Source organism: Vicinamibacterales bacterium, from assembly GCA_036504215.1.
Classification (GTDB): Bacteria; Acidobacteriota; Vicinamibacteria; order Vicinamibacterales; family Fen-181; genus FEN-299.
This window is the reverse complement of the sequence record DASXVO010000035.1, coordinates 1-230,686: the sequence shown is the minus strand read 5'-3', so window position 1 is coordinate 230,686 and position 230,686 is coordinate 1. Positions and strand designations below refer to the sequence as shown.

The window sequence follows — 230,686 nt, the reverse complement described above, 5'->3', positions numbered from 1 at the left end:
TGGTCTATACGGCCGACGCGCTCTACGTCGGGATCCTCTGTCGCGACAGGACGCCAGGCGGTATCGTCTCGACCCAACTCACACGGGACGCGGATCTCGAGGTTGACGACAGCATCCTCGTCATCCTCGACCCCTTCCTCGACAATCGAAACGGGTTCTTCTTCCAGGTGAATCCGGCCGGTGCGCGGGCCGACGGGCAGGTGTCGAACAACGCCGAGCACGCGAGCCGCGACTGGGACGGCATCTGGAACGCCGCCGCCCGGATCACCGCCGACGGATGGGTCGCGGAAATCGAGATCCCGTTCAAGACCCTCCGCTTCAAACCCGGTCAGACCACGTGGGGGCTCAACGTCGAGCGGCGGATCAAGCGCCTGAACGAAACCGACCGCTGGGCCGGATCGAGGCAGGACGTCTGGATCTCGAATCTGTCGGAAGCCGGCCGCCTCGAGGGGATTTCCGGGATCCGCCAGGGGAGGGGCCTCGACATTCGCCCGTACGTCTCGGGCGGCGCGGAGAACGGCGACGGCACCTTTCAGCCGGGTATCGACATCTTCAAGAACCTGACGCCGAACCTGAACGCATCGGTCACCGTCAACACCGATTTCGCGGAGACCGAGGCCGACGACCGACAGATTAATCTGACACGTTTCCCGCTCTTCTACCCCGAGAAGCGGGCGTTCTTCCTGGAAGGCGCGGGAGTGTTCGACGTCGCCGGGCTCGGCGGATTCCACGTCGATCTGCTGCCGTTCTTCAGCCGCCGCCTCGGGCTCAACGCGGGTGAGCAGGTGCCAATCCTCGCCGGCGCCAAGGTGATCGGCCGACAGGCCGACTACAACATCGGCATTCTCGATGTCCAGACCCGGCGTCTGGAGGACGCATCACTCGACGGGCAGAACCTGCTTGCGGCGCGAGTCAGCCGGAACCTGTTCACGCAGTCATGGATCGGGGCCATCTTCACGAGGGGCAATCCAGCGGGAACCGGGAGCAACACCCTTGTCGGCGCCGACGCACGGTTCGCCACGTCGAAGTTCCGTGGGGACAAGAACCTCAGTCTCAGCCTGTTCGTCCTTCGCACCGACGATGAGACGCTGCACCGGGCGGACTTCGCGGCAGGCGCGAGCATCGACTATCCGAACGACCTCTGGGACGTCTCCTTCCGCTGGAAGCAGATCGGCAACGGCTTCGAACCCGCACTAGGCTTCGTGCCGCGGCGAGGCATTCGCAAGACGTCCGGCCGCGCCTCGTTCCAACCGCGTCCCGGACGGTGGGGCATCCGTCAGTTCCGCTTCGAGTTCGGTCCGGAGGTCATCACCAACCTCGACAACGTCGTCGAGAACTGGGCCATCGAAACCACACCGATCAACTTCGTGACCGAGTCCGGTGAACACGTCGAGTTCGGCTTCGAGCCGCAGTTCGAGCGGTTGCCCGAGGCATTCGAGATTGCCGACGGCATCGCCGTCCTGGCGGGATCGTACCGATGGAATCGATACAGCGTGGGAGCCAGCACGGCCGACAAACGGTGGTGGGTGGTGGAGGTCGAGACCGGGTGGGGTGGGTTCTACGACGGCACGCGCCGGCAGGTCGGCATCGGCCTCATCGTGAAGCCCAGCACGCACTTCAGGCTGGGGTTCAACGGCGAGCGCAACGTCATCTCGCTTCCTGGCGGCGATTTCGTGACGTCGGTCTACAGCGGCAAGGCAGACTTCAACTTCTCGCCGAACGTCTCGTGGTCCAACCTGGTCCAGTACGACAGCGAATCGCGGGAACTGGGGGTGCAGAGCCGGTTCCGGTGGATTCTCAAGCCGGGCAACGACATCTTCCTGGTGCTGAACCGAGGCTGGTCCCGCGATTTTCGCGGCCTCTACCACCGGAGCTTCGACCGCGGCACGGCCAAGCTGCAATACACGGTGCGCCTGTAGGGTCGAGGTCGTAACCCGCCCTACGCCCCCTGACCGTCCCCACCGACCGCTCCGCCCGTGTGGAGCGCCACCGCGTTGTCGAGCACGGGCTCGTAGGTGCAGAACGGTTCCTCGGCCAGGTAGTCGCCGTGGTCGGAATACGCCCTCGCGCGGCAGCCGCCGCAGATTCCCTCGTAGCGGCAGATCCCGCATTTCCCGGTGAGCGCCTTCGGATTCCGCAACTGCTGAAAGACCGTCGACTGCGCCCAGATGTCACCGAATCGCTCTCGCCGAACGTTCCCCGCACTGACGGGCAGATAGCCGCACGGATAGATGTCGCCGGCGTTCGACACGAAGCACACGGCCGTGCCGGCCAGGCATCCGCGCGTCATCGCGGAGAGCGGCCGGCCGCCGGCCGGATCTGGTGCCGCTTTCATTTGCGTCCCGAGGGCGACGAATGGTGTGCTCCGGTCGCCGTGCCTGCGCTCATCGACGATCCGCTGCGCCCGGATGCGGAAATAGTGGGGCGCGCAGGTTGCCTTCAGGTCGATCGCCACCTGCTTGGACTGATCGTAGAACCAGTTCAGAACACGTTCGTACTCGTCGGCGGGCAGCATCTCCCGGTCGGCGATGCTGACGCCGCATCCGACGGGCACCAGCATGAAGATGTGCAGCGCATCGGCGCCGAGCGAGAGCGCCAGGTTCAGCATGGCCGGCAACTCGGCCACGTTGTGCTTCGCGATCGTCGAGTTGATCTGGATCGACATGCCGGCTTCGCGCAGGAACCGCAGGCCGTCGATGGCCTTCACGTGCGATCCGGGAATGCCGCGGAACGCGTCGTGCGTCGCCGCAACCGCACCGTCGAGGCTGATCGCGACCCGCGAGAACCCGGTCCGCTGGATTCGCTCGGCCATCGCCCGGTCAATCATCGTCCCGTTGGTGGCGAGTGCCATCCGGAAGCCCTTGCTGGCGCCATAGGCACCGATGTCGAAGATGTCGTCGCGGTACAAGGGCTCGCCGCCCGAGAGGATCAATACCGGTTTGGCCACCTCGGCGATCTGATCAATCAGCTCGAACGACTCGCGGGTGTTCAGTTCGACGAGCGACCGCTCGGCCTCCGGTACGGCCCTGCAATGCTGACACCGCAGGTTGCAGGCCTTCGTGGTCTCCCAGAACATGAGTCGAAGCGGGGGCACACCGGTCGGAAGCGACATCGTGAACAGTCCTCTCCTCACGCTGCAGTCGGAGGCGGAACGCCTCGTCTCCAGTCGCGGCGGATACCAATACCGGGTCCGGGGATGAGCTCGTCAGTCGGCGCCGCCGGCCGCGATCCGCTGCAGGATCCCCGGCCAGTCGGTCGCGCTGCCACCGCTCTTCTTGCCGAAGGCCACCGCGGAGGCGACATCACCGAACGCGTAGTAGTCCAGTTCCTTGGTCCGGTCGTCGATCTCGCTCTTCACGAAGACGGCCGATCGCACGTGAATCAGACGGCCCGAGCCGTAGTCGGTCACGAACACCTCGCTCGCCGACACCTGGTGTTCCTTGATGTACCTCGCCATGCAGGTCACCGTGCGGAACTTCAACGGCAGACCGCTTGGCGGCACGAGTTCCGCGGCGATCTTCGCGTTCGTGATTGGGCGGCGGCACCCATCGCAGACGTCACCCACCCTGATCGCCACGGGCTGCACCGACGCGCAGGCAACGAGCAGGAAGAGGCCGACACCGAGCGCGACCAGCGTTCTCATATGACCCTCCGGTTGAAGACCAGACCGAGTTGGCCACGAATCGAACACCCGCCTCGAGAACACCGCTCCGGGAGTGAAGAAGCTCCGCTCCCGGGTATCAGTCGTCGCCCTCAACCAGGATCGAACGAGCCACAGCGGGCTCCACGGCCAGTTCCGTCTGATCGCACTCGAATACGAACCCCGGAAACCGCTGGAGCAGCCTGACGCGCGCGCCCGGCGTGACGCCGAGGGCCTTCAGCCGCTCGGCCCGCGCGGGGTCGTCGCGCAGCACGCGCGCCACGACTCCCCGCTCACCCACCCGGAGCGACGCCAGGCGTCGCCCGCGCTCAAAATCCGACACCGAAGATCCGGAAGACATAGTGTAGAGCCGTTCCCGTCGATAGCGCCACAACAGTGACGAAGGACAGGATCGCGATTCCCGCCTTGGCGCCCTGCTCTCGAACGATCATCAGGAAGTTGGCGACGCACGGGACGAACAACGTCATCACCGTCAGCGCAACCACCGCCTGGACGCCGCTCAGCCGTCCTGCGTGCGCCAGTTGGAACAACCCGGCCGCGCCGTAGTCGCGCCGCAGGAACCCCATGACGAAGACCTGTGCGCTCTCTTCGGGAAGGCCCAGCAGCCCGGTCACCACCGGCTTGCCCGCCGCGATCACCACACGCAGCAGCCCAGTCCGATCCAAAACGAACAGTAGCGCCGTTCCGATCAGGAACAGCGGGACGGCTTCGGCCAGGTACCAGCGGATCCGCAACAGGGTCTTCGACATCAGGTTCCGCATCCCCGGCAACCGCATCGGCGGCAGCTCGAGGATGAAGTCGGACCGCTCGCCGGGCAGCACGCGTGCCGCGAGGAAGCCCACGAAGAACATCTGCAGGATTACGACGCCGAACAGCGTCAGCAGGGCCGCGAACGAAATGCCGCCGAGAATGCCCAGGATCGTCGCGAGCTGCGCCGAGCAGGGAATACCCAGGGCCAACAGCAGCACCGCGATGAGCCGCTCCTTCGGTGTGCCGAGGATTCGCGTGGTCATCGTCGCCATGGTGTCGCAGCCCAGCCCCAGCACCATCGGCAGCACGGCCTTGCCGTTCAACCCCATCACGCGGAAGATCCGATCGGCGAAGATGGCCAGACGCGGGATGTAGCCGCTGTCCTCGAGCCATCCGAAGACCAGGAAGAAGGTGGCGACCACCGGCAGCACGATGGCGATCGCGTAGGTGATCCCCATCGTGATCACGCCGTACTGCCCGACCAGGAAGTCCCGCGCGAAGGCGAAGGGAACGAACCGGGTGACCAGAGCGGTGGCCGCGGGGTTCACATAGCCCTCGAAGACGCCGTGCTCGATCAGGTTGACGAGCGTCTGCGCGCCGAACACCCCGACGAACAGGTAGACGACGTAGAGAACGAGCGCCAGGATGGGCAACCCCGTCAACGGGCGGCGGACGGCCTGCCCGAGGTATTCCTGGAATCGACCGATGGAGGCCGGCCGGAGGCGCCGGAACCGCGTCGCGGTCTCGTGCGCCCAGGCGGCGTGATCGCGCGAGGCTTCAAACGGGATCCTCGCGACGGCCGCATCCGGCAGCGCCTGCTTGACCTCGTCGAGGCCCCGACCTTCGACGGCCACCGTCTCGATGACCGGGATGCCCAGTTCGATCGAGAGCCGGCGCGCATCGACCTCGACACCGCGCCGCCGGGCCTCGTCCACCATGTTGAGGACGAGCAGCATCGGCAACTGGAACGTCGCGATCTGTGCGGTCAGCATCAGCGCGCGCCGCAGGTTCCGCGCGTCGGCTACCTGGACGACGAGGTCGGCTTCGCGGTTCGCGAGCAGCCGGCGCGTGACGTGCTCGTCCTCACTGAGCACGCCGTCGAGCGCGTTGACGCCCGGACTGTCCACGACGTCGCAGACCTGCGCGCCGACGAGCGCGCGCCCCGACGTGATGCCGACGGTCGTGCCCGGGTAGTTGGAGACGGTGGCGTACCGGCCCGTGAGGCGACCGAAGATGACGCTCTTGCCAACGTTGGGGTTACCGACGAGAACGAGCTTCAGCGGCCGGGATCGGAGCTGCAACAACGAGGGCCGCAGTGCCGCGCGATCGGCCGCAACGTGACAGGACATGGCGGTTCAAGACCAGGAATCAGGAATGACACCGAAACGAATTTGCGAATCATTCTCAATGTTATCGCAAGTCGGACTGCCGGGCGAGCGAAATCGCCGCCGCCGCGATCCACTCACAGCCTCAGAAGACGGAAGATCCTGGGGAATCAAGGAGGGACAACGGCCGGGCGGCACGAAGCCGCCCGGCCCATTCTGAGGCGAACGCTAGAACAGGTAGAACACGCGCACGAAGCCGGTCTGCCCCGTGTACGGCCGGTTGCCGTACCCGGTCGTGATGGAGCCGAGCCAGTTGTTCCGCAGCGTGTCGGTCTGCGACCCGAGGCTGGCCACCGGCAGCGTCGCCGGTCCCGCGGTGTTGATCGTCGCGAAGTCGGCCACCGCGAACTTCTCGTACCAGTACGAGAAGCCGATGCCGACCTTCGGCGACAGGAGGTACTTGAGGTCGAACGTGAGGTGGTTCCACTTGTTGGTCACGTTCGGCAACGCGATGAACGTGCCGAGCGTCGACAGGGCGGCGATGCGCGGCCCGCCGTGCAGGAATCCCTGATCCGAATCGCTGTAGTCGTAGCCGACCCGGATGTCGGTCTTCGCCAGCGCCTTGACCAGGTTGAGATACAGCGAGAAGGTATTCACCTTCTCGTCGTTCGTCAGGGTCCAGTTCCGATTCGGGTCGGTCCACGACGCGTCCGGAGCCGGGTTGGCGTTGCGCGACTGCTGGACCGAGTTGAAGGTCTCGCGGGCGTAATCAGCGCCCAGGTTCACCTTTGCGCTCGGCGCGAAGTTGACGCCCACGCCGTACGACGTGTTCTTGTTGTTCAGCAAGCCGAACGTCTGGCTCGCGTCCGCCCCCTGGTAGTCGTCCTTGCCGGAGGCCAGCGAGAAGTTGAGGCCAACCGTCGACACCGGGGTGAACTCGACGATGAACGTTCCCCGGTTGCGCGTCCGTGACGCCTCGTCGTAGAAACGCAGCGCCGGCTGCCCGCCGGACCCGACGATGTCGTCGACGTTCAGGCCGATCGACTCACGCTTGGTGTGCTCGAAGAGCGCGCGCAGTGTCACGTACTGGTTGCCCACCGTGTCGAACGACACCCTGGCGGTATTGTCCTTCCAACCATCGGTCGCTCGCGTGGTGTGCTCCCACTTGTCGAACCCGTACCCGACGCGGACGGCGCTGTACGGAATCGGCGTGAACGACGCGTTGACGTCGAACGTGTTGCGGTTGATGTTGAACGGCTCGGACTCCCCGCCCGTCTCCTCGGGCACCGCGTCGAATCGCACGTACTCGATCCCCTCGAACCGCCGCGTGAAGTCGTTGCGGCTGTTGAAGCGATACCGTGCCGTCAGCGTGACGTACTTGCTGGGCCGCGAGTTCAGATTCATCGTCCCGGACGCGTAGTTCACGGTCATGTCGGCCGTGTTGCGCGGCAGCGCCGCGAGGCCCGGGAACGTCGCGTACACCTTCGCGTTGGCAATCACGGCGTTGGTGGTCCAGGGGATGAGCGCCGCATCCTGCCGGTTCGCCCCCATGGCGAACGTGGCGTTCGCCGTCGTGTGGCCGGGCAGCTTGACCATGCCCAACCAGCTGAACGTATCGAGCGTGTTCGTCGGCGGCTGCGCCATGCGGCCCGTCGCCGGCCCGTTGCCGTTCGAATAGCCGCTCGGGTCGTAGCCCGTGCCCGGCGCCTTGTTGTAGTCGGTCGCGAAGTTCGGGTTGTCGAACGTGAAGGACGGCACCGACTGGTCGAACTTCGAGTGCTCGTAGGCCACGCGGAACATGCCCTGGTGGCTCGCCCACTCCATGCCGACCGTCATCTCGGTCTCCCGGTTGTCCACCACGATCGGCAGTTCGGCGGCCACGCTGAACGCGAATGCGGCACCGAACGGCATGTTGCCCGAACGCTTGTAGGTGTTGACGCCGAACGTGAAGTCGAGGTTGTCGGTCGCCGAGAACCGCGCGTCCGCGGCGAACGTGTCCCGCCGCGACTGCAGGTCGAACTGCTTGGAGATCGAGTTGTAAATCGAACCGCTGGTCAGGGTCGCGATGGACGACGGCACCCCGACCGCCGTCTTCGCCTGGACCTGGGCCCGCAGCCCGGCATCGAGCGAGCAGTTGCCCGCCGTGCAGGTGTACGGTGTCCTCGTGTCGTAGCTGTAGTTGAGCGGCGTCGAATCGAACAACACCGAGAACTGCACCCGCCGGCTCTTGAAGTTCGCGGCGTACCGGCCGTCGCGGTACCCGAGATTGGTCGCCCTCACGTCGAACGTCCAGTTCGACGTCTCCTTGTTGAACAGCACGTTGACGTTGGCGCCGTTGCGCAGGTCACGGTACCGTTCGAACCGGGCCTGGTCACCACTCGTGGAGGTGAACCGCCCACCGATGTCGATGGCCCCGCTGGTCGAGGCCGTTGTGTTCCCCTGCGGCTTGTCCTGCGCCCACGCGAATGTTGCGGAGGCAAGCAAGAGCGCCGCAGTGCAAATCATCAATCTGTTGCGCATCGCAATCCTCCTCACCTAGCGCAGGAAAGCCTTGCCCGACGGGGCGTTCGACCCATGAACCTGCTGATGGCAGACCATACACGACCGCCCGTAGATCTTGTTGCCGTTGGTCGAGTTGTTCAGCAGGTAGCCCTCGTACACCGTTGGAGGATGACGCGAGGTCACATGGCAGCGCTGGCAGAGGAACGGCTGCTTGGCTACCAGCATGCGGTCGTTGTTCGAACCGTGCGGATCGTGGCAGGTCGCGCAGTTCTCGGTCACCGGCGCATGCTCCCAGAGTACCGGGCCGCGCTTCTCGGCGTGGCAGGTGACGCACGACTCGCTGACGGTGGTCCCCGCCTTGAGCAGCTTCACGTTCGAGGCGCCGTGCACGTTGTGGCAGGACGAGCACCCGAGCTTGCCCTCGCGCACCGGCATGTGGTTGAACTTGAGCTGCTTGTTGACAATCGCCCGGTGGCACGGCGCGCACAGTTCGGTCTCGCTCGCCGTCTTCAACTGCTTCTCGCCCTTCGCGGCGTGGATGCTGTGGCACGTGGTGCAGCCCACGTTCCGCTGATCGTGCTGGCTGCCGCCCCAGAGCGCGTGCTTGGTCCGGAAGTGGCAGCTCACACACGTGTCGCTGGCGTCCTTCGGCGAGAGTGACGCGAAGAGGCGGATCTTGGTCTTGTCGCCGCCGGCATCCGCGTGCGCCTTGCCCGGGCCGTGGCAACCCTCGCAGCCCATCGCGGCTTTCGTCTCTCCATGGCAGGCCTGGCACCCGAACGGCGCCATCGGCGTGCCCGCCCGGAATGCGTGCGAATGCGGGCCCTGCTTGAGCGCAGCGCCGCGATCCTCATGGCAGCTCAGGCACGTCGCCGTGCCCGCGTAAGCGCCGTGAGGAGCCTGGACCGGTGGTGCCTTCACCGCCGCCTGGCCCGGCGTGGAGGCCGCGGCCGTCCCGGCCACGGCGAGCCACCCGATCGCCAACGCGGCGAGCAGGCCCCCACGGACCAGGGTGTTCCTAGATGAATCCATGGCTTGCTCCTTCGGTGTGTAACAACGAACTCTCAAGGGGTTGGGTCGAGAATGCCCGAGAGTGCCGGCAACCGTCCGCCGCAGCACCGCCCGACGACTGACGATCAATTGCCCACGCCGCACTGTGCAATGGAGGTGCCGTGCGGCTAAGTTGGGGGGCGTGACGACAAATACGGCATTTGTCGAGTACTTCGACAAGGCGACTCCATAAACACCGGTGAAGTTCTTGACAGCACTAACGGGACCTCGGCACGCACTGCGGCCGGCTTGCGGATTCCCGTCAGAACTAGAGGGGAGAAAATTCAACAATACGGATCTGTGGATCCTGAAATCCGGATCTTGTGACGTTCGGCACAATGCCAGGCGGCGCTTGTGAACGTAGACACAAAGAGTTTGAATATCCCGTCCCAGGGCCCTATTCCGTCTTGTGACAAAGGTCACAATCCTGCTTGATTGGTCGCCCGTCCGACGACTTGTGGGCATCGTCGTGGCAGCGGAAGCAGCCTGGGAAGTCCACGTGCCCCAGGTTGTTCGGGTAGGTGCCCCAGCTCACGTTCATCGCCGGAAAGACGTTGCGGCCATAGATGGCCTGTGTGACCGAGACGGCGCGGTTCACGTCGGCCGTCCTGCCCGGGTACTCCGATCCCAGCTGGGTCCGGTAGAACTCGGTCAGGCGCTTGGCGATCGCCGGTGCGGCCGCCTCCTGCGACCGATACGCCTGCTTCAGAGCGGCCACCGATTCCCGGCGCACGAACGGCAGCGTCCTTGGGATCAGCCCGTTGGCCAGCGCCTCGTTGACGGCACGCTCCGGCGTTGCGTCGAACCGGTGGCTGGGACGGTTGTGGCAGTCCATGCAGTCCATCTGGCGCAGCTCGCCGTTCTTGATCTGCTGGTCCGTCACGCCATCGCCCCTGAACTCGCGCACGCCGTTTCTGTCTTCGACCTTCACGTAGATGATCGTCTGGCGCTTCGCGTCCGTCGTGACGTAGGCCACCCGGGTGGACGGCGACATGTGCCAGTGGATCCCGTTGGCGCCGAGCGTCGCGCTCCCGCTCCCGACGTGCAGTTGCAGTGTGCTGGTTGCCTCGGTGTTCGCCTCGTCATCCGCGAACTCGCGCACCGCTCGCACGCGGTCGCCCGTGAACTTTTCGGGCCAGTGGCACTCTTCGCACGTATCGCGCGCCGGCCGCAGGTTCATGACCGGCGACGGGATCGGCGTGGGGTAGGTCTTCAGCGCCACGGCGAACAGCTGGCGCGTGCCAGACAGCTTCGATTTCACGAACCACGGCGCACCGGGACCAATGTGGCACGCGACGCACGCGACGCGTGCGTGCGGACCGTTCTGGTAGGCCGTGAACTCCGGCCTCATCACCGTATGACACACCTGGCCGCAGAAGGTCGGCGAGTCCATGTACTCGATGCCCCGATACGCCGCCAGCGAGATCACGATGACGTTGATGAGCGTGGCCACGAGGAGGAACGACGCCATGTGCCGCTGGTGCGGCTGGTTGAGGTCGACAATCGGCCAATTCACCAACTGCATCGGCTTGCCGAGTCGTTCGCGCCGTCTCGACACCAGGATGCCCAGCGGAATCAGCACGAGCCCCAGGACGAAGAAACCCGGCAGCACGAGAAAGAAGATGATCCCGATGTACGGGTTCGTGTGCAGGCCGAACAGGTCCGCGAAAAAGACCACGAGGAACAGGATCGCGCTCACGCTGGTCAGCCAGACGCCGAACAACGTCAGCGGATTTCGCGCATGCCGAAACCGGGACTGCACCGCCATGGTTCCCTCCGATGTCGATTCTCCGCCTCCGCGGCAGTCCCACCGTGCGCCGCTTCGGCGCCGGGCCCGCATCGCGGCTCTCCCACCGGGCGCCGCCACGGCGTGGCAAGCCCGCCTGACCGCCTGGCCGCCTTCTTCTAGAGCCGCGCGAACAGCACGGCGTACAGAATCAGGGCGACCATGATCAGGCCCAGGGTCACGGCGACAATCGCGACCGCCTTGGCAAGCGTGGGCACCCACGAAGCTCCCGGCCCGACCTCGTGTTCGTCCAGTCGGCGCTCGCGGCACAGCCGCTCGTACTCGTCCGAGCGTTCCTCTCGCAGTTCGCGCTCGCTGATCCGGCCGGTGAAGATCACCGGATCCATCGGGAACTTCTCCGGCCTCAGGTGGCTGTTGAAGAAGTGGATCGTGAAGATGAACCCGACGGCCAGCAACCCCTCCTCGCCGTGAACGAGCAGCGCGATGTTGAACCACGAGCCGGGAAGCACCCGCGAGAAGAACTCGGGGAACCACAGCACCAGGCCGGAGCCGCCGATGACGCCCATGCCCCAGAACACCGCCCAGTAGTCGAACTTCTCCCAATAGGTGAAGTGGTCGAAGCTCGGCCGGGGTCCGAGCCGCAGGAACCACCGCAAATGGGCGATCATCTCCGCCACGTCGCGCGGCTGCGGCGTCATTGACGCCGGCCCCCACAGAATCTCGAGTTCCTTCTTCACGAACAACCGGTGCATCAGCCGCCACACGTGCAGCGTGAAACACGAGATCATCAGAGATGCGAAGAGCCGGTGGAGGATCCCGGCCGACCGCCCGCCCCCCAGCAACCCTGCCAGGCGCACGGCCCACGGAGCATCGCTGAACAGCAGCGGCATCCCGGTGAAGGCCAGGCCGAGGAAGCTGAACATCAGCAGGCCGTGAAGCAGCCGGTTGTACGTGTCGAAGCGCAGGTATGCCGTCCGTTCGCCCGGTGTGGGCTGCGTCTGTTCCATCGGGCTACTCCTGCGTGCGGGCGTGATGGCTGCGGACCGAGCGCGAGGCCCAGAGCGCGGTGTGGATTCCGAAGAAGCCGAAGACGCCGATCAGCAGCGCCTCCATGAATCGCGCAGCCCAGAACAACAGCGGATTTCGCATGCGGTTGTGACGGTCGGCGTGCGGATCGTACTTCGCGAAGCTGGCGCTCACCTGCGCGTGGCACCTCCTGCACGTGCCGACGATGCGGGCCGCAGAAACGGTGGAGCGGGCATCGGCCTTGGGGAAAATGTCGTGCGCACCATGACAGTCGGCGCAGGCCGCGACGCGCATGTACCCGAGTTGCGTCTGCTGACCGTGGAACGTGTCGCGGTAGGTCCGTACCGACTCGGCGTGGCACGATCCGCACTCGAGCAACGCCTGCTGCTTCCACGACGCGCCTTCGGCCCGCTGGATGTTGTGCGCCGTGTGGCAGGTCACGCAGACCGGGGCGATCGGATTGCCCTTCGCGACGGCCGCGGCGTGGACGCCAGCCTGGTAGAGGCGCTGCACGCCCTCGTGGCACTTGCCGCACGTGGCCGGCACGGTCGTCCGGTACACCGAACTGCTCGGATCGCTCTTGCGCTTGATGTCGTGGGCGCTGTGGCAGTCCTTGCAGTCGGGCGCGACCATCAGGCCGCTCCTGCTCAACGCCCGGCCGTGGATGCTGTCCTGGAACTGCACCATCACGTTGCCGATCGCAATCTTGCCGCGCTTGATGACGTCGGCGTTGCCGTGGCAGCGTCCGCACGTCGCGGGGAGATTCAGGTGATACGTGGACGAATCAGGGTCCTTCGACGCGCGGATCTCGTGCGTCCCGTGGCAGTCCTTGCACGCCGCGGCCACGCTCTGGGCTGACGCCCGCCGCGCCCCGGCGTGGACGCTCGTGTCGTACTTCGCGGCCGAGTCCCCGTGGCACGTCGCGCAGTCGACGGGCGCCAGTTTCTCGGCATGCGGAAACTCCGTGGCGGTGGCGAGGTCCCGGTGGCAGTCCACGCACGCCTGTCCACCCTGTCCGTGGATCGACGCGCTGTATTTCTCGGGAGCCACCGCGACCGACCGGCCATTCGCGCCGGTCGCAGACGCGTCGCCATGACACGCCAGACAGTCGTCGTTGGTCGGAGCCTTTGGCGCAACCGCTGTCGTGGGTTTCTGCGCCAGCGCAGGCCAGGCGGCCAGACACCAAGCCGTCAGCACGAATGCCGGGAGGGAACGCGTCAGTGTCATGAGTTCAATCGTCGCGGCAGTTACGCCTCATACGGGCCAGCCGGAGGCCCCGGGTCCAAATGCAGTGTGAGAGCCCGCATTGTAAACGGCGCTGCCGCCAAGACGCAATCGGCGATCGCTCAGCGTGCTGAAAATGGAGCCTTCGACCCTCGGACCTGCACGAATCAGACGGGGCCGTGCGGCGGCCCCCTTGTCCTGCCCAACCTGTTGCCCGGTGCGGCCGCCCTGTGGAAAAAGGGTCTGGAAGGATGAAGTAATGCAGCTCGACACGACCGGCCGTTTCATGGGCTGACCGGCCGCGGCAGGTCTATAGTGGATACAAACGCGCGACCTCACCGGGCACAGATTCTCGCTTCCGCGAGCAAGCTCTGACGAGGACCACTAGGTGCTCGTCTCAAAGTCCTCTGAACGCAAACCAAGTGCCAGCCTGGAGCTGGTCGAAACTCAGGAGAAACCGCACGTCCGACCGATGGATTTGCGGGGGGGCGGCACTTCTACGTCTGGGATGCCGGGAAGCCGGCATAGCAGCCGACTACCCATCGGAAGTCCAGGCTGAGAGATGATGCCCCAGAGTATAGGCCAGGGAGCCGCAAAAAGAAAGTCCGTGGGCAGGGTCGGCGGCGGACCTATTCGACGTCCAACGTTCGTCGGCGGAAGACGAGAAACTGGGCGCCCCGCCGGGCCTCCTCGGCCAGATAACAGATCTCGCTGCACTGCACCGAAAAGTGATAGCCCAACTCCGGCTCGTGGCCAGTCACATCCTCCCACTCGTCGTCGAGGCCGACGATGGCATTGGCCGCGGCGGCCACCTGGTCCGTGGTCGAACCTGGGAACCGTTTGTGGAGGACAGCGAGGACCTTTTCTCGATCGATCATAGGTCGGCGGAAACCGGGGACAACTGGCGGGGAGAAGCCGGTGCTGCCGTCCGAGCCAGATGCATGCGGGCCCCCATCCGCATACGCCTGAACCCGATCGGCAACACCGACGAACGCAATTCAAGATCGCAAGGCGGATGCCACGCGGGTCATCGGTGGAAATACACGTAAATCACTCGTGTGCTGCATCCCCAGACGGCTGTGGCTTGCTCGATCCTTGCGGGATCTCGCCGTCCCCGCCGGGATCTCGTCGAGGCCCGGGACGCATCCGCCGGGCAAACGCCGGACGGGCGGCAACGCGAATCGCGCGTCGAAACGCCTCGAAGGCGAAGAAGCCCGCCGTCCTCGGCGCCAGCATGGCCGCGTCGTCAGGGTTCACGACGATGCTGACCTCGATGTTCGGCGCGGCGCCGATGGGTATCCAGTTGCGGCGGCACGCCTGGTACATGTGCTCCATCACGCGCCGCATGTCCTCGTAACCAGGCGAGGCCCACGTCTCCATGTCCGACCCGACCGTCGGCCGAAAAATGCACACGGTGGGAAACGCGCCGTGGTCGGCGATCCAGTCGATGCCCTTCAGTGTCTGCTCGATCGGCTCCACGCCGGCGATGATCTCGCCAGATACCGCGCCCTTCGGCATCTGTCTGGCGCAGTACTCGATCGCGTCGAAGAAGACCTGCTGACCGAGCACCCGCTCCTTCCCCGGGCAGAGCTTCGCGAACCACGCGGGATCGATGAACTCGAGGCAGAACGACAGGTGGTCGACGCCGAGACCGATGAGGCGATCGTATTGCGACCGGTCCTTCTGAGGCGCAAGTTGCGCCCCGACGAGCGTGCCCACCCGCTCCTTCAGCGCCGTGATGTACGGCTCGGCGAACTGCACGCCGCGGCTTCCCTGGAAGCCGGCGTTCAGGTGCACGAACGTGACGCCCGATTCTTCGCGCGCGGCGCGCGCGACCTCGACGACGTCCTCGACCGCCTTGTCCACGACCTCATGCTCGCCGACGTTGGTTCCTGTCGTGCAGAACCGGCAGTTCAGCGACGGTGAGTAGTTCCAGAAGGCGCAGACGTTGTTGATGTAGATCCCGAGGTACGTCCCCTGCAGCACGCCGACGCGGTTCATCGGGATCCCGCGCGTCGTCGTGCGTGCATACCACACCGGTTCGGGCGGAATCTCGATGTCGTATCGTGTCTGGCTGCGCTCGTCGCGCACCCGATACCCGTCACGCGGAGACCCTTCGAGCACGTACGGCGACTGTTGCGCGAACGACTCCTGGACCGGCACGTTGACCCAGATGCGGTCCTTCATCCAACTCCCGCCGGGGATGACGATCTCCAAGCCGGACCCCAGTCCGGCCCGCGTGCGGGAGATGCCCCGCGCGCCGTCCAGCGGTATGTCGCCCGGAATCCGGATCCCCCGACAGAACAGGTCAATCTCGAGCTCGCACGCGTTGAGAGCCATGGTCCTTCCGCCCCTCTGTACACGGTTTCAGGCGGGTCGACGGTGCTGCCCGCGCCATGTTCCAGGTCGCTGACAAGTCTATCGCATCCTGGGCGCCATCCATGAGTGATGCGGGCTAGGCCCGGGCACGGTCGAGCACCTTCCGCACGAGGCGCGCCAGCGCCGCCGAACTGAAGGGCTTCTGCAGGAAGGGCGTGCCTGGCGCCATTCCACCTCGCCTCAGCAGTGCGTCGTCCGCGTATCCCGAGAGATAGAGCACGGGAATATCCGGACGAGACTGCCGGATGCGCTCGACGAACGCTGGCCCGTCCATGTGGGGCATGACGACATCGGTGATCACGAGGTGGACCCGCGCCCCCTGCTCCTCCCAGACCTGCAGCGCCGCCTCCCCATCCGTCGCCTCGACCACGCTGTAGCCGAGACGTTCGAGGGTTGCACGGATCAGGCGACGCACGGCCTCCTCGTCCTCGACGACCAGAATCGTCTCGGTGCCGGACACTGTCTCGACGAGCGTGCGGGCGGCCGGCGCCTCGCTGGCCGCGTCGTCCACGCGCGGCAGCCAGATACGGAAGGTCGTTCCGCTCCCAAGGGCGGTGTGCACCGTGACGAATCCGCCACTCTGCTGAACGATGCCGTATACCGTTGAGAGCCCAAGGCCCGTGCCCTTCCCCTGGCCCTTGGTCGTGAAGAACGGCTCGAACAGCCGCGCCGCCGTCGTCGCGTCCATCCCGATGCCGGTGTCGGTCATGCTGAAGGTGGCAAACGGGCCCGGCTCGACTCCCGGACGATCCTGCACGTCCTGGGCGCTGAGATCGGCCGACGCCGTCTCGATGGTCACCGTCCCGCCGCGCGGCATCGCGTCGCGGGCGTTGACGATCAGGTTCATCACCACCTGTTCCATCTGCGTCGGATCGACCTTGACGTTGCCCGCGCCGCCGGTGACCACGCGCAACTCGAGATCCTCGCCAATCAGGCGACGGAGCATCGGCGCCAATTCCTCCAGCACGGCGTCGAGCGCGAGCACCTTCGGCGCGAGCACCTGCTTGCGACCGAACGCCAGCAGCTTGCGTGTCAGGCTCGCCGCCCGCTCGCCCGCGCGCCTGATTTCCTCGACGCGCGCGGCCATCGGATCGTCCGGCGCGAGCCGGTTGAGGATCAGATCCGAGTAGCCGAGGATGGCGGTCAGGAGGTTGTTGAAATCGTGTGCGATGCCGCCCGCCAGGCGGCCGACCGCCTCCATCTTCTGGGCCTGGCGCAGTTGCTCGGCGCTCTCATGAAGTTCGTCTTCGGCCCGCTTGCGGTCGGTCACATCGGCGATGAAGCCTTCCAGCGTGATGGCCTCGCTGTCAGACGACTGCGCCGCCCGTCCCTGCTCCCACACCCAGCGCGTCTTGCCGCCGGCCGTGATCAGGCGATAGGTGAGACGAAAGGGCCGACCCTCGGCGACCGCCTGCCTGACCCCCGTCTCCACCATCTCGCGGTCGTCTTCGTGGATCAGGCTGCCGTACGAAACGGTGTGATTCCCGACGAGGTCGCTCGGCTCGTACCCGGTCAGTTCGCGACACCCTTCGCTGACCAACAGCATCGTCCATTCGGGATCCAGGCAGCACTGGTACGCCATGCCGGGCAGGTTGCTCATCAGTGTCGCCAGCACACGCTGGCTCTCGCGGAGTTCCTGTTCCGCACGCCGCCAGGCGGTGACGTCCACCCCATGCACCAGCAGGCAGTCTTCTCCGCCCATCGACAGGGGGACGATCGAGAGCATGGCATCCAGGTATGCGCCAGACCGCCGGCGCAGGCGGACCTCCAGGTTGTGCAGCACGCCGTGTTCGTCGAGCAGCCGCAGCATGCCGTCTCGGGTGACCGGGGCGACCCACAGGTTGAGCTCCTCGAACGTTCGGCCCACCGCCTCCTCACGCGAGTAGCCCAACTCACGGACGAAGGCGTCGTTGACGTCGAAGCAGCGACCGTCCGAGCGCGTGCTGATCCCCATGATTTCCGGCGCCGATCGGAACACGCGCTCGAAGCGCGCTTCCGATTCGCGCAAGGCGGCCTCAGCCCGCGTGCGTTCGGTCACGTCGGTGGCCGACACCAGGACTCGCGACCACGTCGTCTCGGCACCCGGCGCAAGCGACCACTCCAGCGCCACCGAAATGGGGTCGCCGTCGAGCGTGTAGTTCACACCCTGGCTCGCCCACGACCGCTCGCCATTGGCCAGCGCGACGATCGATCGGCGGAAGACGTCGTGCCCGTCCTGCCCGACGATGCGGTCCAGCCCGGCGAGCACCTGTGACTTGTTCTCGGCCCCGTAGAGCGCCAGCGTCGCACGGTTCACGTCGACCACCCGCACCGACTCGACACAATCCGCCAGTTCCTCCGGGTGCGTCCTGAGGTGCTCGTCGAGGTCGGCCACGCCGAGCGCGCCCAATCGCTCGATATGACGCTTGATCCCCGAGAAGTCCTCCTCCCACAGCGACACGGGACTGTCGTCGAAGAGCGTCCGATAGCGCTCTTCGCTCTCGCGAATGCGCGCTTCGGCCTCGTGTGCGGCGGTCACGTCGTGGAGGATGCAATGCGTCCGGAGGCGTCCCTGCGCATCGCGTCCGAGGCGCGCGTCGACCGAGACCGTGACCTGGCGATCGCCCGGACAGGCAAGCGTGACTTCGAGGTTGTGGGCCTCGCCCGACTGGATGTCACGGAGGAACTGGTCCCGGAACACCCCGCGGCTCTCCGAGACCAGCATGTCCACGAACTGACGGCCGCACGCGTCCTCCCGTCGGAACCCGGTCAGCGCCGTCCACGCATCGTTGACGAGCACGAGGGTCCCGTCTTCGCCGAGCGACTGATACGCAAGCGGCAGGTACTGGTAGAGCAGGCGGAACCGCTCCTCGCTCTCACGCAGGGCCAACTCCGCGGCACGGCGACCGCCAACGTCGCGCACGACGGCCTGAATCCCTCCGCCCTCGAGCTTCCGGACGCTGACCTCCGTGTAGAGCACCCGACCGTCCTTGCCACGCAGGCGCCGCTCCGACACCACATCCTGCCCCTGCCGCAACTCGTCCAGTCGCAGCGGCGTGGATGCAAGCTCCGCCGGGTCCAGCATGTCGATGATGGACCGCTGCAGCAGTTCCTCGCGCGAGTAGCCGGTCAGCCGGCAGGTCGCCGAGTTCACCGCGACGAAGCGGTATCGCTCGTCCGTCATGACGATCGCGTCGGTGGCCTGTTCCACCAACTGGGTGTAGCGCCGCTCGGAGCGTCCCAACGCCTCCTGGATCTCGCGCCACTCGGTCAGGTCGAGCGACATCGTCCCGAGCAGGCCGCGCCCCTGGCCATCGACAAGCGGAAATGTCACCGCCAGCCAGTAGCGGCGCCGGCCGTCGGAGAGCACGACGTCGTCCACTGACTGCTGCATCTCGCCGGTGGAGACGACCCGCAGGGCCTCCGCGTGGAACCGCGCAGCCGACTCGGGGGACCAGAAACGATCCGCAACCCAGCCCCGCCACTCGCCCGGCTGCAGACCGAAGTACCGTTCGAGCGTCGCGTTCGCATAGACGATGCCGCCGGCGTCGTCTCTCACGAATGCGATGACCGGGCTGTTGTCCATGAACCCGCGGAACCGCGCCTCGCTCTCGCGCAACGAGTTCTCGGCGCGGTCGCGCTCGGCCTGGCGTGCCTCGAGAGCGCCCGCCATGTCGTCGAAGGCCCGCGCGAGATCGCCCAGTTCGCTGTGGGAGTATGGCTGCGCCGTGCGGGCGGCGCGATCCCCGGCTGCGAGCTTGCGTGTCGCGTCGAGCAGCACCGACACGCGGCGCAGCACGAACCGCTCGGCGCCGAACCATGACGCGACCAGCGTGAGCACCATGACCATCACCAGCCCCATCAAATGGCGGCGCTGGAGCCGGTCGATCGCGCCGTACGCGATGTCGTGCGGGATGCCGATGGCCAGGCGAAGCCCGGTATCGACCCGCCCGCGAATCGGTGTGAACGCGTAGGTGCGCGGCATGCCGTCCGCGCCGGTCAGGTCGATGGTGCCTTCGTCCTGCGCCGCGAGCCGCGCCATCAGCGCGGAGTCCGGCAGGCCCCGGCCGAGCGTCCCGGGCAGGTCGGGGTGTCGGGCGACGACCACACCCTGTCGGTCGACGAGGACGAGGACGGCGCCCGGAGGCAGCTGGGCGGTCGCGGCAATCTGGTTGAGCCAGGTGATGTCGAGAGCGGCGGTGATGATCGACACGACGCGCCCGGAGTCGTCCGCAGCCGGCCAGGCTGCCACCAGCACGCGCTTTCCCGTGAGTTGCCCGACCTGGTATTCGCCGACCGAGAAGTCGCGCGTGGAGAGCGCCCGCTGGAACCACGGGCGATCCGAGAAGTTCATCGGCTCGTCCGCCGCAGGGAGACTGACGAGCACGCGCCCGTCCGGCGCCATGACCGAGAAGCTGGCGTACCCGCGGTACTGTTTCATCAGCAGCGCGAAGAACGTCCGGCTCTTCGACGGGTCTCCCGTGCGCACCTCGGCCACGCCCGCCAGGTCGGACAGGATTTGGCGGGTGCCATCGATGATCCGTTCCTGGTCGTTCGCGACGATCCGCGCCAGGCGGACCGAGTCCTCGGCCACCTCGGCGAGTTGTCGCTGATGATCGCGGACGCCCGTGTAGATCGTCAGGGCAAACGCCGGCACCACCGCCAAAGACACAAGAAGGAGCAGACGCCCCCGGAGACCTGACAGGAATGGACGTGGCACAAAGATCAACCTTCCCAACCGGCCCCGAACTTGCGAAGATGACAGAGAGTCATGCTACCGCTCCAGGAAGGTCTCGTCTACGGTCCAGTCCGTTCGCGGCGCCTCGGTTACTCCCTCGGCATCAACATTTTGCCGCGGCATACGAAGCTCTGTACGTTCAACTGCACCTATTGCCAGTACGGCTGGACGAAGTCCATCGTCCGGGACGGGCGCGAATCGACCGAACCCTGGCCGTCGTCCGCGGCCGTCGTGAAGGCCGTGACCCTGCGGCTGAAGCGGCTGCTGGCCGCAGGTGACCCGATCGACCGCCTGACGCTCGCCGGCAACGGCGAGCCCACGCTGCACCCTCAGTTCCCTGCCGTCGTGCGCGACCTGCTGGCCACGCGTGACGCCGTCGCTCCCGGCCTGCCCCTCGCCGCCCTGTCGAATTCGAGCACGCTCGACCTTCCTGGCGTCGTCGGTGCATTGAACGCGCTGGACGAGCGCTACATGAAGCTGGATGCCGGCGAGCCGACCATCCTGCGCCGCATCAACGCCGCCCAGATCCCGCTCGATCAGATCGTCGCCGGTCTTGGCCGCCTGAAGCCGTTCACGGTCCAGGCGATGTTCGTGCGCGACCGGCTCGGACGCATCGACAACGCCAGCGACCTGGCGGTCGCCCTCTGGATCGGGACGCTGCAGGCGCTCCATCCGATGGCCGTGCAGATCTACTCAATCGACCGCGCGCCGGCCTGGCCGTACCTGCAGGCGATTCCGCCCGCACGGCTCGAGGAAATCTCGCGCCGCGCCTGCGCGGCCGGCCTGACCGCCCGTGCGTTCGGCGCCGGCGGGGCGGCCATCGAACCCAATCCTCGCTGATCACCTGTTCCGCGAGACTGGTCCCGAACGAACGCCGGGCATGTGCGGTGGGGGCAACGGGGCACCTACGCGGGGAAGGTCTTCTCGAACCAGCTGCCGGCGCAGCCTTCCGCGATGGTGACGTACCCGCGGCTGCGGAGGAGTGGCCCGGCGACCGCCGCTCGAGGCAGGAGGACGAGGCGCCGACCGCCTCCAGCCAGGCAGGCGATTTCGAGCGCGTCGAGCAGCGTAGCGGCAATCTGATCGAGCGCACACGATGCCGAGCCGTCCACACCGAACTCGTGCACGCGAAGCTCGCCGTCGGCGCGATCGTAGGCCGCCACACCGACGACGCGGGACCCATAGGTGGCCACCACGCGGCCGGAATCCGCGAGGCGTTGCCGGCGGGCCGGCGTGAGGCGGCGACCGCGGAACAGCCGCCGAAGGTCGGTCGGCGTCAGGCACGCGGCATCTGGACCGACCACCCGCACCTGCATGGCGGGCAGCGTTTGAGACGGTGGGGCCACTTCTGTCAGCGTTGGCACAAACGAGTGAGGGAGCAACCCGGGTGCCAGATCACCCGAAGAGCATCAGGCGTTTTTGTTGGCGTTTCTGAGGATTATGCCGGATGAGCTCGCGGAAATCCGGCATATCCGGCACAGCTCGCCGATCTCTCGTCACCGCTGAGCTTGTCAGGACGCAGGGCTGGCCGGCGCGTGCGGCACCTCACGGTCACTCCTGATCCGCCCGTCCACGAGCTCGATCACCCGGTCGCAGCGCTCGGCAAGACGGGAGTCGTGGGTGACGATCAGGAACGCCGTCCCCTGTTCCCGGTTGAACTGACGGAGCAGCTCGAAAACCTGGTTCCCGCTCTGGGTATCGAGATTACCGGTCGGCTCGTCGGCGAGGACGAGCGCGGGGTTCATCGCCAGCGATCGCGCGACTGCGACGCGCTGCTGCTGCCCGCCCGAGAGGTCCGTGACGCGATCCTCCAGCCGGTCGCCAAGGCCCACACGTTCGAGCAGGTGCCGGGCTCGCTGCCGCATCTCGTCGTCGGGCCGGCCTCGGTCGGCGAGCAGCGGCATCATCACGTTCTCGGCCGCCGTGAACGCCGGCAGCAGGTGATGGAACTGGAACACGAACCCGATCGTGTGACCACGGAACCGCCCGAGCGCGCGCGATCCCAGCTGTCCCGTATCACATTCGCGGAGGAAGATCCTGCCGGCGGTCGGCCGATCCAGCAGGCCCAGGAGATGGAGCAGCGTGCTCTTGCCGGACCCCGAGGGGCCTATCAGCGCCGTGAAATCGCCCGCGGCGAGCGAGAACGAAATGCCGTGGAGCACCCGGGTGACGACGCGTTCGCCGTACTCCTTGACCACGCCTTCGAGCCGGAGCAGAGGACTATCCATAGCGGATCACCTGGACGGGGTCGAGACGCGCCGCCCGGTGCGCAGGCGCCGCGGCCGCCACGATCCCGGTCACCGTCGCGACGGCCGACGCGCGCAGGAACAGGGCGAGCGTGAGATCGACGGGAAACGTCGGCGATCCGTCGGGATTTGTGACCAGGCCGGCGAAGAAGATCGCGAGCCCGGCCCCAAGGGCGACGCCCAGGATCGACCCGGCCAGGCCCACGACCGCGCCTTCGATGAGGAAGACGCGGATGATGCGGCGGGTAGGCGTCCCCATCGCTTTCAGGATGCCGATCTCGCGCGACTTCTGCACAACCGACACGACGAGGACGCTCGCGATGCCGAGCGCGACGGCGATGATGACGAACGTCTGGATCATGTAGCTCGAGCTGCTCTGCGATCGGAGACCGACGAGCAGTTGCGTGTTCGTCTTCATCCAGCTGTCGGCCTCGAGGCCGGTCCGCGCGGTCAACTGCCCGGCAATGTCCTCCGCCGTGAAGATCTCAGCCACCTTGACCTCGATCGTCGAGACACCGCCGACCAGATCGAGCAGCGTCTGCGCGGATCGCAGCGACACGAACACCCAGCGCTCGTTGGCGTCCTTGTTGCCAATGTCGAAGATGCCGCGGACGGTGTACACCTCGGTCCGATCATCGGCCGCACTGAGGCGCAGCTTGTCGCCCACGGTCAGGCCCAGGGCGTTCGCCAGCTCCGTGCCAATGACCGCGTCCGTTCCGGACACATCGAATCGCCCGGTCGTGAGCCTGGAACGGACATCGATGATCCGCTGAAAGCCACCGGGATCGATCCCGCGGACGAGAATCGCTCGGTTGGCGGTCCCTTGCCGCGCGAACGCGGAGCCCGTCACGGTGGGAGTACGCGCTGAAACGCCGGGCACCGCGCCAATCGTCTCCAACATCTGCTGCCACTGGAGGATCGATCGCAGTCGCTGCGCGGGGCGCTCCGTGTAGGCGGTGACGCCTGTCGTCCCGTCGCGAGCGAGCAGCGCGCGAGGCATTTCGTCGGCGCGGCGCAGCACGATGTGGGCTTGAGTTCCGAGCGTGCGTTCGATCAGGCTCACCTGGAGTCCGCTGATGAGCGCGGACAGGAAGACGATCACGCCGACCCCGACCGCGACGCCGGCCAGGATCAGCAGCGACTGCGTCCGACCCTCGCGAAGGTAGCGGATAGCGACCATCCATTCGAACGGCATACTCACCTCCCCGACCGCACACCGGATAGACGCGTTCCCGGCTCCGGCACACCCGCGGATGCCGGGATGACCAGTTCGCCGTCACCGACGCCGCTGAGGATTTCGATCAGGGTGTCGCCGCGCAGTCCGATCCGGACGGCACGCCGCTCCACGCGGCCGCCCGCGAGCGCCAGCACCCACGGGGCACGGCCCGTGACGTCGCGTACGCAGTCGGAGGGCACCACCAGCGCCTCATCACGCCGCCCGGCCTGCAGTTCGACCGACACGGTCATGTCGGGACGAAGCGTCGCCGGCGGCGACGGCACGGTCAGCCTGACCTCCAGCGTCCCGCGCTGCGGATCCACGGCGGCGCCCATGAAGCTGACCGTCGCAGGAAACGTCTGACCTGGATAGGCATCGGCCGACGCGAGCGCCTGCTGCCCCATCGAAATCGCGGCGAGGTTCTTCTCGTCAGGGTCGATGGTGAGCCATGTCGGGCCGTCCACGGCCAGCACCAGCAGGGTTTGCCCCGCCTGGACGACATCGCCGGCCTCGACGCTGCGCGCGATGATGACGCCATCGGCGGGCGCCCGGATGAGGAACTGCGACAGCCTGGTCTCGGCGAGCGCTTCGGCGGCGCGAGCCTGGTCGAGCGCGGCCCGCGCGGCGCGATCCTCCGCCCCGCTCGGGCCACTCCCGGCCTGTTGGACACTCGTTGTCTGGACCTGGCTCCTCGCGATCTCGACGGCTTTCTTCGCATCCTCGAGCTGCACGGCGGTCACGATGCCCGATTCGTCGAGCGCTCGAAGTCGCTTCAGTTCGCGCTCGGCCCCGTCGAGCGTGATCTTCGCCTGGAGGAGCGCCTCGGATGCCACCGGCAGCAACACACTCCGGAGCTGCTCGATCCGAGCGGCCGCCTGGCGAGACGCTGCCCGTCCCTGGTCGAACGTGGCGTGCGCTTCCGCCTCGTCGAGGCGGAGCAGGACCTCCCCCGACCGCACGCGCCGCCCCTCCTCGACGAGGCGCTGGGCCACCCTGCCCGCCACCACTGACCCGATGTTCACGCGGACCGGCGGCATGACCCGTCCGCTGACGACCAGGGTCTGCGTGAGCGCCTGGCGCTTCACGGGGACGACGAGGATTGTGGCGGGCCGTGTCAGCCACAGCCCGGCCGCGGTACAGGCCACCAGGATGGGGATCCCGCCTGCCAGCCAACGCCGAGCGGTCTTGCTCACGGATTCCTCCGCCCGTTGTGGTACACTGCTGTCGAGAGTTCAAACATGAACTCGTGAGTTCATTGTTGACATGATGCATTCAAAAAGTCAAGATCCACGCCCCTCCGCTCGCCCGCGCGTTCAGAGGCGCCGGGCCGAGGCGCGACAGCGCATCATGGCGTGCGCAGGCCGGTGTTTCGCGGAAGCCGGACCGGACGCTGTGCGCCTCGACGAGATCGCCGAGGCGGCGGACGTCGCTCGCGGCACGCTCTACAGTCACTTTCGCACGAAGGACGCGCTGCTCCACGCCATCATCGAACCGGTGCTGAAGACGGCGGTCCGGAAGACGGCGGCGCTCGGCCGTCTGGACGCAAGGGAGAGCATCGATCGTCTGCTCGAGCTCTACCTCGAGCTCTGGCACACCTTCCCTGACGCCCTCCGGATTGCGGACAAGGCGCAGGACATCCCGCTCGGCGATCTCGGCGCCTTGCACACGAGCTTTCTGAAGGGTGTGTTCCGCGTGTTCGAGCGGGCGGAACGTGCGGGCATCCTGCGGTCTGGCGACCCGATGCTGGCCGGACACGTCATGCGGCGCGTGGCCGTGCCGCTGCTCGAGCTCTACGCGCCCCACGCGGACGGCGACCGGCTGTTCATGGAAGGACTTCGGGGGCTGCTTCTACGGGACGAGCCGGCCTGATCGCGGGCCGGCCGCGTCCGCTACTCGCCCGCTTCGAGGTGGGTCAGATCGAGCTTCTTGATGCGGTCGCCGAGCGTCGAGCGCTTGATACTGAGAAGCTCGGCCGCCTTCGATTTGTTCCCGCCGCTCACCTTCAACGCCCAGCTGATCAGATTCGACTCGACCTCGCGCAGCCGGTCGTCCAGCGACACCGCTGACGGGTGCGCGTGCGTCTCCAGGATCGGCTGATGGTCCTCGGCGTACTTGTGAAACAACACACTCACCGGGACGCAGCCGAGGCGTACCGTGTCACAGGTGCAGGTCTGGGCAATCCGCTCGCAGGCGTTCTCCAGTTCCCGCACGTTTCCAGGCCACGGGTACCGCATGAACGCCTGCAGGACCGCCGGCGAGATGCTCCTCGGCTCCTCTCCGCGCTGCCGGAAGTAGCGCTTCACGAAGTGGTCGACGAGGATTGGCACGTCCTCCCGCCGTTCGCGGAGCGGGGGGAGATTCACCGGTATCACGTTGAGGCGGTAGAAGAGGTCGTCGCGGAACTTTCCCTCGGCGACCAGCGTGCGGAGGTCGCGTTTGCTGCCGGTGATCACGCGGACGTCCACCGGAATCTGCTTGGTGCCGCCGAGCCGTTCGATCACCCGCTGCTGCAGCACCCGCAGCAGCTTCACCTGCATCGACAGGGGCACGTCATCCACGTCGTCGAGGAAGATCGTCCCCCCCTGCGCGAGCTCGAAGCGGCCGGGACGATCCTTGATGGCGCCCGTGAAGGCTCCACGTTCGTGACCGAAGAGCTCCGACTCGATCAGCGTCTCGGACAGGATCGCGCAGCTGATGGGAACGAACGGCTTGTGGCGGCGGGAGCTGGACTGGTGGATCAGGTTGGCGACCAGTTCCTTCCCGGTGCCCGTCTCCCCTGTGACGAGGACGCTGCTGTCACTGTCCGCAATCACCCTGACGAAGTCGAACACGGCGCGCATGCGCGCACTCCGACCGACGACAACTGAATCTATGGCAAATGGGGCGTTGGACATGTAGTCTGGATCTGGTGTCATCTTACCAGATGTACGCTCGGCACGCCGCAAGCCGACCGGCGGGTGCGACGGGGTTATACTGGTGGTACTGGGTCTTCCCTTTCCCGTATCAGTGGAGCTGGCATGATTTCACGCGAACGCGTGCAGGCCGTCATCGAACGGATCCGTCCCCTCATCCAGGGCGACGGTGGTGATATCGAGTTGGTGGACGTCGTGGACAACAAGGCCAAGGTCCGTCTCACCGGCAACTGCGTGGGCTGCCCAAGTGCCCAGATGACGCTGTTCATGGGCGTCGAGATGGCCATCAAGGAAGAGATTCCCGAGTTCGAAGAGTTGCTGGTCGTGTAACGTCCTCGTCCCCGTCGTTGTCGACTCGTTTCCCTCTTGACGCACCGCAGCGTCCCGGGTATCTTGTCGGTGGCGAAAACATATCGAGCGTTCGGTATTGTTTTATCCTCACGTCAGGTTCCGCGCGTCCTGCCGGATCGTTACACTGCGGGCACCCTGTGCCCGGGAGGAAGTCATGCCGAAGCGACCGCTGTTCCACTTCTCGCCGTGCCTCCGCCTGTTGCTGGGGCTCGTGCTGCTCTTCGCGCTCGTTCCCATTCCGGCGGACGCCCAAGTGAACAGCGCGGTTATCGAAGCCGTCGTCCTCGACAACACCAACCTGCCGCTTCCCGGCGTCACGGTGCGCGTGAACAACCCCGACACCGGCTTTGAAACCACGACCGTGACCGGCACCAACGGGCTCGTGCGCGTGCCCGCCCTGCCCCCCGGCAAGTACGATGTCACCTTCGAACTCCAGGGCTTCAATTCGCTCGTCCAGAAGGGCGTCGTCGTTCGCGTCGGACAGACCGTCGTCCTCAACGCGACGATGCAGGCCAGGCTGACCGAGACGGTCACCGTCACCGCCACGGCTCCCGTCGTGGACGTACACAAGCTCGACTCCTCCACCAACATCGTCCCCGAACAGATCGACACCTTGCCGGTGGCCGACCGCGACTTCCAGCGCCTCTCGTTCATCGCGCCCACGGTGCAGCGTGAGCGGGGCGCGTTCCGCTTCGTCACCGGCGGCCCGGTCATCGGTGCGGGCGGCAATGCCAGCAACGCGACGATCCTCGTGGACGGCGTCGATTTCACCGACCCGGCACTCGGCCTCGCCACCACCAGGTTCAGCCAGGACGCGATTCGCGAGTTCCGCGTGATTGCCAACCGGTTCGATTCGGAGATCGGCGGATCGGCTGGCGGCGCCCTGTCGATCGTCACGCGCTCTGGGACCAACCAGATCTCCGGCAAGCTCTTCGGCTTCTTCCGGGACAAGTCCCTCCGCTCGAAGGGCGAGCTCGAGCAGGCCAAGCCGGCATTCTCCCGCCAGCAGGTCGGCGGCGCCATCGGCGGGCCGCTCGTCAAGGACCGCACGCACTACTTCGGGGCCTTCGAGCAAATCAACGAGGACAACGTCACGCTGTTCCGCCCGCAGGGCAGCTACAAGAGTCTTGCCGCGGATCTCGGTCTGCCCACCAGGCAGTCGCTCGCCTTCCTGCGCGTCGACCACCAGATCTCGAACAGCCAGCGCCTCGCGACCAAGTTCGTGTACGAACGTTATCGGCAGGACAATTTCCGCGTGGGCGGCGTGGCCGACCAGTCGCAGGGCTTGCAGCTCAATCGGGACAACTACAACCTGAACGCCGAACACACGTGGGTGGGTGGTAACAACCGCCTGAATCAGTTCTATGTTCAGGTCGCGAGCCGCAAGTACGTCGAGCCCGCGAACAGCCCCGGCAAGATGGCCGAGTGGTTCTCGAGCGGCAACACGCTGCAGACCGGCGGCAGCATCTACGAGGGTCTGACAGGCGAGGGCACCTACGCGGAGTTCCGCGACACCTTCACGATGCACAAGGACACCAAGACCGGCGCGCACGACATCAAGGTTGGCGGCGGGTGGCAGGTCGTGAAGGATCGCTTCCTGTTCAACTCCTATCCGTTCGGCCTGATGCTGTACCTGACGGATACGCGCGCGCTGCCGCTCGCGTACGTCGGCGGCACCGGGTCGGCCGATTCGAACATCACCACGCATCGTCTGGCCGGGTTCATCCAGGACGACTGGGCTGTGCGTTCGAACGTGAAGGTGAACCTCGGTCTCAGGTACGACCTCGACACCAATGGCAACAACCCTGGCTTCACGCAGCCGACGGCCGGCTTGACCTCGGCGCGCAAGCGTGACGTCAACAACCTGCAGCCGCGCGGATCGTTCACCTGGGACATCGGTGGCACGGGACAGAACGTCATCCGTGGCGGCGGCGGCCTGTTCACCGGCCGCTTCCTGCTGGTGCCGACGCACACCGAGATCCAGCAGAACGGCCTGACGGGCCGCATCACGCAGTCTCGGTACAACGGCGCGCTCTTCGGCCTGCCGGCCTCCCTCTGGCTCAGCCCATCGGATCCGGCGCACACGGGCTGGCCGCAGAAATTCGACATCGCGCTGCTGAGCCAGGACTACGTCGCGCCTCAGTCGGCGCAGATGACGGCGGGCTGGACGAGCCGTCTCGGGAAGACCGGCTTGTTCCTCGACACCGAGTTCGTCTACGTCCACGGATACGACGAGATCGCGCTGACCGACAAGAACTGGCCGGGCAACACGAACTACAGAGGCGTGCGGCTCAATACGAATTACAACCAGATGAACGTCTACACCAACGACGGCCACTCGACGTATCTCGCCTGGGTGGCGAGCGTCAGCGGAACGATCAAGGGTGGACACCTCATCACGGCCTCCTACACGCTGGCGAGCAAGAAGAACATCAGCGACGACTTCTCGCCCGAGTTCCCGACCGGATACCCGAACGATCCGTTCAACCTCGAGGGGGAGTACGGCCGCAGCCGCAGCGACGAGCGCCACCGCCTGGTCATCACGAGCGTTGTCCGCCTGCCCTACGGGATGAGCCTCGCGCCGATCATCGAGTACGGCTCCGGCCAGCCGTGGACCAAACGCCTGGGCTACGACTACAACGGGGACGGGAAGAACTCCGATCGGCCGACGGGCGTCGGCCGGTTCACGATGGTCGGCGATTCGTTCAGCCAGGTGAGCCTGCGCTTCACGAAGGGATTCAAGCTCCCGGGACGGAACAGCGTCGAGTTCATCGCGGAAGCCTTCAACCTGTTCAACACGGTGAACTACAACATCGCGTCGATCGACGGGGCGCTCTACACCAACGGCCCGACGCTGACGAATCCCGCGACGGCGTACGTGACGAACCCGAACCATGGCAAGTACTCGGCGACGCTGCCGAGCCGCGAGATCCAGCTCGGGGTGAGGTGGTCGTTCTGATGGCTCTCCAGCCACGCTACGCGCGCTTGGTCGCCACGGGCCGGTACCTGCCGGAGATCGAGGTGACCAACGACGAACTGCGACGGCGCTTCGCGCACCTGCCGGAGTTCGTGGACAAGATGGAAGCCAGCAGCGGCATCCTCACGCGCTGGCACGCGCCGGAGGACTGGGCGACGTCCGACGTCGCCCTCCCGGCGGCCAGGCAGGCGCTCGAACGCGCCGATCTGGATCCGATGGATGTCGACATGGTCATCGTGGGGACGGATTCCCCCGACTACATCACTCCCGCCACCTCGGTGGTGCTCCAGCACAAGCTGGGCGCCAAGAACGCCGGAACGTTCGACATCGGCTGCGCGTGCGCGTCCTTCCCGACCGGGCTCGCGACGGCCGCGGGGCTCGTCGCCACCAACCCGGCGATCAAGACCGTGCTCGTGGTCGGCGTGTATCTGATGCACAAGCTGTCGAGCCCGGCGGACCCGATGGGCTTCTTCTACGGCGACGGAGCCGGCGCCGCGGTGCTCCAGGCGAGTCCGGAACCGGGATTCCTGAACGCCGCATTCATCGCCGATGGTGCGTACGCCAAGCACTGGGCGATCTTCTCGGGTGGCACCGCAGAACCCGCCACTGAGGAAAGCGTGCGCGCCGGGCGCACCAGGGTGCTCTTTGTCGAGCGGTATCCCCCGGAAATCAACCACGAGGGCTGGCCGCGTCTGGTTCGGAAGGTCGCCTGCGAGGGCGGATTCGAACTCCGGGACATCGACTTCCTGTTGTTCACGCAGGTGCGCAAGGCGTCGATCGAGCTGGTGATGCGGGACCTGGGCATCCCGCTCGAACGGACGCACACGATCATGGACAAGTGGGGCTACACTGGCTCGGCGTGCATCCCCATGGCCCTGGACGACGTACTCGAGCTTGGGAAGATCAAGCGAGGTGATCTCGTGGTCTTCGTCGGGTCCGGCGTCGGCTACAACCAGGCCGCCTGCGCATTCCGTTGGTGAAGCCAAGGAGACGACTGTGAGCATCGAAACCGGGTTGAAGGGCAAGGTCGTGATCGTGACGGGTGCGGCGGCGGGCATCGGCCGCGCCACGGCGCGCCGTTTCGCACAGGAAGGCGCCAGGATCGCGGCGTGGGACGTCGCGGACGGCCAGGCGGCCGCGGTCGTGAGCGAACTCACGTCCGCGGGCGGTGAGGCGGTGTTCCGCAAGGTCGACGTGACCGATTCGGCGGACGTTCAGCGGGCGGTGGAGGAAACGGTCGCCGCCTGGGGCCGCGTGGACGTTCTCGTGAACAACGCGGGCATCCTCCGGGACGGCATGCTCGTGAAATGGAAGGACGGGGCGCTCACCGGCCAGATGAGTGACGACCAGTTCCAGTCCGTCATCGACGTGAACCTCAAGGGCCCGTTCATCTGCACGCGCGCGGTGGTGCCGCACATGATCACGGCGGGCGGCGGCGTGGTCCTGAACGCCTCGTCGGTCGTCGGGATCTACGGCAATTTCGGACAGACCAACTACGTGGCGACGAAGGCCGGCGTCATCGGGATGACGCGGACGTGGGCGCGCGAGTTGGGCCGCCACAGGATTCGCGTCAATGCGGTGGCGCCCGGCTTCATCGCGACCGAGATGGTCAAGCAGATGCCCGAGAAGGTGCTCGCCGCGATGGTCAGCAAGGTGCCGGTCGGGCGGATCGGCAATCCCGAGGAGATCGCCGACGCGTACGTCTGGTTGGCATCCGACGCCGCCAGCTACGTGCACGGCGCGGTGATCTCGGTGGACGGCGGCTTCGTGGCTGGAACCTAACAGACTGATCGCAAACGGATTCTGACCCGTCATGTCTGCGCTTCTCATCGCGGTCCTGGTCGGCCTGGGCGCGCTGGCGGCCGCGGCGATGGCCGCGATCCGCCGGCGCCCCCTCGCACTCTACGGATGGTCGTCCCGCCGCGCGCTGACCCGGGCAGGGCTGCGGCGAGAGACCGTCATCACGCGAATTGGCGCCGAGACCGCCTGGCGCGGCGGGTCCGGCCCCGCGCTGGTGCTGCTGCACGGCGCCGGCGACCAGGCCGGCACGTGGTCGCGGACGGTGGCCCCGTTTCTCCCCACCCATCGTGTCATCGCACTGGACCTCCCAGGGCACGGCGACAGCGATCCCCGGAGCGGGCCGCTCTCCGTGGGCGTCATCGTCGACGGCGTGGAGGCGGCACTCCGAATACTCCTCGGCGCGGACCGCGCGGTACTCGTCGGCAACTCGCTCGGCGCCTGGGTTGCGCTGCTGCTGGCGCTCCGCCACCCAGAGATGGTCTCTCGGGTGGTGCTCGTCAACGGTGGAGCGCTGCGCGGCGAGCGGACCGACATCACGTTCACGCCACAGACCCGCGAGGAAGCACGCAAGACCATCGGCGCGCTGATGGGGGCCCGCGCAGCGAGGGCGCCGAACTTCGTCATCGACGATCTCATTCGCGTGTGCCGGCACGGCCCGCTCGGACGCCTGAGCGCGACTGCCGACCAGATGGATGCATTCGTCCTCGAAGGCCGGTTGCACGAGGTGCGGGTGCCGGTGGACCTGCTGTGGGGCGATCAGGACCAGGTCTTCCCGCTCGGCTACGCCGCGCGGATGATCGCCGAGCTGCCCGCGGCGCGGATGACTGTGCTCGCCGGCTGCGGCCACACCCCCCACCGCGACGCGCCGGACCGGTTCAACGAGGCGCTCGCCGAACTCCTGCGCCGTCCCGCCCCAGAGGTTCTCGATGCTGCACGCTGACCTCGTCGGAGAGCGGGCGCGGCTCACGCCGGACAAGCTCGCGCTCGTCGATCTCCGGACCGGGGGACGATGGTCATACGAAGCACTCAACCAGCGCGCGGCTCGGTGCGCCGAGGTCCTCCGGCACGTGCTCGGCCTTCGCCGCGGCGATCGCGTCGCGCTGCTCTCCGGCAACCGCCTCGAGTTCCTGGACCTGTTCTTCGGAGCCGTCAAATCCGGCATCGTGATCGTTCCGCTCGGCACGCGCCTGACCGCGCGCGAACTCGCCTTCATCCTCCGGGACTGTCAGCCGCGAGCCGTGTTCTACGACATGCCGCATGCACCGGTGGTCACCGAGCTCGCCGCGCTCGTCCAGACCGAACTCTGGATCGCGCTCGACCCGGGGACCGGATCCGGATCCGCGCAGTACGCCGACCTGGCCGACGGCGTTCGCGAGCCGGCTGCGGGGCTCCCGCCCTGCCGGCCCGAGGACACCTGCTGCCTGCTCTACACGAGCGGAACCACGGGATACCCGAAGGGCGTCATCATCCCGCACCGAATGGTCGCCTGGAACGGATACAACACCGCGGTGTCCTGGCAACTGCGCGATGACGACGTGACGCCGGTGTTCACGCCGCTCTACCACGCCGGCGGCCTCGGTGCGTTCCTGCTGCCCGTGCTGGCGATCGGCGGCACCGTCGTCCTGCACGAGGGATTCGACCCGGCCGAGGTGTGGGACACGATCGAACGCGAAGGATGCACCGTCGTGCTGGGGGTCCCGACCATCTTCAGGATCCTGATGGAGGCGCCGCAGTTCCGGACCGTCAACCTCGAACGGGTTCGCTATCTCATCAGCGGCGGGGCGCCGCTTCCGCTGCACATCATCGAGGCGTATCAGGCGCGCGGCGTCGTCTTCAAGCAAGGCTACGGGCTGACCGAGGTGGGAGTGAACTGCTTCGCGATGACGGTCGCGGACTCCGTTCGGAAAGCCGGTTCGGTGGGCAAGCCGATGATGTTCACCGAGGCGCGACTGGTCGATGGCGACGGGGCCGAGGTCGGCGTCGGCGAGGTCGGCGAGTTGCTGCTGCGCGGTCCGCACGTCTGCAACGGCTACTGGAACAACCCGGACGCGACGGCGGCAGCGCTCGACGGAGACCGCTGGTTCCACACGGGCGACCTCGCCAAGCGCGACGACGAGGGATTCTTCACCATCGCCGGGCGCAAGAAGGACATGCTCATCTCGGGTGGCGTCAACGTCTACCCTGCCGAGATCGAGGCCGCTCTCCTGCTCCACCCGGCCGTCGCCGACGCGGCTGTGGTGGGCGTCCCGCACGACGTGTGGGGAGAGGCTGGCATTGCGTTCGTGGTGAGCCGGACCTCGCCGGCGCCGAGTGACGGCGAACTGACGTCGTTCCTCGAGGGTCGTCTGGCCCGGTACAAGATCCCGAAGGCCTTTGTCGCGGTCGAGTCGCTTCCTCGAACGGCGTACGGTAAGGTGATCAAGGGAGAACTTCGCGACCAGTACCTGACCGCTCACCGACGGCTCCGGTGATCCGTTCGTCCGCCGGGCCGACGCCCCGCTGGCCCGCGGTTCGCTGTACTCGAAACCTGGAGAGTGCCATGCCAAAGCCAGTCTATATCGCTGCGTACCACCAGTCGAAGTTCGGAAAGCTGCTCGGCATGACCGTGCCGGAGATCATCACTCAGGCGGTGACGGGCGCGTGCCGCGAGATCGGCGTCGAGGCAGCCTCGATCGACGTCGGCTCGGTCGGCGCGACGTGCAACATGTCGCTGAACCGGCAGGGCCTGCTGGCCGGCCTGGTCGCGATGGTGCCCGGCCTGGAAGGCAAGCCGATCGAGTCGGTCGAGAACGCCTGCGCCTCGGGCGGACAGGCCATCCTGTCGGTGATCTACAAACTGCTGGCCGGCGACGGCGAGGTCGGAGTGGCCATCGGGTACGAGAAGATGCGCGACGCCGCGGGCAAGATGGACGGCAAGCTGATTGGCGAAGCGCTCGGCTACTTCTCGCACCCCGAGGAACGCGAGGGGAAGGTATTCGTCTTTCCGCATCTCTTCGCCGAGGTGATGGACGCCTACATGAAGCACTGGGGGGTGCCGGAGGCGGACCTCGCGCAGATTGCGGTGGCGGAGTACGCCAACGCAAAGTACAACCCGTGCGCGCAGATGCAGAAGGTCCAGATCACGCTCGAGCAGGCGATGAAGATCGAGGGGATCAATCGCTATGTCGTCGAAGGGCTGCCGCTGAAGACCTACGATTGCTCGCAGATCACCGACGGCTACGCCGCGCTCATCCTCGCCACGGACGAAGGACTTGCGCGCCTCGGCGTGAAGAGGGCGGACACGGTGCGACTGGCGGGCTACGCGCAGGCAACCGACCCGCTCAAGAAGGCGGGGCGGGACGTACTGCATCCTGCCGGCGCGCGTCGCGCGATGCAGAAGGCGTACACGATGGCGGGCGTGAAACCGGCCGACGTCAACGTCGCCGAGGTCCACGACTGCTTCACGGTCATGGCGGCGATCGGCACCGAGGTCATCGGCAAGGCGGAGCCGGGCCAGGGCGCGCGGTACTGGGTGGACGGCAAGGCGGCCCCGTCCGGCGAGTGCGGGATCAACACGTCGGGCGGGCTGATCGCCAAGGGCCATCCCATCGGCGCCACCGGCATCGCCATGGTCGGATGGTCGGCGCAGCAGCTCCTGGGCAAGGTGGCGAAGGAGCTGCAGGTGGCGAACCCGCACGCGGCGGCGACGTTCAACATTGGCGGCCCAATCTGCGCCTCGGTGTGCACCGTCCTGACTCGCGCCGACTAGCCGGATGCTGATGCACCCGTGGTGAGCGGAACACGTGGACGGGGATCCGGGACGCCGCGCCCCCCTCGCCTCCTGCTCTGCGTGTTCCGTTCTCCATCCTCCGTCCTCCGTCCACGGTGTGCCGCCCCCCCTTCAGCGACTCCGAGGACTGGCGCTCGATTGAACAGCCATGCCAACCACTACCACACCAGCGCCGGATCGATCGGGACATCTCGACGTGGACGGGTGCCGAATCCACTGGGAACGCTTCGGCACCGGCCGGCGCGAGACGGTCTGCCTGCTGAACGGTCTCGCCATGCACACGCGGGCCTGGAGTTCCTTCCTGCCGCGTCTGATGCCCGAGTTCGACATCGTGCTCTTCGACTACCCCGGCCAGGGCCAGTCGTCAGCCGAAGATGCGCCGTGCGCGATCCCGCGCCTGGGCGACTACCTGGCGATGATTCTCGACCACCTGGGCATCGACCGTCTGCACCTGATGGGCATCTCGTACGGGGGCTTCGTCGCGCTGGAGTTCGCGCGTCGAAATCAGCACCGCCTCCACACGCTGACGATCTCGGGCACCCTGCTGAGCCACGAGACCCTGTTCCAGATGTACCAGGATCTCTCGCTTCGCTTCTATCGCGGCAGCCTGGAGTTGTTCGAGGTCTACACGCACTACCTGTACGAGAAGATCTTCGGCGAGTCGTTCGCCACCGAGTCGTACGCCGCGCTCGAACCGATGCGGCAGCGCTTCTACGATCGCTACAAGGACGCGAGACACAGTCTGATCCGGCTGACGGAGGCCCAGATTCCGCTGTTTGCCGACCTCGACCTGCGGCTGCCCGAGTACGCCGCGATCCGGACGCCGACTCTGATCATGGCGGGCGCCGAGGACCGTGCGATTCCCGTGCAGGTCCAGCAGAAGATCGGTAGAATCCTCCCGCACACCCGGTTCGAGATCGTCGACCGGTGTGGACATTGCGTCCATCTCGAACGGTCCGACGTCTTCTTCGGGCAGCTTGCGGCCTTTGCCCGCGCGCACACGCTCGAGTTCGAGATTGTCGGCACTGAAGGCGAAGCATGAACCAGGAAGAACGCACGCAGAAGAGCCGGGCCCAGATTCTGGAGGCCGCGCTGAGGCTCTTTTCGCACCAGGGATATCGGGCGACAACCGTCCGCGACATCGCCGAGGCGGCTGGCGTCTCGACCGGGAACGTCTATCACCACTTCAAGGAAAAGGAGACGATCTTCCATCAACTCCTGGACCAGTACTGGGAGGCGATTGCCAGTCCGGAGTTCCCGGTCAACCGGGCGCTCGCCTCGGGTGCGTTTCCCGACAACCTCGAGGAAGTCGGAAACGCTTCCCGCGAAAGCGTCCAGCAGTGGCGCCAGCACGTCGCGTTGATCTACGTGGACGTTGTCGAGTTCGACGGCAAGCACATCCGCAAGTTCTACAAGGACATGGCGCACCGCTACGAGTCGTTTCTCGTGCATCATCGCGATCACCTCCGCCTCGACGAGAAACTCCGCCCCGGCGTCTCCCCGGTCGCAGCGGTGATGCTGGTCAGCCGGATGTTCCTGCACTACTTCTCGATTGAAATCGTGTTCGGCGTCCCGAACCACTTCGGACGAAGCTCAGATCAGTTGATTGCAGAGGTCTCGGATATGTTGCGTTACGGCATCCTGCGGCGGCCGACCGAGAAGGAGGCATCGTGCTGAGACCTCGCGCTGCACTCGCGTGGGCGATGGCGCTCGCTTCACTCGCCGCCACGCTCGCCGGTTTCCAGCCCGCGGCTTCGTACGTCGAGCTGATCCAACAGTGGCGGGATCGTCACCAGGCGGATCTGAAGGCCGACGATGGCTGGCTGACGGTGGTGGGACTTGAATGGCTGCACGACGGCGCGAACCGCGCCGGCAGCGCGCCCGGCTCGGCGGTCAGGCTGCCCGCCGACGCGCCCGCCAGCCTCGGTGTCTTCACGCTGAGTGCGGGGCGGGTGACGTTCGAGCCGGCTCCCGGTCACCCGGTGCAGATCAACGGACAGCCCGCGCCGGGCGCCAGCCGCCTGCGCCCGGACACGGAGCGGCCGTCGGACCGCCTGACGATCGGTACCCTGAGCCTGACGCTCATCGAGCGCGGCGATCGGTTCGGGATTCGCGTGCGTGACCGGCAAAGCCCCGCACGGCTGGCCTTTACCGACGAACGATGGTATCCGACCCGGGAGACGTGGCGGATTTCTGCGCGGTTCGAGCCGTACCAGCCGCCGAAGATGCTGCCGATCGTGAACGTGCTCGGCCAGGTCGAATCTCAGGCGAGCCCGGGCGCGGTCGTGTTCACCCTCGACGGCCGGGACTACCGGCTCGACCCGATTGGCCAGGGCCGTCGACTCTTCTTCAACTTCAAGGATCGGACGAGCGGCGATACCACATACCCAGCCGGCCGATTCCTCTACGCCGACCTTCCGCAGAACGGCCGTGTGGCTCTCGATTTCAACAAGGCGGAGAACCCGCCGTGCGCGTTCACCGAGTTCGCCACCTGCCCGCTGCCGCCGAAACAGAACCAACTGCCCGTCCGCGTCGAGGCCGGGGAACTCTACGGAGGGCACGGGCAGTTGTAGGGTGACCGGCTACCGGGTCCACCGCCCGTTCGGCGTCCGGACGGGGCCCGGGTGGAAGAACTTCTCGGGGGTCATTACGCCGTCCTTCTTGAACACCATCCCGTTTCGCATCACGAACTGCACGGCCTTCAGCGCGTCGATGTCGGCGAGCGGATCGCCCGGCATGGCGATCAGGTCCGCGTAGAAGCCCGGCTTGATCGGCCCGCGATCCTTGATGATGTCCGCGGCGCGGTAGCCGTTGAAGGTGATCGCCTTCAGGATGTCGGCGTTCGGAATCTTCGCGGCCTTCCAGGTCTGCAGGAAGTTCAACGTCAGCTCGCCGCGCGTCAGGTATTCGCCCGTCTTCTCTTCCCGCATCCGGTCGTTCCAATAGTCGAAGTCCGTCGAGAAGGTCAGCGGGACCTTCTTCTCCCACGCGTCCCGGAGATTGTCCACGGCCCGCTTGAACGCGACCTCCGTGCCCCGGTAATTCGTGAACGGCGTGTCGGTCCCGGCGAGGAAGATCCCCTTTTCCGCCATCTGCCGGTGATGCTCGGGTGTGAGCGGGTTGCCATGCGCGATGATGTAGATGCCGGCGTCGATCGCCCGCTGCGCGCCCTCAGGCGTCTGGACGTGGCCCTCGACCTTGCACCCGCCCTGCGCGGCCTCGCGAATCGCCAGCTTGATGTCGTCCACCGAGTACATCCACGGCTTGCAGTCGATGCAGAGCTTGATCGTCCGCGCCCCGAACAGCATGTTCTCGCGGACCGCGCGCTGGATCTCGTCCGGACTGTTCGCGTCGATGTACTCCGGGTACATGATGTTGTGGTACTTGTACATCTCGGGGGTCGGCCAGTACTGTCCGCCGGTGCTGCCGATCATCGGGCCGGACGGAATCACCGTCGGTCCCGGCAGCCACCCCTGCTCGATCGCCTGACGGACCGCCACGTCGGCGTAGAGGGCATTGTTGCCGACATCGCGCACGACGGTGAATCCGGAGTTCAACAACTGCATCGCGTTGGACGCACCCTGGATCGCGCGCAGCGGCGTCGACTCCATCACGTAGGTCAGGTAGTAGTAGTTGTTCTCCGGCTGCTCCTTGTACGTGAGCGTCATGTGCGTGTGCGCATCCACCAGGCCGGGCATGACCGTCATCCTGGCCAGATCGATCACGCTCGCATTGGCAGGGATGGCAAGGTTCGGTCCGACGGCCTTGATCTTCTCTCCCTCGATGAGGATCACCTGGTTGATTGCCACGGTGCCAGTCTCCGGGTCGAGCAGCCGACCGGCCTTGATGGCGGTAACCGGCAGACCCTTGCCCGCGGGAGCCGGTGCCTGCGCACCGGCCGTCCAGGCCATCGCCATCGTCACCAGCGCGGCCGTTGACGCAACCGCGATCCGCTTCAACATGAATGCCTCCTTGATATCCACCAGTGAACGTCACGAACCAGACGTGAACCATCGCGAGGGGGCGCCTTGCGCGCGCCGTGCCGCCCGACTCTGACGCGGATCTCCGCGGGTGTCAAGAACGGGAGCAGGGCCACGTGAGCCGACGGGATTGAAACGGGCACGGGGTGCGACCTATGATCGGAACCCAGGCTTGGACGGAACACAGGAGACATCCGTGAGCACCAAAACGTGGAATGTGGCAGTGGTCGGCGCGATCGGGATGGTCGGCACCGAGATGATCCGGACGCTCGAACGGCGTCGGTTCCCTGTGAACGAACTGCGGCCGCTCGACGTGGCCGAGCACGCCGGAACGGTGGTGTCGTTCGCCGGAACGAGCGTGCGGTGCCAGGAAGCGACAGAGGCGAACTTCGCAGGGATCGACATCGCTATCTTCTCCGCGGGCGGTGACGCCAGCCTGGACCTCGCGCCGAAAGCGGTGCGCCAGGGCGCGGTCGTCATCGACAATAGTTCTGCCTGGCGAATGGATCCCACGTGCCCGCTCGTGGTGCCCGAGGTGAATCCGCAGGACCTCGCGTGGCACAAGGGCATCATCGCCAACCCCAACTGCTCCACGATCCAAATGGTGGTCGTGCTCAAGCCACTGCACGACCGCGCACGCATCCGCCGTGTCGTCGTCTCGACCTATCAGGCGGCGGCCGGCGCCGGCAAGAACGGCGTCGATGAACTGATGCGCCAGGCGCGCGAAATCGTCGAGCACGGCACCTGCGCGGCGCCCCGGACATTCCAGTACCAGCTCGCGTTCAACCTGATCCCCCAGATCGACGTCTTCCAGGACGGCGGCTACACGAAAGAAGAGTGGAAGATGGTCCACGAGACGGTGAAGATCATGGGCGACACGGCGATCCGGGTCACCGCCACCGCCGTCCGAGTCCCCGTCGCGATCGGGCACTCGGAGTCGGTGAACATCGAAACCGAGCAGAAGATCACCGCCGACGAGACCCGCCGGATTCTCGCCGTGGCTCCGGGCATCATCGTGGTCGACGACCCCGCCATCCGCGCGTACCCGATGCCCGCCCCGTCCGCCGGCACCGATGCCGTGTTCGTCGGCCGGATCCGCGAGGACAACTCGCTCGACCGTGGACTCAATCTCTGGATCGTGGCGGACAACGTCCGCAAGGGCGCCGCCTTGAACGCCGTCCAGATCGCGGAGAAGTTGGTGGCGGACAATCTGGTCAGGGTGCCATGAGCCAGCCGACAGTCATCGTCCAGAAGTTCGGGGGCACGTCCGTCTCGACGCCCGATCGCCGCGACCTCGTCACCGGGCACGTCCGACGCGCACTGGCGGCCGGTCAGCAGGTCGCGGTGGTCATCTCGGCCATCGGCCGCCGCGGCGATCCGTACGCGACCGACACCCTCCTCGATCTGTTGCGAGCCGGCGGCGCGCCGGTGGATCCGCGCGACTACGACCTGATGTTCACGTGTGGCGAGGCGATTTCGGTGGCGCTGATGTCGCACACGTTGCGCCAGGCCGGCGTGGCGGCGGTGGGATTGACGAGCGCGCAGGCGCGCATCTACACCGACGGCCACCATGTCGAGTCGGAGATCGTCGAGATCGACACGAGCCGGCTGCACGCGCTGATGGCGGCAGGCCAGGTCCCGGTCATCACCGGGGGACAGGGCGTCGCGCCCGGCACGCTGGACTACACGACGCTCGGACGCGGTGGCAGCGACACGTCGGGCGTGGCCGTCGGCGTCGCGCTCCATGCGCACCACGTGGACATCTTCACCGACGTGGATGGCGTCGCGACGGTGGATCCGCGGATCGTGCCCACGGCGAGGATGCGCGGGCACGTCAGCTACGGAGCGATGTACGAACTGGCGCGCTTCGGCGCGAAAGTCGTCCACCCCCGTGCGCTGCTCACCGGGTGGAAGGGCCGTACGCCCGTGGTGGTGCGGTCGACGTTCTCCGACTCGCCGGGGACGACGGTGGCCGACGTGACCGATGAGGAGCCGCTTGTCGGCCTCGCGCTGCTCCCGCCGATGGACACATTCGCATTGCCGGCCGGCTGCGTGAACGACACCACGCGCGAGACCTGGGAGAGACGGCGCCTGGTGATGTCGATGACCGACAGTCGCACGGGACGGCTGCTGGTCGGGGCCACGGCCGACAAGGCGGTGGATCTGCGCGACGCCCTCGCCGAAGCGGGCACCGATCCGCTGCGCCGTGACGGTGCCTGCTGCTGGTTGTCGGTGGTTGGAGAGGCGGGAGCCCTGCGCGAACACCTTCCCCGCCTGAGCGCCCTGCTGGCGCAGCAGGCTATCGATGTCCACGGCTGCGAGGTAGGCGAGCGCCGCTGCACGTTCGTCGTCCCGGACGCGGCCCGCGACCGTGCCGCCCGGCTGGCGCACGCCGCAATCTGGCCGATGTGACGCCCCGCCTGGCAGCCCGGGCGGGCCCGGGGGCCCGATCGTCCCCTGGCCTACCAGCCCATATACGGGCTGCTACGTCTGGCGCTTTCTCCAGTAGCGCGCCAGGCCGATCCAGCAGTGATCCAGCGGGACGGCCAGGTCGTAGCGGCGCATCGCTTCTTCATCGGGCATCCGATCGCGGAGCGCGCGTCTCATCGCCTCGATGTAGCGGGCCATCCGCTGCTCTTCGTCGAGCGTCGGATCGGCAACGAGTTTCCAGGCAATGCCGCCGAACCCGCTCAGGCGTGATTCCAGCTCATCGAGGTGCGCCGCCGCGTCGTCGTGCGGACCGAAGTGCGTGAGGAACAACTGGCGGGGCTTCCACGCGCGAACACGATCGATGCTCACCGCCCATGCCTCCAGGTCGATGTCGGGCGGGGGTGTCGGCGGAACGACGAAGAGCGGATCGCCGATCCGGATGCCGCCGACATCACCGGTGAACGCCGTCCCGCTCTCGGGGTCGAAGTAGCTGACGTGATGCCACGCGTGGCCGGGCGTGTACGCGACGTCGATCTCGCCGCCGGCCGCGCGGATCCGCTCGCCACCCTTCATCGCGTGCACGTTCGCGGCGGGGACGGGGACGATTTCGCCCCAGAGCCGATCCATCTCGTCACCGTACAGCCGGGTCGCGCTCTGCACCAGTTTGGACGGATCGATGACGTGCGGTGCCCCGCGCTCGTGCACGTAGACCTGCACGCGGGGCAGCGCCCGGACGATGGCGCCGGTGGCCCCGGCGTGATCCAGATGAACGTGCGTCAGGAGGACCGTGTCGATTTCCTCGAAGGCCCGGCCCCGCGCCGCGACTCCCGTCCGGAGCCTGCTCAGGGTGGTGGTCGGCCCGGGATCGACGACGGCCAGGCTGCCTGCCCGTTCGATGAGTCCGGACGCAATCACGCGCGGACGGCCGAGGAACTCGAGGTCGATCGCGTGCACCATGTCAGTCCCCCGCAATCATGCCCGGGCTCTCGTGGTGCCGGGGCTTCCGCATCAGGAGCACGAGCGGTATCAGCAATAGGAACACCACGGCCAGGAGCTTGAACCCGTCGAGGAACGCGATCATCGCCGCCTGCTTCTGGACCATGCCGAACACGCCGGCGTACGCGCGATTCGCGGCGGTCACCGGATCCGCGCCCTTCGCAACGAAGGCCGCGGTCAGGTTCTTCAGCATCATCTGCGTCTGCATCGAGTACTGGCTGACGTGCGCGCCGATCGTGTTGAAGTGCTCCTGCCGGTCGCGCGCGAGCACGGTCTGGATGACCGCGATCCCGATGCTCCCACCGATGTTTCGGAGCAGGTTGAACACGCTCGTGGCCGGCCCCATCTCCCGGGGCGAGATCCGATCCATCGTCACGGTGGTGAGCGGCACGAAGAGCAACCCCATCCCGACGCCCTGCACGAACTGCGGCCAGAAGATGTCCCAGAAACCCGCCTCCAGGTTCAACCACGACATCCAATAGAGCGAGACGGCGTTGACGAGGAATCCGATGACGATCAGCCGACGGGGATCGGTCCGGTTCATCAGGAGGCCGACCAGTGGCATCGCGAGCAGTGACCCGAGCCCCCGCGGCGCCATTGCATAGCCAGCTTCGAGTGACGGGTAGCCGAGCAGCGTCTGCAGCAGCACGGGCATCAGCACGAGGCTGCTGTACAGCCCGAAACTCATCGCCGTGATCAGCACGACGCCGGTCGCGTAGGTGGGTTCGCGGAACAACCGCAGATCGACCACCGGGTGCCGCGAGTGGAACGCGTGCAGGATGAAGATCCCAAGGCCGCCGGCCGCCATCACGAGCAGCACGACGATGAGGTCCGACGACAGCCAGTCCTTCTGCTGGCCCTGGTCCAACGCAATCTGCAGCGCCGCGATGCCGACGGCCAGCAGGCCGATGCCCCAATAGTCGATCCCGGCTGTCCCCCGCCGGATGTACGGCGGGTCGAACACGTACGCCCGCAGCATCAGGAACGACAAGATGCCGATCGGCAGGTTGACGTAGAACACCCACCGCCACGACCAGTTGTCGGTCAGCCAGCCGCCGAGGACGGGACCGAGCACGGGCGCCACGACAATCCCGACGCCGAAGAAGGCCATCGCCTTCCCGCGATCCCTCGGCTCGAAGGCCTCGAGCATGATTGCCTGCGACAGCGGCTGCATCACGCCGCCCGTCATCCCCTGGACGACGCGCCACAGGATCAAGATGGGCAGAGAAGTCGCGAGTCCGCACAGCAACGACGCCGTGGTGAACCCGGCCACGGAAATCAACAGCAGGCGCCGGCGGCCGAAGTAGTTCGCGAGCCAGCCGGTGATGGGCAGGATGATCGCGTTCGCCGCGAGATAGGAGGTGAGCGCCCACGTCGACTCCTCGATGGTCGACGACAGGTTCCCCGCGATGTGAGGCAACGACACGTTCACGACCGTCGTGTCGAGCACGACCATGAACGTGCCGAACATCACCGAGACGGCGATGAGCCAGGGACTGACCGGCGGCTTCGGGTCGGGCATGGGCTACCGCGTGAAGACGGTTGGCACGACCGACATCCCCGGACGGAGCAGGCGCTCCCGATCCTGCCCCTTGTCCAGCAGTATCCTGACGGGCACGCGTTGCACGACCTTGACGTAATTGCCCGATGCGTTCTCCGGCGGCAGAAGACTGAAGCGCGCCCCCGTCGCCGCCGCCACGCTGTCCACGTGACCGCGGTACGACCGCGCGTAGGCGTCGACCGCAATCGACACCGCCTGACCGGGTCGGATGTTCCGAAGCTGCGTCTCCTTGAAGTTCGCGGTGACCCAGATGTCTTCGAGCGGGACAATGGCCATCAAGGGCTGCCCGGGCTGGATCACCTGTCCGGGCTCGGCGCCTTTCTTGCTCACACGCCCGTTCGCGGGTGCCACCACGGTCGCATACGCCAGATTCATCCTCGCCTGCTCGAGGTTTGCCTGGGCCTGCTGCAGCCGGGCTCGGGCGGATTGAGCCTTGGCCTTGGCCACCGCGATCTGATCCGGGGCCGTGTGGGCCGTCCTCAACTCCGCGCGGGCCTGCGTGGTCACATTCGCCGCCTGCATGCGACGGCTCCCCGCGACCGACACGATCTCGGTCGCCTCGGTCACCGCCGCCCGCGCCGACTCGGTCGTGGCGCGCCCCGCCTCGGCAGCCGCCACGGCTGCGTCGTACTGCTGCTGGGAAATCTCGTCCTTCGCCACCAGCTGCTTCATGCGTTCGAGGTCGCGCGTCAAACGGGTCGCGTTGGCCGTCGCCTCCGCCAGGCGCGCCTGTGCGGCAGCCAGGCGAGCCCGGGCGGCCTCGACGTCGCGGTTCGTCGCTTCCTGGCCCGTCTCGGCGCGTTCCACGTTGGCGCCCGCGCTGCTCACCTGGCCCGCGGTCATCGTGGCCGTAATCGGGATGCCGGCCTCTGCGGCGGCGAGCGCGGCCTGCGCGTCGGCGAAGTCGGCCTCGGCGCGCTGCAACGCCACGCGGTAGTCCTTCGGATCGATCTCAACCAGCACGGTCCCGGCCTTCACGTCCTGGTTGTCCTCGACCCTGACGTTCAGAACCGTACCGCCCACGCGCGCAGCAATCGGGACGATGTGTCCGTCCACCTGCGCGTCGTCGGTCGCCTCACGGCCGCTGTAGTACCACCACATGACCGCCACGACGGCCACGAGGGCGACGCCGCCGACAAGCACCGTGAGCCGTGTGCGCGGCCTGCTCCTGAAGAACGATGCGACGCCATTGCCCGCGGACTCCGTGGCCCCTGACTGGAAGGATTCGCTCTTCGTGCGGTGCTCCCGCTCTCTATCAACGCTGCCGGCCATCACTTCGTGCCTCCCAGGAACTTCCTGACCCGCTCCTCGGACAGACCGATCGCGCGTGCGAGCGAGATCTTGGCGAGGTTGTGGGCGTACAACGCCGAGAGATAGTTTTCGGTGGCCGTGGCCACCACTTCCTGCGCCTGCACCACCTCGATGTTGCTGCTCACACCGGCGGTGAAGCGGTCCTGCGCCTGCACCAGTTGCTGGTCGGCCAAGTCCGCCGCGCTCCGTGCGACGCGCACTCGTTGGTCGGATGCCTCTGTGTCGAGCAGGGCCGACCGGACCTCGAACTCGATCCGCGTCCTCAGGTCCTCGACCTGCGCCCGCTGCTGGCGGGCCTGCGCATCGGCCTGGAGCACTCGCCCCCTCACTCGGCCGCCCTGGAACAGCGGCACGCGCACGGACGCCGCCACCGAGTAGGTGTTGTGGAGCGAATCCCACGCGCTCGAGCTCTCGCCGTAATCGGCGGCGAAATTGACCGTGGGGAGCGCCTCCCCGTAGATCGATTGCTTGCCAAGATCGGCCGCTTTCATCAGCGCGAGCGCGCCGTGGAGATCCTCGCGGTTGGCGTACGCCTGCTCGAGGCTCTCTTTCAGATCGAGGGTGTCGAGCGGTGTGTACCCCACGCGATCGGTCAGGTCGATCTGCTGGGCGAGCGGGATGCCGATCGCCCGCTCCAGCGAGAGCTTCTGCTTGGCGAACTCGTTCTCGTAGAAGATCAGGCGCTGTTGCTGCGTCTGCAGTTGAACCTGCGCGCGGAGCACTTCGATGCCCGCGATCACGCCCGCCTGCTTCTGCGCCACCGCCCGGTCATAGAGGGCCTGCGCCGTCTTCAACTGGGCGCGCGCCGTCTCGATCCGGCTGGCCCCGGTCACGGCCTGCAAATACAGGTTCGCGGTCACGTACACCACAATGTCACGCGAGTCCTTGAAAGCGTGCTGCGCTGCACTGGCGACCTGTCCGCCCGCCCGTGCCCGCTGAATGGCCGCGTAGTCGAACAGCGGCCCGCCGGCCATGATGTGGAGCGCCGCGACATTGAAAGGACCGATGATGGGCGACTGCCCGGGCGCCACCGGGAATCCGTACTCCTCGAGGTTGATCTCCGCGCGCGTCTCACCCAGGTGCAACGACGCGTTCGGCAGCAACCCGCTCAGGGCCTGGAGCCGCGTCCCCGATGCGGACCGCACGGACTGCTCGCCGAGGATGATCCCCAGGTTCTGCTCGAGGCCACGCGCGAGCGCATCGGTGAGCGACAGGGGCATAACACCCGGCGTCGCCTGCCCCGACGGCACGCCGCCCATGAACAGGCCGCTGCCGGCCATTGCGGCTCCTGCGGCGGCCAGCGATAGCGGCTGGCCGCCGTCTCGCGGGACCTGCGGCTCGCCGCCGGGCGCCTGGGCGCGTGCTGGCGCGGCGGCCAGCCCGGCCGCCGCCAGCAGCGCCGCGCACACTCTCAGCCTCGTGCTCATCGCTGTCCGAGTCCTTTCCACGCGAAGTCGAACGCAAACGCGATATCGTCATCGACCGATGCGCGGCTCCAGCCGCGCAGGCGCTGCGTGATGACGCCCCGGGTGATGTCGAAGACGCCAAAGGCCGCCGCATCGAGGCGCAGCGGGCGGACGACCTTGTGGCGGACACCCTGCTGCAACACCGCCTCGAGCGTGCGCACCTGCTCGAGGAACAAGTCGTCCATCTGCCGCTGGAACTGCGCGTGACGGGCCACGGACCGACCGAATTCGGAGAAGTAGATCCGAAAGAAATCCCGATGGGCTTCGAAGTAGCGCACTTTCGTGTCGATGAAGGCTCGCACCTTGTCCTCGACTCCCTGGGCCGCGTCCACCGCCCGACGCGTTTCGGCGTGGAGTTCCAGGAAGCTCCGACTGAGCGCCGCCCAATACACTTCGCGCTTCGAACGATAGTAGAGGTAGACGGTGCCCTTGCCCACGCCGGCCGCCTCGGCGATCGCGGCGATCGTCGCCTGGTCGAACCCGCGTTCGGCGAACACGTGGCCGGCAGCTTGCAGGATTGCAGCCGTCCGAAACTCGGTGACGACGTCCTTCTTGGTGCGGGGCATGCTCGCGGATCCACTCCTCGGGCGTTCGTCTGTCTGCGCGGTCAGATGAATGACTATCTGGTCATTCTACCACACGACGCGCCCCCCGCTCCCCGGCACGGCGGCACGTCGCGCCTCCTCGCGTCGCCCCCCTGCCGCCGGGAAGCCGCGGCCTTCGTCCTCCGTTCAGGGCTCAGGACGTGTTCTTCGGCATCCGATCGGGCTGGTATACTGGTGGCTACTCGCCCAGATGCCAACGCCAGGAGGATAACGGGACGCGGGCCGCTGCCCGCGTCACGACGCGGATGCCCGACGAACAGCGCAAGCGGAGTACCGAGGTCCTGGACCAGCCGGAACAGGCGGTGCAGCGCCCGGTCCTTTACCAGGTCGTGCTCCACAACGACGACTACACGACGATGGACTTCGTCGTGGAGGTGCTGGAGACCGTCTTCCTGATGCACCCGGCCCAGGCGTACCGGGTGATGCTGCAGGTGCACCAGCAGGGGAAGGGCATCTGCGGCGTGTACCCGTTCGAGATCGCCGAAACCAAGGTCGGCCTCGTGCACGGTCTGGCTCGCGAGCGAGGATTCCCGCTCCGGGCCAGCCTCGAAGAGGCGTGAAACATTCCAGGTCGCGAGGGGCGCGCCATGTTCAGTGCTGCCGTTGAGATGTTGCTCCACATTGCCTACCGGGAAGCCGTATCCCGGCGGCATACCACACTGACGCTCGAGCACCTCCTGTACGTGCTCACGCACGACCTCGAGGGAGAGCGGATCCTCGCCGCGTGCGGCGCGGACCTGCCGCGGCTTCGGCGCGAACTCGACAGTTTCCTCTCGAGTTCCGTCGAGCAGTACCCACGCGGCATGGAGAAGGAGCCGGAGCAGACGCGCGCGTTCCGCCGCGTGCTGCAGACGGCCGTCCTCCACGTGCAGAGCGCGGGCAAGCCGGAGGTCAACGCCGGAGACATCGTCGCGGCGATCCTCCAGCAGACCAACTCGTACGCCTGCCAGCTTCTCGAGGCCCAGAGCATCACGCGCCTCGACGTGCTCAACTACATCTCACACGGGATCGCGAAGGTACCGGTCGCGCCTCCACAGGCGGAGGACCCCCGTCGTCGGTCGCCGTCTCCCTCGTCCGGCGACGGCCAGCAGACCTCGCGGGATCCGCTCAGCACCTACACGCTGAACCTCACCGAGCGCGCCCGCGCCGGCGTCCTCGATCCGCTCATCGGCCGAACGACCGAACTGCAGCGAACGATGGAGATCCTGTGTCGGCGACGGAAGAACAACCCCGTGTTCGTCGGGGACGCCGGCGTGGGCAAGACCGCGCTGGCCGAGGGCCTCGCCATCCGGCTGCTCGACCAGGACGTGCCCGCGATCCTGAAGGGCGCGGAAATCTACAGCCTCGACACCGCCGCGCTGCTGGCCGGCACGCGCTTCCGCGGCGACTTCGAGGAACGGTTCAAAGCGGTATTGGCGGCCCTGAAGAGCCGGCGGCTGCCGGTACTCTTCATCGACGAGATCCATGCCACGATTGGCGCCGGCGCCACGACGGGCGGCACCATGGACCTGGCCACGCTGATCAAGCCGGTGCTCACCGCCGGCGAACTCCGCATCGTCGGATCGACGACGTTCGAGGAGTTCAAGCACATCGAGAAGGACCGGGCGCTCGCGAGGCGCCTGCAGAAGGTCGTTGTCGAGGAGCCATCGGTCGAAGAGACGATCAAGATCCTCCAGGGACTGCGCTCGCGGTACGAGGAGCATCATCACGTCGAGTACTCGGACGCGGCCCTGGAAGTGGCGGCGCGCCTGGCCAAGCGGTTCCTGCGCGACTACCGGTTGCCGGACAGTGCGATAGACATCCTCGACGAGGCCGGCGCCATGCTGCGCCTGCAGGACGTCGGCCAGGGAGCGGCGCCGGCGGCCCCCGCGCCGGCCGGAGAATCCCAGGCCAAGCCCGGCGGCGTGGTGACGCCGGCAGCCGACCACCCCGTCCAGTGGGAGCCTATCGGCCCCTTGGCGGCTTCGTCCGGCACGCTGGCCCCGCCAGCCGATGGCGCGGCCGACGAAGAACCACGGCGAGTGGTCACCCCGGTGGAAATCGAGCGCGTCGTGGGACGCATGGCGCGCATCCCAGACAAGCAGGCCTCGGCGTCCGACAAGGACCGCCTGCGCACGCTCGAAGAATCGCTGCGCCGAGTGGTCTTCGGTCAGGACGACGCGGTCCGCACTGTCACCGGGGCGATCAAGCGGTCGCGGGCCGGTCTCTCGCAGCCGGATCGCCCCGCAGGCTGCTTCCTGTTCACCGGACCGACCGGCGTCGGCAAGACCGAGCTCGCCAAGCAGCTGGCGATTCACCTTGGGAACGAGTTCCTGCGCTACGACATGAGCGAGTTCATGGAGAAGCACTCCGTCTCGCGGCTGATTGGAGCGCCCCCTGGGTACGTGGGGTTCGAGCAGGGCGGCTTGCTGGTGGACGCCGTCCGCACACATCCATACAGCGTGGTGCTGCTGGACGAGATCGAGAAGGCGCACCCTGACATCTTCAACATCCTGCTCCAGGTGATGGACCATGCGACGCTCACCGACAACAACGGGCGCCGTGCCGACTTCCGGCAGGTCGTGCTGATCATGACGTCGAATGCCGGGTCGCGTGAGATGAGCGCCGGCACGATCGGATTCACGCCGAGTGGGGTGACCGGCGACTTCGGCGAAGCCCTCGACCTGCGGGGACAGACGGCCAAGAGCCGCGCGAAATCGGCCATCGAGCGGATGTTCAGCCCCGAGTTCCGCAACCGGCTCGACGGCATCGTCACCTTCGCGCCGCTGAGCCCGTCGGTCATGGAGACGATCGTCGAGAAGTTCGTGCTGCAGCTCGAGTCGCAACTCGCCGAGCGGAAGATCGCGATCTCGCTCGAGCCGGAGGCGAGGGCGTGGCTGGCGGTGCGCGGCTACGATCCCATCTATGGCGCGCGACCGCTCGCGCGCGTCGTCCAGGCCGAGGTGCGCGACCCGCTGACCGACGAGATCTTGTTCGGCCACCTCGAGCACGGCGGCACCGTGAAGATTGGCCTCGAGGACGACCACCTGACGTTCTCCTGTCAGTCAGCGGCGCCGGCATGAGGCCTGTTCGCCGATCGCCGAATCGACGAGGCCGTCGCGATCGCGCCCGCGACCGAACCGGCACGAGACGAGACGGTCGTCAGCGTCATCCGTACAGGCGATGCAGCGGGCGACGACAGGCTGTGACTGGCAGCGATCGCGCCCGGGAGAGGGGTGGCGAGATGAACCATCCCGCCACCCCTCACAACCACTGCGCCATTGTGCGGACCGGCCAAACACGGTACTTTAGCTCTCGATGGACCTGGGCAGGCTCGGCCAGCGCATCAAGCAACAGCGTGAGAAGCGGCAACTCCGTCAAGCGGACATTGCCAGTGCGCTTCGGCTGACCGCGCAGGCGGTGTCGAAGTGGGAACGTGGCGAGAACGCGCCGGACATCGCCGTGTTGGTGGATTTGGCCCGTCTGCTCGGCGTCTCGGTGGAGTGGATCCTGACGGGCCGCCAGGAGGCGCCGGGCACGTTCCCCGCCGTCGTCTTGTGCACGAGCCTGAACGGTTTTGCCGAGCGGGCCGCGCGGGTGCCGCCTGCCGACCTCGCAGCGTGGTCGAACACGATCCACTACGCGGTCACCGAGGCCGTGCTGCGGTTCGACGGCGTGCCGGTCAAGTGCGTGGGCGACGGGTTCCTCGGGTTCTTCGCGGGCCCGGATCAGGCCGACCGCGCGCTGCACGCCGCCCGCCAGGCCAAAGGGCTCTTCGAACTGCCCGACCTCGTGGTCGTGTTGCATGCAGGAGAGATCTTCCTCGGGTCGGCCGGACATCCGGACTACGCGCGCACCGACATCATGGGCCACACGGTGAACACCGCCTTCCTGGCCATGCCATTCGTCGCGGCGCACTGCCCGGGCGGCATCGGGGTGACACAGGCGTTCGTCGATCAGCTGCCGCCGGGATCGGCCCCTGTCGAGCGCGGCCGGGCCGGCATCCCGGGGCTTGCCGAACCGTTGGCGATCTACGAGGTGAGAATTGACCGGCCAGCCGCCGGTCGCCGAGTGGCACGGGCATCCCCCGCCACCGATCGAGTGGCACGGGCGTCCCGCCGGTGAGGCGTGGCGAGTGGCACGGGCGTCCCGCCCGTGAGGCGCAAGCAGGACGGGCATCGCCCCGTCGGAGAAGGAGCATAGCGTGAAGGCTGCGACTGCCGTACGTGATTTCGTCGTGAAGGATCCGAGCCTTGCCGAATTCGGTCGGAAGGAAATGGCCCTGGCCGAGCATGAGATGCCGGGCCTGATGTCCACGCGCCGCAAGTACGGCCCGGAGAAGCCCCTCGAGGGCGCGCGCGTCATGGGCTCGCTCCACATGACGATCCAGACCGCGGTCCTCATCGAAACCCTGCAGGAACTGGGTGCGGACGTGCGGTGGGCATCGTGCAACATCTTCTCCACGCAGGATCATGCCGCCGCGGCCGTCGCCGCCGCCGGTGTTCCGGTGTTTGCCTTCAAGGGCGAGAGCCTCGAGGAGTACTGGGAGTACACGCTGAAGGCGTTGACGTGGCCTGACGGGCAGGGCCCGCAACTGATCGTGGATGACGGCGGGGACGCCACCCTGCTCATCCATCGCGGCTACGCGGCGGAAGATGACCCGTCGATTCTCGACGAGCCGACCGACAACAAAGAGCTCCAGATCGTCAACGCGCTGCTGAAGAGAACCATCGCCTCACGCCAGCGCTTCTTTCACGCCGTCGTGAGGGACCTGCGCGGGGTGTCGGAGGAGACCACGACCGGCGTGCACCGGCTCTATCAACTCCACGAGCAGGGCAAGCTGCTGTTCCCCGCGATCAACGTGAACGACTCGGTGACCAAGTCGAAGTTCGACAACGTCTACGGCTGCCGCGAATCGCTCGTCGACGGCATCCGCCGCGCGACCGACCTGATGCTCGCCGGCAAGGTCGCCGTCGTGTGCGGCTTTGGCGACGTGGGCAAGGGCTCGGCGCAGTCGCTGGCCTCGTCGAAGATGCGCGTCCACGTCACCGAAATCGACCCCATCTGCGCGCTACAGGCCTGCATGGCCGGCTACTCGGTGACGACCGTCGAGGATGCGCTGTCCATCGCCGACCTGTTCGTCACGACCACCGGCTGCTGCAATGTCATCACGATCGCGCACATGGCGAAGATGAAGAACAACGCGGTCGTCTGCAACATCGGCCATTTCGACAACGAGATCGAAGTCGAGAAGCTGATGGAGTACCCGGGCATCAAGCGGACGACAGTCAAACCGCAGGTGGACATCTTCACGTTTCCCGACGGCCACTCGATCATCCTGCTCGCCGAAGGTCGTCTCGTGAATCTCGGCTGCGCGACCGGTCATCCGAGCTTCGTGATGTCCAGCAGCTTCACGAACCAGACGCTGGCGCAGATTCGGCTCTGGAAGGCGAAACACGAGATCAATGTCTACACGCTGGACAAGAAGCTGGATGAGGAGGTGGCGCGACTCCACCTCGACCATCTCGGCGCGAAACTGACCGAGCTCACGCCGCAACAGGCCGCGTACATCAACGTGCCGGTTGAAGGGCCGTATAAGACCGATCACTACAGGTACTAGCGGATGCGGTTGCACCCGGTCTGCCGGCCGGGCATTCCCCCGTAGAAACAGAAAGGGAGGGCATCGAGCAGATGCCCTCCCTTTGGTGTCAGAGCCTGAACTGCCGCAGGCCGTCAGTCCGAGTCTACTTCTTCGGGCTGCTGTCTCCGCGGGTCGCCACGATTGCAGCCACCGTGCCGGCGCCGGCCGCCACGAGGATGAGGATGCCGGCCGTCGAGGTGAAGAACGCCCCGGCGCCGCCACCAACGGCCGCCGCTGCGGCCGCCGCACCCGCCGCACTGGCCGCAACCGCCACGCCCGTCAGGGTCGCACCAGCGCCGAGATTCAGCGCCGAACTCGTCGCGATGATCTTCCCCGTCGAATCGGTGATCTCAACGACATAGTTGCCCGTCGGCAGGCTGGCAAAGCTGAACTCGCCGGCCGCGCTCGTCTGCGTCGTTCCGCTGATTGCGCCAGTGCCCGTGTTGCGCAGGCGCACGGTGTAGTTGCCAAGCGGCGTCCCGCCTGCATCCTTCGCGATGCCCGCGATCGAGCCATTGGCCTGACGCGGCGCAGCGGCGAACGACGCCGTCGGCACTCCGAGACTCACAAGAGCAACGACAAGTGCAAGCGCAAGAACACGTTTCATCGAGTTTCCCCCTATGGAGATGACCGTACCGCGAAGATTGTGCCGCGACCGCGTGGCCGACGCCATCCGACGCGATACACGCACAGCCCGGGCGTCCCTTACTATCGGTCAGCTGGATCCGGATGTCAAGGCCCTGGCTGCATTCTGTGTATCAGATTGGAAACAGAGGGCTTCCTCCCGGACACCTAAGCCGGCTCCAGGGCCGCCTGCATGCCCATATCGAGCGCCCGCGTGTTCAGATCCAGTAACGCCGCTTTCTTCCCGGAGAGCTCGTATTTCAGCGCTTTGAGGACCGCGTCCTTGCCGACTATGGGCACGCGCGCGATCAGCCCGCCAAGCGCCACGATGTTCGCCAGCCGGGGATTCCCGAGTTCCCCCGCGAGCCCCGTGATCTCCAGGTAGCTGACCTTGATGTCCAGCCGCGTGTGCGGGATCTCGATCAACGTCTTGTTGATCAGCAGGAAACCGCCCGGCTGGATCTTCGGCTCGAACTTCTCGAGCGACGGCCGGTTCATGGCCACCAGGACGTTCGGGTGGCTCACGACCGGGGTCCCGATTTGCCGGTCGGACACAACCACCGAGCAGTTCGCCGTGCCGCCGCGCATCTCCGGCCCGTAGGACGGGATCCACGACACTTCCTTGCCGTCCATCATCCCGGCCAGCGCGATCATCTTCCCGAGGAACAGGATGCCCTGTCCGCCAAAGCCTGCGAGGACGATCTCGTAGGTCATGACTTCACCTCCGCCCCCTTCACGTCGCGGAACACGCCCAGCGGGTACTCGGGCATCATCGTGGACTCCATCCAGTCGATCGCCTCGCCCGGATCGACGCCCCAGTTGGTGGGGCACGGCGCGAGAACCTCGACGAAGGTGAAGCCCTCCCCCTTGTTCTGCAGGTCGAGCGCCTTCTTGATCGCGCGCTTCGTGCGGGTCAGGTTGGCGACGTTGTTGAGCGAGGTTCGTTCGATGTACCGCGGCGCCTTCAGCGAGGCGAGCATCTCGCTGACGTGGATGGGATGGCCGGCGAACTTGGGATCGCGACCGTACGGCGATGTCGAAGTCGCCTGGCCCACGAGCGTCGTCGGCGCCATTTGGCCGCCCGTCATGCCGTAGATCGCGTTGTTGATGAAGATGACCGTGAAGTTCTCGCCACGCGCCGCCGCGTGGATGATCTCGGCAGTGCCGGATGACGCCAGATCGCCGTCACCCTGGTACGAGATGACGATCGAATCGGGGTTTGCACGCTTCAGCCCGGTGCCGACGGCCGGCGCGCGCCCGTGTGCCGCCTGCACGTTGTCGGTTTCGAAGTACCAGTAGGCGAACACCGAGCATCCGACGGGCGAAATGAGCACGGTCCGTTCCTGCAACCCGAGCTCGTCGAGCGCTTCCGCAATCATCCGGTGGACGATGCCGTGGCCGCAGCCGGGACAGTAGTGAAACGGTCTATCGTTGAGCGACTTGGGCCGCTCGAATACCTTCTGCATGGCTCCCTCACATCCGCTGCTTGACCGCCGCCACCACTTCTGCGGGCGTCGGCACGTTGCCTCCCGACCGGCCGTAGAAGTACACCGGGCGCACGCCGTTCACCGAGAGCATCACGTCCTCGACCATCTGCCCCATCGACATCTCGCAGGCGAGGAAGAACTTCGCCTGGCGTGCCAGCCGCTGCAGCGGGGCTTTCGGGTACGGCCAGAGCGTAATCGGGCGGACCATGCCCGCCTTGATCCCGTCCTGACGCAATGACTCCACGGCACTCCGGACGACACGTGACACGATGCCGTAGGCGACGATGACAACCTCGGCATCCTCGGTCTGGAATTCCTCGAAGCGCGTCTCCTGGCGTTCGATCTCGTCGTACTTCCGATAGAGCTTGTGGACGTACTCCTCCATCTCGTCGGCATCGAGATAGATGGACGTGACCGTGTGGCCTTTGCGCCCCTTCGGGCCGGTCAGCGCCCACCCGGAATGGTCGTGCGTGCTCGGGTAGGAGTCCTGGAGCTCGACCGGCTCCATCATCTGGCCGAGGTTGCCGTCGGCCAGGACCATCACGGGATTGCGGTACTTGTCGGCCAGGTCGAAGGCGAGCACGGTCAGATCGGTCATCTCCTGCACCGATGCCGGCGCGAGGGCGATCATCCGGTAGCTGCCGTGTCCACCGCCCTTGGTCGCCTGGAAGTAGTCGGCCTGCTCCGGGTTGATGTTGCCGAGCCCCGGCCCGCCGCGCATGATGCTGACGATGACCGCCGGCAGCTCCGCCCCGGCCAGGTACGAGATCCCTTCCATCATCAGGCTGATGCCCGGAGAGGACGAACTGGTGAGCGCGCGCCGCCCCGTGCACACCGCCCCGTAGACCATGTTGATCGACGCCACTTCCGTCTCGGCCTGGATGTACGCACCGCCGGGCACCATCGGAAGGCGCCGCGACATGTACTCGCCGATCTCGTTCTGCGGCGTGATCGGATACCCGAAGTACAGGGTGGCGCCCGCGCGGATGGCGGCCTCGGAGAGCGCCTCGTTCCCTTTCATGAGCACTTTCATATAAGTGCGACTCCTGCGGCAAGGCTGAAGCCTCGCCCTACTTGAAAACCTCGATGCAGATATCCGGACAGATCAGTGCGCACGCCTTGCACGCCGTGCACTTCCCACCGGTATACGTTGCCGGGTAGAAACCCTTGACGTTCAGGTGCTTCCCCATCTCGATGACATGCGTGGGACAGACACGGACGCAGAGCGCGCATCCCTTGCACCTGTCCTCGTTGATCGCGATCATGGGCATCGCTTCCCCCTTTTTCCGGACATCATGATACCTCCAGCCTCCCACGGCTGTTTCATCTGCTTACGGATGACCTGAACCGGCACGCCCAGGTCGTCGAATTCGCCGGGCGCGTAGTACTCCTCCATCACGGCCAGACATACCAGCGGATATTGCGTGATGCCGCGGATCTGCTCGAACCCGCGGCGGATGATCTCGGACGTCGTCTCGTTGATGAGGTGAGGATTGGCGATCATGCCGGTGATGGGGAGACGCGACTTCTCCTCGATCATGGCCGCCATCTGAAGTGTCGCCTCGGCCGTCTGGTTGAAGGGGCGGTACGGGTTGACCACGAGCCAGTGGTTGGTCGGTTCGCTCGCGAACCCGCGGTGCAGGTATGCGGCGACGAGACCGCCGAGGTCGCTGCCGCCCAGGTCGAACACCACCGGCCCGTCCTTGCGGTCGAAACAGGCGTTGATCTCTGGCGAGAGGGCAGGCAGGTCGGCATTCTCCATGCCCGCGACGCTCGAGATCATCCGGATTCCCCGTTGCTCGAGGTCGTACGCCTTCTGGCGGGACCGGAAATACAGGTTGACGATGTCGAGGTCCACCAGCGTGACGATGGGATGGCCTTCCTCCCGCAGCGACAGCGCGAGGTTGATCGCGATCTCCGTCTTCCCCGTCCCGAAGGCGCCGCTGATGACGGTCAGGCGCCGATCCGCATTGACTGACACTCGCCTACTCCTACGAGATGGCCGCCGCCAGCGCGATCGAGTTGAACTTGGTCTCGTCGGAGTCGGCCCGCGACGTGAGCACGACCGGCGCGCTCGCGCCGACGATGATCGCCGCCATCGGCCAGGAGCCGAGGAGTCCCAGGGCCTTGTAGAGGACGTTGCCCGCCTCGATGTCGGGCACCACCAGAATGTCGGCGACGCCTGCCACCGGGCTCGCGATCCCCTTGTGACGCGCCGCCTCAACCGAGAGCGCGTTGTCGAGGGCCAGTGGTCCATCCACGATGCAGCCCTTGATCTGCCCGCGGTCCGCCATCTTGGCCAGGGATGCCGCGTCCACGGTGGCCGGCATCTCGGGGTTGACCGTTTCGACGGCGGCAATCGCGGCAACAGCCGGACGCTCCACGCCCAGCGCGTGCGACAGGTCGACGGCATTCTCGAGGATCTGGACCTTTTGCAGCAGGTCCGGCGCGATGTTCATGGCCGCATCGCTCATGAGCACCAGGCGCCGCGGGTCCTGTACCTCGAAGACCGCGACGTGGCTGAGGAGCGCGCGTTTGCGCAGGCCGAATTCCTTGTTCAGGATGCCCTTGAGGAAGGTGCCGGTGGACACCATCCCCTTCATCAGCATCTGAGCCTCGCCACTGCGCACCTTGCGCACCGCCACCTCGACGGCGCCCGCATCGTCTGCGCATTCGACGATGTCGGGGTTGAACCGATCGAGTTTCAGACTCTTGCAGAGCGCTTCAATCGTCGCCGGGCGGCCGATGAGCAGCGGCCGGACGACGCCGGCAGCGGCTGCCCTGTCGAGCGACATCAGGACGTCCTCGTCGTGGGGACAGGCAACGGCAATCGTGCGCGGCGTGCCCTTCCGGGCGACGGCGTGGAGATCACAGATGGAGGTCACAGGTGGCATGGCAGTCAGGGTCCTGATGAGTGCTGTCGTCAGGCGGTAATCTATCAGCCGGGTTTATGGACGCATAAATTCTGCGAATACACCGGACGCGTCGATGCGGAGACCTGGAATGTGCACCTGGAACTCCGGAGCGACGCGGGAGGGGGCTGGATTCGGAGGACGCGAGACGCCGGCCTCGGACGGCCCGGCACGAACCTTTCTAGTCTCCCTCGGGCGGCAGACCCTGTCAAGGCGGGGTCGGATGTGAGAAGCCGACTACACCGCCGTGCAATTGTGCCGATAGATCGTACGGGCAGCTTCGCCGGGAGCAACCGCCCGTCGCAACTGTCGGCGTCGATCGAGGGCGACGAAAGTGTTGATCCTGCGAAGAAGAACGTTCGTCATCAACCGCAAGCTCCAGTTCAGCATGATGGCGACGAGCCTGTGCTACGTCGGCCTCCTGGTGCTGGTGGTGTCGACGGCCCTGTTCGCGCCGCTGATCCTCCAATTGAGCCGGCCGGAGTTGAACGCCACCGACGCATCCGACGCCGCGCTTCGGATTATCTACCTCCACGAGACGTACTGGCTTCCGGTCCTGTTGACGCTGCTCGCCATCGCACTTCACTCGGTGAGCGCCAGCCACAGAATAGCCGGACCGATCTATCGCTTTCGCCGCGTGTGTGAGGCGATGGCGGCCGGAGTCGTACCGAAGCCGGTCACGCTCAGAGAGCACGACCACCTCAAGACGGAAATGGATGTCGTCAACGCCATGCTCGACCGCTGGCGGACGCTGGTTGTCCAGGCCCAGCGGGAAGCGACAAGGCTTCATGAGTCCGTCTCCACCTATCGTGATCTGTCGGCCTCCTCTCGCGACGACGCCGCAGCCGGTGCCGTCCTGGCCGACATCGTCCGCACAGAGCAGCGCCTTCACGACGCGCTCGCCGGGCTGAGTTGTGAGGCCTGGCCCGATACCGGACACGCTCCGGCGATCCCGCGCCAATGATCGCCACGAAAGACGGCGCCCCGCCCGCTTCGCGTCGGATCCGATCTTCGCGGACCGGGTTCACCCTGCTGGAACTGTTGCTCGTGGTCGGTCTCCTGGGCACGCTGGCCGCGATCTCCATTCCAACCTACTTCCGTGCCCTGGAGAGAGCCAGGGTCACCCGCGCGATCGGTGACATCAAGAACATCTCGTTGACCATCAGCGTCCGCATGGTTCAGACGGGAACCTACCCCGATTCGCTGGCCGACGCGGGCTTCGCCGATCTCCTGGACCCGTGGGGCCATTCGTACCAGTATCTGAAGCTCTTTGGGACGAAGAACCGCGGAGGGGCGAGAAAAGACAAGAACCTCGTCCCGCTCAACGATGACTTCGACCTCTACAGCATGGGGAAGGACGGGGCGAGCGCGGGTCCGCTGACCGCGAAGGCCAGCCGGGACGACGTCGTGCGCGCGAACAGCGGCGGCTTCATCGGTCTCGCCGCCGACTACTAGACATCTTCCGGGGGTCAGAGCGTGACGAATGAAGCGAGTTCGGCGGTCTGAGGCGAAGCTTCGCTGGCTACCAGGGCGCAGGACGGAGCATGGCGCTGGCATCATGACGCCGGAAAACTACTGGATCAAGTTCGGCATGCTGCGCAGCCGGGTCGCGCGGCGCATGTTCCTTCTATTCGTCGGATGCGCCCTCCTCCCTGTCGGAGTGTTGGCGCTCTTCTCGTTCCTCGACGTTCGGTCCCACCTCACCAACCTGTCCGAGGGGCGTCTGCACCAGGCCAGCAAGTCGGCCGGGATGACGATCGTCGAGCGCATCTCGTCCCTCGAGCCGGATCTGGACCTGATCTCGGTCAACCTCCTGTCTACGGGCATTGGATCGCTGGACAAGTCGACCCGCACCCTCGGAGACAGGCTCGCCAGGCGCTTTCGCAACCTGGCGGTCGTGGCCGGCGACAACCGCGTGGTCTCGTCGCTGAGTGGAGGGGACACGGTCTCTCCACGCCTGGCGAACGACCAACGCAGCCACGTCCGGTCGGGCGGGACGCTGGTGACCACCGCTCCGGCGGCCAACGGCGCGAACGCCGTCTTCATCGCCCGGCTGCTCGATCCCGCGGCGCCTGACGGGGACATGCTCGTGGGGGAAGTCAACCCGGACTATCTCTGGGGCGGAGATGGCTTCGTGTCGCCAGGCCAGGAACTGTGCGTGCTCGGACAGGCCGGGGAGACGCTCTATGCCACGCTCCCCGACAAGATGCTCGCCGGACGAGTGAAGGCGTCCATCGAGAATCACGGACCGTCGGGGCGGTTCGAGTGGACCCACGGAAGCGACCGCTACGTGGCCGGATATTGGACCGTGTTCATGCGGCCGACCTACCTCGCCTCATGGGTGCTGATCCAGAGCGAGCAGCGAAGCGCGGTGCAACAGCCGCTGCGCGAGTTCGCGTGGACGTTCTCGCTGGTCGCCCTGTGCACGTTCTGGATCGTCACATTCGCCAGTCTGCGCCAGATCCGCCGGAGAACGGTCCCGGTCGAACAGTTGCTGGAGGCGACACAGAAGCTGAAGGCAGGAGACTTCTCGCATCGGACCGGAATTGCCAGCGATGACGAGTTCGCCGTGCTGGGCGCGGCGTTCAACGACATGACGGAGAGCATGGAGGTTCATCTCAGCGTCATGAACACGGTCAACAGCATCGGCGTGTCGCTGTCGGTCGAGAGGGACGAAGCCAGACTGCTCGAGACGGTGCTCTGCGGCGCGCAGGCGGTCTTCAACGCAGACGGCGCCGCGCTGTATTTGCTGTCGAACGATGGCCGCCTCGAGTTGGCCCTCGCGCACGTGAAATCCCTCTCGTTGTGGCAGCGCGGCGCCGGCGCCGAGGCCACGCTCAGTCCGTACGGCGGCTCGCGCCACGACGCGCCTGCGATGCCGGCCATACACGAAGCGACGAAGAGGACGATCTCGACACCCGACGTCCACTCGGCGACCGGTGACGATTTCGCGGCCTTGATCGACTTCGACCGGCGGTCGGGCTATCGCTCGCGGTCCTTCCTCGGCCTGCCGCTTCGGAATCACGAGAACGCGGTCATCGGCATTCTGCATCTGATCAATGCGCAGGCAAGGACGACGGGAGCGATCGTGCCGTTCTCCGACGCGGATCAACGACTGGCGGAATCGCTGGCCTCGCAGGCGGCCGTTGCGCTGACCAAGAACAGGCTGGTTCACGAGTTCAAGAGGCTGTTCGAGGGCTTGACGGAACTCATCAGCACGGCCATCGACGAACAATCTCCCCACACGGGCGGGCACGTCAGGCGAGTCGTCGCGCTGAGCTCGATGATCGCCGAGGCGATGGCCCGGAGCCCCGACCGCACGGTGAGGGATCGGGCGCTCTCGGCCGACGAACTGTACGAACTCAGAATCGCCGCGCTGCTGCACGACTGCGGGAAACTGACGACGCCGGTCCACCTCACGGACAAGGCCACGAAGCTCGAGACCATCTTCGACCGTATCCATCTCGTCGAGGCGCGTGCGGAAATCGCCCGGCGCGAACACCGCGTGGAACTCCTGGAGCGGGCCGTCCGACAGGCTGTGCCGGAAGGAAACCGTGAACTGCTGAACCGGATCGACGCCACAACAGCCGACCATGACCTCCAACTCGAGGACGACCTGGCTGTCCTGCGAACGTGCAACGTGGGTACCGAGTACATGTCCGACGACCTGCGAGAGCGGATCCGGGAGATCGGCGCGCGGTACCGCTGGACGAACGTCAGCCATCAGAGGGAATCGCTCCTGTCGGACGACGAGATGTACCACCTCTCTGTCCGGTCGGGAACGCTGACCCCGGAGGAACGCGAGATCATCTGTGGCCACGTCGTCTCCACCATCCGAATGCTGGAGAGACTGCCCTACCCGAAGGGACTTCGCAACGTCCCTCGGTACGCGGGCTCGCACCACGAGCAGGTGAGCGGGAACGGCTATCCGCTCAAACTGGCCGGTGCCGACATCCCCATCCAGGGCCGGATCATCGGCATCGCCGACGTACTCGAGGCATTGACGGCGAGAGATCGGCCGTACCGGCGCGCCATGAGCCTCTCGGAGGCCATGCGTGTGCTTGGTGAGATGGCAGAGTCCGGGGCGATCGACGGCGATCTCTACAATCTGGTCGTGAGCGACGGCATCCCGCAGCGCTACGCCGACGAATACCTTCAGCCGATTCCACCGAGAGAATGAGCGGGAACGGCGATGGAGCTATGATGTGATCGCGCTGGAGGCGCTGCCATGACCGCTTCTGACCAGATGATCGACATTCTCCGCAAGGCCTATCAGATCGAGATTGACGGCTACACGTTCTACTCCATGACGGCGGATCGCGCCGACAAGCCCGCGGTTCAGGAACTGTTCGGCCGCCTGGCAGAGGACGAGGTGCAGCACCAGGCATTCCTCCGCAGCGTGCTGAAGAACTACGACGAGAAGGGCACCGCGGCCTTCGCGATGGGGATCGTCCTGCCCGACTTGCGCGCGTTCTCGGAGAAGGTGTTCACCGACCGCTTCCGTGAGCAGGCGGAAGGTGCGGCGTTCGAGATGGCCGCGCTCTCGGTGGGCATGACGCTCGAGAAGAACGCGATCGCCTACTTCACGGGCGCGATGCAGAACACTCCGGAGACCGAGGTGCGGGCGTTCTACGGGTTCCTCGCCGATTGGGAGCAGCAGCATCTGCGCGCGCTGCAGGGACTCTACGACAGCATCCGCAGCGACTTCTGGGAGAAGAACTCGTTCTCGCCGTTCTGAAACAGAAGCCAGGAGCCAGGAGCAGGGGCGCAACTCGCTGCGCCCTGAATCCGCTGCGAAGCGCCGGGGGGTGGACGGTGACGTACAACTTCGATCCTGATCGCTGGTACGACGACCAGTGCGCGAGGATCGACGGCCAGGTGAAATCCGGAGCACTGACGGCCGAGGCGGCCCGGCTCGCGCTCGACGACATCGAACGGCGGTACGCGACAATGGTGGCCCGGCTCGATGGCACGTTCTCTGTACAGAGGGATGACGGACGCTGCCGCCATTCGAGATGAGTCGGCGCTACCCGTCGACTCAGTGGTTTTGACCAACGTCTCGCGCAGGGAACGCCCGTTTCACACGGTGCGCAGGGCGCGAAACATGGTCAATACACGTGAACTCAGGGTTTAGTGCAGCTTGCTCGGCTTCGGGACGGTCTGCAGGTACATTCGGCTGACGGTATCCATCAAACGCTGTCCTGCCTGCTCCAGGTCGCGAATCTTCGTTGACAGCCGCTGGTGTTGCTCGGCCAACTGAATCAGTCCGAGGTCCGCCCGCGCAGCGTTCCGGTGAATCGTCGCCTCGCGCAGCGTGCACTCTTCGATGAGATCCTTGAATTGCTCCCGCTCGGAAGGCGTGAGCGTTGCGACGTAGTCTGCAATCCGACCCATTGGTATCCGTCCCCTGGAGAAAAACCAGACCCGCGGCGCCCTGATGACTCGCTCGCCTCTTTGTGGAACACCCTCAAGAATGATGCCGCAAATCGACTCAGGATGCGCCAGTTTTCTGCGCCGATCGGCAAGTAATCTGCTGCCGAGCAGACTTTTCTCTAGAAATCCGCGAAGGCGACTCCTCTTCGCCCCTCGCATCGAGGAATTCGGGCGGGGTCACCGATAGATGACGACGCCGACGAGGGCAGCGGCGAGGATCACCCACACCGGGTTGATCGCGGTGAACGTCAATACGGCAAACGACGCGAGAGCCAGCAGCACCCCGTCCCACCGCTGCACCAGCGCCTGCCCCCAGCCGGCGCTCCCAACACCGAGCACCGACCGGGCCATGTCGTAGGCCGTCCAAATCAGGAGCCCGATCACGACGGGGCGGACGGCGGTCAGCATCGACTTGATGACGGGGTTCTCCTTCACACCGAAGAACAGCACGACCATGACCAGCATGAGCACCGTGGTCGGGAATACAGTGCCGCCGGCTGCCGCGACCGCGCCCCCGGTTCCCGCGAGCTTATACCCCACGTATGCCGACACCTGTGGTGCGATTGGACCGGGAAGCGCGTTCCCGAGCGCGACCGCATCGGCAAACTCAGTCGGCGACACCCAGCCAGCTGCGGTCACCTCGCGCTGCATCAGCGCCAGCGACGCCGGCCCGCCTCCCCAGGAGAAGACGGCGACGCGCGTGAACAGGAGGAAGATGTCCCAGAGCAGCATGGGGGAAGTATAGCGGAAGGATGAAGGCCGAAGGATGAAGGCGGATCGGCGGACAGGCGGAAGGGTGAGAGCCTGGGTCAGGAGGACCATGCCCCCTGACCCCTGACTCCTGGATCCTACACGCAAGCCCCTTGACCGACCTTCTTCCCGCTCAAGCCCGGGATGGGGATCGGTTTCCGGTTGCCAATGGTCACGTACTCGCGGAGCGGCGGACCCGTGTAGATCTGGCGCGGGCGGTAGATGCGCGTGTCGCCTTCCCAGACTTCCTTCCAGTTGGCGATCCAACCGGGCATGCGGCCGATGGCGAACATGACCGTGAACATGTCGAGCGGGATGCCGATCGCCCGCATGATGATGCCGGAGTAGAAGTCGACGTTCGGGTACAGCTTCTTCTCCTTGAAGTAGTCGTCGCTGAGCGCCGCTTCCTCGAGCGCACGGGCGAGATCGAGCATCGGGTCGTGGATCTGCAGCTTGTTGAGGACGCGGTCGGCGGCCTGCTTGATGATCTTGGCGCGCGGGTCGTAGTTCTTGTAGACCCGATGGCCGAAGCCCATCAGCTTGATGTGCGACGTCTTGTCCTTCACGCGCGCCACGTAGTCCTTCACCGAGATGCCGCTGTCGTGGATGTACTGCAGCATCTCGATCACCGCCGCGTTCGCGCCACCGTGGAGCGGCCCCCACAGCGCGCAGACGCCGGCCGCGCAGCTCGCGAACAGGTTGGCGCCGCTCGATGCGACCATCCGGACGGTGCTCGTCGAGCAGTTCTGCTCGTGGTCCGCGTGCAGCACGAGAATCAACTGCAGCGCCTGCACGATGTCAGGATCCGGTTCGTACTCTTCGAACGGGATCGAGAACATCATGTGAAGGAAGTTCGCGCAGTAGTCGAGGTGGGGCTTGGGATACACCAGCGGCTGACCGATCGACGCCTTGTAGGCCGCCGCGGCAATCGTCCGGGTCTTGCTCAGCAGGCGCGCCGCCGCGCTCTGGAAGGTCTCCGGACTCTCCATCTTGACGATCTCGGGGTTGTAGCAGCTCGCGGCGTTGATCATCGCGGAGAGGATCGCCATCGGGTGGCTCTGCGAGGGAAAGCCGTCGTAGTGCTTGTACAGGCCCTCGTGCAGCATCTCATGCTTGGTGAGTAGATTGCTCCAGCACTCGAGCTGCTGGGCCGTCGGCAGTTCGCCGTAGATGAGCAGCCAGGCGGTCTCGGGGAACGTGCTGTGTTCGGCAACCTGTTCGATGGGAATGCCGCGGTAGCGCAGGATGCCCTGTTCGCCGTCGATGAACGTGATCGCCGATCGGCACGAACCCGTGTTGCTGTAGCCGTCATCAAGGGTGATGACGCCGGACTCGGCGCGCAGCTTGGTGATGTCGATTGCGACTTCGTGCTCGCTTCCGGTCACCACCGGAAGGCTGTACGACTTCCCCTGCACCTGGAGCGTGGCAGTCTCGGGCATAGGCGTCTTCCTGTTCGGTTGATTGTGGTTGCACCCAACGGATACAACATTCTAAACCGAAATCGTCGCCTTCACATCCCGAACGATCGAACGGCCATCTCGGCGATCGTCTGACCGATGCTGATCGACGCGGTGGCGGCCGGCGACGGCGCATTCAGCACATGAATCATGCGTCTGGCTTCCGCGATGCGGAAATCGTCGAGCAGCCCGCCCTTCGGATCGAGGGCTTGCGCACGAACGCCCGCACCGCCCGGATGGACGTCCTCGTCGCGAAGCTCTGGCACCAGTGCCTGCAGCGCACGGACGAATGCCGCCTTGCTGAAGGATCGGTGGAATTCGCCGAGACCCATCCGCCAGTACTTCGCCCCCATCCGCCAGAAGCCGGGGTAGGCGAGCAGGTCGAGCGTGTCGCCCAACGAGAAGCTCGTGCGCGTGTAGCCCTCTCGGCGGAAGGCCAGCACGGCATTCGGCCCGGCTTCGACGCCGCCGCGAATCATGCGGGTGAAATGAACGCCGAGGAAGGGAAAGCGCGGATCGGGCACCGGGTACACGAGATTCCGAACGAGCGACTGGCGCGCCGGCGCCAACTCGTAGTACTCGCCACGGAACGGAACAATCTTCACGCCGGGCTCGACGCCGCACAGCCGCGCCACCCGGTCCGACTGGAGACCCGCACAGTTGATCAGCGTGCGTGCCTCGACGGCGCCGCTCGTCGTCTCGATCGCCAGCGTGTCCGTGCCACAGACGACGCGGGTCACACGCGCGCCGGTCCGGACCTCGCCACCTCGCTCGCGGACCACCTGGGCGAAGGCGTTGGTGACCGCCTCATAGTCCACAATCCCGGTCTCGAGGACGTGAAGGCCCGCGATCCCGGCGACGGCGGGCTCATACTCCGTCAGTTCCCCGGCCGTGAGTCGGCGCAGCCCCTGCAAGCCGTTGGCCCGGCCGCGCCGCTCGAGCTCTTCGAGCGCTGGAAGCTGCGACGGGTCGGTGGCCACCACCAGCTTGCCGCATCGATCGTGCGGGATCTGGTGCTCCTGACAAAACCGGTACATGGCCTCGCGACCCGTCACGCAGTTGCCCGCCTTGAGCGAGCCGGGCTTGTAGTAGAGCCCGGAGTGGATGACCCCGCTGTTGTTCCCGGTCTGGTGGGCCGCCAGTTTCCGCTCCGCCTCGAGCACGACGACGCTGACCTTCGGGCGGCCGACGAGCGCCATTGCCGTCGCCGTGCCGACAATGCCGCCACCGATGATCGCCACGTCCCATGTTCTGCTCATCACCCGCGTCGTCCTTCCAGGGGGCCATCGGTCTGTCGCCGCAGACGCTCCGCGACGCTCACCGGCCCCGGCAGCCCGCAGGCCGCGCCGATCTTCTGCAGAGCCGCCAGCACGTTCTCGGCGAGCGGAATACCCGACCGCTCGTGGAACTGGGTCCGCCGCTGCTCCTTCTCGCCGTGGATGAAGATCTCGGTGCGATCCAGCGCTTTCCTCGAGTGCTTCAGCACCCCGAACAACTCCGCCAGGCGCTGACGGAACTCCATGATCGGCATGAACCGGCCGATGTCCAGCGCGAGGAAGAAATGCCCCACACGCGGGGCCACGACCTCACCCGGCTCCGGAGCCCGGTGCAGGTTGTCGACATCGGGGCCGAACGCCGAGCCAGCCAGGACCCCGCACAGCACATCCACCATCAGCGCGAGGCCGTAGCCCTTGTAGCCGCCGAACTCATCGCCGCGGCCGCCGAGCGGCAGAATCCCGCCGCCCAGTCGCTTCACGAGATTCGCAAGCACGAATCCCGGATTCTGCGAGTCGTAACCGTGCGCGTCCACCGCCCAGCCGACAGGCATCTGCTTCCGGTTGCGATCGTACACCTCGAGCTTGCCTCGCGGGACGACGCTCGTCGCCATGTCCAGGACGAAATCGAGATCGTCCCCTCCGGGCGCACCGAACGCGATCGGATTCGTGCCCAGGATCGCTTCCGCACCGTGCGTGGGCACGACGAGCGGCGCCGAGTTGGTGAGACAGATGCCAATCATGCCCTGCGCGATGGCCTTCTGGACGTAGTAGCCGGCGATGCCAAAGTGGTTGCTGTTCCGCACGGTCACGGCGCCTATCCCGTTCGCGGCTGCCTTGCGGATGGCCAGGTCCATGGCGCGGTCGGCGACGACCTGGCCGATGCCGTTCCTGGCGTCGATGACGCCGATGGCCGGCGCCGGTTCCCGCACGTCGAACTCGACGCCGGGCACGATGTACCCGTCCTTCAGCCCCGAGACGTACCGGCCGAGACGCGCCACGCCGTGGCTGGCGATCCCGCGCAGGTCGGCCGACACGAGGACACGCGCGGTCACGGCCGCATCGGCGGCAGGGACGCGGTGATATCCGAGCACGCTGGCCACGAACCGCTCGAGGTCCGGCCGCATCACCTTCATCTCGACGGTGCAGGCGAGACAGTCCTGGCAGCGCACCTCGTGCAGCCACTCGGCGCGCCCCGCCTCACAGGCGACGAGTTCGTTCGAAATCTCGGGCGTATGTTCCGCCACTGGGGTCCTCCCTCGCCCTGCTGGATGCCGACTTCTCTACTTTGGCACATTCGGCCGGGGTGGTCGAATGCTTGGACGCGGGCCGGTTCGCTGCAATAATGTCGGACGAATGGAGCGCCAATGATCGCCCGGCCGACGTCCTGCCTCAGCCTGCTGCCGCTCGCCATCCTGATGCTGGCGTCTGCCGAATCGGTGTCCGCCCAGGACGCTCCCGTCCGCCGCCTCGCATGCGGGGCCTACGAAGCGGTGCCCAGTGCGGTGGGCGCGGAGGGACGGCCCAGCCGTCTGAGCATTCAGAAGAACGGCCGCCTGCTCGTCAACGTCAGCGACTGGGCCATCACCGCGCTGTCGTGCGAGGACATCAACGGCGATTCGACGCTCGAACTCCTGGTCTCGACGCACAGCGGGGGCGCGCACTGCTGCGCCACACTCCACATCTGGTCGCTCGGATTGTCGCCGAAGCCCCTCCTCGACTACGAAGGCGGGAACGCCACCGATCTCGAGGTCCGCGATCTGGATGGCGACGGACGGAAGGAACTCCTGCTGGGCGACGATGGGCTCGCGTACTTCGACGATCTCTCGTACGCCAGCTCGCCGGCGTCGATTCCGCTGGTCGCCTGCTTCGCCGTCGACCGGTTCCAGGATTGTACGACGCGTTTTCCCGAGATCCTGCGCGCCCGGATGAAGATCTATTCCGGCCGGCTTCACCCGCCGACGTCCGAAGACGACGAGCAGGAGGTCAGGGGCGCGGCCCTTGGCGTCCTCGCCATCGCGGTCCTGCTGGGCGAGGAGGAGCAAAGCCTGAGCGCCGTGCTCCAGACCACGCGCAGCGACGTCGTGATGAAGTGGCTCGAACGCCTGCGGCCGAGAGTCCGCGACTGGGCAGCCGCGCGCGGGCGCAAGCTGAAGAAGGAGAAATGAGACCGACCTATGGGATTCTCGACGATCGACTACTTCGTCCTCCTCCTGTATCTGGTCGGCATCACGATCTTCGGCACGCTCTTCCGCCGGACGCAGCACACCGTCAAGGACTATTTCGTCGGTGCGAAGAATACCCACTGGCTCGTCATCAGCCTGTCGATCGTCGCGACCGAGACGAGCACGCTGACGCTGATCGGGGTGCCGGCGATGGCGTACACGACGTACGCCCGGCCCGAACAGGGCGGCCTCATGTACCTGCAGGTGGTGGTCGGTTACATCATTGCGCGGGTCATCATCAGCCTGTTGTTCATCCCGGCGTACTTCCAGGGCGATCTCCTGACGGCGTACGAGCTGCTGCTCCGGCGATTCGGGGCGCAGGCCAAGCACTTTGCCGCGTCGCTCTTCCTCGTGATGCGTGCGCTCGCCGAGGGCGTCCGCGTGTACGCGGCGTCGCTGGTGCTCGCCGCAGTGATCAGTTCCAGTCTCCCCGGGCTGCCCCATCTCTGGGCCTGGTCGATCCTCATCGTCGGGGTGCTGACGCTGATCTACACGTTCGAGGGCGGGATCGCGGCGGTGATCTGGACGGACCTGATACAGCTCGTGATCTACCTGGGAGGGTCGTTCCTCGCCGCGTGGCAACTGCTGCATCTCGTACCCGGAGGATGGCCGACCATCGCGGCGCACGCCGAAGCGGCGAACAAGTTCCAGATCATCTCCTTTTCATGGGATCTGCGGCTGCCATTCACGTTCTGGGCGGGCCTCATCGGAGGCACGTTCCTGACGATGGCCTCCCACGGCACCGATCAACTGCTGGTCCAGCGGCTGCTCACCTGCCGGAACAAGCGTGACAGCCAGAAGGCCCTGATCACGAGCGGCTTCATCGTTCTCGTGCAGTTCGCGCTGTTCCTGCTGATCGGCGTGATGCTGTTCGCGTACTACAAGCACACGCCACTGCCGCCACTCGCCAGCAACGACGAGATCTTCCCCGCCTTCATCGTGCACAGCCTCCCGCACGGGATTGCGGGTCTCGTCATTGCGGCCATTTTCGCCGCGGCGATGTCGAACCTGAGCGGTTCGCTCAACTCGCTGGCCTCGACGACCGTGCTCGATTTCTACAAACCGCTCGCCGGAGGCACTCGCAGCGACAGTTCGCTGCTCCGTCTCTCGCGGTGGTGCACTGCAGCCTGGGGCGCCGTGCTGATCGCCATCGCGTTCATCGCACGCGACTGGGGTTCGGTGTTCACCGTCGGATTGTCGATTGCCTCTCTGGTGTACGGACCGATGCTGGGCGCATTCCTGATGGGCGTCCTGACGACGCGCGCCAATCAGACCGGAGTGATGGCGGGCATTGGCGTCTCGCTGGTGTGCATGCTCGCCATCAAGATCTACACGCCGCTGGCCTGGACGTGGTACGTGGTGGTGGGCACCGCCATCTGCGTGACCGTGGGCTACACGGTGAGTTTGCTGCGGCCCGCACCCACTCGGCCGGCCGGGCAGATGGAACGGTAGCGACACATGGTCAACGCTGTGAAGTGGTTTCTCGTGCCGGGATCGATCCCGTTCCTCGTCCTCGGCCTCGTCCTCGGCGTCGGCCTCCTCTACGGCGGCCAGTCCGCTCAGCGCTGGGGTCGACGCTGGCTGACCGCGCTCCTCGCCGTGTACGGGTTGCTCGCGACTCCGATCGGCGCCGAGCTGGTTTCGGCGCCACTGGCACGGCAGTACGGGGCGCTGACGTCGCGTGAGCAGGCGAAGGACGCGACCGTGGTGGTCGTGCTCACCTCCGGGTCGGAGGTCTATCGCGCGAACGGTCGAGAGATCGTCCAGATGAGCTCGAATTCGGCGCAGAACGCGATCGAGGCCGCGCGTCTGTACTCGCTGCTCGGCGCACCAACCGTCGTGGTGTCCGGCGGCATCGTCTCGGCTGGCCAGCAGCAGCGAAGCGAAGCAGACGCGGTGGCCGACGGTCTCGTGCGGCTCGGCGTCCCGCGCGAACGAATCATCGTCGAAGGTCAATCGCGAACCACGCGGGAGAACGCGCAGTACTCCGCCGCGCTCCTGCGTCCGCGCGGTGTCCGGCGCGTGGTCCTCGTCACCAATTCCCGGCACATGCAGCGCGCCGTCGCCGAGTTTCGTGCGGAGCACATCGAGCCAATCCCGTCGGTGGCGGCCTTCGAGAGCGCCACACCGACCGGTCTCATCCACCAGATTCGTCCCAGGTACTTCGCCCTGCGGCAGAGCGACGATGCCTGCCACGAGTACCTCGCGCGGATGTACTACTTGTGGCAGGGCTGGCGCAGCGAGAACACCCAGTAGGGCGGAGGGTCACCCTGCAAGGCCGGAGGCAGTCATGTCCAATCGCTTCGAGAATGTCACCACCATCCTTCGCTGCGCCTTCGCGGCGTTCGTGTGTCTGACGGCGCAGGCTGCCTTCGGGCAGGCGCCGGCGCCCGTGGCTGGTGACTTCGTCCTTCGCGACTTCCGATTCGCGACGGGCGAGACTCTGCCAGACCTGAAGCTCCACTACATCACCCTTGGCCAGCCGCGTCGCGATGACAAGGGCGTCGTCCGGAACGCCGTCCTGATTCTCCACGGCACGGGCGGAACCGGACGGCAGTTCCTCTCGAAGAACTTCGCCGACGTCCTCTTCGGGCCCGGCCAACTGCTCGATGCCCGCACGCATTTTCTCATCCTGCCAGACGGAATCGGCCATGGGCAGAGCAGCAAACCGAGCGACGGCCTGCACGCGAAGTTCCCCCGCTATACCTACGACGACATGGTGCGAGCGCAGTACCGCCTGCTGACCGAAGGCCTTAAGGTGAACCATCTTCGCTTCGTCATGGGCACGTCCATGGGCGGCATGCACACGTGGGTGTGGGGCGAGACGTACCCTGACTTCATGGACGGCCTCGTGCCGCTCGCCAGTGTTCCGACGCAGATTGCCGGACGCAATCGGATGTGGCGCAGGATGCTCATGGACAGCATCCGGAACGACCCGGAATGGAACGGCGGCGAGTATGCGAAACAACCGCGCGGCCTCGAGGGGGCCGTGCGAATCCTGACGCTGATGGCCGGCTCCACCGTGCAGGCGCAGAGGGACGCCCCGACGCGCGACGGCGCGGATGCGCTGCTCGTCACCCAGCTTGGGTCGCGGGGCGCCGGCGTCGATGCCAACGACATGCTGTACCAGTTCGATTCGTCGCGCGAGTACGACCCCTCGGCCGGCCTCGACCGAATCACGGCACCGCTGCTCGCCATCAACTCGGCCGACGATCTGATCAACCCGCCCGAACTGGGCCTCATGGAGAAGCTGATGCCGCGCGTGGCACGAGGCCGGTACGTCCTGCTCCCCATTACGAGCGAGACGCGCGGTCACGGCACGCATTCATTCCCGGTCATCTGGCAGGAGTACTTCAGGGAGTGGCTGAAAGGGGTGACGGAGCGCTAGACATCTTCCAGAGGTCAGAGCGTGACGAATGAAGCAGGTTCTCGCGCCTCGCTTCCGCCCCTGGAAGATGTCGACGACGACGCAGGAGGCGTCGTCCAGAAACGACGTGGGCCGGCGAAGCGAGTTCGGTGGTTCGAGGCGAAGTTTCGCTAGACGCCCTCCGCTTTGCGGGGCCCACCGACAGCGTTTCTGGTTCTGGCGGCGCGGGCCGTGGGACCGTCGTTTCAAGCGAGGCAGTCCGAGGCCCGCCTCGCCAGGCACTACCCGGGCGAGACGCCCGGGCCACTCAGTGTCGGCGGAAGGCGCGGGCGACGCGGGACCAGACCGACAGCAGGACCGCGCCGAGCACCGACAGCGCCGCGAGCGAGGCGTAGTGGCCGGCAAAGACGTGTGACGGTTCCGTCACGACACACACCATCCGCCACGAGGCGTCGGACACGACACCCGCCGCCAGGCCGGCCAGCCCGCCGACGGCCGCCGGTCGCGTCAGCAGACCGCGCGCCGCGAACACGAGGAAGATCAGCAGCAGCGGGAGTCCGTCGACCAGCGAGAAGATGAAACAGCCGATCGTGAACTGACGCCAGTACTGCGGCGGCAGGCTGATCGGCTCCATGCGCCACGTGAACAACATCACGCTCGCGGCCACGGCCAATCCCACGGTGAACAGCAGCGTCAGCATGCGCACGCCACGGGCCCGTCCGGGGACCGCCTGACGGAACGCGGCCCCCGCCAGGACCACACCCGCGAGCGCCTGCGCGACGGAGAGTCCCCACGTCAGGAAGGGGCTGACGCGATCCGCGTCGGTGCGCACTGAGAACAACACCAGGGGCGCCGCGACGACGAGCAGCGCGGCAAACGGCGCGGCGGACACCGCACGCTGCCACGGGACGCGGAGCGGCCGCACCGGCCGGATATCGGCCGCGATCCGCTCGCGCAGCGCACGGGGAGCCACGTCTTCAGTCACCATCGTCCCGCCGCTTCTCGGTCAGCGCCCGTCGCAACACCGCCATTCCCCGACTCGCCCGGAGCTTCGCGGCCGCTTCGCGAATCCCGAGCTTCGCCCCGACTTCCTCGAAGCTCCAGCCCCAGACGTGATGCAACCACACCGCCCGCCGCGTGCCGGGAGTCAACTCGGCCAGGCCCCGCGACACCCGGTCGCGAGCGAGAATCGCCGTCTCGTGACCCCGGATTGACGCGTGCTCGAGTTCCTCGACCGGCCCGGCATCGAAATCGTGCTTGCGCACCCGCCCACGGCGGCTCATCAGGAACACGTGGCGCGCGATGGCAATCGACCACGGTTCAACCGGGTAGGCGGCATTGTACGTTCGGCGCGAGCGGTGAATCTGGAGGAACGTCTCCTGCAGGAGATCGTCCGTCCACGCCGCGTCCCGCGTGCGCGACAGGAGATACCGCCGCAGCACCGGCGCCAGCCCCGCATACAGCCCGTCGAAAGCCGACAGATCGCCACCCTGGTAGGCGATCATCAGGGCCGTCAGGGGCCGACCGTCGGAGGGGCGCACCTCGCGGACAGACATCCTCCGAAGTAGACGCCGGGCGCGGAGGAAAGTTCCGCGGCGGCGGCTTCACGAGGAGATGTGCCCGATAGGCGCGGAAGGTGTCACGAAACCGGCGAAGCCGATTCGTGGGCCTTCCACGGCGGCAGGACACGGATCAGCACGTAGAGAATCACCAGCGGCAGGATCAGGAGCGCCACCGCCGGCAGCAATCCTTCGCGGGTCGCAAAGGCCATCTTGTACGTCGTGAACCCGAGGAAGCTCTTCGAGAAGAGCTGGCCGCCGATCACGACGTTCCACCGCATCGCGAAGATCCCCATGACGGTCAGCAGCCCAGACGTCAGGTAGATCCGCCGGCGCGCGCGTTCGCCGAGCCGGACGAGCTGCACGAGAGCGAGCAGGGAGAGCGGTATGAGCGTGCCGATACCGATCTGCAGGACCACCTGCGAGACGAACAGGCGGGTGTGCACCATGAAGTCGAGCGCGCGAAACGACTCGTCGGCTTCGTAGATCCGGTGGATGAGGTCGAGCATCTCGAGCGAGAAGTCGATGACGAAGGCGTAGAACAAGTAGCGCGCCACCGTATCGAGACACGCCATGTCGAACGACCGGCCGCGTCGCCAGGCGGCGTACATGTAGACCAGCATCACGCCCGCGATGCCGGAGACGATGGCGGAGAACAGGAAGACGATCGGCATCAGCGGTGTCGACCACCACGGATTGGCCTTGACCGACCCGAAGATGAAGCCGACGTAGCCGTGCAGCAGGAACGCCGAGGGGACGCCGATGACGGTGATCGCCCGTCCGAGGTAGTCGTCGATCGCCAGCGCGCGCGGGCTGATGTTGTCGGACCACAGCGCCATCGCGCCGTACATCGTTCGGCGCAGGCCGGACGACTCCCGCCACATCAGCACGATGTCCTTCCGGTAGTCGAGCCAGATCTCGAGGACGAGCACGACCATCAGGTACCAGAGGTACACGAACCCGAACATCGCCATCGCGGACGCGGTGTGCGGCGTGAGATACATCTCGAGCGATCGCTCCGGGTGGCCGAGGTGCAACTGCAGCGGGAGCGGGGCGACGAGCAGAAACGCCAGGGCGGTCAGCAGCGCCAGGCGATAGGTCGGCTTGACCGCCTGCACGTTGAAGACCCGCTCGAGCGACGCGAGGATGAAGGCGCCCGCCACCAGGCCGGTGATGAACGGGTAGAGCACGATGAGGATGCTCCATTGGAGCTCCACCTCGTTCGGATACATGTAGCCCTGAACCGCCTGCAGCACGCTCTCCATGCGATGCTCCTCGAATGCTCTCGCTACCGGACCGACCCGTCGAGGCCGTTGTAGTACACCTTCGCGCCGGTCGCCATCTGCGGCTTCAGCACGTGCACGGCGTGGTCACGCAGGAACTGGTGGATCGGATCGTTCGGGTTCTTCAGATCGCCCAGCTGGCGGGCACCGGTCGGGCACGTCTCACAGCAGGCGGTCGTCAGGCCCTTGGTGATCCGGTGGTAGCACAGCGAGCACTTGTCCACGGTCTCGGTCGCGGGGTTGATGAAGCGGCAGCCGTACGGACAGGCCTGCACGCAGTAGCGGCAGCCGAGGCAGTACGCTTTGTCCACCAGCACCACGCCGTCCGGACTCTCGAACGTCGCCCCGACCGGGCACACCTGGACGCACGGCGAATGCGCGCAGTGGTTGCACAGCTTCGGCACGAAGAAGTGCTTGGCGCGCGGGTCGGCGCCTGGCTTCTCGGGGAACCCGTCGTAGCCGCCGTTGGGCGAATCCACGTGCGGGTGTTCGAGGTCGTCCGATTCGACCGTGTACCGCTCGACCCACGTCCGGAAGTAGCGCGGATCGCGTGGCACGTCGTTCTCTTCCTTGCACGCACGAACGCAGTTGCCGCAGCCGATGCACGCCTCGATGTCGATCACCATGCCCCACCAGTGATCGCTCATCTTGTAGTTGTCCGCGGTCTCCGCCCGACCGGCGAGGATCGCCTCCCACGCGGCGGCGGCAGCGGACGAGAGCACCAGCAGTTTGCCCGTCTTCAGCAGGAAGTCGCGTCGGTCACTGTTCATGGCGCCTGGCTCTCAGGAGATCTTCGGGGCGTGTGCCTTGTGACACGCGGTGCACGGGCCTTCCGCCGCATGGTCCGCAACGACGATCTGGGGGAACGTCTTCGGTTTCCAGGCGCCCGCCTGGTGACACCGCAGGCACACCGCGCGCGGGTCGGGCCGCACGGGCTTTCTCTCGCCGCCTGCCTGCACGTGCGCCATCGAAGCGCCGTGGCATGCTTCGCACCCGATCCGGGCGTGACGGCTCCCCTTCCGGGCCTCGACGACGTCGGTATGACAGTCTTCGCAGGCGGCACGGCCGGCAAAGTGAAGGGGACGAGCGCGATTGTCGTCGAGGGCACCGGCCCGGTAGTGCCCGTAGAGGCCGAACCCAGGCGGCACCAGCAGCCATCGGAGCAGCAGAAACGCGGTGATCCCGACGGCAAACAGCAGCGCCATCCGCGCCAGGTGTTCCTTGTCCTTCAGCCAACCGCTCATCGAACGCTCCTTGGCCGATTCCGCTCGAACCCAGCCACCTGGAAACGACGATCCGACAGCCGCACCGACAGAGCACTCCGGGATGACGAGGGATCGCGGCAGAGAAAGCAATCGCGCTGCCACAACGCCCGAGCCCGAGATGGTCGTTGAAATCCACGTCAAATGCTGAGGCGCCACTCCCGTCGGTTGCTGTCCCGCCCTCGCCCTTGCCGGAAATCCGGCAGCCAGCGGCGGCGCTCACGTCGGCAACGCCGCTGAAAACGCTTGACTCGCGATAGACCTCGCGGTATTCAAGCACCAATCTCATTCCGACATCGTCATACTCAGGCCCCTACGTCGGCCACCGCAGCCTCTCGAGGAGGGTCCATGTTGGATCGGCGCATCTGTGTGTTCGCGCGGCGAGGGTTTCTGGTTCTCTCGTTCGTTGGCGCTCTCGTTCTGACGGCCACTCCCTCGCTCGCCGTCACCCGCCGGGCGGCGGTCACCGGGACAGACCTGACGTCGGCCGAGGAGTGCGCTCGATGCCACGAGGACATCCATCGCTACTGGAAGGGGTCCCTCCACGCGCAGGCCGCCGACAACTCGCGCTTCCAGGCGGCGCTCGCCAAGGCACGCCAAGCCTCGTCGGGAGACCCGGGCTGCCTGTCCTGCCACGCGCCGGCCGCCGTCTACATGCGGGACGTTAAGTGGGAGAAGAAGACGAGTTGGGAGGGTGTAACCTGTGACTTCTGCCATTCTGTGCGAGCCGTCCGCATTGGAACGGACCGCCCGTTCCAGCTCGAGCCGGGCCGCGTGAAGACCGGCCCGCTGCGCGATGTGACGCCCACGGAGCACGAGGCGGCCTACTCCGACGTCTACACGTCGTCGACGCTCTGCGCACCGTGTCATCAGTACGTCAACGACAGGAAGATCGACATCCTCTCCACGTACGCCGAGTGGCAGGCCAGCCCCTATGCGGCCCGAGAGACGACGTGCCAGAGTTGCCACATGCGGGCGACAACCGGGAACGTCGTCGATCCGAAGGTGAAGCGCTCGAGCGTACTCTCCGTGAACCTCCACGAGATGCCGGGCGGACATTCGGTGACCGAGTTGAACCGCGCCCTTCAGGCCCAAATCTCCGCCGAGCGAAAGGGCGACACGCTCGATGTGTCGGTGACGGTGACGAACCGAGGCGCCGGGCACAAGGTCCCCACGGGTTCGCCGCTCCGCAGCATCGTCCTGGTCATCGAGGCTGACAACGGCGTTGGCGCCCGACAGACGGTCAGCCGCACATTCGCCCGCGTAATCGTGGATGAGACGGGCAAGGACCTCGGCGACGAGGCTGGCATGTTCATGCGGGGCGCCAAGACCGTCAGCGACACCCGGCTCGCGCCCGGTGAGCGGCGGGTCGAACGCGCGTCGTTCGCGATTCCACGAGGGACGCCTGCCCGGGCGGTCGCGCGTCTCTTCTACCGCTACGGTCCGGCGGCCGGCAGTCGCGTGGATTCCGGCCTGCCGTTCCTGTCGGTGAGCGCCTGGATCGACGCGATCCCCAGCCGCGATATCGCCGCGTCCGGGAGCGTCACCATCCGTCCCAGGTAAGCATCCTCGAGTCTCGCGGCGTATACCGCGACAGTCATTCTCTGTCCACGAACGCGTCTCCCTGAAGCGAAAGGCGCCATTGATGAAGCGAAGATTCCGAACCCAGGTTGTGACTGTCGTAGCCGCCTGCGTGTGCGTGCTCTGGATTGCGGCCTCTGCACAGGCCCCCCAGGGCGCACCCAAGCAGGCGACGACGCCCCAGGCCAAACAGACGCAGGCCGTGCAGGCCCAGAAGCCGCAGCCACCAGCCGCACAGCCGCAACCGAGGCCCGGCCAGGAGCAGGAGCGAGCCGCCGAGCCGACCCCGCCTCCCCCACCGCCGATCAATACGTCGGACGACCCGTGGCTGAAGCCATTCCGTTTCCGCTCCATCGGACCGGCGAGCATGGGCGGCCGCATCGACGATTTCGCCGTGGTGGAGAACGATCCCTCGACCATGTACGTCGGGCTCGCGACGGGCGGCGTCTGGAAGACCACCAACAACGGGACGACCTGGATGCCAATCTTCGACACGTATTCGGTCTGCTCGATCGGCGCGCTGGCCGTTGACCAGAAGAATCCGAACGTCCTGTGGGTGGGCACCGGCGAGGCGAACAACCGGCAGAGTTCGTCGTTCGGCGACGGCATCTACAAGTCCACCGACGGCGGCAAGACGTTCGTGAACATCGGGCTGAAGGAGACGCAGTCGATCGCGCGCATCGTCATCGATCCGAAGGACTCGAACGTCGTCTACGTTGCCGCGGCCGGCCACCTGTTCGGCCCGAACCCCGAGCGCGGCGTCTACAGGACGGTTGACGGCGGGAAGAACTGGACCCTCGTCAAGAGCATCGATGCCGACACGGGATTCATCGACATCACCATGGATCCGAGCGATTCGAAGACCCTCTACGCCGCGTCGTATCAGCGTCGGCGGGTGCCGTGGGGCTTCAACGGCGGCGGGCCGGGCAGCGGGATTTGGAAATCCGCCGACGCGGGAAGAACGTGGAAGCGGCTCCAGGGCGGCGGCCTGCCGGAGGGTCTGCTGGGCCGGATCGGCCTGGCCGTGTCGGCCTCGAAACCGAACGTCGTCTACGCGCAGATCGAGGTCGGAGCGAGCGCGGGCACGGGCGGCAACGTCACTGCCGACGGCAAGCCGCCGCAACCGGGCGCAGGCGGCGCGGGATTTGGAGGCGGGGGGCCGCGGCCGCAGGCCGGCCAGCCGACTCCCCCACCGGATCCGAAGAAGAGCGGCGTGTGGCGATCACAGGACAAGGGCAAGACGTGGTCGTTGGCGAGCAACAACGACGACCGGCCGATGTACTACAGCCAGATTCGTGTCGATCCGACCAACGACCAGATCGTCTACACGATGGGCGCGCCGTTCCACAAGTCCACCGACGGCGGCAAGACGTTCAAGGTGGTGCAGGGCATCGCGCACAGCGACCACCACGCGATGTGGATCGACCCCAAGAACCCGCGGCATCTCGTCCTCGGAAACGACGGTGGCCTCGACATCAGCTACGACCAGGGGGACACCTGGGAATTCGTCAACACGCTCCCGGTTGGTCAGTTCTACGCCGTGAGCGCCGACATGCGGAAGCCCTACTACGTCTACGGAGGGCTCCAGGACAACGGGACGTGGGGCGCGCCGAGTGCGGTGCGCAACCAGGCGGGCATCACCAACGCCGAGTGGTTCCGAGTGGGGGGGGGCGACGGGTTCTACACCCAGGTCGATCCGACCGACTTCAACACGGTGTACGTCGAATCGCAGGACGGCAACGTACAGCGCCTCGACCTGCGCACCGGCCGACCGGTGAACATCCGCCCACGCGCCGCTGCCGCCGCGCGACAGGCGACCGGGGCGGCGGGTGGCGAAGTGCAGCCGGGCGAACAGATGGCCGCGCTGGCTGCGCAACTCGGCTTCGGCCAGCCCCGAACGGCGAACATCGTGCCGGTGCCGCCGGAAGGCGAACAATTCCGATTCTTTTGGAACACGCCCATCCTCCTGTCGCCGCACAATCCGCGGGTCGTCTACATCGGCGCGAACCAGCTGTTCCGGTCCGTCGACCGCGGGAACACCTATACCGGATCGCCGGATCTCACGAAGAACGTGAGCCGCTTCGTGCGACCGATCATGGGCGTCGCCGGTGACGCGCCGATGGCGTCGAAGCACGACGGCGCCGGCGCCTACAGCAGCATCGTCACCATCAGCGAGTCGCCGGTCATTCCGGGCGTCATTTGGGTGGGAACCAACGACGGTAACGTCCAACTGACCCGTGACGGCAGCGCGACGTGGAAGAACGTCGGTGAGGCGGTTCCGGGCGTGCCGAAGGAAGCCCACGTCTCACGTGTCGAAGCGTCCCATTTCGACGCGGCCACCTCCTACGTGTCCTTCGACGCCCATCGCACGGACGACATGAAACCGTACGTGTTCGTCACGCGCGACTATGGCGCCACCTGGAAGGCGATCGCGAACAACCTGCCGACGGTCGGCAACGTCAACGTCATCAAGGAGGACCCGAAGAACCGGAACCTGCTCTATGTCGGCACCGAATACGGCCTGTACATCTCGCTGAACGGCGGCGCGGAGTGGAAACGGTTCATGAACGGCATGCCCATCGTCCGTGTGGACGACGTCATGGTGCATCCCCGAGAGAACGACCTCATCGTCGCCACGCACGGACGCAGCATCTACATCCTCGACGACATCACGGCACTCCAGCAGATGAACGAGAAGGTCACGCAGGCGGACGTGCATCTGTTCGACGTCCGGCCCGGCGTGCAGTGGAAGACCGATGTGACGCTGAGCCGGTCGATCGGAGGCGCGAAGCACTTCCGCGGCGCGAACCCGCTGGACGGCGCGGCGATCAGCTACTACCTGAAGTCGGCGCAGGCCGGCGACGTCAAGATCGTGATTTCCGACGTGGCGGGCAAGGTCGTTCGGTCGCTGGACGGTACGCCTGCCGCCGGACTGAACCGCGTCCAGTGGGACTTCCGCACGGCGCCGCCTGCCCGCCCGGCCGGGTCCGAGCGGATGGGCGGGGGCGGCGGCTTCGGCGGACGCCTGCTCCAGGGCCAGCCCGTCGAACCCGGTACCTATTTGGTCAAGCTGACGGTTGGCGGCAAGGATTACACGACCACGATCGTGATCGACTCCGACGAGTTCGGGACATAGACCGTTCCACGGTCACGCGCGCTGGGCGGACGTCGGCTTCGTGCCGACGTCCCGCACCAGCACGACGACCGATCGCGCCGCGACCGGTTGCGCGAGGCTCTCCAGCGTCGGCGCAGCGGACTCCTCGAGGACGTCGGCCGGAGCGGGCCGATTCGTGTCGATGACCCTGCGCCACTCTGCCGCCGCCCCTTCCTGCACGTCGAAGACGAGGTTCTCGCTGCTGCCGTTGATCATCACGTAGAGGTCCCGATCGTCCTCTGACGCGCCATGCAGACAGTAGGCGACGTCGTGCGACGTGTCGCTCCAGTCCACGGCAGGCCCCACCCCGCACCAGTGCACGTCATCGCGCCAGAAACGGCTCCGGCCGATCGACGGATGCGCCTTCCGGAACGCGATCATCGCCTTGAAGAATCGGTGGATGTCGCGGTTCCGCTCCAGCAGATCCCAGTCGAGCCAGGTCGTGAGGTTGTCCTGGTTGAACGGGTTGTTGTTGCCGCCCTGAGTCTGCATGAACTCGTCGCCCGCGCAGAACATCGGCGTGCCGTTGGCCAGGAACAGGAGAGCGCAGAAATTCTTCACTTGCTGGCGACGGAGCGCCAGCACGGCTGGCGGCGCCCCGTCGTCGCCCTCCCAGCCGCAGTTCCAGCTGAGGTTGTGGTCCATGCCATCGGCGTTGCGCTCACCGTTGGCTTCGTTATGCTTGGCGTTGTACGACACGAGATCGTACAGGCAGAACCCATCGTGCGAGGTGATCAGGTTCACGCTCTGGAATGCGTGATAGGCGTCGATCAGGTCGTCGGGGAACTGATCGCTGCTGCCGTACAGCCGCGTCATCAGGCTGCCCACCGTTCCACGATCGCCACGCACGAACGCGCGCAACTCGTCGCGGAAGCGATCGTTCCACTGATACCACTCGATGCCGGGAAAGCGGCGTCCCAGTTGATAACTTTGGAGGTCCCAGGCTTCTGCGATGAGCCGGATGTGTCTGAAGTCGGGGTCCGCATCGATGGCCGAGATCATCGGCGGATCGTCGAGGTCGATCGACCCGTCGGTCCTTCGGGTGAAGATGGACGCGAGGTCGAACCGGAAGCCGTCGACGTGCATCTCCTTCGCCCAGAAGCGCATGCTGTCCACGACCATCTTCCGGACGACCATGTTTGCCGTGTGGAGGACGTTCCCGGTGCCGGTGTCGTTCCGATAGAGCCGGCGGTCGGCGTCGAGGAGGTAGTAGGTCGTGTTGTCGATGCCGCGATAGGAATAGGTCGGGCCGATTTCGTCGGCTTCGACCGTGTGGTTGTACACGACGTCGACCACGACTTCGATGCCGGCCGCATGGAGGGCGCGCACCATCTCGCGCATCTCGGCGATGGCCCCCTCCGGTGTGCCAGCCGCCGCGTACTCGCTGTGGGGCGCGAAGAAGCAGAGGGGCATGTAGCCCCAGTAATTGCGCTCCTGGGGATCGCGTTGGGCCACCGGCAGCAACTCGACGACGGTCACGCCGAGATCCTGCAGGTACGGGATCTTCTCAATCACCCCTGCAAACGTGCCGCGGTGCTCGGGTGCCACGCCGGAGTTCGGACGGCGTGTGAACCCTCGCACGTGCATCTCGTAGAACACCGTGTCCGACGTGTGATGAGGCCGGCACGGCTCGACGAAGCCATTGACGAAGCGGCTGGCTTCGAGGACTCCGAGCGGCGCCGCGCCGGCATTCGAGCCGGGGTGCTTGGCCGCCTCGCGATCGAAGGTGGGCGGGAAGAAGACGCCGCGCGCGTATGGGTCGAGCAGGATCTTGTCCGGGTCGAATCGAAATCCCAGCTCGGCGTCGAACGGCCCTTCAACCTGGTAGGCGTAGTAGCGGGCGCCGGCGATGGAGGCCTCTGGAACCCGGCAGTGCCACACGCGTCCCGACTTGTTGAGGAGGTGGTCGAACGGAATTCGAAACAGCGGACGGGCGTGGTCCTCGGCACTGTAGACCAGCAGCGTGACCGCGGTGGCGTGCTTGGAGTAGAGGGCGAAGTTCCAGGCCCTGCTCTCCTCGATCCAACTCGCGCCGAGAGGTGAAGGCGTGCCCTCCCGCTCGCTCCACCGGTCCTGCGGACATCCAGGCTGAGGCATCTAGGCCAGCACCTTGCCGAGCTCGCGCGAGACGAGATCCTTGATCCGATCCTCGCCGATGAAGGTCTTGACGAGCGCCGGCAGGTCGGTCTCAACCAACGCGTGCTGGTCGGTGACCTCCACGGCGCCTCGAATCGTCAACCCGAACGCGTCTTTCGCGGCGGTGAACGAGAAGGTCATGCGATTGCCCTCCCAGACCTTGAGGGGGTCCTTGATGGTCAAGCCACCGGGTAGCGTCTGCTGCGCCAGCCCGTCGAGGAACTGGTCGACCCGCCCCATGGCTTCGTCCAGGCTCAACTGGTGGCCCTGTTCGATTCGCATCGTGTCTGTCGCTCCTTCCGTCCACTAACTGTAGCATTCGGGCACCCGACTGTCCTCGGGATCGAGCCCGGACGTCCGCCGGCGAGGTCGCCAGTCAGCGCCGGCTCCGGCTCGACGTGTCCAAAACGGCCCAATTCCGCACGGTCCGCCGCCAGCCCTCCTGGCACCGCGCTTGCTGGAATCGCGGTACATCCTCTTCGCGCTAGTGCGCGGCTGGTTCCCCAAGACCGGCCGCGCACCCTTTTCTCCTCGCCTGGCGCAAGCGGGCCTTCGGCATATCTTGCCACCCTCACGTCTTTGGGTCACCATGACCAGACGCGGATCTGTCCTCAAAGGAGACGTGCATGAAGGTCCTGATCATCGGCGGCACCGGCACCGTCGGTCACGCCGTGCTGGAGAAGTTGCTGGCAGACGGGCACCAACCCACGGTCATGACGCGATCGACGGAAAAGGCGGCCCGGCAGCCCGCCCCGGCGGTCGTGGCAGATCTGGAGAAGCCCGCGACGCTGTCCGCGGCGTTCACGGACGTCGAGGCGGTCTTCCTGGCCGCGACAGTCAGCCCGACTGAAACGACACAGAGCCTCGCGGCGGTGGAGGCCGCGCGAGCGGCTGGCGTCCAGCGGATCGTCTACCTCTCGGTCGCGATGCCGCCCGGCTCGGACGTCATACCGCACTTTGCCTCGAAGATCCCGGTGGAGCGATCCATCCAGGCATCGGGAATTCCGTGGACGATTCTCCGACCGAACAACTTCTTCCAGAATGATCTCTGGCTGCGCGATCCGATCGCGAAGCACGGCGTCTACCCCCAGCCGCTCGGCGGTCGCGGCTGCAACCGCGTGGACGTTCGCGATATTGCCGATGCCGCCGCCAACGCGTTTACGAAGGGCATCAGCGGCCTCTTCCCGCTCCATGGGCCTCGCGGCCTGACCGGCGACGACACGGCCCGCGTCTACAGCGAGGCGCTCGGGCGTCCGGTCCGCTACGCCGGCGACGATCTCGAGGCGTGGGCGCAGCAGGCCTCGACGATGTTCCCGCCGTGGATGGTGCACGATTTTCGAATCATGTACGACTACTTCATCACGCACGGCCTGCTGCCGAGCGGCCGCGACTTCGCGGCGCAGGAGCAGGTCCTCGGCCACGCGCCGCGGACATTCGAGCGGTTCGTCGCCGAACTGGCGCCGGACTGGAAGAAGCTGGTCCAGGCCTGACCGAGCGCCATCCCACTTGCCCGGCTCCCCTGCTCTATGCCACCTTTAGGAGCAGGGGGGCACTCCCATGCAGCAGCATCCGCTACGGCTCAGAAGCATCCACCACGTGGAGTTCTGGGTCGGGAACGCGAGACAGGCGGCCTACTTCTACCGCCGAGCCTTCGGCTTCTCGGAGTCCGCATATGCTGGCCTCGAGACCGGCCAACGCGAGCACACGTCGTACGTGCTCACGCAGGGCAGGATCCGGTTCGTCCTGACGACGCCGCTCTCCCCCGATGTGCCGGCCAGCGAGCACCTGAGGCGCCACGGCGACGGCGTGCGCGATATCGCCTTCCAGGTGGACGACGCGGATCGGGCGTTCGAGGAGGCCGTCAAGCGCGGAGCGAGGCCGGCCGTCGAGCCGCGCGACCTGCGCGACCAGCACGGTGCCGTCCGCCACGCGGCCATTCACACCTACGGCGACACGCTGCACTCGTTCATCTCGGACGAGGGGTACACGGGCCCGTTCCTCCCGGGCTTCGTCGAGCGTCATGTGCCGGGCGAGGACATCGGCCTGCTTCGGATCGACCACGTGGTCGGGAACGTCGAACTGGGCCGGATGAACGAATGGGCCGAGTGGTACCGCCGCATCCTCGGTTTCGATCGGTTCGTCAGCTTCGACGACAAGGACATCTCCACCGAATACAGCGCGCTGATGAGCGTCGTGATGTCGGATGAGTCCCAATCGATCAAGTTCCCGATCAACGAACCGGCGCCGGGCCGGAAGAAGAGCCAGATCGATGAGTACCTCGAGTACTACCGGGGGCCTGGCGTGCAGCACATCGCCTTCCAGGTGAGGGACATCTGCGATACGGTCGGCCGTCTGCGCGACAACGGCGTCGAGTTCCTGCGCGTGCCGGAGAGCTACTACGTGTCGCTACCGGAACGGGTGGGCGGCATCGCGGAATCGATGGACCAACTCCGCCAGCTGGCCATCCTCGTGGACCGCGATCAGGACGGCTACCTCCTGCAGGTGTTCACGCGACCGGTCGAGGACCGACCGACGGTGTTCTTCGAGATCATCGAGCGGAAGGGCAGCCACGGGTTCGGGAAGGGCAATTTCCGGGCACTGTTCGAGGCGATCGAACGCGAACAGGCGCTCCGCGGGAACCTCTGAATATGCCCATCTACCATCGGCTCGGACGTGTTCCACGCAAGCGCCACCTCGCCTTCCGGGGCGAGCAGGGGCAACTCCTGCCAGAGGAACTGATCGGCAACCACGGCTTCACGGGGCCGGCTTCGCTCCTCTACCATTTGCACCCGCCGACCTGCGTCGAGAGCGTCCGCCGGCTCGGTGGCCTGGACTGGAAGAGCGAACCCGACCGGCTGCTCCGCCACCGGCATTTCCGCACCGCGCGGGTGCAGGCCGGCCCCAGCCTCGTGTTCGACCGCGTCCCGATACTGTTCAACGCCGATGTCGCGTTGTCGGTGGCACGGCCGCAGCGGAACGATGACGTCTTCTATCGGAACGCGCAGGGCGACGAGATCACCTACGTCACGGAGGGCAGCGGCATTCTCGAATCACCGCTGGGCCTCCTGCCCTTCCGCAGCGGCGACTACGTGGTGGTCCCGCGCGGAATCCTCCACCGTTACCGGTTCGACGCCGGGCCGGCTTGCTGTCTGGTGATCGAGAGCGCGGGGTACGTCCGCACGCCAAAGCGCTACCGGAACGAGCACGGCCAATTGCTCGAGCACAGCCCGTTCTCCGAACGCGACATTCGGCGGCCGGAATGGACCGAGCCGTACGACGAGCGGGGCGACTTCCCCATCGTCGTCAAGAAGGACCATGAACTGGTCGAGATGGTGCTGTCGTACCATCCATTCGACATCGTGGGCTGGGACGGCTACTACTACCCGTGGGCGCTCAATATCCACGACTTCGAGCCGCGCGTCGGACGCGTGCACCTGCCGCCACCGGTGCACCAGACCTTCGAAGGCGACGGCTTCGTCGTGTGCTCCTTCTGCCCGCGGCCCTACGATTTCCATCCGGACGCGGTGCCGGCGCCGTACAACCATTCGAACGTCATGTCCGACGAGGTGCTCTACTACGCCAGCTCGGAGTTCACGAGCCGGAAGGGGATCGAGCTCGGATCGATCACGCTGCATCCGGATGGCCTGCCGCACGGTCCGCAGCCGGGCCGCGCCGAGGCCTCGATCGGGCAGGCGGGGACCGACGAACTGGCGGTGATGGTCGATACGTTCCACCCGCTCCAGGTCAGCGCCGATGCCCTGACGATTGAGGACGAGCAGTACTTCCGCTCGTGGCTGGATGACTAGACGAACCGGGACCCCGGGGGCGCTGTTGGCGCTCCTGGCCGAACTCATCGACTATGCCGGCCTGTTTCCACCGGCAGCCCTGGGCCTCGAGGAGGCGGTCGACGTGTACGCCCGCCACCGGCTGTCGCCCGACGCATGGATGGTCGGCCGGTTCGTCGTCCCATGCACCCGGCTTGGGGAGTTCGAGCAGGCGGTTGGCGCGCTCTCGCCCGAGCAACGGGGCGCGCAGGCGTGGCGCCTGGCGGTGCTCGCCGCCACGCCCCTGACAGGAGAGGTGGCGGCCGTCACCGCGTTCAACCAGCGCCACGCGGGTGGGGCGGCCTATGCGGCCCATATCGACGCGCTCGAAGTGAAGCCCTCGTCGTCGGCCGACACCCGGCGGGTCGCTGCGATGGTGCCGGACTACATCGAGCTGTTCTTCGAGTGCACGCTCGATGACAGCCTCGACGAATCGCTGGTTGCGATTCGTAATGTCGGGCGGGCAGCGAAGATTCGGACCGGCGGCGTCACGCCGGAGGCGATTCCGGACAGCGGAGCGGTCGCGCGGTTCATCAGCCGGTGCGCGGTGCTCGGGGTCCCGTTCAAGGCGACGGCGGGTCTGCATCACGCGGTGCGATCGCGTCACCCGCTGACTTATGGTCCTGCGGCACCCGTCGAGGTCATGCACGGTTTCCTCAACGTGTTCATGGCTTCCGTGCTGGCGTACGACGGTCGGCACGACATCCGCGACCTGTCGGCCGTCCTCGAGGAGATGCGTCCGGACGCGTTCGGGTTCTCCAACGCCGGCATCACGTGGCGGGACCAGGCCGCGAGCGTCACCCAGGTCGAACGCGCGCGCCATTTCGCGCGCCGGTTCGGCTCGTGTTCGATCCGGGAACCGTTGGCCGACCTCGAGGCGGTCGGCTGGCTCGGCCCGCACTCGACCCGAGAGTGAGCAAGGCATGACGACTTCCGAACACCCGATCGTGGACGAGACCCACGACCCGTCGCTCGAATCGTGGGTCGAGTCGGCCAACGATCCGGCCTGCGACTTCCCGATACAGAATCTGCCGCTCGGCGCCTTCGCCAGGCGCCACGGAGATCCGACTCCACACATCGGCATCGCCATCGGGGACCAGGCGTTCGACCTGCGTGCCGCGGCCGACGCCGGGGTGCTCGGTCACCTGCCGCCGGCAACGGTCGAGGCGGTCGGGGCTTGGACGCTCAACGGCCTGATGTCGCTCGGTCGGCGCGCTCTGCGCGAGCTTCGACGCTCGTCGAGCCGGTTGCTCCGGGCTGATGCTCCTGGCCGCGCGGGCCTCGCACCGTATCTCGTGCCGCTCCAGGACGTCGAACTGCTGCTGCCCGCGAACGTTGGCGACTACACGGACTTCTATGCATCCGTGTTCCACGCGACCAATGTCGGCAGCATGTTCCGGCCGGACAATCCGCTGTTGCCAAACTACAAGTTCGTCCCGATCGGCTATCACGGCCGCGCCTCGTCGATCGTGACGAGCGGCACCATCGTGAAGCGGCCAAGGGGACAGATCCGCGCGGACGGTGCGGACGCGCCGTCGTTCGGCCCCAGCGCGCGGCTCGACTACGAGCTGGAGGTCGGACTCTTCGTTGGCCCTGGCAACGGCATGGGGATTCCGATTCCAATGGATGAAGCCGAGGACCACGCCTTCGGCCTGTGCCTCGTCAACGACTGGTCGGCGCGCGACATCCAGCAGTGGGAGTACCAGCCGCTCGGTCCGTTCCTCGCGAAGAGCTTTGCCACGTCGCTGTCGCCGTGGGTGATCACGCTCGACGCCCTGGCACCGTTCCGGGTGCCGGCGTTCACCCGGCCGGAGGGCGATCCTGCACCGCTCGCGTACCTCGACTCGGCCGGGAACCGCGGCGCCGGCGGCCTCGACGTGACGCTCGAAGTGCTCCTGTCCAGCCAGCGGATGCGCGCATCGGCTTGCCCTCCCATCCGGCTCAGTCTCAGTTCGCTCGCGACGATGTACTGGACGTTCGGACAGATGGTTGCGCATCACACGAGCAACGGCTGCAACCTGCGGCCCGGTGATCTGCTCGCGAGCGGCACCGTCTCGGGTCCGACGGAAGATTCGCTCGGCAGCCTCCTCGAACTGACGTGGCGGGGCACGAAGCCGATCACGCTTCCGACCGGAGAGGCGCGCCGATTCCTCGAAGACGGCGACGAGGTCATCGTACGCGGTTGGTGCGCGCGTGAGGGATTCCGCCGGATCGGATTCGGGGAATGCCGGGGGATCGTGACAGCGTGATGAGGTGGGCTGGCGAAGCGCGTGTGGCGGTTTGAGGCGAAGCTTCGCTAGAATCTCTCCATGAGCTTGACGTTCGAAGTCTGCGTGGATTCGGCGGAAGCGGCCCTTGCGGCGCAAGCGGGCGGCGCCGCGCGCGTGGAATTGTGCAGCGACCTGCTCGAGGGCGGACTGACGCCGAGCCACGGCACGCTGCAGGTGGCACGGGACCGCCTCCACATCGCGATCATGGCCATGGTGCGGCCCCGCGGCGGCGACTTCTGCTACTCGGATACCGAGTTCACCGTGATGCGGCACGATCTGACGGCGGCGAAGGCTCTGGGCGCCAACGGGATTGTGTTCGGGATCCTCGCCCCTGACGGGACCGTCGATCGTCCGCGCACCGCTGAACTCGTCGCGCTGGCGCACCCGCTGCCGGTCACCTTCCACCGCGCGTTCGATGTCACGCGACATCCGTTCGAAGCACTCGAGACGCTCATCGAGCTTGGGGTGGCCCGCATTCTCACGTCCGGCCAGGAGCCGACCGTGCTCGAGGGCCTCGACCTGCTCACCCGGCTCGTGCAGCAGGCGGATGGGCGCGTCATCATCATGCCGGGCGGCGGCATCACCGAACGGACCGTGGCGCGCATCGCCGCCGCCAGCGGTGCGCGCGAACTGCACTTTGCGAGCCTCGAGTCGTCCGAGGGCCGAATGCAATACCGCAACTCGCGCGTCTTCATGGGCGGCACGCTGCGCCCGCCGGAATACTCGCGGGACGTGACGCGCCCCGAATCGGTTGCCGCCATCATCGCTGCCGCGGGGCACCTCACGTCGTCCGCCGCGCGTTGACCGCTCGTTCGATCCGCGTGAGCGCCTCGGCCAGCGTCGCGCGCGGGCAACCGAGATTGATCCGCTCGAAGCCCTGACACTCCTCGCCGAACCACGGGCCGCTGTCGAAGTACACGCCGGCCTCGCGCAGGAAGAACTCGTCGAGCGCCGCCTGCGCCATCCCCAGGCCGCGACCATCGATCAGCGCGAGATACGTCCCCTCCGGCCGGACGAAGCGGAGTTGCGGAATCCGGTCGTGAATGAAGCGATCGGCGAACGCCACGTTCGTCTCGAGATAGCGCAGCAACTCATCGAGCCACTCGGCGCCGCCGCGGTACGCCGCCTCGAGCCCGACGGTGCCGAACAGGTTCGGAATCCCGAGGCCGGAGGCCGCGAACGCCGCCTCGTACCGTGCGTGCAGCTCAGGATTGCTCGCCACGACGATGGACATCGAGAGCCCGGCTACGTTGAATGTCTTGCTCGGCGCGACGCAGGTCACCGTGCGGGCCGCGAGGTTCGGTGCGATGGACGCGAACGGCACGTGGCGACGGCCGTCGAACACGAGGTCCATGTGGATCTCGTCGGATAGCACGAGCAGGTTGTGCCGCTCGCACACCTCGCCGAGGCGTGTGAGCTCCGCCCGCGTCCACACCCGGCCCACCGGGTTGTGCGGGCTGCAGAGGATCAGCATCCGGGTCCCGGAATCGATCCGGCTCTCGAGATCGTCGAAATCCATCCGATAGGCGCCGTTCTCGTCCACGACGAGCGGATTTCTCACGAGACGACGCCCGTTGCGCGTCACCGCGCTGAAGAACGGGTAGTACACGGGCGATTGGACGATGATGGCGTCGCCTGGCTCCGTGAGCGCGTTTATGCACAAGCTCAGGGCCGGGACGACGCCCGGCGCCCGCAACAGCCAGCCGCGCTCGACATCCCAGCCGTGGCGGGTGCGGAGCCATTCGATGACCGCCTGCCAGAAGGACTCCGGAACAGAGACGTATCCGTAGGCGCCATGTGCGGCCCGGGCCTTCACGGCCTCGACCACCGCCGGCGGCGCGGCAAAATCCATATCGGCCACCCACATCGGAATCACATCGTCGAGTCCGAATTCGGTGGCGCAGTGGTCCCACTTGAGCGAGTGCGTGCGCCGGCGATCGAGCACGGCATCGAAGTCGAACAGCATGGCCCTATCGTACCTCGATCGCTCTCAACCGCGGAGCGCGCCGAGGCCGCAGAGGCCCCGCGGCGCTCAGCCAGCCAGTTGGATCAGCGACGGGTCGTAGGCGTCGGGCTTGCGGTAGCCGAGCAGCGTCAAAAGGGTCGCGGCCACGTTGCTGAGACCCGGGGAGCCGACCCGTGTCAATTCCAGGCGGTTCGCGCCCGAAAAGTCCTTGACGACCAACGGCACCGGGTTGAGGGTGTGCGCGACCATCGGCTCGCGCCGTCCCTTCTTCTCGGTGAACATGCAGTCCGCGTTGCCGTGGTCGGCCGTGACCACCAGGATGCCGCCGGCGGCCTTGATGGCCGGCAGCAGGCGCTGCAGGCCGAGGTCCACCGTTTCCACCGCGATGCGGATGGCCGGCACGATACCCGTGTGCCCCACCATGTCGCCGTTCGGATAGTTCAGCCTGATGAACTTGTGGCGCCCGGACGTCACGGCGTCGATCGTCGCATCGGTAATCTCCGCCGACTTCATCCACGGCCGCTGGTCGAATCTCACACGGTCCGACGCAATTTCGACGTACCTCTCGAGGCGCTCATCGATGTAGCCCGAGTTGTTGCCGTTCCAGAAGTACGTCACGTGGCCGAACTTCTGCGTCTCCGAGATCGCATACGACGTGACCCCGGCGGCGCACAGGTACTGCGACACCGTGCCGTCGATCGCCGGCGGCTCCACGAGGAACTGCTTCGGGATCTGCGCGTCGCCGTCGTACTGCATGATGCCGGCATAGAACACCTTCGGCGCGCGCACGCGGTCGAACTCAACGAAGTCGGCCTCTTCGAAGGCCCGCGAGATCTCGATCGCCCGATCGCCGCGGAAATTGAAGCAAACGACGGCGTCGCCATCGTTGATGGTGCCGATCGGCTTCCCGTTCTCCGCGATCACGAAGCTGTCGAGGTACTGGTCAGTGCTCGTCGGATCTTCCCGGTAGTAGGTCTCCACCGCCTCGGTGGCCGACGGAAACTGCCGGCCGATCCCGAGCACGTGCGCCTTCCACCCACGCTCGACGACGCTCCAATTCGCGCCGTACCGATCCATCGTCGTGACCATGCGCCCGCCACCCGACGCAACCCGGTAGTCGCGACCGCCCGCCGCGTTCAGCGTGGCGAGATGCGCCTCCAGCGCGCCGAGATACGTCAAGGCGCTGCGCTCACCAACGTCGCGCCCGTCGAGGAGAGGGTGGATGCGGACGCGAGTCACCCCGTCCTGCGCACACCGATCGAGAAGCGCGAAGAGGTGGCCGATGTGGCTGTGGACGTTGCCGTCCGAGAGCAGCCCGATGAAGTGCACGGTTCCGCCCGACGTCCCGCGCTCGACGACCGACCGCCATGCCGCGCCACCAAAGATCGCGCCGGTCGCAATGGCGTCGTTGACGAGCCGCGCACCCTGGGCGAACACCCGCCCCGCGCCAAGCGCGTTGTGACCGACCTCGGAATTCCCCATGTCCTCGTCGGACGGCAGGCCGACGGCCGTCCCGTGCGCCTTGAGTGTCACGAACAGCGGCTCCCGGAGCAGTTCATCGAGCGTCGGCGTGTTCGCAAGGAAGACGCCGTCCGAGTCGTCGCGCCTGCCGAGGCCGACGCCGTCCATGATGACAAGGACGACTGGACCGGAGAAGGCATGGTAGCCGGGCAGAGGTTCGAGTCGCAGGTCCATCCTCCCAGCATATCCCAGCTGCGGCATCGGAACGATCTTCGACGACACTGTTCCCGTCACCTCGACCGCGAGCGTCCGGCCGCCGGCCTGTCGGCCGTATTGGCGGGTCGAGCGCTGCCGGCCGCCCGACCACAAAGGGGCTATATTCGGTGTCTGCCATCTCACCATGTCACACTCGCCAAGGCACGGCCAATCCGGGGAATAGGGGGCAGAGAAGGCACCGGGAGAACTGGAGGACTATGCAGGCGACCCTGACAGCGACGTGGCAGCCCGTCCTGGCGCATAATGAGGCCGCGGTTGGACCGACGGCTGGGCGCCGACCGCGAGCGGAGGGCGCCGTGAGCGTGCGGGATGCGGCCGACGAGGTACTGCGATCGTCGATGCTCGGCTATCAGGCGGGCGACCGCGAGGCATTCGAGCGGCTCCACACCGAGCTGGCGCCGATCCTGCGACGGTACCTGCTTCGGCTCGCCCGCGACACCAGCCGCGTGGACGATCTCATCCAGGAGACGTTCCTCCAGATCCACCGCGCGCGGCAATCGTACGACCCCGCGTTTCCAGTCCGCCCCTGGGCGTGCGCGATCGCCCGCCACGTCTTCCTGATGGACTGCCGCTACCGCCAGCGGCGCGGCGATCTCTCCCACCGGGAACCACTCGACGATGCGACCGACCATCACGCGTCGGCTCAGGAAGAAGCGCTGATCGCCCGGTCACAGGTCCGCCACGCACTCTCTCAGCTCTCCAGCAGCACGCGGCAGAGCGTGCTGATGCACCACCTGCACGGCCTGACGTTCCAGGAGATCTCCCGCCGGCTCCGCATCCGGGGTCCGGCGCTCCGAGCCCGGGCCAGCCGCGGCATGGCGCGTCTCCGCCAAGTGCTCGAAGACGACGAGAGCCACCATGAACACGAATGAGCGCGGCTCGATCGAACAGTTGATCCTCGCCGATCTCAGGCCGGTTCGTCGTCTGGCCAGGCCGTGGCAGCGAGCCCTCGCGGTCTCGGGGCTTGCCGCGCTGGTCGCGTGGGTCGTGTATCGCCAGTTCGGTGTTCGGCCGGATGCCAAAACGCTCGGCGATGCCGTGCTGTGGGGCCTTTCCGCGCTCCAGGTCCTCTATGGCGTACTGCTGATCGTGTCGGCCCTGCGTGAGGCCGTGCCCGGGCGGATGCTCGAGCACCGGATGGCCGCCGTCCTGCTGCTGGTTGGCCTCGGCGTCGTTCTGACCGTGACGTCGGTCACGTGGAATACCCACGTGAGCCACGTCCCGATCGGCAAGGAAGCCCTCTACTGGGGCCACTGCTTCAGCACACCGATTCTCATCGGCCTGCCGTCGCTGCTCGTCACGATCGTCCTCGCCTTCCGCGCCTACCCCACGCGCCCCGCCCTCACTGGCACCCTGGCCGGTCTCGGCGCGGGTCTGCTTTCCGACGCCAGCTGGCGCACCTACTGCGAGATCACCGACCCGTTCCACGTCCTGTCATCGCACGTGGCCGCGATCGTGGTCCTGACCGTGAGTGGCATGGTCGCCGGCCTGGTGATATCGAGGGCCAGCACGAAGACGGGACAGGAGTGGTAGGCCCCCATCACGGTCGGTGCCCCTACTTCCCCGTCACCGTGATGAGCGACGCCCCGTCGCGGTTGGCTTCGACTTTTCGGAGCGTGCCGGCCAGCGGCAGGCGCGTCTCGGTCGTACGGTCGCTGATGCGGACGACCAGGTCGGTCGTCGGTCGGTCGGCGTAGTCGAGCGACACCGTCACTGGAACATCGAACAACTCGCCCACCTGGTCGAACCGCACCACGACCTCGGGTCCGCGTGACGTCTCTTCAACGTGCGAGCTGAAGATGACCGTGGGCAGGCTCGACCCGTAGATCCACCGCTCGAAGAACCGGGACAGATCGCGCCCGGACTCCTGCTCCATGGCGTGCCGCAGATCGTCGGATCCCGCCTTGTGGAACCGCCACTCGGCGTAGAAGCGACGCAGGCCGTCGAAGAACGCCTTGTCGCCGATGAACCGACGGAGCATGTGGAGCACCGCCGCGCTCTTGTTGTAGACGACGGCACGGAAGACCCGCGAGTCTCCCTTGATGTGGCCCACACGATAGCCGAGATAGATCGGACCCTGGTCCGACTTCTCCATGCCCCACTGCCGGAATCGCCGGATGATGCTGTCGAACACGTCGCGACCGCGCGCCTGCCCCGCATAGAGCGCCGCAAAGTACTGCGCGATCCCCTCGCTCAGCCACTGCTCGTGGTAGTTCTTGCCGCCGATCGCCTGCCCCCACCACTGATGCGCCAACTCGTGTGCAACGAAGAACTCCGGGTAGTTGTCGAAACACGCCGGGTCGTTTCGCCACGATACCGTCGTGGTGCCGGGGAGGGGCTGATTCAGCACCGCCATGTAGGCCGGGCTATGGCCGCCGGGCAGCCTCCACTCGACCGCCGCGACCGTTGCTCCCGGATACGGTGAATCGCCCATGAGGGTCGAATAGTACTGGAGGATTTCCCCTGCCTTGTCGGCCAGGGAACGCACCTGCGACTGCAATCTGGGGTTCGTCTTCACGTCGAGGTTGACGCTCGCGTATCGCACGCCTGCCGGATGCGCCGCCGGCTCCGTTCCATCTCGGACGCCGACCCGCAGCACACGGGACGCGACCTGGACGAGCGGCGTGATCAGACACGCGAAGTACCGCGCCGGCTGGGGCGCCACGAACGTGAACTGCCGTCCCGGCTGAGCAGACCTGCCAGTCGCGGCCGCTGCCACCGCCTCCACCAGTTCCCCGCTCGCCACGCACGAGAAGTTCTGCGGCACTCTCACCCGCAGCGTGGCCGTCGCATAGCCGCCAGACGTCCCCTGCGGGTACCAGTAGGTCTGGTTGCTGTAGAGATAGCTCTCCTCGAATCGTACGTCGGGATTCTCTTCGCCGCGCACCTGGCCGACCGTCTCTCGGTCCACGGCCTGCGGGGTAATCGCGCCCGAATACGACACGTCGAGCGTGATGCTCGATCCCTCGGCAACTGGCGCCGGCAGCGTCACCACGATGCTGTTCTGATTCCTCACGCGAACCGCCAGCAGCCGTCCGTACTCGCGGGAGATGACCGACTCGACGTCGAGCGAGTCGGCCAGCTTGAGCGACAGCGTGCTGACCGACGGCGCCAGTACCTTGAGCTTCAGGCGTGTTCGACCGTCCAGCCAGCGCCGGGCCGGGTCGAACGCGGCGTCGATGTCGTACGACGCCACCGCGTAGTCCGCCCGGTCCTCGTCGCTGAAGAACCGACCGCGACGCGCCAACTGGTCCGTCGAGGCGTAGACCGCGATATTGCGACGCGTCGTGCGGTCGAAGAGCGAGATGTCCTCGGCCTCGCTCATGGCCTTGGTGTACGTCAACTCGCCGAAACGCTTCGTCCGAATCTCGGCAAGCAGGTCGCCTGGCATCGGCAGCAGCGACCAGACGTCCCGGCTCAGATCACCGAGGTCGAGTCCGTAGGACTTCCCCACGTCCTCTCGGAAGATCTCGTTGGCGCGCGTCCACTCGTGTTGGTCAACGGGACGCCCTACCATCGTCCCGGTCACGCGGCGGGTGAATTCCTGGGGCGAGACGCGCAGGAACACGGCATCGATCGGCGTCTCGAGCACGTCGGTCCCCGCAAACAACCTGAGTTGACCGCGCTCGGACGCCGGCTCGGGCGCAAACCGCATCTGGCCCCGGCCCAGCACGACCACCCCTGTCACACCGCCGCCGGCTTCCGCCACGAACAGGCTCGCGTCGGTGAACGCCAACCGCACGTCGTCTACCGCGACGACGACATCGCGTCCGGTGAACTGTCGGCGGGGATTCAGCCCGAGACGATGCAGCGTCGGCAGGCCGCCAATCACTTTCTGGTAGACAATGCCCCACTCGCCGACGTCATCGTCTGAAGCGCGGCGGCCGATACGCTTCACATCGAGGCACCAGGTCGAAAGCTGGGCCTGTGGCCCCCGCTCGACGAGCACCTCCACCATCAACTGGTAGCCGTCCCCGGGGAGCGTCCCCTCGAGATCCGACCGGGTGCGCTCGCGCACCACGACGCGCGAGGCGCCCGGATCGACAACGGCGCTTGCGAAGGCCTCAGCCGCCTTGGCGTCCGCCACTGAGGACAGCAGGCTGCGATACGCACCAGGATTCCCGGAGCCGAGCACCTGCTCCAGGCGGGACAACAACGCGGCCACACCGTCCTGTGAAGGGGGAACAGCCGCCTGTGCACCGGCAGGCCCGAATGTCGCGAGACAGCAGGCAAGGATGAAGACTTCGCGCCACACGTCACACCTCATTCAGGCGTTTGCCGGCGCGAAGTCAAAGGTTACGGAGAGAAGGTGCCGTGACCGGAAGACCTGTCTCGGGTGTCAGGTGTGTGGGTCGGCCGGCGGCTCAGGGCCTGCCCCTGGACCCGCCTCGGGGCCGGGCGCGTCGGTGGTCGTCACCCGCTGCACCTCTATCGCGCAGTTCGTGAGCAGCGCGGCGAGCGCGCCGACGGCGGCCAGGATGGGCGCGGCGACCGTTCCGACCACGCCGATCGTCAACGGAAACTCGGCGACCGACCGATTGCCCTGCCGGATGACGATCCGCCGGACATTCCCCTCATGGATGAGCGTCTTCACCCGCTCGAGCAGGTCGCCGCCCTCAACCTTGATCGTCTCCCACCACGTTCGTTCCTCGGCCATTTCTCCCTCCATCTGCCGCGTCTCGATCGGCGTGTGCGGTCCAGGGACCGCTGTGCCCTCGACTGATCGTCCATCTTCACTCTGAATGGACGAGAGAACGGGGCGAAGAGTTCTGCGCACCAGCCACGACGGGCCGCGTCGAAATCTGCACGGAGAGTCTGGACGCGATGACCGCTCGCGGCGAAGGTGATGGTCGAGCGAGAAGGTGTCGAACAATCGGCGTCAAGACGGGAGAATACCGTCGATGCCGGCCGCTCAGAAGCTGCGGCAAGACGCGCATTGCCGCGCCTTGCCGCCTCGGTAGCCGGGGTGCAACTCAGAACGTGAACGCGGGGCCGACCACGAACCGGTAGAAGTTCCAATTGTCCATCCAGCCCCAACCGTTGTCGCTCGAGTTGGCGCCCACGCCGAGGTTGTAGCGGAAGTCCGCCCGGATGCCAACACGCTTGACGGGGTAGTACTGAAGGCCGCCGCCGACATTGACGATCCCCCGGTTGTCCGTGTTCTTGCCAAGGTTGGAGAATCCCTCGATGGTCGATCGCATCAACCCGCCACCGACCAGGACGTACGGCCTGATCCGCTGCGACCCGATGTCAATCGACGGGTTGATGACGAAGCTGCCGGTGATGGTCATCAGGTTGTTCGAGCCGAGCGTGCCCCGCTGATTGGTGAAGATGTAGGGACTGCCCACCGGTCCGAAGAAGTCCTTGTGGTACGCGAAGTCGAGCTCTCCCGACAGCATGCCCTTGCCCCAGAACCCGAGCGCGACGCCGAACACCTTCGGATTTCCCTGATCCAGGCCACCGAGCGGGGTCGCCGCCTTGAACAGCGTGCCGCCCGTGTCGAGCCCGATATAGGGCGAGATGTAGTCACGCAGCGAGTCCTTGTCGTTCTTGAACGATTGGGCCTGGGCCTGTTGGGCGTTGGTCTGCGCCCAGCTGGCGGGAACCGCCAGTGCCAGACAGAAGGTCGCCAGACCGAGAACCAGACACGTGCGCATAGTCAGCCTCCGGGGATTGAACGGTTTGAGATGCCTCGGCGAAACACGCGAACGAACGCCGATCAGTTCTTCTTTCGGCATCTCGCCTGCCGATCGGTAGGGTCTCGCTGGGGATTCTCGAGCACCGCCCGATAGGCGTCGAGCGTCGCGTCTGCGGCTCGGTCCCATGTGAAGCGGGCGAGGATCCGGTCCTTCAGTCCCGACCGAGGGGCCGCCTGGTAGGCCTCGAGCGTTGCCTGGCGAATCGACTCCACGCTGTCCGGTGAACAGTACCAAGCGTAGTCCTCGAAGTACTCGCGCGTGTAGCCGCGGTCGGTCGTCACCACATTGCAGCCGGCCAAGCCCGCCTCGAGGCTAGCCAGCCCGGTCGTCTCGCTCCAGCCCGGGAGGACGTGCACTCGGGCGTCGGCGTAGGCGTATGCCAACTGCTCCTGCGGCATGAAGTCCAGCACCCGCATCTGCGGCTGCACGCGAACGAATTCCACGAAGGCCCTGTAGTAACTCAGGTGGTTTTCGCTCTTCCTCCCGACGAAGACCACGGGAATATCCGGTCGTGCCGCCATCGCACGGGCCAGTGCCAACTGGTTCTTCACGCTGTAGAAGTTCGCAACGCACAGCACATAATTCCGTATCCCGAACTCCCGTTCGAACCGGCCGCGGGGCACGTCGGCAAACGACGGATCCACCCCATTCGGGACAATCCGGGAGGGCCGCTGCACGCCGAAGACACGCGCGACGGTCTCCGACTCCATCTGCGAATTCGGCAGCAGCATGTCGGCCGCGCGGAGCGCCCCCACCACCTGTCTTCGGTAGCCGACGGCCATCTGGTGGACGAGCGCCCGCCGCTGATGGCCGTGCGGCCGCAGCAGGCGAACCAGGCACTTGGCTCGCTCTTTGGTCTGCTCGCTCGCGTGTTCGAAGAAATGGCGGGACAGGCCGTATCGGCCCTTCCTGTCCCACTCGGCGAGGTTCGGCGTGAAGACGGTGGATAGCACCACCGGCTTCCCCTGCCGCCTGGCATTTCGAATCTGGAAGTACGACGGGTGGACCGTATTGATGTTGAAGACGTGAACGAGGTCGATGTCAGTGAGGTCCGGCTCGAGCGTCAGATCGATGGTGCCCTCGACCCCCCGGGCGGCGAGGTGCTCCATCGTCTTCTGCATCTGGACGGTGTCCCCGCCGGTGATTGCGAACGAGTCGGGCCGGTTTTGAAAGAGCACTCTCATGGTCGACAGCGGGGGCGCCTGGTCCGGCGGTGTCGCCGGTTCTCGGTCTGCGGCATCGGGCCGGACTCGTTTCGAAGCATCGATGGGCCAACTCTGTGCCGGGGGCGGGGATCGAACCCGCACGGAGCGTGAACTCCCCGGGATTTTAAGTCCCGTGCGTCTGCCAGTTTCGCCACCCCGGCCCGTCCGGGAACACGATAGCAGGAACCCCGCAGGGCGTCACGCCGCATCGCACGACCTCACCCCGGCACTGTGTCAGCGCCTCGCACCGCCGAGCACGCGCGCAGGCAGCAGCAGGATCGCGCGCAGCAGCTCGAACACGCCCTCGAACGCGATGCCCACCAGACGGAACGGCAACAGGAGGAGCCACACGATCGGATAGAGCAGTAACGCAATCAGCGCCACCGGCCAGCAGAGCACAAGCAGGATCAGCCACAGCAGGAGTCTCATCGATCCTCCGTTCTACCCTAACCAGACGAACCGCGGACCGCTGCGGTTCCCCAGAGGCCGCCGTTCCCCGAAGACAATCTCTTACCCCAATTGCCGTGCCAACTCCTCCGGCTCCGTCGTCGGCGTCTGGCACGCGAAGTTCTGACAGACGTAGGCAGTGGGACGACCGTTGCGCATGGCGTGTCCCGCGAGCGCCGGCGCCACCCGAGCGAGTTCGTCCCGTCCGCTCTCGCCGACCGGAGCGACCACGGCAAATGGGAGGAATGCCCGGTTGACGACAGCGAGCAGACCGCGTGTGGCTGCATCGGACTGGCGGCCAACGACCACGACCTCTGACACACCCGCGTGCCACGCAGACAGCGCCGCCAGCATCATCGGCACGGACCGCGACGCAAAGCGAAGTCGCGACGCGAACAGGCGGAACGTTCGATCGATCGCACCAGCCGCGTCGAGGGCGTCTGGGGCGAGGTGTGAAAGGACGGTGAGGTTCTGCACGCTCACTGAGCTTGCCGAGGGCTCTGCCCCGTCGTAAGCCTCCTTCTGCCTGATGTGCACCGAGGCGTCGCGCCCCGTCGTCCCGAACCAGCCGCCGAACTCGGCGTCCCCGAACCCTTCGTCCTGGCGCCGCTGCAGCCGCACGGCCCAATCGAGCCATGCCGGATCACCGTCAGCCTGGAAGAGTTCCAGCAGACCGAGCACCAGGCAGGCGTAGTCTTCGGCATAGGCATCGATGGCCGCCTCGCCGTCGCGATAACGGCGCAGGAGGCGGCCGGTCGATGGCTCCCACATCCTCTCGCGGATGAACGATGCGGCACGCTGGGCGCTCAGCAGATAAGTGGTCCACGGTGATCCTGGCTCTGCGGTCTCCATCTGCCCGGCGTGTTCGACACGCTTCGAGGCGAAGGCCTCGGTCACCCGGGCGCCTCGTGCGAAGGCGGCGATCATCAGGCCGTTCCACGCCGTCAGCACCTTGTCGTCGAGCTGTGGCCGGGGTCGCGCGCTGCGGACGGCCAGCAGCGTCCGACGGAACCGTTCGATGGCCTCCCGCACCTCGACAACCGATCGGTTGAACTCGGCAGCGAGTGCCTCGACGGGCCGTGCCTGGTACAGGATGTTGCGGCCTGTGAATTCACCCTGGGGATCGTTCAGCGCGTTGCCGTCGGAACCGACGCCATATGCCGCGCGGAACAGCGGCGCGTCGCGACCCAGTCGCTGGTCGATCTCGTCGGCCGACCACAGGTAGAACGCGCCCTCAGCCTTGTGCCCGGCGGCTTGGTCGGGCGGCACGCTGTCCGCGTCCTCCGCGGAGTAGAACCCACCCGCGCTGTCGGTGAGGTCGCGCTGCACGTACCGCAGCGTGTCCTCGGCCACGTGGAGGAACGTGCGATCGCCGCTCGCCTGCGCCGCCTCCAGATACACGAGCACCAGTTGGGCCTGGTCGTACAGCATCTTCTCGAAGTGCGGCACCCGCCACTGTCCGTCAACGGAATACCGGTGGAAGCCGCCGCCCACCTGATCGCGCATCCCACCGGCCGCCATCGCCGTGAGGGTGTGCGTCACCGCATCGAGCGCCGCGCGGTTGCGCGTCCGCTTGAACTCGCGGAGCAGAAACAGCGACTCGGCCGGCCGCGGGAACTTCGGCGGGCTTCCGAAGCCACCGAACCGGTGGTCGTAGCTGTCGAGAAGCTCCTGGGCGGCGTCTGCCAACGTCTCCACTCCCGGGACGTGGTCCTCGCCGCGGATCGTGGCTGCTTGCAACAGGTGGGCGACGTTGCCAGCGGCCGCTTGCAGCACCCGGTCGCGGTCGTCGTGCCAGAGCCGGTCGAGTTCGAGCAGGATGTCGATGAACCCGGGACGGCCCCACCGTGACGTCGGCGGGAAATAGGTGCCGCCGTAGAACGGTTGCAGGTCCGGCGTCAGCCAGACGCTCATCGGCCAGCCACCACCGCCGGTGGTTGCCTGCACGAAGGCCATGTACATCCGGTCCACGTCCGGACGCTCCTCGCGATCGACCTTGATCGCCACGAACCTGCCGTTCAGCACCTCGGCGACGCGGTCGCTCTCGAACGACTCGTGTGCCATCACGTGGCACCAGTGACAGGTCGAGTAGCCGACCGACAGGAAGATCGGCCGGTCCTCCCGACGCGCCGCCTCGAACGCCTCATCGCCCCAGGAATACCAGTGCACGGGATTGTCCGCGTGCTGGAGGAGATACGGACTCTTCTCGCTCGCCAGTCTGTTCATGCGTGGGAACCCACCCACGTCCATCGTAACAGGAGGAGGGGGTCCGGGGCAGGGGGTTGAAGTCACCAGGCAGATGCCAGAGGAGGCCAAAGACAGGGTTCAGGATTCGGGATTCAGGAGACTGGAGCGACGTGAGTGGCGTCGGCGCGGGCGCGCAGCAGTCGTGCATACGCGGCGGTGAACTGCACGCCGTACAGAAGGATGACTGCCGAGGTGTAGACCCAGACGAGGAAGACAACCACAGCCGCGACGGAACCATGGATGAGCCTGAAGCGACTCATGTCGTGCAGGTAGACCGAGAATCCCTCGAGCGCCCCCTGCCACAGCAACCCGGTGAGGATGGCGCCCGGCCACACATCGCGGAATCGTACCATCGTGTTCGGCACGAAGTAATAGATCAGCCCGACGACAACCATGAGCAGCAGCATGGTCGCGTACCGCACGACGAGGCTGCCCAGCACGCTCAGGGTTGGAAATCGCGAGACGACCTCCGATGACCACGTCGCATGCACGATCTGAAAGGCGCTGAGGAGCAGGAGCGCCACGGCCAGGACGGCGCCGGCGGCGACCAGCATGAAGAAGGAGAACAGCTTGTGCTTGAGGTAACTGCGTTGCGTCTCGACGCCCCATGCATGGTTGACTGCTGAGCTGATCGCGCTGAACACCCCGAGCGCAGCCCAGGTGAGGGCGATGGCGCCGCCAATGCCGAGCCTCACGCGCATCTGCTGCAGCGCGTCGAGTTGCGCGCTCAGGAAGTCGAAGTGCGTGGGAAAGTACTGCAGCAGGAACGTAACGATGGAGGCGCGCCGTTCGACGTCGGACGTCACGCCGGCGAGAATCGAGAAGGCCAGCAGGCAGAAGGGGAACAGCGACAGGAGGCCGTAGTATGCCACCGACGCGGCATAGGTCAGGTCGTCGCCGTTGTAGAAGGCCACGGACCCGCGCCAGAAGGCACGTCCCACGAGGCGCACCCAGTCGGCGAGCGCGCGAAACGGCAGACGCCAGGCGGCCCAGCCCCGTCCAGCCTTCATCCTTCCTCCTTCATCCTTCCTGTTTCCACCCTCCTCCTTCCTCCTTCATCCTTCATCCTTCCTCCTTCATCCTTCCTCCCTACCTACCCCTCCGCGGCCGCCTGTTGTCGGGCGGCGCGGCCCATGTCCCGGATCTCGTGCTTCTTCATCTTGCTGTAGAGCGTCGGCCGGTACAAGCCGAGGATCGCGGCTGCTTCCTGCTTGTTCCAGTTCGTCCGCTGGAGGGTCTGCATGATGGCCCGCTTCTCGATCTCGGCCAGCGTCCAGTGCGGCGGGAAGACGAACTCGGCCGGCGTGCTGGTTTCCTCGCGGAGCGATTCGGGCAGGTCGCTCGGCACGATCTCGGTCCCCTTGGTGACCAGGACGCCCCGCTCGATGGCATTCTCCAACTCGCGGACGTTGCCGGGCCAGCGGTTGCGGATGAGCACGTGATAGGCGGCCGGAGAGAACCCTCGCACCGTCTTCTGGTAGCGCAGACAGAATTTCTCGAGAAAATGCTCGCAGAGCAGCGGAATGTCCTCGGTGCGCTCCCGGAGCGGCGGCACCTTCAGCGCGATGGTGTTGATGCGGAAATAGAGGTCCTCGCGGAGTTTCCCCTCGCGCAGCGCCATGTCGAGATCGATGTTCGTCGCACAGACCAGGCGAAAGTCCACATGGACGATCCGGTCGCTGCCGATCGGCCGGTACTCGCGCTCCTGCAGCACGCGCAGCAGCTTGGTCTGCAGGTACGGCGGCATCTCGCCAATCTCATCGAGCAGCAGCGAGCCACCCTCGGCCATCTCGAGCAGGCCTTCCTTGTCCATCGTCGCGCCGGTGAACGACCCCTTCTTGTACCCGAACAGCTCGGATTCGATCAGGTCCTTCGGGATCGCCGCGCAGTTGATCTTGATGAACGGTCCCTTGGCGTGCTTGCTGTTGTAGTGGATGGCGTTGGCAATCAGCTCCTTGCCCGTCCCGTTCTCGCCCTGAATCAGGATGTTCGCGTCGCTGCCGGCCACGTTCTCGATGAGCTCGAAGAGGTCCTGCATCTTCTTGCTCTTGCCGATGATGTTCGCGAACTTGAACTTGTCTTGCAGCTTCTGCTTGAGCTGGATGTTCTCGGCCTGCAGGTCCTTCCGCTCGATGGCCTTGCCGAGGAGCGCGAGGATGCCGTCGGCGTCGATCGGTTTCTCGAGGAAATACGACGCGCCGGCCTTGATGGCGTCAACGGCCTTGGAGATCGTCGCGTGCCCGGAAATCACCACGACCTCGGTTTCCGGCTGCAATTCCTTGAACCGCTGCAGCAACTCGAGGCCGTCCACGTCCGGCAGGACCATGTCCGTCAGCACCGCATCAGGGTGCCAGCTCCGGAAGATCTCATCTCCCCGGGCTCCTATCAGCGCCGTGCGAACCTCGTAGCCCTCGTGCTCCAACAACACCTTGAGCCACTCGGTCATCGATGGTTCATCGTCAATCACGAGGACGCGTTTCTTTCTCTTCACGCTCATGCCTTCTCACCTCGAGCAGGATCCGCTCTCTGAACAGGAGTGCGATATCAGCTCTGGCAATCAGAAAAACATACACTCATTGGCCAATATGTCAATGGGCTGACAGGCTGTTCGGTTTTAGTACGGTCCAAATCCGGCCGAATTCTGAAATAATGAGGAGCTGGGTGTTCCACCTAATCTGGAGGCGGCGTAGGAATGGATGTCATTGAGACTCGCCTGCGGACCGATTCCGACCTGTACCGGACCAACCGGGCGCACCTCGAGGGGCTCGTCGCGGAGCTGCGCGAGCGCATGGCGACCGCACGCGCTGGCGGCGGCGAACGGGCCCTGGCTCGTCATCGCGAGCAGGGCAAGCTGCCCGTGCGGGAGCGCGTGGAGCGCCTCCTCGACGTCGAATCGCCGTGGCTCGAGTTGTCTGCGCTTGCCGCCTGGGGTATGTACCGTGGCGAGGCGCCGTCGGCTGGTCTTGTCACCGGCATCGGCCGGGTCAGCGGCCGCGAGGTGATGGTCGTCGCCAACGATGCCACGGTCAAAGGCGGCACGTACTTCCCGATCACGGTGAAGAAGCACCTGCGTGCCCAGCAGGTGGCGCTCGAGAACCGGCTCCCCTGTCTCTATCTGGTCGACTCCGGCGGCGCCTTTCTGCCCCTCCAGGCCGAGGTCTTCCCCGACCGCGACCACTTCGGGCGCATCTTCTACAACCAGGCGCGGATGTCGGCCGAGCGGATCCCGCAGGTGGCGATCGTCTTGGGCTCGTGCACGGCGGGCGGGGCGTACGTGCCGGCGATGTCCGATGAGACGGTCATCGTGCGCGGCAACGGCACCATCTTCCTGGGCGGCCCGCCTCTCGTCAAAGCGGCGACGGGGGAAGAGGTCACGGCCGAGGAACTCGGTGGATCGGATGTCCACACGCGCCTGTCGGGCGTCGCCGACTACCTGGCCGAAGACGACAACCACGCGCTCAGGATTGCGAGAACCATCGTCTCGACGCTGCACGGCGCGAGGCCCGCGGCGTTCGACCTCACGACGCCCGAGGATCCGCGGTACGACCCGCAGGAGCTCTACGGCGTCATCAATGCCGACATCCGCAGCTCGTACGACGTGCGCGAGGTCATCGCGCGTCTCGTGGACGGGTCGCGCTTCGACGAGTTCAAGGAGCGCTACGCGACGACCCTCGTGACCGGGTTTGCGCGGCTCCATGGGTACCTTGTCGGCCTGATCGCCAACAACGGCGTGCTCTTCTCCGAATCCGCGCTCAAGGCAACCCATTTCATCGAGGTGTGCAACCTGCGCGGGATCCCCCTCGTGTTCCTCCAGAACATCACCGGCTTCATGGTGGGCCGCGAGTACGAGCGGGCCGGGATCGCGAAGGACGGCGCGAAGATGGTCCATGCGGTCGCCAACGCCGTGGTGCCGAAGTTCACGGTCATCATCGGCGGCTCCTTCGGCGCGGGCAACTACGGCATGTGCGGTCGCGCGTACGAGCCACGGCTCTTGTGGATGTGGCCCAACGCCCGCATCTCGGTCATGGGGGGCGAGCAGGCCGCGTCCGTGCTGGTCACCGTGAAGCGTGACCAACTCGCGCGCGACGGTCGAACCCTCACGCTGGACGAGGAAGCGGACATCCGGCGGCCCATCGTGGAGAAGTACGAGCACGAAGGGTCGCCGTACTACTCGACGGCGCGGCTGTGGGACGACGGGATCCTGGATCCGGTGCGGACGAGGGACGCGCTCGGCCTGGCGCTGGCAGCAGCGCTGAACGCACCGGTCCGTGAGCCGAAGTTCGGTGTGTTCAGGATGTAGGACGACGATGGGTGGATACAGGCATCTCCTGATACGTCGCGTTGGTCCGGTCGAGCACGTCGTGCTCGACCGCCCGGACGTCCGCAACGCGTTCAACGAGGCCCTCATCGAAGACCTGCACGCCTGGGCGACGACGCGCGCGACGGGCGGAGACGAGGTGCGCGTGGCCGTACTCTCTGGCGCCGGGCGGGTCTTCTGTGCGGGCGGCGATCTCGCCTGGATGGCGGAGACCGTCGATGTGACGCGCGAGGAGAATCTTCGGAGCGCGCGGCGCATGGCGGCCATGTTCGAGGCGCTCGACGTGGTGCCCGTGCCGCTGATTGGCCGGATTCACGGGGCTGCGGTCGGAGGCGGCGCCGGCCTCGCGGCCGTCTGCGACATCGTGATCGCGACGCCCGACACGCAATTCGGCTTCACGGAGGTGAAGCTCGGACTCGTGCCCGCGGTGATTTCTCCGTACGCGCTTGCGAAGATCGGACGCTCTGCGGCGCGAGAACTGTTCCTCACCGGGGCCCGCTTCTCCGCCGCGCGGGCGCGCGAAATCGGGCTGGTGCACGACATCGTCCCGCAAGATGCTCTCGACGGCGCGGTGGATCGGTACGTCCGAGAGGTTCTCACCGCAGAACCCGCCGCCGTGGCGACGGCCAAGGAGATGATCCGCCGCGTGTGGGCCGGCACTCCGCCCGATGTCCTTCAAATCACGACCGACGCGATCGCATCGCGTCGCGTCTCGCCGGCGGGCCAGGAAGGGATGCGCGCATTCCTCGAGAAGCGCCCCGCACGCTGGGTCTCCACGACTCGGCCGCAAGAGGGAGGCGGCGAATGATCCGTCGCCTGCTGGTCGCAAACCGAGGTGAAATTGCGATTCGCATCATCCGGGCTTGCCGGGAGCTGGGAATCGAGACCATCGCGGTGTACTCGGAAGCCGATCGGCGCTCGCCCCACGCCGCGGCCGCGGACCGGGCCGTCCTCATCGGCCCCCCTCCGGCCGGCGAGAGCTACCTGGCCATCGACCGGTTGATTGATGCCGCGCGTCGCGAGGGTGCCGACGCGGTGCACCCCGGCTACGGCTTCCTGGCAGAGAACGCCGCGTTCGCGGCTCGGTGCGCCGACGCCGGGCTCGTTTTCGTCGGACCGACGCCCGAGGCGATCGAGCAGATGGGCTCGAAGATCGCCGCGCGGCACAGCGCACACGAGGCCGGGCTGGCGACCGTTCCGGGCGAAACACCTGTGACCAAGGACGCCGAGTCGCTGCGGGCAGCAGCCTCGCGCGTGGGCTATCCCCTCATCGTGAAGGCGTCGGCGGGAGGCGGCGGCAAGGGCATGCGCGTCGTGACCGACCCGTCCGCGCTCGACGAGGCGATCTCGTCGGCCCGACACGAGGCCCGAAGCGCCTTCGGCGACGACACGGTCTACTTCGAGCGGAAGCTCGAGCGGCCGCGCCACATCGAGGTGCAGGTCGTCGGGGACGCCACCGGCCGGGTCGTCCACCTCTTCGAGCGCGATTGCTCGACTCAGAGGCGTCACCAGAAGATCATCGAGGAAAGCCCTTCACCTGCGCTCACCGATGGGCTTCGCCGCCGGATGGGAGAGGCGGCGGCGGCACTCGCCCGTCACATCGGCTACCGCAATGCCGGCACGATCGAGTTCCTGGTTGAGGGTGCGGGCGAGGCGGCGGCGTTCTACTTCCTGGAGATGAACACGCGGCTGCAGGTGGAGCACCCGGTGACGGAGCTCGTGACCGGCGTCGACCTCGTGCACGCGCAACTTCGCGTTGCGTCCGGGGGAACGCTGCCCTGGATGCAATCGGACCTGGCCCAGCGTGGCCACGCGATCGAGTGCCGGATCTACGCGGAGGATCCGGCGAACGGCTTCCTGCCGCAGGCCGGACGGCTGAGCGTGTACCGCGAACCGCACGGTCCTGGCATCCGCGTGGACAGTGGCGTCGTCGAGGGTGGTGAGGTGAGCATCTACTACGACCCGATGCTCGCCAAGCTCATCGGCTATGGCGAGACCCGCGAGATCGCGCGACTCCGCCTGGTGGCTGCGCTTCGGCGATACCCGGTGCTCGGGATCCGCACCAACATCCCGTTCCTCGTCCGCGTGCTGGAAGATGAACGGTTCATCGACGGCGCGATCGATACCGCGTACCTCGAGCGCGAGGGGGCGGGACTGTGCAGCGAACGCGTCGGACCGTCGCTCGCTGCGGCCCTGGCGGGCGCCGTGGCCTTCGATCCATCGGCGACGAGCGGCACCCTCTCGCCTCCACTGGCCGTCGTTCCCGATCCATGGGATCGCCTGAAGGGATGGAGGAACTGAGGTGAAGCCGGGCACCTTCGTCGTGCGGCACCGAGGTGACGTCTATCGCGCGGTGGTGGAACACGCCACGGCCGCGACCGGCGGGTCGAGCGCGTCCAGCGACGTTCGAGTCGAGAATCCGCCCCTCACACCTCGCGCCTCGCACCCCGCACGTGATTCCTCCTTCACCGTCGTTGCCGAGTCACCATCGGAATTCCGGGTCCACGACGGTGACCGAACGCGAAGCGTGTTCATCACTGAAGCGGGGCGCACGCGCCAGGCGTTCGTGGACGGTGAAGTCTATGAATTCGAGGTCGAGGCCGAGGCGGCCGCGCCCCCACGCTTCGCGCGCTCGGCACCTGATGTGCTCGCGGCCCCGATGCCCGCGAGAGTCGTAGCCGTCGCCGTGAACGCGGGAGACCGCGTCCGAAAGGGCGACGTGGTGATCACGCTCGAGGCCATGAAGATGGAATTGCCGGTTCGCTCGCCGCGCGACGGCGTCGTTGGCAGCATCGCGTGCCGTGTGGGTGACCTGGTGCAGCCCGGTGTCAGCCTGATGGAGGTGGTGTGACGCGCGTGCGCGTCGTCGAAGTCGGCCCACGCGATGGTCTGCAGAACGAGGCCGCGATCGTCGGGACCAACGACAAGATCGCGTTCGTCAACCGCCTGTCGGCGGCGGGTCTGCCGGTCATCGAGGTATCCGCCTTCGTCAGCCCGACGTGGGTCCCCCAGATGGCCGATGCCGAGAAGGTATTCGCGGGGATTGACCGGCGGCCGGGAACGGTCTACACCGCGCTCGTGCCGAACCTCGAGGGCCTCGAGCGCGCGATGGCCTCGGGACTCCAGGAGGTCGCGGTCTTCGCCGCGGCATCCGAGACATTCAGCCGGCGGAACATCAACCAGGGAATCGACGAGTCGCTGGCCACCTACCGGCGCGTGATTGGCGTGGCCGTCGCGCATGGCATCCGGGTGCGGGGGTATCTCTCGACCTGCTTCGGGTGCCCGTACGAGGGCGATGTCCCGCCCGAGCGGGTCGCCGATCTCGCCGAACGGTTCCTGGACCTCGGCATCTTCGAAGCGGTGGTGAGCGACACGATTGGCATCGCACATCCCGGCCAGGTGCGAGCGGTGCTCGACGTGGTCGGCGGCCGAGTGGGACTCGATCGGATCGCCCTGCACTTTCACGACACGCGGGGAACGGGACTGGCGAACGTCCTGACGGGGCTCGACGGCGGCGTGCGCACGTTCGACGCATCGGCCGGCGGCCTCGGAGGGTGTCCCTACGCGCCCGGCGCATCGGGGAATCTCGCCACGGAAGATTTGATCTACATGCTCGACGGATTGGGTGTCGAGACGGGCGTCAGGCTGGCTGGCGTGCTCGCCGCCTCGCGCGACATCGCACCACTCGTCGACCACCCGCTGGTGTCCCGGGTCTATCAGGCGGAGATCTCGAACCGGTCCTGAAACCACCGATAGGAAGCCGTGCGTCCAGAGCCTGGAGGACGTCGAGGACCAGGCCGATGTGCCCGCTGCACGAGGCTGCGTACCCTGGGGGTGCCGCGATCGGTCTGAAGCTGGCCGAGGCGAAGCCCTGAGATCGGGACAATTGATACAATGAGCGGCATGTTCAACGTGCACGGTATTCGTGGCCAGTTTCCGGCGCTCTCCCAGCTTCACGACAGTCGGCCGATCGTCTTCTTCGACAATCCGGGCGGCACCCAGGTTCCCCGCGGCGTCATCGACGCCGTCTCCCACTACCTGACCTACGACAATGCGAACCACGGCGGCGCGTTCGCGACGAGCAAGCGCAGTGACGCGATGCTCGCCGACGCGCACCTGGCGATGGCGGACATGCTCGGCGCCGCGTCGCCGCGCGAGATCGTGTTCGGCGCGAACATGACCACGCTGACGTTCGCCGTCAGCCGCGCGTTGGGGCGGCTCCTGTCGCCCGGCGACGAGATTTTGGTCACGCGACTCGATCACGACGCCAACATCAGCCCCTGGGTGCTCCTCGCCGAGGACCGCGGCGCGATCGTCCGCTGGGTCGATATCCACACGGCAGACTGCACGCTCGACATGGACTCGCTGGAGCGTCAGCTCTGCGCACGCACGAAGATCGTCGCCGTCGGCTATGCGGCCAATTCCGTCGGCACCATCAACGACGTTTGTCGTGTGGTTCAGGCGGCGAAGTCGGTCGGTGCGCTGACGTTCATCGACGCCGTGCAGTATGCCCCGCACGGGTCCATCGATGTGCAGCAGCTTGGCTGCGACCTGCTCGCCTGCTCGGCGTACAAGTTCTTCGGCCCGCACGTGGGCGTGCTGTACGGCCGGCTCGACCTCCTCGAATCGCTGCGGGCCTACAAGGTGCGGCCGGCCGGCGACCAATCGCCCGAGAAGTTCGAGACCGGCACGCTCAACCACGAAGGCATTGCGGGCACGCGTGCCGCCGTTGAGCACCTTGCCAGCCTCGGAGGGCCAGCCGGAGGCCAGGTGTCCCGGCGCCAGCGGATCGTTGCCGGTCTCCACGCGGTCCACGCGCACGAACGGGAGCTCTGTGCGCGGCTGCTCGCAGGTCTGACGGCGAACAAGAAGGTGCACGTGTTCGGCATCACGGAGCCGGCGCGGCTCGACGAACGGGTGCCGACCGTGTCGTTCACGGTCGACGGTCACTCCCCGCGCGCGGTCAGCGAGCACCTCGCCGGCGCCGGCATCTTCGTCTGGGACGGACATTTCTACGCGCTGGCGATCTGCGAGCGGCTCGGGCTGCAGACCTCGGGCGGCATGGTGCGGGTGGGACTGGCCCACTACAACACCGGAGAGGAAGTGGACCGGCTGCTGAACGAGCTCGATCGGCTGGCGTAGCGGGCCGGGGTTGACCGCAGTGGCACAGCTTCGGCACTATGATGCGTCCACTTTGAAAGGGGATCGCGAATGAAGAAATTCGCCATCGGTTGTCTCGTCGCGCTGGCCATCCTGATCGTGATTGGTGGCGTCGTCGGCTATCTCGCCTACGACCGGTTCTTGAGGCCCGTCACCCAGTTCGCCGGCAGCATCAAGCAGTACTCGGAGATCGAGAAGGGCGTGAGGAATACGGGCGGCTTCACGGCGCCTGAAGGCGGAGAGCTCACGGAACAGTTGGTGGGGCGCTTCGTGAAGGTGCAGCAGGAGATGGAGACGAAGCTCGGCGCGCGCATGCAGGCCCTGAAGACGAAGTACGACAGGCTGGACCGAGAGCGGGGCGGGAATCGGGACGCCTCCGTCACCGAGGTCATGGCCCAGCTCCGGGATCTCGGTTCGCTGCTCGTGGAGGCCAAGCGCGTTCAGGTCGAGGCTTTGAACGAGGCCGGATTCTCGCTCAGGGAGTACGAGTGGGCGCGCGAGCAGGTCTACGCGGCCATCGGCATGTCGGCGGTCGGCTTCGATTTCAAGACGATGGCGGAAGAGGCGAAGGCCGGCAAGTTCGGCCCGCCCTCGCGGAACGCCGAAGTGCCCGAGACAACCGAGAAGAACAAGGAACTGGTCGCGCCGTTCGAGAAGAAGCTCAGGGACTGGGCCCCGTTCGCGTTCTTCGGCCTGTGATGCGGGGCGCGATCTTCGACCTCGACGGCACGATCGTGGACAACATGCCGATTCACCTCGAGGCGTTTGCGATCTTCGCCGAGCGTCACGGCCTCCCGCCCCTGACGATCGACGACCGCAAGCGCCTCGACGGCCGGCGCAACCGCGACATCTTTCCTGATCTGTTCCGGCGCCCGCTGTCGGACCCGGAACACCGCGCGTTCGCGGACGAGAAGGAATCGCTCTACCGCACGCTGTCGCGAGGGCGGCTGTCGCTGTCCCCAGGGTTCGAGCGGCTCCTCGCACGACTCAACGCCAGGGGGATTCCCGCGGCAATCGCGACATCGGCCCCGCCTGAGAACGTGGAGCACAGCCTCGTCGAGCTCGGCCTGACGTCGCGTCTCACCTGCATCGTCCGAAGCGACCAGGTGGCCCGCGGCAAACCGTTCCCGGACGTGTTCCTGGCGGCCGCCGACCGTCTCGGCGTCCCGCCCGCGGATTGTGTGGCGTTCGAGGATGCCCCGGCGGGCATCCAGGCCGCACGCGCCGCAGGCATGCAGACGGTTGCCATGACAACCAGCTTCGGCCCGGACGTGTTCCGCATGCCAGACGTGGCCGCCGACGTGATTGTGCACGACTTCGACGAGTACCTGGCGGGCGCGGGAGCCTCGCTCCTCGACGGGATATAGATTGGATGAGGGAGGCGAACGGCCTCCCCCACTCCTCGGTTCGCGTCCTAGAGTTCGACCGGCTCCACCGCTCCCGGTACGACCGCGGCCTGCTTGCGACCAGCCAGCTTCGCCTTGAGCACCTTCAGGAGGTCGGACGGGCGCACTTCGCGCATGCCGTCGAAGTACGAGTAGACCACCGGGGTGACCAGCAGCGTGAGCAGCAGGCAGAGCAGCTGACCGCCGATGATCGTCACCGCCATCGAGGCGCGCGATCCCGACCCCGCGCCACGCCCGAACGCGATCGGCAGCATGCCCGCCACGATCGAGATCGTGGTCATCAGGATCGGCCGCAGCCGGACGTGGTTCGCCTGGATCAACGCCGTGTGCCGATCCATGCCCTCGGCCCGCAACGTATTGGTGTAGTCCACCTGCAGGATCGAGTTCTTCTTGACGATGCCGAAGAGCATCATCAAGCCGATGGCGCTGTACACGTTGACCGTCATGCCGAACATCATCAGCGCCAGCAGACCGGCCGGCAGGCTGAGCGGCAGGGCGGTCATGATCGTCAGCGGGTGCACGAAGCTGTTGAACTGCGACGCGAGCACCATGTAGATGAACGCCACCGCGAGGATGATCGCAATCACGAAGTCGTTCGAGGCCTCGCTCAGCGTCTTCGCGGACCCGCCGAACACCACCTGATAGCCGGCCTTCAGCCCGAGGTCGCTCACCTTCTCGCGCGCCGCGACAATCGCGTCGCCGAGCGGGATCTTGTCCAGGTTGGCCGACACCGAGATCTGCCGCATCCGGTTGTAGCGATCGATCGAGGCCGGCGCGTTCCCGAGTTTCAGCGACGCCACATCGCTCACCTTCAGCACGCGCCCGCTCGTCGCGGGGATTCGCAGGTCGCCCATGGTGGCCGGGTTGCTGCGGAACTGCTCGTCGAGGCGCAGCCGTACGGTGTACTGCTCGTCGCCTTCCTTGTACTTCGACACCTCTTCGCCCCCGACCAGCGTTCGCAGACTCGACGACAGCGTGTCGATCGACACGCCGAGGTCGGCCGCGCGAGCACGGTCGATCGACAGACGAAGCTCGGGCTGCGTCGGCTCGAAGCTGGTATCCGCATCCACGACCCCAGGGATCTCCTTCACCATGTCCCTCAGCTTGTAGGCGTATCGCTGGAGTTCGTCGATGTCCGGCCCCTGGACGATCATCGCCAGCCGGTTCGTGCTCCCGCCGCCGCCGCGGCCACCCGCGCTCGACGCGCCGGAGATGTCCGTGCCGCCCGACACGCTGAGCCGCACTCCCGCGAACTTCCGCAGCCGCATCCGGGCGAGGCGCATCAGATCCTGCTGCGTCTGCTTGCGCGACTCGAGGGGCGTGAGCTGCACGTAGAAGTTGCCGCTGCCTCCATAGATTGACGTCATCACCGACGCCACCTCGGGCAGGCCCTGGACTTCCTTCTCCACCGCTCCCATGTACTCGAGCGTGCGCTGGTAGCTCGTCCCCCGGGGCAGGCGCAGGTTGACGCTGAACTCGCTCTGGTCGTCGTCGGGCACCAGTTCCTTCCCGACGTACGGGAAGAGCAGGACCACGGAGAGAACGACCGCGCCTGCGATCGCCATCATCACACCGCGGTGCGCCAGCGACCATTCGAGCATCGACCCGTACTTCCGATCGATCCACGCGTAGACGCCGCGCTGCTTGGTCCCGGACGAGTGCCCTTGCACCGCGTCCGTCGGTCGCAGCCAGTAGGCACACAGCGCCGGCGTCAGCGTGAACGACACGAACATCGAGATCAGGATCGCCGTCGCCGACGAGATCCCGAAGCTGTAGAAGTAGCGACCGACCTGCCCGGTCATGAACGCGACGGGCAGGAAGATCACGACCAGCGAGAGCGTCGTCGCCACGACGGCGGGGCCGATCTCCGAGGTCGCCTTCATCGCCGCTTCCTTCGGCGCCGCCCCCTTCTCCTCGATGTACCTGAAGATGTTCTCCAGGACGACGATCGCGTCGTCGATGACGATGCCTGTTGCCAGGGAGAGCGCGAGCATCGTCATGTTGTTGAGCGTGAAGCCGAGCGCCTTCATGGCCGTGAACGTGCCGATGATCGACGTCGGGATCGCCAGCGCGGCGATGAGCGTCACGCGCAGGTTGCGGATGAACAGGAAGACGACAAACGCCGCCAGCAGCCCGCCGATGAGCAGGTGGTGCTGAATCTCCGTGAACGATCGGCGGATGAAGCGCGACTGGTCACGAATCGTCTTCATCTTGATGTCGGGCGGCAGCGTCTGCTGGATCCGCGCCATCCGCTCGAGCACCCGATCGACGACCGACACGGTGTTGGTGCCGGACTGCTTGCGGATCGACAGCGAGATCGCGGTCATGCCGTCGAGCTTCGTCTGGCTCCGGATTTCCTCGACGGTGTCCTGGACTCGCGCGATGTCCTCGAGCTTGATCGCCGACCCGTTGTTGTACGCGATGACGATCTTCTTGAAGTCGTTGACGTTCGTCATCCGGCCCATGGTGCGGAGCGAAATCTCCGCCGGGCCCGCGATGAACGTGCCGCCCGGAATCTCGACGTTCTGCCTGGACACGGCGGTCCGCACCTGGTCCACGGTCAGCCCGTATGCGTTGATCCGATCGGCATTGAGCAGGATCTGGATCTCGCGGTGGCGGTCACCCTGCCACATCACCTCGCCGACATCCTGCACCGTCTCGAGGACCTGCTTGATCTGCTTGTCCGCGATCTCCGTGATTTCCTTCGGCGTGCGCGCGCCCGACACGACGATCGTCAGCACCGGCGCCGAGTCGGGATCGATCTTCGTCACCGTGGGCGGCAGGGTGTCGCGCGGGAACTGACCCACGATCGCCGCCACCTTGTCGCGCACGTCCTGCGTCGCCGCCTCGATCTCGCGCTCCAGGACGAAGGTGATCGTGCAGCGCGACCCTCCCTGATCCGAGCTGCACCGCAGCTCGTCGATGCCGTTGATCGTGTTCACGGCCGCTTCGACGGGCTTGGTGATCGTCGTCTCGATCTCCTCGGCGCTCGCACCGGGCAGACGCGTGCTCACCGTGACCATCGGGTAGTCGGTCTTCGGCATCAGGTCGAGACCCAGCTGGCGATAGGAGAACCAGCCCATGACGAGGAGCGCCGCGCTCATCATCACGGCGAAGACCGGTCGCTTGACGCTGATATCCGAGAGTGTCATTGCCGGACTCCTGGCTGACCGCCGCCCTGGCGCTGGCCGCGCCCGCCTCCGCCTTCACCCTGTCCTCGGCCGGCGCCCGGTCCCCGACGCCCGCTGCCAGAACCGTCCGGCTCGCCTGCCCCCAGGGCCTTCACCGCCACACCCGTCGCGAGCTGGTTCAGGTTGCTGGCCGCCAGCGTCTCGTCTCCCTTCAGGCCGTCCACCACTTCCCAGACGTTGCCCTGCCGCACACCGAGCGTCACCGTCACTTGCGCGATCTTGCCCTTGTCGACGACGTAGACCGATGAAACGCCCGCCAGCGTCGAAACCGCCGCGTCCGGCACCGCCAACACCCCGTTGTCTATTCGGGTGAAGATCGCGCCCTTCGCGAAGAACCCGGGCTTGAGCCGGTGGTCGTTGTTGTCGACCAACGCCTCGACGGTGAACGTCCGCATCGCCTGGTCGATCGCCGGGCTGACGTACGCGACCTTGCCCGTGAACACCGTGTCACCGAACGAGGCGACACGGAATTCGACCCGCTGCCCAGGCGTGACAATGCCGGCGTAGGTCTCCTGGACGCCCGTCCGCAGCTTCAGCGGGTTGGTCTGGACGATGGTCGCCACAGGCGTCCGTTCGCCGATGAACTCACCTTCCTGGACGAGCCGCTCGGAGACGCCGCCGGAGATTGGCGCCTTGACCTGCGTATCAGCGAGCTTCTTCGCAGCCAGGTCGTACGACGCGCGACGGTCCTGCAACTGGGCCTTGAGGCTTCGAACCGCATCGAACGCCGCCTGGTAGCTGGCCTCCGCCACCTTGAGCCTGGTGTCGGCCGTCTGGAGGTCCACTGGCGACAACAGTCCGCGCCCGGACAGCGTCTTCGCCCGGTCGTACGCCGCGCGAGCATCCTCGCGATTGGCCACGGCCGTCTTCACGGTCGCCACTTCTTCGTCGGGGGGCGGAGGCGTGGTCGCCCCCGGCGACGCGTGCATGCCAAGCTGCGCATAGACCTGCCGCAGCGAGCTCTCGGCGCGCGCGAGGGCCAGCTCCAACTCCCTGGGATCGAGTCTGACCAGCGGCTGGCCGGCGACGACCTCGCTGCCGATCTCCACCAGCACCTTGCGGACAACACCAGCGACCTCGGAGCTGACCTTCGCCTGGTCGGGCGAAAGCAGGGTGCCCGACAGCTCGATCTGTCTCTCGATGCTGATGCGCTGGATTGGGGTTGTGCGGACAGGGACGGTCGGTCCCGCCCCGCCCGGCCTTCTCCCGCCCGGACCTGCGGCGTTGCCGCCACTCCCACCGCACCCCGCAACACCGACGGCCGCGGCGAGCGTGGCGACCAGGGTCAACCGCACAGAAAGACGCAAAACGGGTGTCAGAACCATGAGGAAATCCGAAGTAGATGAACAGCGGGAGCGGAATCTGCCTTCGCCTGGGGCCGGACGACGGGCACAGAACGTCTTGCCAGTTTATTACGACAGGAGAGCCGGCCACGCTTACCTGCTTTTCGCGGTAAGCGGTCGGGCGGGGTGCGCCGTATACCGCATCAGGACCCGAAGCTACCCACCTCCGTAGGGGCCCCGCGCGGGGCCCCCTTTTTCCCAGCACCATCCTTCGACGCGGGCCGGCCGGCTGACGTCCGGTGCGGGTGGGGGTGCCAGCACTGGACCGAAGGGGCAGCCCCACGGCCGGCTCTGACGGATCTGCATGGGCAGTCGGAAAACAGGGGCACGCCAGCCGGAGGCGCTGGCACATTCTGCAGAGCAATGAAGGGAACCGAAACTCAGCGGACGCGGAACGTGATGATTCCCCGAACCATGTCGTAGGGGGAGACGCTGACCGTCACCCGATCGCCAGTCGTGACCTTGATGCGGAAGCGACGCATCCGGCCGCTCAATTGCGCCAGCACTTCGTGGCCGGCATCGCACTGTACCCGATAGATCCCGCCGCCGCTGACAGCGGTCACTATTCCCTGGATGTCGAGGAGGTCGTCTCTGCTCAAAATGCGCGCCTCGTTACCTCGCCGCGCACGATCGGTATCCCGCGGTGCAGCGAAGCCGTGAAAACATCGCGGAAAGAGAGGAGCGAATCAGAATGACTCGTTGCAACTCGAAACGCGGGCTCTCGATGGTGGGCCGGTGTCAAGTATACCATGGGTCCGTCAGCGGCTCATCCAGGCCAGCAGCACACGATGCTCCTCGGTGGACGCCGCACCGTCAGGCCAGGCGGTGAGCTGGCCCTCGAACAGTCGTCGTCCCCACTCGGCCACCCGAGCATCTGGCTGCTGAGACACCCAGACGCCCAGATGCTCCTGCGCGTCCGCCTGACGCCCTCGCGCCTTCGCGTCGATCGCCGTCAACAGGGTGCCGATCCCCAGGCGCCGAGCTCCTGCCGGTGCCTCGGCCGGACCCGCCAGCGGCCGGGATCTGGTGCCGACCTTGTCGAGACATCGCGCGTCGAGCCAGTCTTCGAGACGCTCGTCGACCTCCGAGGGATAGGGCCTCCCGGCGCCGAGGTTCTCCGGCCACTCGCGCGCGCTGGCAATCCGACGCCGCGCCGCGTCGACACGGCCCGCCCGGAACTCCCCCACCGCGAGCATGAGCTGCGCTTCCCGATGGAGCGCCCGTCCTTCGGTCGCACCTTCGTACGGGAGGACGCGCACCGCCGCAAGGGCGTCGCTGGCATCGGCGTACTTTCCGCTGAACAGCAGGCATTTCGCATGGAGCATGCCGAGGATGTATTGTCCGGGCAACATGCGATGGTACCGCGCGGCGACCTCGAGCGCCCGGTCGAACCGCCTGTCCGCGAGATGATGTTCGGCCAGCAGCCGGCCGTAGCGCCACTGACGTGGGTCGAGGCCGGCCGCATGTTCCAGATCCGCGAGGGCACGGTTGCGCGCTGACGCGTCCCACACCTTGGATCGCGTCGCGTAGAACGGCGCCCAGTCCGGAGCCTCACCGCAATCCCGGAGCAGGGCGCGCGCGCCGTCCAGGTCCTCGCGGCTCCAGACGAGCAGCGCCAGATAGTACTTCGGCCGCCAACTGGCGCTTTCCGTGACGGCCCACCGCAGCACCGGTGCACTCTCCGCCCGGAACGGGAAGACGAGGTCGGGGGTGGCGGCGTCGGCACGACCGAGCGCCTCGCGGAAACCGGCGTCACCCTGTTCGTGCTGGATGAAGGCGAGCCAGTACAGAGTCTCCGCTGTCGCCGGTGCCAGCGCCAGGAGTCGGGCCGCCTCCTGTGACCGTCCGAGAGCGTGGTACCACGCAGCCAGCTCGAGGTATGTCTCCTGCGGCATCTCGTTGCGGATGCCGTTCACGAACGACAGCCGGCTGGCCTCGTCACCGGCCGCCAGGTACCGCTCGAATCGGACGGCCTGGTTGAGGGGATCGAGGGCGATGGCTGACGCGAGCGCCGCGGTCGCGGCGTCGCGATCGCCGGACAGCCGCTTCGACAGGGCGAGCAGCAGGTACCCGTCCACGTTCATGGCATCCCGGGCCACGACGTCGGCCGCGTACTCCGCCGCGCGCCGCCGGTCCCCCTGGCGGAAGGACATCTTGGCGAGCTCGATCCATGCGGCCGTGCGGAGTTCCGGTGACTGCGCGGCGACTTCGAACCCGTCCATCGCGTCGATGCGCTTCCCCAGCGCAAGCGCGGCCAGTGCGTAGTAGTAGTTGGCCGCCGGATCGTAGGTGTCGATCGCGAGCGCCTTGCGCGCGAGCGTCCACGCCGCCTGGTAGTCGAGCGCCCGGTATCTCACGATGGCGAGATCGACGAGCGCGGGCGCGTAGTTCGGGTCCTTGCGCAGGCACGCCTCGAGCGCCGCCTCCGCCTGCCCGTACTCGCGCTGACGCATCCACTCCTTCCCCGTCAGGTGCAGGCCGAACACCGACGCCCAGTCGAAGTCCTTTGGCGACTCGATCGGCCTCGAGATCTCGTCGCCGCCCGTAGCGCGATAGTCGATCCGGGCGGCGCTCACGACCACCCGCAGCCGATCGACCGGGACCGACACAATTGCCTGCGACCAGGTCTGCATCGGTTTCAGCGCGAGGCGCGTCGAGTAGACCACCTTCTCGCCGTCGAACACCTCGAGCGTGTCGGTGAGGGCCTGCAACGGCGAGAACCACAGCGTCAAGGCACCGCCAGGCGCGCGCTCGACGTTCAGCGCGCCGAACTCGTTGGCCTGCACGAACCCGTGCGTGGCCTTGACCGGGAACCAGTACTCCGTCCACGCGTCCGCGGAATACGGGGCGAATCCGCGGTGCTTGAAGGGCGTTGCCGTGCTGCGCTCGGCCGCCTGGTTGAACAACCGCCCCGACTGCACCTCGACGTATTGCCCGTCGGTGTCGGTCAGCAGATGCTCCCAGATCATGCCCTGGCGCGACAGGCCCCAGATCCACGCCTTCTTCCCGAGCTTCTCGTCGCGCCTCGCATACCGGCCCATCCCGAAGTCATCGTCGTGCCAGTACGCACCGAAGAACTCCGAGTGCCGGCCGAACACGTGGTAGGACTTGTAGGAACCGAAGTCGTTCTGCTCGTAGAACGCCAGGTTCTTCCCGTTGCCGGGATGGACCGGCCATGGCGCGAATTCACCCTCGTGGCCGAGGTGGTGGGTCCCCGGGTAGATCAATTCGAGGTTGCCCGCCGCCTTGATGCCGGCGTTCATCCAGGAGTAGTACGGCTGTTCGATGGGCGTCGCGTTGTACCAGAACGATCGCGTCGTGAAGTAGGCGGTGTCGGGCCCGAGCGTCACCTCGAGGCGCCAGGGGGTGCGCGTGAGCAGGTCGAGCACGCCGATGACGGCCTGCGCGCTGCCGTCGGCCGTCGTCCGCGTGAGGTAGTCCGCCGGCGTGGCGCAGTTGGGCGTGTGGCCGATGATTCCGTAGTTCGGTTCGATGCCGCCACTCGTCCACGGGCCCCGCATGGCGATGTCGCGGAACTTGACGACGTGGTTGTTGTAGATGAAGGACCGCCCGGTGGATTTCTCGATGGCCGTCCAGATCTTTCCGCCGATCTCCGGCAGGATCATGACCTTGAGATAGTCGTTCTCGAGTTCGACGACGGTCCACTCCTTGTCGATCGGCTGGTCGGTGTAGCCATCGAAGCGGTAGTACGGATAGATGCGTCCGACCACCGCGATGGGATTCGGGTCCGAATACGGATAGGTGCGAAACACCTTCTTGTACTCGCGCACCGTGGCCTTCGCCGCCGGGGCCGCCCATCCGCTCTGGGCCGCCAACAGCGCGCCCAGAATCAGACAACCACACGCCATCGGTCTCTTCATGTCCGCTCCGTTGTCCGCCCACCCCGCTCGTCGGTGCGCCTCGGTGGCGCCGATTGTCCCCCAACGTCGCCGCGGCCGCAATCCCCCGCAGCGCCAGCGCTCGGTCCCCAGCCAATTCGGCTTGACGGCAGCCGCGGGAACGGAGAACCATCTGCGGAAGGAGAGGTATGCGATTGACACTCGCGCTGCTGTTCGCCTCCGGACCGATTCTTGCGCTCGTCGCAGGTCCGCCGTTCCTCCTGTGTTGGATCCTCGGCTGGGTCCTGGCCACCCCGGCGTTCCTTGCGATCGCTCACATGCTCCTGCTGCGGAATCGTCGCGACCACGCGGCTGACGGAGCGGGCCGATGACGACGTCGCTCGCGGTCATCGTCTTCATGGTCGTCGCCGCGACGGTTGTAGGCCTCGTGGGCCGCGGACGGGGAGAGATGAACCTCGAACGATGGAGCGTCGGCGGACGGCGCTTCGGCGTGCTGCTCGTCTGGCTGCTGATGGCCGGCGGGGTCGTCGTCGTCTCGCTCATCTGGTCGAGGCACGATCCGTTCCTGGGATTGAACGCCGGATTCGTGGCGCTGGCGGTCAACGTCATCTTGACCGTCTCGAGCCCAATGACTGCGGACCTGAACCGGGACATCGACGCGCTCGCTCCGTCGCTCGTCGACTGGCGACGCGATTTCCACCGCCATCCGGAACTGGCGTTTCAGGAACATCGCACGTCGGCCGTAATCCGGACGTTTCTCGAAGGCTGTGGAATCGACGTGCGGGCGTGCGGAGGTACCGGACTCCGCGGTGTCCTGACGGGCGGCATGCCCGGGCCGACGGTGGCGCTGCGCGCGGACATGGACGGCCTGCCGGTCGCCGAGGAGAATGAGCACGACTACCGGTCGGCCACGCCGGGTACCATGCACGCGTGCGGTCACGACGGCCACATGGCTATTCTCATGGGCGCAGCGACAACGCTCGCCGCTCATCGCGCGTCGCTCGCCGGCACCGTCGTCTTCCTATTCCAGCCGTCGGAAGAGAACCCGCCGGGCGGCGCGAGGCGAATGATCGACGAGGGCGCCCTGGAAGGCGTGGACCGCGTGTTCGGCCTGCACCTCTGGCAGCCGCTGCCCACCGGCTTGGTCGGCCTGTGCAAGGGCGCAATGATGGCGCAGTCCGACACGTTCGAGGTTGTCATCACGGGTCGCGGAGGCCACGCCTCACAGCCGCACCTGACCATCGATCCCGTCCTGGTCGCGTCCCACATCGTGGTGGCGGCCCAGTCGATCGCGAGCCGGTCCGTCGATCCGCTCCAGGCGGTTGTCGTCTCCTTCACGACGGTGCACGGCGGCACGGTGCACAACATCATCCCGAACACGGTGACGCTGACCGGCACCGTGCGCACGCTCGACCTGGCCGTGCAGCGCCTGGCAAGACAACGACTTCAGGAGGTCTGCGAGCGGACCGCTCAGGTCTTCGGCGCAACCGCAGCGTTCACCTACGTCGAAGGGTATCCCCCGCTCGTCAACGATGGTCGGATGGTCGATCTCGTCGGGCGCGTCGCGCTGCGTGAGTTCGGTGACCAACAGGTGGCCACGATGCTGCCGGTGATGGGCGGCGAGGACTTCGCCTACTACCTGCAGCACGTGCAGGGCGCATTCGTCATGCTGGGTACAGGTACCGACCGTCCCTACCCCCACCACAACGCCCGCTTCGACCTCGACGAGCGAGTGCTTCCGATAGGCGTCAGCCTGATGACGCGCGTGGCGCTGGAGATGCTGGCGACGAGCCAGTAGCACGGGCGGGACGCCCGCGCCACTCGGTCACCGCACGGGCGGGACGCCCGTGCCGCTCGGTCTGTCCGTATTCTTGATAGAATCGCCCTGCCCTCGGAGTGGCCCGCCTCGTCCATGAAGCAGCTTGCCCTATGAAAAACACTATCCATGCCCTGGTGATTGGCGTTCTGATTCTGGCGGGCGCGTCGGCCGCTACGGCGCAGACGACGCCCAGTTGGTTGCGGTATCCCGCAATCTCGCCGGATGGGAAGACCATCGTCTTCACGTACAAGGGGGATCTCTACCGCGTGCCCTCCGCCGGAGGCGCGGCCCTGCAGCTGACCACGCACGACGCCCAGGACTTCATGCCGGTGTGGAGCCACGACGGCAAGCAGATCGCGTTCGCCAGCGATCGCTTCGGGAACTTCGACGTCTTCGTGATGCCCGCCGAGGGCGGTGAAGCCCGGCGCCTCACCTTCCACTCGGCGCCAGAGTATCCCTACGCCTTCACGCCGGATGACAAGGCCATCCTGTTCGGCGCTGCCCGCATGGATACCGCCAGCAATCGCGAGTTCCCGACCGGCTCCCAGCCTGAACTCTATCGCGTGCCCGTGACGGGCGGACGCGCGGAGCAGGTGCTGACGACGCCGGCCGAGGACGTGAAGATGAGCCGCAACGGTCAGTTCCTGATCTACCAGGACAAGAAGGGCGGCGAGAACATCTGGCGCAAGCACCACACGTCGGCCATCACGCGCGACATTTGGACCTACGACCTCAAGACCGGAACGCACAAGAAGATCACGACGTTCGCTGGTGAGGACCGGAGCCCGGTACTGACCGACGGCGACACCGCGTTCTTCTACCTGAGCGAGGAGAGTGGCTCGTTCAACGTGCAGAAGATGAGCCTGGTCGGAGGCAAGTCGCAACAGGTAACGTCGTTCAAGCAGGTGCCGGTCCGCTTCCTCAGCCTGTCGGACACCGGCGTCCTGTGCTTCGGCTACGACGGCAGCGTCTACACGATGAAGACCGGCGGCCAGCCGCAGAAAGTCGCGGTGGCCATCGCGGCGGACGCCAGGGCCAACAACGAACGGGTGCTGCCGGTGAACGGCAACGCCCGTGAGATGGTGGTGGCCCCGTCCGGCAAGGAAGTGGCGTTCACCGTCCGCGGGGAGGTGTTCGTCACGAGCGTCGAGGGCAGCGTGACCAAGCGCGTCACCAACACCCCCGACCAGGAACGCAGCGTCGTCTTCTCGCCCGACGGCAAGGCCATCGTCTACGCCTCGGAACGCGGCGGCCGCTGGGGGATCTACGAAACACGACGGACCCGCGACGAGGAGCCGTACTTCTACGCGTCCACGGTGCTCGAGGAGACGCCGCTCATCGTCAACACCCACCAGAACACCCAGCCACGGTTCTCGCCGGACGGGAAGGAGGTGGCCTACGTCGAGGATCACTCGACGCTCAAGATCTACACGCTCGACACCAAGCAGACCCGGGGCCTCCTGACGAGCAACGACCTGGACGAAGGCGAGCAGTACTTCCAGTGGAGCCCCGACAGCAAGTGGATCCTGTTCGACCTGTCCGTGCCGGGCTTCGCGCCCGGCGAGGTCGGCCTCGTGCGCGCCGACGGCAAGAGCCCGGTCGTCAATCTGACCAAGAGCGGGTTCAACGACTCGCGGCCGAAGTGGATCCTCGGCGGCAAGGCGATGCTGTGGTTCAGCAATCGTGACGGCCTCAAGTCGGTGGCACAGAGCGGCGGCGCGCAGGCCGACGTCTACGGGATGTTCTTCACGCAGGAGGCGTGGGACCGATACCGCATGACGAAGGAAGAGTACGCGCTCGTCAAGGAAGCCGAGGACAAGAAGGAGAAGGAGAAGGCCGACGCGGCGAAGAAGGACGCGGCGGCGAAGGACAAGGAGCCGAAGGTCGAAGACCTGGTGATCGACCTCGACGGCATCGAGATCCGCAAGGCCCGCCTGACCGTCCACTCGTCATCGCTCGGCGACGCCCTGGCGAGCAAGGACGGCGAGACCCTGTACTACCTGGCGCGCTTCGAGAAGGGCCAGAACCTCTGGTCCACCAACCTCCGCACGCAGGAAACCAAGATGCTCGTCGCCTTGAACACCAACGGCGGCAGCCTGGCGTGGGACAAGGAGCAGAAGAACCTCTTCCTGCTCGCTGACGGCAGTATCTCGAAGATCGATCCCGCCACCGCCAAGCGCGACCCCGTGAGCATCAACGGCGAGATGGTGCTGGACCAGGCCGCCGAGCGCAAGGAGTCGTTCGATCACGTGTGGCGCACCGTGAAGGACGGGTTCTACACCGCCGGGTACCACGGCGCCGACTGGGATGCCCTGAAGACCGTCTACCAGAAATATCTGCCGCACATCGGGAACAACTTCGAATTCGCCGAGATGCTCGCGGAGATGCTGGGCGAACTGAACATCAGCCACAGCGGCGCGACCTTCACCCCGCAGGTCGCCAATGCAGACGAAACCGCGTCGCTCGGCGTGTTCTTCGATCAGACGTACCGGGGCGTCGGCTACAAGATCGAAGACGTCATCAAGGACGGCCCCTTGAACAAGGCCGACATCGTGGTACGCCCCGGGATGATCGTCGAGGCGATCGACGGGGAGACGATCGCGGCCGACAGGGACCTGGCGCGCTACCTGAACCGCAAGGCGGGCAAGAAGACCCTGGTGCGCATCGCCGACGGCGACAAGAAGTTCGACGTCGTCGTCAAACCGATCAGCCCCGGGGCGGAGAACCGGCTGCTCTACACCCGATGGGTGCGCCGCAATCAGGACGAGGTCGATCGGCTGAGCAACGGGCAACTCGGCTACATCCACGTGCCCGGCATGAACGACGGCGCGTACCGCACGGCCTACGAAGAGGTGATGGGCAAGTTCGCGCTCCGCAAGGGCATTGTCGTCGACACCCGGTTCAACGGCGGAGGCGACCTCGTCGCCGACCTGGCAATGTTCCTGAGCGGGAAGAAGTTCTTCGACTATACGAGCGACAGACGCGCCAACGGATACGAGCCGAACTTCCGCTGGACGAAGCCCAGCATCTCGCTGGCGAACGAGGCCAACTACAGCGATGGCCACTGCTACGCCTACACCGTGAAGGCACTCCATCTCGGGAAGCTGGTTGGGATGCCGACGCCGGGCACCTGCACCTTCGCCGGGTGGGAGGCGCTGGCGGACGGGCTCCGCTGGGGCGTCCCGCACACCGGCGTCAAGGATTCCACCACCGGCAAATACCTCGAGAACCAGCAGACCGAGCCGGATATCAAGCTGATGAACACCTACGAACTGGCGGCGAAGGGCAAGGACGAACAACTCGAAGCCGCCGTCGCAGCGTTGATGAAAGAGATCAAATAGCCGGAGCCGATGAGCGCATCCCTTTTGCTCGATGAAATCGCCGAACAGCCGCAACGCCTCGAGCACCTGCTCGGGGCCGCCGCGGACGACGTCGCGGCGATGGCGGAGGTGTGGCGGCAGCAGGACATCCGCCACGTCGTCATCGCCGCGCGGGGCTCGTCGGACAACGCCGCCCGCTACGCCCAGTACGTCCTGGGCGCGTTCAACCATCTGACCGTCACCCTGGCTACGCCGTCGCTGTTCACGCGGTACCTGATGCCGCCACGAATGGACGGCGCACTGGTCGTCGGCATCTCGCAGTCCGGCGAGTCCCCCGACCTCGTCGCGGTCGTCGAGGAAGGGCGGCGCCAGGGCTGCGCCACGCTGGCCATCACGAACGTGGCTGGATCGCCGCTCACGCACGTGGCCGACCACACACTCCTGCTCGGCGCCGGTGTCGAGCGAAGCGTCGCTGCGACGAAGACCTACACCGCCCAACTCTTCGCGTTGGCGATGATCTCGGTCGCACTCGCTGGCGACGAGGCCCGCCGCCGGGAACTGGCCGCCGTTCCGTCGTGCGTGGCGGAGGCGCTGAGCGTGTCCGAGTCGTCCATGACGGCGGCCGCGTCGGTCCTGAGAGACGCGGGACACGGCGTCGTCATCGGGCGTGGGTTCAACTACGCCACCGCATTCGAGATCTCACTGAAGGCCAAGGAACTGGCCTATGTCGCCGTCGAGCCCTACTCCGCGGCCGACTTCCAGCACGGTCCCATCGCGCTCATCGACACGGGCTTCGCGGCCATCGTCGTCAATGTCGTGGGAGCCGTCAGCCAGGAGGTCGAGGACCTGTTGCGCCTCATGACGACACGCGGCGCTCGACCGGTCGTGCTCTCGAACGTGGAGAGTTCGCTCGCGCTCGGCGCGGCGCCCCTTCGCCTCCCTGCTCGAATTCCAGAGTGGTTGTCGCCGATCGTTGCGATCGTGCCAGGCCAGTTGCTGGCGTTCCATCTCAGTCGGCAGCGAGGGTTCGATCCCGACAACCCGCGCGGTCTGTCCAAGGTGACGCGAACAACCTGACGAGGAGCCGCCATGCGCGCAAGAGCCGTTCGATCCGTTCTCACGTCGGCCCTTCTCGCGGTGGCGACGCTCGCCGTCCTCCTCGCCTCGCCGCTGGCGGCCCAGACGATGGCCCCGATTGCCGATGCCAAGGCCGTCGTGCTCTCCGGCCAGGTTCGCTTCACGGTCCTCGCGCCACGGCTGATACGCCTGGAATGGTCCCCGACACGACAGTTCGAGGACCGCGCGTCGCTGGTTTTCATCAACCGTCAGCAGCCGGTTCCCGCATTCAGGACCGAGACGAAGGGCGGGTGGCTCACCATCGTCACCGACGCGCTCACCGTCCGCTACCGGAAGGACAGCGGGCGCTTCGCCGCCACGAACCTCGAGGTCCGCCTCACGCTGAACGGCATCCCGGTCGTGTGGCGCCCCGGGATGGAAGACAAGGGCAACCTGAAAGGGACCACGCGGACGCTCGACGGCGTGAATGGCCCGGCGACCAAGCTCGAGCCCGGGCTGGTGTCTCGCGACGGCTGGGCGGTCGTGGACGACGCGCCGCGCCTGCTGTACGACAACAGCGACTGGCCGTGGGTCACGCCCCGCCCGGCAGGTGAGCGTCAGGACCTGTACTTCTTCGGCTACGGCCACGACTACCGTGGTGCGATGGCTGATTTCACGAAGGTGGCCGGGCGCATCCCGATGCCGCCGCGCTTCGCGTTCGGCGTGTGGTGGTCCCGGTACTGGGCCTACACGGACCAGGAGTTCAAACAACTCGTCGAGGATTTCGACGCACACACACTGCCGCTCGACGTGCTCGTCGTGGACATGGACTGGCACCGGACCTTCGGCGGGGCGTGGGGCAACGAGAAGGACGCGTCGGGACACACGAAGGGCTGGACCGGCTTCACATGGGACCGCAACTACTTCCCCGAGCCGGCGGCCTTCCTCCAGTGGACCGACGCGCACGGCCTGCGCACGCCGCTCAACCTGCACCCCGCGTCCGGCATTCAGCCGTGGGAGGAACAGTACCCGGCAATGGCAGCGGCGATGGGGCTCGACCCGGCCACGAAGCAATACGTACCGTTCGACATCGTGAACAAGAAGTTCGCACGAAATTTCTTCGACCTGGTGATCCACCCGTTCGAGAAACAGGGGATCGATTTCTGGTGGCTCGACTGGCAGCAGAACGACACGACGTCGCTCGAAGGGATCAACCCGACCTGGTGGCTGAACTATACGTTCTTCACGGACATGGAGCGCCAGGGACGCCATCGCCCGCTCATCTTCCATCGCTGGGGCGGCCTCGGAAACCACCGCTACCAGGTCGGATTCTCCGGGGACACGTACTCCACTTGGCAGTCACTCGCCTACCAGCCCTACTTCACGGCGACGGCGGCGAACGTGGGATTCGGCTACTGGAGCCACGATATCGGCGGCCACATGGAAGGGCCGGTCGAACCGGAACTGTATGCACGCTGGATCCAGTTCGGCACGTTCAGTCCGGTCCTGCGCACGCACACGACGAAGAATCCCGGCGCCGAGCGGCGCATCTGGGCGTATCCGGCCGAATACGCAAAGGCGATGCGCGACGCATTCCTTCTGCGCTATTCCCTCATCCCCTACATCTACACGGCGTCACGCCAGACCTACGACTCTGGCGTTCCGTTCCTGCGACCCACCTACTGGGATTTCCCTGAGGCCGATGAAGCCTACCGGTTCACCGAGCAGTATCTCTTCGGCGACCAGATGCTGATCGCACCAGTCGTCGCCGCGCGAAACGCGACGACGGGCCTTGCCTCGCGCACGATCTGGTTGCCACCGGGCTCCTGGGTGGAGTGGTTCAGCGGGCGCGTCTTCAAGGGACCGCTGACGGTCGATCGGCCGTTCGCCCTCGACGAGATTCCGATCTTCGTGAAGTCCGGATCCATCGTCCCGACGCAGCCTCCCGTGCGTCGCGCCGGCGCGCGGCCGGACGGTCGCATGATCCTCGACGTGTTCCCCGGCGACTCGTCCTCCATCCGCATCTACCAGGACCAGGGAGACTCGACCGCGTATCAGTCGAACGAGTGCGCCTGGACGACCGTGCGGACCACGATCGGAGCCGGCGGCAGCCGGACGATCGACATCCTGCCGGTGGAAGGCTCGTTCCCGGACATGCCGTCACGTCGCGCATTCGACATCCGCTGGCGTGGGACGTTGCCGCCGACAACCGTGGCAGTCAACGGCAGGACCGTCCCTCTCGTCGATGAGGTGACTCGCCTGCGCCGCGCGAGCACAGGTGAAACCGCCTCGGGACCCGAATGGTGGTATGACGGGGAGTCGGCCACGACCGTGATCTCCCTCGGCTTCGCCCCATCGTCGGCGGCCGCGACTGTCACGGTCACCGTGCCGACCGCGCCGGCCGAGTTCACCACGTTGCTGAATGCGCTGCCCGGCGTGATGCGGCGCCTCCGCGATCTCCACGACGTCGTCAACGGCCGCTGGCCCAAGTCGGTTCCGCCAGACGTGCTCCTGCACGCCGTGCAGACGGGCAATCGGATGTCGCTCGAACCGACCGAGGCGCAGGCCGAGCTGGCAATGCTGGCCAGAGAGCTGCCGGCCGTCATCGACGCCATCAACCGGCTGCCGCTGACGCCTGAAGCTCGTCAACGGGCCAACGCGCTCATCGCCGAACTGCAGGCCAGGTAGAACAGGCGGCCGGTCGCAAACGATCCGCACGCGGGAACCGTCCAATGAGTGGGCACCACCCTGTACTGACGCGCACGGTGCCGGCTGTCTCACGGGCGGGACGCCCGTGCCACTCAGCACTGCGGGACGCCCGTGCCACTCAGTACTGCGGGGCGCTCGGGCCACCCAGCACTGCGGGACGTGTGCCACTCAGCACTGCGGGGCGTCCGGGCCACTCAGCACTGCGGGACGCTCGGGCCATTCAATACTGCGGGACGCTCGGGCCACTCAGTGACGCCCGCTCGCTGGAGGACCAATGGCTGCCGACCTGCGAATCGCGCTACGCGCACTGGGTGCGAATCCCGTGTTCAGCGTCACCGTCGTGGCCGTGCTCGCGCTCGGCATTGGAGCCAACTCGGCGATCTTCGGCCTGATCAACCAGACACTGCTGGCTCCGCCCGGGGTATCGGACCCATCGCGCGTCGTGGCGGTCCGGGCGATGTATGCCAAGCTCAACCTGGCGAGTATCGGCCTTTCGGGCCCGGATTTTCGGGACGTGAAGGCCAGCCGCGATGTCTTCGAGCACACGGCAGCGATGGAGCCGGCCGAGCTGATCTACTCGGGTGCCGGTGAGTCGAAGATCCTGCAGGCTGCCAAGGTGTCGCTCGAATGGTTCGATGTGTTCAAGGTCCGCCCGGCGCTGGGACGCGCATTCGTCGCCGAGGAGGACCTGCCCAATGCCACCCCGGTCGTCGTGCTGTCGCATGCCGCCTGGGTTCGGATCTTCGGGGGTGACGCGAGCGTGGTCGGCCGCACAGTCACACTCGATGAACGGTCGACGAAGATCGTCGGCGTGATGCCGGAGGGCTTCCGCTGGCCGCAGGAAGTGGACGCCTGGGTGCCGCTGGCGCTGCCGGCAGCGGAATTCACCGAGGACTACCGATTCAATGAGCACCTGTTCGCTGTCGCCCGGAGCAGGCCGGGCGTGTCGCTCGCCACAGCAGATGCGAGGGTCCGGACGGTCGCGGACCGCCTCAAGGGCGGAACCGACGAGAACGCCGCCTTTGCAAAGGGATCGCGCTGGGGCATGTTCGCGATCGCGTTCACCGATTTCACCGCGGGCGACACCAGGCAGCCGATGCTGGTCCTGCTCGGCGCCGTGGGGTTCGTTCTCCTCATTGCCTGCGCCAACATCGCCGGACTGATGCTGGCGCGCACGACGGGCCGGAGCCGGGAGATCGCCGTCCGGGTGGCCCTCGGTGCCGGGCGCTGGCAACTGCTCCGCCATACCGTCGCCGAATGTCTGGTGCTCTCGATCGCGGGCACCGCGCTGGGAATCCTGCTCGCGTCCATCGTCATGCGGGTTCTGCTCGCCGTGGCGCCAAAGGGCTCCGTCGTCGGCCTGCAGGCGTCCGTCGATCTTCGCGTGCTCGGATTCGCCGCCGTCACGGCCGTCGTGGCCGCGTTCCTCTTCGCGCTGGCGCCGGCCTGGCAGGTCACGCAAGTAGCCGCCGCCGAGCAGTTGAAGGGCTCGTCGCGCACGTCGACCGGCGGGCGCGGCCGGCTCCGGTCGGTGCTCGTCGTGGCAGAGACGTCGCTCGCGATGATCCTGCTCGTCGGCGCCGCACTCCTGATCCGGAGTCTCATTCAGATCCAGCACATCGATCCTGGATTCGTGACCCGGGGCGTGGTCCTGGGCGGAGTGTCGCTCCCGGAGAAGCGCTACGCCGCGCCCGAGGAGCGCGCGGCGTTCTTCCGGGCGCTCATCGACCGGATCCGCCAGTCGCCGTCGGTGCTCACGGCCGGCGCGGGGACGCCGCTGCCCTTCAACAGCGGCGATTCGTCCTCGTCCTTCTCGATCGAAGGCGAGACGCGGCCGCCGGGCGACCCGGGACCGCACGGTCGAACGCGCGTCGTTTCTCCCGAGTACTTCACCGCTCTCGGGATCCCGGTGCGCACGGGCCGCGTGTTCACCGACGACGATCGAATCGGCACCGAGTTCGTCACGGTGATCGATGAGAACCTGGCCCGTCGCTACTGGCCCGGTCAGGATCCGATCGGTCGTCGCATTCGGAACGGCGAGAAATGGATGACGATCGTGGGCGTCGTGGGACACGTGCTGCACTCGACGCTGGTGGGAGAGACCGACAAGGGGACGTTCTACCAATGCCTGTACCAGCGGCCCCGTCTGGGTGCGTGGCTCGTCGTGCGCCTGAAGGACGGCGCCCCGGAATCGACCGCCATCGTCGAGTCGGCCGTCCGAGGCCTGGCACCGACGCTGGCCGTGCAGCGGGCGGCCACGATGAGCGAGCGCGTGAACGAGTCGCTGGCGCCGCGGCGTTTCGTCGTTCGCGTGCTGATCGCCTTTGCCCTGGTCGCGCTGCTGATGGCCGCGCTGGGTCTGTACGGGGTCGTCAGCTACGCGGTTGCGCGTCGAACGCAGGAGATCGGACTCCGGATGGCCCTCGGTGCCGATCGGGCATCGGTCCTGAAGCTGGTGCTCGGCCAGGGGCTTGGCCTGGCCGGCGCCGGCATCGCCGCGGGCGCCGCCGGTGCGGCCGTGATTAGCGCGCTGCTGGCCAATCAGCTCTACCACGTCAGTCCGTTCGACCCGGTCACGTTCGGCGGCATGATCGTCGTCCTCATGGCGACGGCGGCCCTGGCAACCTACATTCCGGCCCGAACGGCGAGCCGGATCGAGCCGTTGGTCGCGTTGCGGTACGAGTGACGACGAGTCCTGGGGGGCGCGTCACCAGACGCCAGATTGCGAGGCTTGCACACCATTCGACGATCGCGTGAAGCGCACGATGTACGGGCGTCGTATACTCCAGCAAGCGCCGCCTGGACGAAAGGGACTCTGCCATGATCGCCCGTCTCATCGCCGCTACACTGCTGGTTGTGTTCATCGGAAGTGCGCCCGCCGCCGCGCAGGAGGAGGGCCAGGTCGGCCTGGTGATGGGATATCCCGCCGCCGTTGGCCTGCAGTGGCAGGCATCCGATCGCGTCGCGATACGACCGGAGATCACCCTCTCGGGATCGTCGGGCGACGTGACATCCGCCACCAGAGTCTCCTCGAACAACAGTTCCTGGACGGCCGGATTCGCCGTCTCGGCGCTGTTCTACGTCGCCAGGAAGGACGGCCTGCGAACGTATGTGAGCCCGAGGTTCTCGTACGTGAGATCGAATTCGACCTCGGCGGGGCAGGGACCGCCCGCCTCCGAATCGGAGAATACGGGGGCGACCTACTCGGCAACGGGATCGTTCGGCGCGCAGTACTTGCTGGCCAAGCGGTTCAGCGTGTTCGGAGAGGTTGGATTCTCGTACGGACGCCAGACATCGTCGTTCGCCTCCACGACAGCCTACGTCATCGGGTCCGACGGCAGCGCACACACGTGGGGCACGAGAAGCACCGTCGGGGTAATCGTCTACTTCCATTGAGTGCCGCGGGCACGGCTTGCCCGGCCGCAGCCGTACGGCGAAGGCGGGAGGCCCGCGGGCACTCCCTGCCCCGTGGTCTATCGGTGCGCGACCGACAGCAGCACGCGGAGCACGCTCGGGCGCGCCAGCGCAAGAACGGCCGAGAGCAGACGTGGCCGTGCGAGCACGGCGCGGGACACACCGCCGAGCCGCAGCCTCGCCCGGTAGCGCGCACGCCACTCCCGTGAATACGACGCAGCGATGGCGTCGGCGTCAGGATGATCGGCCCAGGCAGCGAGGCTCGGCAGCAACGCCGGTCCGGTTCCGAGCGCGCGGCTGATACCCTCTCCCAGATACGGATCGCCGACCGCCGCGGCATCCCCCGCGAGCACACGTCCGGCGGAAGGCCACATCGCGCGCGAGAACGGCAAGGGACCAACACCGCGAAATGGCGTGACGCGCCGCGCTCCACTCAGCAACCGTGCAAGCACCCGCTGCCTGTCGATGGCGGCCGCGTAAACCTCATCCCACCCCGTCGCTCCGACCATGCGGTCACACGTCAGTCCGCAAACGTTCGTCGAGCCGTCGGCGAACGTCAGAACGCCAACGTAGCCGGACCGGTAGAAGTGCAGCGAGAGAGTGCCAGGGGCGGCTGGCACTCCGTTGAATAGCGCATTCCAGCCAAACCACCCGGCGACGGGTCTCGCGCGCGGGCGCCCGGAGAGCGACGAATACCGCCCGTCGGCGACGACAAGACACGCGCCGTCGAGCTCCCGTTCACTCCCCTGTTCGCGCCACGTCAGTCGCCAGCCCACCGAGACGCGGCGCGCGGCCGTCGCCCGGGCGTTCCAGCGAATCGCGCCGCCGCGACGAATGAACGCTTCGGCGAGTGTCTGCTCGAGCACCGGACGCGGCACCGCGAGGCCACCAAGACCGCCGCGGACAATTGGCACGACCGCCTCGCGGCCGTTCGGCGAGGTCACACGAGCCGCGGTCACCGGCACGGCCCCTGCCGCCACCACATCCTCCAACACCTGCAGCGACGCGAGATGCCGCGTCCCCTCGGGATTGATGAACGCGCCACACACGCGAGGCGGCGGCGACGCGTGCTGCTCGATGATGGTGGCGGCACACCCCGCGCGGAGCAGCGCGAGACCGGCGCTCAGTCCAGCGGGGCCGGCGCCGACGACGAGCACCTCACGCACGGAGCAGATCCTTCTGTCCCGAAAGGCTGACGCGGAACGGACCCTCGCGTTCGGCCGCCAGATACGTAAGCCCCGTGTTGGACGCCAGCTGTTCGAGTTCGTCCACGGTGAACGCACGCCGAACCGACAGGGGGCCATCGTGTCGGACGACGTGGTTGCCCGCGACGAGGGCCAGCGCTCCGACGGCGACGAGCGCCACGGGCGATCGCATGAGGTCGCTGATGATGACGCCCCGCACGGCCAGCCGATCGATTGCACGGAGCGCGTCCGGGGTGCGCGACGGCGGCACGTGATGGAGGAACAGGGACGCGACGACGATGTCGAACCGGCGCCCGCTCGCCGCGAGGTCGAAGAGACTGCATCGTTCGACGGTGATCTCAGGAACGCGGCTCACCCGCGCGCGAGCGGCCTCGACGATGTCCGGGGCACTGTCAATGGCCGTCACCCGCAGGTCGAGACCGAGGGGGCGTGCCCAGTTGATCAGCGCGACCGGTACGTCGGCGCCACCGGTCCCGACGTCGAGGATTCGAAGGGAGGCGGTAAATGCGCGCTGCCCGTGCCATGAGACGAACCGCCGGAGAACGACCGCGGCGCCACCAAAGCAGCGGTTCGTGAGTTCCAGGAAACGGAGCGTCTTCCGGACCACGGGCGCCGGCCACTGGTTCGAGTCCATGAGTTCTTCGCCAGTGGCCCGCGCGACGAGGTCGAGACGACGCCGGACGAACTGATCGAACCGCGCCCCGGACATTCAGTACTCGACAAGCGCCGCGTGCGCGGCAAAGCCTGCACCGAAGGCGCAGATGACGCCGAGGTCGCCGTTCTGTGGAGGATGGCGCCGCTGTTCTTCGTCGAGCACGAACAGCACCGAGGGGGACGACAGGTTGCCCGACGTGCGCATCACGGCGCGAGCGGCATCCAGCGCGTCGACCGGCAGTTCGAGGGCTCGCTCGATCGCATCGAGCACGAGGCGGCCGCCCGCGTGCACCATCCAGTGCGCCACGGTCTCAGGCGCCGTGTCGTGTTCGGCCAGCAGTTCTCCAACCAGACGTCGGCACGCGCGGCCGGCGCGGATCGGCACGTCCCGGCTGAGGACGTTGCGAAGGTGCCCGCCTTCGGTCCTGAACCGCAGCGCCTCACGCCACGCCGGCAAGGTCAGCGAACGGAATCCCACGAACCTCGGCCGCCGCTCGTCGCCGGACCGCGTCCCTCGATCGGCGCGCCGTAGAATCGCCGCCGCCGAGCCGTCGCCGAAGATCGCGTTCGAGATCACCAGCTCGGGCTCGTTGCCGAGAAACACCGCGGCGCTGCAGATCTCGGTGGAGACGACCGCGGCCGTCGCGGCCGGGTGCGCCGCCAGGAACTCGCACGCGCGCTCGAGCGCCGGGACCGCGGCGCCGCATCCCATGCCGGTCAGATCGGCGCACCGGACATCGGCACGCAGGCCGGCCTGCTCGATGATGTAGGAACTCAGGCCCGGGCAGAGATACCCCGTGCACGTGGTGGCTGCAAGGAAGTCGACGTCTGTCGGCTTCAGCGCCGCCTTGGCGAGAGCGCCGGACAGGGCTGCGGTAGACAGCCGCGTCGCCCACCGCTCGAAGCGCGCGAGCACCCGCTCGTGGTCGGTGTCGAGCAGATCGCTGAGATCGTCGAACGCGAAATGTCGCGTCCGGATCCCCTCGTCGGCCATGACCCGCGTATAGAGAGCCCGGGCCTCGTCGCTGAGCTGCACGTGATCGAGCCCCCAGGCGAGCGCGTCTCGTTGGGAGATGCAGTGTGGAGGCAGCGCGGTCCCGACCGCAATGAGGGACACCGGTGTTCCTGAGGCCGCAAGGCCGCCAGGGCGGGAACTGGGGGGCATATCCCAGTATAGGTCAGAGATTGGCCGGCGTTCGGGATGATCGAAAGGAGAACATACAGCGAAACATAGGCTATTCGCAGCGCAGTGCCTCGACCGGATTGATCCCGGCTGCACGACGCGCCGGGACGTAGGCTGCGACTCCCGCCACCGCCAGCAGCAGCGCCACCGAAGCCACGATCGTGACCGGGTCGGTCGGCTTCAGTCCGAAGAGAATCGACTCGACGAACCGGGTCGCCGCAAGCGCTGCAGCCATCCCCACGCACGCTCCCGGGACCACGACCTTCGCGCTGTCCAGCAGCACCAGGCGCAACACGGCACCCCGGCTCGCCCCGAGTGCCAGCCTGACTCCCATCTCTCCCGTCCGCCGCGCGACCGCGAAAGCGACGACGCCGTAGAGACCGACCGCCGCCAGCAGCAGGGCCACCACACCGAACGCCGACGATAGCGTCGACAGGCTCCGTTCCATCGACAGTTGCTGCGCAATCTGTTCCCGGTACGTCCTGATCCGCGTGACCGGCAGCGTCGGCTCCAGTTCGTGCACGACCCGCGTGATGTCGGCCGACAATCGTCCCGGATCCCCGGTGACCTTCATCGCAAAGGTCGGCCCCATCGGGAGCGCGTGCTGCGCGTCGGACAGGAAGGCGATGGGTGATTCGGGACGACGAAGCCGCGCGTACTTGGTGTCGCGCACCACGCCCACGATCTCGAACGCAACGGGGTCCCGTTCGAGTTCGACCGTGAACGACTGGCCGAGCGGCCTCGTGCCTCCGAGGTACTTCGCCACGAACGACTGGTTGACAATGGCGACTCTTGGCGCCGTCGCGCCGTCGCGCGCGTCGAAGGTCCGTCCCGCCACCAGCGGAACCTGCAGGGTTCGATGAAACCCCGGGCCGACGCTGAGCAGGTTGCACGGCGGTCGCTTGGCTGCCGGCTGACCCACCACCCGCACGGTGGTGTTCCAGCTGATGTTGTCCACCAGCGCGAACGTCGACCAGGTCACCGCGGTGACGTTCGGAAGCCGCGTCAGTCGGGCCGCCACTCGCTCGGTCGCCTGGGCCTTTTGCGCATCGGAGTAGCCGCCGGACGTCGGATCGAGCGAGAAGAGGACGATGCCGTCGGGATTGAAGCCGAGCGGCACTGCCTGCAGATTCCCCAGGCTGCGCACGAACAGGCCCGCCACGACCAGCAACAGCAGCGACAGCGCGATCTGCACGGCTACGAGCGGTCGGCCCAGTCCCAGCCGCTGTCTCCAGCCCGGCCGCACCGTCGTGCCCGCCCGGAGCGCGGTGGCAATCGACGATCGCGACAAGGCTATGGCCGGAGCGAGGCCGACCAGGAGCCCGGCGCCAACGGCGACGGCCAGGTTGAAGGCCAGAACCCGCCAACTGAACCCGAGGTCGAGGACGAGTGCCGACCTCTCGGGCGCGAGCGACAGCATCGCGGCGGCGAACCAGCGGGCGAAGAGGAAACCGCCGGCGCCGCTGATGAGTGCCAGCATCAGGCTCTCGGTGAGGTGCTGTCGCACCAGCCGCAGCCGCCCCGCGCCGAGCGCGAGACGCATCGCCGCCTCCTTGCGGCGGGCCGCGCCACGCGCAAGGAGAAGGTTGGCGACGTTCGAGCACGCGATCAGCAGGACCAGGACGACGAGTGTCATCAGGATCGTAAACGGCTTCACGCTGTCTGCGTTCTGAAAGGCAAATCCCCGATCGCCAGTCCGCAGTCCGAACGTCGCGTGCTGCTTCGGCTCGGTGATGAGCGGCTTGACCATCGCGGCGAACTGCGCGCCAAGCGAGGCCTTGAGTGCCGCGGTCGTCGCGCCCGGCTTGGGGCGCCCCACCAGTTGCAGCCACCAGAAGTGGTCGGTCGTCAGCGGGGATTCCTTGACGAACTCCGGCATGAGCTTCGCGATCCAGCACGCCGGAACGTAAAAGTCCGACCACCGTCCGGGCTGCATGCCGAAGAACGGCTTCGGAGCCACCCCGACGACGGTGAACGTCTGGCCGTTGACACGCATGGCGGCGCCGATGGCGCCCGGATCGCTGCCAAACACCTTCTGCCAGAACCGATGGCTGAGGACGATCGTCGGCGGCGAAGCGAGCGAGTTGTCCCCGTCGACGAACAACCGGCCGACGGCCGGCGTCACGCCGAGCACCCGGAAGAAGTTGCCCGTCACGAGCGAGCCATCCGCGGTTCCCGCCCCGCCCCGGATCAGGGTGATGGCGCTGTTCAACTCCTGGAAGCCAGCCAGGTCGACCCCTGGCGTTTTCGCGAATTGCTCGTACATCGCGTACGAGAACGACCACGAGTTGTTGTCGTCGTCGTTCGAGCCCCAGATCCCGATCTTCGGCCACTCGGTCGAGTGCCACTGCGGGACCACCAGTTCCTCGGGTCGCTGTACGGGCAGCGGCCGGATCAGCAAGCCGTCGCCAACCGCGAAGACGCCCGTCGTCCCGCCAATCGCGAGGCCAAGCGACAGGATGGCCGCGACCGTCAGGGCCGGCGAGCGACGGAGCAGTCGCAGGCCCAGCCAGAGATCCTGCCGCACGCTCTCGAGCCACGTCAGGAGGCGCGCGTCGCGCACGCGTTCCCGCATCAGCAGGGGGCTGCCGAATCGACGCAGTGCCTTGCGACGGGCGTCCGCTGGTGACAGGCCCTCACGCTCGTAGGCCTGCGCGCGCATGTCGATGTGGAAGCGCATCTCCTCGTCCAGATCGCGGTCGAGGCGGCCGAGGCGAAACGTTGCGAGCAGTCGTTGGATCCACATGGCTGTCCTACGTGACCTGGAGTACTCGAGAAATCGCACCCACGACGAGGCGCCAGTTGCGCTCTTCGTCGGCCAGTTGCCTCGATCCCGAGGCGGTGATGCCGTAGAACTTCGCGCGGCGGTTGTTCTCCGACGTCCGCCAGTTCGATCGAACCCATCCGGCCAGCTCCATCCGGTGGAGTGCCGGGTACAGCGACCCCTCCTCCATTCGCAGCACATCGCCTGATACCGACTCGACGTGGAGGGCGATGCCGTACCCGTGGAGCGGGCCGCGCGAGGCGAGGGTCTTGAGGATCAACAGGTCGAGTGCGCCTTGCAGGTTGTCGGGTTTCTTCGGCATGGAGGTCGTCGCTGAGATGTCTTACTAAGTTGTCTAGGTATATAGACGATAGCACATGGTGGGAGGTTCCTGAAAGTCGCGGTGGTCGCGGCCGCGACACTCGCCACCACTCTGGCGTGTGCGGGAAATTACGACGGGAACGGCCTCGAGCCACAATTGTCTGCCCTGAGGGCGACTTTCCAACCATGCCGCGGGTCCGGCCATCGATTGAACACCCAAATTTGTCCGATTCGGATTGGCCGACGCTGGTGTAGCATTTGCACTAGATTTGGCGCGATTTTGGCCACAGCGTGCGGGACCTCGTGGCACCACCTTGTCGGTGTGCTGTCAGCGTCGCACCCGCACAACCAGTTGCCCAAACACATCAGTTTCGAGGGGGTGTCCATGAAACGACTGTTTTGCCTGGCTCTACTCGGCGTCTTGGTTGGCAGCGCGTCCACCGGGATCCATGCCCAGTCGCAGAACGGCACGAAGCACTACTTGATCCTCGCGAAGGGACAGGGCGCGGGCAGCACCGCATTCCTCGACTCCGTCACCGCGGCCGGTGGAAAAGTGACGGGCGTACTCGAGAACATCGGCGTGGTGCTGGCCGATTCGAAGAGTCCGACGTTCCTGGCTGACATCAGGGCGGAGCATGCCGTGCAGGATGTGGCCGAGGACGTGGAAGTCCAGTGGCTCTCACCGAACGAGCATGCCGTGGAGGCGACCGACGTCGAGCAACTCGGCGTCAACAGCGAACCGCGTTCGGGCTACCAGTGGAACATGCGACAGATTCACGCCGACCTGACGGCCGCCAACGGCGACATGGGCTGGGGCGCGAAGCGCGCCAGGGTGGCAGTCCTCGACGCCGGGATCTGGAGCGGACACCCGGACATCGGGCCGAATGTCAATCTGTCGCTCAGCACGTCGTTCGTGCCGACGGAACCTGGAATCGATCCGGTCGTGTACGGTTTCAACCACGGCACCCACGTCGCCGGAATCATCGCCGCACCGATCAACAACATCGGGACTCAGGGCGTTGCTCCGCAGGCGGAGATCGTGGCCGTCAAGGTGCTCAGAAGCAGCACTGGCAGCGGATCGTTCTCGTGGATCATCAGCGGGATCATGTACGCGTCTGGCCCTGAGGTCCAAGCCGATGTCATCAACATGAGCCTGGGCGCCACGTTCGACCGCATCAACGCGGGCGGCGGCGGATCCGGACCGCTGATTGCGGCGCTCAACCGCGCCATCAACCACGCCACGGCGGTCGGCACCCTGTGCATCAGCGCGGCGGGCAATGAGGGCGTCAACCTGAACAGCCGCTTGTGGGTGATTCCGGCGCAGTCGGGCAACGGCATGGCGGTGGCGGCGACCGCGCCGTGTGCGCAAGCCAACTTCGACCAGCCGGCCTCTTACACCAACTACGGCCAGTCGGTCGTCAGCGTGGCGGCACCTGGTGGCGACTTCAACTGCGGGACGGTGCTCGATTTGGTCCTCAGTCCGGCAGGGCGCACCAGTGGCGGCACCTGGCAGTATTTCTTTGCCGCCGGCACCTCGATGGCGGCACCACACGTCTCCGGCGTGGCCGCCCTGATCGTGGGCAAGTACGGCCGCATGGCGCCGGCGCAGCTCAAGGCGCTCATTCAGAAGTCGGCCGACGACATCCTCAAGCCCGGTGCCGATCCGTACAGCGGCAAGGGGCGCATCAACGCATGGAGCGCGCTGCAGTGGTAGCCGATCGAGCCTAGACAGATTCGCAGGGGGGGGGGCACCGCCATGGTGCCCCCGCTCTTCCGCGACCTCGAACGCCACACCGACGTCTACTCGAACCTGGCCGCGGCCAGCGCCTTCCCCGTCATGCCTTATCCCGGGTACGGAACACCAACCGCCGGACGGCCACTCGATCAGGCCATTGCGGTTCTCGTGCCTGCCCTGCGCGCGGGCGGAACCAGGGTAGTGACCGCGTTGCGCTGCCACAGTGCTCCCTCTTGGAGTACCATGCCGGGGCTTGGGATCCGACGTCGCGGCTGGAACGAGATCCATCGCCAACAGTCGGATGGGTCGAGCGGCACCAAGCCGCCTCGGGCCAGCCTGTGCGCTACGAAACGAGTGTCTTTCCGGGGGCCCTATGAGACTGTCGAGCATGATTTCCGCCGTCGATCTTCACGCCTGCGGCGAGCCGGGGCGGGTGATCGTCGGCGGCGTGCGTGATGTGCCGGGTCGGACGATGTTCGAGAAGATGCAGCACCTCGCACGACACGAGGACGGGCTGCGCCTCCGGATGTTGCGCGAACCGCGAGGCTATCCGGCCGCCAACTGCAATCTCATTCTGCCGCCCACGCGGCCCGAGGCCGATGCCGGTTTCGTCATCATGGAGCAGGTCGAGTATCCCGCCATGTCGGGCACCAACACGATCTGCGTGACCACGGCCCTGCTCGAGACGGGCATGGTGCCCATGCAGGAGCCTGTGACAGACCTCGTTCTCGAAGCTCCGGCTGGCCTGGTGGGCGTCCGCGCCGAGTGCTCGAACGGCAAAGTGACGAAGGTGACGTTTCGGAACGTGCCGGCCTTTGCCGCGCACATCGACAAGGCGGTCGAGGTGCCGCACCTGGGCACCGTCGTGGTGGACGTCGCGTGGGGCGGGATGTTCTACGTGATTGCCGACGCCGCGCCGTTCGGACTGGCGCTGACGCCAGACGAAGGACGCGACATCGTGCGCATCGGCGAGATGATCAAGGCGGCCACGCAGGAACAACTGCCCGTCGTCCACCCGGAGAATCCGGACATCGTCGGGGTTTCGATCGCCCAGCTGTCCGGTCCACCCCGCCTCGCCCACGCGCACCGGAAGAACGCCGTCATCGTCTCGACCGGCCGGCTCGACTGGGAGCGCCCTGCCACGTGGACCGGTGCGATCGATCGCTCCCCGTGCGGCACCGGCACGTGCGCGAAGATGGCCGCGCTGCACGCCAAGGGTCAATTGGCGCTCGACGAGGACTTCCACCACGAGGGCATCCTCGGGACCGTCTTCACCGGGCGTCTCGTCGAGGAGACGGCCGTCGGGCCGTACAAGGCCGTGGTGCCAACCATCAGCGGTCGGGCCTGGATCACCGGCTTCGCGCAGTACGTGGTGGATGCCGAGGATCCCTTCCCCGAGGGTTTCACCGTTGGGGACATCTGGGGCGCGTGAGGAGGAGGCGGGGAGCGTCAGCCCTTCGACTCGCCTGCGGCGTCGCCACGCTCGCTCAGGGCAAAACATCTGGTGGACGGGATGGCGGTCAGCCCTTCGACTCGCCTGCGGCGTCGCCGCGCTCGCTCAGGGCAAAACATCTGGTGGACGGGGAGAGATGTTTTGGAGGCGCCGTCCGGATTTGAACCGGAGATGGAGGTTTTGCAGACCTCTGCCTTACCACTTGGCTACGGCGCCGGCGACCGACAAAAAACGCGCGGCTAGAACCGCGCGCTCGGAAGGAAAAATGGAGCGGGAAACGGGATTCGAACCCGCGACTTCGACCTTGGCAAGGTCGCACTCTACCACTGAGTTATTCCCGCTCAGCGAACACTCAAAGTACCACACGAGATGGTCTCTAGGCAAGAGCCGGCGCGGCCGATCCGAGGTCGGTCGGACGAAACACTTCGAGCCCTTCGACGCGCGCGAAATCGCCGTCCGCCGTCGCGATGGCGCTCACGCCCGCATCGCGCATCGTCGCCACGATCAGCGAGTCGTTGGTCAGCAGCCCGGTGGCGGACCTAATGTCCATCGCCCGCATGCATCGCCCGAGGTCCACCGGAAGCACCTCGATGCCCCACGTCGGGATGCACTGCACCTGCCAGACATACTCGCTCAACTGCCGGACGATGTCGGGGCGCTTCCGGAGTTTCTGCGGCACTGCCCCTCCGGCAACCAAGCCGCGACGGATCGCCTCCATCGCCATCAACCGGTGCGTCGCCTCGTTGAGCGCAATCACCGACGTGATGCCGACGACCTCGCGCCGCTCGCACCGCTCGAGCAGCCGCCGGCATTGCACGGAGTCGCGGAAGAAATGGTGGACGAAGATCGTCGCGTCGATGAGAACCCGTTCGCCGCCAGGGAGATCATCAAGACTCGAAGTACTCATCGTCGTCTTCCATGATCTCCCGGATGATCCCGGCCGGCGCCTGCATCGCTCCCCATGTTTCGGCAACGCTCCGGTACTGAGACACCGGGCCCACCGAGGGGTCGGAGAAATACCGCTCGAGCGCCTCCTCCAACAGTGCGCTCATGGGGCGCCCCTGACGCGCCGCCTCGACCTTGGCGCGGCGAAACAGCGATTCCTCCATCACCGTGCTCACCTTCCGCTTCATGTCATGATGCTATCATGCTTTCATGGTCATAGCATGACGCAACCGCGGTTCATCCTTCCTCCTTCATCCTTCATCCTTTCTCCTTCATCCTTCATCCTTGTCCTGCGTCTACCTCCACGCCACCGCGTCGAACGCCGACTGGATCACCTCCAGCCGGAGTTTCCCGTCGGGTGCGAAGATGACCCCGACGACGTCGAAGCGGCACGGCGCACCGAACAGCCCCCGGCGCGCGAGGTAGTCCTCCGCCATCGCGGTGACCTTCGCCTGCTTGTGGAGCGTGACAGCTTCGGCAGGATCGCCGTAGCGATCGGAGGTCCGCGCCTTCACTTCGATGAAGACGATGGTCGGACCGTCGCGGGCCACGATGTCGATTTCGCCAAATCGGGTGCGGTAGCGGCGGGCAAGGATTGCATAGCCCCGGCGCTCCAGCTCGCGGCAGGCCAGATCTTCCCCAGATTTTCCTAGAGAAATGCGATCAAGGAGTGGCATATGCCGGATCCCTCGTGCAAGGAGAGAGCCGGAGCGACGGGCGGGACGCCCGTGCCACTCGAGACGCCCGTGCCACGCGAGGTGCCCGTGCCACGCGAGGCGCCCGTGCCACTCGAGGTGCCCGTGCCACTCAGTTCAGCGGCGCTTCCAGCGCGTTCCGGCTGCGCTGTCTTCGAGCAGGACGCCCTTGTCGGCAAGGTCGCGGCGAATCTGGTCGGCAGCCGCGAAGTCGCGGCGGCGGCGCGCCGCCTGGCGCTCGCCGATCAGCCGCTCGATCTCCTCGGCAGGGACCTCGGTGTGCCCCTCCTCCACGTGCCGCAGGCTCAGCACGCCGAGAATCCTGTCGAAGTACGCAAACGCCTCACGAACGACGATGACATCGGGCGCACCGACCTCGTGTGCGTCGATGGCGCTGTTCAGCGCCCGCACGAGATCGAACGTGGCGCCGAGGGCGCCGGCCGTATTCAGGTCGGCCTCGATCATCTCGCCGAACGCGCGCCGCGCCACGCCGACCCGTTCGGCCACGGCCGGGTGCGCCTCACCGCCCGTCACCTGGTCGAGGCGCGCGAGGAAGTCCGTCAGCCTGCGCAACGCCTCCTCGGCCTGCTTCAAGCTGTCCCACGTGAACATCAACTGCTTCCGGTAGTGCGTCGAGATCAGCAGATAGCGGAGCGCCGAGGCCCGGTGGCCCTGCGCCACGATGTCGGGGAGCGTGAACTGGTTACCGAGCGACTTCGACATCTTCTCGCGGTCGATCAGCAGGTGCTCGACGTGCATCCAGCACCGCGCGAATCGCTTCCCCGTCGCGCCCTCGCTCTGGGCGATCTCGTTCTCGTGGTGCGGAAACACCAGGTCGACCCCGCCAGCATGGAGGTCGATGGGGGGCTCGCCGAGCAGACGCAGCGCCATCGCCGAGCACTCGATGTGCCAGCCCGGGCGACCGGGACCCTCACCGAAGTCCCACGTCGGCTCGCCCGGCTTGGTCGCCTTCCACAGGACGAAGTCGCGGGCGTCCTCCTTCGCGTAGTTGTCCGAATCGACGCGCGCACCCGGCTGGATGCCGGCATGGTCCAGGCGGGCGAGTTCGCCGTACTGCGGGAAGGTGGCGATCTTGAAGTAGATGGACCCGTCGCTCCGATACGTGTGCCCGCGCTCCTCGAGGGAATGGATGATGTCGTTCATCGCACGCAGGTTCGCCTCGTCGGTCGCGCGCGGCCGCTCCTCCACCGGCTCGAGGCCGAGCGCGGTCGCGTCCTCGAGGAATGCCACGATCCAGCGATCCGTGTAGTCCCTCAGGCTCGCGCCGGTCTCCTGCATGCCGGTGATGATGCGATCGTCCACGTCGGTGAAATTCATCACCTCGCGGACGTCGAAGCCGCAGTGGTACTTCAACGCGCGGCGCAGCACGTCCACGCAGATGAACGTACGGAAGTTGCCGACGTGGCTGCGGTTGTAGACGGTCGGCCCGCAGGCATACATGCGGACGGTCCGGCCATCCGACGGCACGAAATCATCTTCGCGGTGAGTCAGCGTGTTGTAGAGGCGCATAGCGTCAGTCGGTTACAGCGAGATCTGGTCGAACAGTGCGCGGGCGCGGGCGCAGTCGGCGGCGATCTGGGCCTTCAGCTCCTCCATCCCGTCGAACGTGCGCTCGTCACGGACGCGCTGCACGAACGAGAGCCGCATGTGCGCGCCGTACAGATCGCGATCCACGCCGAGCAGGTGCGTTTCGATCACGGTGGCGGACGGCTGGTGGAACGTCGGCCGCACGCCGATGTTCGTCACCGACGGATAGACGATCGAATCGAGCGTGACGAGCGTCGCGTAGACGCCGTTCGGCGGCACCAGCTCGTTCTCGGTGTCCAGGTTCGCCGTGGGGAACCCGAGGAGCCGCCCACGCTGCAGCCCGTGCACGACGATGCCGTCGAGGAAATAGTGGCGGCCGAGCAGGGTCGCCGCCTCGTCCACGCGGCCATCCGAAATCAGCCGCCTCGCCCGCGTGCTGCTCACGACGAAGTCCTTGTAACGGACGGGATCGATCTTCTCGGTCCGGAAACCATACCGGGCGCCCAGCACACGGAGCAGCGAGAAGTTGCCCGACCGGTCGTGGCCGAACAGGAAGTTCGCCCCGACCCACACCTCCGCCACGCGCAGCCATTCGACCAGCACCACCCGCACGAACGTTTCCGGATCCCACCTGGCGATCTCCGGCGTGAACCGCACGATCGCGACGCCCTGCATGCCGGCCCTCTCCAGCGTCTCCAGCTTCTGCCCCATGGTCATCAGGAGCGGCGGGGCCTTGTCGGGACGGACGACGCGCGTCGGGTGCGGATCGAAGGTGAGAACGACGGGCGTGGTGCTTCGCTCGGCGGCGCCGCGTGCCACGCGCTCGACGATCTTCATGTGGCCGCGGTGCAGGCCGTCGAAGTTCCCGAGCGCAAGCACCGGCTGGTGCCAGCGTGGCGGACGCGGATCGTCGGGATAGTGGATGATGTCCATCAACGATAGGGCTCTGGGCTCTCGGCTCGAGGTTCAAGCCGGGAAATCGAGTACCAACCCATCATATGCCAGCTCGACGCCCGCCGGCAGCCGGCCAGCGGCGGCGGCGTGGCGCAGATCGTGAGCAATGTGCGTCAACACTGCGCGTTCGGGCCGCAGCCGTGCGATCGCCTCGAGCGCCTGATCGACGGTGAAATGCGTCGGGTGCGGCACATATCGAAGCGCGTCGATCACGAGCAGCCGGACGCCCTCGAGCAGCGGCCACGACGACTCGGGGATCTGGCTGCAGTCCGTCACGTATGCAAACGCTCCGAAGCGATAGCCGTAGATCGGAAGCGTCCCATGCATCACCGGGATCGGCACGACTTCGTCTCCGCCGATCGAGAACGGTCCGCCGAGGGCGAACAGCTTCAGGCGAGGCACGCCCCCGCCCAACTGGCGCGGCGCGAAGGAGTAGGCGAACACGCGCCGCACCTCCTTGATGGTGTCGGCGTCGCCGTAGCACGGAATCGCGTGTCCCTGGATCGCGTTGTAGCGACGGATCTCGTCGAGACCGAGCAGGTGATCCGCGTGCGGGTGCGTGAACAGGATCGCGTCGATGTGCGCAATGCCGAATCGGAGCGCCTGGGCGCGAAGATCTGGCGACGTGTCGACGAGCACCGTGCACCCGCCGGGCAACTCCACGAACACCGACGGCCGCCACCGCTGGTCGCGCGGATCCGTCGAGGTGCACGTCTCGCAGTGGCAGCCGATGACGGGCACTCCGTGCGACGTCCCCGATCCAAGAACGGTGAGTCGGCCGCTGGGCATCAGTCCTTCTCGGCCGTCGTCCCTGCGCCCGTCAACTCGACGTAGCGCATCCGGAGGTCGTAGAGCACGGCGTCGAGCAGTTGCTCTTCCGACTCCTCGAGGTTGTTGGCGGTCTTCTCCTGAAGCATCGCCAGCAACTCGATGAGGTGCGCGGCCTCCTTCAGATTCGGCGGAGCCGGTTTGTCGGCGCCGGGCGGGGGCAATATCCCCAGGTGGATCTCGGCGCTCGCTGAGAGGGAGAGCACGAAGAGGCTGAACGTAATCGTCGGCTGTTCCGGCATGGCGTCCCTCGAAGCCGGGACCGGGTCCCGGGGCATCCGGATGGAAATGGTAGCATACGGCCATGGCCGACCCTGCTGGCGCCGCCTTCACCCGTCTTGTGGACATCGTCGCCCGCCTGCGCGCCCCGGGCGGCTGTCCGTGGGACCGCGAGCAGACGCTCGAGACGCTCCGCCCGTTCGTACTCGAGGAAACGTACGAGGTCCTGGAGGCGATTGACGGAGGCAACAGGCCGGCACTGCGCGAGGAGATTGGCGACCTCATCTTCGAGGGCGTGCTGCTCGCGCAGGTGTGTTCGGAGGCCGGCGACTTCACCGTGGCCGACTCGCTGACGTCGATTGCCGACAAGCTGCTGCGCCGACATCCCCACGTCTTCGGTGATGCGGCCAAGGCGAAGACCGCGGACGAAGTGCTCGGCCGATGGGAGGCCGTCAAGGCCGAGGAGCGGGCGGCGTCGCCGGCGGGCGACACGCCGAAATCGATCCTTGGCGGCGTGCCGAAGGCGCTTCCGGCACTCGCCCGCGCCTTCGAGATGGGCACCCGCGCGGCGGCCGTCGGGTTCGACTGGGAACGGGCGACCGACGTGCTCGCGAAGATCGAAGAGGAAGTGGCTGAACTGCGTCAGGCCGTGGAGGGCGGCGGCAGCCGCGCCCGGGTCGAGGAGGAGATGGGCGACTTGCTGTTCGCGATCGCCAACCTGTCGCGAAAGCTGGGCATCGAGCCCGAAGCCGCCCTGCGCACGGCGGACGACAAGTTCGCGCGCCGGTTCACCGCAATGGAACACCGCTTCGCCGCCAGGGGCGAACAACTCCAGGGCCGCGACCTCGACACGCTCGAACGCGAGTGGCAAGCCGTCAAGACCACCGAGAACGAAGACCACCCCGACTGAGGGTCCACGAAGACCTGTGGAACCACAAAGGTCACAAAGCACACCACGCGGACTCCTGTCACAGCACGAGACGGCGGATCCCGTTCTTCAACAGCGTCTCGTGGAAGTTGATCAGCAACCCCAACCGCAGCCCTGTCGTCTTCAAATACGACAACACCTGCGCCACGTGGATGGGTTCGATGGCGCTCACGGCCTTCAACTCGACGATAATCAGCCCTTCGACCACGAGGTCAATCCGCTGTCCCGACAGCGGCTGCCCCCGGTAGACGACGACCGCCGGCTGCTCGCACTGAAAGCCGATGCCGCAGGCCTCCAGCTCGAGCATCATCGCCTGCCGGTAGATCCGCTCCAGGAACCCGGGGCCCAGCGCGCGGTGCACGGTGAGCGCGCATCCGATGACGCGCCGGCCGAGAAGCTCGATGTCTGGAGCGACGGGTGATGTGCTCATCGGTGTGAACTCCTGTTGCCGAGGGCCGGACAGCAGTTCCGTCCGGTCTTTCGCGCGGTCGGCTGCAGGCCGACCGACCGCCTGGTACTGTCAACACGCTCGACGCCCTTTGTGACCTTCGTGTTCTTTGTGGTGCCATCGACGGAGAGCCGTCTCCCCGTGAACGTCGTGACGGTGATCGTCCGCCCGTCCGTCTCCAGCGTGATGGCGCCGTCGACGTCGGTTCGCAGCATCGTCGCGCCAAGCTCCGTGTAGCGGCGCAGCACGTCGTCGCTCACCTTCGTCGTGGCCCCCGCGCTCAGGATCGCCAGTGTCGGTGCGAGGCCACCCAGGAACTCGGGCAGGCTCGACGTCGCGCTGCCGTGATGCGGGACCTTGAGCACGCGCAGCCGACGCGGCCACGACTCGCGCGCGAGCACCGACTCGACCGGACGTCCGATGTCGCCCGGCAACACGATCGATACCTCGCCGTACTCGAGTTCCATCACCAGCGAGTCGTCGTTCCTCGGCCGTGGCCGTTCCCACTCGGGCGGTGGCGGGTGCCAGACCCGGCAGCGGACATCACCGAGCACGACAACGTCGCCTGCGTGCCTGCTGTGCCAGGCAATCCGCGCTCCGTCCGCGTCGCGGCGCAGAGCCTGCCAGAGAGGTGACTTCGCCACCGGCACAGCCTCCCAGATCTCGCGTGGCCGGAAGTCGCGCAGAATCGACGCGGCTCCGCCGATGTGGTCAGGGTCGGCGTGCGATATCACCAGCGCGTCGAGCCGGCGCGTTCCAAGCGACCAGAGGGCCGGCGCCACCACTCGTCCGCCGAGGTCGAACGACCCGCCCGTCATCGATCCGCCGGCGTCCACGAGCACACTGCGACGGTCCGGCAGTTGCACGAGGATGGCGTCACCGTGGCCCACATCGAGCACGGTGACCCGCAACCGCCCGCTGACCCCTGGCCACAGGAGCGTCATGGGCTCGACGAGCACCCACAGCCCACACCCGACAATCGCCGCGGCCGCCAGACGGGACATGACGCGGCGCCATCGCCCGCGCACCGCGACGGCCGTGGGTGACCGCAGCCACAACCACATGGTCCATCCCAGGTAGTAGCCAAAGACCACGAACAGACCCGGCGGTGGCAGCCGGTAGGACGACCACGGAGCGTAGTCCACGAGCGTCGCCGATCTGACCAGACCGTCGGCGCCAAGATGAGCCAGGTATCCCGCCAGCCCCGCGACTGTCTGGCTGACCGCCGACAGCGGCAGCACCAGCATTCCCGCCACCTGCGCGACGCCCATCAGAGGAATGGCGAGGAAGTTCAGAACGAGACCGGCAAACGTCACCCGCGCGAACGAAAGCGCACCCACCGGGAAGAGCGCGAGTTCGGCACAGATCGACGTCAACAGCAGCCCCACGGGCACACGGATCCACAACGGCCGCGGCAGCCGCTTCCCCATGCGGCCCACACCAATGAGAATCCCCAGCGTGGCGCCGAACGTCAGCCAGAAGGCGACGTCCGCGACCGACGCTGGTGTCACGAACAGAATCACTGCGCACGACACGGCAAGGGCATTCACCGGCGCGCTGCGATGGTCAGCCTGGCGCGCGAGAAGGTAGGTGCACCCCATCAGCGTGGCGCGGACGACCGAGGCTCCGCCACCGACAATCTCCGCGTACCCGACGAGCACGGCCATCGTCAACCAACACCCCAACCGGGGACCCAGCCGAGCAAGGCGGAAGAACGCGAGCAGCACGCCCGCGAGGATCGCAATGTTTCCACCCGAGATCGCAATCACGTGATACGTCCCCGCCTCCTGCAGCCGCCGCTGCACCTCCTCCTCCAGCCCGACGCGGTCGCCGATCAGGATGGCGACGACGATGGCGGCCGAGCGCGGACTGTGGGACCCGACATGTCGCACCACGGCAGCCCGCGTCAGGCGGCGCACCTCTGCGGCCGTCTCCGCCACCCATCCCCCGGGCGCCAGCACGTCCACCAGCCCTGCACTCTTGACCGAACCAATCAGCACGACGCCTTTCCGTGCGAGAGCGGCCCGGCTGTCTGGGACGCCCGGATCCTGGAACCGTCCCGGTTCGCGCAGCAGGGCCGCGACACGAACGCGCCGGCCCGCACGCCAGGCGCGCGCCTGCCCGATCGCCAACTCGCCCCCGACCGTCAGACGCACGCCACCTGGTGCCGCCCGGTCGAATCCGGTTCGGCGCACTCGATCCACCGCCAGCGCGAGGTTGACGCCCCGCTCTCCGACCGCGGCATCCTCCCGGAGTTCGCCCTCGAGCGTCACCGGGTCCGACAGGACGGAATCGGGCAGCGCCTCGCGCAGCGGCGGATGTCTGGCGGATCGGGCGGCGTCGCCGGCCAGCGTCGAGGCCACCATGAGGAACACGATACAGACCGAGGGGGCGAAGAGTTGGCGCCCACGTCGGCCTGCGCGTCCGGAAGGCCCCATCCCGAACGCCATGCCGGCCACGGCCAGGGCGACGACCGAGACACCAAGCGCCCAGCCCGGCGACGGGCTGGCGCCGAACGTACCAAGGGCGGCGCCGAGGAGAACGGCCAGCGCGGGAAGAGCGGCGGGAACGGTCATGCCCGAACGTGGGCAAGCGGGGTGCCGAGGCGGACTTGGAGGGCGCAGACTCCGGGCGCGTTGGGCCGAATTGCAGGTAATATCAGCGGTTGGGCGCCTGGCGTCCGTTCGGTCCCGGGCGGGAGACTCGAGGCGACGTTGCGCGTGGTGAGGTTTCTGCCGTCAGCGTCTCAACGCCGTGCGGCAGATTCTGCGTAGTAGTCCTGAAGCGCGCGCACCTCGGACACGTCGGTGCGCATGGCACGAATCGCGCTGACCGCCGCAGACGCTCCGGTGAGCGTGGTGATGCACGGCACACCGTGCATCATGGCCGCGCGGCGAAGCGCGCGGTCGTCGAAGAACGACGCCCGCCCGAGCGGAGTGTTGATGACGAGCACGATCCTGCCGTTGACGACCTCGTCCGCGATGTTCGGCCGCCCCTCGTTCACCTTGTAGATCACCTCAGCCGGCATCCCATGCGCGCCGAGAAACGCTGCGGTGCCTCGTGTCGCCGCCAGGGTGAACCCGAGGTCCGCGAGATCGCGCGCGACGGGCAGCACCGTCGGCTTGTCGTGATCGTTCACCGAGATGAACACGGTGCCGCTGTCCGGCAGCGTCTGTCCCACCGACGCCTGCGCCTTCGCAAACGCGACACCGAACGACGCGCCGCACCCCATGGCCTCGCCAGTGGACTTCATCTCCGGGCCGAGCAGGACGTCCACACCGGCGAAGCGGATGAACGGGAACACCGGGGTCTTGACGAAATACCCGTTCACCGACGGATCGCGTGTCAGTCCCTGGTCGGCCAGCGAGCGGCCGAGCATCACGCGGGCGGCCACCTTGGCGAGGGGGACGCCGGTGGCCTTCGACAGGAACGGCACGGTGCGCGACGCCCTGGGGTTCACCTCCAGCACGTACACCACATCGTCTTTGATGGCGAACTGCGCGTTCATCAGACCGATGACGCCGAGCGCGCGGGCGATGCGCCGCGTCCAGTCGCGAATGGTCTCGAGGTGCCGCTCCTGCACCAGGTAGGACGGCAGCACGCACGAACTGTCGCCGGAGTGGATCCCGGCCTCCTCGATGTGTTCCATGATGCCGCCGAGAATCACGGCGCCGGCCCCGTCCGCGACGGCGTCCACGTCGAGTTCGAACGCGTCCTCGAGGAACCGATCGACGAGCACCGGGTGCCCGGGCGCGGCGTCGACCGCGTTGCGCATGTAGCGGTCGAGCGCGGTCTGCTCGTAGACGATCGCCATGCCGCGGCCGCCGAGCACGTACGAAGGCCGGACGACCACGGGGAAGCCGATCGAGGCCGCGACCTGGCGAGCCTCGTCGCGCGAGAATGCGGTGCCGCTCGGGGGCTGGTTGATGCCGAGTTCCGAGAGGAGCGCCGAGAAGCGCCTTCGGTCCTCCGCGAGGTCGATCGAGTCGGCCGACGTGCCGATGAGCCGAACGCCGGCGCTCTGCAGCGCCAGCGCCAGCTTCAGCGGCGTCTGGCCGCCGAACTGGACGAGGCACGAGACGTCGCCGCCGCCCTGCCTCTCGCGCTCGATCACCGCGAGCACGTCTTCGAGCGTGAGCGGCTCGAAGTACAGGCGGTCGGCCGTGTCATAGTCGGTCGAGACGGTCTCCGGGTTGCAGTTGATCATCACCGTCTCGACGCCTTCCTCCCGGAGCGCGAAGGCGGCGTGGCAGCAGCAGTAGTCGAATTCGATGCCCTGCCCGATACGGTTGGGCCCCGAGCCGAGGATGACGACCTTGGCGCGCGGCGTGGGTTCGGCCTCGCATTCGCTGGCGAACGTGCTGTAGAGATACGGCGTGAACGATTCGAACTCGGCGGCGCAAGTGTCGATCCGCTTGTAGGCGCGGGTGACGCCGGCGTCGCGCACGCGCCGGGCGATCTCGACCTCGGGGACGCCCGAGAGCCTCGCCATCTCGCTGTTGCTGAATCCGCTCTCCTTCAGCCCCCTGAGCGCCTCGACCGTCAACGACGTTTCGCCGCCCGCACGAAGGTCCATGGCGCGCGCGGTGAGTTCGGCGAACTGCGTCAGGAACCACGGATCGATCTTGGTGATGTCGTGGATCCGCTCGACGCTCCACCCACGCTCGAGCGCTCGGAACACCCGCCAGATTCTCAACTCGTCGGCAACGGCCAGGCGGTGGGCCAGCCGCTCGTCGCCCTCGTCCTGGCCCTCGGTCGTCCACAGCAGCGCGGCGCGGCCCAACTCGAGCGAGCGCAGCCCCTTGAGGAACGCCTCCTTGAACGTCCGGCCGATGGCCATCGCCTCGCCCACCGACTTCATCTGGGTCGTCAAGGTACGATCGGCCTCGGGAAACTTTTCGAAGTTCCAGCGGGGCACCTTGACCACGACGTAGTCGATCGACGGTTCGAACGATGCCGGCGTGACGCGCGTGATGTCGTTGGGGATTTCGTCCAGGTGGTAGCCGAGCGCCAGCTTGGCGGCGATCTTGGCGATCGGGAACCCGGTCGCCTTCGACGCGAGCGCGGACGATCGCGACACGCGCGGGTTCATCTCGATCGCCACCACGCGGCCGTCGGCCGGATTGACGGCGAACTGGATGTTGGAGCCGCCGGTTTCGACGCCGACCCGGCTGATGATGCGGCGCGCGAGGTCGCGGAGGCGCTGATACTCCTTGTCGCTCAGCGTCATCGCCGGCGCCACGGTGATCGAGTCACCGGTGTGGATGCCCATCGGGTCGATGTTCTCGATCGAACAGACGACCACGAAGTTGTCCGCCGCGTCGCGCATGACCTCGAGCTCGTACTCTTTCCACCCGAGCACCGACTGCTCGACGAGCACCTGGTGCACCGGGCTCATCGAGAGGCCGCGCGAGACCAGGGTCTTGAACTCGTCGAGGTTGTACGCCACTCCCCCGCCGACGCCGCCGAGCGTGAACGACGGGCGGATGATGGCAGGGAATCCCACCATCTTCACGAGCGACAGCGCCTCGTCGAGCGCGTGGGCGACGCCGCTCTCGGGCACCTCCACGCCAATCGACGTCATCGCTTCACGGAAGCGGAGACGGTCCTCGGCCACCTTGATGGCCTCGAGCGACGCGCCGATCAACTCGACACCGTGCCGCGCGAGCACTCCGGACTCGGCGAGCGCGACCGCCAGGTTCAGCGCCGTCTGGCCCCCGACGGTCGGCAACAGCGCGTCGGGCCGCTCGCGCTCGATGATGGCGGCGAGCGTCTCGGGGGTGAGCGGCTCGACGTACGTCCGGTCGGCCAGATCCGGGTCCGTCATGATCGTCGCCGGATTGCTGTTGACGAGGACGATCTCGAGGCCCTCCGCCCGCAGCGCCTTGCACGCCTGCGTCCCGGAGTAGTCGAACTCGCACGCCTGGCCGATGACGATCGGTCCCGAGCCGATCACCAGAACACGGTGGAGATCTGTGCGTCGCGGCATGTCCCTCAATCAGTACGCGACGCCCATCGCCGCGAGGAATCGGCCGAACAGGTAGTCCGCGTCGTGCGGGCCTGGAGAGGCTTCCGGGTGGTACTGGACGGAGAACACCGGGCGATCGCGGTGGCGCAGCCCTTCAATCGTGCCGTCGTACAGGCTGCGGTGCGTCACGACCACGTCGGGCGGCAGCGACTCCGCCTCCACCGCAAATCCGTGGTTCTGCGACGTAATCTCGACGCGGCCGGTCTCGAGATCCTTGACCGGATGGTTGGCGCCCCGGTGCCCGAACTTCAGCTTGAACGTCCGGCCGCCCAGCGCGAGCGCCAGCACCTGGTGGCCGAGGCAAATCCCGAAGATCGGAACGCCCGCCGCCAGCACGCTGCGCACGTTGTCCACGACGTAGGTCAACGCCGCCGGATCACCGGGACCGTTGCTGAGGAAGAATCCGTCGGGTCGCAGGGCGATCAGATCGGCCGCGGGAGTGCCCGCCGGAAACACCCGCACGCGGCAGCCGTTGGCGGCCAATCGCCTCACGATGTTCCACTTCATCCCAAAGTCGTAGGCCGCCACGAATGGACGCCTGGCGCCCGCCTCGCGCTTCGGCCCTGCAACCGGCAGGATGAACGACGGGTCGGTCACCACGCCGCCGGCATCCCCGCCCTGCGGCCACGTGCCGATCGCGCCGACGTCGAAGGCCTCGGGGCACGTCACGTCACCGACGAGATCCGCACCAGCCATTGGAGGCGTCGTCCGGGCGCGCTCGACCAGCGTCGCGAGGTCGGCATCACCCGTCCCGATCGCTCCACGCAGCACGCCCCCCGACCGCAATCGACGCGTCAGCGAACGCGTGTCGATCCCGGCCAGCCCGACAATGTGATGAGCGGTGAGGAAATCCTGGAGCGAGGCAGCGGACCGCCAGTTGCTGGCAACGGGCGACGCCTGCCGGACGATGAAGCCTGCAGCTGACACCCGGCGGGACTCGGCATCGAGTGGCGTCGTGCCGTAGTTCCCCATCTCGGGGCACGTCATCGTGATGATCTGTCCGGCGTAGGAAGGATCGGTGAGGATCTCCTGGTAGCCGGTCATGCTCGTGTTGAACACGACCTCACCAGAGGTGACGCCATCGGCGCCGCACGCGATGCCCTCGAGGCAGGTGCCGTCCTCGAGCGCCAGCATGGCGCGGCGTTCTGTCATCGGTTCATGCTCCTACCCTCCCGGGCGCCGCTGCTCGAGCGACGCCGTGACTCGGGTCTTCGCCCCGGCGACGACCCGGACGGACGCGGACCACACCCCATATCCCGGCAGCTCCAGCCGCACGGCATGGGATCCTGCCGTGACGGCCTTGAGCGCCAACGGCGTCGTGCCGACCGGATGCCCGTCCAGCATCACCTGCGCGCCGGGAGGCCGCGACACGATGTCGAGCGGCCCCTCGAAGGTCTGCGTCCTGGCACTTGGCTGCTTGGCAACCGCCCGCGGCTCGGCGTTGACCGCCGCCCGCTCTGCCGCGTTCTTGCGGGCCAGGAGCCGCGCCTGACGGCGACGTTCCAGGGCCGACAGTTGATTCGGCTGGGCCCTGGCTGGAGCCGCGGTCGTCGCCGTGGACGCCGTTGCCGGACTCCCAGGTCCGACCGGGCGTGGTGTCGTCGCGACAGCACCGCTGGCGGCCGTCGGCGCGGGCGGCTCGGCCGGGACGGGCGTCGCCGGCGTCGATGCGGCCCGTCCTCCGGCGGCGACCGTCGCCGCTGGCACATTTGCTGGCGACGAGGTGACGCTTGGCCTCGAGTGGGTCCGCGTGCCGAACAGATACCCACCCACCGACCCGAGCAGTATGCCAACGACCAGCGTGGCGGCCAGGGCTCCAATCGGCATCGGCGAGCGTGAGCTCTCCGAACCCGTCGGCCGTGGATCCATGGGCGGAGTCTCCGGCACAGAGAACGGGTCGTCAACAGTCGACACGCGTGGCTCCGGCGCGGCCGGTGGCCGCAATTCGAGGGGAGGGAGATCGGTCGGTCGCGCGGGGGAACCCATTGTCGGCACCGCGACCACGGTCGGTTGGTCGGCCGGCTCGGCCGCAACCGGTGCCGCCGGTTCAACCGGCGATTCCGGAACGGCCGGCGCTGCAGCCATTGGCGGCGCGTAGCTCACGGGGCCCATCCTGACGGTGGGCTCCGGTTCCGGAAACTGGGTGTCGAGATAGATCGGCAGCGGCGTCGGGCTCGGCGGACGCCGCTTCCTGTCCGGCTTCGAGGGCCGGTCGGCCTTCGTCAGGTCGAGCGGCTCACGCGGCGGACGTGCGGGCACGTCATCGGCCCGTTTCATGGCCGCGGCGATCTCATCCTCACCTCGATCGGATCCAATCGGCGCAGCGAGTTGGAGGTCGTCTGGCAAGCCGCTGTCGGACGTCGCCACGACGACCGGTTCGGCCACCGGAGCGGTGTCAGGCACGGGAGCCGGCTGCAGCGGTTCACCGGTGAGCGCGTGCTTGAGGGCGGCTGCGAAGGCCAGCGCGGTCGGGAATCGGTCCTCCGGAGTCACGCTCAACGCGCGGGCGAACACCTCGGTGAGGGCCACGTGGTCGGCCGCGGTGATCGCCTCCACGTCAGGCGCCTGCAGCCCGCCAGTCGCCGACGGGCGGCGGCCAGTCAGCAATTCGAACGCGATGCACGCGAGGGAGAAGATGTCGGCCGGTGTTCCCCAGGTCCTCGGGTCCCTGCGCTCGGGCGCGGCGTACGGCCGGCGCACGCTCGGGCGGTACCCGATCCGCTCGAGAGCGCCAACGACGCCGAGACCGGTCAACCTCACTTCATGCGGAGCGACGAGGATGTCACGCGGGTGGATCGCGCCATGGTGGACTCCCGCGGCGGACGCAAAATCGAGAGCGGCGGCGAGTTGGCCGACCAGTCGGAGGGTGTCGGGAACCGGGGCGGGGCCGTATTGCTTCAGCGCGACGTCGAGCGATTCGGCGACGAAAAACTGTTCGACGAGGTACGCCGTGGCGCCGTCGACTCCGGCGGCGAGCGGCGTGATGATCGACGGGTGCGTCAGTCCTGGACCGACGAGACGTTCCAGTTCGGTGGCCAGCTCGCGGGCTTGTTCCGGGGTGATGTCGAGCGGAAACGACTTGACGGCCACCGCGCGATCGGCCTCCGGGTCGTAGGCACGAAAGACGGGGCCCAGCACGCCGGCACCAACCTGGTGCACGACACGGAAGCGGCCGAATGCAGACGGCGATGAAGAGGTAACTGGTTTCTCCCTGGCCAGTGCCACTCGCTCCTCGAGAACGTTTCACTGATGCTAACATTGAACCCCCGGGGGTTCAACGAGTTGTCGGCCTCGCTCGCTTGACACACTCCCGACGCTCTGCGAGAGTAACCCTACTGGTGCCATTCGACGTGACAATACCCGTTTCGTCGTCCGCGCTGCGATCAGCAGCAGACATTCGCCGGTTCCCCTGGATTCGGCGGCTCGCGGCCGACTACGCTTACAACTTCACAGCTCTGGCGCCGTTTTTCGCCGGCAATCCGGCCGATCCGGCGGCGTGGCCGGCGGCGATTGCCCGCGCGCAGGCGCATCCCCGCGAGCGTGACCATGTGGTCGCGGCGATCGCGGCGCAACAGGAACAACGCGGCGCACCGGCGGCCGCGCGCATGGCCGCACGCCGGCTCGGCGACCCGGCCGCGGTCGCGATCGTCACGGGGCAGCAAGCCGGCCTGTTCGGCGGCCCGCTCTTCACGCTGCTCAAGGCCCTGACGGCCATCAAGCTGGCAGCCCGTGTCTCGCGCGATCACGGCGTTCCGGTCGTGCCGGTCTTCTGGGTGGAATCCGAAGACCACGACTGGGACGAGGTCAGCTCCTGCCCGGTGCTCGACGCCGAGTTGCGCCGGGAGACGATCACGCTCGGCACGCCGCCCACCGCCGGACAGGAACCGGTGGCCTCGGTGCGGCTCGACCCGTCGATCTTCGCGGCCATCGAAGGACTGAAGGCCGTTCTGCCCGGTACCGATTTCACCGACGCGCTGATCGAGGGGCTCTCGAAGGCCTACCGCCCGGGCGCCAGCATGTCGCAGGCGTTCGGCCAGTGGCTCGAGTCGGTCCTCGGCCACTTCGGTCTCGTTGTCTACGACTCGTCGGAGCCGGCGACCAAGGCGCTCGCCCGTCGGATCTTCGTTCAGGAACTCCAGTCGCCGACCGAAACGACCCGGCGCGCGAGGGAATCGGGCGACGCGCTCGTCGCGCTGGGCTATCACGCGCAGGTCGTCTCGCACGAGGACAACGTCGCGCTGTTTCGACTCGACGGTGTCCGACAGACGATTCACTTTCGCGACGGGCATTTCGTGGTTGGAGCGACCGACGTCCCGGTCGGCACGCTCGTGGCGCAAGCCGAACGCCAGCCCGAGATGTTCAGCCCGAACGTGTTGCTGCGCCCCGTCGTGCAGGACACGCTGTTCCCGACCATCTGTTACGTGGCGGGACCGAACGAACTGGCCTACCTCGGGCAACTCAAGCCGGTCTACGAGCGGTTCTCCGTGCCGGCGCCGCTGATGTTCCCGCGTGCCTCTATCACCCTGCTCGACTCGGCGGCCGCGAAGTTCCTCGCCCGCTACGACGTGGCGCTCGAATCGCTTCAGCCCGACGATGAGAGCACGCTCAATCGCCTGCTCGAGAGCCAGCTGCCGAGGTCGGTCGAGGCCGCGTTCGAGTCCACGACTCGGACCGTGGACTCGAGCATGGGCGCCCTGGCGGCCGCCGTGCCGTCGGTCGATCCGACACTCGAGGGCGCGACGCGGTCCGCGCTGGGCCGCATGCAGCACGACCTGCAGGCTCTGCACGGCAAGATCGTCCAGGCCGCCAAGCGGCGGGACGATACCCTGCGGCGCCAGTTCGCACGAACGCGCGCCCAGGCGTTTCCCGGCGGTCACCCGCAGGAGCGCAGCGTTGGTTTCGTCTACTTCCTGAACCGCTACGGCCCGGCGCTCGTCGATCGCCTGCACGAGGAGTTGCCTCTCGACCTGGGCAAGCACTGGATCATGACGATCTGACGATGCGCCCGCGACGGCCCTCGGCCCGCACATCGTCTCGCATCGGACGTTCTGCATTCTGCCTTCTCCATTTGGTATTCCTGTGAGAGCTACACGTTCCTCGGCGAAGACAACAGCCCCCCGGCCGAAGCGGCGGCGCCGATGGCTGCTGACCCTCGCGATCGTCTGTGGTCTGCCTGCGCTCGCGCTGGGCATCGCCGCCGTCTACTACTACACGGTCTTCTCGCAATTGGTGGATGCGCGCCTGCACGGCGAACGTGAGCGCGTGCTTCCGCGTGTGTATGCACGACCGATGGAACTGCGACGCGGCCAGGCCCTGACCGAACAGCAACTCGTCGATCGTCTGAACGACCTCGGATACGCCGCGCGCAGGACGCCCACGAAGCCTGGCGAATTCAGCGTCACCGAGAACGCCGTCTCGCTGATCGCGCGCGGGGGCAACGTTGCCGGCAAGGCGGTCAGGGCCACGTTCGACCGCCCGCTGGCCGCCAGAGCGGGCGGCCCGCCACAGCCGCAAGGCGACCACGTCCAGAAGGTCGAGGTGATGGCGACGGGCGTCAAGGACAGCGTCACACTCGAACCGCCGCTCCTGACGGCGCTGATGTCGGGTGAGCGCGAGAAGCGGCGCCAGGTGCGCCTGAGGCAAATCCCGCCGCACGTCGTCAACGCGGTGCTCGCGATCGAGGACCGCCGGTTCTACGAGCATCCCGGCGTGGATCCGATTGGCATCGTCGGCGCCGCCATCACCAACATCACCGGCGACAAGCCGTACCTCGCCGGCGGCAGCACGATCACGCAGCAGCTCGTGAAGAACACCTTCCTCGCGTCGGTGATGGCCAACCCGAAGGAGAAGTCGTACAAGCGGAAGATCACCGAGCAGTTCATGGCGCTCGTCCTCGAGCGGCGGGCATCGAAGGACGAGATCCTCGAGTTCTATCTAAACGAGGTCTACCTGGGCCAGCGCGGGTCGTTCGCGATCCACGGTGTGGCGGAGGGCGCACGGCTCTTCTTCGGCAAGGATGTCTACAACCTCAGCCTCGCGGAAGCGGCCACGATGGCCGGGGTCATCCATTCCCCCTACTACCTGTCGCCGTTCACCCAGCCGCAGCGCGCACGCGATCGGCGCAACGTCGTGCTGCAGGAGATGGTGCAGGCGCACTTCATCGGGCCCGAACAGGCTCATGCGGCGTCGCAGGACCCGCTCGTCACGGTCCCCCGCGCGCTCGAAGCCGAGGCGCCGTATTTCGTCGACCTGATCGGCCAGCAAATCGACGAGCAGTTCCCGGCCATCGCCCGGTCCACGCAGCGCATCGAGATCTTCACGACACTCGATCTGCACCTGCAGCGCCTGGCGCAGGACGCCGTGCGCGAGGGTTTGCTGAAGGTGGACGACCTGCTGTCGAAACGGAAGCGCCGTCCGGCGCAGCCGCCGCAGGCGGCCCTCATCGCCATCGATCCTCGGACGGGCGAAATTCTCGCGTGGGTCGGCGGCCGTTCCTACAACCAGTCGCAGTACAACCGCGTCACGACCGCGCGTCGCCAACCCGGCTCGGTGTTCAAGCCGTTCGTCTATCTCGCCGCCTTCGAGAAGGCCGCAGACGAAGGCCGCAAGGATCTGACCCCGGCGACCGTCGTCGACGATGAGCAGACGACGTTCTGGTTCGAGGACCAGGCGTACGAGCCGCGGAACTACGAGGACACGTACGAGGGCCCCATCACCCTGCGCCGCGCCCTGGCCCACTCGCGGAACTGCGCGACGGTGAAGGTGGCCGAGATGATTGGCTACGACATGGTGTCGGATGTCTGGAAACGGGTGGGACCATCCATGGTGCCCAAGCCATATCCGTCGATTGCCCTCGGCGCATTCGAAGCCACGCCATTCGAGATTGCGACGGCGTACACGGTCTTTCCGAACCTCGGCCAGCTACGGCCGCTGCGGGCCATCCTGCAGATCAACGCGGACTACCGCGAGGCGGTGAAGCCGCAAGCGCCAGCCACGCGGCCCGTGTCGAGGCCGGAAACGGCCTTCCTCGTGGCGAACATGATGCGGAGCGTCGTCAACGAGGGGACGGGGGCCGGCGTGCGGGGCGCGGGCTTTGCGCTCGATGCCGCGGGAAAGACCGGCACGACGAACGACTTGCGCGACGCCTGGTTCGTGGGATTCACGCCCGAGTTGCTCACCGTCGTCTGGGTCGGCTTCGACGACAACACGGCACTCGGACTGAGCGGCTCGCAAGCGGCCCTGCCGATCTGGACGAGCTTCATGATCGGAGCGCTCGCCGGCCACGCCAACGTGCCGCTCGCCGAGCCCGGAGGCATGGTGTACGCCGAGATCGATCGCGACAACGGGAAGCTCGCCGTTCCCGGCTGTCCGCGCGTCTTCCGCGAGGCGTTCTTCCCGGGCACCGAACCGGTCGAGCAATGTGACTTGCACAAGTTTTGACGAGGCCCTGCCTCAGACCGACGAGCGTGGCTCGCCAGAACCGGAAACGCCAATGGCCATGGATCCGGACATCTTCCGCATCGCTGCCGACGTCGTCGGGCGCGGTGAGCGCGCGGCTCTCGTCACCATCGTGGGAACCAGCGGCTCGACTCCTCAGCGCGTCGGCGCCAAGATGATCGTGTTCGAGGACGGCCACACGGTCGGGACGATCGGCGGCGGCTGCTACGAGAACGACGCGGCGGGCAAGGCGCGCGAGGCCATCAGGGCCCATCGGCCGCAACTCGTCCGGTACGACCTGAACGACGAGTTGGCCGCCGAATCCGGGTTGATCTGCGGAGGCCAGATGGAGGTCTTCATCGAACCGTTGGAGGCTGCACCCCACCTTTTCCTGATCGGCGCGGGACACGTCTCGGCCGAAGTGGCGCGGGCTGCGCATCACGTGGGGTTCCGGGTGCACGTCATTGACGACCGCGACAAGTTCGCGAACCCCGAACGCTTTCCTGACGCCGAGATCGTCGTGGACGACATCCCGGAATGGCTGGCCCGGACGGAATTCCCGCCGGGCTCGTACTTCGTGGTGGTGACGCGCGGCCATCGCGGCGACCATCAGGCGGTCCGGGCCCTCGCCGGTCAGGAGTGGCGCTATCTCGGCCTGATCGGCAGCCGGGCGAAAGTTCTGCGGATCTTCGATGCCCTGCGCGGGGAAGGCGTGCCGGCGGCCCGGTTGGCTGACATCCACGCGCCGATCGGCCTGGATATCGGCGCGGTCACACCCGCGGAAATCGCCCTCAGCATCACGGCCGAACTCGTCGCCGTCCGGTCCGGCCGCATCGCCGAGCCGCATGTCGCCGCCGTCGCGCTTCGCTCGCGCCTGCCTTCCGGGGCGGCAAACTCATGATCTGCTCTTACTCGTTGTAATTCTGGGACTTGGGCGACAGCGTCGGCGGATCGTGTATAATAACGGTTAGCACTCTCTTGTTTCGACTGCTAATGGCAACTTCCAGGCTTTCCGAACGCTCACGACGAATCCTCGCGGCACTGGTCGGCGAGTACGTCGAGACCGGCGAACCGGTCGCGTCGGCGACGCTGGTCAAGCGTGGAGGCTTCGGTCTGTCCTCCGCCACGGTCCGCAACGTCCTCGTGGCGCTCGAGGAGCAGGGCTACGTCTACCAGCCCCACACATCGGCCGGGCGGGTGCCGACCGACCTCGGCTACCGCTGCTACGTGGACATGCTGCTGGACACGAAGCGCCCCGGTCGGGCGCCCGGTGTCGAGGCCCAGTTGCTGGCGCAGGCGGGCAGCCCGGCACTGATGGATGTCGCCCTGACGACCGTCTCGCACGTCCTGTCCGAGGCGTCGCATCACATCGGGTTCGCGGTGGGGCCTGGTGTGGAGGCGGCGTTCGAGCAGATCGACTTCGTCCCGCTGGCCGAGACGAAGGTGCTGGTCGTCGTCGTGATGCGCCGCGGTCAGGTGACGAACAAGGTCGTGGACATCGGCGAACGGCTGCCGCTGACCGAGTTGCACCAGGCCGCAAACTACCTCAACGAGCAGTTCGCCGGCATGCCACTGAACCAGGTGCGCGCGGCGGTGCTCGACCGGCTGGGCGAGGAGCGCACGCTCTACGACGCCCTCCTGTCGCGTGCACTGCGCCTCGCGGAATCGGCGTTCACCTCGATGCCGGACCAGCACGTGCTGTTCATCGAGGGAGCCGCGACGCTTTTGGACGAGACCGCGGAGGGCGGACGCGTCTCGCTCGGCACGCTACGGACGCTGCTCAAAATGATCGAGGAGAAGCACCGGCTGGTGCGGCTCCTCTCGGAGTATCTCGAAGGCCCGGGCCTGACCGTCATCATCGGCACCGAACACTCGGCGCCGGAGATGAGTGAGTTCAGCCTCGTGGCTGCCACCTACAATGACGGCGACCGCCGCGGCACGATCGGCGTGCTCGGCCCGACGCGCATGCGTTACTCGCGCGCCATCGCCATCGTGGACAGCGCCGCCAGGGCGGTGACCCGCCTGCTGCAGAGCGGCGGGTAATGCTGGCTGGAAACGGAGTTATGCCCCAGGATCGCGAACACCAGGAATCCCCGGCCGGCGCTGCCACCGGACCGGTCGAAGACGCCCAGGCCCCCCAGACGGAACCGGCACCGGCACTCGACGTGGACGCGCTCTCCCGAGAGCGCGACGACTACTACGATCGGCTGCTGCGCAAGACGGCCGAGTTCGACAACTATCGCAAGCGCACCGATCGCGAGCGGCGTGAGACCGTTCACTTGGCGACCGGCGATGTCCTCGAGGCGCTGCTGCCCATCGTGGACGACTTCGAGCGCGCGCTGAAGACGGAGGCCGGACCGGAGGCGGAGACGTATCGGCAAGGGGTGGAGCTGATCTACAAGCAGCTCCTCGATTTCCTCACGCGTCGTGGCGTCACGCCGATCGAAGCTGCCGGCAAGCCGTTCGATCCGAGGTTTCACCAGGCGATCACGTACGAGACCAGTCCCGGGCGTGACGAAGGTGAGGTCATCGAAGAGGTCCGGCGCGGCTACATGCACGGCGAGCGCCTGCTGCGCCCGACAATGGTGAAGGTAGCCAAGGCGTGACCAAGCGCGATTACTACGAGATACTCGGCGTGTCGAGGGACGCGGGCGACCAGGACATCAAGAGCGCCTACCGGAAGCTGGCGCTGAAATTCCATCCCGACCGCAACCCCGGAAATGCTGAGGCCGAAGAGAAGTTCAAGGAGGCGGCGGAAGCGTACGCCATCCTCGCCGATTCCGAGAAGAGGGCTGCGTACGACCACTACGGTCACGCTGGCGTCAACTCGGCTGCCGGCCCGGGAGGGTTCGACCCGACTATCTTCGCGGACTTCGGCGACATCTTCGGTGGCCTGCGCGACATCTTCGGATTTGGCGACTTCTTCGGCGGCGGCGGCCGTCGGAGCGGCCCGCAACGCGGTTCCGACCTGCGCTACGACCTCGAGATCAGCTTCGAGGAGTCGGCCACCGGACTGGAGACGTCCGTCCAGATTCCGCGTCAGGAAACGTGCGAGACCTGCAAGGGATCGGGGTCGGCCCCAGGGTCGGCACCGGCCGTGTGCCCGCACTGCGGCGGGCGAGGCCAGATTCGCTACCAACAGGGCTTCTTCACCGTTGCCCAGACGTGCCGGCAGTGCGGCGGCGTGGGACGGATCATCACCAAGGCCTGCAGCGAGTGCCGCGGGCACGGACACGTCGCCAGACAGCGAAAGCTGACCGTCCGGATTCCCGCCGGAATCGCGAGCGGGCAGCGCCTGCGGCTCTACGGCGAGGGCGAGGCCGGGTCCGCGGGCGGGCCGTCCGGCGATCTCTACGTTGTCGTGCAGGTCCAGGACCACCCAATCTTCAAGCGCGACGGCGACGATCTCTACTGCCGCGTGCCGGTGACCTTCCCCATCCTCGCGCTCGGCGGCGACATCGCAGTGCCGACGCTCGGCGACGAGGAGAAACTGACCGTGCCGGAGGGCACGCAGAGCGGCCACGTCTTTCGGCTGCGGGGCAAGGGGATGCCGAGCGTGACCGGTCACGGTCGCGGCGACCTGCACGTGGTCGTCGACGTGGTCACCCCGAAGAAGCTCACGCGGGACCAGCGGCATCTGCTCGAACAACTGGCGAAGGCGATGCCCCTGGAGAAGTTGAAGGCGCCGAAATACGAGAACGGCGATGCCGACAAGACCGTATTCGATCGCGTGAAGGACATCTTCAGCTGACGGGACGAGGATGTCGTCTAAGACCTGGCCGGCACTGAGCATCCGTTTCACCCCTGCCTCTGCGGCCGGTCCGTGCGCACTCGAAGAGTTGCTCTCCGCCGCTCTCGACGATTTCCATCCCACAGCGATCCAGGAGCACGACGCCGGCTGGCGCGTGTTCTTCGCGTCCGCCGCGGACCGTGACCGCGCCGAGGCAGCCCTGCCGACAACGGTCGGACGCGGGCTCGCGCTGGAACCGATTGACGTGGAAGACGAGGACTGGGCGCGGCGGAGCCAGGAAACCCTGGGTCCGGTTTCGGTCGGACGCGTCATCATCGCGCCGCCATGGAACGTCCCGGCAGCTTCGGCGTACTCGGGACGTCCGATGATCGTGGTCCGCATCCAGCCGTCGATGGGTTTCGGCACCGGCCATCACGCGAGCACTCGACTGTGCACGGCCCTGCTTCAGCGCGTCGATCTCACCGGCCGATCGATGCTCGACGTCGGCACGGGCTCTGGTGTGCTGGCCATCATCGCCAGGAGACTGGGTGCGGACACGGTTCTTGCCGTGGACGACGACCCCGACGCGCTGGAGTCGACGCGCGAGAACGTCGCGCTGAACGGGATGGTCGATGAGATTGTCGTCCGCCAATCCGACTTCCGGGCACTGTCGGGCGTGGTGGCGGACGTGGTGACTGCCAATCTGACCGGTGGCCTGCTGGTTCGGGGTGCGGCAGAGTTGGCGCACTCGGTGCTGCCAGCCGGGATGCTGATTGTGAGCGGCGTGACGCTCGACGAGGAAGCGGCCGTACGTGCCGCGTTCCAAACGCATTTCGATGTCGCGGCCCGGCTCGCCGAGGACGAATGGGTGGGACTGCTGATGCGACGGCGCCCTTGAGGGCAGACATTATGCGACGAGACGCCGACGGCTGGATTGCCGCGCTACGCTTGCAGCCGCACCCCGAGGGTGGCCACTTCGCGGAGACCTACCGCTCGGCCGATGTGATCCCGGCCAGCGGCCTCCCGCCACGCTTCGGCGGTCCGCGAGCCTGCTCGACCGCCATCTACTTCCTGCTGAAGGGACACCAGGTCTCGAGGCTTCATCGACTGAAGTCCGACGAGATGTGGCACTTCTACGCTGGAAGCGCCGCGACGGTTCACGTCATCGAATCGACCGGCACACTGCGCGAGCTGCGGCTGGGTCCGGACCTGGAGCGAGGTGAGTCGCTTCAGGTCGCCGTATCGGCCGGTTGCTGGTTCGGAGCAACGGTCGAGGACACCCGTTCCTTCACCCTGATGGGATGCACGGTCTCACCGGGTTTCGCCTACGAGGACTTCGAATTGGGTGACCGCCAGTGGCTGATGGAGCACTACCCGCAGCACCGGCAGCTGATCGAACGGCTGACCACCGCGCGCGTCGCCTAATGCCCGATCGAAATCGTGGTGGAACCACGCTCGGTTCGCTTCTTCAGGAAGAACGCGACCGCCGCCATGCCAACGACCAGACCAAGGATTGCGAGATACAACATGATGCGCTCCTGCAATGTGGCCCCGACGGGCCCACTTCACTTCCACTAGGTATTCGGCAATCTCCGAAAAAACGTGACAGGAAAAACGCAGGGAGGCCGTCAGTCGAATTCGCCGGACAGGCACTGCAGGACGGTCAGTCCCACGGAAGGAGCGGTTTCGGCGCGCAGCGTGCGAGGACCGAGCGTCAGGGCCCGGCAGCCAGCCCGCATGGCGCAGTCGGTTTCAGCATCGGTCCAGCCACCTTCGGGACCGACAATCAGCAGCGCGGAGCCAATTCCGAGCAGCGGCAGGTCGCGCACGCCCGTCGCGTGGCCCGAACCCGCGGTGGGCTCGACCAGCAGCACCCGACACTCAGCCGACACGGCCTGGAGACACTGCTCGAGCCCGAGGGGGTCGGCGATGGCCGGTACGACGGCGCGCCCGCACTGTTTCGCGGACGCAACGGCTATCCGCCGCCACCGTGCGATTCGGCCGGACTGCTGGAGCCGGTGGCTGTCCACTTCGCTGCGGTCGGTGAGCAGCGGCACGAACTCCGAGATACCCAGCATCGTGGCGTCGCGCACGACACCGTCCATGGCGTCCCCTTTGAGCACCGCCTGGGCGAGGATCAGCCGCACGACCGTCTCGGGCACCGGGCTCATCTGTCCGGTGACACGCACCGTGACGCCACCGCGTTCGATCTGCTCCACCGCCCCGCGACACTCGCGGCCGCGCCCGTCGAACACCTGGACCACAGCACCGACGCGCAACCGCAACACCCGCGCGAGATGCTCTGCCTCATCAGGCGGCAGTCGCACGAGTTCCTGCCCCTCACTGAGTTCGGGCGCGTAGAAACGGTGGTGCACGCGGACATTATACCGGCGGCCGTCTTCGCGGCAGTGGTCACCTCGGACCGAGCACTTGGCACCCTCCCGCGCACTCAGCACCCAGCACCTCGCACCTTCCTGCGCACTCAGCACTTAGCACCCAGCACTTAGCACTTGCCATCCGTTGAGGTATATACTCCCTTCGATGTTCTTTCGTGGCCAGACCATAGGGAAATACCGCATCATCTCGTCGCTCGGCAGCGGCGGGTTCGGGGCGGTTTACCTTGCTGAGGACACCTGGATCGACAAAAAGGTCGCCATCAAGGTGCCGCACCGCCAGAACATCGATTTCGGCGAGCTGCTACGCGAACCTCGGCTGCTCGCCGCCCTCAACCACCCCAACATCGTCACCATCCTGACGGCCGAGAAGCAGGAGAACGTCTTCTTCATCGTCATGGAGTACGTGCCGGGCGAGACACTCGAGGCGGTCATCGAACGCGAAGGCGGACTCGAACTGGCGCACACGCTCGACCTCACGTGTCAGATCTGCAACGCGGTGGATCACGCGCACAGTCAGGGAGTCCTCCACCGTGACCTGCGCCCAGCCAACGTCCTCGTCTCAGAGAACGGTATGGTTAAGGTCGCCGACTTCGGGACGTCGCGCTTCCTCGAGGTGGCGGGGCACGGCACGACCGTCATCGGCAGTCCGCCGTACATGGCGCCCGAGCAGTTCCACGGCAAGGCGGTCTTCGCGTCCGACATCTACTCGCTGGGCGTGACGATGTATCAGATGCTGACGGGCGGGTTGCCCTACGGCACGCCGTCGCCGGCAGACATCCAGAAACTCATGCGGGGGGAACTCGTCTCGCCGCCGCGCGCGCGCAACAGCCGGATTCCCAAGGAACTGAACGACATCGTGATGCGGGCGATGGCGCCGGCGGTGGGCGAACGGTACCAGCGAGCCGGTGAGTTACTCGACGACGTGCTGGCGGCGCGCAGCAAGTGGGTGGGGTCCCGCGCGACGCTGACCGCGTCTCAGACAGCACCGCGCCGGACCCAGGGAGCGACGGGCGAGCTGCAGGACATCCAAGGGCGGCTCCGCGCCCGCGAGACGATGGCTTCGCGGTTCTGCTGGCACTGCCGCAAGCCCTTGCACATGCGGACCGACCGCTGTCCCTTTTGCGGTGAAGCGCAGTAGTGCTAGAATCGCCAATGCCCTCCGGTTGGCTTTCCTGGCGGAAATCCTTGGACAAATGAGGTGATCCATGGCGTTTGCGGGCACCGGCACGATCTGGATGAACGGATCGCTGGTGAACTGGGCCGACGCGAAGATCCACGTCGCGTCACACGTCGTTCACTACGGGAGCGCGGTCTTCGAAGGCGCGCGATGCTACGACACTCCGAAGGGTTCGGCCTGCTTCAGGCTCGACGCCCATACGAAGCGGCTCTACAACTCGGCCAAGATCTACCGGATGGAGATTCCGTACGAGCCCGCCGTGCTGAACGCGGCGATTCTCGACACCATCCGAGCCAACCGGCTGAAGGCGTGCTACATCCGCCCGCTGATCTACCGCGGCTACGGCGAACCGGGTGTGAGCCCGCTCGGGTCCCCGGTGGACGTGGCGATCCTGGTCTGGGAATGGGGCAAGTACCTCGGGCCCGAGGCACTCGAGAAGGGCGTTGATGTGCGGGTCAGTTCGTGGACCCGTTCGGCGCCCAACACCTTCCCGACGATGGCGAAGTCGAGCGCCAATTACGCGAGCAGTCAACTGATCAAGATGGAAGCGATGGCCGACGGCTACGCCGAGGGCATTGCGCTGGACGCGTCGGGCCACGTCAGCGAGGGCAGCGCCCAGAACATCTTCCTGGTGCGAGACGGCGTGCTCTTCACGCCGCCGATCGCCGCCTCGGTACTGCCCGGCATCACCCGCGACTCGATCATGACGATGGCCCGCGACCTTGGATACGACGTGCGCGAGGAGAATCTGCTCCGCGAGTCGCTCTACATCGCGGACGAGTTGTTCTTCGTCGGCACGGCCGCCGAAGTCACGCCGATCCGCTCGGTCGACCGTGTCCTGGTCGGTGCCGGGAAGGCCGGGCCCGTCACCAGGGCCATTCAGAAAGCGTTCTTCCAGATCATCGACGGCGAGGTGCCGGACCGTCACGGCTGGCTGCTGTATCTAAACTCGTAGGGCCCCGCGGCCGAAACACCGGATAGCGCGAGGACCATCGCCGGCCGCTGGACGGCGGCCGGCCGTTCCTTTCGGGGCATCCATGCACGTCAACGATCTGCTCAAGTTCGCCGTGGATCACGGGGCGTCCGACCTTCACCTCAAGGTGGGGAGCTTTCCCATGATGCGGGTGAACGGTGTGCTGACGCCGGCCGCTGAGGACAACCGGCTGACGCACGAGGACACCGTCGCGATGGCGGCCGCCGTGATGTCGAGCGCCCAGCGCCAGAAGTTCAAGGAGGCACAGGAGGTCGACCTGGCCTACAGCGTGCCCGGCCTCGGACGATTCCGCTGCAACGTGTTCCAGCAGCGCGGGTCGATTGGCCTCGTCCTGCGCGTGATCCCGATGCGGATCAAGTCGATCGAGGAACTCGGTCTGCCGGGCGTGCTCGCGAGAATCGGCGATGGAGACCGCGGACTGGTGCTGGTCACAGGAACCACGGGTTCGGGCAAGAGCACGACGCTCGCGGCGATGGTCGATCACATCAACAGCACCCGTTGCGTCCACGTGATGACGATCGAGGACCCGATCGAGTTCCTGCAGAGGGACAACCGATCGATCGTCAACCAGCGCGAGGTGGCGGTGGACACGCAATCCTTCTCCTACGCGCTGCGGAGCGCGCTCCGCCAGGACCCGGACGTCATCCTCGTCGGCGAGATGCGCGACTTCGAGACGATTGAGACGGCGCTGGTGGCCGCCGAGACCGGCCACCTGGTCTTCTCGACCCTCCACACCCTCGACGCCACCGAGACGATCAACCGTATCATTGCCGTGTTCCCTCCCCACCAGCAGAAGCAGGTGCGCCTCCAGCTCGCGTCGGTCCTGAAGGCGGTCATCTCGCAGCGCCTGATCCCGCGGTCGGACGGCAACGGCCGGTGCGCGGCGGTCGAGGTGATGATTTCCACACCGTTCATCCGTGACTGCATCGTGGACAAGGAGAAGACGCACCTCATCCCGGGCGCGATCGCCGCGGGCACGTCGCAGTACGGCATGCAGACGTTCGATCAGTCGATCTTCAGCCTCTACGAGGCCGGCATCGTGTCGTACGAGGAGGCGCTGCACTGGGCGTCCAACGTGGACGAGTTCAAGCTGCGCGTCCAGGGCATCGCGATGACGTCTGACGCCGCCCGCGACGAGATGACGAGGGCGGGCATGAACCAGCAGGACATCCAGCGCTTCGGACGGTAGGCATGAGCGACCCCGTGCGGGCGGCGTATGCGGCGGGGCTGGCGATGCTGGCGCGGCGGGAGCTGTCCGAGGCACAGGTGCGCGAGCGGCTGGCACGTCGTGAGCACGCCGCGGAGGCGATTGAGTCAGCCGTGTCGCGGCTGCGCGAGGTCGGCGCGGTCGACGATCGACGCGTGGCTCGCAACGCCGCCCTGACCGAGGCCAAGATCAAGTCGCGCGGTCGAGCCCGCATCTGTCGCCACCTCCAGGCCATCGGCATCGCCACCGACGTCGCCGACGAGGCGCTCGACGAGGTCTTCGGTGCGCTGGACGAATCCGCCCTCCTCGAGCGCGCCCTCGGCCGCCGCCTCCGCGGTCCCGCCGCCCGCATTCGCGACGCCGCTCACTTTCGCCGCCTGCTGCAGGCGCTCGTCCGCCAGGGCTTCTCCCCCTCGGCCGTGATCACCGCGCTGAAGGCCCGCGCCAAGCGGGACGTCGTGCCGGAGGACGAGCCGGAATGAGGGCGCGCACACGGCGACCGGGAAAGCCCTTCCCGCCTGCCCCCGTGACGACGTTCTCCCCAGACGTCGCAGAGGACACTGGGTAGTCCGGCGCGTCGGCGCGCCATGTGCGCGCGGTCGACCGGAGGTCGATCGCGCCGCAAAGGGCCGGGGACTGGCGCCTCGGCGTTCTCCGTGTCTCAGTGGCGTCCTTCTCTGCGGGGCCAAGCGGCCTGCTGCTAGAATGGTACGCCTATGACCTCGAACGAAGTCCGCGCCTCATTCCTCGAATTCTTCGCGCGTCACGGCCATCGGATCGTGGCGAGTTCGCCGCTTGTCCCCGGGAACGACCCGACTCTGCTCTTCACCAACGCCGGGATGAACCAGTTCAAGGACCTGTTCCTCGGCAAGGAGACCCGCGACTACAAGCGAGCGACGAGTTCGCAGAAGTGCATGCGTGTCAGCGGAAAGCACAACGACCTCGAAAACGTGGGGCCGTCGCTCCGCCACCACACGTTCTTCGAGATGCTCGGCAATTTCTCGTTCGGCGACTACTTCAAGGCCGACGCGATCGCCTTCGCCTGGACGCTCCTGACCGAGGAGTGGAAGCTGCCGCCCGAGCGTCTGCACGCGACAGTGTTCGGTGGCGAGAACGGCGTGCCCCGCGACGACGAGGCGTACGGCCTGTGGAGGTCGTTCCTGCCAGCGGAGAAGATCAGCGAACTGGGCGCCGCCGACAACTTCTGGGCGATGGGCGACACGGGCCCGTGCGGCCGCTGCTCCGAGGTCCACTACTTCCGCGGCAGTCACCTGCCCTGCTCCGAACCCGAGTGCAAGGGCGTGGCCTGCTCCTGCGATCGTTACGTCGAGATCTGGAACAACGTGTTCATGGAGTTCGACCGCCAGTCGGACGGCACGCTCACGCCTCTGCCGGCACCCTCGATCGACACAGGCATGGGCCTCGAGCGGATCACCGCCGTCCTGCAGGGCGTGCTGTCGAACTACGACACCGACCTGTTCACACCGATCCTCACGGCCATCGGCGAGCTGGCCCACACTCGATACGACGGCTCGATGTCGGGCAACGATGTCTCCATGCGTGTCGTCGCCGACCACGCCCGCGCGGCCGCTTTCCTCATCGCCGACGGTGTCGTGCCGTCGAATGAATGGCGCGGCTACGTGCTGCGGAAGATCATGCGTCGCGCGATGCGTCACGGCAAGCGACTGGGCATGACCGAACCCTTCCTCCACCGCCTCGTCGACGTGCTGACCCGCGAGATGGGCGACGCGTATCCCGCAATGCGCGCGCAGCAGGACTATGTCGAGCGGATGGTGCGGACCGAGGAAGAACGGTTCGAGTCGGTGCTGACCATGGGCCTCCCCCGGCTCGAGGACGTACTCGACCGCGCTGCGGCCGCGAAGGCGCTGGTACCCGGCGACGAGGCCTTCAAGCTGTACGACACCTTCGGCGTCCCTCTCGACTTCATCGAGGACATGGCCTCCGAGCGACATCTGACCCTCGACAGCGCAGGCTTCGAGCGGGCGATGGAGGCGCAGCGCGAGAAGGCGCGCGCCCGGAGCAGCTTCGGCGCGGCAAAATCGGAGACGCAGGCGTTCGAAACGTCCACCGAATCGCTGCGCGGGACCGCCGACGTCTTCGAGGGCTATTCGACAACGACCGTGAAGGGCGTACCCGTCCTCGCGGTGCTCGACGAGCACGGCCAGACGGTCGCCGCGCTGACCGAAGGGCGCTCGGGGTACGTCGCACTGGGATCGACACCTTTCTACGTCGAGTCTGGCGGACAGGTCTCGGACCGCGGCGTCATCGTCAGCGAGTCCGGCCCGGGCCGGGCGCGCGTGGAGGGGCTCGTCCGTGCCGGCAGCGATCGGCCGCGGCTGCACCGCGTGCACGTCGAGACCGGCGCCTTCCGGGAGCGCGATCTCGTCACCGCGGAGGTCGATGCGACCGGGCGCGACGCCATCCGTCGCAACCATACGGCCACTCACCTGCTCCATGCCGCGCTGCGCCAGGTGCTCGGCGCGCACGTCAAGCAAGGGGGCTCGCTGGTCTCGCCCGAGCGGCTGCGCTTCGACTTCGTGCACTACGCGGCGCTCACGCCCGAACAACTCGCGACGATCGAACGTATCGTCAATGCGGAGATCTGGCGGAACACCGCCGTCCAAACCGAGGTACGCTCGACCGACGAGGCGATTGCCGCCGGCGCCATGGCGCTGTTTGGCGAGAAGTATGGCAACAGCGTGCGTGTGGTGTCGGTGCCCGGCTTCAGCATGGAACTCTGTGGCGGGACGCACGTCCGGGCGACGGGCGACATCGGCCTGTTCACGATCGCGCAGGAGGGCGGCGTCGCCGCCGGCGTACGCCGCATCGAGGCGCTCACGGGCGCGGGCGCCCTGCAACTGCACCAGCATCAGCGGCAGCAACTCGACGCCGTGCTGGAGGCGCTCAAAGCGCCGTCCGATCAAGCCGTCGGAGCGATCGAGCGCCTGCACGCCGAGGCCAAGCGCCTCGCTCGCGAGAACGGCCAGCTGAAGATGAAGGTGGCGATGGGCGGCGGCGGCACGAGCGGCACCGCGGACGACGATACGATCGAGGTTGCTGGCACGAGGCTGGTGACGCGGCGGGTGCAGGGCCTCGACAAGGCCGGCCTCGGCCAGCTCGCCGACTCGCTGAAGAGCAAACTGCAGAGCGGCGTCGTGGTCGTCGCGTCGGAGAACGAGGGCCGCGTGTCGATGGTGGTCTCGGTGACAGCCGATCTCGTCCGGAAGCTGCACGCTGGTCAGATTGTCAAGAAGATCGCGCCGCTCGTCGGCGGCGGGGGCGGCGGCCGGCCCGATTTCGCGGAAGCGGGCGGCAAGAACCCGGGCGGCATCGACCAGATGCTGCAGGAGGCGAGGAAAGTCGTCGAAGAGATGATCAAGGGCTGAGATCGAAAGCCAGGGGCCAGGAGCCTCACAGAAGGAGCGCGCCATGGGTGTGTTCGACTTCATCAAGGGCGAACTGATCGACGTCATCGAGTGGACGGACGATTCCCGGGACACGTTGTCCTACCGGTACCCGGACGAGGACAAGGCGATCAAGAACGGCGCTCAGTTGATCGTGCGGGAGTCGCAGCTCGTACAGTTCCTCTACCTCGGGCAGTTCGGCGACACGTTCGCGCCTGGCAAACACACGCTCACCACCGACAACATCCCGGTCCTGACGAAGCTCGCCTCGTGGAAGTACGGCTTCAACTCGCCGTTCAAGGCGGACGTCTACTTCCTCGCCACGAGGCTCTTCACCGGCAACAAGTGGGGTACGGCCAACCCGATCATGGTGCGCGACCAGGACTTCGGCGTCGTGCGCATGCGGGCGTTCGGCATCTACGACTTCAAGATCGTCGAACCCAAGCTGTTCCTCAAGGAAGTCGCCGGATCGGATCAGCACTTCCGGCTCGACGAGTTCGCCGATACGATGCGGTCTCGACTCGTCAGCGTCTTCAGCGAGGCGCTCGCCACCTCGCACGTGCCGGCGCTCGACGTGGCTACCCGGTACAGCGAGCTGGGCGAAGCACTGCTCCCGCTGATCAACCCGATCGTCGGTGAGAAGTACGGCCTGGAAATCACCAGCTTCGTCGTCGAGAACGTGTCCGTCCCTCCGGAAGTCGAACAGGCGATCGACAAGCGATCCAGCATGGCAGCGATCGGGAACCTGAACGATTTCGTGAAGTACCAGATGGGCAAGGGGATGGAATCGGGGACGGCCGGTGGCGGCGGGATGGCGGCAGAGCTGGCGGTTGGCTTCGGCATCGCACAGCAGATGATGCAACAGGGGATGAGCCCCGCGCCGGGGGGCCAGGCCGCCGCACAGGGCGCCGCCCAGGCCGCGACGGCGCCGGCCGCGGCTCCGGCCGCCGAACTGCTCGCGCCGCCAGACGTTGCCAAGCGCCTCGGTGTTCCCGAGGCCGACGTCATGGCCATCATCGAGTCGGGTGAATTGAAGGCCAAGAAGATCGGCAGCAGCTTCCGCATCACGAAGGCCGCGCTCGACGCGTATCTGGCCCAGTAGGGCGCGGCTCCTGGCCGTGGATCGATGAGCACGTTGCGCAGGCGGGGCACAACACGTCGTGCCCCGTGTGACTTCTATGCCCGAAATCATCGCGCTCGAGAAGCATGCATGTCCGGCCTGCGGGGCGCAGGCCGAGTGGAATGCGGCGAAACAGCGGCTCGTGTGCCCGTTCTGCGGCACCGAGTCGCCGTACAAGATCGATCAGAACACGGGCGCGATCCAGGAACTCGACCTGGTCTCGGCGCTTCGGGCGATGCCGGAGGACGAGCGCGGCTGGCAACTCGAACGCCGCACCGTGCAGTGCCAGAGTTGCAAGGCGGTGATGGTCTACGACCCCGCCCGCGTCGGCCAGAACTGCGAGTTCTGCGGCTCGCCGGCGCTCGTGGACTACCAGGAGATCAAGTCCCCGATCCGTCCGCAGAGCCTGCTGCCGTTCAAGGTGTCGCAGACACAAGTCCGTGACAGTATGCGGCAGTGGTACGGCAGCCGCTGGTTCGCGCCAGGCGCGCTCAAAGGTAGCGCGCTCGTCGACCAAATCAAGGGCCTCTACATTCCCTACTGGACGTTCGACGCGCAGGCGCGCTGCCCGTGGACGGCGGAAGCCGGCTACTACTACTACGTCACGGAGGAATACCGAGACTCGGACGGCCGCACCCAGACACGGCAGGTGCAGCGCGTGAGGTGGGAATCGGCAAGCGGCGAGATTTCCCACGTGTTCGACGATGAGCTGGTGCCAGGAAGTCGGGGGGTCGATTCGTCGCTGTTGAGGGGCGTGGAACCGTTCCCAACCACGGAACTCGTCGCGTACGACACGGCCTACCTGTCCGGCTACGTCGTCGAACACTACCAGGTCGTGCTGCTGGACGCGGCCAACGCCTCGCGCGAGCAGATGCGCGCCGAACTGATGCAGTTGTGCTCACGCGAGGTGCCGGGCGACACGCAGAGGAACCTGCAGATTGAGCCGGAGTACTCAGGACTGACGTTCAAGCACATCCTCGTGCCGATCTGGCTGCTCACCTACACGTACGGTCGGAAGGCGTACCAGGTCGTCGCCAACGGCTACACGGGAGCGATTGCCGGCCGCTACCCGAAGAGCGGCTGGAAGATTGTCGCGGCTGTCGCCCTGGCCGTCATCGTCGCGCTCATCATCCTGATGCTGTCGCAGAAGTAGGCTCTGGTCTCCCGGCGTTCGCTTCTCAATTCTCGATTCCGGATCAGGGCGCGCCATGCCGCGCCCAACCCCTTACCGCTGGCTCCTTCTCGAGGGGGGGTACAGAAATTCTCCAATCTGCCGATAATACGATCCGAGGTGTACTTGCTGCGGACGTTCGTCCTGCTCGTGATGACTCTGGCGACCGCTTCGGTGGCAAGCGCGCAGATCTACACGTGGCGGAACGCGAACGGCACCCTCGTGCTGTCCGATCACGCGCCTGCGGACGCCTCCACCTCGGTCCGGACGTTCGAGGTCCCGCACGCCAGCCCCGATCTCCGCGTCACGAGACCGGCCTCGACGGTCAACCGCGACGCCTACGACTCGCTCATCGTCGAGCACGCACGCGCCCAACGGGTCCGACCGGACCTCGTTCGGGCGGTTGCCCAAGTCGAATCGGGCTACAATCCGCGCGCCCGGTCCCCGAAGGGCGCGATGGGCCTCATGCAGTTGATGCCGTCCACGGCCGCACTGCTCGGCGTTCGCCGTCCCTACGATCCGGAAGAGAGCATCCGCGGCGGTGTCGCATACCTGCGTCGGTTGCTCGATCGGTTCGAGAACAACGAAGAGCTTGCGCTGGCGGCCTACAATGCGGGCCCCGAGGCGGTGGGACGCTACGGGAACACGGTTCCCCCCTATCGCGAGACGAGAGACTACGTCCGGAAGGTCAAGACGCGAACATCGGTTGGCGTCGCACCCGTCACGCGCCCGATCTACAAGACCCTTGCGGTCGTGAACGGCCGCACCATCCCGCACTACTCCGACATGAAGCCCGCGTCCGGCGCCTACGAGATCGTCGACAATCCGCGTTAGCCCGAGGCTTGCGAACTCCATCCCAGCCAGCGTCCTGACAGCGGTGTTGCTGCGCCGTTCTCCTGCCTTCGCACGCCGCTCTCCTCCTGCCCCGGGCCATTTGCCGGTCGACGGCGTCTAACACGACTGAGATCCCGTTCCTGCTCACCAGCCGAGGAGGCGACGTGCGGCGCCGACATCAACTCTGCTCTGGCCTCGTATGGATCCTGTTCCTGGCAGCGTGTCTGGCCATCCCGTCCACAACAGCAGCCCAGTCCTCCTCCGCCCTGGCCGTGCCGGCCGCTGGCGCGCAGGCTCCTGAGGCAGCATTCCGTGGGCTGCTCCAGCGTTACTTCGACGCGTATGTCCGGAAGGACATCGAGGCCATGGCGGCCTGCTGGCACGTGCGCGGCCCCGCTCGCTACGGCCGAAACATCGTCCTCCTGGAATTCGATCTGCGGTCCGTCGCGCTCGACACACTGTCGCTCCGAGACGTCTCGGCGGACCCCGGCGGCGGCCGCGCGCGGGCGGTGATCGATCTGACGGTCACCGACGCCAAGACGGGGCGGATCCGCCACGAGCGCCGCATCCGTGACTTCACGTTTCTCGAGGGCGACGACGGTTGGAAGATCTGGAACGAAGCGTCTGCCGCGCCACAGCTCGCGGCCAGGCTGCTCGGAGTTCCCGCGGACCAGCGGGACGCGCTCCTCGCCCGCGAACCCGATCTGGCGTCGGACGACACGCTGACAGGCCTTGGGCTGGAGGCAGGGAGGCTGCAGAGTCAAGGCAAGTTCGAGGACGTCCTCGAGATCCTGGGGCTGCAGGGCCGGCTGGCCAGGACTCTCGGCAACCAGGGCGTGCTCGGCCGGACGCAGCTGAACTCCGGATCCATCTTGATGATGTCGGGTCGCCGCGACGAAGCCGGACGCGCGTTTACGTCGGCTCGCGAGGCCTTCGTCGCCGACGGGAGCGACGGCGATGCGGCTGCTTGCGATGCCAATCTCGCGAACCTCGCGTACGCGGCCGGCGACTTCGTGCGCGCCGCCGACCTGTATCAACGGGCGCTCACCCCGTTCGAGCGGCTGAACGACGATGCCGGCATGGCGTCCGCGCTACAAGGGCTCGGCAATGCGCTCTACATGCAGACCGAGTTCTCCCGCGCGCTCGAGCACTATCAGCGGGCGCTCGCGGTCATGGATCGGGCCAAGCAGATCTACACGACCGCGGGCGTATATCAGGCGATTGCGCTGGTCAACAAGGAACAGGGCGAGTATGCCGCCGCGGCGGACGCCTGGCGACGCGCGCTCGCCGTGAGCGAGACCACCAAGGACAGGAACGGCGTTGCGAGGGCACTGGGCGGCATCGCAGAGATCTTCCGCCTGCAGGGGGATCTGGCGAGAGCCCTCGAGTACCAGACGAAGTGCGTCGCGGAGTACGACCGCCTGCGGCTGCCGGTCAACCGGGCCAGCGCCCGGTTCGCGCTCGGCCAACTCCACGCCCTGCAGCGGAGCTTCGAACGGGCGATCGAGCAGTACCAGCAGGCACTCACGCTCGATGAAGGAGGCGGGAACGCGGCGGACGCCGCCGAGGCCGGCATCGCACGCGACCTGGGTGGTCTCGGCGGGGCGCACTTCGCGCTCGGAGACGCCGACCTCGCGCTGACCGAGTACCAGCGGAGCCTCGCCCTCCGCGAGAGACTGAAGGACGACCCCGGCGTCATGTGGACGCTGATCCACATCGGCGTCCTCCACGCCTCGCGGGGCCGGTACGACGAGGCGATTGCTGCCAACGAGCGGAGTCTCACCATCTCGGAAGCCAGCAAGGAACAATCGGCCATCGCCACGGCGCTGGCGCTGCGCGCCAATGCGTCGCTCCAACAGGGTCACGCCGAAGACGCGGTGGCCGCGGCGACCCGCGCGACCGAGGTTGCGACGTCCATCGAGCACTTCGACACCGTGGCGTATGCCAAGACGGTCATTGGCAAGGCACACCAGAAAGCGGGCCGGAACGATCAGGCGCTGGCTGCCCTCGAGGAATCGGTGGCCGCGCTGGCGAAGGTGCCGCTCGGCCCGGCTGCCGAGACGTTCTTCGACAATCGTCGTGCGCCGTACCTGGCGTTGGTCGATCTGCTCGTCGGATCGGGTCGCACGGAGGAGGCGTTCGTGTGGGCCGAGCGGGGCCGGCAGCGAGCGCTCGCCGATCAACTCGGCGAAGGCGGCATGGTCGTCAGCAAGGGTCTGACACCCGCCGAGCGCGACGAGGAACGACGGCTCATGCGCGAAGCCAGGACGGTCGGCGTCAAGATACGGCGCGAGCGCGGACGCGCACACCCCGACACCGACCGCGTGCGAACGCTTGCCGGCCAGCTCTCCACACTCGAGCGCGAGCGCGAGAAGCTGCGGCAGACTCTCTACGATTCACATCGGGCGCTCCGCGGGCAGCGCGCACAGAACGACGCGATTGGTGTGTCGGGAGTCGCTCCGCTGCTCCGTCTGCCCTCGACCGTCATCCTGGCCTTCGCCGTCAGTGACGCGCGGACCTGGGTGTTCGCCGTGGGTCGGGCGACGGCCTCCGCGCCGCCCAGCCTGCTGCAGGTGGCCACGATCGAAGTGAGAGCGGATCAACTGGCGCAGCAAGTGCGCAAGTTCCGCGACGCGATCGCAAACCAGGGTGACGGCGTTGACGCGCTCTCTCAGGACCTGCACTCGCTCCTGCTCGCACCGGTCCAGGCCGCGATCGAGGGCCGCAAGCGGATCATCATCATCCCCGACGCGTTCCTCTGGCTGCTCCCCTTCGAGGCGCTCGTCACGCCCTCGGGCCACTATCTCATCGAAGGCGCCGCAATCTCCTACGCACCCTCGCTGACGTCGCTCGTGACGGTCGCCGGTTCCACGCCCGATCCACGCGCTCCCACATCGCTCGTCGCGTTCGCTGACCCGCTGCTCGGCCCAGCCGCCACGAGCCGCCTCGCCTTGCTGAGGCCAACCGCGGCTTCCAAGTCGCCCGCGAGCGCCGAGCGAGAGGTACGTCGAGCCTCGCTGCTCTTCGCCCAGGTCCGGCGCAAGATGTTCTTCCGCGGCGACGCGCGATGGTCCCAGGTGGCGCGGGGCGTGGCGACCGGGTCCGTCCTCCATGTCGCGGTCCCAGGATTTTTGAGCGAGGCCGCTCCGCTCTACTCGTTGCTGGCGATGGCCCCCGACGGCGATACGGATGGCGCCGACGGTCTCACCGAGATCGCGTCGTTCATGGACTGCGAACTGCCGGCAACGGTGGCGGTGCTGACCAGGGTCGAGGCGGGATTGGGCCCGAACGGAGGCGGCGATGCTCTGACAACCCTGTTCTGGTCGCTGTTCGTCGCGGGGACGCCGCAAGTAGCCATCAACCGCTGGCTGCCGCCGGCCACCGGGTTTCCCGTGATCGCGGCCTTCTACCGGTCGTTCCTCACACCGTCCCGAACGGCCAGGCCCGCGCCACCCGAGGTGGCGTTCTCGCTGCAGCGCGCGATGAAATCAACGCTCGCGCAACCGGCAACGCGCCATCCGTACCACTGGGCCGGCTTCATGGTGATTGGGGGCCGGTAGACTCGAGAGACGGCCCGCTACTCTTCGACCTCGACCTGGCTGGGCTCGGTCCGGCCCAGCAAGCGGCCGAGCACCGCCACCGCGAACGCGGCCTCGCCCAGGAGCACGCCGGCGAACAGGGCCGCTGACGGCAGCAGCGCCGCCCACCCGAGCCACATCCACAGCACGAAGCCGAGCCCGCCGGACACCAGTACGGGCGGTAGTACCCCGAGCACCAGGACCACGAACGTCCCGGCGAACGTCAGCATGTTCTGTCCCATCGCCTCGATGCCGCGTGGCCGTGCTCCACCGGTCGGGATCCAGCCCGGGAACAGAATCACCGCCGCGTTCTGGATCACGAGTCTCCCGACCGCCAACATCGGTGCGACGATGGCCACAGCCAGGGCCAGGAAGACCCGATCGATGAGCGCGTGCGGTCCCGCGCGGAGTCCGGACGAGAGCGTGAGCGCCAGCGCATCCAGAAACCAGATGGTGACGGTCAGCACGAGCGTTGGTGCCAGCAACTCGCCCACGAGGAGACTCGTGGCGGACATCGGCCAGGTCTTCAGCACGGCGAGTCGCGGCAGGTCGTCCCGGAGGTCGTTGCGAACGATGTCGGGGCCGAGGATCGCGGCGAACCCAAGCAAGGCCAGCGCGACCGGCGCGAGCACACCGGCCGAGCGGCCGGTCCCGAGGACGACACCGAGAAGCAGGACCGGCACCAGCACCCGCACGACGGTCCATATGGATGCGTAGCGGCTGAGCAGAATCAAGTTCTTCCAGGCCACGGCCAGTTCCGGGCGTCCCTCGACCCGCAGCGAGAACGGCTCACCGCGAACGACAGCCGTTGGTGCCGCCCGGCGCCCCCGCGCGCGCTGCGATTCCGCCGCCACGACGGCCTCGCTCAGCACCGAATCCGACATCATGACCCACACGTAGTTGAGCGCCAGGACGAACAGCGCAGGCACCAGCGCCGGGACGAACGCACCCGGTTCGACCGCGAGCAGCGGAGCCACCACGGCCTTGAACGGCCAGAGCGCCGCGGCCGCAGGACCGGAGACGGCGTGACCGAGCGCATCCCTGGCCGCGTCGAGGGGTTGCAGCTTGGCCCATTCTCTCGCGTGGAGAGCCACGACCGACAGGACGACGCCTGACACGATTCCCGTGAAACCAGGCACCAGCCACGCGGTCCACAGCCGCGTCGCGCCGTTCAACGAACCCGTCGAGAGCCGCGCCTTCGTCAGGCTGATCCCGACCGCGTGCAGGGCTATCGTGGACAACAACAGCCACCCACCAAGTACGAACGACCAGCGCCCGGACATGGCCGCCCGGAGCGCGCCCGAGAACAGCGCGGCGATCGAGAGGCCGAATATGATGCCGCCTTGCATCCGCAGGAGCTTGTAGTTGAGCAACCGTCGGCGTCCGACCGGTGCGGTGTAGAGGAACTGCACCTCGGCCGGTGTGAAGGTGATTGACGGCTTCCACGCCGAGAACACCCAGGCGAGGGCCGCGGCCAGCCAGAGACCGAACGCGCCGGCGACGACCAGATACGGTCCGGCCGAGGCGAGGACGCCGTCGAGGCGCTCGATCGGCAGCCGGCCGGCTCCCGCCCTGCGGAACTGGTTGCGGATGAGGAACCAGTAGAGATATGCAAGGCCAGCCACGAGCCCGGCCGCATACCGGGGCTCGCGGAGACGCCGCAGCCGGCGGTGCAGCCGGTTCTTCAGCGTGCACGCGGTGACGAACAGGAACACGCCCGTCATGGCGATTTCGTCTCGTCGGCGTGTCCAGTCGCTCGCAGGAAGATCTGCTCGAGGTCTGATCCGGCCGCCGCCAGATCGGACCGAGCCGCGAGTTCAGCGAGCGTTCCGTCCGCGATCTTCGTCCCCTTGTTGATGATGACGATGCGGGTGCAGATCTCCTCGACCAGGTGGAGCAGATGCGACGACACGACGACCGCCGCGCCGGCCTTTGCCCTGGCGACGATACTCTGCTTCATGCGTCGGATGCCGATCGGATCGAGACCCGTCAGGGGCTCGTCGAACAGCAGAACGTCCGGGCTGTGCAGCAGACCACACGCGATGACGAGTTTCTGGCGCATGCCACGGGAAAGCTCCCCCGGCAGTGCCTTCTCCTTGCCGGTCAACTCCAGCTCGTCGAGCAGACCGGGCACGCGGGCGGCGGCATCTGTGACCCGATAGAGCCGTGCGACAAGGCTCAGGTGCTCGCGCACGGTGAGGTACTCGAACAACTGCGGCTCGTCCGGCATGAAGGCCAGTCGGCGCTTCGCCTCGATCGGGTCGGTGACGATGTCGTGCCCGTCGATCCGGACAAACCCGGCACTCGGCGCCTGAATGCCGACGACGCACTTGAGCGTGGTGGTCTTGCCGGCGCCGTTCGGTCCGATCAGACCGACGACTTCCCCTCGGCTGACGGCGAACGACAGGCCGTCCACCGCGGTGAAGTCGTCGTACATCTTGGTCAGGCGTTCAACAACGATCATGTGTCGCCATTGTAGTACGGGAATCGATGCTCGATACAGAGGCGACAGCGCCGGCAGCGCCGGGCTGGCTCGACCTCCTCTGTGCGCTCGGAGGGTCCTGTGTTCCTGGAATCGGCGATTACGCCCAGCAGGCGGCGGCGTGTTCGGGGTCGGTGAACATCGCGGCCACCCAGGGGGTGGTCGCGCCGGCCAGGGCGTCGGCGCTCGGCCGACCCTCTGGCTGGTAGGCCCCGACCTCACCGTGCGCGATGGCCTCGAGCAAGGCCCGAGGAAGCGACAGGAGGCCGCTGACGGCCCACGGGCAGTAGCGGACCGCCGCCTCGCGCGCGAGCAGGATGCGGGCGGCGTCGATGGAGAGGGCTTCCCGATAGGTCCGCGGACTGGTCAGGGCATCGAACGCATCCATGACGCTGACGATTCGGACCAGCCACGGGATGGACTCGGCGGTGACCGCGTCTGGATACCCACTGCCGTCGATGCGCTCGTGATGGCCCAGCACGATTTGCGTGACCGCCGCGTCGAAGCCGAGATGCTCGGCCATCGACGCGCCGAGTTCGACATGCCGCTGGAGCGTGGTCCACTGGCGTTCGGTCAGGCGACCCGGCTTGAGCAGGATGGGAGTGGGGATGAGCAACTTGCCGATGTCGTGGATGAGGCCGCCCACGCGGAGCGTCTCTACCAGGCCCTCGGAGAGCCCATACTGGATCGCGAGCTGGACGGCGTAGGCGGATACGCGACGGCAGTGCGACGCCACGGTCGGCTGCCGGGCTTCCATCGCCCCCACGATCGACTCGACACTGCCAACGAACGGGGTCTGCACCAGTTGGGGCCTTTCATTGGAGGTGGCCGCTGCTCGACGCGCGGACACGGCGGCCGCGCCCGCGTCCAAGACATGTTCTCGGCAGAATGGCTGGGGTTCAGTAGGGTCGAGGCGGCTGAAACCTGTGCTATGATAGGAGTTTCGCGCCGGGCCGATCGACCCGGCAGGCAGTTGTTCACAGGGGAAGACAACCGTGGCCAGTCACGCATCAGCGCTGAAGGCGCACCGTCAGAGCATCAATCGTCGGGAGCAGAACCGGGAGTACCGTTCCGAGCTTCGCACCGCGCTGAAGGCCATCCGGGCCCTCGTGAGCGCCAAGGAGTTCGAGAAGGCGAAGGGACAGTTCGCCGACACCGTGTCTCTCATCGATAAGATGTCGAGCAAGGGCATCATCCACGACAACGCGGCGGCGCGCTACAAGTCGCGGCTGCAGGTGAGCCTCAACAAGGCGCCGGCTGCCTAGGGGACGGCCGCCATCCGGCGGCCCCCGTTCGACACGGTCGCGCAGAATGCCGCCGGCGTCCTGCGGGTTCTATTCCCGCCCCGTTCCGCACAGCTCCACGATCAACCGCTCGAGCAAGACACGCGGATCTCCGCCCGACGTCTTGAGGGCAAGATCCGTTCGCATCAAGGCGTCGACCGCCGCCGGCAGATCCGGCGCCGTCACCGTCCGTTCGACCACCGATCGCAGCAGCCCCAGCACCATGAAGGGCACGGCCCCCTCCCCCATTTCCAGCTCGAGTTCGCGGAGCGCATTCGCCGCGTGCCGGTTGGCAACCTCGGTCCACAGCTTCTTGCCGCCCGCGGCTGACGCGCGGCCGACGACCTCGACCACCTGGTCGCGCCCGATCGTCTTCCGGCCCGCGGCGTAGAGCAGCACGCGCTCCACGTCTGCGCGCAGACGCGGCAAATCGGCGCCGGCTCGCTGGCGCAGCAATTCCGCCGCCTCGCGGTCGATCCGAACGCCGTGCTCGATCTCCAGGGTCCTGATGATGTCGACCGAGGCCTCGCACACGACGACGGCAGCCTGCTTGGCCAGCGGTTCGAACGCCTTCTGCAAGCCGCTGCCAACCAGCACGACAACGGCGTGGGCGTGGGGACTCTTCGCGTAGGTCTTCAGCAGGGCCAGCTGGCCGGAGCCCTTCGGCACGCCATCCTCCGCTCCACCGCCGGCCTCCGCGTCGTCATCGTCCGACTCGGCGATCTTGCCCCGACGCGGTGCCAACGCCCGGTCGGCCTGCAGCAGCAGCACGACCCGTCGGGGCGACAGCAGCGGCAGCGTGCTCGCGGCATCGAGCACGGCGGCGATCGTCACGCCCTGGTCGGTCCCGTAGAACCGCTGAACGTTGAACGGACGGAGGTCCTCCTCGACCGACTCGGTGAACGCGGCGGAGAGCCCGCTCATCTCCGTCTCGTCATCGCCCGTGATGAGATAGAGCGGCTCCAGCGCGCCGGTGGCGATGTGGCTGCGGACTGCGGCGGACGACAGGCGGCCCGGCATCGGACTAGAACGCCTCGAGGATCGCGCTCACCACGGAGCGCGCGAAGTCAGTGGCCATGCGATCGACCGCATTCGACGCCTGCCCGAAGAAGGCGGCTGCGTCGACGACGCCGCTGCCGGTCGTCAGCGAATACTCTTCGCGGAACAGCTGGCTCGGGTTCTGCCAGAGGACCTTGTTGTCCGACGCCTGGACGAACTCGATGCCGACCGCCACCGTGATCACGTATCGCGTCGCCTGCTGGTTCTCGTTGAAGCTTGCCGGGACCAGGCCGATCGAGTTGATCGTCACCCGCAGCACGGCATCGGTGCCGTTCTGCTGCGGGAGCACTCTGTACTTGCCGCGTCCGATGAACTCCGATCGGACCCGCTGCGCCAGCGTCTGCCCGACCTCGAAGTACGGCGTCCGATTGACGAAATCCGGGATTCCGATCGTCTTGATCGTGGCGGGCAGGTACGAACCGCGACCCGCGAGCGCGTAGCCGCACGACCCCGACGTGATCGCGGCAAGAGCGATGAACGACGCCAACAACGTGCGTGGCACACGAACTCCGATCATGACTGGCACCCTGCTTCCTCGGTCCACTGCCCCCTGACGCCTAACTCGCCACGATATTCACGAGCTTGCCCTTGGCCACGATGACCTTCCTCACCGTTTTGCCGGCGGTGTGGGTGCGGACGGCGGCATCGGCCAGCGCGAGGTCCTTCAGCGTCTGCTCGGCTGTGTCGGGCGACACCGTCAGGCGGCTCCGCAGCTTGCCGTTCACCTGCACGGGGACGACGATCTCGCTCGATCGCGCCACGACCGGGTCGTACGTCGGCCACGCGGCCGCCGTGAGCCCGTCCTGGTGGCCGCGCATCTCCCACAACTCCTCGGTCATGTGCGGCGCGAAGGGCGACAGCATCAGCACGAGCGCGTCAATCGACTCGCGGACGACGCTCAGCGTCTCCGGCCGGTCCGGCGCGACGTCCTCGGCGCCGCGGGGACGACGGCCCGGCGCTCCGGTCCGCGTGTGTTCCTCCGAGAACGCATAGATCTCGTTCACCAGCTCCATCAGCGCGGAGACCACGGTATTGAGGTGCACGCGGGGGTCGAGGTCGGTCGTCACGCGCCGGATCGTGTCATGGGTGACGCGACGGACCGCCTGCTCGGCCTCCGTCAGCGCCAGGCCCTCGGGAGCCGGGATGCTCCGCCCCGCGAACGCGTCACACCAGTGATCGACCAGCCGCCACACACGAGCCAGGAACCTCGCGCTGCCCTCGAGGCCCGCATCCGCCCAGTCCACCTCGTTCTCCGGCGGCGCCACGAACATCACATACAGGCGCAGCGCGTCTGCGCCGTATCTCTCGATCATATCGTCGGGGTCCACGACGTTCCCCTTCGACTTGGACATTGCGCTTCCGTCCTTGAGCACCATGCCCTGCGTCAGCAAGCGGGTGAACGGCTCGTCGTGCTGCACCATCCCGAGATCGCGGAATACCCGGCAGAAGAACCGGGAGTAGATCAGGTGGAGAATCGCGTGCTCGACCCCGCCGCTGTAGAAATCGACCGGACACCAGTACTTCACCGCGTCGGGCGCGAAGGCCTGCGTCTCGTTCCGCGAATCACAGTAGCGGTAGAAGTACCAGGACGAGTCGACGAACGTGTCCATCGTGTCCGTTTCACGGCGCGCCGGCCCGCCGCACGTGGGGCAGATGGCGTTGACGAACTCCGGCACCTGCGCCAGCGGCGAATCACCCCTGCCGGTGAACTGCGCGATCTTCGGCAGCCTGACCGGCAACTGGTCGTCGGGTACGCCAACGATGCCGCACGTCTCGCAGTAGACGACCGGAATCGGGGTTCCCCAATACCGCTGGCGCGAGATGCCCCAGTCCTTGAGGCGGAACTGCACCGTCTTCTGGCCGATGCCCTGAGCGGCCGCCTCGTCCGTCATCTTCGCGATGGCGTCGGTCGACCACAAACCCGTGAACGCGCCGGAGGCGACGAGGCGACCGGGCTCGACGTAGGCTTCGGTCATCCGATCGGCCGAGAGCCGGTCGGCTGCGGCCTCAGTCGCCTCGGGCTGGATGACGACCACGATCGGCAGCCCGTACTTGCGGGCGAACTCGAAGTCGCGCTGGTCGTGCGCCGGGACAGCCATGACGGCGCCCGTTCCATATTCCCCGAGCACGAAATTCGCCACCCACAGTGGAACGGCCTGCCCCGTGAACGGATTGACCGCATAGCGGCCCGTGAAGAAGCCTTCCTTTTCGATCTGCCCGGTCAGGCGAGCCGTGCGGTCCTGTGCGTGGAATCGTTGGACCTGATCACGGAACGCCGCAGGCGAGCCCGACTCGGCGGCAAAACGCTCGATGAACTCGTGCTCCGGCGCCAGGAGCACGAAGGTCGCGCCGAAGATCGTGTCGATGCGCGTCGTGAACACCTCGATGTCGGCCGCCTCGGCCGAACGACGCTCTGCCGATGGCGTGGACGCGCCCGGGGGCAACAGCGGGAACGTGACACGGGCGCCTTCCGACCGCCCGATCCAGTTCCGCTGCATCGTCAACACCTTCTCCGGCCAGCCGCTCAATCCATCGGTCGCATCGAGCAGTTCCTGAGCGTAGTGCGTGATCCGCAGGAACCACTGCTCGAGGTTGCGGGTCTCGACGACCGAGCTGCAGCGCCAGCAGCCGCCATCGACGACCTGCTCGTTGGCCAGCACCGTCTGGCAGCTCGGACACCAGTTGACCGTCGAGCGCTTGCGATAGGCCAGGTCGCGCTCGAGCATCCGGAGGAACAGCCACTGGTTCCACTTGTAATACTCGGGCAGGCAGGTCGCCACCTCGCGTTCCCAGGCGTAGCTGATTCCCAGCCGCTGCAACTGCCCCTTCATGTAGGCGATGTTCGCGAGCGTGGAGGTCTCGGGGTGGATTCCCTGCTTGATCGCCGCGTTCTCGGCGGGCAGGCCGAACGCGTCCCACCCGAACGGATGCAGCACGTTGAAGCCCCGCATCCGCTTGGTCCGCGCCATCACGTCGCCGATCGTGTAGTTGCGCACGTGGCCCATGTGCGCGTGGCCGGAGGGATAGGCGAACATCTCCAGGCAGTAGAACTTCGGCCGGGCAGGGTCCTCGGTGACTTCGAAGGCCCGCGTTTCAGCCCAACGCTGTTGCCATTTCTTGTCGAGCGACTGCGGTTTGTACTCACGCACGGGTGGCGTCCTGATTCCAGAGAGAAAGCGTGCAGGGCTGGGTGCCCCAGATCCGTTGATTATAGCGCAGGCCAATAGCCCTTCTGGGCGGCACACACGAGGTCGAGGGCGGCGAGGCCAAGGGCGGTTGGCCGGTCGTCCACCGGCATCGCCTCCAGCGGTGTCGTGACGTCAGCCGCCAGAACGTCGATTGTCGCCTGAAGGCCCTCCCGCAACGCCTCGAGGTTGTAGCCGCCTTCGATGGCAAGCGCCAGCCGGCCGCCGGCCACCGCCTCCGCAACCCGCCGGAGATGGACGGCAATCGCGCGGAAGCCGGCCGTGGTCACGTGCATCTGACCGAGCGGGTCGCGGTCGTGTGCGTCGAAGCCGACGTCCAGGATCAGCAACTCGGGTCGGTACGACGCGACGACCGGCTCGACGACCCCGCGCATGACCAGCAGATAGTCGCCGTCGGTTGCACCGGCGCCGAGCGGGATGTTGACGGTGAAACCTTCGCCGTCGCCCACACCGCACTCACCGGCCGCACCGGTCATCGGGTAGAAGGGATACTGGTGCGTGGAAATGACGAGCACCCGTGGATCGGCGTAGAAGTTCCACTGCGTCCCGTTGCCGTGGTGGACGTCGTAGTCCACGATCGCGACACGCTCCACGCCGGACGCGAGCGCATGCGCAACCGCGATGGCGACGTTGTTCATCAAGCAGAAGCCCATTGCCCGATCGCGAAGCGCGTGATGCCCCGGCGGCCGCGTCAGGGCCAGCGCCGCCCGGAGCAGCCCGTCGCGCGGCTCCGCCAGCACGTGCTCGACGGCGGTCAGCGCCGCGCCAGCCGAGAGTTGCGCGGCCTCCCACGATCCAGGCGACATGTAGGTATCGAGGTCGAGCACCGCAGGGTGCCCTGCCGCCGACGCCAGGCGGTCGACATAGCCGGCCGCGTGGACGCGTTCGAGTTCGGCGCGCGTCGGCACGCGCGGCGCCAGCACGCTCCCGCCTTGCGCACGCCAGGCCTCGGCGACCTCACGCATGACGACGGCCCGGTCGACACGTTCCGGGTGTCCTGGCGGCGGCACGTGGTCGGTGAACCGATCGGACCACACGAGGGCGAGGGGCATCATAGGCTCTCGGCTCTCGGCGACTCAGCCTTCCAGCATCTCCAGCGTGCGGGCCTCGAGGGCCTGCAGGCGGCGTTCGAGCTCGACGCGGTGGCCCTCGAGGCGAGCGGCGTCCGCATCCGCCGGCACCCACAACGGCTCGCCCATCGCGATCGCCACCCGGCTCCAGGGCTTCGGGACCTGCGTCGCGTCCCAACTCCGGGCCGTCCAGCAAGGCCTCGCCTCGATGTGAAATGGCAGGATCGGGTTGCCCGTAATCTTCGCCAGGAAGACCGCACCCGGTTGCGCCTTCCGTGCAGGCCCCCGCGGGCCATCGACCGTGAATGCGGCGGGTCGTCCGCCGGCCATGTCGCGCCGCAACTGCAGGAGTGCCTGTCGCGCCCCGCGCGACGTCGAGCCTCGGGCCGCGGCGTAGCCGAAGCGGCGCATGATGCGGGCGATCCACTCGCCGTCGAAATTCTGGCTTGTCATGGCCACGACACCGCGGTCGCGGAAGTAGACCGTTGCGGGAAGGATGCGCCCGTGCCACAGCGCGAGGATGGGCTGCCGGCGGGAAGCCAGGACCGCATCGAGGTGCGCGGTCCCGTCCTCTTGCCAGTGCCAGGTGCGGGCGAGCGCCGCGATGATCGGGGTACCGAGTGCGGCAATCGCCGCGGCTTCGAGGCGCTTGACGCGCGAGGCGCGCCAGTCGGGCTCGGTCACGGCGCTGGTCGCTCGGGCGTAGTGGGGTATTCCGGCGGGCGCGTGCCGGCGCTGGCCCGCTTGATCTGGCCGTCCACGAACGCCATGAGGTCCACGACCCGGGTCGTTGCGTTCGCGCTTGCCTGCGCGCTCTTCAGCATGATCGAGCAGAACGGACACGCGGTCACGATCGTGTCCGTTCCGGTGGCCTGCAGTTGCTCGAATCGCGCCTGGCTGATGCGGGTGCCCTCTTCCTTCTCCTCGAACAACAGGCCGCCACCCGCACCGCAACAGAACGGATTCCCCCGGCTTCGCACCGGCTCCCGGACGACGGCGCCCATCCGCGCGAGCAGTTCACGCGGTTCTTCGGTATGGCCGGCATAGCGCGCAAGATAGCACGGGTCGTGGAGCGTGACCTCGTCCGCTCCAGCCAGGTGCAGATCGCCCGTGAGCCTCGACACCAGAACGGCCGAATGGACCACCTCGGCGTGGAAGCCGAGCAGGCCGTAGTCCTGTTCCAGGGTCTTGAGGCAGTGGGGGCAAGCCGTGAGGATCTTCTTCACGCCCGCGGCCTCGAAGTCCTCGATGTTCGCCCGCGCCAGTTCCTGGAACATGTACTCGTTGCCGGTGCGTTTCGCCGGGTCGCCCGTGCATCGTTCCTTGGACAGCACACCGAACGTGACGCCGCGGCCGCGCAGGATGTCGAACAGCGACCGGAGGGCCCTCTGGAAATCGGCGTCGTAAGAGCCGGCGCAACCGAGCCACATCAGGTACTCGTGCTTCGCCGGATCGAACGTCTCGAGATCCGCCGACGCGACGAACTTCTGGCGCTGATCGGATGTCAGGCCCCAGATGTTCCCGCGGCGCTCGAGGTGGTTGTACATCGCGCCGAGCGCGTCGGGAGCTTCTCCATTGGACACCAGGCCACGCCGCGCCCCGATGATCAGCGGGAGGTGCTCCACGCCGACCGGGCACTGATTCTCGCACGCCCCGCACGTCGTGCACTGCCACAGCACACTCGGGTCGTAGACGTCCACCAGCTTCGAGTCCAACTTCCCGGTGAGCAGCGCCTCCTCGTTCTGGAGGATCAGTTTCTTCGGGTTGAGCCCCTTGCCCGTGGCGTACGCCGGGCAGTTCATCTGGCAACGGCCGCACTCGACGCAGGTGAACGCGTCGAGCACCTGCTTGCGCTCGAGATCCTTCACCGTCTCGAGCCCGACTTCCTCTTTCTCGAAGTCGAGGTTGCGCACCTCGCCCAGGATCGGCGCCTTGAAGTAGATGGTCGCGGGCGAGAGCACCAGGTGGAAGTGCTTCGAGTTGGGAATCAGGGCCAGGAACACGAGGATGACGATCGCGTGCAGCCACCAGTTCACGGCGGCGGCCGGACCTTCCGTCAGCCGGAAGTCCAGCAGGAACGTGATCATCAGCGTCGCGATGAACAATCCGATGAGGACCGACTCGCCGGACAGCGGTCCGAGCGCCTCGGGGCGGACCACCACTCGCCGGACGAGCAACAGGAGGATTCCCCCGAGGACACCAATCGCGAACGGCACGAGCGCCAGCGCGTAGTCGTGAAATGCCGGTGTCTTCGTGATGTCGACGATGCCGAGGCCTTTCAGGAACTGGCTACCGCTGTAGCCGGCAAACGCGACGAAGCCCCAGAACACCAGGGCGTGCGCGACGCCGACGACCGGCTTCTCGGCGATGACTTTCGTCTGGAAGACGACCTCGCGAAGCACACGCGAGAGCCGTGCGGGGACATCGTCCGTCCGCAGCACCCCGCCGGCGCGACGGATCAACTGCAGGCGCCTGACGACCTGTACGAGGAACAGCCCGCCGAACAGCCCGACGAGCAGGGCGAGGATCAACGCGGAGAACACTAGCTCTTCAGCTCCTTGATGAGCGCCGGCACGACCTCGAACAGGTCACCGACGATCCCGTAGTCCGCGATCTCGAAGATCGGCGCATCGGCGTCCTTGTTGATGGCGACGATCGTCTTGGATCCCTTCATGCCGACCGCGTGCTGGATCGCACCGGAGATGCCGAGCGCAAGGTACAGTTTCGGGGCGACGGTCTGGCCCGAGCTCCCGACCTGCCGCTCGAGCGGCAGCCAGCCGGAATCGCAAATCGGGCGGGAGGCGCCCAGCTCGGCTCCGAGCAGCTTCGCGAGTTCCTCGGCCAGCGGCAGCTTGTCCTGGGCCTTGATGCCGCGGCCCACCGCCACGATCCGCACGGCCTGCGAGAGATCGACGGCCTGCTTCGCCTCGCGGAACGGCGCTTCTGGCCTCTGCCGGATCGCGGAGCCGTCCACCACGACGTTCACCGGTGTCACCGGCGCCGGAGTGGCGCCGCGCCTGACCGTGTCCGCCGCGATGGCGCCGGACTGGAGCGTGATGAGGTACGGCCGGTCGCCTTCCGGCAGGACGTCGGCCGCCATCTTCCCCTGGAACACCAGCCGGGTGAACGCGGGGCGGCCTTCGGCCTCGGTCAGGCCCACGACATCGGCTACCAGCGCGCGCTCGAGGCGGGCGGCGAGCTTCGGGACGAAGTCGCGTGCCTGGTAGGTGTGGGCGAAGACGACGAAGGAGGCGGAATGTAGTCCGAGCACCTGCACGAGCGCCTGCACGTAACCGTCGGCGGTGTAGGGTTCGAGCGCCGCATTCGACACGGTGAGGACTTCGGTCACCGCGGCGCCGGCCACTTCCGCTGCCACGGGACCGACGTCTCCCCCGAGCACGGCGATCTTGACGCTCTCGCCGCCGGCTTTCGCGGCCAGCTGCTGCCCGCCGGCGATCGCCTCCCAACTCGCCCGGTTCAGCTTTCCCTCACGCTGCTCGACAACAACCAGAATCATAGATGCTCTCGTGACATCGCCCGTCGGTTATTCGATGACCCGCGCTTCGTCGCGCAGCCGTTTGACGAGTTCCTTCGCCGCTTCCGCGGGAGTGCCGCCGAGCACCTGCGCCTGCTTGGTCTTCTGCGGCACGTACAGGTTCACGACGCGCTGCCGCGACGTCAGCACGGCGGGGGCGGCGACCTTGCGGATTTCCTTCTTCTTCGCCGCCATGATTCCCTTGAGCGTTGCATAGCGGAGCTGGTTGATCCCGCTCTGAATCGTCAGCACGGCCGGCAGCGGCATCGACATCCACTGGAACCAGCCGCCCTCGAGTTCGCGTTTCACGCGGAGCGCGGCGGCTTCGACCTGGACTTCCATGATGATCGTGGCGTGGGGCATGCCGAGGCGTTCGGCCAGTACGACCCCGGTCTGTGCGAAGCCCTGGTCATCGGACTGCAGGCCGGTCAATACCAGATCGAACGACTCGGACCGCATCGCATCGGCGAGCGTGCCTGCCACGTTGAACGCGTCGGCAGCCACCAACTCGTCCGATTCGACGTGGATGGCGCGGTCGGCGCCACGGGCGAGCGCCTCGCGGAGGACCTGGCTCACGCGGCCCGGCCCCGCCGAGCAGACCACGACTTCCCCGCCGTGGCGCTCCTTGAGGCGCAGGGCTTCTTCGAGGGCGTACGCGTCGGGCTCGTTCATCTCGAACGCCGCGCCGTCTTCGCGGATCCAGGTGTGGGCCTCGTTCAGACGGGGCTGCGAGTCACGCGCGGGAACCTGCTTGATGCAAACGGCGATTTTCATAGGTTGGTTCTAGATTAGCGGTCAACGCGAAAAGGTGGCACTCCCCTGTCTTGCACCGTTCAGCAAGACAGGGAGGTGTCACCTTTTCCACCTTGTGAAACGCGCTCTACGCCTCGAATCGCTTGAACAGGAGCGACGCGTTGGTGCCGCCAAACCCGAAGGAGTTCGACAGCGCGAATTCGACGTGGGCGTTCCGGCACGTGTTCGGCACGTAGTCGAGGTCGCAGTCGGGATCCGGCGTGTCGAGGTTGATCGTCGGCGGCAGCGTCTGGTGATACACGACCAACGCCGTGATGCCGCCCTCGAGGCCACCGGAAGCGCCGAGCAGGTGTCCGGTCATCGACTTGGTGGATGAGATCGGCACGTTCGGGGCGTGCTCGCCGAAGCACCGTTTGATGGCCGCTGTCTCCAGCCGGTCGTTGAGCGGGGTCGAGGTGCCGTGAGCGTTGATGTACGACACGACCTCCGGTCCGACGCCGCCGCTGCGCAGCGCCGCCTGCATCGATCGAACGGCCCCATCGCCATCCTCAGCGGGCGCGGTGATGTGGAACGCGTCGGCAGACGCCCCGTACCCCACTATTTCGGCGTAGATACGGGCGCCGCGGGCCAGGGCGATGCCGAGTTCCTCGAGCACGACCATGCCCGAGCCCTCTCCAATCACGAAACCGTCACGGTTGAGATCGAAGGGCCGACTCGCCTTCTCTGGCGCGTCGTTGCGCGTGGACAGCGCGCGCATCGCCGCGAATCCGCCGACGCCCATCGGCGTGATGGCCGCCTCGGACCCACCGGCGATCATCACGTCCGCATCGCCGCGCCGAATGACCTCGCACGCGTCGCCGATCGCATGCGCCGACGCCGAGCATGCGGTGCAGGTCGCCATGTTCGGGCCCTTGGCCCCGAACCGGATGGACACCTGGCCGGAGGCAAGGTTGATGATGGATGCCGGGATGAAGAACGGCGAGATCCTTCGTGGCCCGCCCTTGAGGAGGGCCTCGTGTTCCCGCTCGATGGTGCTGAATCCGCCGATACCCGACGCGATGAAGACACCCACGCGCTCGGCGTTCTCCGGTCCGACCTTCAACGCCGCGTCGTCCACCGCGAACTGTGACGCTGCGATCGCGTACTGGATGAAGACGTCCATCTTCTTGACGTCTTTCTTGTCCACGAATTGCAGCGGATCGAATCCCTTCACCTCACCCGCGATCTGGGCGGCGAAATCCGCCGGATCGAAATGCGTGATCCGTGCGACACCGCTCCGGCCCGCGAGCAGGCCCTGCCAGTTGGCGTCGGTTCCGACGCCGAGCGGCGACAGGAGGCCGACACCTGTAACGACGACTCGCCTGGTCAAGCTCCCTCCGTTGAAGCTGCAGCCGCGCGCCGACGGCGGCGGCCGACACTCCTGCCACGCACGTGCCCGCGCCGTCGCGCGGGTCCACCCAACGCCGACCGGCGGCTACTTCTTCGCCTTGGCGTGTGCTTCGATGTACTCGACGGCTTCCTTGACGCGCGTGATCTTCTCGGCGTCCTCGTCCGGAATCTCGATGCCGAACTCCTCTTCGAACGCCATCACGAGTTCGACGGTATCGAGCGAGTCGGCGCCCAGGTCGTCAACGAACGAGGCATCCGGCGTGACCTCTTCCTCGTCCACGCCCAGCTGTTCGACGATGATGCTCTTGACTTTGTCAGCAACCGCGGCCATTCATCCTCCTAGGTGTACATCCCGCCGTTGACGGCGAGGACCTGCCCCGAGATGTACGACGCTTCGTCGGTCGCCAGGAAGCAGACCGCCGATGCCACGTCCTCTGGGGTGCCGAGCCGGCCAAGGGGGACCTTGGCGGCCCATTCGTTCCGCACGTTCTCCGGGAGCGCGCGGGTCATGTCGGTGTCGATCAGCCCGGGCGCGACCACGTTGACCGTGATGTTGCGCATGGCGAGCTCGCGGGCCAGCGCCTTGCTGAAACCGATGATGCCCGCCTTCGACGCCGCGTAGTTCGATTGCCCGGCGTTGCCCATCTGGCCCACGACGGAGCTGATATTCACGATGCGACCGGATTGCTGACGCATCATCGTCCGGACGACGGCCTGCGAGCACGTGAACGTCCCGCCGAGGTTCACGCCCAGCACCGCATCCCAGTCGTCGCGCTTCATCCTGAACAGCACCTGGTCGCGCACGATGCCGGCGTTGTTCACCAGGATGTCGAGGCGCGCGTGACGCTCGACGATCTGCTTCACGACCGTCTGGACGCTGTCAGCGTCGCAGACATTCATCGTGTAGCCCTCGGCCTTCCCCCCGGCCGCGACGATCTCCGAGGCGGTCTGCACAGCCGCATCCCCGAGCACGTCGGTCACCGCGACGAACGCACCCTGACGGGCCAGCGCCTCGGCGATGCAGCGACCGATCCCTCGCGACGCGCCCGTGACGATCGCCACCTTTCCATTCAAGTCGAACATCGATCTTCCATCCCCCCGGCGCGAGCCGGGCGCCACATCATACACGCTTTCTCCGCCGCGCCGCATGCTTCACCGCCGTGCGCGCGAACGGCGCGCCGTCGATCGGCGTTCCAACAGATGATGGCACGGATACCGACGAGGGATACCGCCTACGCGAACAGCGCCGCCACCGCGTCGATCCCTGCGGGGTCCTCGATGTGTGCGAACGCCGCATCACGCTGGATCTTGCGACCGAGACCGGTCAGCACTGTGCCCGGGCCCACTTCAACATACTTGCGGACGCCTTCCGATGCAAGCCGCCGCATCACCTCTTCCCAGCGCACCGGGGTCGACACCTGCTTCACCAGCGCGTCGATCGCCGACGACGCCTCGCGCTTCGGCTCCGCATCGACGTTGGCGACGATGGGGACCCGGGGGGCGGAGACAACCAGGGCCCGCAACTCCGGCGCGAGCCGCACTTCGGCCGGCTTCATGAGCGCGCAGTGGAAGGGGGCGCTCACGGGCAGCGGGACCACGCGCTTGGCACCGAGCGCCTTCGCACGCTCGCCGGCCCTCGCGACCGCGGCCGTCGCCCCGGCGATGACCACCTGGCCCGGCATGTTCATGTTCGCGGGGCTCACCACCTCGCCTTCGGCGGCCTCGGCACACGCGCGCGCCACGGCCTCGACGTCGAGTCCCATCACCGCGGCCATCGCGCCCTGGCCGACCGGCACCGCTTCCTGCATGTAGCGGCCACGGCGACGCACGGTTCGGACCGCATCGGCAAAGCTCATCGTCCCCGCGCACACGTTGGCCGAGTACTCGCCCAGGCTGTGGCCGGCGACCATTGCCGGCTCGAACCCCCGTGACGACAAGAGCCGATAGGCAGCGATGCTCACCGTGAGAATCGCCGGTTGCGTGTTCTCGGTCAGACGCAGCCGTTCCTCCGGGCCCTCGAAGATCACATGGCTGAGCGGTTCTCCGAGCGCGGCGTCGGCCTCGGCAAACGTGTCACGGCAGATGTCGAACGCGTCGGCGAGTGCCTTGCCCATGCCGACAGCTTGCGAACCCTGTCCCGGAAAGATGAATGCGATCACTGATGCCCCGCACTGCACGCGATGATGTCCTGTTGAAGGCGTGCGATGAACCCGCCCGCCGCAAACCGCTGCGCCGCCTTGATGCCCTGGCGGACGGCCTTTGCCGACGACCGGCCGTGTCCCACGACCGCGAGCCCGGCCACGCCGAGCAGCGGCGCCCCCCCGTACTCCGAGTAGTCCACGCGCGTGTGGAACAGGTCGAAGGCCTCGCGTCCGGGAGGCGAGGAGGCATCCAGACCGAAGCCCGCGAGCCCCTCACGCAGCACGTCGCCGATCAACTCGACGAGTCCCTCGCTCACCTTGAGCGCGATATTGCCGGTGAACCCGTCGCAGACGACGACGTCGGCGCGCCCGGCGTAGATATCCCGGGCCTCGATGTTGCCGATGAACGTGAGGTCGCCCGCTTTCAGCAGGCGATGCGCCTCGCGCGTCAGATCGTTGCCCTTGTTCTCTTCCTCGCCGATCGACAGCAGACCGATACGAGGCGCCTCGATCCCGAGTGCGAGCCGCGCATACACCCGACCCATCGCCGCGAACTGAACGAGGTGTTGGGGCCGGCAGTCGACGTTCGCGCCCACGTCCAACAGCACGGCAACGCCCAGCCGCGTGGGAATCGTCGTGGCCAATGCCGGTCGGTCGGCGCCCTTCAACATGCCGAATGCGGCATGCGCGGCCATGACCGTCGCCCCGGTGTTGCCGGCGCTGAACAGAGCGGCCGCGCGCCCCGACGCCACCTCGGCCGCCGCCACGCGAATCGACGCGTTCGGACGACGACGCAGCGCAGCGGTCGGCGGTTCGCCCATCCCGATGACGTCGCTGGCGGGCACGATGCGGACGTCGAGCGCGGCGGCATCCGCGGACGCCCCCATCGCGGCGCGGAGGCGGTCCTCCTGCCCGATGAGCGTCAGCGCCAGCGACCTGTCATCGCGCGCCGCGGCGAGCGCCCCCGAGACAATCGTCTCAGGGCCGAGATCGCCGCCCATGGCGTCCACGGCAATCCGGATCATGACGACACGCGCCGGATCCGACTACCCTTCTTTGACTTCCCGCACCTGCCGTCCGCGGTAGTACCCGCAGTGCGGACAGACCCGGTGCGAGAGCTTGGCCTCGTGGCACTGCGGGCAACCGGCCAGCACCACGGGCGTGAGGGCGTCGTGCGTGCGCCGCTTCGCGGTGCGCGATTTCGAGTGTCGTCGCTTTGGATTCGGCATGGTGAATCAGTCCTTCCGGTCCCCGTTATCGAGGAGCGACCGCAACCCCTTCCACCGGGGATCGGTCCAATGTTGCACGCAGTTGCACGGTTCCGTATTCAGATTCGTCCCGCACTCGGGGCAGAGGCCGCGGCAGGACTCGCGACACAACGGCTTCATCGGCAGCGCCAGATAGAACTGCTCCCGCACGAGTTGGCCGAGGTCGATCTCCTCCTCGTGGTAGAACGCCGTCGTCAGATCGTCGTCTTCGACCTCGACTTCACCCTCGCCCACGTTCGTCGTGTGGGGCAGATACAGCAGGTCGAAGGCGGCGTCCACCCGCAGCGCGTACGACTCCAGACAGCGCCCGCACGACAGGCCAAGGGTCGCCTCGACACGGCCGACCAGATGGAACTGGTGACCGTCCTTGAACAGGTCGAACGACAGGCGCACGGGCGCGTCCACGCGGTACGCGTCCTCCTCGGTCGTCGGAAACGCCGACGCCGGGTAGGTGCGATCGAACCGGGCGCGCGCCTCTCGGAACTGACTGAGATCGAGCTGCATCGGAGCCATCTAGATCACGAAGATCCGCAAGAGAAAGACCTTCCATTCTACCACAGGCACGTCAGTCCCCCGCCCAGTCCCTGGGAACCTCGACCCAGGGCTTGGGGATGAAGAGCAACTCGAAGAGCCCGACAGCGTAGCGGTCGGTCATCCCGGCCAGGAAGTCGCGCGCCGCCGCGTCGACCCCGTCGCGCTCGGTCGTCTTGCCGTCGAGGAACTCCTCGGGACGCGCCCGGATCTTCTCCCAGAGCCCGCCGAGTACGCCCGCCGCCTTCCGGAACTCGACCGTCGAGAGGTCATTCTCGTAGACCGTGCGGAACAAGAACGCGCGCAACTCGAGCGTGGCGGCCAGCGTCTCCTCGCCCATCCGGATCCCGTCGAGTCCCGACGAGGCGGTGGTCGCAATGACGTCCTTGACCATGTGGCCGATCCGGTCGGAAGGCGAATGCCCGAGCAGCGCCAGGGCCTCCCTCGGGAGGTCGCCTTCGGTCAGCAGCCCCGCCCGCATCGCATCGTCGGTGTCGTGGTTGACGTAGGCGATGAGGTCCGAGATCCGGATCGTCTGTCCTTCGAGCGTCGAGGCGAGTCCGTCGCCGCCAACCGGGGCGCCGGACTTGCCCTTCGAGTGCCGCAGGATGCCGTCGCGCACTTCCCAGGTGAGGTTCAGGCCCAGCCCGCCGCGCTCCAACACGTCCACCACCCGGAGGCTCTGCGACACGTGGTCGAAGCCGCCCGGCACCAGATCGTTGAGCACGCGTTCGCCCCAGTGGCCGAACGGCGTGTGGCCGAGATCGTGGCCGAGCGCGATCGCCTCGGTGAGGTCCTCGTTCAGGTGCAGGGCCTTGGCGATGGTCCGCGCGATCTGTGACACCTCCAGCGTGTGCGTGAGCCGCGTACGGTAGTGATCGCCTGCCGGCGAGAAGAAGACCTGCGTCTTGTGCTTCAGCCGACGAAATGCCTTGCAGTGGATGATGCGGTCGCGGTCCCGCTGGAAGACCGGACGGATGTCATCCTCCGGCTCCTCGCGCAGGCGTCCGCGGGTCTCCGAGCTCCGCGCCGCCTGCGGTGCGAGGAATTGACGCTCACGCGCCTCGAGGTCTTCCCGGATCGTCATGGAGGCCAATCAGCGGATGTCGCGCAGAAAACTGGTCCCGTGGGCCAGCGGTCCGACACCGAACACCTCGGCGAGGGTCTGTCCGAGATCGGCAAACGTCGTTCTGGTACCGAGATCCACACCGCGGCGGACGCGGGGCCCGACCGCCAGGACCGGCACGTACTCACGGGCGTGATCCGTGCTGGGCGTCGTCGGATCGTTGCCGTGGTCGGCGGTGAGGATCAGCAGATCATCGGGGCGCAGCCGGGGCAGCAACTCGGACAGCCGGGCATCGAAGCGTTCGAGGTTGAGCGCATATCCCTCGACGTTGTTCCGGTGACCGTACTGCGTGTCGAAGTCCACCAGGTTGGCGAACACGAGGCCGCGCTCGATCTCCTGCATGGCGCGCTCGACCTGATCCATGCCCTCGTCGTCCGATGCGGTGTGCACGGCGCGCGTGATGCCGTGGCCGGCGAACAGGTCTTCGATCTTCCCGATCGCGAACACGGGGAGACCGGCCGCCTTGACGCGATCGAGCAGCGTCTCACCGGCCGGGGGAATCGCGAAGTCGCGACGGTTGGACGTGCGGCGGAACGAACCAGACGCACCCACGAACGGCCGCGCGATGATCCGGCCGAGGCCGATCCCCTTTACCAGCATGTCGTACGCGATTTCACACTCGCGGTAGAGCTCGGCCACGGGAATCACGTCCTCGTGCGCCGCAATCTGGAAGACGCTGTCGGCCGAGGTGTAGACGATTGGCGACCCCGTTTCGATGTGCCTCGGCCCCAGTTCCTCGATGATGACCGTCCCGGACGCGACCGTGTTGCCGAGCGTCGAGCGGCCTATTCGCCGTTCGAACTCGCGAATCGTATCCTCGGGGAAACCGTGAGGGAACACCGGAAAGGCGTGCTCGAGCCCGAGCCCCATCAACTCCCAGTGCCCGGTGACCGAATCCTTGCCCGGCGACCGCTCGGCCATTCGGCCGACGGCCGCGGCGGGTGCCGGCGGTGCCGGATCGCCGCGAAGATCCACGAGGCGACCCAGGCCAAGTGCGCGCAGCGCGGGAACCTGCAGATCGACCCGCCGGGCGATGTTGCCCAGGGTGTTGCTGCCCCGGTCGCCGTAGTCGGCCGCGTCGGGCAATTCCCCGATCCCGACGCTGTCGAGCACGATCACGATAACCCGAGAGAATGGCGACGTCGTCACTGGGACTGATGGCTGTAGTAGCTGTTGATCGTGCGGGACGCCGTGATCGTGGCGATCGCGTGCTTGAAGATCAGCTGGTCCGTGCCTTCGCGCTCGACGATGACCGCGAACCGGTCGAAGTTCTTGATCCGCCCTTCGAACTCCGAGCCGTCCACGAGCCGGAAGCGAACCGGCACTCTGTCGCGACGGGCATGGTTGAGGAACGCATCCTGGATGTTGGGGCTCGTCTGGACCGGCTTCGTGTCGGGTGTCGATGGCATCAGCGGGTCTCCTCGTCGCGCGCGTGAACCTCCATCGCGGCGAGACGCCGGTCGATGATCTGGCACGCGGCGCGATGTGCCGCCGCCCGATCACCGGGTCCGGGGATAGAGTCTAGGTTAGGCTCTTTGCGGAACCAGATCAACTGACGCCGCGAGTACTGTCGGGTCTCGCGGACGATCAGCTCGTGCGTCGCGGCAACGTCCCGGTCGCCGCGCAGGTACTCGAGCACTTGTCGGTAGCCGAGGCTGCCGAATGGCTGTGCGTCGGCTGGTACGCCACTCGCCAGCAGCGCCTCCGCCTCCGCCACGAGGCCGCGCGCGAACTGGTCGTCCACGCGACGGGCGATTCGCGACGCGAGTTCCGTCGCCGGTACCTGCACCAGCAGGCCGATGACGGGGACATCGGGCAGCGGCGACACCGTGGCCGCGAAGTGCGCGGTCAGGGGACGGCCCGTCAGGAACCGGACCTCGAGGGCGCGCACGAGGCGCACCAGGTCGCGCGGTTGGATGCGCACCGCGGACTCGGGGTCGACGCGTCGCACCATCCCGTGCAGGAACTCGACTCCGCGCCGGGCCGCAATCCGTCGCAGGCGATCGCGCATCCGATCGTCCCGTCCCGGCCCTGGAAACAGGCCTCGCGTCAGGGCCCTGTAGTAGAAGCCGGTGCCGCCGACCAGAATGGGCAGTCGACCGCGCGCGTGGACGGCGCGGACCCGAGCGGCCGCCTCGCGCGCGAACCGCGCGGCGGTGTAACACTCCGTCGGATCGGCCACGTCGACGAGGTGATGCGGGATCCCGCGGCGGTCGCCAGGCGCGACCTTGTCGGTGCCGATGTCGAATCCGCGGTAGACGGCCGCCGAGTCGCAACTGATGACCTCCCCGTCGTACCGCTCGGCCAGCGACAGCGCGAGCGCGCTCTTTCCCCCGGCGGTGGGGCCGAGGATGGCGATGAGAACGGGCATCGGGAATGTCACCTGAGGAACAGCACGCGTATGACGAGGTACACGAGGAGCGCGGAGGCGACGACGAGCAGGCCGAGTTGCTGCGTCCGTGTCACTGCTGGATCGGCGGCGCCTCGTTGTAGAAGAAGGTCACCGTGAAGAACGCATGTTCCGAGGGGTACTCCGGCGGCAGCGGGTACGTCGGGTTCGAGGTGGCCAGGGCGTTGTACGCTGCCCGGTTGAACGCCTCGACATCGCACGGGCCGGGCACCGACAACTCAGAGACCGACCCGTCCTTGTGGACGTTGAACGTGATGACCACGTGTCCCTTCATCGCCATCGCCGCGTACGGCACGAACCAGTTCCGCTTGATCTGGGCGATGAATCGGCGGAGCCATGGGCCGAATTCCACGCCCTTCGAGTCGAACTGGATCGCGGCCCCGGGCTGGCCGCCCGTGCCGCCCGGATTGTCGAACACCTCACCCTGCACGTACCGCTGCAGGTTGCCGAGCGCACCACCGAGCGGCCCCGGCGCGCCCGACGCGCCGGGGGCCGAACTGCGAGCCATGTTGATCGGTGGCCCGGGGATCTGCACGATACCGTTGTTCCCGCCGTTCTGCCCGTTCTGCCCGCCCGGTCCGGGACGCTGCGCCGAATTCTCGGTGGGCTGCGCCTCGTTGCGTGCCATGCGCTGCGAGGGCGGCGTGCCCGGTTGATCCATCCGTTCCACGGTGTTCCCGCGGGAGTACGGGAGCAAGTTGGTGGGAGTCTTCGCCCGCTCGCGCGCCATCGCGAGCCGATCCTTGTCCGACGCCTCCGCGCGCAGCGGTGGTTGGCTCGCCGGAGTATCGAGGCGCGGCGACATGAACACGAACCGCGGCGCCTCGTGCTGGCGCATCACCGCCAACTGCTGCGCCTTCTTCGCTGCGGCATCCGACGCGGGCGTGGTCGCGAAGACGATCAGGAGCACGAGGGCAACGATGTCCAGGAAGAACGCCGCACAGACCGCCACGATCAGGTGGAGCAACTCCTCCAGCCGCGCAAAATCGCGGTTCAGCAGGAGGTAGTCCGGACGGTCGTCATAGAAGTCGAAGTACATGGAGAATAGGCAATTATAGCACCGCGACGAGGGCTGCCGGAGCGCCCCCCAGGGAGCACCGACGCGCGGCCGACACTCCTATAGACGTCCGCCGACGCCTCCTGGCTTCACGGCTGAGACGGATCGACGCTGTGCTATCCTCAATCGCCTCAATGACCCGAGTCCTTCACATCGCTCGGTACACCACGATTCCGGTCGAGCGACGCGTTGCGCTGATGGCGGCGGAACCCGGGTTCGCGTTCTGGCTGGTCCGACCTCAACCGATCGGCGGTCGGTACGACGGCGAGGCGATCCGCAACCGCTCGGTGCTCCACGGTGTCCGAACGGTCCGGGTGTGGCGGCCGGGTCACGCTCACCGAGCGGTGTACCAGACAGTCGCCTTCGGCATGCGGAGCGTGGAGCCTGACATCATCCATGCCGAGGAAGAGCCGGACAGCCTGGCGGCGCTTCAGATCCTGACCGCGCGCCGTCTTCTCGCCCCGAATGCCCGTCTCATCCTGAACACCTGCCAGAACGTCGATCGGCGAAAGCGGCCCTGGGTCGAGTGGGTGCTTCATCGATCGCTGTCGGCCGCGGACGCCGTCGTTTGCCGCAATGCCGACGCGTCGACGCTGCTTCGGGCGTTCGGGTACCGAAGACCGGCTCCGGTCATTCCAGCGCTCACGCTCGACGCCGGCATCTACCACAGGCGGAATGTCCCACGCCTGAGCGACGCCTTCACAATCGCCTTCGTCGGACGGTTGGCGCCCGAGAAGGGACTGGACACCCTGATCCAGGCGACGGCCATGCTGCCGTCGCCGGTGATCCTCCTGCTGGTCGGGGCCGGGCCGTGCCATGCGGCACTCGCGGCTCAGGCGGGTGAGGCCGGAATCGGCGATAGCGTCCGCTTCGTGGGAGAACTCGATTTCGACCAGGTGGCGAATCTGCTCTCCGCAGCGGACGTCCTGGTCCTGCCCTCGCGGTCCACTCCGGTCTGGAAAGAACAATTCGGCCGTGTGCTGATCGAAGCGATGGGCTGCGAGTTGCCGATCGTCGGCTCGGACTCGGGGTCGATTCCGGCGGTGCTCGACGGCAACGGATTGCTCTTCCCCGAGAACGACGCCGTCGCCCTTGCGGCGCAACTGCGCCGCTTGCGCGACTCCTCCGAACTCCGCCAGGAATTGGGACGGCGGGGGCGCGATTACGTCACGCGAGAGCACACGCCGGAGAAACGGGCGCGGGAGACGGTCGACTTCTACCGGCGACTCCTTGCTCCGCCGGATCGGCTGGGGGGGTGACGCAGCCAGGAGGATTGCGGAGTGGCAGCGAAACAGTCGAGTGCGCGGCCCGCTTGACTCTGCTCGGGCTGGCGTTTCCATCCGCGGTGCTGTTGGCCATTCGCCACCCCGGGTGTTGAACGCCCTCCGGCGTCCGCCTTCACGCCCCGGATCGTCCTGCGGGGCTGCCCGGCGCCCTCGTCTTCAAGGCGCTGGCGTCCGTTCCGTTCGCCCTGTCGGCGCCCGGATGGTTCATGGGCGACGGAATCCAGGGCCTGGTCGCAAGCCCAAACCCGCCGGGCGACATCGCAGGACTTGCATACCTGCTCATCGACCATCACAGCTGTTATGATTGGCTCCACACCCGTCGCGGACCGGCCCTCGTCGGGTTGGGGCTGCTGAGCGTCGTGACACCGGTCGCGACCCGGGGCTACAGCTCCCTGATCGCGACCGTGGTGACGCCGCTGACATGCGTCTGGCGTGAGGGCTGCGAGACGGGATCGGCTGCATTCCGGCACGTCTGGGCAATGACGGCAATCGTGCTCCTCGTCCCGGCCCTTCTCGTGTTGCTCGCCATGCCGCCCCGGTCAGCCTCAGCCGCGTCGGGTGTCGCTCGACGCGCCGAGTCCTGGAACCGTTACGGGCGGGCAGCCGCAAACCGTCCCCGGTTGGCTACGGGGCGGGAGCCACGCCTCTGCGGGCTCGAGCCGACGGACCGGAGTATGAGCGGAGCGCGCACGACGGCTATCTGGAGGCAAGCGTGTACGCCGGATTGCCGGGGGCGGCGATGCCGGTGTTCATGGCGGGGACCTCTCTCCTGGCGGTGCGGAGTGCCTACCGCACGGGAGCGAGCGGCGACGTGGGCGGCGCGGCGGTCATCGTCTGCCATGTGCTGTTGTCGTGCGGTTCCCCAGTGGTGCTGAACGGCTCGTCGTCGAGTCTGATCACCACGCTGCTGGTCGCCGCGTTGTACTCAACGCCGGACGGCAACGGTTTGCGGCCGCTGCAACGGAGCGTGGACAATTGAGCGTGGAGGCGCCGCCCGCCACACTGGCGTTCCCCATTCGCATGCGGCGACATTCGGCCGACCGATGAGAATACTGCACCTCTACAAGGACTACTGGCCGCTCCTCGGCGGAATCGAGAACCATATCCGGGTCCTCGCCGAGGCTCAGGCGCATCGCGGGCACGAGGTGACGGTGCTGGCAGCGAACCGCGGCTGGCGAACGCGGGTGCAGGACGTCAACGGAGTCCGCGTCATCCTCGCGGCACGGTTCGGCACGATTGCGTCGACGCCGATCAGTCCGAGTCTCTACACGTGGCTCGCGCGCCTGGAGGCCGACGTCGTCCACCTCCACTTTCCTCATCCACCCGGGGAGGTGGCGCGACTGCTGATCGGTGGTGCGGGCGCGACGGTGATCACCTATCACAGTGATATCGTCCGGCAACGCAGGCTGCTCCTGGCATACGAACCGCTTCTTCGCCGCGTGCTCCTCCGCGCAGATCGGATCCTCGTCACGAGCCCCGCGTACGCCGGCACGTCGCCGTACCTGCAGGAGTTTCGGGACAAGTGCACGGTCGTCCCGCTCGGCATCGAACTCGAGCGGTTCGAGCAGGATCGAATCTACTCACTGGCAGCCGGGCGCGCACGGTGGGGCCTGCCGCGCGACCGCCCCGTGATCGTCTTCGTGGGACGGTTTCGCTACTACAAGGGGCTCGACTACCTGCTACGGGCGTTGCCGCTGGTTCCCGATGTGCACGTCCTGCTCGTCGGCGGCGGACCGCTGCTGGACCACCTGCGCGGCATCACGCGACGACTGGGCGTCACCGACCGCGTGGTCTTCACGGGCGAGGTCGACGACAGTGAGTTGCCGGCCTGCTACCAGGTGGGCGACGTCTTCGTGCTCCCCTCGCACACGCGCGCGGAGGCGTTCGGCACGTCGATCGTCGAAGCCATGGCCGCAGGACTGCCCGTCATCAGCACCGAAATTGGTACGGGCACGTCGTGGGTGAACCAATCAGGCCTCACCGGACTGGTCGTACCTCCCTGCGATCCCGCCGCACTGGCCGCCGCCATCAAGTCGCTGGTCGACGACCCCGGCCGCCGCTCCACGATGGGCCAGGCCGGCCGCTCGCGGGCAAATCACCTGTTCGGGGCCTCGACCATGGTGGACGCCGTGGAGCAGGTCTACAAGGAAGTCCTCGGGAAACGGTAGGGCCTTGCTACGGTTTTCCCCCCGTGTACAGCGTCACCACGCCGAAGGTCAGTGCCCTCGCGCGTACCTCGGTGAAGCCGCACTCCTGCATCAGGCTCAGCATGACGTCCGACGGGATGAAGGCGCCGACCGACGCTGGCAGGTACGTGTAGGCCGTCAGGTGACCGGACACGAGTCGGCCGATGCGGGGGAGGACATCGCGAAAGTACGGCAGGTAGATAGCCCGGATGACGGCCGGGCGCGGGATGCTGAATTCGAGAATCGCGAGACGGCCGCCGGTCCGCAGGACTCGGAACATCTCTAGCAGCGCTCGCCCCGGTTCCTCGACGTTGCGAATCCCGAACGCAACCGTCGCCGCGTCCATGGAGGACGTCGGCACGGGCAGGCGGGTCGCATCGCCGCGCACCAGCCAGATCCGCCCGGCGACCCGGGGCTCTCTCGTCTTTCCGATCGCGTGGCGAAGCATCTCACCCGCAAAATCGACGCCGACCACACGAGCGGCCCCAGGACGAGCCCGGAGCGCCGCGAGCGCCACGTCGCCAGTGCCCGTGCAGACATCGAGCACGGTCTCCCGGCCGGTGAGGTGCAGCGAACGGATGGCTTGCGTGCGCCATCGCCGATCGAGACCGACACTGAGAAGGTGGTTCAGGAAATCGTAGCGTGCGGCAATCGCGTCGAACATCGACGCGACGCGCGTCGGGCGCTTGTCGATCACGATGCCACGCCTCTCCTGGGATCCGGACCCGCCGCAGCGCGCGCGGCCTTCGCGTACGCCTGCCACAGGAGGTTCGCGACCACAGGCGCCCGCCACCGCTCGGCACGGCGTCTTCCGAGTCCTGCACAGGCCTCACGGCGATCGCCGTCCGCCTGGAACCGCTCCATCCCCGCCGCGATCGAACTCGCGTCGTCCGCATCCATCCACACTGCGGCGTCGCCAGCGGATTCCCGCAAGGCCGCGATCGACGAGGACAGAATCGGACACCCGACGGCCTGGGCCTCCAGCAGCGGCATTCCGCTCCCTTCGTAGAGTGACGGGAACACGAGCGCCGAGGCGGTCGCGTAGAGGTAGGGCATCTCGTTCTCCGGCACGGGGTCCAGAATCCGAACGCGGTCGGCAACCCCCAACTGCCGGGCCCGCGCCAACGTCTCGGTCATGCCGAGGGCCCCTTCCCCGCGAAGGGCCAACGGCCACGCCCGGCACCGACGTGTCAGCTCCGCATAGGCGTCCACGAGGGCGGCATGGTTCTTGTACGGCCGAAAATCGGAGACGTAGAGCCAGAAGTGCCCGGGGAGTCCGCGCCGCTGGCGATACGACTCCGCCTCCTGCCGATCGACGTCGAAGTAGATATCAGAGACGATCGGAGGGATCACGGTCATCCGGTCGTCCGGCACGCCGAAACGCAGCGCGAGTTGGCCCGCAGTCGTGCTGGAAATGGGCAGCAGGTGGCGGGCCGCGCTCGCAACGTGACGGTGCATCATCTTCAGGTAGAGGCGCTTCCCCAGACTGAAACTCCCGGGCCGGTCGTACTCCCGGAGATCGTACACGCTGACGACGGCCGGGACGGTACCGACGAGACCCAGGTTGGCGGCAAACCAATGTACCAGATCGCAGCCGTGTGCCTTCAATTGCCTGTCGAGGACCAGGTTCTCATACAACACCCGGACGCTGCGCGAGAGCCCCGGGATCCGCAGGTCTTCCACGCGAATCCGCGGCGAGGGCGGGACCAGCGCACGGCTGGAGGTGGTGACGAAGGCAGTAGACAGATGCCCGACAGGCGGCTCCGCGCCGGCGTCGAGGAGCCTGGCGATGTAGTGCCAGATACCGCCCATCGCCGGATACGGATGCAAGAGGTTCAAGCCGATGTGCATGGCGCCAGAGTGCGGAACGCCGAGCGCGAGACCCAGCTCTATACGCCGGCCGCCATCCGGTCGGTGATCCGTTGGGCGAGGTCGAGCGCCCGGCGACCGTCCTCTCCCGCGACGAGCGGACGCCGATGCTCGCGAACGGCGCCGAGGAAGTCGGCGAGCTCGCGCGCGAGCGGTTCCTCCCTGGGCACGTCGAGTTTTCCACCTTCGATCGTCGGCTTCACCGTGCCGCGCACCAGCCGGTACATCTCGACTTCCTGCGCGGCGTAGTCGATTGACAGGTACGTGTCGGGCTGGAAGAAGCGGATCTTCCGGACACGGTCGCGGCTGATCCGACTGGCCGTGATATTGGCGATGCACCCGTTCTCGAAGCGGATGCGAGCGTTGGCGATATCCACGCGCCCTGTCAGGACCGGCACCCCCACGGCCTCGATCGACGCGACCTCGCCGTGCACCAGGGACAGCACGACGTCGAGGTCGTGGATCATCAGATCGAAGACGACGTCGATGTCGAGGCTGCGCTCGGAGAATGTTCCGAGCCGATGGACCTCGATGAACCGCGGATCCTGAAGGTACTGCGCGGCAGCGCCCACGGCCGGATTGTGTCGCTCGGTGTGTCCGACCGCGAGCACCACGCCCTTGCTGGCGGCCGCCGCGATCAGCCGATCGGCCTCCCCGACCGATCTGGCCAGCGGCTTTTCCACGAGGACGGGAATCCCCTGTTCGAGGAATGGCAGGGCCACCTCGAGGTGCGCATTCGTCGGCACCGCGATCGAGACGGCATCCACCTGGCCGAGGAGCGCGTGGAAATCGGTGAACGGCTTCGAGTGGCACGCAGCGGCGATTTCCGCGGCGCGGTCTGGCTTGATGTCGACCACGCCTACCAGGTCCGCGCCGGGAAGCGTTGAGAGAATCCGAGCGTGGTGACGGCCGAGGTGACCAACGCCGATGGCGGCGACGCGGAGTACGGAGGTTGAGTTCGTCATAGGTCCACTATGCGCGCGGTCCGCTGCTGTCCCGTCCGACGACGGCGATCCCGCCGGCATCCGCGGCACGAATGAGTTCGTCGAGATCGAATACGAGCGCCTTGCCCGCGTCCACCGACAGGACGGTCGCCCCGGCCTGACGCATCGCCTCGATCGTGGCGAGACCGATCACGGGCACGTCGAAACGCATATCCTGGTTCGGCTTCGCCACCTTCACGATGCGGGTGCCGGGGCCCGCAAGGCGGCCCGCCCGCGCAATCACCTCGTCGGTGCCCTCCATCGCTTCGACCGCCACCACGGCGGCGTCTTTGACGGCAAGCGTCTGCCCGATGTCGAGACCGGCCACGGCGTCGGCCATGCGATAGCCGAACGCCAGATCGACCTCTTCCTGGCCGGTCGGCCGGCGGGCGGACAGGCAGCCGGCGCGGGCCAACAGCGGCGTGAGAAAGGCGGTCGAGTCGAGCAACTCGATGCCGTGATCGCGCATGACGTCGGCGACGGCGGAGATCAACGCGTCCGTATTGCGGGCACGCAGCCGGAGGAGGACGGACAGGAGGAGTCGGTCCGGCACGATTCCCGAGAAGATCTTGACGTGCTTCACCTGGCCCGCCATCACCGCTTGGGTGACGCCCGCCGCCCTGAACGTCTCGATGCACGTGCTCAGTTGACCGAGCGAGAGCCAGGTGATGTCGGCCTGCGGCTCGTGCGCCGCCGCCGAGTTCAACTCGGGAAATGCCTCCTCCTGTACCGCGACAATCGTCACATGGTGACCGAGGCGACGCGCCGCGTCGAGCACCAGGAACGGGAAGGTGCCGTTGCCCGCGATCAGGCCGATGCGCATGTTCTACTCATCCACCACTGCCTCGTCGGCCCGCCGGGCCGGCCGTCGCAGCAGGACGCCACGGTGCGAGCTGCGGATGAAATCGATGAGGTACTGCACTTCCGGACAGACCAGCGTCTCGTCGGCCTGGATCCGGCTCACCGCGCGGCTGGTATTGAGCTTCGACACGAGCAGGTAGCGGTACGCGCGCTTGAGCTTGTTCAGTGTCTCAACCGAGTAGCCGCGCCGAACGAGGCCGATCGTGTTGAGCCCGTAGATGCGCGCGCGGTTGCCCACGGTCCTCGCGAACGGCATCGCGTCCTTGGTGACGACGGAGTACCCGCCGATGAATGCGTGCTTCCCGACGCGGCAGAACTGGTGCACGCCAGAGAAGGCGCTGATGTTCGCGAAGTCCTCCACGTGCACGTGGCCGCCGAGCGTTGCGGCGTTCCCGAGGATCGTGTCGTTCTCGACCGCACAGTCGTGGGCCACGTGCGCATACGCCATCAGCAGGTTCCGGCTGCCAACCCGCGTCAGACCGCCACCTTCGACGGTACCGCGGTGAATCGTCACGAACTCGCGGATCACGTTTCGATCGCCGATGACGACCCGCGTCGGCTGGCCCGCATACTTGAGGTGCTGCGGTGCCAGGCCAATCGATACGAACGGCGACACGTCGTTCTCGTTGCCGATCTCCGTCCACCCGTCGATGACCGCGGACGCGCCGATCTTGCAGTCCTTCCCGATCCGGACGTGCCGCCCGACGAAGGCATTCTGCCCGATCACCGTGCCCGCACCGATGACGGCGCCCGGCTCGACCGTCGCCGTCGGGTCGACCCGGATCGCGTCCTCGGTCACCGCCATCAACAGCACGGCCTCGGCCACGATCTGGTCGTCGACGAACGCGACGCCGTGCAGCCGGGCCACCGGCCCGCGCCCCTTCCGCCGGTTCACCTCGAGCCGCACCCGGTCGCCCGGCACGATCTGCTTGCGAAACTTGGCGTCGTTGACGCCGCGCAGGACGACGCGTGCGGTGGCGCGCTGTTCCTCGTTGTACAGCAACAGGAACGCCGACACCTGCGCCAGCGTTTCCATCATCAACACCCCGGGCATCAGCGGCGCACCCGGGAAGTGGCCCTGGAAGAAATCCTCGCCGACCGTGACGTTCTTGAACGCCACGACCCGCTCGCCGGGCACGTGCTCCGCGATGGCGTCGACGAGGTACGAGGGATACCGATAGCACAGCCGGTCGAGCAGCGCAGGAATGGTAGTGGCCAACACAGTCTTGTCAGATCAAGGGAGCAGGTACGCACGGACGGGGACCGACCCGGGATCGGTCCCCGCCCAGAGAGTGGAGCACGGCACACGCGACGTTCCGCGCGCGGCTACTGGCCCTGCGGCGGATTGGCCGGCGGCTTGGCGCCGGTCATTGCCGCGTCGAACCGCTTGATGATGTCGTTGGTCAGGTCGAGGCCGGGGTCCGCCCACACCATCCCGGCATCGGTCTGGCTGAGGAGGACGTGGATCCCCTTCTCGACCGCGACCTGCTGGATGATCGGCGTCAACTTCCGCTGGAATTCCGCTTGCAACTGCTGCTGCAGGTCCTGCATCTCGGCCTCAGCGTCCTGCTGCATACGCTGGATCTCGACCTGAATCCGCTCGACTTCCTTCTGAGCCGTGGCGCGGGCGTCCTCGCTCAGGAGATTGCCGCCCTGGCTCACCTTCTGCTGCGCCGTCTCGAGCTGCTTGTTCTTCGCGTTCAGTTCGGCGAGCTTCTTTTCGCGCAGCGCGTTCACCCTCGTCGTGGAGACCTTGCCCTCGGACGATTCGGCGGCGATGCGCGGGATGTTCATGTAGGCGATCTTCGCACCCTCGGGGAACGGGCGCGGCGGCTGCGGAGCGGCCTGTGCCGGGGACGGCGTGGCCGGCTTCTGTGCCGCGGGAGCCAGAGCGGAGGCGGGTTTCTGCGGCGTCGTGGGCTTGGCCTGGGCCAAGGCGAACGTCGGAACGGCTCCCAGCGCCAGGCTGAGAAGCACGGCAACGGCAAAGCGTCTCATCAGTGCAGTCCCTTTCTCGGTTGACAGTGATACACGAACGCGTCGGAAAACCCACCGACACCTACCAGAACTCACCCGCCCGCATCCGGGCTAGAACGTCGATCCAACGGCGAACCGGAAGCTGAACGCCTTCTGCGGCTGCAAGCTGTTGTCCAGAATGCCGTCACGCTGCGGATCGTACGCGAAGATCAGGCGGAACGGCACGTTCAAGACGGGCATGAAGAACCGGACTTCGGCGCCGGTCGACGTCTTGAACTCCTTCAGCAAGAACTTCTCGCCATCGTCGCGCACCTGACCCGCGTCATAGAACAGCACGAGGCGCACCGGGCCGGCAATGGAAATCAGATACTCGGCGTTGAACAGCAGGCTCTTGTTGCCCCCGAGCACCAGCCCCGTTTCGGTCTTCGGTCCGATCGACCGGATGTCGAAACCTCGGATGCTGTACTCGCCGCCGAGCGCCAGTTTCTCGAACACCGGCAGCGCCTTCGAGCCGCTGAACTGGCTGATGTACTCCGCCTGCGCCCTGAAGCCGAATGAGGTCCGCTTGGTATGCTGGAAGTACCAAACGCCCTCCGCCATCGGCTTGTAGAAATTGGTGTCCCCACCGAGGCCGGCCAGATCAATAGACAGAGTATACCGTCTCCCCGTCGTCGGGAAAATCGGGTTGTCCACCGTGTTGTGCACCAGGCTCGGCACGACCTTGCTGATCGTCCGCGCGCCGTTCGCCCCGAGCAACAACGAATCCGCCAGGTAGGGGTTCGATGCCAGCACGAGCGGGTCGGTGTACAGCGGGTTCACGTCGGTCACGGTCGTATGTTCATAGCTGTAGTTGATGAACATGCGCGTGAAGTCCTTGAGCGGGAACCCGAACACGAGGTTGCCGCCGGTGGACTTCTGCGTGAACTGGTTGATGTACTCGATGCGGCGCCGGAAGACGTCGATGCCGCCGGTCATCGCCCTGTCGAACAGATAGGGCTCTGAGAACGAGATCTGGTAGTTCTGTGCCCGCGAGCCGGCCTGCAGGTTGACACCGAAGGTCTCGCCGCGGCCCATGAAATTCGCGGTCTGGAAGCCGAGTTGGCCGAAGAAGCCCTCGAACTGGGAGACACCGGCGCCGAAGGTGAGCTGGTTGCGGTTCTGCTCCTCGAACTTCAGCGTCACGTCCACCTTGTTGTCCGTCCCGGGCGTCTTCTGAACGTCCACGTCCTTCCCGCCCTCGAGCGGCTTGAAGTAGGCCAACTGGTTGATCCGCTTGATCGAGTACTTCAAGGCCTCGGTGTTGAAGACGCCCTCTTCGAACAGCCGCATCTCCCGCCGGACGACGGTATCGCGCGTCGTCGTGTTGCCGACGAAGACGATCCGGTTGATGAAGTACTGTTTGCCTTCCTGCATCCGCATCGTCACATCGACGATCGGCGCCTTGCCGTGAGACGCGACGACCGGCTTGACCGGCGGTGGCACAGGCTTTTGCCCGGCCTCCGCCGCCTTCGCCGCGGCCGCCCCGGCCTCGTCGCGCGGCTGGAGGTCCGGGTAGCCCGTGAACTCGAAGTAGCCGCCCGACCCGTACGCCTCCCGTGATTTCTCGAGCCCCTTGCGGACCGCCTTGTCGCTGTACCAGTCATTCGCCTTCAGCTTGAACATCGGTCGCAGGCTCTCGGACTTCACGACCTTGTTCCCGTCGAAGGTGAAATTCCCCACTCTGTAACGCTCACCCTCGGTGATGGGGATCCGGAGTTGGACCCACCGCGTCCGCCGGTTCGGGGAGTCCTCGATGTACTTCAGCTCCGGATCGCCGACACGCGCCGCGATGTACCCGTGGTCGCGGTAGTACCCGACGATCTTGTCGGCGTCCTCTTCGTATTTCGCTTCCTGGTAGGTGCCGTGGCCGGTGATGAAGGAGAGGAACCACTTGCCGCGGTTGTTCTTCATCTGGCGCGTCAGCGCGAAGTTCCCCACCGCCTTGTTGCCGACGAACTGCACCTGCCGGATCTTCACCTGCGGCCCCTCGTCGACCTTGAACGTGAGGTTGACGAGTTTCGGGCCGCCGGGCAGCGGCTTGATCTCGGGATTCACCGTGGCGAACTGGTAGCCCTTCTCCGCCAGCATGTCCAGGACGACTTTCTTCACCTTCCGGACCAGGCTGGGATCGATGAACGAATCGAGCCGGATGGAGGCGTTCTCCTCCTTCAGCTTCTCGTCGATCTTGGTCTGCTCGAGGTGCTTGGCACCCTCGTAGTCCACGATCTTGACCCGCTGGCGCTCCTCCATGTTGTAGGCGACCAGCTTGCCGGTCACGCCGTTCGAGAACGGGTAGTCTGTGACCTCGATCGACAGGTTGTCGAGGAAGTTCGTGCCCCAGAGGCGCTTGAAGTCGTCGAAGACCGTCTTCTCGGTCTGCTCGTTCCAGGCCGTCCACTGCCCGGTCGACGGCCGGCTCGGCTTCAACTGGATGTAGTAGAGATAGGTCTCCGGCTCGATGACCGACACACCGCCCTGGTCCGGAAAGCACGCACCCAGCAGGTAGACCACCGGACCAGACCCGGACGGGGGCAGGCTCGAGGGGGGACCGATTTCGCGGCCGCACCAGAGTATCCGTCCCGTCCCCGCAGGCTGCGAGGGGACCTGCGGTGGCGGCGCCGGCGGCTTGGCCTGGCCCGCTTGAAGGGACGGGCCGGGCGCGGTTCCAGGCTGTGCAGCCGCGACCGCGAGGGCCGGTCGCCAGACGCCCGGGATCAGGACCAGCGTCGCCAGGAGGAGGACGAAACAGCACTTACGCATGAATCATTCAGAAAAACTGTAAGTACCGGCCCGCGCACCGATACGCTGCACCAAAGAGGGGCATTCGAGCCTCTCTCGAACATCTTAGTTTACAGGGTATTAGACGTTTCAGGCCAGCCTCTGGCCGGCGGCAGGGGTCCCGACCGGCCTGTAGGCCAGCGTCCCCCCCTCCAGATACACCTCGACGTCGCCACCGTGGAGCTTGCCACGGATGAGCTCTTCGGAGAGCGGATCCTCCACGTACCGCTGGATCGCGCGGCGCAGCGGACGTGCGCCGTACGACCGATCCTTGCATGTGGCATTGATGATCCAGTCGACGACGTCCGGCGTCAGCGAGATCCGCAGCCGGCGGTCCACCAGGTGCTCGTTCATCTGGGACACCAGCAGTTCCAGGATCCGCCGCAGGTCCTCGTCGGACAGCGGGTCGAAGACGATGATCTCGTCGATCCGGTTGATGAACTCCGGATTGAACGTCTTGCGCACTTCCGCGAGCACCATGTCCGAGAGGCTGCGGTTCACCTCCGCCACCTCGGCCGACTGGAACCCGACCGCGCCCTTCTTCTGGATGTAGCGCGCACCGATGTTCGACGTCATGATGATGATCGCGTTCTTGAAGTTGACGCGATTCCCCAGACCGTCGGTCAGGTGGCCGTCCTCGAAGACCTGCAGCAGGATGTTGAAGACATCCGGGTGCGCCTTCTCGATCTCATCGAGCAGCACCACCGAGTACGGGTTGCGCTTCACCTTCTCGGTCAGCTGGCCGCCCTCGTCGTGGCCCACGTAGCCCGGCGGCGATCCGATCAGCTTCGACACCGAGTGCCTCTCCATGTACTCGGACATATCGAAGCGGATGAGCGCGTGGTCGCTGCCGAACAGGAAGTTGGCCAGCGCGCGCGCGAGTTCCGTCTTGCCGACGCCGGTCGGGCCGAGGAACACGAAGCTGCCCACCGGGCGCGTGGGATTCTTGAGGCCGGCGCGCGACCGGCGGATGGCGCGCGACAGCGCCGAGATGGCCTTCTCCTGGCTGATCACCCGGCGGTGCAGCTGCTCCTCCATCCGCAGCAGCTTGTCGCCCTCGTCCTGGTTGATCGAGGCGAGCGGGACGCCGGTCCACTTGGAGACGACCTCGTCGATCTCCTGCTTGCCGACCACGAGCCGGCGGACGTTCGATTTGACGTCGAAGCGCTCGCGCACGAACTGGAGGTTCTCGCGCGCCGAGACTTCCTGATCGCGGTAGAACTGGGCCCGCTCGAAGTCGCGCTGCGAGACGGCGTCCTCCATCTGCTCGACCGCCACGCGGATGCTCTTGTTGATCTCGCCGAGTTCCCCGCTGCAGCCTGCGTCGCGCAGCTTCGCCCGCGCGCCCGCCTCGTCGATGAGATCGATGGCCTTGTCGGGCAGGAACCTGTCGGTGATGTAGCGGCTCGACTGGTAGACCGCCGCCTCGATGGCCTCGCGCGTGTAGTCCACGTGGTGGAACTGCTCGTAGCGCTCCTTGATCCCGAGGAGAATCTCGATCGTCTCGGCCTCCGACGGCGGATCCACCTTGACGGCCTGGAACCGGCGCTCGAGCGACCGGTCCTTCTCGATGTACTTTCGGTACTCGGCAGGCGTGGTGGCGCCGATGCACCGGATCTCTCCGCGCGACAACGCGGGCTTGAGGATATTGGCCGCATCGAGCGAGCCCTCCGCCGAGCCTGCGCCCACCAGCGTGTGTAGTTCGTCGATGAACACGATGATGTTCGGGTTGTCGGTCAGCTCCTTCATGATCGCCTTCAGGCGCTCCTCGAACTGACCGCGGTACTTCGTGCCCGCGACGATGAGCGAAATGTCCAGCGCGAGGAGGCGCTTGTCGGCGAGGAAGTGCGGCACGTCCCCGAACACGATCTTCTGGGCGAGACCTTCGACGATCGCCGTCTTGCCGACGCCGGGTTCGCCGATCAGGACGGCGTTGTTCTTCGTGCGCCGGCACAACACCTGCTGCACGCGCTCGACCTCGTGCTCGCGCCCAACCAGGGGGTCGAGCAGGTTCTTGATCGCCGCCTCGGTCAGGTCGCGGCTGAACTCGGCCAGCAGCGGCGTGTCCTTCACCCGTGTCAGCGTGGTCTTCTCGTTCAGCAGCTGGACCACGTCCTCCCGCACCGTGTTCAGCCGCATGCCGCGTTCGGTCAAGATCGACGCCGCCACCGATCGCTCTTCGCGGAGGATGCCGAGCAACAGGTGCTCAGTCCCGACGTAGTTGTGCAGCAGGCGATCCGCCTCTTCGGCCGCGAACTGCAGGACGCGCTTCGTCTCGGCGCTGAAGGGAATCTCGACCGACGTGGAGACCTTCTCGCGGAACACCGTCCGGCCCTCGATCTCCTTGCGGATGGTCTCGAGCGACAGGTGGGATCGGGCGAAGATCCGGCTCGTCAGCCCCTTCCCCTCGCGGATCAGCCCCAACAGCAGGTGCTCGGTTTCAATCGAAATGCTGCCGAGTTGGCTGGCCTCGTACCGGGCGAAGAAGAGGACCCGCCTCGCCCTTTCGGTATAGCGTTCGAACATCCGGGCTACCTGCGCGGTTGAGTCGGATTGGAAATCAATGGGAACCTGATCGCATTATACGGCACAACCGATCGGCGGGCGGCCCGCCGCGGCCCGCTGGTCGAGCGCCCGGCCACGCGGCGTGGCCCGGATGCCGCGCTACTCGGCAACCAGGCGTCCGGCCTCGAGGCGGAAGATGCGGTCACAGACCGACGCGAGCCGTGTATTGTGCGTGGCGAGGATCGAGGTGAGCTGGTGCTCGCGGTGCATCTCGCGCAGCAGGTCGTGCAGCGCGTCCGCCGTCCGCTCGTCGAGGTCGCCCGTGGGCTCGTCCGCCAGGAGCAGCATCGGCTGAGCCACGAGCGCGCGCGCAATCGCCACCCGCTGCTGCTCGCCGCCCGAGAGCGCCCCGGGGCGATGCGAAAGCCGGTCGCGCAGGCCGACGCGCGCCAGCACGGCCAGCGCCCGCCGGCGTGCCTCGGGCACGGGGAGACGTGCGATGCGCAGCGGCATCTCGGTGTTCTCGAGCGCGTCGAATTCCGGCAGCAGGTGATGGAACTGGAAGACGAACCCGACGTGGCGGTTCCGGAAAGCCACCCGTTCGGCGTCGCTCATCTGCGAGAGATCGGTGTCCCCGATCCGGATCGTCCCGCCGTCGAATTGGTCGAGCCCCCCCAGCACGTGGAGCAACGTGCTCTTCCCGACGCCCGACGCGCCGACAATCGCCACCATCTGGCCGCGCTCGACCGACAGCTCGAGCCCGCGCAGCACCTGAAGCGGGCCGGCCGCGGTGCGGTAGGACTTGGCGAGGTCGGTGACGCTGACGAAGGACATAGCCCTATCCAAACCGCAGCGCTTCGGCCGGATCGAGCTTCGACGCCTGGCGCGACGGGTACAGCGTCGCGACGAAGCAAATCACGATTGCCGAGACGATCACGAGCACGAAGTCGAGCGGCAGCACGACGAACGGCACGTAGGAGACCTGGTAGACATCCATCGGGATCCGGATCAGGCGGTAGCGATCCAGGATTGACGACACGACGTATCCGGCGGTCGCACCCACGCCGGTGCCGACGATCCCGATGACCAGTCCCTGGAGCACGAACACCAGCATGATGCTCCGCCCGGACGCTCCCATCGTCTTCAGGATGGCGATGTCACGGTGTTTCTCCATCACCAGCAGGATCAGGGACGCGACGATGTTCAGCGCCGCCACCATCACGATGAGGCCGATCGTGATCGAGATGGCCATCTTCTCCAGCCACAGGGCCGAGAACAGCGACCGGTTCAGCTGCGTCCAGTCTTCGGTGATGTACTGGCCCTCGAACCGATCGCTGATGTCGCGTGCCACGGCGGGCGCGCGGTAGATGTCATCCACGCGGAGTTCGATCAACTCCGGCCTGTCGCGATCCGTCAGCCGCTCGGCCAGTGGCAGCGAGACGAACCCATACGTCGAATCGAACTCCCAAAGTCCCAGCGCGAAGATGCCGCACACCACGAGCGTGCGCTGGCGCGGCAGCAGTCCCATCGGCGACAGCGTGCCTTCGGGCGTCATGACCCGCACGCGGTCACCGACCTGCACGCCGAGCGTCTTCGCCAGGTCCGCACCGATCGCGATGCCTGGCAGCTTGTCGCCGCTGCCCTCGAGCCCCGCGAGACCTCCCCGCCTCATCGAGCGCGCCACGTCCGTCACGGTCGGTTCGAGCGCCGGGTCGATCCCTTTCACCGTGATGAACGACTGGCCCTGGACCGTGGTGATGAGGGCCTTCCCGAGCACGACGGGCGCGGCGCCCAGGACGTGGGGCACCTGGCGGAGACGGGTCACCTCGGCCCGGTAGTCGACGATCCCGGCGGGCTTCCAGACATAGACGTGGGCGGTGGATCCCAGGATGCGGTCACGCAGCTCACCCTGCAGCCCCGTCATCAGCGCGAGCGCGATCACGAGCGCCATCACCCCCACCACCACACCCAGCGTCGAGATCAGGGAGATGATCGAGATGAACGCCTGCTTGCGCCTGGCCAGCAGGTATCGCAGCGCGACGTGGAGTTCGAAGGGGACGTTCACTCTTTCCGCCCGCGCATGAGCGGGAACAGGATGACGTCTCGAATCGAGTGGCTGTCGGTGAGCAGCATGACCAGGCGGTCGATGCCGACGCCTTCGCCAGCGGCGGGCGGCATGCCGTACTCGAGCGCGTGGACATAGTCCTCGTCCATCTCGTGCGCCTCGGCGTCGCCCTTCTGCCGCTCCTGGATCTGCTGCTCGAACCGCCGGCGCTGCTCCGCCGGGTCGTTCAGCTCGCTGAAGGCGTTGGCCAGCTCGAAGCCGCCGGCGTAGAGTTCGAACCGCTCGACCGTGTCGGGATCGTCCGGCTTCTGCTTCGACAGGGGCGACACGTCGGTCGGGAAGTCGTAGATGAACGTGGGCTGGATGAGCGAGGCCTCCCACAGGACCTCGAACATGGCTGCGGTGATCTTGCCCGGTCCCATGCCGGGCTCGAGGTCCACACCCAATTGCCGCGCGAGCGCCCTGGCCGTCGCCCCGTCGCGCAATTCGGCCTCGGGGACGCTGCGCCCCAGCCGCCTGGATGCCTCCTCGCAGACGGCGCCGCGCATCGGCAGCCGGCGATAGGGCGGCCTGAACGAGAGCGTGTGCTCGCCGAAGGGGACCTCGTCGCTGCCGGCCACTGCCGTCGCCACTTCCGACAGCATCGCCTCGGTCATCGACATCAGCTCGAGATAGTTGCTGTAGGCCTGGTAGAACTCGAGCATCGTGAACTCGGGGTTGTGCTGGGTGGAGATCCCCTCGTTCCGGAAGTTGCGGTTGATCTCGTAGACGCGTTCCATCCCCCCGACGAGGAGACGTTTCAGGTACAGCTCGGGCGCGATCCGCAGGTATAGATCCATGTCGAGCGCGTTGTGGTGCGTCACGAACGGCCGCGCGAGCGCGCCGCCCGCCATCGGCTGCATCATCGGCGTCTCGACTTCCAGGTAGGCGCGCGCGTTCAGGAATTCGCGGATCGTGGCCAGCGCGCGGCTCCGGGCCTCGAAGACGCGCCGCGTCTCGGGTGTGACGACCAGATCGAGGTAGCGTTGGCGGTACCGGATCTCGATGTCCTGCAGGCCGTGCCATTTCTCCGGCAGCGGCACGAGGCACTTGGTCAGGAACGTCACGCTCGCGGCCCAGATCGTGAACTCGTTCGTCTTGGTTCGGAACAGGTGCCCACTGACCCCGACGAAGTCGCCGAGGTCGAGCAGCTTGAAGACCTGAAAGTCGCGCGCAGGCATCGAGTCCTGCCTGACGTAGATCTGCAGCCGCGCCAGGCCGTCACTGAGCACCAGGAAGTTCGCCTTGCCGAAACTCCGGATCGCGAGGATTCGCCCGCTCGTCGTGGTCTCGATCCGCGTCGTCTCGAGATCCTCTTTCGACTTCTGGCCGTGGGTGGCCACCACCTGGGCAATCGTGTCGGTGCGCTCGAATTCGTGCGGATAGAGATCGACGCCGAGCGCCGCCAGGGCGTCCATGTTGGCCCTGCGCTGGGCGAGAAGTTCGTGTTCCTGTGGCATAGCGTTACGACTGGTTGGCCGCTTCGAGGCGGCGTTTGATGGCGTCCAGCACGCCGTTGACGAAACCGCTCGATTCCTCGCCGCTGAACGCGCGCGCCAGTTCCACCGCTTCGTTGATCGCCACGGTAGCGGGAACGTCGGGCACGTGCAGCAACTGATACACGGTCATGCGAAGGATCAGCCGGTCGATGATCGCCATCCGTTCCGGCCGCCAGTGCTCGGCACTTGCGGCAATGAGCGGGTCGATTTCCTCGAGGCTCCGCGTCGTGCCCAGCACCAGGCGCGCCGCGAACTCCGACGCCTCGGGAGTGGACAGACGCTCGGGCTGCTCCATGTCGACGTGCGCCGCGATCGCGGCCCCGGCGTCCACCTGCCCCACCTCGCAGAGGTAGAGCATCTGGAGCGCCGCCTCCCGGGCGCGCCGCCGCTGGCGGAACTCTTCGCTCCGCGGTTCCGTGCCCGCCGGTGCCCGTCGCCTGGTGGATACCACAGTCGTCTCGATTTACTTTCCGGTGAATTGCGCCTGACGTTTTTCCAGAAACGCGCTCGTTCCTTCGCGTGCGTCGTCGGTCGAGGCGACCAGCCCGAACAGCGCGGCCTCGAGCGCCGTGGCTTCCGAGAACGAGACCTCGGTTCCCCGCGTGACGGCCTCCAGCATGGCGCGGATCGCGGCCGGAGCCTGCTGTCCGAGACTCGCCGCCAGGGCCCTCGCCTCCGACATGAGCTGCCCCGCCGGCACGACCCGCTGGACCAGACCTGCCTGCAACGCCTCCTGCGCGTCGGCCATGCGCCCGGTCAGCAACAGGTCGAGCGCGCGCCCCTTGCCGACCAGCCGCGGCAGCCGCTGAGTGCCCGCGAATCCTGGAATCAGGCCGAGCTTCACTTCAGGCTGTCCGAAGCGCGCCGTGTCGGCCGCCATCCTGAGGCTGCACGCCATCGCCAACTCGCAGCCCCCGCCGAGCGCATATCCGTTGACCGCGGCGATCGTCGGTTTGCCGAGGTGCTCGATCAAATCGAAAACATGCTGGCCGGCTCGCGCGTACTCCCGTGCCTGGACCGGCGTCAGACCGCGGAGTTCATGGATGTCGGCACCGGCGACGAACGACTTCTCGCCTGCGCCGGTGACAATCACCGCGCGCACCGTCTCGTCGCGACCGAGTTCCAGCACGGCACGTCGAAGGTCGTCGATGGTCGCACGGTTGAGGGCGTTCAGGACCTGCGGGCGGTTGATGGTGATGGTGCCCGTCGCACCGTCGCGGTCGAGCAGGAGATTGTCAAATGCCATGGCGGGACCCCGCGATTATACTCCACGCCCAGAGTACGCCCGCGCCAAGGGTTCCTCCGGCGACATCCGCCACCATGTCCATCAGCTCGAACGAACGGTGCGGCACGAACAACTGGTGCGTTTCGTCACTGAGCCCATAGAGCCCCGAGAACGCCGCAACGACGAGGACGATCCAACCGGGCACCGGCCGCCCCAGCCCCTTCGCGAGAGCGCGCGCCACCAGGAATCCGAGTCCGGCGTAGAGCAGGGTATGCGCGGTCTTGTCCGACATGTGCCCAGGAAGCGTGGGCACGTTCGAGATCGACGACAAGATGAAGATCAGCACACAGTACAGGACCACGGCCCCCCACAGTCGAAATCGGCTGGGTGCCATGTTGTCGGGCGGGGATTCGTGTGGGACCACAGGCAGTCAGTGTCCGGTGCGACTACAGCGGAAACGGGTACATCAGCCAGCCGAGCACGAGCGCCGTGACGAGGAAGCCGCCGAAGACGAGGGCTCCGAACCGCAACTGCTCGCGCGGCTGATCCTTCGTCAGAACTGCGAACACGAGCGCGACGAAGAACGAGAACAGCAAGAGCAGGAGGAGATGACTGGTCACGGGCCCTCTCACTTGCGGCCGACGGCCGTGTCGTACGCATCGAGAACGACGAGCATGTTGAGCAGGCCGGCGACAATCAGGAAGGCGTTGGCATACTCGTACGTCGCCGCAATCACCTGGCCCTGCCCGAGGTTCAATCCCCAGGCGACGAAGTACGGCAGCCCCATCGCCAGATCGGCCACGGCCGCCAGAAACACCAGCGGTTCGGATGGCTCGAACGGAAACAGCCGTCCGCGAAACGCAAGACCGATCGCGAACATCACCGTCAGGGCCAGGAGGAACACCAGTCCCTTCGTTCTCCGCCCCAGCCAGAGATGCCCGGCGCCCGGAATCATCCAGCCGGCCGCACACAACAGCACCAGGCCGCCGGTTTCCACTCGCTCTGCGGTGTCCGCTCGCATCCCTATAGTCTACCCTGAAAGCTCATCGATGCAGCCAGCAGGGCCCCGGTCACGGCGCCGAGCGGAACGCCAGCCACCGCCCGCAACGCGTTCCCCGGCGCCCAGAGGCCCGCCCATTCGAGCAGGACCGTCAGGATTGTCGGGAGCGCCGCCAGCAGCAGGGCCTGACGCCAACCCGCTCCGCCCGGTTCCAGCCGCGTACGCCACCGTGGCCACAAACGCCAGGCGCCCCACGCGCCGAGCACGCCGACGGCGGCCGACACGTAGAGCCCGGTGCACCGCGCACACACCGGCAGTTGGGCGCCAGCCATGTGAAAAGACCGGTCCGGCTGCTGGTGGCACACCATGCCGCCGATCGCATAGGCCAGCGCGGACACCCGCCACACGCCGTCCGAGGTGTCGCGTCCGAGCGCAAGCCAAGGGGCACCCACCACGAGCAGCGCCCACGCCATCACCAGCGCCAGCAAGATCCGGCCCGCAGCCCGCATCCATGTCTGTTCCACACCGGGATTGTACCCTTCGACTCGGCTGCGTGGGGCATCACGCGGGGCACGTCCGACACCAGGTTGCCGCGCATCGCAGGTCGGCGGCATGCGCCAGACCGGTGCGCTCGGGGTCCCCGGTTGCGTGCCGACGAGGTCGCCTCTATCGGCCCCCGGCGCGCGTGGGGACGTCCGCGTAGTAGCCCATCCTGGTGCGCGACCGCAACTCGGGCCGGGTCGGGACCCGGACGACCAGGCGATGGAAGGTTCCGTCGAGGCGGCCCGATTTCGAGGTGTACCCGAGCGCGTACTGCAGCGCCAACTCGTCGGCGACCGACTGGTAGACGCTGTCGAGTTCGCTGAGCAGCGTCGGAAAGAACGCGCGGGCTCCCGTCTCCTGCGCCAGGGACTTCAGCAGGTAGTCGGATTCGCCGAGGAACCGGCGGCTGCCGTCCTGCTGGAGGCGCTCGCTCTCGGCTGGAGCGATCATCGAGATCGGGTAGATCGCCACTCCTGTCCGACGAGCCCGTTCGAGCAAGTCGTCGAACTGGATCAGGCTCGACGTGTCGTCGCCATCGGTCAGCACGATGATCGCCGGTCTCCGGATCTCGCCATTCGCGCCTTCGAGCGACCTCGCTCGGCTGAACTGATCGAGCGTCACGTAGACCGCCGTGTAGAGCGCGGTCGCCCCCCGGGCCCTGGTGTGACGAATCGCCGCCGTCAACTGTGCGCGGTCGTTGACAAACGGCTGCAGGACACGGACCTGGTCGTTGAACTCGACAACCATCCCGCGATCTTCCGGTCGCAGGGCCTTCACGAATGATTCGGCAGCCAGCTGCACCGAGCTCATCTTCTCGCGCATGCTCGAGCTGGAGTCGATGAGCAGCGCCACATCGAGTGGCACCGAGGTCGCGGCGAAGTACGAGACGTCCTGAGGAACCCCGTCTTCCAGGACCTGGAAGTCGCCCGCCGACAGGCCGCCGATGCTCCGGCTCCGGCCGTCCGTCACGCTGACGTTCAGCGTCACCAAGTCTATGGCTGAGCGAAACGTCCGGCGCGGAGTGTCGAGCAGCGCTGCAGGCACCGTCGCCAAACCTGGCGCCAGGCTCTGCGCGACGAGAAGGGCGGCGCCGAGCCACGAGAACGACAGGCAGCCGCAGAACACGATGGCTCGCAGTCCAGACACGGCAGGCTCCTTCGGTTGACCTGGACCGAGGCCCTTGCAAACGACGTTCCGGACGTGACGAGTGGTACACTGCCCCGCTATGGATCACACGGCGACTCCCGCACCTCCGTTCACGCCGACCGTTACCACCGCCGTGCTGGCTGGCGTCGGCTGCATCTCGGCGGCCCTCCTCATGACCGAGCTCGCGCTGACGCGGATCTTCTCGGTCACGATGTATTACCACTTCGCATTCCTGGCGATTTCGATCGCGTTGTTCGGCTTGAGCGCGAGCGGCGTCTACGTCTACCTCGCGCGGCGTCTGTTCGATCGGCTGACGCCGGCCTCGCTGCTCGCCTGGCACGCACTGGCCTACGCGCTGGTCACCACGCTGTCGCTGGCCGCCCTCGTCCGGCTGCGGGTCGGCCTGAATTACTCGATTCGGAATCTGTTACTGATGCTGGCGATCTACGGCCTGTCCGCGCTGCCGTTCTTCTCGGGCGGCGCCGTCATCTCGCTGGCCATCTCGCGGCTCGCCGGGCGGATCAACCTCGTCTATGCGGCCGACCTGGTCGGCGCGTCCGCCGGGTGCCTGTTGCTCCTGCCCTTGCTGGACCGCGTGGGCGCACCGGGCGTCGTGCTGTCGACCGCCGGACTCGGCGCCGCGGCGGCTGTATGCTTCGCCGACGCACGAACGCGACGTTACCTGACACCCTGGGCCGTCGCGCTCGCCCTGCTGCCCTGGGGTGCCCACCTGGCCGGCATCGTCACATTCGACGTGGGTGAGACCAAGGGCCACGACAAGGACCGCGTGCTGTTCAGCAAGTGGAACTCCTTTTCGCGGATCGCCGTCTACGACCGCCAGCACGGTGACTGGTCGCTCAGTTCGACGTACCACGGCCCCATGCCCGACACGCGCTTCATGGACATCGACTCGGCAGCCTCGACGCCCATCGTTCGTTTCACCGGCAACCTCAGCGATGTCCGCTACCTGGCTTCGGAACTCACGGCGCTCGGGTATCACCTCGCCGTCGGCGGGCATGACCCGGCATCGACGCCCGACGCCGGGACTCGGACGAGCGTTCCGGGGCGCGGCTTCTCGGCGCTCGTGATCGGACCCGGTGGCGGCCGCGATCTCCTCTCGGCCCTGCTCTTTGGCGCGTCATGCGTGGATGCGGTGGAAATCAACCCGATCATCGCCAGAGACGTCATGATGGACCGCTTCCGCGATTTCTCGGGCGGTCTCTACCTGCGGCCCGACGTCCGGGTCCACATCGAGGACGGCCGGAGCTTCGTGCGCCGTTCG

193 protein-coding genes and 3 tRNA genes (1 of these 196 cut by a window edge) are annotated in these 230,686 nt (G+C 66.8%); 78 read left to right on the top strand and 118 right to left on the bottom strand.

What is annotated here, in order from left to right; translation table 11 throughout:
- Positions 1-1,919, top strand: partial view of a DUF5916 domain-containing protein gene (locus VGK32_09640; protein ID HEY3382018.1) — the 3' portion only. It extends 280 nt beyond the left edge of the window; the window shows 1,919 of its 2,199 coding nt (coding positions 281-2,199); its start codon lies beyond the left edge, outside the window; the stop codon is at positions 1,917-1,919.
- Between the two features lie 20 nt (positions 1,920-1,939).
- Here the strand turns inward: VGK32_09640 and VGK32_09635 are convergent, their stop codons facing one another.
- The 12 genes from VGK32_09635 to VGK32_09580 form a co-directional block, all read right to left on the bottom strand.
- Positions 1,940-3,112, bottom strand: coding sequence for a radical SAM protein (locus VGK32_09635; GenBank protein HEY3382017.1), 1,173 nt, complete (start codon positions 3,110-3,112; stop codon positions 1,940-1,942).
- A 93-nt stretch (positions 3,113-3,205) separates the two neighbouring features.
- Positions 3,206-3,643, bottom strand: a complete 438-nt coding sequence (locus VGK32_09630) for a nitrous oxide reductase accessory protein NosL (protein HEY3382016.1) — start codon at positions 3,641-3,643, stop codon at positions 3,206-3,208.
- 97 nt (positions 3,644-3,740) lie between these two features.
- Complete coding sequence (locus tag VGK32_09625; protein ID HEY3382015.1) at positions 3,741-3,983, bottom strand: FeoA family protein; 243 nt, start codon at positions 3,981-3,983, stop codon at positions 3,741-3,743.
- Positions 3,970-5,760, bottom strand: a complete 1,791-nt coding sequence (locus VGK32_09620; GenBank protein ID HEY3382014.1) for a ferrous iron transporter B — start codon at positions 5,758-5,760, stop codon at positions 3,970-3,972. Before VGK32_09620 ends, VGK32_09625 begins: the two co-directional genes overlap by 14 nt.
- Positions 5,761-5,964: 204 nt before the next feature.
- Positions 5,965-8,256, bottom strand: a complete 2,292-nt coding sequence (locus tag VGK32_09615) for an MtrB/PioB family outer membrane beta-barrel protein (GenBank protein ID HEY3382013.1) — start codon at positions 8,254-8,256, stop codon at positions 5,965-5,967.
- Positions 8,257-8,271: 15 nt separating this feature from the next.
- Positions 8,272-9,270, bottom strand: coding sequence for a DmsE family decaheme c-type cytochrome (locus VGK32_09610; protein HEY3382012.1), 999 nt, complete (start codon positions 9,268-9,270; stop codon positions 8,272-8,274).
- Positions 9,271-9,685: 415 nt separating this feature from the next.
- A complete protein-coding gene (locus VGK32_09605; GenBank protein ID HEY3382011.1) occupies positions 9,686-11,056 on the bottom strand; it encodes a NapC/NirT family cytochrome c in 1,371 nt (456 codons plus the stop codon).
- Positions 11,057-11,193: 137 nt separating this feature from the next.
- The gene (locus VGK32_09600; protein HEY3382010.1) at positions 11,194-12,042 is read right to left on the bottom strand and encodes a hypothetical protein; all 849 of its coding nucleotides are present in this window, start codon (positions 12,040-12,042) and stop codon (positions 11,194-11,196) included.
- 4 nt (positions 12,043-12,046) lie between these two features.
- Positions 12,047-13,288, bottom strand: coding sequence for a cytochrome c3 family protein (locus VGK32_09595; GenBank protein ID HEY3382009.1), 1,242 nt, complete (start codon positions 13,286-13,288; stop codon positions 12,047-12,049).
- 626 nt (positions 13,289-13,914) lie between these two features.
- The gene (locus VGK32_09590) at positions 13,915-14,163 is read right to left on the bottom strand and encodes a hypothetical protein (protein ID HEY3382008.1); all 249 of its coding nucleotides are present in this window, start codon (positions 14,161-14,163) and stop codon (positions 13,915-13,917) included.
- Between the two features lie 172 nt (positions 14,164-14,335).
- Positions 14,336-15,625, bottom strand: a complete 1,290-nt coding sequence (locus VGK32_09585) for a radical SAM protein (protein HEY3382007.1) — start codon at positions 15,623-15,625, stop codon at positions 14,336-14,338.
- A 115-nt stretch (positions 15,626-15,740) separates the two neighbouring features.
- Positions 15,741-20,363: a PAS domain S-box protein gene (locus VGK32_09580; protein HEY3382006.1), complete on the bottom strand. Its 4,623-nt coding sequence runs from the start codon at positions 20,361-20,363 to the stop codon at positions 15,741-15,743.
- Positions 20,364-20,414: 51 nt separating this feature from the next.
- On the opposite strand from VGK32_09580, the gene VGK32_09575 reads away from it, so the two are divergent.
- Positions 20,415-21,221: a radical SAM protein gene (locus VGK32_09575; protein ID HEY3382005.1), complete on the top strand. Its 807-nt coding sequence runs from the start codon at positions 20,415-20,417 to the stop codon at positions 21,219-21,221.
- Positions 21,222-21,286: 65 nt separating this feature from the next.
- Here VGK32_09575 and VGK32_09570 read toward each other — a convergent pair whose 3' ends face one another.
- From VGK32_09570 to VGK32_09555, 4 genes are all read right to left on the bottom strand, one after another.
- Complete coding sequence (locus VGK32_09570; GenBank protein HEY3382004.1) at positions 21,287-21,685, bottom strand: hypothetical protein; 399 nt, start codon at positions 21,683-21,685, stop codon at positions 21,287-21,289.
- A 207-nt stretch (positions 21,686-21,892) separates the two neighbouring features.
- Entirely contained in the window at positions 21,893-22,609 is a 717-nt protein-coding gene (locus tag VGK32_09565) for an ABC transporter ATP-binding protein (protein HEY3382003.1), read from the bottom strand.
- Positions 22,602-23,822 (bottom strand): FtsX-like permease family protein, encoded by a 1,221-nt coding sequence (locus VGK32_09560; GenBank protein ID HEY3382002.1) that lies wholly within the window; start codon positions 23,820-23,822, stop codon positions 22,602-22,604. Before VGK32_09560 ends, VGK32_09565 begins: the two co-directional genes overlap by 8 nt.
- Before the next feature lie 2 nt (positions 23,823-23,824).
- Positions 23,825-25,036, bottom strand: a complete 1,212-nt coding sequence (locus tag VGK32_09555; GenBank protein HEY3382001.1) for an efflux RND transporter periplasmic adaptor subunit — start codon at positions 25,034-25,036, stop codon at positions 23,825-23,827.
- Between the two features lie 70 nt (positions 25,037-25,106).
- Here VGK32_09555 and VGK32_09550 point away from each other — a divergent pair, with 70 nt between their 5' ends.
- A complete protein-coding gene (locus tag VGK32_09550; GenBank protein HEY3382000.1) occupies positions 25,107-25,712 on the top strand; it encodes a TetR/AcrR family transcriptional regulator in 606 nt (201 codons plus the stop codon).
- A gap of 20 nt (positions 25,713-25,732) precedes the next feature.
- On the opposite strand, the gene VGK32_09545 is transcribed toward VGK32_09550, so the two are convergent.
- Positions 25,733-26,737: a sigma-54 dependent transcriptional regulator gene (locus tag VGK32_09545; GenBank protein ID HEY3381999.1), complete on the bottom strand. Its 1,005-nt coding sequence runs from the start codon at positions 26,735-26,737 to the stop codon at positions 25,733-25,735.
- A gap of 123 nt (positions 26,738-26,860) precedes the next feature.
- On the opposite strand from VGK32_09545, the gene VGK32_09540 reads away from it, so the two are divergent.
- The 10 genes from VGK32_09540 to VGK32_09495 all read left to right on the top strand — a co-directional run bounded on the left by VGK32_09540 (position 26,861) and on the right by VGK32_09495 (position 38,225).
- Entirely contained in the window at positions 26,861-27,085 is a 225-nt protein-coding gene (locus VGK32_09540; GenBank protein HEY3381998.1) for a NifU family protein, read from the top strand.
- A gap of 175 nt (positions 27,086-27,260) precedes the next feature.
- The gene (locus VGK32_09535) at positions 27,261-30,065 is read left to right on the top strand and encodes a TonB-dependent receptor (GenBank protein HEY3381997.1); all 2,805 of its coding nucleotides are present in this window, start codon (positions 27,261-27,263) and stop codon (positions 30,063-30,065) included.
- Complete coding sequence (locus tag VGK32_09530; GenBank protein ID HEY3381996.1) at positions 30,065-31,063, top strand: ketoacyl-ACP synthase III; 999 nt, start codon at positions 30,065-30,067, stop codon at positions 31,061-31,063. The genes VGK32_09535 and VGK32_09530 overlap by 1 nt, the downstream gene beginning before the upstream one ends.
- Positions 31,064-31,079: 16 nt before the next feature.
- Positions 31,080-31,865 carry a 3-oxoacyl-ACP reductase FabG gene (gene fabG, locus VGK32_09525; GenBank protein HEY3381995.1) on the top strand — a complete coding sequence of 262 codons (786 nt, stop codon included), beginning with the start codon at positions 31,080-31,082 and terminating at the stop codon, positions 31,863-31,865.
- 31 nt (positions 31,866-31,896) lie between these two features.
- On the top strand, positions 31,897-32,823 hold the full coding sequence (locus VGK32_09520) for an alpha/beta fold hydrolase (GenBank protein HEY3381994.1): 927 nt from the start codon (positions 31,897-31,899) through the stop codon (positions 32,821-32,823).
- On the top strand, positions 32,810-34,354 hold the full coding sequence (locus tag VGK32_09515; protein ID HEY3381993.1) for an AMP-binding protein: 1,545 nt from the start codon (positions 32,810-32,812) through the stop codon (positions 34,352-34,354). The genes VGK32_09520 and VGK32_09515 overlap by 14 nt, the downstream gene beginning before the upstream one ends.
- 68 nt (positions 34,355-34,422) lie before the next feature.
- Positions 34,423-35,631, top strand: coding sequence for a thiolase family protein (locus VGK32_09510; protein ID HEY3381992.1), 1,209 nt, complete (start codon positions 34,423-34,425; stop codon positions 35,629-35,631).
- 169 nt (positions 35,632-35,800) lie between these two features.
- Positions 35,801-36,694, top strand: coding sequence for an alpha/beta hydrolase (locus VGK32_09505; protein ID HEY3381991.1), 894 nt, complete (start codon positions 35,801-35,803; stop codon positions 36,692-36,694).
- Entirely contained in the window at positions 36,691-37,329 is a 639-nt protein-coding gene (locus tag VGK32_09500) for a TetR/AcrR family transcriptional regulator (protein ID HEY3381990.1), read from the top strand. The genes VGK32_09505 and VGK32_09500 overlap by 4 nt, the downstream gene beginning before the upstream one ends.
- Complete coding sequence (locus VGK32_09495; GenBank protein HEY3381989.1) at positions 37,323-38,225, top strand: DUF1684 domain-containing protein; 903 nt, start codon at positions 37,323-37,325, stop codon at positions 38,223-38,225. The genes VGK32_09500 and VGK32_09495 overlap by 7 nt, the downstream gene beginning before the upstream one ends.
- 9 nt (positions 38,226-38,234) lie before the next feature.
- Here the strand turns inward: VGK32_09495 and VGK32_09490 are convergent, their stop codons facing one another.
- Complete coding sequence (locus tag VGK32_09490; GenBank protein HEY3381988.1) at positions 38,235-39,614, bottom strand: amidohydrolase family protein; 1,380 nt, start codon at positions 39,612-39,614, stop codon at positions 38,235-38,237.
- A 214-nt stretch (positions 39,615-39,828) separates the two neighbouring features.
- On the opposite strand from VGK32_09490, the gene VGK32_09485 reads away from it, so the two are divergent.
- A complete protein-coding gene (locus VGK32_09485; GenBank protein HEY3381987.1) occupies positions 39,829-40,860 on the top strand; it encodes an aspartate-semialdehyde dehydrogenase in 1,032 nt (343 codons plus the stop codon).
- Positions 40,857-42,044: a hypothetical protein gene (locus tag VGK32_09480; protein HEY3381986.1), complete on the top strand. Its 1,188-nt coding sequence runs from the start codon at positions 40,857-40,859 to the stop codon at positions 42,042-42,044. Before VGK32_09485 ends, VGK32_09480 begins: the two co-directional genes overlap by 4 nt.
- Positions 42,045-42,116: 72 nt before the next feature.
- On the opposite strand, the gene VGK32_09475 is transcribed toward VGK32_09480, so the two are convergent.
- The 5 genes from VGK32_09475 to VGK32_09455 are packed head-to-tail and all read right to left on the bottom strand — an operon-like array spanning position 42,117 to position 47,962.
- Positions 42,117-43,019 carry an MBL fold metallo-hydrolase gene (locus tag VGK32_09475; GenBank protein HEY3381985.1) on the bottom strand — a complete coding sequence of 301 codons (903 nt, stop codon included), beginning with the start codon at positions 43,017-43,019 and terminating at the stop codon, positions 42,117-42,119.
- A gap of 1 nt (position 43,020) precedes the next feature.
- On the bottom strand, positions 43,021-44,580 hold the full coding sequence (locus tag VGK32_09470) for a DHA2 family efflux MFS transporter permease subunit (protein HEY3381984.1): 1,560 nt from the start codon (positions 44,578-44,580) through the stop codon (positions 43,021-43,023).
- Positions 44,581-44,583: 3 nt separating this feature from the next.
- Positions 44,584-45,891: an HlyD family secretion protein gene (locus VGK32_09465; GenBank protein HEY3381983.1), complete on the bottom strand. Its 1,308-nt coding sequence runs from the start codon at positions 45,889-45,891 to the stop codon at positions 44,584-44,586.
- Positions 45,891-47,357 (bottom strand): TolC family protein, encoded by a 1,467-nt coding sequence (locus tag VGK32_09460; protein ID HEY3381982.1) that lies wholly within the window; start codon positions 47,355-47,357, stop codon positions 45,891-45,893. Before VGK32_09460 ends, VGK32_09465 begins: the two co-directional genes overlap by 1 nt.
- Positions 47,354-47,962 (bottom strand): TetR/AcrR family transcriptional regulator, encoded by a 609-nt coding sequence (locus tag VGK32_09455; GenBank protein HEY3381981.1) that lies wholly within the window; start codon positions 47,960-47,962, stop codon positions 47,354-47,356. Before VGK32_09455 ends, VGK32_09460 begins: the two co-directional genes overlap by 4 nt.
- A gap of 284 nt (positions 47,963-48,246) precedes the next feature.
- Between VGK32_09455 and VGK32_09450 the strand changes: the two genes are divergently transcribed.
- From VGK32_09450 to ahcY, 4 genes are all read left to right on the top strand, one after another.
- Positions 48,247-48,561, top strand: a complete 315-nt coding sequence (locus VGK32_09450; GenBank protein ID HEY3381980.1) for an ATP-dependent Clp protease adaptor ClpS — start codon at positions 48,247-48,249, stop codon at positions 48,559-48,561.
- A gap of 27 nt (positions 48,562-48,588) precedes the next feature.
- On the top strand, positions 48,589-51,063 hold the full coding sequence (locus tag VGK32_09445) for an AAA family ATPase (GenBank protein HEY3381979.1): 2,475 nt from the start codon (positions 48,589-48,591) through the stop codon (positions 51,061-51,063).
- A 235-nt stretch (positions 51,064-51,298) separates the two neighbouring features.
- The gene (locus VGK32_09440) at positions 51,299-52,105 is read left to right on the top strand and encodes a helix-turn-helix domain-containing protein (protein ID HEY3381978.1); all 807 of its coding nucleotides are present in this window, start codon (positions 51,299-51,301) and stop codon (positions 52,103-52,105) included.
- A 79-nt stretch (positions 52,106-52,184) separates the two neighbouring features.
- Positions 52,185-53,600 carry an adenosylhomocysteinase gene (gene ahcY / locus VGK32_09435; GenBank protein ID HEY3381977.1) on the top strand — a complete coding sequence of 472 codons (1,416 nt, stop codon included), beginning with the start codon at positions 52,185-52,187 and terminating at the stop codon, positions 53,598-53,600.
- A gap of 124 nt (positions 53,601-53,724) precedes the next feature.
- Here ahcY and VGK32_09430 read toward each other — a convergent pair whose 3' ends face one another.
- From VGK32_09430 to VGK32_09400, 7 genes are all read right to left on the bottom strand, one after another.
- Positions 53,725-54,228, bottom strand: coding sequence for a carboxypeptidase-like regulatory domain-containing protein (locus VGK32_09430; GenBank protein HEY3381976.1), 504 nt, complete (start codon positions 54,226-54,228; stop codon positions 53,725-53,727).
- Positions 54,229-54,413: 185 nt separating this feature from the next.
- Entirely contained in the window at positions 54,414-54,959 is a 546-nt protein-coding gene (locus VGK32_09425; protein ID HEY3381975.1) for a 2-oxoacid:acceptor oxidoreductase family protein, read from the bottom strand.
- A complete protein-coding gene (locus tag VGK32_09420; protein ID HEY3381974.1) occupies positions 54,956-55,711 on the bottom strand; it encodes a thiamine pyrophosphate-dependent enzyme in 756 nt (251 codons plus the stop codon). The genes VGK32_09425 and VGK32_09420 overlap by 4 nt, the downstream gene beginning before the upstream one ends.
- A gap of 7 nt (positions 55,712-55,718) precedes the next feature.
- Positions 55,719-56,765: a 3-methyl-2-oxobutanoate dehydrogenase subunit VorB gene (locus VGK32_09415; GenBank protein HEY3381973.1), complete on the bottom strand. Its 1,047-nt coding sequence runs from the start codon at positions 56,763-56,765 to the stop codon at positions 55,719-55,721.
- 37 nt (positions 56,766-56,802) lie between these two features.
- Positions 56,803-57,003 (bottom strand): 4Fe-4S binding protein, encoded by a 201-nt coding sequence (locus VGK32_09410; GenBank protein HEY3381972.1) that lies wholly within the window; start codon positions 57,001-57,003, stop codon positions 56,803-56,805.
- The gene (locus tag VGK32_09405) at positions 56,994-57,713 is read right to left on the bottom strand and encodes a hypothetical protein (protein HEY3381971.1); all 720 of its coding nucleotides are present in this window, start codon (positions 57,711-57,713) and stop codon (positions 56,994-56,996) included. The genes VGK32_09410 and VGK32_09405 overlap by 10 nt, the downstream gene beginning before the upstream one ends.
- Positions 57,714-57,723: 10 nt before the next feature.
- Entirely contained in the window at positions 57,724-58,617 is an 894-nt protein-coding gene (locus VGK32_09400) for a bifunctional enoyl-CoA hydratase/phosphate acetyltransferase (protein HEY3381970.1), read from the bottom strand.
- A 361-nt stretch (positions 58,618-58,978) separates the two neighbouring features.
- On the opposite strand from VGK32_09400, the gene VGK32_09395 reads away from it, so the two are divergent.
- The 5 genes from VGK32_09395 to VGK32_09375 all read left to right on the top strand — a co-directional run bounded on the left by VGK32_09395 (position 58,979) and on the right by VGK32_09375 (position 63,663).
- A complete protein-coding gene (locus VGK32_09395; protein ID HEY3381969.1) occupies positions 58,979-59,608 on the top strand; it encodes a hypothetical protein in 630 nt (209 codons plus the stop codon).
- Positions 59,605-60,099, top strand: a complete 495-nt coding sequence (locus VGK32_09390) for a prepilin-type N-terminal cleavage/methylation domain-containing protein (protein ID HEY3381968.1) — start codon at positions 59,605-59,607, stop codon at positions 60,097-60,099. The genes VGK32_09395 and VGK32_09390 overlap by 4 nt, the downstream gene beginning before the upstream one ends.
- Before the next feature lie 103 nt (positions 60,100-60,202).
- Positions 60,203-62,824 (top strand): HD domain-containing phosphohydrolase, encoded by a 2,622-nt coding sequence (locus VGK32_09385; protein ID HEY3381967.1) that lies wholly within the window; start codon positions 60,203-60,205, stop codon positions 62,822-62,824.
- A gap of 48 nt (positions 62,825-62,872) precedes the next feature.
- On the top strand, positions 62,873-63,382 hold the full coding sequence (locus VGK32_09380; GenBank protein HEY3381966.1) for a ferritin family protein: 510 nt from the start codon (positions 62,873-62,875) through the stop codon (positions 63,380-63,382).
- Positions 63,383-63,459: 77 nt separating this feature from the next.
- Positions 63,460-63,663 (top strand): hypothetical protein, encoded by a 204-nt coding sequence (locus VGK32_09375; protein HEY3381965.1) that lies wholly within the window; start codon positions 63,460-63,462, stop codon positions 63,661-63,663.
- A gap of 111 nt (positions 63,664-63,774) precedes the next feature.
- Here VGK32_09375 and VGK32_09370 read toward each other — a convergent pair whose 3' ends face one another.
- The 5 genes from VGK32_09370 to VGK32_09350 all read right to left on the bottom strand — a co-directional run bounded on the left by VGK32_09370 (position 63,775) and on the right by VGK32_09350 (position 68,805).
- Positions 63,775-64,038, bottom strand: a complete 264-nt coding sequence (locus VGK32_09370) for a hypothetical protein (GenBank protein HEY3381964.1) — start codon at positions 64,036-64,038, stop codon at positions 63,775-63,777.
- 216 nt (positions 64,039-64,254) lie between these two features.
- On the bottom strand, positions 64,255-64,809 hold the full coding sequence (locus VGK32_09365; protein ID HEY3381963.1) for a chromate transporter: 555 nt from the start codon (positions 64,807-64,809) through the stop codon (positions 64,255-64,257).
- Between the two features lie 116 nt (positions 64,810-64,925).
- Complete coding sequence (locus tag VGK32_09360; GenBank protein HEY3381962.1) at positions 64,926-66,266, bottom strand: citrate synthase; 1,341 nt, start codon at positions 66,264-66,266, stop codon at positions 64,926-64,928.
- A gap of 71 nt (positions 66,267-66,337) precedes the next feature.
- Complete coding sequence (lhgO, locus tag VGK32_09355) at positions 66,338-67,543, bottom strand: L-2-hydroxyglutarate oxidase (GenBank protein HEY3381961.1); 1,206 nt, start codon at positions 67,541-67,543, stop codon at positions 66,338-66,340.
- Positions 67,543-68,805 (bottom strand): Ldh family oxidoreductase, encoded by a 1,263-nt coding sequence (locus VGK32_09350; GenBank protein HEY3381960.1) that lies wholly within the window; start codon positions 68,803-68,805, stop codon positions 67,543-67,545. The genes lhgO and VGK32_09350 overlap by 1 nt, the downstream gene beginning before the upstream one ends.
- A gap of 120 nt (positions 68,806-68,925) precedes the next feature.
- Here VGK32_09350 and VGK32_09345 point away from each other — a divergent pair, with 120 nt between their 5' ends.
- The 4 genes from VGK32_09345 to VGK32_09330 are packed head-to-tail and all read left to right on the top strand — an operon-like array spanning position 68,926 to position 73,171.
- A complete protein-coding gene (locus tag VGK32_09345; GenBank protein HEY3381959.1) occupies positions 68,926-69,726 on the top strand; it encodes a VCBS repeat-containing protein in 801 nt (266 codons plus the stop codon).
- A 9-nt stretch (positions 69,727-69,735) separates the two neighbouring features.
- A complete protein-coding gene (locus VGK32_09340) occupies positions 69,736-71,235 on the top strand; it encodes a sodium:solute symporter (GenBank protein ID HEY3381958.1) in 1,500 nt (499 codons plus the stop codon).
- Positions 71,236-71,241: 6 nt separating this feature from the next.
- Entirely contained in the window at positions 71,242-72,039 is a 798-nt protein-coding gene (locus VGK32_09335) for a YdcF family protein (protein ID HEY3381957.1), read from the top strand.
- Between the two features lie 34 nt (positions 72,040-72,073).
- A complete protein-coding gene (locus VGK32_09330) occupies positions 72,074-73,171 on the top strand; it encodes an alpha/beta fold hydrolase (GenBank protein ID HEY3381956.1) in 1,098 nt (365 codons plus the stop codon).
- 286 nt (positions 73,172-73,457) lie between these two features.
- On the opposite strand, the gene VGK32_09325 is transcribed toward VGK32_09330, so the two are convergent.
- From VGK32_09325 to VGK32_09305, 5 genes are all read right to left on the bottom strand, one after another.
- Positions 73,458-74,138 carry an NrsF family protein gene (locus tag VGK32_09325; protein HEY3381955.1) on the bottom strand — a complete coding sequence of 227 codons (681 nt, stop codon included), beginning with the start codon at positions 74,136-74,138 and terminating at the stop codon, positions 73,458-73,460.
- Positions 74,128-74,691, bottom strand: a complete 564-nt coding sequence (locus VGK32_09320; protein HEY3381954.1) for an RNA polymerase sigma factor — start codon at positions 74,689-74,691, stop codon at positions 74,128-74,130. The genes VGK32_09325 and VGK32_09320 overlap by 11 nt, the downstream gene beginning before the upstream one ends.
- Positions 74,692-74,789: 98 nt before the next feature.
- Complete coding sequence (gene nrfD, locus VGK32_09315; protein ID HEY3381953.1) at positions 74,790-75,974, bottom strand: NrfD/PsrC family molybdoenzyme membrane anchor subunit; 1,185 nt, start codon at positions 75,972-75,974, stop codon at positions 74,790-74,792.
- A gap of 23 nt (positions 75,975-75,997) precedes the next feature.
- Positions 75,998-76,762, bottom strand: a complete 765-nt coding sequence (locus VGK32_09310; protein ID HEY3381952.1) for a 4Fe-4S dicluster domain-containing protein — start codon at positions 76,760-76,762, stop codon at positions 75,998-76,000.
- Positions 76,763-76,774: 12 nt separating this feature from the next.
- Positions 76,775-77,236, bottom strand: coding sequence for a multiheme c-type cytochrome (locus tag VGK32_09305; GenBank protein HEY3381951.1), 462 nt, complete (start codon positions 77,234-77,236; stop codon positions 76,775-76,777).
- A gap of 366 nt (positions 77,237-77,602) precedes the next feature.
- Here VGK32_09305 and VGK32_09300 point away from each other — a divergent pair, with 366 nt between their 5' ends.
- The gene (locus VGK32_09300) at positions 77,603-78,817 is read left to right on the top strand and encodes a multiheme c-type cytochrome (protein HEY3381950.1); all 1,215 of its coding nucleotides are present in this window, start codon (positions 77,603-77,605) and stop codon (positions 78,815-78,817) included.
- Between the two features lie 82 nt (positions 78,818-78,899).
- On the top strand, positions 78,900-81,971 hold the full coding sequence (locus tag VGK32_09295) for a hypothetical protein (GenBank protein HEY3381949.1): 3,072 nt from the start codon (positions 78,900-78,902) through the stop codon (positions 81,969-81,971).
- Between the two features lie 12 nt (positions 81,972-81,983).
- Here the strand turns inward: VGK32_09295 and VGK32_09290 are convergent, their stop codons facing one another.
- Together VGK32_09290 and VGK32_09285 are read right to left on the bottom strand one after the other, a co-directional pair.
- Complete coding sequence (locus tag VGK32_09290; protein HEY3381948.1) at positions 81,984-84,086, bottom strand: isoamylase; 2,103 nt, start codon at positions 84,084-84,086, stop codon at positions 81,984-81,986.
- Entirely contained in the window at positions 84,087-84,407 is a 321-nt protein-coding gene (locus VGK32_09285) for a polyhydroxyalkanoic acid system family protein (GenBank protein HEY3381947.1), read from the bottom strand.
- 344 nt (positions 84,408-84,751) lie between these two features.
- Here VGK32_09285 and VGK32_09280 point away from each other — a divergent pair, with 344 nt between their 5' ends.
- The 6 genes from VGK32_09280 to VGK32_09255 all read left to right on the top strand — a co-directional run bounded on the left by VGK32_09280 (position 84,752) and on the right by VGK32_09255 (position 91,023).
- Positions 84,752-85,615, top strand: coding sequence for an NmrA family NAD(P)-binding protein (locus VGK32_09280; protein ID HEY3381946.1), 864 nt, complete (start codon positions 84,752-84,754; stop codon positions 85,613-85,615).
- 67 nt (positions 85,616-85,682) lie between these two features.
- The gene (gene hppD / locus VGK32_09275) at positions 85,683-86,771 is read left to right on the top strand and encodes a 4-hydroxyphenylpyruvate dioxygenase (GenBank protein ID HEY3381945.1); all 1,089 of its coding nucleotides are present in this window, start codon (positions 85,683-85,685) and stop codon (positions 86,769-86,771) included.
- 2 nt (positions 86,772-86,773) lie between these two features.
- Entirely contained in the window at positions 86,774-87,931 is a 1,158-nt protein-coding gene (locus tag VGK32_09270) for a homogentisate 1,2-dioxygenase (protein ID HEY3381944.1), read from the top strand.
- Positions 87,924-88,865 carry a hypothetical protein gene (locus VGK32_09265; protein HEY3381943.1) on the top strand — a complete coding sequence of 314 codons (942 nt, stop codon included), beginning with the start codon at positions 87,924-87,926 and terminating at the stop codon, positions 88,863-88,865. The genes VGK32_09270 and VGK32_09265 overlap by 8 nt, the downstream gene beginning before the upstream one ends.
- A gap of 7 nt (positions 88,866-88,872) precedes the next feature.
- Positions 88,873-90,198, top strand: coding sequence for a fumarylacetoacetase (gene fahA, locus VGK32_09260; GenBank protein HEY3381942.1), 1,326 nt, complete (start codon positions 88,873-88,875; stop codon positions 90,196-90,198).
- Between the two features lie 60 nt (positions 90,199-90,258).
- Positions 90,259-91,023 (top strand): copper homeostasis protein CutC, encoded by a 765-nt coding sequence (locus tag VGK32_09255; GenBank protein HEY3381941.1) that lies wholly within the window; start codon positions 90,259-90,261, stop codon positions 91,021-91,023.
- Here VGK32_09255 and VGK32_09250 read toward each other — a convergent pair.
- Together VGK32_09250 and gpmI are read right to left on the bottom strand one after the other, a co-directional pair.
- Entirely contained in the window at positions 91,001-92,185 is a 1,185-nt protein-coding gene (locus VGK32_09250; protein HEY3381940.1) for a PatB family C-S lyase, read from the bottom strand. The genes VGK32_09255 and VGK32_09250 overlap by 23 nt on opposite strands.
- 66 nt (positions 92,186-92,251) lie before the next feature.
- Complete coding sequence (gene gpmI, locus VGK32_09245) at positions 92,252-93,880, bottom strand: 2,3-bisphosphoglycerate-independent phosphoglycerate mutase (GenBank protein ID HEY3381939.1); 1,629 nt, start codon at positions 93,878-93,880, stop codon at positions 92,252-92,254.
- A 338-nt stretch (positions 93,881-94,218) separates the two neighbouring features.
- On the opposite strand from gpmI, the gene VGK32_09240 reads away from it, so the two are divergent.
- Positions 94,219-94,794, top strand: coding sequence for an RNA polymerase sigma factor (locus VGK32_09240; GenBank protein ID HEY3381938.1), 576 nt, complete (start codon positions 94,219-94,221; stop codon positions 94,792-94,794).
- Positions 94,781-95,455: an NrsF family protein gene (locus tag VGK32_09235; GenBank protein HEY3381937.1), complete on the top strand. Its 675-nt coding sequence runs from the start codon at positions 94,781-94,783 to the stop codon at positions 95,453-95,455. Before VGK32_09240 ends, VGK32_09235 begins: the two co-directional genes overlap by 14 nt.
- 22 nt (positions 95,456-95,477) lie before the next feature.
- Here VGK32_09235 and VGK32_09230 read toward each other — a convergent pair whose 3' ends face one another.
- The 9 genes from VGK32_09230 to VGK32_09190 all read right to left on the bottom strand — a co-directional run bounded on the left by VGK32_09230 (position 95,478) and on the right by VGK32_09190 (position 106,017).
- Positions 95,478-98,177 carry a M1 family aminopeptidase gene (locus VGK32_09230; GenBank protein ID HEY3381936.1) on the bottom strand — a complete coding sequence of 900 codons (2,700 nt, stop codon included), beginning with the start codon at positions 98,175-98,177 and terminating at the stop codon, positions 95,478-95,480.
- Between the two features lie 84 nt (positions 98,178-98,261).
- Entirely contained in the window at positions 98,262-98,579 is a 318-nt protein-coding gene (locus tag VGK32_09225) for a DUF4342 domain-containing protein (protein ID HEY3381935.1), read from the bottom strand.
- Between the two features lie 316 nt (positions 98,580-98,895).
- On the bottom strand, positions 98,896-99,579 hold the full coding sequence (locus VGK32_09220) for a hypothetical protein (GenBank protein HEY3381934.1): 684 nt from the start codon (positions 99,577-99,579) through the stop codon (positions 98,896-98,898).
- Between the two features lie 62 nt (positions 99,580-99,641).
- The gene (locus VGK32_09215) at positions 99,642-100,805 is read right to left on the bottom strand and encodes a glycosyltransferase family 4 protein (GenBank protein ID HEY3381933.1); all 1,164 of its coding nucleotides are present in this window, start codon (positions 100,803-100,805) and stop codon (positions 99,642-99,644) included.
- Between the two features lie 96 nt (positions 100,806-100,901).
- Positions 100,902-100,987: transfer RNA gene (locus VGK32_09210), tRNA-Leu, on the bottom strand.
- Between the two features lie 73 nt (positions 100,988-101,060).
- Positions 101,061-101,255, bottom strand: coding sequence for a hypothetical protein (locus VGK32_09205; GenBank protein HEY3381932.1), 195 nt, complete (start codon positions 101,253-101,255; stop codon positions 101,061-101,063).
- Between the two features lie 81 nt (positions 101,256-101,336).
- On the bottom strand, positions 101,337-103,499 hold the full coding sequence (locus tag VGK32_09200) for a thioredoxin domain-containing protein (GenBank protein HEY3381931.1): 2,163 nt from the start codon (positions 103,497-103,499) through the stop codon (positions 101,337-101,339).
- A 113-nt stretch (positions 103,500-103,612) separates the two neighbouring features.
- A complete protein-coding gene (locus VGK32_09195; GenBank protein HEY3381930.1) occupies positions 103,613-104,530 on the bottom strand; it encodes a YihY/virulence factor BrkB family protein in 918 nt (305 codons plus the stop codon).
- Positions 104,531-104,613: 83 nt separating this feature from the next.
- Positions 104,614-106,017: a sigma-54 dependent transcriptional regulator gene (locus VGK32_09190; GenBank protein HEY3381929.1), complete on the bottom strand. Its 1,404-nt coding sequence runs from the start codon at positions 106,015-106,017 to the stop codon at positions 104,614-104,616.
- Positions 106,018-106,212: 195 nt separating this feature from the next.
- Here VGK32_09190 and VGK32_09185 point away from each other — a divergent pair, with 195 nt between their 5' ends.
- From VGK32_09185 to VGK32_09150, 8 genes are all read left to right on the top strand, one after another.
- Complete coding sequence (locus VGK32_09185; protein ID HEY3381928.1) at positions 106,213-107,820, top strand: carboxyl transferase domain-containing protein; 1,608 nt, start codon at positions 106,213-106,215, stop codon at positions 107,818-107,820.
- Positions 107,821-107,827: 7 nt separating this feature from the next.
- Entirely contained in the window at positions 107,828-108,646 is an 819-nt protein-coding gene (locus VGK32_09180; protein HEY3381927.1) for an enoyl-CoA hydratase-related protein, read from the top strand.
- Entirely contained in the window at positions 108,643-110,139 is a 1,497-nt protein-coding gene (locus VGK32_09175; GenBank protein HEY3381926.1) for an acetyl-CoA carboxylase biotin carboxylase subunit, read from the top strand. Before VGK32_09180 ends, VGK32_09175 begins: the two co-directional genes overlap by 4 nt.
- 1 nt (position 110,140) lies before the next feature.
- The gene (locus tag VGK32_09170) at positions 110,141-110,689 is read left to right on the top strand and encodes a biotin/lipoyl-containing protein (protein ID HEY3381925.1); all 549 of its coding nucleotides are present in this window, start codon (positions 110,141-110,143) and stop codon (positions 110,687-110,689) included.
- Positions 110,686-111,582: a hydroxymethylglutaryl-CoA lyase gene (locus tag VGK32_09165; GenBank protein ID HEY3381924.1), complete on the top strand. Its 897-nt coding sequence runs from the start codon at positions 110,686-110,688 to the stop codon at positions 111,580-111,582. Before VGK32_09170 ends, VGK32_09165 begins: the two co-directional genes overlap by 4 nt.
- A 159-nt stretch (positions 111,583-111,741) precedes the next feature.
- Complete coding sequence (locus VGK32_09160; protein HEY3381923.1) at positions 111,742-112,980, top strand: cysteine desulfurase-like protein; 1,239 nt, start codon at positions 111,742-111,744, stop codon at positions 112,978-112,980.
- Positions 112,981-113,049: 69 nt separating this feature from the next.
- Positions 113,050-113,697, top strand: coding sequence for a hypothetical protein (locus VGK32_09155; protein HEY3381922.1), 648 nt, complete (start codon positions 113,050-113,052; stop codon positions 113,695-113,697).
- On the top strand, positions 113,697-114,365 hold the full coding sequence (locus tag VGK32_09150) for an HAD family phosphatase (protein ID HEY3381921.1): 669 nt from the start codon (positions 113,697-113,699) through the stop codon (positions 114,363-114,365). Before VGK32_09155 ends, VGK32_09150 begins: the two co-directional genes overlap by 1 nt.
- Positions 114,366-114,412: 47 nt before the next feature.
- Here VGK32_09150 and VGK32_09145 read toward each other — a convergent pair whose 3' ends face one another.
- From VGK32_09145 to VGK32_09130, 4 genes are all read right to left on the bottom strand, one after another.
- Positions 114,413-117,556, bottom strand: a complete 3,144-nt coding sequence (locus tag VGK32_09145) for an efflux RND transporter permease subunit (GenBank protein ID HEY3381920.1) — start codon at positions 117,554-117,556, stop codon at positions 114,413-114,415.
- Complete coding sequence (locus tag VGK32_09140; protein ID HEY3381919.1) at positions 117,553-118,920, bottom strand: efflux RND transporter periplasmic adaptor subunit; 1,368 nt, start codon at positions 118,918-118,920, stop codon at positions 117,553-117,555. The genes VGK32_09145 and VGK32_09140 overlap by 4 nt, the downstream gene beginning before the upstream one ends.
- Before the next feature lie 398 nt (positions 118,921-119,318).
- Positions 119,319-119,537 carry a translation initiation factor IF-1 gene (gene infA, locus VGK32_09135; protein ID HEY3381918.1) on the bottom strand — a complete coding sequence of 73 codons (219 nt, stop codon included), beginning with the start codon at positions 119,535-119,537 and terminating at the stop codon, positions 119,319-119,321.
- Between the two features lie 159 nt (positions 119,538-119,696).
- Entirely contained in the window at positions 119,697-122,819 is a 3,123-nt protein-coding gene (locus tag VGK32_09130; GenBank protein ID HEY3381917.1) for a DUF5107 domain-containing protein, read from the bottom strand.
- 167 nt (positions 122,820-122,986) lie between these two features.
- On the opposite strand from VGK32_09130, the gene VGK32_09125 reads away from it, so the two are divergent.
- The 7 genes from VGK32_09125 (at position 122,987) to VGK32_09095 (ending at position 135,098) form a co-directional block, all read left to right on the top strand.
- A complete protein-coding gene (locus VGK32_09125) occupies positions 122,987-123,169 on the top strand; it encodes a hypothetical protein (protein ID HEY3381916.1) in 183 nt (60 codons plus the stop codon).
- Positions 123,166-124,596, top strand: a complete 1,431-nt coding sequence (locus VGK32_09120) for an amidohydrolase (GenBank protein ID HEY3381915.1) — start codon at positions 123,166-123,168, stop codon at positions 124,594-124,596. Before VGK32_09125 ends, VGK32_09120 begins: the two co-directional genes overlap by 4 nt.
- A 131-nt stretch (positions 124,597-124,727) precedes the next feature.
- Positions 124,728-127,958: a S41 family peptidase gene (locus VGK32_09115; protein ID HEY3381914.1), complete on the top strand. Its 3,231-nt coding sequence runs from the start codon at positions 124,728-124,730 to the stop codon at positions 127,956-127,958.
- 9 nt (positions 127,959-127,967) lie between these two features.
- Positions 127,968-129,014: an SIS domain-containing protein gene (locus VGK32_09110; protein HEY3381913.1), complete on the top strand. Its 1,047-nt coding sequence runs from the start codon at positions 127,968-127,970 to the stop codon at positions 129,012-129,014.
- Positions 129,015-129,026: 12 nt separating this feature from the next.
- Complete coding sequence (locus VGK32_09105; GenBank protein HEY3381912.1) at positions 129,027-131,681, top strand: TIM-barrel domain-containing protein; 2,655 nt, start codon at positions 129,027-129,029, stop codon at positions 131,679-131,681.
- A 295-nt stretch (positions 131,682-131,976) separates the two neighbouring features.
- Positions 131,977-134,388: an ABC transporter permease gene (locus VGK32_09100; GenBank protein ID HEY3381911.1), complete on the top strand. Its 2,412-nt coding sequence runs from the start codon at positions 131,977-131,979 to the stop codon at positions 134,386-134,388.
- A gap of 134 nt (positions 134,389-134,522) precedes the next feature.
- Positions 134,523-135,098 carry a hypothetical protein gene (locus VGK32_09095; protein ID HEY3381910.1) on the top strand — a complete coding sequence of 192 codons (576 nt, stop codon included), beginning with the start codon at positions 134,523-134,525 and terminating at the stop codon, positions 135,096-135,098.
- 77 nt (positions 135,099-135,175) lie between these two features.
- Here the strand turns inward: VGK32_09095 and VGK32_09090 are convergent, their stop codons facing one another.
- The 5 genes from VGK32_09090 to VGK32_09070 all read right to left on the bottom strand — a co-directional run bounded on the left by VGK32_09090 (position 135,176) and on the right by VGK32_09070 (position 141,244).
- Positions 135,176-136,282, bottom strand: coding sequence for an NAD(P)/FAD-dependent oxidoreductase (locus tag VGK32_09090; protein HEY3381909.1), 1,107 nt, complete (start codon positions 136,280-136,282; stop codon positions 135,176-135,178).
- A complete protein-coding gene (locus tag VGK32_09085) occupies positions 136,275-137,030 on the bottom strand; it encodes a methyltransferase domain-containing protein (GenBank protein HEY3381908.1) in 756 nt (251 codons plus the stop codon). The genes VGK32_09090 and VGK32_09085 overlap by 8 nt, the downstream gene beginning before the upstream one ends.
- The gene (locus VGK32_09080) at positions 137,031-138,092 is read right to left on the bottom strand and encodes a 3-oxoacyl-[acyl-carrier-protein] synthase III C-terminal domain-containing protein (protein ID HEY3381907.1); all 1,062 of its coding nucleotides are present in this window, start codon (positions 138,090-138,092) and stop codon (positions 137,031-137,033) included.
- Positions 138,093-138,210: 118 nt separating this feature from the next.
- The gene (locus tag VGK32_09075) at positions 138,211-140,904 is read right to left on the bottom strand and encodes an ABC transporter permease (GenBank protein HEY3381906.1); all 2,694 of its coding nucleotides are present in this window, start codon (positions 140,902-140,904) and stop codon (positions 138,211-138,213) included.
- A gap of 7 nt (positions 140,905-140,911) precedes the next feature.
- Positions 140,912-141,244 carry a PadR family transcriptional regulator gene (locus VGK32_09070; protein HEY3381905.1) on the bottom strand — a complete coding sequence of 111 codons (333 nt, stop codon included), beginning with the start codon at positions 141,242-141,244 and terminating at the stop codon, positions 140,912-140,914.
- 384 nt (positions 141,245-141,628) lie between these two features.
- Here VGK32_09070 and VGK32_09065 point away from each other — a divergent pair, with 384 nt between their 5' ends.
- Together VGK32_09065 and VGK32_09060 are read left to right on the top strand one after the other, a co-directional pair.
- Positions 141,629-142,957, top strand: coding sequence for a S8 family serine peptidase (locus VGK32_09065; GenBank protein ID HEY3381904.1), 1,329 nt, complete (start codon positions 141,629-141,631; stop codon positions 142,955-142,957).
- A gap of 409 nt (positions 142,958-143,366) precedes the next feature.
- A complete protein-coding gene (locus VGK32_09060) occupies positions 143,367-144,410 on the top strand; it encodes a proline racemase family protein (protein ID HEY3381903.1) in 1,044 nt (347 codons plus the stop codon).
- 163 nt (positions 144,411-144,573) lie between these two features.
- On the opposite strand, the gene VGK32_09055 is transcribed toward VGK32_09060, so the two are convergent.
- The 9 genes from VGK32_09055 to VGK32_09015 all read right to left on the bottom strand — a co-directional run bounded on the left by VGK32_09055 (position 144,574) and on the right by VGK32_09015 (position 149,643).
- Positions 144,574-144,647, bottom strand: a tRNA-Cys gene (locus VGK32_09055).
- Between the two features lie 50 nt (positions 144,648-144,697).
- Positions 144,698-144,772: transfer RNA gene (locus tag VGK32_09050), tRNA-Gly, on the bottom strand.
- A gap of 35 nt (positions 144,773-144,807) precedes the next feature.
- The gene (locus VGK32_09045; protein ID HEY3381902.1) at positions 144,808-145,338 is read right to left on the bottom strand and encodes a PIN domain-containing protein; all 531 of its coding nucleotides are present in this window, start codon (positions 145,336-145,338) and stop codon (positions 144,808-144,810) included.
- Positions 145,319-145,564 carry a hypothetical protein gene (locus VGK32_09040; protein ID HEY3381901.1) on the bottom strand — a complete coding sequence of 82 codons (246 nt, stop codon included), beginning with the start codon at positions 145,562-145,564 and terminating at the stop codon, positions 145,319-145,321. Before VGK32_09040 ends, VGK32_09045 begins: the two co-directional genes overlap by 20 nt.
- Before the next feature lie 108 nt (positions 145,565-145,672).
- Positions 145,673-146,053 (bottom strand): YraN family protein, encoded by a 381-nt coding sequence (locus VGK32_09035; GenBank protein ID HEY3381900.1) that lies wholly within the window; start codon positions 146,051-146,053, stop codon positions 145,673-145,675.
- A 135-nt stretch (positions 146,054-146,188) separates the two neighbouring features.
- Positions 146,189-147,601, bottom strand: coding sequence for a cysteine--tRNA ligase (gene cysS / locus VGK32_09030; GenBank protein ID HEY3381899.1), 1,413 nt, complete (start codon positions 147,599-147,601; stop codon positions 146,189-146,191).
- A gap of 12 nt (positions 147,602-147,613) precedes the next feature.
- Positions 147,614-148,552: a bifunctional riboflavin kinase/FAD synthetase gene (locus VGK32_09025; protein ID HEY3381898.1), complete on the bottom strand. Its 939-nt coding sequence runs from the start codon at positions 148,550-148,552 to the stop codon at positions 147,614-147,616.
- 33 nt (positions 148,553-148,585) lie between these two features.
- Positions 148,586-149,362, bottom strand: a complete 777-nt coding sequence (locus VGK32_09020; protein ID HEY3381897.1) for an MBL fold metallo-hydrolase — start codon at positions 149,360-149,362, stop codon at positions 148,586-148,588.
- Positions 149,362-149,643: a DUF1844 domain-containing protein gene (locus tag VGK32_09015; protein ID HEY3381896.1), complete on the bottom strand. Its 282-nt coding sequence runs from the start codon at positions 149,641-149,643 to the stop codon at positions 149,362-149,364. The genes VGK32_09020 and VGK32_09015 overlap by 1 nt, the downstream gene beginning before the upstream one ends.
- 62 nt (positions 149,644-149,705) lie before the next feature.
- Here VGK32_09015 and mazG point away from each other — a divergent pair, with 62 nt between their 5' ends.
- On the top strand, positions 149,706-150,530 hold the full coding sequence (gene mazG, locus VGK32_09010; GenBank protein ID HEY3381895.1) for a nucleoside triphosphate pyrophosphohydrolase: 825 nt from the start codon (positions 149,706-149,708) through the stop codon (positions 150,528-150,530).
- A 58-nt stretch (positions 150,531-150,588) separates the two neighbouring features.
- Here mazG and VGK32_09005 read toward each other — a convergent pair whose 3' ends face one another.
- From VGK32_09005 to VGK32_08985, 5 genes are all read right to left on the bottom strand, one after another.
- Positions 150,589-150,978, bottom strand: coding sequence for a GxxExxY protein (locus VGK32_09005; protein ID HEY3381894.1), 390 nt, complete (start codon positions 150,976-150,978; stop codon positions 150,589-150,591).
- On the bottom strand, positions 150,975-153,572 hold the full coding sequence (locus VGK32_09000) for a DNA internalization-related competence protein ComEC/Rec2 (protein ID HEY3381893.1): 2,598 nt from the start codon (positions 153,570-153,572) through the stop codon (positions 150,975-150,977). The genes VGK32_09005 and VGK32_09000 overlap by 4 nt, the downstream gene beginning before the upstream one ends.
- A gap of 170 nt (positions 153,573-153,742) precedes the next feature.
- On the bottom strand, positions 153,743-156,985 hold the full coding sequence (gene carB, locus VGK32_08995) for a carbamoyl-phosphate synthase large subunit (GenBank protein HEY3381892.1): 3,243 nt from the start codon (positions 156,983-156,985) through the stop codon (positions 153,743-153,745).
- 9 nt (positions 156,986-156,994) lie between these two features.
- Positions 156,995-158,176, bottom strand: coding sequence for a glutamine-hydrolyzing carbamoyl-phosphate synthase small subunit (gene carA / locus VGK32_08990; GenBank protein ID HEY3381891.1), 1,182 nt, complete (start codon positions 158,174-158,176; stop codon positions 156,995-156,997).
- Positions 158,177-158,188: 12 nt separating this feature from the next.
- A complete protein-coding gene (locus VGK32_08985) occupies positions 158,189-160,249 on the bottom strand; it encodes a PEGA domain-containing protein (protein HEY3381890.1) in 2,061 nt (686 codons plus the stop codon).
- A gap of 125 nt (positions 160,250-160,374) precedes the next feature.
- Here VGK32_08985 and bshC point away from each other — a divergent pair, with 125 nt between their 5' ends.
- The 8 genes from bshC to VGK32_08945 all read left to right on the top strand — a co-directional run bounded on the left by bshC (position 160,375) and on the right by VGK32_08945 (position 169,616).
- On the top strand, positions 160,375-162,021 hold the full coding sequence (gene bshC / locus VGK32_08980; GenBank protein HEY3381889.1) for a bacillithiol biosynthesis cysteine-adding enzyme BshC: 1,647 nt from the start codon (positions 160,375-160,377) through the stop codon (positions 162,019-162,021).
- 82 nt (positions 162,022-162,103) lie between these two features.
- Positions 162,104-164,464: a PBP1A family penicillin-binding protein gene (locus tag VGK32_08975; GenBank protein HEY3381888.1), complete on the top strand. Its 2,361-nt coding sequence runs from the start codon at positions 162,104-162,106 to the stop codon at positions 164,462-164,464.
- A gap of 52 nt (positions 164,465-164,516) precedes the next feature.
- The gene (locus tag VGK32_08970; GenBank protein ID HEY3381887.1) at positions 164,517-165,362 is read left to right on the top strand and encodes an XdhC/CoxI family protein; all 846 of its coding nucleotides are present in this window, start codon (positions 164,517-164,519) and stop codon (positions 165,360-165,362) included.
- A gap of 92 nt (positions 165,363-165,454) precedes the next feature.
- On the top strand, positions 165,455-166,504 hold the full coding sequence (hrcA, locus tag VGK32_08965) for a heat-inducible transcriptional repressor HrcA (protein ID HEY3381886.1): 1,050 nt from the start codon (positions 165,455-165,457) through the stop codon (positions 166,502-166,504).
- 20 nt (positions 166,505-166,524) lie between these two features.
- Complete coding sequence (gene grpE / locus VGK32_08960; protein ID HEY3381885.1) at positions 166,525-167,067, top strand: nucleotide exchange factor GrpE; 543 nt, start codon at positions 166,525-166,527, stop codon at positions 167,065-167,067.
- Positions 167,064-168,212: a molecular chaperone DnaJ gene (gene dnaJ, locus VGK32_08955; GenBank protein ID HEY3381884.1), complete on the top strand. Its 1,149-nt coding sequence runs from the start codon at positions 167,064-167,066 to the stop codon at positions 168,210-168,212. Before grpE ends, dnaJ begins: the two co-directional genes overlap by 4 nt.
- Positions 168,213-168,222: 10 nt before the next feature.
- Positions 168,223-169,089, top strand: a complete 867-nt coding sequence (locus tag VGK32_08950; GenBank protein HEY3381883.1) for a 50S ribosomal protein L11 methyltransferase — start codon at positions 168,223-168,225, stop codon at positions 169,087-169,089.
- Between the two features lie 11 nt (positions 169,090-169,100).
- Positions 169,101-169,616 (top strand): cupin domain-containing protein, encoded by a 516-nt coding sequence (locus tag VGK32_08945; GenBank protein ID HEY3381882.1) that lies wholly within the window; start codon positions 169,101-169,103, stop codon positions 169,614-169,616.
- 203 nt (positions 169,617-169,819) lie between these two features.
- Here VGK32_08945 and VGK32_08940 read toward each other — a convergent pair whose 3' ends face one another.
- Positions 169,820-170,566 carry a 16S rRNA (uracil(1498)-N(3))-methyltransferase gene (locus VGK32_08940; protein ID HEY3381881.1) on the bottom strand — a complete coding sequence of 249 codons (747 nt, stop codon included), beginning with the start codon at positions 170,564-170,566 and terminating at the stop codon, positions 169,820-169,822.
- A gap of 166 nt (positions 170,567-170,732) precedes the next feature.
- Here VGK32_08940 and VGK32_08935 point away from each other — a divergent pair, with 166 nt between their 5' ends.
- The 9 genes from VGK32_08935 (at position 170,733) to VGK32_08895 (ending at position 184,075) form a co-directional block, all read left to right on the top strand.
- The gene (locus VGK32_08935) at positions 170,733-171,725 is read left to right on the top strand and encodes a serine/threonine-protein kinase (protein ID HEY3381880.1); all 993 of its coding nucleotides are present in this window, start codon (positions 170,733-170,735) and stop codon (positions 171,723-171,725) included.
- 67 nt (positions 171,726-171,792) lie between these two features.
- A complete protein-coding gene (locus tag VGK32_08930) occupies positions 171,793-172,719 on the top strand; it encodes a branched-chain amino acid transaminase (GenBank protein ID HEY3381879.1) in 927 nt (308 codons plus the stop codon).
- An 82-nt stretch (positions 172,720-172,801) separates the two neighbouring features.
- Positions 172,802-173,947: a type IV pilus twitching motility protein PilT gene (locus VGK32_08925; protein ID HEY3381878.1), complete on the top strand. Its 1,146-nt coding sequence runs from the start codon at positions 172,802-172,804 to the stop codon at positions 173,945-173,947.
- A 2-nt stretch (positions 173,948-173,949) separates the two neighbouring features.
- A complete protein-coding gene (locus tag VGK32_08920; GenBank protein ID HEY3381877.1) occupies positions 173,950-174,447 on the top strand; it encodes a regulatory protein RecX in 498 nt (165 codons plus the stop codon).
- Positions 174,448-174,681: 234 nt separating this feature from the next.
- A complete protein-coding gene (gene alaS / locus VGK32_08915; protein HEY3381876.1) occupies positions 174,682-177,372 on the top strand; it encodes an alanine--tRNA ligase in 2,691 nt (896 codons plus the stop codon).
- Positions 177,373-177,415: 43 nt separating this feature from the next.
- Complete coding sequence (locus VGK32_08910; GenBank protein HEY3381875.1) at positions 177,416-178,492, top strand: SPFH and helix-turn-helix domain-containing protein; 1,077 nt, start codon at positions 177,416-177,418, stop codon at positions 178,490-178,492.
- 76 nt (positions 178,493-178,568) lie between these two features.
- Positions 178,569-179,663, top strand: coding sequence for a hypothetical protein (locus VGK32_08905; protein HEY3381874.1), 1,095 nt, complete (start codon positions 178,569-178,571; stop codon positions 179,661-179,663).
- Positions 179,664-179,807: 144 nt separating this feature from the next.
- Positions 179,808-180,515: a lytic transglycosylase domain-containing protein gene (locus tag VGK32_08900; GenBank protein ID HEY3381873.1), complete on the top strand. Its 708-nt coding sequence runs from the start codon at positions 179,808-179,810 to the stop codon at positions 180,513-180,515.
- A 164-nt stretch (positions 180,516-180,679) separates the two neighbouring features.
- A complete protein-coding gene (locus VGK32_08895; protein ID HEY3381872.1) occupies positions 180,680-184,075 on the top strand; it encodes a tetratricopeptide repeat protein in 3,396 nt (1,131 codons plus the stop codon).
- A gap of 17 nt (positions 184,076-184,092) precedes the next feature.
- Here the strand turns inward: VGK32_08895 and VGK32_08890 are convergent, their stop codons facing one another.
- The 3 genes from VGK32_08890 to VGK32_08880 form a co-directional block, all read right to left on the bottom strand.
- Entirely contained in the window at positions 184,093-185,817 is a 1,725-nt protein-coding gene (locus tag VGK32_08890) for a putative ABC exporter domain-containing protein (GenBank protein HEY3381871.1), read from the bottom strand.
- Positions 185,814-186,557, bottom strand: coding sequence for an ABC transporter ATP-binding protein (locus VGK32_08885; protein HEY3381870.1), 744 nt, complete (start codon positions 186,555-186,557; stop codon positions 185,814-185,816). Before VGK32_08885 ends, VGK32_08890 begins: the two co-directional genes overlap by 4 nt.
- 118 nt (positions 186,558-186,675) lie before the next feature.
- Positions 186,676-187,377 carry an HD domain-containing phosphohydrolase gene (locus VGK32_08880; GenBank protein ID HEY3381869.1) on the bottom strand — a complete coding sequence of 234 codons (702 nt, stop codon included), beginning with the start codon at positions 187,375-187,377 and terminating at the stop codon, positions 186,676-186,678.
- Positions 187,378-187,570: 193 nt separating this feature from the next.
- Between VGK32_08880 and rpsT the strand changes: the two genes are divergently transcribed.
- A complete protein-coding gene (gene rpsT / locus VGK32_08875; protein HEY3381868.1) occupies positions 187,571-187,840 on the top strand; it encodes a 30S ribosomal protein S20 in 270 nt (89 codons plus the stop codon).
- Between the two features lie 69 nt (positions 187,841-187,909).
- On the opposite strand, the gene VGK32_08870 is transcribed toward rpsT, so the two are convergent.
- The 20 genes from VGK32_08870 to VGK32_08775 form a co-directional block, all read right to left on the bottom strand.
- Positions 187,910-188,878 carry a hypothetical protein gene (locus tag VGK32_08870; protein HEY3381867.1) on the bottom strand — a complete coding sequence of 323 codons (969 nt, stop codon included), beginning with the start codon at positions 188,876-188,878 and terminating at the stop codon, positions 187,910-187,912.
- A gap of 4 nt (positions 188,879-188,882) precedes the next feature.
- A complete protein-coding gene (gene lptE / locus VGK32_08865; GenBank protein ID HEY3381866.1) occupies positions 188,883-189,434 on the bottom strand; it encodes an LPS assembly lipoprotein LptE in 552 nt (183 codons plus the stop codon).
- A 40-nt stretch (positions 189,435-189,474) separates the two neighbouring features.
- The gene (gene leuS / locus VGK32_08860) at positions 189,475-192,066 is read right to left on the bottom strand and encodes a leucine--tRNA ligase (protein HEY3381865.1); all 2,592 of its coding nucleotides are present in this window, start codon (positions 192,064-192,066) and stop codon (positions 189,475-189,477) included.
- Between the two features lie 59 nt (positions 192,067-192,125).
- Positions 192,126-193,178, bottom strand: a complete 1,053-nt coding sequence (locus VGK32_08855; GenBank protein ID HEY3381864.1) for a histone deacetylase — start codon at positions 193,176-193,178, stop codon at positions 192,126-192,128.
- A gap of 21 nt (positions 193,179-193,199) precedes the next feature.
- Complete coding sequence (locus tag VGK32_08850; GenBank protein HEY3381863.1) at positions 193,200-193,877, bottom strand: lysophospholipid acyltransferase family protein; 678 nt, start codon at positions 193,875-193,877, stop codon at positions 193,200-193,202.
- Positions 193,874-195,736: a (Fe-S)-binding protein gene (locus VGK32_08845; GenBank protein HEY3381862.1), complete on the bottom strand. Its 1,863-nt coding sequence runs from the start codon at positions 195,734-195,736 to the stop codon at positions 193,874-193,876. The genes VGK32_08850 and VGK32_08845 overlap by 4 nt, the downstream gene beginning before the upstream one ends.
- Entirely contained in the window at positions 195,736-196,710 is a 975-nt protein-coding gene (locus VGK32_08840) for an electron transfer flavoprotein subunit alpha/FixB family protein (protein ID HEY3381861.1), read from the bottom strand. The genes VGK32_08845 and VGK32_08840 overlap by 1 nt, the downstream gene beginning before the upstream one ends.
- Before the next feature lie 27 nt (positions 196,711-196,737).
- Positions 196,738-197,502, bottom strand: a complete 765-nt coding sequence (locus VGK32_08835; GenBank protein HEY3381860.1) for an electron transfer flavoprotein subunit beta/FixA family protein — start codon at positions 197,500-197,502, stop codon at positions 196,738-196,740.
- 106 nt (positions 197,503-197,608) lie between these two features.
- Positions 197,609-198,850 (bottom strand): beta-ketoacyl-ACP synthase II, encoded by a 1,242-nt coding sequence (gene fabF, locus VGK32_08830; GenBank protein ID HEY3381859.1) that lies wholly within the window; start codon positions 198,848-198,850, stop codon positions 197,609-197,611.
- A gap of 105 nt (positions 198,851-198,955) precedes the next feature.
- On the bottom strand, positions 198,956-199,201 hold the full coding sequence (acpP, locus tag VGK32_08825; GenBank protein HEY3381858.1) for an acyl carrier protein: 246 nt from the start codon (positions 199,199-199,201) through the stop codon (positions 198,956-198,958).
- Between the two features lie 8 nt (positions 199,202-199,209).
- On the bottom strand, positions 199,210-199,953 hold the full coding sequence (gene fabG, locus VGK32_08820) for a 3-oxoacyl-ACP reductase FabG (GenBank protein ID HEY3381857.1): 744 nt from the start codon (positions 199,951-199,953) through the stop codon (positions 199,210-199,212).
- A gap of 149 nt (positions 199,954-200,102) precedes the next feature.
- Complete coding sequence (gene fabD, locus VGK32_08815) at positions 200,103-201,029, bottom strand: ACP S-malonyltransferase (GenBank protein HEY3381856.1); 927 nt, start codon at positions 201,027-201,029, stop codon at positions 200,103-200,105.
- Positions 201,026-202,036, bottom strand: coding sequence for a phosphate acyltransferase PlsX (gene plsX / locus VGK32_08810; protein ID HEY3381855.1), 1,011 nt, complete (start codon positions 202,034-202,036; stop codon positions 201,026-201,028). Before plsX ends, fabD begins: the two co-directional genes overlap by 4 nt.
- Positions 202,037-202,057: 21 nt before the next feature.
- Positions 202,058-202,240 (bottom strand): 50S ribosomal protein L32, encoded by a 183-nt coding sequence (gene rpmF / locus VGK32_08805; protein HEY3381854.1) that lies wholly within the window; start codon positions 202,238-202,240, stop codon positions 202,058-202,060.
- 6 nt (positions 202,241-202,246) lie between these two features.
- Complete coding sequence (locus VGK32_08800; protein ID HEY3381853.1) at positions 202,247-202,783, bottom strand: DUF177 domain-containing protein; 537 nt, start codon at positions 202,781-202,783, stop codon at positions 202,247-202,249.
- 61 nt (positions 202,784-202,844) lie between these two features.
- On the bottom strand, positions 202,845-203,897 hold the full coding sequence (locus VGK32_08795) for a deoxyguanosinetriphosphate triphosphohydrolase (protein HEY3381852.1): 1,053 nt from the start codon (positions 203,895-203,897) through the stop codon (positions 202,845-202,847).
- A gap of 9 nt (positions 203,898-203,906) precedes the next feature.
- Entirely contained in the window at positions 203,907-205,085 is a 1,179-nt protein-coding gene (locus VGK32_08790) for a phosphopentomutase (GenBank protein ID HEY3381851.1), read from the bottom strand.
- Positions 205,082-205,345: an RNA chaperone Hfq gene (gene hfq, locus VGK32_08785; protein ID HEY3381850.1), complete on the bottom strand. Its 264-nt coding sequence runs from the start codon at positions 205,343-205,345 to the stop codon at positions 205,082-205,084. Before hfq ends, VGK32_08790 begins: the two co-directional genes overlap by 4 nt.
- Positions 205,345-206,307 (bottom strand): tRNA (adenosine(37)-N6)-dimethylallyltransferase MiaA, encoded by a 963-nt coding sequence (gene miaA / locus VGK32_08780; protein HEY3381849.1) that lies wholly within the window; start codon positions 206,305-206,307, stop codon positions 205,345-205,347. The genes hfq and miaA overlap by 1 nt, the downstream gene beginning before the upstream one ends.
- Positions 206,308-206,398: 91 nt before the next feature.
- Positions 206,399-207,385, bottom strand: a complete 987-nt coding sequence (locus VGK32_08775) for a TonB family protein (GenBank protein ID HEY3381848.1) — start codon at positions 207,383-207,385, stop codon at positions 206,399-206,401.
- A 152-nt stretch (positions 207,386-207,537) separates the two neighbouring features.
- Between VGK32_08775 and VGK32_08770 the strand changes: the two genes are divergently transcribed.
- The 3 genes from VGK32_08770 to VGK32_08760 all read left to right on the top strand — a co-directional run bounded on the left by VGK32_08770 (position 207,538) and on the right by VGK32_08760 (position 210,857).
- Positions 207,538-208,662: a glycosyltransferase family 4 protein gene (locus VGK32_08770; GenBank protein HEY3381847.1), complete on the top strand. Its 1,125-nt coding sequence runs from the start codon at positions 207,538-207,540 to the stop codon at positions 208,660-208,662.
- Between the two features lie 739 nt (positions 208,663-209,401).
- On the top strand, positions 209,402-209,668 hold the full coding sequence (locus VGK32_08765; protein ID HEY3381846.1) for a hypothetical protein: 267 nt from the start codon (positions 209,402-209,404) through the stop codon (positions 209,666-209,668).
- A 64-nt stretch (positions 209,669-209,732) separates the two neighbouring features.
- A complete protein-coding gene (locus VGK32_08760; GenBank protein ID HEY3381845.1) occupies positions 209,733-210,857 on the top strand; it encodes a glycosyltransferase in 1,125 nt (374 codons plus the stop codon).
- A gap of 7 nt (positions 210,858-210,864) precedes the next feature.
- Here VGK32_08760 and ubiE read toward each other — a convergent pair whose 3' ends face one another.
- From ubiE to VGK32_08670, 18 genes are all read right to left on the bottom strand, one after another.
- Positions 210,865-211,572, bottom strand: coding sequence for a bifunctional demethylmenaquinone methyltransferase/2-methoxy-6-polyprenyl-1,4-benzoquinol methylase UbiE (ubiE, locus tag VGK32_08755; protein ID HEY3381844.1), 708 nt, complete (start codon positions 211,570-211,572; stop codon positions 210,865-210,867).
- On the bottom strand, positions 211,569-212,726 hold the full coding sequence (locus VGK32_08750; protein HEY3381843.1) for a glycosyltransferase family 1 protein: 1,158 nt from the start codon (positions 212,724-212,726) through the stop codon (positions 211,569-211,571). The genes ubiE and VGK32_08750 overlap by 4 nt, the downstream gene beginning before the upstream one ends.
- A 38-nt stretch (positions 212,727-212,764) precedes the next feature.
- Positions 212,765-213,709, bottom strand: coding sequence for a Gfo/Idh/MocA family oxidoreductase (locus VGK32_08745; GenBank protein HEY3381842.1), 945 nt, complete (start codon positions 213,707-213,709; stop codon positions 212,765-212,767).
- A 7-nt stretch (positions 213,710-213,716) separates the two neighbouring features.
- Complete coding sequence (lpxI, locus tag VGK32_08740) at positions 213,717-214,550, bottom strand: UDP-2,3-diacylglucosamine diphosphatase LpxI (GenBank protein HEY3381841.1); 834 nt, start codon at positions 214,548-214,550, stop codon at positions 213,717-213,719.
- A gap of 3 nt (positions 214,551-214,553) precedes the next feature.
- Positions 214,554-215,807 (bottom strand): acyl-ACP--UDP-N-acetylglucosamine O-acyltransferase, encoded by a 1,254-nt coding sequence (lpxA, locus tag VGK32_08735; GenBank protein HEY3381840.1) that lies wholly within the window; start codon positions 215,805-215,807, stop codon positions 214,554-214,556.
- Between the two features lie 107 nt (positions 215,808-215,914).
- Entirely contained in the window at positions 215,915-216,586 is a 672-nt protein-coding gene (locus VGK32_08730; protein HEY3381839.1) for an OmpH family outer membrane protein, read from the bottom strand.
- A 90-nt stretch (positions 216,587-216,676) separates the two neighbouring features.
- A complete protein-coding gene (gene bamA, locus VGK32_08725; GenBank protein ID HEY3381838.1) occupies positions 216,677-219,364 on the bottom strand; it encodes an outer membrane protein assembly factor BamA in 2,688 nt (895 codons plus the stop codon).
- 108 nt (positions 219,365-219,472) lie between these two features.
- Entirely contained in the window at positions 219,473-221,908 is a 2,436-nt protein-coding gene (locus VGK32_08720) for an ATP-dependent Clp protease ATP-binding subunit (protein HEY3381837.1), read from the bottom strand.
- Between the two features lie 138 nt (positions 221,909-222,046).
- Positions 222,047-222,721: an ABC transporter ATP-binding protein gene (locus tag VGK32_08715; protein ID HEY3381836.1), complete on the bottom strand. Its 675-nt coding sequence runs from the start codon at positions 222,719-222,721 to the stop codon at positions 222,047-222,049.
- Positions 222,722-222,725: 4 nt separating this feature from the next.
- Positions 222,726-223,952: an ABC transporter permease gene (locus tag VGK32_08710; protein ID HEY3381835.1), complete on the bottom strand. Its 1,227-nt coding sequence runs from the start codon at positions 223,950-223,952 to the stop codon at positions 222,726-222,728.
- Entirely contained in the window at positions 223,949-225,451 is a 1,503-nt protein-coding gene (gene lysS, locus VGK32_08705; protein HEY3381834.1) for a lysine--tRNA ligase, read from the bottom strand. The genes VGK32_08710 and lysS overlap by 4 nt, the downstream gene beginning before the upstream one ends.
- Positions 225,452-225,455: 4 nt before the next feature.
- Positions 225,456-225,941, bottom strand: a complete 486-nt coding sequence (gene nusB, locus VGK32_08700; GenBank protein ID HEY3381833.1) for a transcription antitermination factor NusB — start codon at positions 225,939-225,941, stop codon at positions 225,456-225,458.
- 12 nt (positions 225,942-225,953) lie between these two features.
- Positions 225,954-226,736: an enoyl-CoA hydratase-related protein gene (locus VGK32_08695; GenBank protein HEY3381832.1), complete on the bottom strand. Its 783-nt coding sequence runs from the start codon at positions 226,734-226,736 to the stop codon at positions 225,954-225,956.
- Complete coding sequence (locus tag VGK32_08690) at positions 226,726-227,109, bottom strand: VanZ family protein (GenBank protein HEY3381831.1); 384 nt, start codon at positions 227,107-227,109, stop codon at positions 226,726-226,728. The genes VGK32_08695 and VGK32_08690 overlap by 11 nt, the downstream gene beginning before the upstream one ends.
- Positions 227,110-227,161: 52 nt before the next feature.
- Positions 227,162-227,335 (bottom strand): hypothetical protein, encoded by a 174-nt coding sequence (locus VGK32_08685; protein HEY3381830.1) that lies wholly within the window; start codon positions 227,333-227,335, stop codon positions 227,162-227,164.
- Between the two features lie 8 nt (positions 227,336-227,343).
- Entirely contained in the window at positions 227,344-227,736 is a 393-nt protein-coding gene (locus tag VGK32_08680; GenBank protein HEY3381829.1) for a DUF6677 family protein, read from the bottom strand.
- A gap of 2 nt (positions 227,737-227,738) precedes the next feature.
- Positions 227,739-228,239 (bottom strand): DUF2085 domain-containing protein, encoded by a 501-nt coding sequence (locus tag VGK32_08675; GenBank protein ID HEY3381828.1) that lies wholly within the window; start codon positions 228,237-228,239, stop codon positions 227,739-227,741.
- 142 nt (positions 228,240-228,381) lie between these two features.
- Entirely contained in the window at positions 228,382-229,404 is a 1,023-nt protein-coding gene (locus VGK32_08670; protein HEY3381827.1) for a VWA domain-containing protein, read from the bottom strand.
- Between the two features lie 79 nt (positions 229,405-229,483).
- Between VGK32_08670 and VGK32_08665 the strand changes: the two genes are divergently transcribed.
- Positions 229,484-230,686, top strand: a 1,203-nt coding sequence (locus tag VGK32_08665; GenBank protein HEY3381826.1) for a hypothetical protein, incomplete at its 3' end; no start/stop codon positions are given.

What these genes read in the sequence shown, in the direction of transcription:
- VGK32_09145 (HEY3381920.1), bottom strand. Translation starts at nt 117,556, where the DNA reads ATGACACTCTCGGATATCAGCGTCAAGCGACCGGTCTTCGCCGTGATG.
- lpxI (HEY3381841.1), bottom strand. Translation starts at nt 214,550, where the DNA reads ATGCGCATCGGCCTGATCGCGGGCAACGGCACCTTCCCGTTCCTGGTG.
- VGK32_09560 (HEY3382002.1), bottom strand. Translation starts at nt 23,822, where the DNA reads ATGCCGTTCGAATGGATGGTCGCTATCCGCTACCTTCGCGAGGGTCGG.
- acpP (HEY3381858.1), bottom strand. Translation starts at nt 199,201, where the DNA reads ATGGCCGCGGTTGCTGACAAAGTCAAGAGCATCATCGTCGAACAGCTG.
- VGK32_09480 (HEY3381986.1), top strand. Translation starts at nt 40,857, where the DNA reads ATGAGCCAGCCGACAGTCATCGTCCAGAAGTTCGGGGGCACGTCCGTC.
- VGK32_09590 (HEY3382008.1), bottom strand. Translation starts at nt 14,163, where the DNA reads ATGATCGATCGAGAAAAGGTCCTCGCTGTCCTCCACAAACGGTTCCCA.
- VGK32_09420 (HEY3381974.1), bottom strand. Translation starts at nt 55,711, where the DNA reads ATGCAGAAGGTATTCGAGCGGCCCAAGTCGCTCAACGATAGACCGTTT.
- VGK32_09515 (HEY3381993.1), top strand. Translation starts at nt 32,810, where the DNA reads ATGCTGCACGCTGACCTCGTCGGAGAGCGGGCGCGGCTCACGCCGGAC.
- VGK32_09330 (HEY3381956.1), top strand. Translation starts at nt 72,074, where the DNA reads ATGTCCAATCGCTTCGAGAATGTCACCACCATCCTTCGCTGCGCCTTC.
- VGK32_08905 (HEY3381874.1), top strand. Translation starts at nt 178,569, where the DNA reads ATGCCCGAAATCATCGCGCTCGAGAAGCATGCATGTCCGGCCTGCGGG.
- VGK32_09425 (HEY3381975.1), bottom strand. Translation starts at nt 54,959, where the DNA reads ATGACCTACGAGATCGTCCTCGCAGGCTTTGGCGGACAGGGCATCCTG.
- VGK32_09575 (HEY3382005.1), top strand. Translation starts at nt 20,415, where the DNA reads ATGCTACCGCTCCAGGAAGGTCTCGTCTACGGTCCAGTCCGTTCGCGG.
- VGK32_09225 (HEY3381935.1), bottom strand. Translation starts at nt 98,579, where the DNA reads ATGGCCGAGGAACGAACGTGGTGGGAGACGATCAAGGTTGAGGGCGGC.
- VGK32_09390 (HEY3381968.1), top strand. Translation starts at nt 59,605, where the DNA reads ATGATCGCCACGAAAGACGGCGCCCCGCCCGCTTCGCGTCGGATCCGA.
- VGK32_09095 (HEY3381910.1), top strand. Translation starts at nt 134,523, where the DNA reads ATGATCGCCCGTCTCATCGCCGCTACACTGCTGGTTGTGTTCATCGGA.
- VGK32_09410 (HEY3381972.1), bottom strand. Translation starts at nt 57,003, where the DNA reads ATGCCCATGATCGCGATCAACGAGGACAGGTGCAAGGGATGCGCGCTC.
- VGK32_09000 (HEY3381893.1), bottom strand. Translation starts at nt 153,572, where the DNA reads ATGACCGTTCCCGCCGCTCTTCCCGCGCTGGCCGTTCTCCTCGGCGCC.
- VGK32_09120 (HEY3381915.1), top strand. Translation starts at nt 123,166, where the DNA reads ATGACGACGTCGCTCGCGGTCATCGTCTTCATGGTCGTCGCCGCGACG.
- VGK32_09215 (HEY3381933.1), bottom strand. Translation starts at nt 100,805, where the DNA reads ATGAGAGTGCTCTTTCAAAACCGGCCCGACTCGTTCGCAATCACCGGC.
- VGK32_09565 (HEY3382003.1), bottom strand. Translation starts at nt 22,609, where the DNA reads ATGGATAGTCCTCTGCTCCGGCTCGAAGGCGTGGTCAAGGAGTACGGC.
- VGK32_09020 (HEY3381897.1), bottom strand. Translation starts at nt 149,362, where the DNA reads ATGCCCAGCGGCCGACTCACCGTTCTTGGATCGGGGACGTCGCACGGA.
- VGK32_09140 (HEY3381919.1), bottom strand. Translation starts at nt 118,920, where the DNA reads ATGGTTCTGACACCCGTTTTGCGTCTTTCTGTGCGGTTGACCCTGGTC.
- VGK32_09325 (HEY3381955.1), bottom strand. Translation starts at nt 74,138, where the DNA reads ATGGTGACTGAAGACGTGGCTCCCCGTGCGCTGCGCGAGCGGATCGCG.
- VGK32_09085 (HEY3381908.1), bottom strand. Translation starts at nt 137,030, where the DNA reads ATGTCCGGGGCGCGGTTCGATCAGTTCGTCCGGCGTCGTCTCGACCTC.
- VGK32_09015 (HEY3381896.1), bottom strand. Translation starts at nt 149,643, where the DNA reads ATGCCGGAACAGCCGACGATTACGTTCAGCCTCTTCGTGCTCTCCCTC.
- VGK32_09490 (HEY3381988.1), bottom strand. Translation starts at nt 39,614, where the DNA reads ATGTTGAAGCGGATCGCGGTTGCGTCAACGGCCGCGCTGGTGACGATG.
- grpE (HEY3381885.1), top strand. Translation starts at nt 166,525, where the DNA reads ATGCCCCAGGATCGCGAACACCAGGAATCCCCGGCCGGCGCTGCCACC.
- VGK32_08925 (HEY3381878.1), top strand. Translation starts at nt 172,802, where the DNA reads ATGCACGTCAACGATCTGCTCAAGTTCGCCGTGGATCACGGGGCGTCC.
- hrcA (HEY3381886.1), top strand. Translation starts at nt 165,455, where the DNA reads ATGGCAACTTCCAGGCTTTCCGAACGCTCACGACGAATCCTCGCGGCA.
- VGK32_09500 (HEY3381990.1), top strand. Translation starts at nt 36,691, where the DNA reads ATGAACCAGGAAGAACGCACGCAGAAGAGCCGGGCCCAGATTCTGGAG.
- VGK32_08750 (HEY3381843.1), bottom strand. Translation starts at nt 212,726, where the DNA reads ATGCACATCGGCTTGAACCTCTTGCATCCGTATCCGGCGATGGGCGGT.
- VGK32_09025 (HEY3381898.1), bottom strand. Translation starts at nt 148,552, where the DNA reads ATGGACATCATCCACTATCCCGACGATCCGCGTCCGCCACGCTGGCAC.
- mazG (HEY3381895.1), top strand. Translation starts at nt 149,706, where the DNA reads ATGGCCGACCCTGCTGGCGCCGCCTTCACCCGTCTTGTGGACATCGTC.
- VGK32_08730 (HEY3381839.1), bottom strand. Translation starts at nt 216,586, where the DNA reads ATGAGACGCTTTGCCGTTGCCGTGCTTCTCAGCCTGGCGCTGGGAGCC.
- VGK32_09100 (HEY3381911.1), top strand. Translation starts at nt 131,977, where the DNA reads ATGGCTGCCGACCTGCGAATCGCGCTACGCGCACTGGGTGCGAATCCC.
- VGK32_08930 (HEY3381879.1), top strand. Translation starts at nt 171,793, where the DNA reads ATGGCGTTTGCGGGCACCGGCACGATCTGGATGAACGGATCGCTGGTG.
- VGK32_09440 (HEY3381978.1), top strand. Translation starts at nt 51,299, where the DNA reads ATGGACCTGGGCAGGCTCGGCCAGCGCATCAAGCAACAGCGTGAGAAG.
- VGK32_09175 (HEY3381926.1), top strand. Translation starts at nt 108,643, where the DNA reads ATGATCCGTCGCCTGCTGGTCGCAAACCGAGGTGAAATTGCGATTCGC.
- VGK32_09265 (HEY3381943.1), top strand. Translation starts at nt 87,924, where the DNA reads ATGACTAGACGAACCGGGACCCCGGGGGCGCTGTTGGCGCTCCTGGCC.
- VGK32_08890 (HEY3381871.1), bottom strand. Translation starts at nt 185,817, where the DNA reads ATGACGGGCGTGTTCCTGTTCGTCACCGCGTGCACGCTGAAGAACCGG.
- bamA (HEY3381838.1), bottom strand. Translation starts at nt 219,364, where the DNA reads ATGCGTAAGTGCTGTTTCGTCCTCCTCCTGGCGACGCTGGTCCTGATC.
- VGK32_09475 (HEY3381985.1), bottom strand. Translation starts at nt 43,019, where the DNA reads ATGGTGCACGCGATCGACCTCGAGTTCCTCGGCCGTCCGCGCGTGATT.
- VGK32_09550 (HEY3382000.1), top strand. Translation starts at nt 25,107, where the DNA reads ATGATGCATTCAAAAAGTCAAGATCCACGCCCCTCCGCTCGCCCGCGC.
- VGK32_09540 (HEY3381998.1), top strand. Translation starts at nt 26,861, where the DNA reads ATGATTTCACGCGAACGCGTGCAGGCCGTCATCGAACGGATCCGTCCC.
- VGK32_08885 (HEY3381870.1), bottom strand. Translation starts at nt 186,557, where the DNA reads ATGATCGTTGTTGAACGCCTGACCAAGATGTACGACGACTTCACCGCG.
- VGK32_08715 (HEY3381836.1), bottom strand. Translation starts at nt 222,721, where the DNA reads ATGTCCTTCGTCAGCGTCACCGACCTCGCCAAGTCCTACCGCACCGCG.
- VGK32_09620 (HEY3382014.1), bottom strand. Translation starts at nt 5,760, where the DNA reads ATGTCCTGTCACGTTGCGGCCGATCGCGCGGCACTGCGGCCCTCGTTG.
- VGK32_09335 (HEY3381957.1), top strand. Translation starts at nt 71,242, where the DNA reads ATGGTCAACGCTGTGAAGTGGTTTCTCGTGCCGGGATCGATCCCGTTC.
- carB (HEY3381892.1), bottom strand. Translation starts at nt 156,985, where the DNA reads ATGCCGCGACGCACAGATCTCCACCGTGTTCTGGTGATCGGCTCGGGA.
- VGK32_09005 (HEY3381894.1), bottom strand. Translation starts at nt 150,978, where the DNA reads ATGAGCACATCACCCGTCGCTCCAGACATCGAGCTTCTCGGCCGGCGC.
- VGK32_09380 (HEY3381966.1), top strand. Translation starts at nt 62,873, where the DNA reads ATGACCGCTTCTGACCAGATGATCGACATTCTCCGCAAGGCCTATCAG.
- VGK32_09610 (HEY3382012.1), bottom strand. Translation starts at nt 9,270, where the DNA reads ATGGATTCATCTAGGAACACCCTGGTCCGTGGGGGCCTGCTCGCCGCG.
- rpmF (HEY3381854.1), bottom strand. Translation starts at nt 202,240, where the DNA reads ATGCCGAATCCAAAGCGACGACACTCGAAATCGCGCACCGCGAAGCGG.
- VGK32_09130 (HEY3381917.1), bottom strand. Translation starts at nt 122,819, where the DNA reads ATGAAGAGACCGATGGCGTGTGGTTGTCTGATTCTGGGCGCGCTGTTG.
- VGK32_09615 (HEY3382013.1), bottom strand. Translation starts at nt 8,256, where the DNA reads ATGCGCAACAGATTGATGATTTGCACTGCGGCGCTCTTGCTTGCCTCC.
- VGK32_09360 (HEY3381962.1), bottom strand. Translation starts at nt 66,266, where the DNA reads ATGCCCGAGACTGCCACGCTCCAGGTGCAGGGGAAGTCGTACAGCCTT.
- VGK32_08840 (HEY3381861.1), bottom strand. Translation starts at nt 196,710, where the DNA reads ATGATTCTGGTTGTTGTCGAGCAGCGTGAGGGAAAGCTGAACCGGGCG.
- VGK32_09535 (HEY3381997.1), top strand. Translation starts at nt 27,261, where the DNA reads ATGCCGAAGCGACCGCTGTTCCACTTCTCGCCGTGCCTCCGCCTGTTG.
- VGK32_09250 (HEY3381940.1), bottom strand. Translation starts at nt 92,185, where the DNA reads ATGCTGTTCGACTTCGATGCCGTGCTCGATCGCCGGCGCACGCACTCG.
- miaA (HEY3381849.1), bottom strand. Translation starts at nt 206,307, where the DNA reads ATGCCCGTTCTCATCGCCATCCTCGGCCCCACCGCCGGGGGAAAGAGC.
- VGK32_09255 (HEY3381941.1), top strand. Translation starts at nt 90,259, where the DNA reads ATGAGCTTGACGTTCGAAGTCTGCGTGGATTCGGCGGAAGCGGCCCTT.
- VGK32_09345 (HEY3381959.1), top strand. Translation starts at nt 68,926, where the DNA reads ATGATCGCCCGGCCGACGTCCTGCCTCAGCCTGCTGCCGCTCGCCATC.
- VGK32_09125 (HEY3381916.1), top strand. Translation starts at nt 122,987, where the DNA reads ATGCGATTGACACTCGCGCTGCTGTTCGCCTCCGGACCGATTCTTGCG.
- VGK32_09110 (HEY3381913.1), top strand. Translation starts at nt 127,968, where the DNA reads ATGAGCGCATCCCTTTTGCTCGATGAAATCGCCGAACAGCCGCAACGC.
- lptE (HEY3381866.1), bottom strand. Translation starts at nt 189,434, where the DNA reads ATGATCGGAGTTCGTGTGCCACGCACGTTGTTGGCGTCGTTCATCGCT.
- VGK32_09270 (HEY3381944.1), top strand. Translation starts at nt 86,774, where the DNA reads ATGCCCATCTACCATCGGCTCGGACGTGTTCCACGCAAGCGCCACCTC.
- VGK32_09195 (HEY3381930.1), bottom strand. Translation starts at nt 104,530, where the DNA reads ATGAAGGCTGGACGGGGCTGGGCCGCCTGGCGTCTGCCGTTTCGCGCG.
- VGK32_09035 (HEY3381900.1), bottom strand. Translation starts at nt 146,053, where the DNA reads ATGCCACTCCTTGATCGCATTTCTCTAGGAAAATCTGGGGAAGATCTG.
- VGK32_09280 (HEY3381946.1), top strand. Translation starts at nt 84,752, where the DNA reads ATGAAGGTCCTGATCATCGGCGGCACCGGCACCGTCGGTCACGCCGTG.
- VGK32_09530 (HEY3381996.1), top strand. Translation starts at nt 30,065, where the DNA reads ATGGCTCTCCAGCCACGCTACGCGCGCTTGGTCGCCACGGGCCGGTAC.
- VGK32_09115 (HEY3381914.1), top strand. Translation starts at nt 124,728, where the DNA reads ATGAAAAACACTATCCATGCCCTGGTGATTGGCGTTCTGATTCTGGCG.
- VGK32_09385 (HEY3381967.1), top strand. Translation starts at nt 60,203, where the DNA reads ATGACGCCGGAAAACTACTGGATCAAGTTCGGCATGCTGCGCAGCCGG.
- plsX (HEY3381855.1), bottom strand. Translation starts at nt 202,036, where the DNA reads ATGATCCGGATTGCCGTGGACGCCATGGGCGGCGATCTCGGCCCTGAG.
- VGK32_09220 (HEY3381934.1), bottom strand. Translation starts at nt 99,579, where the DNA reads ATGCGCACGTGTCTGGTTCTCGGTCTGGCGACCTTCTGTCTGGCACTG.
- VGK32_09430 (HEY3381976.1), bottom strand. Translation starts at nt 54,228, where the DNA reads ATGAAACGTGTTCTTGCGCTTGCACTTGTCGTTGCTCTTGTGAGTCTC.
- VGK32_09045 (HEY3381902.1), bottom strand. Translation starts at nt 145,338, where the DNA reads ATGAGTACTTCGAGTCTTGATGATCTCCCTGGCGGCGAACGGGTTCTC.
- VGK32_09605 (HEY3382011.1), bottom strand. Translation starts at nt 11,056, where the DNA reads ATGGCGGTGCAGTCCCGGTTTCGGCATGCGCGAAATCCGCTGACGTTG.
- VGK32_09200 (HEY3381931.1), bottom strand. Translation starts at nt 103,499, where the DNA reads ATGAACAGACTGGCGAGCGAGAAGAGTCCGTATCTCCTCCAGCACGCG.
- VGK32_08720 (HEY3381837.1), bottom strand. Translation starts at nt 221,908, where the DNA reads ATGTTCGAACGCTATACCGAAAGGGCGAGGCGGGTCCTCTTCTTCGCC.
- VGK32_09600 (HEY3382010.1), bottom strand. Translation starts at nt 12,042, where the DNA reads ATGGAACAGACGCAGCCCACACCGGGCGAACGGACGGCATACCTGCGC.
- VGK32_09465 (HEY3381983.1), bottom strand. Translation starts at nt 45,891, where the DNA reads ATGGCCGGCAGCGTTGATAGAGAGCGGGAGCACCGCACGAAGAGCGAA.
- VGK32_08695 (HEY3381832.1), bottom strand. Translation starts at nt 226,736, where the DNA reads ATGGCATTTGACAATCTCCTGCTCGACCGCGACGGTGCGACGGGCACC.
- VGK32_09595 (HEY3382009.1), bottom strand. Translation starts at nt 13,288, where the DNA reads ATGACACTGACGCGTTCCCTCCCGGCATTCGTGCTGACGGCTTGGTGT.
- VGK32_09505 (HEY3381991.1), top strand. Translation starts at nt 35,801, where the DNA reads ATGCCAACCACTACCACACCAGCGCCGGATCGATCGGGACATCTCGAC.
- VGK32_09190 (HEY3381929.1), bottom strand. Translation starts at nt 106,017, where the DNA reads ATGAGCGTGAAGAGAAAGAAACGCGTCCTCGTGATTGACGATGAACCA.
- alaS (HEY3381876.1), top strand. Translation starts at nt 174,682, where the DNA reads ATGACCTCGAACGAAGTCCGCGCCTCATTCCTCGAATTCTTCGCGCGT.
- VGK32_09205 (HEY3381932.1), bottom strand. Translation starts at nt 101,255, where the DNA reads ATGAGACTCCTGCTGTGGCTGATCCTGCTTGTGCTCTGCTGGCCGGTG.
- VGK32_09285 (HEY3381947.1), bottom strand. Translation starts at nt 84,407, where the DNA reads ATGCGAATCGAACAGGGCCACCAGTTGAGCCTGGACGAAGCCATGGGG.
- VGK32_08680 (HEY3381829.1), bottom strand. Translation starts at nt 227,736, where the DNA reads ATGCGAGCGGACACCGCAGAGCGAGTGGAAACCGGCGGCCTGGTGCTG.
- VGK32_09545 (HEY3381999.1), bottom strand. Translation starts at nt 26,737, where the DNA reads ATGTCCAACGCCCCATTTGCCATAGATTCAGTTGTCGTCGGTCGGAGT.
- VGK32_09470 (HEY3381984.1), bottom strand. Translation starts at nt 44,580, where the DNA reads ATGCCCGACCCGAAGCCGCCGGTCAGTCCCTGGCTCATCGCCGTCTCG.
- VGK32_08910 (HEY3381875.1), top strand. Translation starts at nt 177,416, where the DNA reads ATGGGTGTGTTCGACTTCATCAAGGGCGAACTGATCGACGTCATCGAG.
- VGK32_08945 (HEY3381882.1), top strand. Translation starts at nt 169,101, where the DNA reads ATGCGACGAGACGCCGACGGCTGGATTGCCGCGCTACGCTTGCAGCCG.
- VGK32_08745 (HEY3381842.1), bottom strand. Translation starts at nt 213,709, where the DNA reads ATGACGAACTCAACCTCCGTACTCCGCGTCGCCGCCATCGGCGTTGGT.
- VGK32_09510 (HEY3381992.1), top strand. Translation starts at nt 34,423, where the DNA reads ATGCCAAAGCCAGTCTATATCGCTGCGTACCACCAGTCGAAGTTCGGA.
- VGK32_08920 (HEY3381877.1), top strand. Translation starts at nt 173,950, where the DNA reads ATGAGCGACCCCGTGCGGGCGGCGTATGCGGCGGGGCTGGCGATGCTG.
- VGK32_09370 (HEY3381964.1), bottom strand. Translation starts at nt 64,038, where the DNA reads ATGGGTCGGATTGCAGACTACGTCGCAACGCTCACGCCTTCCGAGCGG.
- VGK32_09185 (HEY3381928.1), top strand. Translation starts at nt 106,213, where the DNA reads ATGGATGTCATTGAGACTCGCCTGCGGACCGATTCCGACCTGTACCGG.
- VGK32_09305 (HEY3381951.1), bottom strand. Translation starts at nt 77,236, where the DNA reads ATGAGCGGTTGGCTGAAGGACAAGGAACACCTGGCGCGGATGGCGCTG.
- lysS (HEY3381834.1), bottom strand. Translation starts at nt 225,451, where the DNA reads ATGCCACAGGAACACGAACTTCTCGCCCAGCGCAGGGCCAACATGGAC.
- VGK32_09520 (HEY3381994.1), top strand. Translation starts at nt 31,897, where the DNA reads ATGTCTGCGCTTCTCATCGCGGTCCTGGTCGGCCTGGGCGCGCTGGCG.
- VGK32_09460 (HEY3381982.1), bottom strand. Translation starts at nt 47,357, where the DNA reads ATGAGCACGAGGCTGAGAGTGTGCGCGGCGCTGCTGGCGGCGGCCGGG.
- VGK32_09630 (HEY3382016.1), bottom strand. Translation starts at nt 3,643, where the DNA reads ATGAGAACGCTGGTCGCGCTCGGTGTCGGCCTCTTCCTGCTCGTTGCC.
- VGK32_08770 (HEY3381847.1), top strand. Translation starts at nt 207,538, where the DNA reads ATGACCCGAGTCCTTCACATCGCTCGGTACACCACGATTCCGGTCGAG.
- VGK32_08855 (HEY3381864.1), bottom strand. Translation starts at nt 193,178, where the DNA reads ATGATGCCCCTCGCCCTCGTGTGGTCCGATCGGTTCACCGACCACGTG.
- VGK32_09150 (HEY3381921.1), top strand. Translation starts at nt 113,697, where the DNA reads ATGCGGGGCGCGATCTTCGACCTCGACGGCACGATCGTGGACAACATG.
- VGK32_09450 (HEY3381980.1), top strand. Translation starts at nt 48,247, where the DNA reads ATGCCCGACGAACAGCGCAAGCGGAGTACCGAGGTCCTGGACCAGCCG.
- VGK32_09585 (HEY3382007.1), bottom strand. Translation starts at nt 15,625, where the DNA reads ATGGCTCTCAACGCGTGCGAGCTCGAGATTGACCTGTTCTGTCGGGGG.
- nrfD (HEY3381953.1), bottom strand. Translation starts at nt 75,974, where the DNA reads ATGGAGAGCGTGCTGCAGGCGGTTCAGGGCTACATGTATCCGAACGAG.
- cysS (HEY3381899.1), bottom strand. Translation starts at nt 147,601, where the DNA reads ATGCGCCTCTACAACACGCTGACTCACCGCGAAGATGATTTCGTGCCG.
- VGK32_09235 (HEY3381937.1), top strand. Translation starts at nt 94,781, where the DNA reads ATGAACACGAATGAGCGCGGCTCGATCGAACAGTTGATCCTCGCCGAT.
- VGK32_09180 (HEY3381927.1), top strand. Translation starts at nt 107,828, where the DNA reads ATGGGTGGATACAGGCATCTCCTGATACGTCGCGTTGGTCCGGTCGAG.
- VGK32_09310 (HEY3381952.1), bottom strand. Translation starts at nt 76,762, where the DNA reads ATGAACAGTGACCGACGCGACTTCCTGCTGAAGACGGGCAAACTGCTG.
- VGK32_09290 (HEY3381948.1), bottom strand. Translation starts at nt 84,086, where the DNA reads ATGCCTCAGCCTGGATGTCCGCAGGACCGGTGGAGCGAGCGGGAGGGC.
- VGK32_09105 (HEY3381912.1), top strand. Translation starts at nt 129,027, where the DNA reads ATGCGCGCAAGAGCCGTTCGATCCGTTCTCACGTCGGCCCTTCTCGCG.
- VGK32_09455 (HEY3381981.1), bottom strand. Translation starts at nt 47,962, where the DNA reads ATGCCCCGCACCAAGAAGGACGTCGTCACCGAGTTTCGGACGGCTGCA.
- VGK32_09065 (HEY3381904.1), top strand. Translation starts at nt 141,629, where the DNA reads ATGAAACGACTGTTTTGCCTGGCTCTACTCGGCGTCTTGGTTGGCAGC.
- VGK32_08690 (HEY3381831.1), bottom strand. Translation starts at nt 227,109, where the DNA reads ATGGCACCCAGCCGATTTCGACTGTGGGGGGCCGTGGTCCTGTACTGT.
- gpmI (HEY3381939.1), bottom strand. Translation starts at nt 93,880, where the DNA reads ATGGACCTGCGACTCGAACCTCTGCCCGGCTACCATGCCTTCTCCGGT.
- VGK32_08950 (HEY3381883.1), top strand. Translation starts at nt 168,223, where the DNA reads ATGTCGTCTAAGACCTGGCCGGCACTGAGCATCCGTTTCACCCCTGCC.
- fabG (HEY3381857.1), bottom strand. Translation starts at nt 199,953, where the DNA reads ATGTTCGACTTGAATGGAAAGGTGGCGATCGTCACGGGCGCGTCGCGA.
- VGK32_09155 (HEY3381922.1), top strand. Translation starts at nt 113,050, where the DNA reads ATGAAGAAATTCGCCATCGGTTGTCTCGTCGCGCTGGCCATCCTGATC.
- VGK32_09075 (HEY3381906.1), bottom strand. Translation starts at nt 140,904, where the DNA reads ATGTGGATCCAACGACTGCTCGCAACGTTTCGCCTCGGCCGCCTCGAC.
- VGK32_09160 (HEY3381923.1), top strand. Translation starts at nt 111,742, where the DNA reads ATGTTCAACGTGCACGGTATTCGTGGCCAGTTTCCGGCGCTCTCCCAG.
- VGK32_08870 (HEY3381867.1), bottom strand. Translation starts at nt 188,878, where the DNA reads ATGCCGGGCCGCCTGTCGTCCGCCGCAGTCCGCAGCCACATCGCCACC.
- fahA (HEY3381942.1), top strand. Translation starts at nt 88,873, where the DNA reads ATGACGACTTCCGAACACCCGATCGTGGACGAGACCCACGACCCGTCG.
- VGK32_09070 (HEY3381905.1), bottom strand. Translation starts at nt 141,244, where the DNA reads ATGCCGAAGAAACCCGACAACCTGCAAGGCGCACTCGACCTGTTGATC.
- VGK32_08935 (HEY3381880.1), top strand. Translation starts at nt 170,733, where the DNA reads ATGTTCTTTCGTGGCCAGACCATAGGGAAATACCGCATCATCTCGTCG.
- VGK32_09040 (HEY3381901.1), bottom strand. Translation starts at nt 145,564, where the DNA reads ATGAAGCGGAAGGTGAGCACGGTGATGGAGGAATCGCTGTTTCGCCGC.
- lhgO (HEY3381961.1), bottom strand. Translation starts at nt 67,543, where the DNA reads ATGAGCAGAACATGGGACGTGGCGATCATCGGTGGCGGCATTGTCGGC.
- VGK32_08775 (HEY3381848.1), bottom strand. Translation starts at nt 207,385, where the DNA reads ATGTACTTCGACTTCTATGACGACCGTCCGGACTACCTCCTGCTGAAC.
- VGK32_08795 (HEY3381852.1), bottom strand. Translation starts at nt 203,897, where the DNA reads ATGACGATCCGGGAAGACCTCGAGGCGCGTGAGCGTCAATTCCTCGCA.
- VGK32_08970 (HEY3381887.1), top strand. Translation starts at nt 164,517, where the DNA reads ATGGCCATGGATCCGGACATCTTCCGCATCGCTGCCGACGTCGTCGGG.
- VGK32_09635 (HEY3382017.1), bottom strand. Translation starts at nt 3,112, where the DNA reads ATGTCGCTTCCGACCGGTGTGCCCCCGCTTCGACTCATGTTCTGGGAG.
- hppD (HEY3381945.1), top strand. Translation starts at nt 85,683, where the DNA reads ATGCAGCAGCATCCGCTACGGCTCAGAAGCATCCACCACGTGGAGTTC.
- VGK32_09415 (HEY3381973.1), bottom strand. Translation starts at nt 56,765, where the DNA reads ATGAAAGTGCTCATGAAAGGGAACGAGGCGCTCTCCGAGGCCGCCATC.
- VGK32_08800 (HEY3381853.1), bottom strand. Translation starts at nt 202,783, where the DNA reads ATGCAGCTCGATCTCAGTCAGTTCCGAGAGGCGCGCGCCCGGTTCGAT.
- VGK32_08760 (HEY3381845.1), top strand. Translation starts at nt 209,733, where the DNA reads ATGAGAATACTGCACCTCTACAAGGACTACTGGCCGCTCCTCGGCGGA.
- VGK32_09295 (HEY3381949.1), top strand. Translation starts at nt 78,900, where the DNA reads ATGAAGCGAAGATTCCGAACCCAGGTTGTGACTGTCGTAGCCGCCTGC.
- VGK32_09340 (HEY3381958.1), top strand. Translation starts at nt 69,736, where the DNA reads ATGGGATTCTCGACGATCGACTACTTCGTCCTCCTCCTGTATCTGGTC.
- VGK32_09300 (HEY3381950.1), top strand. Translation starts at nt 77,603, where the DNA reads ATGTTGGATCGGCGCATCTGTGTGTTCGCGCGGCGAGGGTTTCTGGTT.
- hfq (HEY3381850.1), bottom strand. Translation starts at nt 205,345, where the DNA reads ATGCCATCGACACCCGACACGAAGCCGGTCCAGACGAGCCCCAACATC.
- VGK32_09060 (HEY3381903.1), top strand. Translation starts at nt 143,367, where the DNA reads ATGATTTCCGCCGTCGATCTTCACGCCTGCGGCGAGCCGGGGCGGGTG.
- VGK32_08835 (HEY3381860.1), bottom strand. Translation starts at nt 197,502, where the DNA reads ATGAAAATCGCCGTTTGCATCAAGCAGGTTCCCGCGCGTGACTCGCAG.
- VGK32_09365 (HEY3381963.1), bottom strand. Translation starts at nt 64,809, where the DNA reads ATGCTGCTCTGGGACATCTTCCTCCTGTTCACGCGCGTCGCCGTCTTC.
- VGK32_09445 (HEY3381979.1), top strand. Translation starts at nt 48,589, where the DNA reads ATGTTCAGTGCTGCCGTTGAGATGTTGCTCCACATTGCCTACCGGGAA.
- carA (HEY3381891.1), bottom strand. Translation starts at nt 158,176, where the DNA reads ATGACAGAACGCCGCGCCATGCTGGCGCTCGAGGACGGCACCTGCCTC.